This is a genomic window from Kribbella sp. NPDC031520 (assembly GCF_055580825.1).
Genome location: NZ_JBVIKS010000003.1, coordinates 107,808 through 331,661 on the forward strand (window position 1 = coordinate 107,808; position 223,854 = coordinate 331,661).

225 protein-coding genes, 1 other RNA gene and 1 pseudogene (2 of these 227 running past the window's edge) are annotated in these 223,854 nt (G+C 68.7%); 86 read left to right on the forward strand and 141 right to left on the reverse strand.

What is annotated here, in order from left to right:
- Positions 1–864 carry the 5' portion of a homogentisate 1,2-dioxygenase domain-containing protein gene (locus ACZ5BU_RS15840; protein WP_465699466.1) on the reverse strand. Its footprint begins 333 nt before the window's first position, so 864 of the gene's 1,197 nt are visible here — the first part of the coding sequence; it begins with the start codon at positions 862–864; its stop codon lies off the left edge, out of view.
- 72 nt (positions 865–936) lie between these two features.
- Here ACZ5BU_RS15840 and ACZ5BU_RS15845 point away from each other — a divergent pair, with 72 nt between their 5' ends.
- From ACZ5BU_RS15845 to ACZ5BU_RS15855, 3 genes are all read left to right on the forward strand, one after another.
- Positions 937–1,788, forward strand: coding sequence for a hypothetical protein (locus ACZ5BU_RS15845; protein ID WP_465699468.1), 852 nt, complete (start codon positions 937–939; stop codon positions 1,786–1,788).
- Positions 1,785–2,990 (forward strand): fumarylacetoacetase, encoded by a 1,206-nt coding sequence (gene fahA, locus ACZ5BU_RS15850; protein ID WP_465699469.1) that lies wholly within the window; start codon positions 1,785–1,787, stop codon positions 2,988–2,990. The genes ACZ5BU_RS15845 and fahA overlap by 4 nt, the downstream gene beginning before the upstream one ends.
- Before the next feature lie 90 nt (positions 2,991–3,080).
- Positions 3,081–6,815: an endo-alpha-N-acetylgalactosaminidase family protein gene (locus ACZ5BU_RS15855; RefSeq protein WP_465699471.1), complete on the forward strand. Its 3,735-nt coding sequence runs from the start codon at positions 3,081–3,083 to the stop codon at positions 6,813–6,815.
- A gap of 52 nt (positions 6,816–6,867) precedes the next feature.
- Here ACZ5BU_RS15855 and ACZ5BU_RS15860 read toward each other — a convergent pair whose 3' ends face one another.
- The 7 genes from ACZ5BU_RS15860 to hppD all read right to left on the reverse strand — a co-directional run bounded on the left by ACZ5BU_RS15860 (position 6,868) and on the right by hppD (position 13,303).
- Positions 6,868–7,281, reverse strand: coding sequence for a hypothetical protein (locus ACZ5BU_RS15860; protein WP_465699473.1), 414 nt, complete (start codon positions 7,279–7,281; stop codon positions 6,868–6,870).
- A 70-nt stretch (positions 7,282–7,351) separates the two neighbouring features.
- Entirely contained in the window at positions 7,352–8,596 is a 1,245-nt protein-coding gene (locus ACZ5BU_RS15865; RefSeq protein ID WP_465699474.1) for a HAMP domain-containing sensor histidine kinase, read from the reverse strand.
- Positions 8,597–8,599: 3 nt separating this feature from the next.
- Positions 8,600–9,265: a two-component system response regulator CseB gene (gene cseB, locus ACZ5BU_RS15870; RefSeq protein WP_185759410.1), complete on the reverse strand. Its 666-nt coding sequence runs from the start codon at positions 9,263–9,265 to the stop codon at positions 8,600–8,602.
- Positions 9,266–9,313: 48 nt separating this feature from the next.
- Positions 9,314–9,913: a hypothetical protein gene (locus tag ACZ5BU_RS15875; RefSeq protein WP_465699476.1), complete on the reverse strand. Its 600-nt coding sequence runs from the start codon at positions 9,911–9,913 to the stop codon at positions 9,314–9,316.
- 131 nt (positions 9,914–10,044) lie between these two features.
- Positions 10,045–11,421 carry an FAD-binding oxidoreductase gene (locus ACZ5BU_RS15880; RefSeq protein ID WP_465699478.1) on the reverse strand — a complete coding sequence of 459 codons (1,377 nt, stop codon included), beginning with the start codon at positions 11,419–11,421 and terminating at the stop codon, positions 10,045–10,047.
- Positions 11,422–11,466: 45 nt separating this feature from the next.
- Positions 11,467–11,940 (reverse strand): hypothetical protein, encoded by a 474-nt coding sequence (locus tag ACZ5BU_RS15885; RefSeq protein ID WP_465699480.1) that lies wholly within the window; start codon positions 11,938–11,940, stop codon positions 11,467–11,469.
- Between the two features lie 160 nt (positions 11,941–12,100).
- A complete protein-coding gene (gene hppD / locus ACZ5BU_RS15890; RefSeq protein WP_465699482.1) occupies positions 12,101–13,303 on the reverse strand; it encodes a 4-hydroxyphenylpyruvate dioxygenase in 1,203 nt (400 codons plus the stop codon).
- 150 nt (positions 13,304–13,453) lie between these two features.
- Here hppD and ACZ5BU_RS15895 point away from each other — a divergent pair, with 150 nt between their 5' ends.
- Positions 13,454–13,924, forward strand: coding sequence for an Lrp/AsnC family transcriptional regulator (locus tag ACZ5BU_RS15895; RefSeq protein WP_465699484.1), 471 nt, complete (start codon positions 13,454–13,456; stop codon positions 13,922–13,924).
- Here ACZ5BU_RS15895 and ACZ5BU_RS15900 read toward each other — a convergent pair.
- A complete protein-coding gene (locus ACZ5BU_RS15900) occupies positions 13,921–14,565 on the reverse strand; it encodes an IclR family transcriptional regulator (RefSeq protein WP_141858847.1) in 645 nt (214 codons plus the stop codon). The two genes, ACZ5BU_RS15895 and ACZ5BU_RS15900, sit on opposite strands and share 4 nt — an antisense overlap.
- 55 nt (positions 14,566–14,620) lie before the next feature.
- Between ACZ5BU_RS15900 and ACZ5BU_RS15905 the strand changes: the two genes are divergently transcribed.
- Positions 14,621–15,373 (forward strand): hypothetical protein, encoded by a 753-nt coding sequence (locus tag ACZ5BU_RS15905; RefSeq protein WP_465699486.1) that lies wholly within the window; start codon positions 14,621–14,623, stop codon positions 15,371–15,373.
- Here the strand turns inward: ACZ5BU_RS15905 and ACZ5BU_RS15910 are convergent, their stop codons facing one another.
- Positions 15,374–16,606: an MFS transporter gene (locus ACZ5BU_RS15910; protein ID WP_465699488.1), complete on the reverse strand. Its 1,233-nt coding sequence runs from the start codon at positions 16,604–16,606 to the stop codon at positions 15,374–15,376. It abuts the gene before it with no gap.
- Positions 16,607–16,634: 28 nt separating this feature from the next.
- Complete coding sequence (locus tag ACZ5BU_RS15915; RefSeq protein ID WP_465699490.1) at positions 16,635–17,396, reverse strand: phytanoyl-CoA dioxygenase family protein; 762 nt, start codon at positions 17,394–17,396, stop codon at positions 16,635–16,637.
- Between the two features lie 124 nt (positions 17,397–17,520).
- Between ACZ5BU_RS15915 and ACZ5BU_RS15920 the strand changes: the two genes are divergently transcribed.
- Together ACZ5BU_RS15920 and ACZ5BU_RS15925 are read left to right on the forward strand one after the other, a co-directional pair.
- A complete protein-coding gene (locus ACZ5BU_RS15920) occupies positions 17,521–18,168 on the forward strand; it encodes a helix-turn-helix domain-containing protein (RefSeq protein WP_465699492.1) in 648 nt (215 codons plus the stop codon).
- A 180-nt stretch (positions 18,169–18,348) separates the two neighbouring features.
- Positions 18,349–18,891 carry an NUDIX hydrolase family protein gene (locus tag ACZ5BU_RS15925; protein WP_465699494.1) on the forward strand — a complete coding sequence of 181 codons (543 nt, stop codon included), beginning with the start codon at positions 18,349–18,351 and terminating at the stop codon, positions 18,889–18,891.
- 19 nt (positions 18,892–18,910) lie between these two features.
- Here the strand turns inward: ACZ5BU_RS15925 and ACZ5BU_RS15930 are convergent, their stop codons facing one another.
- Positions 18,911–20,701: a DEAD/DEAH box helicase gene (locus tag ACZ5BU_RS15930; protein WP_465699496.1), complete on the reverse strand. Its 1,791-nt coding sequence runs from the start codon at positions 20,699–20,701 to the stop codon at positions 18,911–18,913.
- 220 nt (positions 20,702–20,921) lie between these two features.
- Here ACZ5BU_RS15930 and ACZ5BU_RS15935 point away from each other — a divergent pair, with 220 nt between their 5' ends.
- Positions 20,922–21,188, forward strand: a complete 267-nt coding sequence (locus ACZ5BU_RS15935) for a DUF3039 domain-containing protein (protein ID WP_465699498.1) — start codon at positions 20,922–20,924, stop codon at positions 21,186–21,188.
- A gap of 12 nt (positions 21,189–21,200) precedes the next feature.
- On the opposite strand, the gene ACZ5BU_RS15940 is transcribed toward ACZ5BU_RS15935, so the two are convergent.
- From ACZ5BU_RS15940 to ACZ5BU_RS15980, 9 genes are all read right to left on the reverse strand, one after another.
- Complete coding sequence (locus ACZ5BU_RS15940; protein ID WP_465699499.1) at positions 21,201–21,758, reverse strand: YqgE/AlgH family protein; 558 nt, start codon at positions 21,756–21,758, stop codon at positions 21,201–21,203.
- 7 nt (positions 21,759–21,765) lie between these two features.
- Entirely contained in the window at positions 21,766–22,149 is a 384-nt protein-coding gene (locus ACZ5BU_RS15945) for a VanZ family protein (protein WP_465699501.1), read from the reverse strand.
- 7 nt (positions 22,150–22,156) lie between these two features.
- A complete protein-coding gene (locus ACZ5BU_RS15950; RefSeq protein ID WP_465699503.1) occupies positions 22,157–23,587 on the reverse strand; it encodes an NAD-dependent malic enzyme in 1,431 nt (476 codons plus the stop codon).
- A gap of 63 nt (positions 23,588–23,650) precedes the next feature.
- Positions 23,651–24,646, reverse strand: a complete 996-nt coding sequence (locus ACZ5BU_RS15955; RefSeq protein ID WP_465699505.1) for a substrate-binding domain-containing protein — start codon at positions 24,644–24,646, stop codon at positions 23,651–23,653.
- A 13-nt stretch (positions 24,647–24,659) separates the two neighbouring features.
- On the reverse strand, positions 24,660–25,688 hold the full coding sequence (locus tag ACZ5BU_RS15960) for an ABC transporter permease (RefSeq protein ID WP_465699507.1): 1,029 nt from the start codon (positions 25,686–25,688) through the stop codon (positions 24,660–24,662).
- On the reverse strand, positions 25,685–27,214 hold the full coding sequence (locus ACZ5BU_RS15965) for a sugar ABC transporter ATP-binding protein (protein ID WP_465699509.1): 1,530 nt from the start codon (positions 27,212–27,214) through the stop codon (positions 25,685–25,687). The genes ACZ5BU_RS15960 and ACZ5BU_RS15965 overlap by 4 nt, the downstream gene beginning before the upstream one ends.
- Before the next feature lie 265 nt (positions 27,215–27,479).
- Entirely contained in the window at positions 27,480–28,628 is a 1,149-nt protein-coding gene (locus tag ACZ5BU_RS15970) for a CaiB/BaiF CoA transferase family protein (protein WP_465699511.1), read from the reverse strand.
- 47 nt (positions 28,629–28,675) lie between these two features.
- Complete coding sequence (locus tag ACZ5BU_RS15975) at positions 28,676–29,647, reverse strand: alpha/beta fold hydrolase (protein WP_465699513.1); 972 nt, start codon at positions 29,645–29,647, stop codon at positions 28,676–28,678.
- Positions 29,644–31,470 carry a hypothetical protein gene (locus ACZ5BU_RS15980; protein ID WP_465699515.1) on the reverse strand — a complete coding sequence of 609 codons (1,827 nt, stop codon included), beginning with the start codon at positions 31,468–31,470 and terminating at the stop codon, positions 29,644–29,646. Before ACZ5BU_RS15980 ends, ACZ5BU_RS15975 begins: the two co-directional genes overlap by 4 nt.
- An 87-nt stretch (positions 31,471–31,557) precedes the next feature.
- Here ACZ5BU_RS15980 and ACZ5BU_RS15985 point away from each other — a divergent pair, with 87 nt between their 5' ends.
- Together ACZ5BU_RS15985 and ACZ5BU_RS15990 are read left to right on the forward strand one after the other, a co-directional pair.
- Positions 31,558–32,298, forward strand: a complete 741-nt coding sequence (locus ACZ5BU_RS15985) for a MerR family transcriptional regulator (RefSeq protein WP_465699517.1) — start codon at positions 31,558–31,560, stop codon at positions 32,296–32,298.
- Between the two features lie 289 nt (positions 32,299–32,587).
- On the forward strand, positions 32,588–32,809 hold the full coding sequence (locus ACZ5BU_RS15990; RefSeq protein ID WP_465699519.1) for a hypothetical protein: 222 nt from the start codon (positions 32,588–32,590) through the stop codon (positions 32,807–32,809).
- A gap of 49 nt (positions 32,810–32,858) precedes the next feature.
- Here ACZ5BU_RS15990 and ACZ5BU_RS15995 read toward each other — a convergent pair whose 3' ends face one another.
- Complete coding sequence (locus ACZ5BU_RS15995) at positions 32,859–34,310, reverse strand: flavin-containing monooxygenase (RefSeq protein ID WP_465699521.1); 1,452 nt, start codon at positions 34,308–34,310, stop codon at positions 32,859–32,861.
- Positions 34,311–34,376: 66 nt separating this feature from the next.
- Here ACZ5BU_RS15995 and ACZ5BU_RS16000 point away from each other — a divergent pair, with 66 nt between their 5' ends.
- Entirely contained in the window at positions 34,377–34,997 is a 621-nt protein-coding gene (locus ACZ5BU_RS16000) for a TetR/AcrR family transcriptional regulator (protein ID WP_465699523.1), read from the forward strand.
- Entirely contained in the window at positions 34,994–35,572 is a 579-nt protein-coding gene (locus ACZ5BU_RS16005; protein WP_465699525.1) for a GNAT family N-acetyltransferase, read from the forward strand. The genes ACZ5BU_RS16000 and ACZ5BU_RS16005 overlap by 4 nt, the downstream gene beginning before the upstream one ends.
- Here ACZ5BU_RS16005 and ACZ5BU_RS16010 read toward each other — a convergent pair whose 3' ends face one another.
- Positions 35,573–36,475, reverse strand: coding sequence for an aminoglycoside phosphotransferase family protein (locus tag ACZ5BU_RS16010; protein ID WP_465699527.1), 903 nt, complete (start codon positions 36,473–36,475; stop codon positions 35,573–35,575).
- A gap of 130 nt (positions 36,476–36,605) precedes the next feature.
- On the opposite strand from ACZ5BU_RS16010, the gene ACZ5BU_RS16015 reads away from it, so the two are divergent.
- Together ACZ5BU_RS16015 and ACZ5BU_RS16020 are read left to right on the forward strand one after the other, a co-directional pair.
- Entirely contained in the window at positions 36,606–37,532 is a 927-nt protein-coding gene (locus tag ACZ5BU_RS16015) for a glucuronyl esterase domain-containing protein (RefSeq protein ID WP_465699528.1), read from the forward strand.
- Positions 37,533–37,596: 64 nt separating this feature from the next.
- A complete protein-coding gene (locus ACZ5BU_RS16020; RefSeq protein ID WP_465699530.1) occupies positions 37,597–39,018 on the forward strand; it encodes an HNH endonuclease in 1,422 nt (473 codons plus the stop codon).
- A 71-nt stretch (positions 39,019–39,089) separates the two neighbouring features.
- Here the strand turns inward: ACZ5BU_RS16020 and ACZ5BU_RS16025 are convergent.
- A pseudogene (locus tag ACZ5BU_RS16025) lies at positions 39,090–39,356 on the reverse strand (DUF1269 domain-containing protein); the annotation flags it as partial.
- Positions 39,357–39,457: 101 nt separating this feature from the next.
- Here ACZ5BU_RS16025 and ACZ5BU_RS16030 point away from each other — a divergent pair.
- From ACZ5BU_RS16030 to ACZ5BU_RS16075, 10 genes are all read left to right on the forward strand, one after another.
- Entirely contained in the window at positions 39,458–39,847 is a 390-nt protein-coding gene (locus ACZ5BU_RS16030) for a VOC family protein (RefSeq protein WP_465699532.1), read from the forward strand.
- Between the two features lie 122 nt (positions 39,848–39,969).
- Positions 39,970–40,872 carry an ABC transporter ATP-binding protein gene (locus ACZ5BU_RS16035; RefSeq protein ID WP_465699534.1) on the forward strand — a complete coding sequence of 301 codons (903 nt, stop codon included), beginning with the start codon at positions 39,970–39,972 and terminating at the stop codon, positions 40,870–40,872.
- Positions 40,869–41,603 carry an ABC transporter permease gene (locus ACZ5BU_RS16040; RefSeq protein WP_465699536.1) on the forward strand — a complete coding sequence of 245 codons (735 nt, stop codon included), beginning with the start codon at positions 40,869–40,871 and terminating at the stop codon, positions 41,601–41,603. Before ACZ5BU_RS16035 ends, ACZ5BU_RS16040 begins: the two co-directional genes overlap by 4 nt.
- Before the next feature lie 25 nt (positions 41,604–41,628).
- The gene (locus ACZ5BU_RS16045) at positions 41,629–42,759 is read left to right on the forward strand and encodes a sensor histidine kinase (protein WP_465699538.1); all 1,131 of its coding nucleotides are present in this window, start codon (positions 41,629–41,631) and stop codon (positions 42,757–42,759) included.
- A gap of 10 nt (positions 42,760–42,769) precedes the next feature.
- Positions 42,770–43,378 carry a response regulator gene (locus tag ACZ5BU_RS16050; RefSeq protein ID WP_465699540.1) on the forward strand — a complete coding sequence of 203 codons (609 nt, stop codon included), beginning with the start codon at positions 42,770–42,772 and terminating at the stop codon, positions 43,376–43,378.
- A 42-nt stretch (positions 43,379–43,420) separates the two neighbouring features.
- Entirely contained in the window at positions 43,421–44,518 is a 1,098-nt protein-coding gene (locus ACZ5BU_RS16055; protein WP_465699541.1) for a sulfite oxidase, read from the forward strand.
- Positions 44,519–44,597: 79 nt separating this feature from the next.
- Entirely contained in the window at positions 44,598–44,777 is a 180-nt protein-coding gene (locus ACZ5BU_RS16060) for a hypothetical protein (protein WP_465699543.1), read from the forward strand.
- 501 nt (positions 44,778–45,278) lie between these two features.
- Positions 45,279–45,980 (forward strand): ABC transporter ATP-binding protein, encoded by a 702-nt coding sequence (locus ACZ5BU_RS16065; protein ID WP_465699545.1) that lies wholly within the window; start codon positions 45,279–45,281, stop codon positions 45,978–45,980.
- On the forward strand, positions 45,977–46,699 hold the full coding sequence (locus ACZ5BU_RS16070; RefSeq protein WP_465699547.1) for an ABC transporter permease: 723 nt from the start codon (positions 45,977–45,979) through the stop codon (positions 46,697–46,699). Before ACZ5BU_RS16065 ends, ACZ5BU_RS16070 begins: the two co-directional genes overlap by 4 nt.
- Positions 46,689–47,324 (forward strand): TetR/AcrR family transcriptional regulator, encoded by a 636-nt coding sequence (locus ACZ5BU_RS16075; protein ID WP_465699549.1) that lies wholly within the window; start codon positions 46,689–46,691, stop codon positions 47,322–47,324. The genes ACZ5BU_RS16070 and ACZ5BU_RS16075 overlap by 11 nt, the downstream gene beginning before the upstream one ends.
- A 125-nt stretch (positions 47,325–47,449) precedes the next feature.
- Here the strand turns inward: ACZ5BU_RS16075 and ACZ5BU_RS16080 are convergent, their stop codons facing one another.
- The 7 genes from ACZ5BU_RS16080 to ACZ5BU_RS16110 all read right to left on the reverse strand — a co-directional run bounded on the left by ACZ5BU_RS16080 (position 47,450) and on the right by ACZ5BU_RS16110 (position 55,380).
- On the reverse strand, positions 47,450–48,910 hold the full coding sequence (locus ACZ5BU_RS16080; RefSeq protein ID WP_465699550.1) for a multicopper oxidase family protein: 1,461 nt from the start codon (positions 48,908–48,910) through the stop codon (positions 47,450–47,452).
- Complete coding sequence (locus ACZ5BU_RS16085; RefSeq protein WP_465699552.1) at positions 48,903–49,316, reverse strand: DUF6220 domain-containing protein; 414 nt, start codon at positions 49,314–49,316, stop codon at positions 48,903–48,905. Before ACZ5BU_RS16085 ends, ACZ5BU_RS16080 begins: the two co-directional genes overlap by 8 nt.
- Positions 49,313–49,867: a DUF1707 SHOCT-like domain-containing protein gene (locus ACZ5BU_RS16090; protein ID WP_465699554.1), complete on the reverse strand. Its 555-nt coding sequence runs from the start codon at positions 49,865–49,867 to the stop codon at positions 49,313–49,315. Before ACZ5BU_RS16090 ends, ACZ5BU_RS16085 begins: the two co-directional genes overlap by 4 nt.
- 171 nt (positions 49,868–50,038) lie before the next feature.
- Positions 50,039–51,400, reverse strand: coding sequence for an ABC transporter substrate-binding protein (locus tag ACZ5BU_RS16095; protein ID WP_465699556.1), 1,362 nt, complete (start codon positions 51,398–51,400; stop codon positions 50,039–50,041).
- 5 nt (positions 51,401–51,405) lie between these two features.
- On the reverse strand, positions 51,406–52,287 hold the full coding sequence (locus ACZ5BU_RS16100; RefSeq protein WP_465699558.1) for a carbohydrate ABC transporter permease: 882 nt from the start codon (positions 52,285–52,287) through the stop codon (positions 51,406–51,408).
- Complete coding sequence (locus tag ACZ5BU_RS16105; protein ID WP_465699560.1) at positions 52,284–53,225, reverse strand: carbohydrate ABC transporter permease; 942 nt, start codon at positions 53,223–53,225, stop codon at positions 52,284–52,286. The genes ACZ5BU_RS16100 and ACZ5BU_RS16105 overlap by 4 nt, the downstream gene beginning before the upstream one ends.
- 37 nt (positions 53,226–53,262) lie before the next feature.
- Positions 53,263–55,380 carry an alpha-galactosidase gene (locus tag ACZ5BU_RS16110; RefSeq protein WP_465699562.1) on the reverse strand — a complete coding sequence of 706 codons (2,118 nt, stop codon included), beginning with the start codon at positions 55,378–55,380 and terminating at the stop codon, positions 53,263–53,265.
- A 240-nt stretch (positions 55,381–55,620) separates the two neighbouring features.
- Between ACZ5BU_RS16110 and ACZ5BU_RS16115 the strand changes: the two genes are divergently transcribed.
- The gene (locus ACZ5BU_RS16115; protein WP_465699564.1) at positions 55,621–56,799 is read left to right on the forward strand and encodes an SGNH/GDSL hydrolase family protein; all 1,179 of its coding nucleotides are present in this window, start codon (positions 55,621–55,623) and stop codon (positions 56,797–56,799) included.
- 59 nt (positions 56,800–56,858) lie between these two features.
- On the opposite strand, the gene ACZ5BU_RS16120 is transcribed toward ACZ5BU_RS16115, so the two are convergent.
- Positions 56,859–57,128, reverse strand: a complete 270-nt coding sequence (locus ACZ5BU_RS16120) for a hypothetical protein (protein ID WP_465699566.1) — start codon at positions 57,126–57,128, stop codon at positions 56,859–56,861.
- A 101-nt stretch (positions 57,129–57,229) separates the two neighbouring features.
- On the reverse strand, positions 57,230–59,542 hold the full coding sequence (locus ACZ5BU_RS16125; protein WP_465699568.1) for a M4 family metallopeptidase: 2,313 nt from the start codon (positions 59,540–59,542) through the stop codon (positions 57,230–57,232).
- Between the two features lie 466 nt (positions 59,543–60,008).
- Here ACZ5BU_RS16125 and ACZ5BU_RS16130 point away from each other — a divergent pair, with 466 nt between their 5' ends.
- From ACZ5BU_RS16130 to ACZ5BU_RS16140, 3 genes are read left to right on the forward strand one after another with little or no spacing between them, the layout of a single operon-like run.
- A complete protein-coding gene (locus tag ACZ5BU_RS16130; protein WP_465699570.1) occupies positions 60,009–61,697 on the forward strand; it encodes an FHA domain-containing protein in 1,689 nt (562 codons plus the stop codon).
- Between the two features lie 30 nt (positions 61,698–61,727).
- A complete protein-coding gene (locus ACZ5BU_RS16135) occupies positions 61,728–62,159 on the forward strand; it encodes a MarR family winged helix-turn-helix transcriptional regulator (protein WP_465699571.1) in 432 nt (143 codons plus the stop codon).
- Positions 62,156–63,385, forward strand: coding sequence for an epoxide hydrolase family protein (locus ACZ5BU_RS16140; RefSeq protein WP_465699572.1), 1,230 nt, complete (start codon positions 62,156–62,158; stop codon positions 63,383–63,385). The genes ACZ5BU_RS16135 and ACZ5BU_RS16140 overlap by 4 nt, the downstream gene beginning before the upstream one ends.
- Here ACZ5BU_RS16140 and ACZ5BU_RS16145 read toward each other — a convergent pair.
- The gene (locus tag ACZ5BU_RS16145) at positions 63,367–64,134 is read right to left on the reverse strand and encodes a helix-turn-helix domain-containing protein (RefSeq protein ID WP_465699574.1); all 768 of its coding nucleotides are present in this window, start codon (positions 64,132–64,134) and stop codon (positions 63,367–63,369) included. The genes ACZ5BU_RS16140 and ACZ5BU_RS16145 overlap by 19 nt on opposite strands.
- A 77-nt stretch (positions 64,135–64,211) precedes the next feature.
- On the opposite strand from ACZ5BU_RS16145, the gene ACZ5BU_RS16150 reads away from it, so the two are divergent.
- Positions 64,212–64,541 (forward strand): nuclear transport factor 2 family protein, encoded by a 330-nt coding sequence (locus ACZ5BU_RS16150; protein ID WP_465699576.1) that lies wholly within the window; start codon positions 64,212–64,214, stop codon positions 64,539–64,541.
- Here the strand turns inward: ACZ5BU_RS16150 and ACZ5BU_RS16155 are convergent.
- The 3 genes from ACZ5BU_RS16155 to ACZ5BU_RS16165 all read right to left on the reverse strand — a co-directional run bounded on the left by ACZ5BU_RS16155 (position 64,527) and on the right by ACZ5BU_RS16165 (position 66,246).
- Entirely contained in the window at positions 64,527–65,336 is an 810-nt protein-coding gene (locus ACZ5BU_RS16155) for an alpha/beta fold hydrolase (protein ID WP_465699578.1), read from the reverse strand. The two genes, ACZ5BU_RS16150 and ACZ5BU_RS16155, sit on opposite strands and share 15 nt — an antisense overlap.
- Before the next feature lie 77 nt (positions 65,337–65,413).
- Positions 65,414–65,938: an SRPBCC domain-containing protein gene (locus ACZ5BU_RS16160; RefSeq protein WP_465699579.1), complete on the reverse strand. Its 525-nt coding sequence runs from the start codon at positions 65,936–65,938 to the stop codon at positions 65,414–65,416.
- On the reverse strand, positions 65,935–66,246 hold the full coding sequence (locus ACZ5BU_RS16165) for an ArsR/SmtB family transcription factor (RefSeq protein WP_465699581.1): 312 nt from the start codon (positions 66,244–66,246) through the stop codon (positions 65,935–65,937). Before ACZ5BU_RS16165 ends, ACZ5BU_RS16160 begins: the two co-directional genes overlap by 4 nt.
- A 112-nt stretch (positions 66,247–66,358) precedes the next feature.
- Between ACZ5BU_RS16165 and ACZ5BU_RS16170 the strand changes: the two genes are divergently transcribed.
- Complete coding sequence (locus ACZ5BU_RS16170; RefSeq protein WP_465699582.1) at positions 66,359–67,147, forward strand: SDR family NAD(P)-dependent oxidoreductase; 789 nt, start codon at positions 66,359–66,361, stop codon at positions 67,145–67,147.
- A gap of 5 nt (positions 67,148–67,152) precedes the next feature.
- Here the strand turns inward: ACZ5BU_RS16170 and ACZ5BU_RS16175 are convergent, their stop codons facing one another.
- Both ACZ5BU_RS16175 and ACZ5BU_RS16180 read right to left on the reverse strand, forming a co-directional pair.
- Positions 67,153–67,692, reverse strand: coding sequence for a GNAT family N-acetyltransferase (locus tag ACZ5BU_RS16175; protein WP_465699583.1), 540 nt, complete (start codon positions 67,690–67,692; stop codon positions 67,153–67,155).
- Positions 67,693–67,830: 138 nt separating this feature from the next.
- A complete protein-coding gene (locus ACZ5BU_RS16180; RefSeq protein ID WP_465699585.1) occupies positions 67,831–68,241 on the reverse strand; it encodes a hypothetical protein in 411 nt (136 codons plus the stop codon).
- A 451-nt stretch (positions 68,242–68,692) separates the two neighbouring features.
- On the opposite strand from ACZ5BU_RS16180, the gene ACZ5BU_RS16185 reads away from it, so the two are divergent.
- On the forward strand, positions 68,693–69,175 hold the full coding sequence (locus tag ACZ5BU_RS16185) for a DoxX family protein (protein WP_465699586.1): 483 nt from the start codon (positions 68,693–68,695) through the stop codon (positions 69,173–69,175).
- Positions 69,176–69,228: 53 nt separating this feature from the next.
- Positions 69,229–70,113 carry an RNA polymerase sigma factor SigJ gene (gene sigJ / locus ACZ5BU_RS16190; protein ID WP_465699587.1) on the forward strand — a complete coding sequence of 295 codons (885 nt, stop codon included), beginning with the start codon at positions 69,229–69,231 and terminating at the stop codon, positions 70,111–70,113.
- A 4-nt stretch (positions 70,114–70,117) separates the two neighbouring features.
- Here the strand turns inward: sigJ and ACZ5BU_RS16195 are convergent, their stop codons facing one another.
- Positions 70,118–70,627: a cupin domain-containing protein gene (locus ACZ5BU_RS16195; protein ID WP_465699589.1), complete on the reverse strand. Its 510-nt coding sequence runs from the start codon at positions 70,625–70,627 to the stop codon at positions 70,118–70,120.
- 75 nt (positions 70,628–70,702) lie between these two features.
- Between ACZ5BU_RS16195 and ACZ5BU_RS16200 the strand changes: the two genes are divergently transcribed.
- Positions 70,703–71,755, forward strand: coding sequence for a response regulator transcription factor (locus ACZ5BU_RS16200; protein ID WP_465699591.1), 1,053 nt, complete (start codon positions 70,703–70,705; stop codon positions 71,753–71,755).
- Positions 71,756–71,892: 137 nt separating this feature from the next.
- On the opposite strand, the gene ssrA is transcribed toward ACZ5BU_RS16200, so the two are convergent.
- From ssrA to ACZ5BU_RS16240, 8 genes are all read right to left on the reverse strand, one after another.
- Positions 71,893–72,270, reverse strand: a transfer-messenger RNA (tmRNA) gene (ssrA, locus tag ACZ5BU_RS16205).
- An 86-nt stretch (positions 72,271–72,356) separates the two neighbouring features.
- A complete protein-coding gene (locus tag ACZ5BU_RS16210) occupies positions 72,357–73,025 on the reverse strand; it encodes a YoaK family protein (RefSeq protein ID WP_465699593.1) in 669 nt (222 codons plus the stop codon).
- A gap of 16 nt (positions 73,026–73,041) precedes the next feature.
- Positions 73,042–73,602 (reverse strand): magnetosome magnetite crystal formation protein family, encoded by a 561-nt coding sequence (locus ACZ5BU_RS16215; RefSeq protein ID WP_465699594.1) that lies wholly within the window; start codon positions 73,600–73,602, stop codon positions 73,042–73,044.
- A gap of 77 nt (positions 73,603–73,679) precedes the next feature.
- Entirely contained in the window at positions 73,680–74,153 is a 474-nt protein-coding gene (gene smpB, locus ACZ5BU_RS16220) for an SsrA-binding protein SmpB (RefSeq protein WP_465699596.1), read from the reverse strand.
- A 21-nt stretch (positions 74,154–74,174) separates the two neighbouring features.
- Positions 74,175–75,524: a peptidoglycan DD-metalloendopeptidase family protein gene (locus ACZ5BU_RS16225; RefSeq protein ID WP_465699598.1), complete on the reverse strand. Its 1,350-nt coding sequence runs from the start codon at positions 75,522–75,524 to the stop codon at positions 74,175–74,177.
- An 84-nt stretch (positions 75,525–75,608) separates the two neighbouring features.
- Positions 75,609–76,520, reverse strand: a complete 912-nt coding sequence (gene ftsX, locus ACZ5BU_RS16230; protein ID WP_465699599.1) for a permease-like cell division protein FtsX — start codon at positions 76,518–76,520, stop codon at positions 75,609–75,611.
- A 28-nt stretch (positions 76,521–76,548) separates the two neighbouring features.
- Positions 76,549–77,238, reverse strand: a complete 690-nt coding sequence (gene ftsE / locus ACZ5BU_RS16235) for a cell division ATP-binding protein FtsE (RefSeq protein WP_465699601.1) — start codon at positions 77,236–77,238, stop codon at positions 76,549–76,551.
- 173 nt (positions 77,239–77,411) lie between these two features.
- Positions 77,412–78,461 carry a carbohydrate kinase family protein gene (locus tag ACZ5BU_RS16240; RefSeq protein WP_465699602.1) on the reverse strand — a complete coding sequence of 350 codons (1,050 nt, stop codon included), beginning with the start codon at positions 78,459–78,461 and terminating at the stop codon, positions 77,412–77,414.
- 120 nt (positions 78,462–78,581) lie between these two features.
- On the opposite strand from ACZ5BU_RS16240, the gene ACZ5BU_RS16245 reads away from it, so the two are divergent.
- The 4 genes from ACZ5BU_RS16245 (at position 78,582) to ACZ5BU_RS16260 (ending at position 80,910) form a co-directional block, all read left to right on the forward strand.
- Positions 78,582–78,962, forward strand: coding sequence for a hypothetical protein (locus tag ACZ5BU_RS16245; protein WP_465699603.1), 381 nt, complete (start codon positions 78,582–78,584; stop codon positions 78,960–78,962).
- Entirely contained in the window at positions 78,955–79,122 is a 168-nt protein-coding gene (locus ACZ5BU_RS16250) for a hypothetical protein (RefSeq protein ID WP_465699605.1), read from the forward strand. Before ACZ5BU_RS16245 ends, ACZ5BU_RS16250 begins: the two co-directional genes overlap by 8 nt.
- A gap of 100 nt (positions 79,123–79,222) precedes the next feature.
- Positions 79,223–80,494, forward strand: a complete 1,272-nt coding sequence (locus ACZ5BU_RS16255; protein ID WP_465699607.1) for an ABC transporter substrate-binding protein — start codon at positions 79,223–79,225, stop codon at positions 80,492–80,494.
- Positions 80,491–80,910 carry a cytidine deaminase family protein gene (locus ACZ5BU_RS16260; RefSeq protein WP_465699609.1) on the forward strand — a complete coding sequence of 140 codons (420 nt, stop codon included), beginning with the start codon at positions 80,491–80,493 and terminating at the stop codon, positions 80,908–80,910. The genes ACZ5BU_RS16255 and ACZ5BU_RS16260 overlap by 4 nt, the downstream gene beginning before the upstream one ends.
- A 93-nt stretch (positions 80,911–81,003) precedes the next feature.
- Here ACZ5BU_RS16260 and ACZ5BU_RS16265 read toward each other — a convergent pair whose 3' ends face one another.
- Positions 81,004–81,375: a VOC family protein gene (locus ACZ5BU_RS16265; protein ID WP_465699610.1), complete on the reverse strand. Its 372-nt coding sequence runs from the start codon at positions 81,373–81,375 to the stop codon at positions 81,004–81,006.
- Between the two features lie 29 nt (positions 81,376–81,404).
- On the opposite strand from ACZ5BU_RS16265, the gene ACZ5BU_RS16270 reads away from it, so the two are divergent.
- Positions 81,405–81,935: a winged helix-turn-helix transcriptional regulator gene (locus ACZ5BU_RS16270; protein ID WP_465699612.1), complete on the forward strand. Its 531-nt coding sequence runs from the start codon at positions 81,405–81,407 to the stop codon at positions 81,933–81,935.
- A gap of 30 nt (positions 81,936–81,965) precedes the next feature.
- Here ACZ5BU_RS16270 and ACZ5BU_RS16275 read toward each other — a convergent pair whose 3' ends face one another.
- Genes ACZ5BU_RS16275 through ACZ5BU_RS16305 form a run of 7 tightly spaced genes read right to left on the reverse strand, consistent with a single transcriptional unit; the run spans position 81,966 to position 86,908 of the window.
- A complete protein-coding gene (locus ACZ5BU_RS16275) occupies positions 81,966–82,295 on the reverse strand; it encodes a helix-turn-helix domain-containing protein (protein ID WP_465699614.1) in 330 nt (109 codons plus the stop codon).
- Positions 82,288–82,647: a type II toxin-antitoxin system RelE/ParE family toxin gene (locus ACZ5BU_RS16280; RefSeq protein ID WP_465701057.1), complete on the reverse strand. Its 360-nt coding sequence runs from the start codon at positions 82,645–82,647 to the stop codon at positions 82,288–82,290. The genes ACZ5BU_RS16275 and ACZ5BU_RS16280 overlap by 8 nt, the downstream gene beginning before the upstream one ends.
- Positions 82,648–82,694: 47 nt before the next feature.
- Positions 82,695–83,687 (reverse strand): TIGR03842 family LLM class F420-dependent oxidoreductase, encoded by a 993-nt coding sequence (locus ACZ5BU_RS16285; RefSeq protein WP_465699616.1) that lies wholly within the window; start codon positions 83,685–83,687, stop codon positions 82,695–82,697.
- Between the two features lie 11 nt (positions 83,688–83,698).
- Positions 83,699–85,105, reverse strand: coding sequence for a dihydropyrimidinase (hydA, locus tag ACZ5BU_RS16290; RefSeq protein ID WP_465699617.1), 1,407 nt, complete (start codon positions 85,103–85,105; stop codon positions 83,699–83,701).
- 12 nt (positions 85,106–85,117) lie between these two features.
- Positions 85,118–85,996 (reverse strand): nitrilase-related carbon-nitrogen hydrolase, encoded by an 879-nt coding sequence (locus ACZ5BU_RS16295; protein ID WP_465699619.1) that lies wholly within the window; start codon positions 85,994–85,996, stop codon positions 85,118–85,120.
- 39 nt (positions 85,997–86,035) lie between these two features.
- Positions 86,036–86,713 (reverse strand): PhzF family phenazine biosynthesis protein, encoded by a 678-nt coding sequence (locus ACZ5BU_RS16300; RefSeq protein WP_465699620.1) that lies wholly within the window; start codon positions 86,711–86,713, stop codon positions 86,036–86,038.
- Complete coding sequence (locus tag ACZ5BU_RS16305; protein ID WP_465699622.1) at positions 86,714–86,908, reverse strand: hypothetical protein; 195 nt, start codon at positions 86,906–86,908, stop codon at positions 86,714–86,716.
- 141 nt (positions 86,909–87,049) lie between these two features.
- On the opposite strand from ACZ5BU_RS16305, the gene ACZ5BU_RS16310 reads away from it, so the two are divergent.
- Both ACZ5BU_RS16310 and ACZ5BU_RS16315 read left to right on the forward strand, forming a co-directional pair.
- Positions 87,050–87,481 (forward strand): SRPBCC family protein, encoded by a 432-nt coding sequence (locus ACZ5BU_RS16310; RefSeq protein WP_465699623.1) that lies wholly within the window; start codon positions 87,050–87,052, stop codon positions 87,479–87,481.
- Positions 87,456–87,998, forward strand: a complete 543-nt coding sequence (locus ACZ5BU_RS16315) for a TetR/AcrR family transcriptional regulator (RefSeq protein ID WP_465699624.1) — start codon at positions 87,456–87,458, stop codon at positions 87,996–87,998. The genes ACZ5BU_RS16310 and ACZ5BU_RS16315 overlap by 26 nt, the downstream gene beginning before the upstream one ends.
- Here the strand turns inward: ACZ5BU_RS16315 and ACZ5BU_RS16320 are convergent.
- The 5 genes from ACZ5BU_RS16320 to ACZ5BU_RS16340 all read right to left on the reverse strand — a co-directional run bounded on the left by ACZ5BU_RS16320 (position 87,979) and on the right by ACZ5BU_RS16340 (position 92,812).
- The gene (locus ACZ5BU_RS16320; RefSeq protein WP_465699626.1) at positions 87,979–89,163 is read right to left on the reverse strand and encodes a serpin family protein; all 1,185 of its coding nucleotides are present in this window, start codon (positions 89,161–89,163) and stop codon (positions 87,979–87,981) included. The genes ACZ5BU_RS16315 and ACZ5BU_RS16320 overlap by 20 nt on opposite strands.
- Before the next feature lie 31 nt (positions 89,164–89,194).
- A complete protein-coding gene (locus ACZ5BU_RS16325) occupies positions 89,195–89,977 on the reverse strand; it encodes a hypothetical protein (protein ID WP_465699627.1) in 783 nt (260 codons plus the stop codon).
- Entirely contained in the window at positions 89,974–90,504 is a 531-nt protein-coding gene (locus tag ACZ5BU_RS16330; RefSeq protein WP_465699629.1) for a SigE family RNA polymerase sigma factor, read from the reverse strand. The genes ACZ5BU_RS16325 and ACZ5BU_RS16330 overlap by 4 nt, the downstream gene beginning before the upstream one ends.
- Before the next feature lie 54 nt (positions 90,505–90,558).
- Positions 90,559–91,590: an expansin EXLX1 family cellulose-binding protein gene (locus tag ACZ5BU_RS16335; protein WP_465699631.1), complete on the reverse strand. Its 1,032-nt coding sequence runs from the start codon at positions 91,588–91,590 to the stop codon at positions 90,559–90,561.
- 178 nt (positions 91,591–91,768) lie between these two features.
- On the reverse strand, positions 91,769–92,812 hold the full coding sequence (locus ACZ5BU_RS16340; protein ID WP_465699633.1) for a serpin family protein: 1,044 nt from the start codon (positions 92,810–92,812) through the stop codon (positions 91,769–91,771).
- A gap of 33 nt (positions 92,813–92,845) precedes the next feature.
- Between ACZ5BU_RS16340 and ACZ5BU_RS16345 the strand changes: the two genes are divergently transcribed.
- Positions 92,846–93,478 carry a flavin reductase family protein gene (locus tag ACZ5BU_RS16345; RefSeq protein WP_465699635.1) on the forward strand — a complete coding sequence of 211 codons (633 nt, stop codon included), beginning with the start codon at positions 92,846–92,848 and terminating at the stop codon, positions 93,476–93,478.
- On the opposite strand, the gene ACZ5BU_RS16350 is transcribed toward ACZ5BU_RS16345, so the two are convergent.
- Positions 93,467–94,363: an EamA family transporter gene (locus tag ACZ5BU_RS16350; RefSeq protein WP_465699637.1), complete on the reverse strand. Its 897-nt coding sequence runs from the start codon at positions 94,361–94,363 to the stop codon at positions 93,467–93,469. The genes ACZ5BU_RS16345 and ACZ5BU_RS16350 overlap by 12 nt on opposite strands.
- Before the next feature lie 73 nt (positions 94,364–94,436).
- On the opposite strand from ACZ5BU_RS16350, the gene ACZ5BU_RS16355 reads away from it, so the two are divergent.
- Positions 94,437–95,345 carry a LysR family transcriptional regulator gene (locus ACZ5BU_RS16355; RefSeq protein ID WP_465699639.1) on the forward strand — a complete coding sequence of 303 codons (909 nt, stop codon included), beginning with the start codon at positions 94,437–94,439 and terminating at the stop codon, positions 95,343–95,345.
- Here ACZ5BU_RS16355 and ACZ5BU_RS16360 read toward each other — a convergent pair.
- Complete coding sequence (locus ACZ5BU_RS16360; protein WP_465699641.1) at positions 95,342–96,226, reverse strand: helix-turn-helix transcriptional regulator; 885 nt, start codon at positions 96,224–96,226, stop codon at positions 95,342–95,344. The genes ACZ5BU_RS16355 and ACZ5BU_RS16360 overlap by 4 nt on opposite strands.
- A gap of 101 nt (positions 96,227–96,327) precedes the next feature.
- On the opposite strand from ACZ5BU_RS16360, the gene ACZ5BU_RS16365 reads away from it, so the two are divergent.
- Complete coding sequence (locus ACZ5BU_RS16365; RefSeq protein WP_465699643.1) at positions 96,328–97,773, forward strand: MFS transporter; 1,446 nt, start codon at positions 96,328–96,330, stop codon at positions 97,771–97,773.
- Here ACZ5BU_RS16365 and ACZ5BU_RS16370 read toward each other — a convergent pair.
- The 3 genes from ACZ5BU_RS16370 to ACZ5BU_RS16380 are packed head-to-tail and all read right to left on the reverse strand — an operon-like array spanning position 97,736 to position 100,233.
- Complete coding sequence (locus tag ACZ5BU_RS16370; RefSeq protein ID WP_465699645.1) at positions 97,736–98,500, reverse strand: pentapeptide repeat-containing protein; 765 nt, start codon at positions 98,498–98,500, stop codon at positions 97,736–97,738. The genes ACZ5BU_RS16365 and ACZ5BU_RS16370 overlap by 38 nt on opposite strands.
- Positions 98,484–99,605: a peptide chain release factor 2 gene (gene prfB, locus ACZ5BU_RS16375; RefSeq protein WP_465699647.1), complete on the reverse strand. Its 1,122-nt coding sequence runs from the start codon at positions 99,603–99,605 to the stop codon at positions 98,484–98,486. The genes ACZ5BU_RS16370 and prfB overlap by 17 nt, the downstream gene beginning before the upstream one ends.
- A 16-nt stretch (positions 99,606–99,621) precedes the next feature.
- Positions 99,622–100,233, reverse strand: coding sequence for a TetR/AcrR family transcriptional regulator (locus ACZ5BU_RS16380; protein ID WP_465699649.1), 612 nt, complete (start codon positions 100,231–100,233; stop codon positions 99,622–99,624).
- A 70-nt stretch (positions 100,234–100,303) separates the two neighbouring features.
- Here ACZ5BU_RS16380 and ACZ5BU_RS16385 point away from each other — a divergent pair, with 70 nt between their 5' ends.
- Positions 100,304–101,107, forward strand: coding sequence for a Rossmann-fold NAD(P)-binding domain-containing protein (locus tag ACZ5BU_RS16385; protein ID WP_465699651.1), 804 nt, complete (start codon positions 100,304–100,306; stop codon positions 101,105–101,107).
- On the opposite strand, the gene ACZ5BU_RS16390 is transcribed toward ACZ5BU_RS16385, so the two are convergent.
- The 8 genes from ACZ5BU_RS16390 to ACZ5BU_RS16425 all read right to left on the reverse strand — a co-directional run bounded on the left by ACZ5BU_RS16390 (position 101,097) and on the right by ACZ5BU_RS16425 (position 106,594).
- On the reverse strand, positions 101,097–101,495 hold the full coding sequence (locus tag ACZ5BU_RS16390) for a pilus assembly protein TadG-related protein (RefSeq protein ID WP_465699652.1): 399 nt from the start codon (positions 101,493–101,495) through the stop codon (positions 101,097–101,099). The genes ACZ5BU_RS16385 and ACZ5BU_RS16390 overlap by 11 nt on opposite strands.
- Positions 101,496–101,524: 29 nt before the next feature.
- Entirely contained in the window at positions 101,525–101,986 is a 462-nt protein-coding gene (locus tag ACZ5BU_RS16395) for a TadE/TadG family type IV pilus assembly protein (RefSeq protein ID WP_465699654.1), read from the reverse strand.
- The gene (locus ACZ5BU_RS16400) at positions 101,983–102,369 is read right to left on the reverse strand and encodes a TadE family protein (protein WP_465699655.1); all 387 of its coding nucleotides are present in this window, start codon (positions 102,367–102,369) and stop codon (positions 101,983–101,985) included. The genes ACZ5BU_RS16395 and ACZ5BU_RS16400 overlap by 4 nt, the downstream gene beginning before the upstream one ends.
- Positions 102,369–102,566, reverse strand: a complete 198-nt coding sequence (locus tag ACZ5BU_RS16405) for a hypothetical protein (protein ID WP_387663912.1) — start codon at positions 102,564–102,566, stop codon at positions 102,369–102,371. The genes ACZ5BU_RS16400 and ACZ5BU_RS16405 overlap by 1 nt, the downstream gene beginning before the upstream one ends.
- A 14-nt stretch (positions 102,567–102,580) precedes the next feature.
- Positions 102,581–103,519 carry a type II secretion system F family protein gene (locus ACZ5BU_RS16410; protein WP_465699657.1) on the reverse strand — a complete coding sequence of 313 codons (939 nt, stop codon included), beginning with the start codon at positions 103,517–103,519 and terminating at the stop codon, positions 102,581–102,583.
- Positions 103,516–104,376 carry a type II secretion system F family protein gene (locus tag ACZ5BU_RS16415; RefSeq protein ID WP_465699659.1) on the reverse strand — a complete coding sequence of 287 codons (861 nt, stop codon included), beginning with the start codon at positions 104,374–104,376 and terminating at the stop codon, positions 103,516–103,518. The genes ACZ5BU_RS16410 and ACZ5BU_RS16415 overlap by 4 nt, the downstream gene beginning before the upstream one ends.
- Positions 104,376–105,653, reverse strand: coding sequence for a CpaF family protein (locus ACZ5BU_RS16420; protein WP_465699661.1), 1,278 nt, complete (start codon positions 105,651–105,653; stop codon positions 104,376–104,378). The genes ACZ5BU_RS16415 and ACZ5BU_RS16420 overlap by 1 nt, the downstream gene beginning before the upstream one ends.
- Positions 105,654–105,850: 197 nt before the next feature.
- Positions 105,851–106,594 (reverse strand): GntR family transcriptional regulator, encoded by a 744-nt coding sequence (locus tag ACZ5BU_RS16425; RefSeq protein ID WP_465699663.1) that lies wholly within the window; start codon positions 106,592–106,594, stop codon positions 105,851–105,853.
- Between the two features lie 245 nt (positions 106,595–106,839).
- Between ACZ5BU_RS16425 and ACZ5BU_RS16430 the strand changes: the two genes are divergently transcribed.
- Positions 106,840–107,841, forward strand: a complete 1,002-nt coding sequence (locus ACZ5BU_RS16430) for a Gfo/Idh/MocA family protein (RefSeq protein ID WP_465699665.1) — start codon at positions 106,840–106,842, stop codon at positions 107,839–107,841.
- Here ACZ5BU_RS16430 and ACZ5BU_RS16435 read toward each other — a convergent pair.
- Positions 107,796–108,527 carry a CTP synthase C-terminal region-related (seleno)protein gene (locus ACZ5BU_RS16435; protein WP_465699666.1) on the reverse strand — a complete coding sequence of 244 codons (732 nt, stop codon included), beginning with the start codon at positions 108,525–108,527 and terminating at the stop codon, positions 107,796–107,798. The genes ACZ5BU_RS16430 and ACZ5BU_RS16435 overlap by 46 nt on opposite strands.
- 76 nt (positions 108,528–108,603) lie before the next feature.
- Between ACZ5BU_RS16435 and ACZ5BU_RS16440 the strand changes: the two genes are divergently transcribed.
- Entirely contained in the window at positions 108,604–109,572 is a 969-nt protein-coding gene (locus ACZ5BU_RS16440; protein WP_465699667.1) for a LysR family transcriptional regulator, read from the forward strand.
- A 339-nt stretch (positions 109,573–109,911) separates the two neighbouring features.
- Here the strand turns inward: ACZ5BU_RS16440 and ACZ5BU_RS16445 are convergent, their stop codons facing one another.
- The 9 genes from ACZ5BU_RS16445 to ACZ5BU_RS16485 all read right to left on the reverse strand — a co-directional run bounded on the left by ACZ5BU_RS16445 (position 109,912) and on the right by ACZ5BU_RS16485 (position 120,057).
- On the reverse strand, positions 109,912–111,414 hold the full coding sequence (locus tag ACZ5BU_RS16445; RefSeq protein WP_465699669.1) for a CoA-acylating methylmalonate-semialdehyde dehydrogenase: 1,503 nt from the start codon (positions 111,412–111,414) through the stop codon (positions 109,912–109,914).
- A 26-nt stretch (positions 111,415–111,440) separates the two neighbouring features.
- The gene (locus tag ACZ5BU_RS16450) at positions 111,441–112,454 is read right to left on the reverse strand and encodes a Gfo/Idh/MocA family protein (RefSeq protein WP_465699670.1); all 1,014 of its coding nucleotides are present in this window, start codon (positions 112,452–112,454) and stop codon (positions 111,441–111,443) included.
- Positions 112,447–113,307, reverse strand: coding sequence for an ATP-binding cassette domain-containing protein (locus tag ACZ5BU_RS16455; RefSeq protein ID WP_465699672.1), 861 nt, complete (start codon positions 113,305–113,307; stop codon positions 112,447–112,449). The genes ACZ5BU_RS16450 and ACZ5BU_RS16455 overlap by 8 nt, the downstream gene beginning before the upstream one ends.
- On the reverse strand, positions 113,304–114,350 hold the full coding sequence (locus ACZ5BU_RS16460; RefSeq protein WP_465699674.1) for an ABC transporter permease: 1,047 nt from the start codon (positions 114,348–114,350) through the stop codon (positions 113,304–113,306). The genes ACZ5BU_RS16455 and ACZ5BU_RS16460 overlap by 4 nt, the downstream gene beginning before the upstream one ends.
- 9 nt (positions 114,351–114,359) lie before the next feature.
- Positions 114,360–115,355, reverse strand: a complete 996-nt coding sequence (locus ACZ5BU_RS16465) for a sugar ABC transporter substrate-binding protein (RefSeq protein ID WP_465699676.1) — start codon at positions 115,353–115,355, stop codon at positions 114,360–114,362.
- An 83-nt stretch (positions 115,356–115,438) separates the two neighbouring features.
- Complete coding sequence (locus ACZ5BU_RS16470; protein ID WP_465699678.1) at positions 115,439–116,332, reverse strand: TIM barrel protein; 894 nt, start codon at positions 116,330–116,332, stop codon at positions 115,439–115,441.
- The gene (gene iolD / locus ACZ5BU_RS16475) at positions 116,332–118,239 is read right to left on the reverse strand and encodes a 3D-(3,5/4)-trihydroxycyclohexane-1,2-dione acylhydrolase (decyclizing) (RefSeq protein ID WP_465699679.1); all 1,908 of its coding nucleotides are present in this window, start codon (positions 118,237–118,239) and stop codon (positions 116,332–116,334) included. Before iolD ends, ACZ5BU_RS16470 begins: the two co-directional genes overlap by 1 nt.
- Positions 118,236–119,135 (reverse strand): 5-deoxy-glucuronate isomerase, encoded by a 900-nt coding sequence (iolB, locus tag ACZ5BU_RS16480; RefSeq protein ID WP_465699681.1) that lies wholly within the window; start codon positions 119,133–119,135, stop codon positions 118,236–118,238. The genes iolD and iolB overlap by 4 nt, the downstream gene beginning before the upstream one ends.
- A 46-nt stretch (positions 119,136–119,181) precedes the next feature.
- A complete protein-coding gene (locus ACZ5BU_RS16485) occupies positions 119,182–120,057 on the reverse strand; it encodes a Cgl0159 family (beta/alpha)8-fold protein (RefSeq protein ID WP_465699682.1) in 876 nt (291 codons plus the stop codon).
- 15 nt (positions 120,058–120,072) lie between these two features.
- Here ACZ5BU_RS16485 and ACZ5BU_RS16490 point away from each other — a divergent pair, with 15 nt between their 5' ends.
- Entirely contained in the window at positions 120,073–121,179 is a 1,107-nt protein-coding gene (locus ACZ5BU_RS16490) for a hypothetical protein (protein WP_465699684.1), read from the forward strand.
- A gap of 614 nt (positions 121,180–121,793) precedes the next feature.
- Here ACZ5BU_RS16490 and ACZ5BU_RS16495 read toward each other — a convergent pair.
- From ACZ5BU_RS16495 to ACZ5BU_RS16510, 4 genes are all read right to left on the reverse strand, one after another.
- On the reverse strand, positions 121,794–121,940 hold the full coding sequence (locus ACZ5BU_RS16495) for a hypothetical protein (RefSeq protein ID WP_465699685.1): 147 nt from the start codon (positions 121,938–121,940) through the stop codon (positions 121,794–121,796).
- A gap of 1,221 nt (positions 121,941–123,161) precedes the next feature.
- Positions 123,162–124,127 carry a 5-dehydro-2-deoxygluconokinase gene (iolC, locus tag ACZ5BU_RS16500; protein WP_465699687.1) on the reverse strand — a complete coding sequence of 322 codons (966 nt, stop codon included), beginning with the start codon at positions 124,125–124,127 and terminating at the stop codon, positions 123,162–123,164.
- Positions 124,128–124,155: 28 nt separating this feature from the next.
- Entirely contained in the window at positions 124,156–125,040 is an 885-nt protein-coding gene (locus ACZ5BU_RS16505) for a sugar phosphate isomerase/epimerase family protein (protein WP_465699688.1), read from the reverse strand.
- Positions 125,041–125,052: 12 nt separating this feature from the next.
- Positions 125,053–126,039, reverse strand: a complete 987-nt coding sequence (locus ACZ5BU_RS16510) for a Gfo/Idh/MocA family protein (RefSeq protein WP_465699690.1) — start codon at positions 126,037–126,039, stop codon at positions 125,053–125,055.
- 145 nt (positions 126,040–126,184) lie between these two features.
- Here ACZ5BU_RS16510 and ACZ5BU_RS16515 point away from each other — a divergent pair, with 145 nt between their 5' ends.
- Positions 126,185–126,922: a GntR family transcriptional regulator gene (locus ACZ5BU_RS16515; RefSeq protein WP_465699691.1), complete on the forward strand. Its 738-nt coding sequence runs from the start codon at positions 126,185–126,187 to the stop codon at positions 126,920–126,922.
- Here ACZ5BU_RS16515 and ACZ5BU_RS16520 read toward each other — a convergent pair.
- From ACZ5BU_RS16520 to ACZ5BU_RS16540, 5 genes are all read right to left on the reverse strand, one after another.
- Positions 126,919–131,781 carry an NAD-glutamate dehydrogenase gene (locus ACZ5BU_RS16520; protein ID WP_465699693.1) on the reverse strand — a complete coding sequence of 1,621 codons (4,863 nt, stop codon included), beginning with the start codon at positions 131,779–131,781 and terminating at the stop codon, positions 126,919–126,921. The two genes, ACZ5BU_RS16515 and ACZ5BU_RS16520, sit on opposite strands and share 4 nt — an antisense overlap.
- 115 nt (positions 131,782–131,896) lie before the next feature.
- Positions 131,897–132,094 carry a ferredoxin gene (locus ACZ5BU_RS16525; protein ID WP_465699694.1) on the reverse strand — a complete coding sequence of 66 codons (198 nt, stop codon included), beginning with the start codon at positions 132,092–132,094 and terminating at the stop codon, positions 131,897–131,899.
- Positions 132,091–133,290, reverse strand: coding sequence for an NADH-ubiquinone oxidoreductase-F iron-sulfur binding region domain-containing protein (locus tag ACZ5BU_RS16530; protein ID WP_465699696.1), 1,200 nt, complete (start codon positions 133,288–133,290; stop codon positions 132,091–132,093). The genes ACZ5BU_RS16525 and ACZ5BU_RS16530 overlap by 4 nt, the downstream gene beginning before the upstream one ends.
- Positions 133,287–133,832, reverse strand: a complete 546-nt coding sequence (locus ACZ5BU_RS16535) for a hypothetical protein (RefSeq protein WP_465699697.1) — start codon at positions 133,830–133,832, stop codon at positions 133,287–133,289. The genes ACZ5BU_RS16530 and ACZ5BU_RS16535 overlap by 4 nt, the downstream gene beginning before the upstream one ends.
- Positions 133,832–134,740 carry an FAD:protein FMN transferase gene (locus ACZ5BU_RS16540; RefSeq protein ID WP_465699699.1) on the reverse strand — a complete coding sequence of 303 codons (909 nt, stop codon included), beginning with the start codon at positions 134,738–134,740 and terminating at the stop codon, positions 133,832–133,834. The genes ACZ5BU_RS16535 and ACZ5BU_RS16540 overlap by 1 nt, the downstream gene beginning before the upstream one ends.
- A gap of 6 nt (positions 134,741–134,746) precedes the next feature.
- Between ACZ5BU_RS16540 and ACZ5BU_RS16545 the strand changes: the two genes are divergently transcribed.
- Entirely contained in the window at positions 134,747–135,118 is a 372-nt protein-coding gene (locus tag ACZ5BU_RS16545) for a hypothetical protein (protein ID WP_465699700.1), read from the forward strand.
- Positions 135,119–135,127: 9 nt separating this feature from the next.
- Here ACZ5BU_RS16545 and ACZ5BU_RS16550 read toward each other — a convergent pair whose 3' ends face one another.
- Positions 135,128–135,616, reverse strand: coding sequence for a MarR family winged helix-turn-helix transcriptional regulator (locus ACZ5BU_RS16550; RefSeq protein WP_465699702.1), 489 nt, complete (start codon positions 135,614–135,616; stop codon positions 135,128–135,130).
- An 81-nt stretch (positions 135,617–135,697) separates the two neighbouring features.
- Between ACZ5BU_RS16550 and ACZ5BU_RS16555 the strand changes: the two genes are divergently transcribed.
- Positions 135,698–136,672 carry an NmrA/HSCARG family protein gene (locus ACZ5BU_RS16555; RefSeq protein ID WP_465699703.1) on the forward strand — a complete coding sequence of 325 codons (975 nt, stop codon included), beginning with the start codon at positions 135,698–135,700 and terminating at the stop codon, positions 136,670–136,672.
- 24 nt (positions 136,673–136,696) lie between these two features.
- On the opposite strand, the gene ACZ5BU_RS16560 is transcribed toward ACZ5BU_RS16555, so the two are convergent.
- The 4 genes from ACZ5BU_RS16560 to ACZ5BU_RS16575 all read right to left on the reverse strand — a co-directional run bounded on the left by ACZ5BU_RS16560 (position 136,697) and on the right by ACZ5BU_RS16575 (position 141,496).
- Positions 136,697–137,521, reverse strand: a complete 825-nt coding sequence (locus tag ACZ5BU_RS16560) for a VOC family protein (RefSeq protein ID WP_465699705.1) — start codon at positions 137,519–137,521, stop codon at positions 136,697–136,699.
- Between the two features lie 171 nt (positions 137,522–137,692).
- On the reverse strand, positions 137,693–139,300 hold the full coding sequence (locus tag ACZ5BU_RS16565) for a sigma-70 family RNA polymerase sigma factor (protein ID WP_465699706.1): 1,608 nt from the start codon (positions 139,298–139,300) through the stop codon (positions 137,693–137,695).
- A 1,162-nt stretch (positions 139,301–140,462) separates the two neighbouring features.
- Complete coding sequence (locus ACZ5BU_RS16570; protein ID WP_465699708.1) at positions 140,463–140,870, reverse strand: hypothetical protein; 408 nt, start codon at positions 140,868–140,870, stop codon at positions 140,463–140,465.
- Positions 140,871–140,944: 74 nt separating this feature from the next.
- A complete protein-coding gene (locus ACZ5BU_RS16575) occupies positions 140,945–141,496 on the reverse strand; it encodes a hypothetical protein (RefSeq protein ID WP_465699710.1) in 552 nt (183 codons plus the stop codon).
- A 322-nt stretch (positions 141,497–141,818) separates the two neighbouring features.
- Between ACZ5BU_RS16575 and ACZ5BU_RS16580 the strand changes: the two genes are divergently transcribed.
- Positions 141,819–142,511, forward strand: a complete 693-nt coding sequence (locus tag ACZ5BU_RS16580; RefSeq protein WP_465699712.1) for a hypothetical protein — start codon at positions 141,819–141,821, stop codon at positions 142,509–142,511.
- A 48-nt stretch (positions 142,512–142,559) separates the two neighbouring features.
- Positions 142,560–142,829 carry a hypothetical protein gene (locus ACZ5BU_RS16585; protein ID WP_465699714.1) on the forward strand — a complete coding sequence of 90 codons (270 nt, stop codon included), beginning with the start codon at positions 142,560–142,562 and terminating at the stop codon, positions 142,827–142,829.
- A gap of 118 nt (positions 142,830–142,947) precedes the next feature.
- Here the strand turns inward: ACZ5BU_RS16585 and ACZ5BU_RS16590 are convergent, their stop codons facing one another.
- A complete protein-coding gene (locus ACZ5BU_RS16590) occupies positions 142,948–144,396 on the reverse strand; it encodes a glycoside hydrolase (RefSeq protein ID WP_465699715.1) in 1,449 nt (482 codons plus the stop codon).
- Positions 144,396–145,445, reverse strand: coding sequence for a LacI family DNA-binding transcriptional regulator (locus ACZ5BU_RS16595; protein ID WP_465699716.1), 1,050 nt, complete (start codon positions 145,443–145,445; stop codon positions 144,396–144,398). The genes ACZ5BU_RS16590 and ACZ5BU_RS16595 overlap by 1 nt, the downstream gene beginning before the upstream one ends.
- A 137-nt stretch (positions 145,446–145,582) precedes the next feature.
- Between ACZ5BU_RS16595 and ACZ5BU_RS16600 the strand changes: the two genes are divergently transcribed.
- Genes ACZ5BU_RS16600 through ACZ5BU_RS16620 form a run of 5 tightly spaced genes read left to right on the forward strand, consistent with a single transcriptional unit; the run spans position 145,583 to position 152,494 of the window.
- Positions 145,583–146,986, forward strand: coding sequence for an ABC transporter substrate-binding protein (locus tag ACZ5BU_RS16600; RefSeq protein ID WP_465699718.1), 1,404 nt, complete (start codon positions 145,583–145,585; stop codon positions 146,984–146,986).
- Positions 146,986–147,918 carry a carbohydrate ABC transporter permease gene (locus ACZ5BU_RS16605; RefSeq protein ID WP_465699719.1) on the forward strand — a complete coding sequence of 311 codons (933 nt, stop codon included), beginning with the start codon at positions 146,986–146,988 and terminating at the stop codon, positions 147,916–147,918. The genes ACZ5BU_RS16600 and ACZ5BU_RS16605 overlap by 1 nt, the downstream gene beginning before the upstream one ends.
- Entirely contained in the window at positions 147,915–148,754 is an 840-nt protein-coding gene (locus tag ACZ5BU_RS16610; protein WP_465699721.1) for a carbohydrate ABC transporter permease, read from the forward strand. Before ACZ5BU_RS16605 ends, ACZ5BU_RS16610 begins: the two co-directional genes overlap by 4 nt.
- The gene (locus ACZ5BU_RS16615; RefSeq protein WP_465699722.1) at positions 148,751–150,076 is read left to right on the forward strand and encodes a glycoside hydrolase family 32 protein; all 1,326 of its coding nucleotides are present in this window, start codon (positions 148,751–148,753) and stop codon (positions 150,074–150,076) included. The genes ACZ5BU_RS16610 and ACZ5BU_RS16615 overlap by 4 nt, the downstream gene beginning before the upstream one ends.
- 12 nt (positions 150,077–150,088) lie before the next feature.
- Entirely contained in the window at positions 150,089–152,494 is a 2,406-nt protein-coding gene (locus tag ACZ5BU_RS16620) for a GH32 C-terminal domain-containing protein (protein ID WP_465699724.1), read from the forward strand.
- A gap of 51 nt (positions 152,495–152,545) precedes the next feature.
- On the opposite strand, the gene ACZ5BU_RS16625 is transcribed toward ACZ5BU_RS16620, so the two are convergent.
- From ACZ5BU_RS16625 to ACZ5BU_RS16655, 7 genes are all read right to left on the reverse strand, one after another.
- Positions 152,546–153,502, reverse strand: a complete 957-nt coding sequence (locus ACZ5BU_RS16625) for a hypothetical protein (RefSeq protein WP_465699726.1) — start codon at positions 153,500–153,502, stop codon at positions 152,546–152,548.
- A 65-nt stretch (positions 153,503–153,567) separates the two neighbouring features.
- On the reverse strand, positions 153,568–154,329 hold the full coding sequence (locus tag ACZ5BU_RS16630; RefSeq protein WP_465701060.1) for a CoA transferase subunit A: 762 nt from the start codon (positions 154,327–154,329) through the stop codon (positions 153,568–153,570).
- Positions 154,330–154,331: 2 nt separating this feature from the next.
- A complete protein-coding gene (locus ACZ5BU_RS16635) occupies positions 154,332–155,609 on the reverse strand; it encodes a sensor histidine kinase (RefSeq protein WP_465699728.1) in 1,278 nt (425 codons plus the stop codon).
- 36 nt (positions 155,610–155,645) lie between these two features.
- Positions 155,646–156,341: a response regulator transcription factor gene (locus tag ACZ5BU_RS16640; protein WP_465699730.1), complete on the reverse strand. Its 696-nt coding sequence runs from the start codon at positions 156,339–156,341 to the stop codon at positions 155,646–155,648.
- A gap of 47 nt (positions 156,342–156,388) precedes the next feature.
- Entirely contained in the window at positions 156,389–157,012 is a 624-nt protein-coding gene (locus tag ACZ5BU_RS16645) for a hypothetical protein (protein WP_465699731.1), read from the reverse strand.
- Positions 157,013–157,097: 85 nt separating this feature from the next.
- Positions 157,098–158,846, reverse strand: coding sequence for a hypothetical protein (locus ACZ5BU_RS16650; protein ID WP_465699733.1), 1,749 nt, complete (start codon positions 158,844–158,846; stop codon positions 157,098–157,100).
- An 84-nt stretch (positions 158,847–158,930) separates the two neighbouring features.
- A complete protein-coding gene (locus tag ACZ5BU_RS16655; protein WP_465699734.1) occupies positions 158,931–159,752 on the reverse strand; it encodes a tryptophan 2,3-dioxygenase in 822 nt (273 codons plus the stop codon).
- A gap of 81 nt (positions 159,753–159,833) precedes the next feature.
- Here ACZ5BU_RS16655 and ACZ5BU_RS16660 point away from each other — a divergent pair, with 81 nt between their 5' ends.
- The 4 genes from ACZ5BU_RS16660 to ACZ5BU_RS16675 all read left to right on the forward strand — a co-directional run bounded on the left by ACZ5BU_RS16660 (position 159,834) and on the right by ACZ5BU_RS16675 (position 162,532).
- Entirely contained in the window at positions 159,834–160,295 is a 462-nt protein-coding gene (locus ACZ5BU_RS16660; protein WP_465699736.1) for a hypothetical protein, read from the forward strand.
- Positions 160,296–161,047: 752 nt separating this feature from the next.
- Complete coding sequence (locus ACZ5BU_RS16665) at positions 161,048–161,704, forward strand: glycoside hydrolase family 76 protein (RefSeq protein WP_465699738.1); 657 nt, start codon at positions 161,048–161,050, stop codon at positions 161,702–161,704.
- A 38-nt stretch (positions 161,705–161,742) separates the two neighbouring features.
- The gene (locus ACZ5BU_RS16670) at positions 161,743–162,234 is read left to right on the forward strand and encodes a DUF2505 domain-containing protein (RefSeq protein WP_465699739.1); all 492 of its coding nucleotides are present in this window, start codon (positions 161,743–161,745) and stop codon (positions 162,232–162,234) included.
- Positions 162,235–162,319: 85 nt separating this feature from the next.
- Positions 162,320–162,532 carry a hypothetical protein gene (locus ACZ5BU_RS16675; RefSeq protein WP_465699741.1) on the forward strand — a complete coding sequence of 71 codons (213 nt, stop codon included), beginning with the start codon at positions 162,320–162,322 and terminating at the stop codon, positions 162,530–162,532.
- A 10-nt stretch (positions 162,533–162,542) separates the two neighbouring features.
- Here ACZ5BU_RS16675 and pruA read toward each other — a convergent pair whose 3' ends face one another.
- The 5 genes from pruA to ACZ5BU_RS16700 all read right to left on the reverse strand — a co-directional run bounded on the left by pruA (position 162,543) and on the right by ACZ5BU_RS16700 (position 167,668).
- The gene (gene pruA / locus ACZ5BU_RS16680; protein WP_465699743.1) at positions 162,543–164,171 is read right to left on the reverse strand and encodes an L-glutamate gamma-semialdehyde dehydrogenase; all 1,629 of its coding nucleotides are present in this window, start codon (positions 164,169–164,171) and stop codon (positions 162,543–162,545) included.
- A 117-nt stretch (positions 164,172–164,288) separates the two neighbouring features.
- Entirely contained in the window at positions 164,289–164,741 is a 453-nt protein-coding gene (locus ACZ5BU_RS16685; protein ID WP_465699745.1) for a VOC family protein, read from the reverse strand.
- Complete coding sequence (gene ku / locus ACZ5BU_RS16690) at positions 164,738–165,658, reverse strand: non-homologous end joining protein Ku (RefSeq protein WP_465699747.1); 921 nt, start codon at positions 165,656–165,658, stop codon at positions 164,738–164,740. The genes ACZ5BU_RS16685 and ku overlap by 4 nt, the downstream gene beginning before the upstream one ends.
- 22 nt (positions 165,659–165,680) lie before the next feature.
- On the reverse strand, positions 165,681–166,205 hold the full coding sequence (locus ACZ5BU_RS16695) for a DUF6912 family protein (RefSeq protein ID WP_465699749.1): 525 nt from the start codon (positions 166,203–166,205) through the stop codon (positions 165,681–165,683).
- Entirely contained in the window at positions 166,202–167,668 is a 1,467-nt protein-coding gene (locus tag ACZ5BU_RS16700) for a WS/DGAT/MGAT family O-acyltransferase (RefSeq protein ID WP_465699751.1), read from the reverse strand. The genes ACZ5BU_RS16695 and ACZ5BU_RS16700 overlap by 4 nt, the downstream gene beginning before the upstream one ends.
- A gap of 169 nt (positions 167,669–167,837) precedes the next feature.
- Between ACZ5BU_RS16700 and ACZ5BU_RS16705 the strand changes: the two genes are divergently transcribed.
- Positions 167,838–168,302, forward strand: a complete 465-nt coding sequence (locus ACZ5BU_RS16705) for a cupredoxin domain-containing protein (RefSeq protein ID WP_465699753.1) — start codon at positions 167,838–167,840, stop codon at positions 168,300–168,302.
- Complete coding sequence (locus ACZ5BU_RS16710) at positions 168,299–169,618, forward strand: hypothetical protein (protein ID WP_465699754.1); 1,320 nt, start codon at positions 168,299–168,301, stop codon at positions 169,616–169,618. Before ACZ5BU_RS16705 ends, ACZ5BU_RS16710 begins: the two co-directional genes overlap by 4 nt.
- Here ACZ5BU_RS16710 and ACZ5BU_RS16715 read toward each other — a convergent pair.
- From ACZ5BU_RS16715 to ACZ5BU_RS16735, 5 genes are all read right to left on the reverse strand, one after another.
- Positions 169,595–170,824, reverse strand: coding sequence for a glycosyltransferase 87 family protein (locus ACZ5BU_RS16715; protein WP_465699756.1), 1,230 nt, complete (start codon positions 170,822–170,824; stop codon positions 169,595–169,597). The genes ACZ5BU_RS16710 and ACZ5BU_RS16715 overlap by 24 nt on opposite strands.
- Complete coding sequence (locus ACZ5BU_RS16720; RefSeq protein WP_465699757.1) at positions 170,821–171,465, reverse strand: HAD family hydrolase; 645 nt, start codon at positions 171,463–171,465, stop codon at positions 170,821–170,823. The genes ACZ5BU_RS16715 and ACZ5BU_RS16720 overlap by 4 nt, the downstream gene beginning before the upstream one ends.
- 65 nt (positions 171,466–171,530) lie before the next feature.
- On the reverse strand, positions 171,531–172,325 hold the full coding sequence (locus ACZ5BU_RS16725; protein ID WP_465699759.1) for a DUF4097 family beta strand repeat-containing protein: 795 nt from the start codon (positions 172,323–172,325) through the stop codon (positions 171,531–171,533).
- Positions 172,326–172,394: 69 nt separating this feature from the next.
- The gene (locus ACZ5BU_RS16730; RefSeq protein ID WP_465699761.1) at positions 172,395–173,672 is read right to left on the reverse strand and encodes an AAA family ATPase; all 1,278 of its coding nucleotides are present in this window, start codon (positions 173,670–173,672) and stop codon (positions 172,395–172,397) included.
- Positions 173,672–174,331 carry an SAF domain-containing protein gene (locus tag ACZ5BU_RS16735; protein ID WP_465699763.1) on the reverse strand — a complete coding sequence of 220 codons (660 nt, stop codon included), beginning with the start codon at positions 174,329–174,331 and terminating at the stop codon, positions 173,672–173,674. The genes ACZ5BU_RS16730 and ACZ5BU_RS16735 overlap by 1 nt, the downstream gene beginning before the upstream one ends.
- A gap of 169 nt (positions 174,332–174,500) precedes the next feature.
- Between ACZ5BU_RS16735 and ACZ5BU_RS16740 the strand changes: the two genes are divergently transcribed.
- Positions 174,501–174,749 carry a helix-turn-helix domain-containing protein gene (locus tag ACZ5BU_RS16740; protein WP_465699765.1) on the forward strand — a complete coding sequence of 83 codons (249 nt, stop codon included), beginning with the start codon at positions 174,501–174,503 and terminating at the stop codon, positions 174,747–174,749.
- A 60-nt stretch (positions 174,750–174,809) separates the two neighbouring features.
- Here the strand turns inward: ACZ5BU_RS16740 and ACZ5BU_RS16745 are convergent, their stop codons facing one another.
- The gene (locus tag ACZ5BU_RS16745; RefSeq protein WP_465699767.1) at positions 174,810–175,358 is read right to left on the reverse strand and encodes a hypothetical protein; all 549 of its coding nucleotides are present in this window, start codon (positions 175,356–175,358) and stop codon (positions 174,810–174,812) included.
- Positions 175,359–175,509: 151 nt separating this feature from the next.
- On the opposite strand from ACZ5BU_RS16745, the gene ACZ5BU_RS16750 reads away from it, so the two are divergent.
- The 3 genes from ACZ5BU_RS16750 (at position 175,510) to ACZ5BU_RS16760 (ending at position 179,530) form a co-directional block, all read left to right on the forward strand.
- Complete coding sequence (locus ACZ5BU_RS16750; protein WP_465699769.1) at positions 175,510–176,934, forward strand: LysM peptidoglycan-binding domain-containing protein; 1,425 nt, start codon at positions 175,510–175,512, stop codon at positions 176,932–176,934.
- 1 nt (position 176,935) lies between these two features.
- Positions 176,936–178,462: an Rv3235 family protein gene (locus tag ACZ5BU_RS16755; RefSeq protein WP_465699771.1), complete on the forward strand. Its 1,527-nt coding sequence runs from the start codon at positions 176,936–176,938 to the stop codon at positions 178,460–178,462.
- A gap of 129 nt (positions 178,463–178,591) precedes the next feature.
- Entirely contained in the window at positions 178,592–179,530 is a 939-nt protein-coding gene (locus ACZ5BU_RS16760) for a VanW family protein (protein ID WP_465699773.1), read from the forward strand.
- Here ACZ5BU_RS16760 and ACZ5BU_RS16765 read toward each other — a convergent pair.
- The gene (locus ACZ5BU_RS16765) at positions 179,527–179,931 is read right to left on the reverse strand and encodes a cupin domain-containing protein (protein ID WP_465699775.1); all 405 of its coding nucleotides are present in this window, start codon (positions 179,929–179,931) and stop codon (positions 179,527–179,529) included. The genes ACZ5BU_RS16760 and ACZ5BU_RS16765 overlap by 4 nt on opposite strands.
- A 51-nt stretch (positions 179,932–179,982) precedes the next feature.
- Between ACZ5BU_RS16765 and ACZ5BU_RS16770 the strand changes: the two genes are divergently transcribed.
- Positions 179,983–180,690, forward strand: a complete 708-nt coding sequence (locus ACZ5BU_RS16770; protein WP_465699777.1) for a helix-turn-helix domain-containing protein — start codon at positions 179,983–179,985, stop codon at positions 180,688–180,690.
- An 11-nt stretch (positions 180,691–180,701) separates the two neighbouring features.
- On the opposite strand, the gene ACZ5BU_RS16775 is transcribed toward ACZ5BU_RS16770, so the two are convergent.
- Genes ACZ5BU_RS16775 through ACZ5BU_RS16800 form a run of 6 tightly spaced genes read right to left on the reverse strand, consistent with a single transcriptional unit; the run spans position 180,702 to position 187,623 of the window.
- Positions 180,702–182,555, reverse strand: coding sequence for a hypothetical protein (locus ACZ5BU_RS16775; protein WP_465699778.1), 1,854 nt, complete (start codon positions 182,553–182,555; stop codon positions 180,702–180,704).
- On the reverse strand, positions 182,552–183,610 hold the full coding sequence (locus ACZ5BU_RS16780; RefSeq protein ID WP_465699780.1) for a glycoside hydrolase family 130 protein: 1,059 nt from the start codon (positions 183,608–183,610) through the stop codon (positions 182,552–182,554). Before ACZ5BU_RS16780 ends, ACZ5BU_RS16775 begins: the two co-directional genes overlap by 4 nt.
- A gap of 17 nt (positions 183,611–183,627) precedes the next feature.
- Positions 183,628–184,446 carry a carbohydrate ABC transporter permease gene (locus ACZ5BU_RS16785; RefSeq protein ID WP_465699781.1) on the reverse strand — a complete coding sequence of 273 codons (819 nt, stop codon included), beginning with the start codon at positions 184,444–184,446 and terminating at the stop codon, positions 183,628–183,630.
- Positions 184,443–185,333, reverse strand: coding sequence for a carbohydrate ABC transporter permease (locus ACZ5BU_RS16790; protein ID WP_465699783.1), 891 nt, complete (start codon positions 185,331–185,333; stop codon positions 184,443–184,445). The genes ACZ5BU_RS16785 and ACZ5BU_RS16790 overlap by 4 nt, the downstream gene beginning before the upstream one ends.
- The gene (locus ACZ5BU_RS16795) at positions 185,330–186,595 is read right to left on the reverse strand and encodes an extracellular solute-binding protein (protein ID WP_465699785.1); all 1,266 of its coding nucleotides are present in this window, start codon (positions 186,593–186,595) and stop codon (positions 185,330–185,332) included. The genes ACZ5BU_RS16790 and ACZ5BU_RS16795 overlap by 4 nt, the downstream gene beginning before the upstream one ends.
- Positions 186,596–186,603: 8 nt before the next feature.
- Positions 186,604–187,623 (reverse strand): LacI family DNA-binding transcriptional regulator, encoded by a 1,020-nt coding sequence (locus ACZ5BU_RS16800; RefSeq protein WP_465699787.1) that lies wholly within the window; start codon positions 187,621–187,623, stop codon positions 186,604–186,606.
- A gap of 274 nt (positions 187,624–187,897) precedes the next feature.
- Between ACZ5BU_RS16800 and ACZ5BU_RS16805 the strand changes: the two genes are divergently transcribed.
- The 6 genes from ACZ5BU_RS16805 (at position 187,898) to melA (ending at position 193,618) form a co-directional block, all read left to right on the forward strand.
- Positions 187,898–188,197 carry an endo alpha-1,4 polygalactosaminidase gene (locus ACZ5BU_RS16805; RefSeq protein WP_465699789.1) on the forward strand — a complete coding sequence of 100 codons (300 nt, stop codon included), beginning with the start codon at positions 187,898–187,900 and terminating at the stop codon, positions 188,195–188,197.
- A 33-nt stretch (positions 188,198–188,230) separates the two neighbouring features.
- Positions 188,231–189,526 carry an ABC transporter substrate-binding protein gene (locus ACZ5BU_RS16810; protein ID WP_465699791.1) on the forward strand — a complete coding sequence of 432 codons (1,296 nt, stop codon included), beginning with the start codon at positions 188,231–188,233 and terminating at the stop codon, positions 189,524–189,526.
- A complete protein-coding gene (locus ACZ5BU_RS16815; RefSeq protein WP_465699793.1) occupies positions 189,526–190,449 on the forward strand; it encodes a carbohydrate ABC transporter permease in 924 nt (307 codons plus the stop codon). Before ACZ5BU_RS16810 ends, ACZ5BU_RS16815 begins: the two co-directional genes overlap by 1 nt.
- Positions 190,446–191,264 (forward strand): carbohydrate ABC transporter permease, encoded by an 819-nt coding sequence (locus tag ACZ5BU_RS16820; protein ID WP_465699795.1) that lies wholly within the window; start codon positions 190,446–190,448, stop codon positions 191,262–191,264. Before ACZ5BU_RS16815 ends, ACZ5BU_RS16820 begins: the two co-directional genes overlap by 4 nt.
- Positions 191,265–191,384: 120 nt before the next feature.
- Positions 191,385–192,326: a carbohydrate kinase family protein gene (locus ACZ5BU_RS16825; protein ID WP_465699797.1), complete on the forward strand. Its 942-nt coding sequence runs from the start codon at positions 191,385–191,387 to the stop codon at positions 192,324–192,326.
- Complete coding sequence (gene melA / locus ACZ5BU_RS16830) at positions 192,323–193,618, forward strand: alpha-galactosidase (protein WP_465699799.1); 1,296 nt, start codon at positions 192,323–192,325, stop codon at positions 193,616–193,618. The genes ACZ5BU_RS16825 and melA overlap by 4 nt, the downstream gene beginning before the upstream one ends.
- On the opposite strand, the gene ACZ5BU_RS16835 is transcribed toward melA, so the two are convergent.
- On the reverse strand, positions 193,582–194,538 hold the full coding sequence (locus tag ACZ5BU_RS16835; RefSeq protein ID WP_465699801.1) for an NAD(P)H-dependent flavin oxidoreductase: 957 nt from the start codon (positions 194,536–194,538) through the stop codon (positions 193,582–193,584). The two genes, melA and ACZ5BU_RS16835, sit on opposite strands and share 37 nt — an antisense overlap.
- Before the next feature lie 82 nt (positions 194,539–194,620).
- Between ACZ5BU_RS16835 and ACZ5BU_RS16840 the strand changes: the two genes are divergently transcribed.
- Positions 194,621–195,883 carry an SGNH/GDSL hydrolase family protein gene (locus tag ACZ5BU_RS16840; protein ID WP_465699802.1) on the forward strand — a complete coding sequence of 421 codons (1,263 nt, stop codon included), beginning with the start codon at positions 194,621–194,623 and terminating at the stop codon, positions 195,881–195,883.
- Between the two features lie 48 nt (positions 195,884–195,931).
- Here the strand turns inward: ACZ5BU_RS16840 and secA are convergent, their stop codons facing one another.
- Both secA and ACZ5BU_RS16850 read right to left on the reverse strand, forming a co-directional pair.
- The gene (secA, locus tag ACZ5BU_RS16845) at positions 195,932–198,904 is read right to left on the reverse strand and encodes a preprotein translocase subunit SecA (protein WP_465699804.1); all 2,973 of its coding nucleotides are present in this window, start codon (positions 198,902–198,904) and stop codon (positions 195,932–195,934) included.
- A 186-nt stretch (positions 198,905–199,090) separates the two neighbouring features.
- The gene (locus ACZ5BU_RS16850) at positions 199,091–200,302 is read right to left on the reverse strand and encodes a winged helix-turn-helix domain-containing protein (RefSeq protein ID WP_465699806.1); all 1,212 of its coding nucleotides are present in this window, start codon (positions 200,300–200,302) and stop codon (positions 199,091–199,093) included.
- A 133-nt stretch (positions 200,303–200,435) separates the two neighbouring features.
- Here ACZ5BU_RS16850 and ACZ5BU_RS16855 point away from each other — a divergent pair, with 133 nt between their 5' ends.
- Positions 200,436–201,251 (forward strand): S1 family peptidase, encoded by an 816-nt coding sequence (locus ACZ5BU_RS16855; RefSeq protein ID WP_465699808.1) that lies wholly within the window; start codon positions 200,436–200,438, stop codon positions 201,249–201,251.
- A gap of 59 nt (positions 201,252–201,310) precedes the next feature.
- Here ACZ5BU_RS16855 and hpf read toward each other — a convergent pair whose 3' ends face one another.
- The 5 genes from hpf to mtrA form a co-directional block, all read right to left on the reverse strand.
- The gene (gene hpf, locus ACZ5BU_RS16860) at positions 201,311–201,934 is read right to left on the reverse strand and encodes a ribosome hibernation-promoting factor, HPF/YfiA family (protein WP_465699810.1); all 624 of its coding nucleotides are present in this window, start codon (positions 201,932–201,934) and stop codon (positions 201,311–201,313) included.
- A 216-nt stretch (positions 201,935–202,150) separates the two neighbouring features.
- The gene (locus ACZ5BU_RS16865; RefSeq protein ID WP_465699812.1) at positions 202,151–202,834 is read right to left on the reverse strand and encodes a ComF family protein; all 684 of its coding nucleotides are present in this window, start codon (positions 202,832–202,834) and stop codon (positions 202,151–202,153) included.
- A 63-nt stretch (positions 202,835–202,897) separates the two neighbouring features.
- Positions 202,898–204,667 (reverse strand): LpqB family beta-propeller domain-containing protein, encoded by a 1,770-nt coding sequence (locus ACZ5BU_RS16870; protein ID WP_465699814.1) that lies wholly within the window; start codon positions 204,665–204,667, stop codon positions 202,898–202,900.
- Positions 204,664–206,391, reverse strand: coding sequence for an MtrAB system histidine kinase MtrB (gene mtrB / locus ACZ5BU_RS16875; protein ID WP_465699815.1), 1,728 nt, complete (start codon positions 206,389–206,391; stop codon positions 204,664–204,666). The genes ACZ5BU_RS16870 and mtrB overlap by 4 nt, the downstream gene beginning before the upstream one ends.
- 47 nt (positions 206,392–206,438) lie before the next feature.
- On the reverse strand, positions 206,439–207,116 hold the full coding sequence (mtrA, locus tag ACZ5BU_RS16880) for an MtrAB system response regulator MtrA (protein WP_141859693.1): 678 nt from the start codon (positions 207,114–207,116) through the stop codon (positions 206,439–206,441).
- 217 nt (positions 207,117–207,333) lie between these two features.
- On the opposite strand from mtrA, the gene ACZ5BU_RS16885 reads away from it, so the two are divergent.
- Genes ACZ5BU_RS16885 through ACZ5BU_RS16905 form a run of 5 tightly spaced genes read left to right on the forward strand, consistent with a single transcriptional unit; the run spans position 207,334 to position 212,378 of the window.
- Complete coding sequence (locus ACZ5BU_RS16885; RefSeq protein WP_465699817.1) at positions 207,334–208,365, forward strand: hypothetical protein; 1,032 nt, start codon at positions 207,334–207,336, stop codon at positions 208,363–208,365.
- Positions 208,362–208,979: a DUF4129 domain-containing protein gene (locus ACZ5BU_RS16890; protein ID WP_465699819.1), complete on the forward strand. Its 618-nt coding sequence runs from the start codon at positions 208,362–208,364 to the stop codon at positions 208,977–208,979. Before ACZ5BU_RS16885 ends, ACZ5BU_RS16890 begins: the two co-directional genes overlap by 4 nt.
- Complete coding sequence (locus tag ACZ5BU_RS16895; RefSeq protein ID WP_465699821.1) at positions 208,976–210,118, forward strand: DUF4350 domain-containing protein; 1,143 nt, start codon at positions 208,976–208,978, stop codon at positions 210,116–210,118. The genes ACZ5BU_RS16890 and ACZ5BU_RS16895 overlap by 4 nt, the downstream gene beginning before the upstream one ends.
- Positions 210,115–211,086: an AAA family ATPase gene (locus tag ACZ5BU_RS16900; protein WP_465699823.1), complete on the forward strand. Its 972-nt coding sequence runs from the start codon at positions 210,115–210,117 to the stop codon at positions 211,084–211,086. The genes ACZ5BU_RS16895 and ACZ5BU_RS16900 overlap by 4 nt, the downstream gene beginning before the upstream one ends.
- Positions 211,086–212,378, forward strand: coding sequence for a DUF58 domain-containing protein (locus ACZ5BU_RS16905; RefSeq protein WP_465699825.1), 1,293 nt, complete (start codon positions 211,086–211,088; stop codon positions 212,376–212,378). The genes ACZ5BU_RS16900 and ACZ5BU_RS16905 overlap by 1 nt, the downstream gene beginning before the upstream one ends.
- Before the next feature lie 29 nt (positions 212,379–212,407).
- Here ACZ5BU_RS16905 and ACZ5BU_RS16910 read toward each other — a convergent pair whose 3' ends face one another.
- Together ACZ5BU_RS16910 and ACZ5BU_RS16915 are read right to left on the reverse strand one after the other, a co-directional pair.
- A complete protein-coding gene (locus tag ACZ5BU_RS16910) occupies positions 212,408–213,211 on the reverse strand; it encodes a VOC family protein (RefSeq protein ID WP_465699826.1) in 804 nt (267 codons plus the stop codon).
- Positions 213,204–213,545, reverse strand: coding sequence for an ArsR/SmtB family transcription factor (locus ACZ5BU_RS16915; RefSeq protein ID WP_387663646.1), 342 nt, complete (start codon positions 213,543–213,545; stop codon positions 213,204–213,206). The genes ACZ5BU_RS16910 and ACZ5BU_RS16915 overlap by 8 nt, the downstream gene beginning before the upstream one ends.
- A gap of 104 nt (positions 213,546–213,649) precedes the next feature.
- On the opposite strand from ACZ5BU_RS16915, the gene ACZ5BU_RS16920 reads away from it, so the two are divergent.
- From ACZ5BU_RS16920 to ACZ5BU_RS16930, 3 genes are read left to right on the forward strand one after another with little or no spacing between them, the layout of a single operon-like run.
- A complete protein-coding gene (locus ACZ5BU_RS16920; RefSeq protein ID WP_465699828.1) occupies positions 213,650–214,252 on the forward strand; it encodes a TetR/AcrR family transcriptional regulator in 603 nt (200 codons plus the stop codon).
- A 2-nt stretch (positions 214,253–214,254) separates the two neighbouring features.
- Complete coding sequence (locus ACZ5BU_RS16925; RefSeq protein WP_465699830.1) at positions 214,255–215,151, forward strand: ABC transporter ATP-binding protein; 897 nt, start codon at positions 214,255–214,257, stop codon at positions 215,149–215,151.
- Positions 215,148–216,734, forward strand: a complete 1,587-nt coding sequence (locus ACZ5BU_RS16930; RefSeq protein WP_465699831.1) for an ABC transporter permease — start codon at positions 215,148–215,150, stop codon at positions 216,732–216,734. Before ACZ5BU_RS16925 ends, ACZ5BU_RS16930 begins: the two co-directional genes overlap by 4 nt.
- A gap of 9 nt (positions 216,735–216,743) precedes the next feature.
- Here the strand turns inward: ACZ5BU_RS16930 and ACZ5BU_RS16935 are convergent, their stop codons facing one another.
- Together ACZ5BU_RS16935 and ACZ5BU_RS16940 are read right to left on the reverse strand one after the other, a co-directional pair.
- Positions 216,744–217,511: a DUF1206 domain-containing protein gene (locus ACZ5BU_RS16935; RefSeq protein WP_465699833.1), complete on the reverse strand. Its 768-nt coding sequence runs from the start codon at positions 217,509–217,511 to the stop codon at positions 216,744–216,746.
- A 27-nt stretch (positions 217,512–217,538) separates the two neighbouring features.
- Positions 217,539–218,534 (reverse strand): stage II sporulation protein M, encoded by a 996-nt coding sequence (locus tag ACZ5BU_RS16940; RefSeq protein WP_465699834.1) that lies wholly within the window; start codon positions 218,532–218,534, stop codon positions 217,539–217,541.
- Between the two features lie 43 nt (positions 218,535–218,577).
- On the opposite strand from ACZ5BU_RS16940, the gene ACZ5BU_RS16945 reads away from it, so the two are divergent.
- Positions 218,578–219,561, forward strand: a complete 984-nt coding sequence (locus ACZ5BU_RS16945) for an RDD family protein (protein WP_465699836.1) — start codon at positions 218,578–218,580, stop codon at positions 219,559–219,561.
- 51 nt (positions 219,562–219,612) lie between these two features.
- Here the strand turns inward: ACZ5BU_RS16945 and ahcY are convergent, their stop codons facing one another.
- Positions 219,613–221,061 carry an adenosylhomocysteinase gene (gene ahcY / locus ACZ5BU_RS16950; protein ID WP_465699838.1) on the reverse strand — a complete coding sequence of 483 codons (1,449 nt, stop codon included), beginning with the start codon at positions 221,059–221,061 and terminating at the stop codon, positions 219,613–219,615.
- Positions 221,062–221,175: 114 nt separating this feature from the next.
- On the opposite strand from ahcY, the gene ACZ5BU_RS16955 reads away from it, so the two are divergent.
- Complete coding sequence (locus ACZ5BU_RS16955; protein WP_465699839.1) at positions 221,176–221,535, forward strand: MerR family transcriptional regulator; 360 nt, start codon at positions 221,176–221,178, stop codon at positions 221,533–221,535.
- Between the two features lie 117 nt (positions 221,536–221,652).
- On the opposite strand, the gene ACZ5BU_RS16960 is transcribed toward ACZ5BU_RS16955, so the two are convergent.
- The 3 genes in view from ACZ5BU_RS16960 to ACZ5BU_RS16970 are tightly spaced (at most 21 nt apart) and all read right to left on the reverse strand, a layout consistent with a single transcriptional unit that may run on beyond the window.
- Positions 221,653–222,612: a cation diffusion facilitator family transporter gene (locus ACZ5BU_RS16960; RefSeq protein WP_465699841.1), complete on the reverse strand. Its 960-nt coding sequence runs from the start codon at positions 222,610–222,612 to the stop codon at positions 221,653–221,655.
- Positions 222,613–222,633: 21 nt separating this feature from the next.
- Positions 222,634–223,785: a mannose-6-phosphate isomerase, class I gene (manA, locus tag ACZ5BU_RS16965; protein ID WP_465699842.1), complete on the reverse strand. Its 1,152-nt coding sequence runs from the start codon at positions 223,783–223,785 to the stop codon at positions 222,634–222,636.
- Positions 223,779–223,854, reverse strand: the final stretch of a protein-coding gene (locus tag ACZ5BU_RS16970; protein ID WP_465699844.1) for an SIS domain-containing protein. 1,001 nt of this gene lie beyond the right edge of the window; the window shows 76 of its 1,077 coding nt (coding positions 1,002–1,077); the start codon falls outside the window, past its right edge — the gene reads right to left on this strand; its stop codon occupies positions 223,779–223,781. The genes manA and ACZ5BU_RS16970 overlap by 7 nt, the downstream gene beginning before the upstream one ends.

The window sequence follows — 223,854 nt, forward strand, 5'->3', positions numbered from 1 at the left end:
GAAGTTGCAGACGACGAAGTTGTACCCCTCGAACACCTGGTGCACCGGCGGCGGCTGGTGCACGCGTCCGGTGATCGGCTCGAAGTCGCTCACGTTGAACGTGTACGGGTACAGGCAGCCGTCCCAGCCGACCACGTCGAACGGGTGCGTCGCGTACGTCATCCGGGACCCGACGATGCCGCCGGCACCGTTCCCGCGGTGCTTCACCAGCACCTCGACGTCGGTGCCCTCCTCGACCAGCGGCTCGGTGGTGGGGTGCAGGTCGCGTTCGCAGTACGGCGAGTGCTCGAGGAACTGGCCGTACCGGGACAGGTAGCGCTTCGGCGGGGCGATGTGCGAGTTGCCCTCGATGCAGTACGCCGAGACGCCCTCCGGCCCCGGGATCCACCGGTGCGTGGTCGCGCGCGGGATGATCACGTAGTCGCCCTGGACCGCGTGCAGTACGCCGAACACGGTCTCGACGGTGGCCGTGCCCTTCTCGACGTACACGCACTCGTCACCGATGCCGTTGCGGTAGTACGGCGAGGGCTGCTCGGCGACGACGTACGAGATCCGGACGTCGCCGTTGCCGAGGACGAGTCTGCGGTCCTCGACGGGGTTCGACTTGGAGGTCTCGGTGAACAGGTCGTGGAGCTTCAGGTGGCGCGGCGTCAGCGGGTGGTTCGGGACGGTCGCTAGGTCGGGGAGCTCCCACACCTGGGAGTCGACGATCGCGGACGGTACGCCGGCGTGGTACAGCAACGAGGAGTCGGACGAGAAGCCCTCCTCGCCCATCAGCTCTTCGTAGTACAGCCCGCCGTCCGGTTTCCGGAACTGGGTGTGCCGCTTGGGTGGAACTTCCCCGACCTGCCGGTAGAACGCCATGCTGTCTGCTCCGTTGCCCGATAATCGAACGCCTGCGTCCGCTTACCGAAAGCATCCGTTAGGCTCTGGGTCATGTCAACCGTCCCTGCCCTGTTCCGGCACCTGGTCGACGACGCGTCGATGTTCCCCCCGGGCAACCTGCCGCTGCCCGAAGCGGTCGCCGCACACCAGGCCCACCTACAGTCTGCGTACGCCGACCTGGTCGGCCCGTTCGTGTGTACGGACGACAACCTGATGAAGGTCGCTGAAGCCGGCCGCACCGGCGGCGCACCGCTGCGAGTGTCGGTGGTGATCTCGGCTGGAGCGGGTGGGATCGAGCCGGTCGTGCGGTGGGGGGATCGGTCGGCGGATGTCGAGGTGACCGCGGTGGAGGTGCGGTTGCGGGACGAGGACGACCTGTCTCGGAACGCTCTGCGGGTCGTACGGGCTTGTGACGACTGCTTCGACGAGGAGATGGCGTACGTCGAGATCGGCCTGGACGGGGCGTGGGAGCGGGCGCTCGACGTGGTCGCCGACGCCGGGTACGCCGGCAAGCTCCGCACCGGCGGCGTCGACGCCGCGCTGTTCCCGTCCAGCGACCAGGTGGCCGCCTTCATCACGGCCTGCCTGGACCGTGAGGTCCCCTTCAAGTGCACCGCCGGCCTGCACAACGCCGTCCGGCACACCGCCCCGGACACCGGCTTCGAGCACCATGGCTTCCTCAACGTACTGCTCGCCACCCGAGCATCACTTGACGGAGCGAACGCGGACGAGCTGATCGAGCTACTGGAGAACCGCGACGGCGACGCACTGGCCGCGCGGGCGCGTGAGCTGACCGACGACCAGGCCGCGAGTACGCGCCGGTGGTTCACGTCCTTCGGCTCCTGCAGCATCGACGAGCCGCTTCACGACCTGAAATCACTGCAGTTGCTGGAGGACCTGTGAGCTGGATCGACATCCCGGACGGTTCGCCGTTCGGGCCGGACAACCTGCCGCTGGGCGTGTTCCGGTACGGCGACGAGGAGCCGCGGGTCGGCGCCGCGATCGGCGACCAGATCATCGACCTGGCACCGGTCGCGTCCGCGCAGATGCTGGACGGCGCGCAACTGTTCGCCGAACCGACCCTGAACGCCTTCCTCGCCCTCGGCCGTCCCGCCTGGCGCGCGACCCGGAACTGGCTGCTCGACCTGGTCCGCAACGCAGGAGACCGCGACACGGTCGAACCGCACCTGATCCCGCAGTCCGCGGTCACCATGCAACTGCCGTTCAAGGTCGCCGACTACGTCGACTTCTACGCCTCCGAACAGCACGCCACGAACCTCGGCCGGCTGTTCCGCCCCGACTCCGAACCGCTGCTGCCCAATTGGAAACACCTGCCGGTCGGATACCACGGCCGCGCCGGGACGATCGTTGCCAGCGGCACCGACATCGTCCGCCCGTCCGGCCAGCGCAAGGCCCCGGACGCGTCCGCGCCGACCTTCGGCCCGTCCCAGCGCCTCGACATCGAGGTCGAGCTCGGGTACGTCGTCGGTACGCCGTCGACGCTCGGAAAGCCTGTCTCCGTTGAGGAATTCGAGGACCACGTGTACGGCGTGGTGCTCGTCAACGACTGGTCCGCCCGCGACCTGCAGGCTTGGGAGTACGTCCCGCTGGGCCCGTTCCTCGGCAAGTCCTTCGCGACGTCCATCTCCCCGTGGGTGGTCTCGCTCGAAGCCCTCGCCGCGTCCGCCGTCCCCCTCGGCGTGCAGGACCCACCCGTCCTTCCGTACCTCCGCGGACAGCACCTCACGAACTACGACATCACGTTCGAAGTCAGGTTGAACGGCAACCTCGTCAGCTCCCCGCCGTACCGCGACATCTACTGGTCTCCTGCCCAGATGCTCGCCCACCTGACCGTCAACGGCGCCGCCGTCCGCACCGGCGACCTGTACGCCTCCGGCACCGTCAGCGGCGCCGAGAAGAACCAGCGCGGATCGTTCATCGAACTGACCTGGGGCGGCCGCGAACCACTGCTTGTCGACGGCAAAGAACATACCTTCCTCGAGGACGGCGACGAGATCACCATCACCGCCTGGGCAACCACCATCAACGGCAGCCCCCTCGGCCTCGGCGAGGTCACCGGGACGGTCCTGCCGGCGGTCACCTGAGGCTCGGACAGGATTCTTGCCTTGCGTCAATCTGTTCATTAGTGTTCGTTTCTCTTGACGCGCTTGCTGTTACGTGCGAACTTTCTGGGCATGAAACGTTCAGTGGGGTGTGGAGTACTGGCTGTGACGCTAGCTGCCGGTTTGCTGGGCGTGCCCACCGGGGCGCACGCGGCCGGCGACCTGACGTTGCGGTCGCCGGAGCTGACGGTCACCGTGGGAGCGGACTTCCCGCGGGTGATCAAGTACGCCGACAACGCGTCCGGCCAGAGTCTCGGCGGGCAGCCCGACGCGATCTCGACGGTCACGATCGACGGGGTCGCCCGGACCGCGCACCTCGTCGCGCCGGCGGCGATCACCGACACGAAGGCGTCGTACACGCTCGGCTTCGACGCGCTGCCCGGCGTCGAACTGGACACCAGCCTGAGCGTTACCGGCCGGGTGACGACGTTCGCGATCGACGCGGTCCGTGACAGCGAGACGAGCCGCGTACACACGATCGACATCCCGAACCAGGACCTGGTCTCGGTGTCGAGTACGGACGCCGGCGCGACCACCGCGTTCACGACCCTGGACCCGGACTCGACCCGGAACGCGGACAAGATCGCCCCGGTCACCGCGAGTACGCCGGGCGAGGCGTCGCCGACCGGTGCGGCGTACGCGTTCGTCAACACCAGCGGGCTGGCCGCGGGCATCGAGTCGAACTCGACGTACGACAAGCCGTCCGGCCAGTCCGTCGACGACGGCGCCCGGTTCTGGCACCAGGCCCGCAAGGGCAGCGACGGCAGTACCCGCGTCGGCGTCTGGAGCGGCCAGTGGACGTACCGCGCCGACACCTCGCCGTACACCGAACCGCTCCCCTGGGCGAAGGTCGTCGTCACCCCCGACGCGAACCAGGACAAGACCGTGGACTGGGAGGACGGCGCGGTCGCCTTCCGTTCGATCATGGTTGAGCCGAACGGCGGCGACCAGGTCAAGAACCGGGTGATAACCCACATCCCGTTCAACTTCGCCAGCCAGGCCACGCACCCGTTCCTCCGGACCCTCGACGACGTCAAGCGGATCTCGCTGTCCACCGACGGGCTCGGCCAGCTGGCGCTGCTGAAGGGCTACGCATCCGAGGGGCACGACTCGGGACACCCCGACTACGGCGGCAACTACAACCTCCGCGCGGGCGGCCTCACCGACCTGAACACCCTGCTCAAGCAGGGCAAGGCGTGGAACGCGGCGTTCGGCGTACATGTGAACGCGACCGAGTCGTACCCGGAGGCGAACGCGTTCAGTGAGGACCTCGTCGACAAGAACGCCAAGGGCTGGAACTGGCTGAACCAGAGCTACTACATCAAGCAGCGCCCTGATCTTGCCTCCGGCAACATCGTCAAGCGGTTCCAGCAACTGCGCGACGAGACGGACAAGAACCTGCAGGAGCTGTACATCGACGTGTACTACCAGTCCGGCTGGCTGGCCGACGGCCTGACCCGGCAGCTGTCCGCGCAGGGCTGGCAGATCGCGACCGAGTGGGCCGACAGGCATGAGCGTACGTCGCTCTGGTCGCACTGGGCCAACGACCTCGACTACGGCGGTCCGACCAACAAGGGGCTGAACTCGCAGATCATCCGGTTCGTCCGGAACCACGAGAAGGACGTGTGGAACAACGACCCGATCCTCGGCCAGTCGGCGATCGTCGAGTTCGAGGGATGGACCGGCGAGACCGACTGGAACTCCTTCTACACGAACATCTGGCAGCGCAACCTGCCGGCGAAGTTCCTGCAGCAGCAGAAGATCCTGGACTGGAACGCGGGCGACATCCAGTTCACCGGCGGGGTGCGCGGCGCGGTCGAGAACGGCAAGCGAGCCGTGTACGTCGGGAACGCGAAGGTCCTCGACGGCGACAAGTACCTGCTGCCGTGGAACGACAACAAGAAGCTCTACCACTACAACCCGGCCGGCGGACGTACGACGTGGCAGCTGCCGGCGGCCTTCGCCGGAGTACAGACGTTCACCGCCTACCAACTGAGCGATACCGGCAGGACCAAGCCAACCACCATCCGTGCGAACCACGGGTCCATCACGCTCGATGCGATTCCGGGCAAGCCTTACGTGATCTACCCGGTCGCCGCTCCGCAGCCGCCGGTGGTGAACTGGGGCGAAGGCACGCATCTGAAGGACCCTGGGTTCAACGCCGGAAACCTGCAGGCTTGGAACGCGACCGGTGGCGCTTCGATCGCGACACTCGAGAACGGGCAGCACGTGGCTCAGCTCGGGACGAAGGAGTCGTACCTCAGCCAGAAGCTCACCGGGCTGGTCGGCGGGCGTACCTACAGTGCGTCGGCTTGGGTCGAGGCGTACCGTCCGACGACGATCTCGGTCGACGGGGCGAAGAACGTCGTCACGCGGTCCACGGCCGAGAACATGGTTGCTGCTGATGACAAGCACGGAATGTACTACCAGCGAGTGCGAGTCCTCTTTACAGCAAAGGGAAGCACCGCGGACCTGGCAATCGGAGCGGCGGCGGGGGCCGGGCAGGTTCGAGTCGACGATGTGCGGGTGGTCGAGACGACCCCTGCCGGCGCTGCCGAGGACTTCGAGGATGTGGATCAGGGCTGGGGGCCGTTCCTCAAGGGAGATGCGGGTGGCGTGACCGATCCCCGGACCGTGCTCGCCAAGAAGCATGCGCCGTACACCCAGGCGGGGTGGAACGGGAAGCTCGTCGACGATGTGCTGGACGGGAACTGGTCGCTCAAGTCGCATGAGGAGAACGAGGGACTCGTCTACCGGACCGCGCCGTGGACGGTGAACTTCCAGCCAGGGCACAAGTACAAGGTCAGCTTCGACTACGAGAGTGGTCGCGGCGGACAGTACACCTGGGTCCAGGGCGTCGATCGCCCGAACTCGGTCGAGGTCAAGGCGACCCCGATCGGTGAGCAGCGGACGAAGGCGACGTTCGACCAGGAGTTCGTGGCCGGGTGTGGCGGCGACTACTGGGTCGGGCTACGGAAGCTGACCGACGGCGGCGACCAGACCGACTTCGTGATGGACAACTTCGCCGTCACCGATCTCGGTACGACGTCCGAGCCGGCCGACTGCACGTCCGTCGCGGTCAGCGGGCTGAACGGTCTGGTCTCCGGCGAGGCGAACAGCGTCACGACCACGTTCACCAACAACGACGTGGTTGCTGCCAGCAACATCACGCTCGGGTTGACCGCGCCCGACGGCTGGACCGTCACGGCAACCACTCCGGCGACGCACGCAACGGTCGCCGCAGGCGCCACCGCGACGACAACCTGGGACGTCACTCCCCCGGCCGGTACGCCGGAAGGGAAGTACGTGCTGACGGCAACGGGTGGTCAGGCAACGATCACGGCGGAGGCAACCGTACTGCCGCCGGGAATCGTTCCGCAGTCGCGGATCACGGTGGTGGACGTCGACAGCGAGGACGTCGCCACCGGTGGTGCGGCGACGATGGCCCTGGACGGAAACCCCAGCACTATCTGGCATTCCGCCTGGTCCGAGGTCAGTACGCCGGCCGGCTTCCCGCACTTCATGACGCTCGACCTCGGGTCGGCGTACCAGGTGAACGGTTTCAGCTACCTGCCCCGGCAGAGCGGGACGAACGGGATGTTCAAGGGGTACGAGCTCTACGTCAGCGCCGACGGCCAGGACTGGGGTACGCCGGTGGCGACGGGTGAGTTCCCGAACTCCACCGCCGTACAACGGCTGGACTTCACCGCGAAGCCCGGACGGTACGTGAAGTTCGTCGGGACCAGTTCGCTGAACGGCGCGGTCTTCGGATCGGCCGCGGAGTTCAACGTGTACGGAACCCACTAGCGGCAAAGCGGGGCCACCTCCCGCCCCCAGGGAAGTGGCGCCGCCGCGGGTATCACTTGACGTAGGTGATGGACACCGACGGGCTGGCGGTCTTCGCGGCGACGACGCGGAACTTGTTCACGCCGGCGCGGCCGCTGGCCACCCACACCGAGTAGGTGCCCTTGCTGGTCACCTTGGTGGTGGCCGGGAAGTTCACCCACTTGCCGTTCTGCAGCCGCTGCACCTGGACGACGGTGTTCTTCGCGATGCCGGTGGTCTTGCCGGTCAGCGGAACCTTGGCCCAGAGCGGGACGTAGGTGCCGGCGGACTTGATCGTGATCGACTTCGCGACGGCCGGCGTGGAGACGGCGGCCTGCTGCGTGGTGGCGGCGTCGGCCTGCAGCGCACCGGCGACCCCGAGGCCGGCAGCGGACAGGGCGACACCGGCGAAAGCGGCAGCGGTACGGCGAACGAACTGAGTACGCATGATCTGTGGTTTCCCCTCGTTTTGTTGGTGTTACGGAGGAGAAGACGCGACGCGCGCGGGAAAGGTTGTGTTACGACTCCGTCTCAGGTCCGGCGGGCAGCACGAGCCGCGCCAGCGCCCCACCACCAGGGGCTTCGCCGAAGGTGAGGTCGGCGCCGAGCACCTTCGCGTGACCGGCCGCGATGGTCAGGCCGAGACCGTGGCCGACGCCCCGCTCGGCCATCCCGGAGCGGAACCGGCGTGGGCCCTCGGCAATCAATTCCTCGGGATAACCGTTGCCGTGGTCAACTACCTCGACGGTACGGCCGCTGACTGTCACCTCGACCGGCGGCTTGCCGTGCCGCAGGCCGTTCACGATCAGGTTGGCCAGGATCCGCTCGATCCGCCGCGAGTCGGTCGACACCGTCTCGTCCTTCCCGTCCAGGTGGACGACGACGTCGTCGGGCGCGAGCCCCTGCTGCATCCGCAACCGCCCGACGGCCGACCCGACGAACGCGCCGAGCCCGACCAGCTCGAGGTCGGCCTGCTCGACGCCCGAGTCGAACCGGGCGATCTCCAGCAGGTCCTCGACCAGCCGCCGCAGTACCTTGGCCCGGTCCCGGACCAGCTCACTCGGACGCCCCGGCGGCAGCAGCTCTGCCGCCGTGGTCAGACCCGTGACCGGCGTCCGGAGATCGTGCGCGACGTCGGCGGTGAAACGACGTTCGGCCTCGAGCTGACCGCGCAGCGAACTGGCCATGGTGTCCAACGCGGTCGCCAGTGACTGCACCTCGTCCTTGCCCTTGCCAACGGCTTCCGCCGCGGACGCGTCCAGGTCACCGGCCGCGATCCGCCGGGCCGTACCGGCCACCGCGACGATCCGCTTCGACAGGCTGCCCGCGAGGATCACGCTGACCAGCGCGACCAGCGCCACCGTGCCGATCCCGCCGACGAACAGCGCCTGCTGCAACGCCTGCATCGAGTCGTCGGTGTTGTCGTAGTCCTGCTCGATCGACAGCACCTTGCCGTCCTTGACCGCGACCGCCGCCCACATCTTCGCGTGCGGCGACCCGGTCTTGAACGTCGCCCGCTTCCCGGACAGCACCGCGTCCCGGAGCTGCGGCGGCAGGTCCGGGTCGTCGAGCTTCGCCCCGAACACCGGTACGTCGTTGGTGTCGTAGCTCTGCGCCGCGAGCTGGATCCGCTCGTCCGCGAAGCTGCGCGTCCGGTCCAGCCGGGCCGACTGGGCCTGGGTGTAGACCGCGACGCACAGCACCAGGATCGCGAGCGACGAGACCAGCAGGAAGATGAGACCGAGCTTGCCGCGCAGTCCCATTCCCTAGGCCCTGAGTTTGTACCCGAAGCCGCGGACGGTTTCGATGCGGTCGGCACCGATCTTGGTCCGAAGCCGCTGCAGGTGGACGTCGACCAGCCGGCCGTCGCCGCCCCACTCGTAGTCCCAGACGCGCTGCAGCAGCGTCGACCGGCTGAGCACCACCCCGGGGTTGTTCGCGAACTCGATCAGCAGCTTGAGCTCGGTCGGCGTCAGTTGCACGGTCGCGCCACCGCGCCGCACCTCCAAGGCCTCCCGGTCCAGTTCGAGGTCGCCGAACGACTCCACACCGGACCCGGCCGCCGGTGCCGGACGCTCCGGATCGGAGACCGCGCGCCGCATCACCGCCCGCAGCCTGGCCACGAGCACCTGTGTGTCGAAGGGTTTGGTCACATAGTCGTCAGCGCCCGCTTCCAGGCCGAGTACGACGTCGAGGGCGTCTCCGCGCGCCGAGACCATCACGATCGGGACCGTGCTGGTCTCGCGGATCCGCCGGCACACCGAGATCCCGTCCAGGCCGGGCAGCATGATGTCCAGCATCACGACGTCCGGATGGATCTTCTCGAATCGCTCGATCGCTTCCAGGCCGTCTTCGGCCGTGGTCACGTCGTAGCCGTGCCGCTCGAGGGTCAACTGGGTCGCCTCACGGATCACCGCGTCGTCCTCGACCATGAGAATGCGCGCTGCCGGTTCTTCCGGTACCACCGAACTTCAGTCTCCCTACTGGTCCGTCGAGCTCACCTTGGTCATCTGCCGACCGTTCCAACGGTAGACCTCGACCCGGCGACCCGACGGGCAGCAGACCGGGTCGTTGATCGTGAAGATCTTCGACTCGACCACCAGCTCCCCCTGGGGGCTGGCGTTCACGGTCGGCTGCTCGACATCAAGGTTCCAGATCGGCCGCGGGCCCGAGGGCTCGACGGCGATCAGGAAGATACCGAAGACGAACTTCTCCAGAGTATGGATCAGGACGATCTGCTGAGGTGTACCGCTGTGCATTACATCAACGGTCTTACCCCTGCTGAGGCAACGCGAAATCACCGTGCAATTCGAAAGCACTTTCCGGTCGTAGTCCGACAGCCGCTTGTCGGCGAGCAGCCGGGCCCGGACTTTGTACAGGTCAACGGGCTGAACCGGGGTCTGTTCGGGGCGTGGGGACACGGTTCCGGTGCCCACCGCAACGGACGGCGACGAGGTGTCCGGCGGCGGCGATTCGGGGCCTTCGACCCGCAGACCGCCGCCGTTCGCGCAGGCTCCCAGCACCGTTGTCGCGACCAGCGCCGCGACGGCAGGCAGTACGGTACGGCGCAACCGACCCATCGGGCGCCTCCTACCCTGCATCCGGTCCCCCCGCGAGTTCACTAGCTTCCTATGCTCCAGTCCCCACGTCACATTCGATGGCCGTGGACGTCCAATGGGCTCGGCAGTTCTGTTGCGGTTACGTCACAACCTCAATCGGCCACGATCTTGCCCGGGTTCAGCAGGTTCTTCGGGTCCAGCGCGGACTTGATCGCCCGGTGCACGTCCAGCGCGACCGGCCCGATCTCCTCGGCAAGCCAGGACCGTTTCAGGACGCCGACCCCGTGCTCGCCGGTGATCGTGCCGCCGAGCTCCAACCCGATCGCCATCACCTGCTCGAACGCCTGCTGCGCCCGCTCGGCCTGCACCGGGTCGGCCTGGTCGAACACCACCGTCGGGTGCATGTTCCCGTCGCCGGCGTGCCCGAGGACGCCGATCGTGATGTCCAGCTCCGCCGACAGCTGCTCGAGCCGGCCGATGAACTCCGCCAGCCGCGACCGCGGTACGGCGACGTCGTCGATCATCGTCGTACCGAGTTGTTCCAGCGCCGTCAGCGCGACCCGGCGGCCCTCGAGCAGCAGCTCACCCTCCGCGTCGTCCTCGGCCTCGATGCACTCCAGCGCGCCATGGTCCCGGCAGAGCTTGGCGACCGCGGCGACGTCGGCCGCACCCGCCTCGCCACCGGCGTCGGACTGCGCGATCAGCATGGCGCCCGCGTCCTCGGGCAGGTCCATTCGCTTGTACTTGTTGACCGCCTGGATCGTGGTCCGGTCCATGATCTCCAGCAGGCTGAGCGAGACGCCGCTGCGGATGATCTCCAGGATCGCGTTCCCGGCCTCGACGCCGGAGCCGAACAGCGCCGCCATCGTTCGCGGCTTGGCGGCCGCCGGGCGGAGCATCAGGGTCGCCTCGGTGATGATGCCGAGGGTGCCCTCGCTGCCGACGATCAGCTTGACCAGGTCGTACCCGGCGACACCCTTCACGGTCTTCCGGCCGGTACGCAGGACCCGGCCGTCGGCGAGTACGACCTCCAGGCCGAGCACGTAGTCCGTGGTCACGCCGTACTTCACGCAGCACAGGCCGCCCGAGTTCGTGGACAGGTTGCCGCCGATCGAGCAGAACTCCCAGCTGGACGGGTCCGGCGGGTAGAACAGGCCGTGCTCGGCGACCGCGCGGGACAGTACGGCGTTGTAGACACCCGGCTGGGTGACGACGTACCGGTCGACCGGCTCGATCGCCAGGATCCGGTCCATCTTCTCCAGCGAGATCACGATGCAGCCGTCCAGCGCGTTCGCGGCGCCGGACAGGCCGGAGCGCGCGCCCTGCGGGACGATCGGTACGCCGGCCGCGTTCGCGACCCGTACCGCCGCCTGGACGTGCGCGGTCTCCCGGGCCAGCACGACCGCCAGCGGCATCCCGGCCGGGCAGAACATCGCCCGGTCGTACCGGTAGCTCTCCATCCGGTCCGGATCGGTGACCAGCGCTTCGGGCGGCAGTACCTGACGCAGCTGCTCGACAACCTCACTCATGTTCCCGAGCCTAGTTACTACTGCGCGGTACCGCGCACCCCTGTCTCAGCGCGTTCGTCGGGTGGCGTTCTCGGAGATCTCCTCGTAGCCGCCGCCGTAGTTGTGGTACTCGCGGCCGACGGCGGTGAACGTGACGCTGCCGCTGGTCGCCTTCACCTTCGGTGTCCGGCAGCTGCGCTGGCCCTGGATCACCGAACCGTTGCCGCCGCTGCTGTCGCAGCTGAGCACACGGCCGTTGTTGTTGCCGCCGGACTGGACCAGGAAGGCGTTGGCCTTCGCGTTGGCGACCAACGGCGACGCCATGGTGATCTCGGCCCAGTACTGGTTGCAGTTGTCGCGGACGAGCCGGATCGTGCCCCAGCTGGGCGGCTGATGGTTGCGCAGCATCGGCGCGGAGGCGATGGATGTCGCGCCAGAGCAGTTGGCGGCCGTGGCCGCCCCGGCCGGGACCGCGGAGAAGGCGAACACGCCCACCCCGGCCAGGCCGGCAGTGCTGAGCAGAATGCCCAGTGTCTTCATGACGAAACCCTTCCTGAGCGCGCGCCCCGACGCACACTCAGGAAGGCACACTACGCGAACGGAGCCTGCCCCGACAGTCATTCCGGTAATCGGACGGCGACACGCCGTGTGCAGTTGCTTTTGGCAAGCTTTTGAACGTCAAACCCTGCTCGAACCCGGATCACAGGTTGCCGCGGCGCTCCTGTTCGCGCTCGATCGCCTCGAACAGCGCCTTGAAGTTGCCCTTGCCGAAGCCGAGCGAGCCGTGCCGCTCGATCAACTCGTAGAACACCGTCGGGCGGTCGCCGATCGGTGTGGTGAAGATCTGCAGCAGGTAGCCGTCCTCGTCCCGGTCGACCAGGATGCCGCGGGACTGCAACTCCTCGATCGGCACGCGGACGTTGCCGATCCGCGCCCGCAGCTCCGGGTCCTGGTAGTACGAGTCCGGGGTGTTCAGGAACTCGACGCCGTTCGCTCGCATGATGTCCACGGTGCGCAGGATGTCGTTGGTGGCCAGCGCGATGTGCTGCGCGCCGGCGCCGTCGTAGAACTCCAGGAACTCGTCGATCTGCGACTTCTTCTTCGCGATCGCCGGCTCGTTCAGCGGGAACTTCACCCGGTGGTTGCCGTTGGCGACGACCTTGCTCATCAGCGCCGAGTAGTCGGTGGCGATGTCGTCACCGATGAACTCCGCCATGTTCACGAAGCCCATCACCTTGTTGTAGAAGGCAACCCACTCGTCCATCTTGCCGAGCTCGACGTTGCCGACCACGTGGTCGACGGCCTGGAACAGCCGCTTCGGGTGGCCCTCCGGGCGGCGCACCTTGGTCTGCGCGGCGACGAAGCCGGGCAGGTACGGGCCGTCGTACCGGCTGCGGTCGATCAGCGTGTGGCGGGTGTCGCCGTACGCCGCGATCGCCGCGCGGCGGACCGTGCCGTGCTCGTCGGTGACGTCGTTCGGCTCCTCGAGGACGACCGCGCCGACCTTGCGGGCGTGCGCGATGCATTTGTCGACGTCCGGGACCTCGAGGGCGAGGTCGGCGACGCCGTCGCCGTGCCTGCGGTGGTGGTCGAGCAGCGTGCTCTTCGGGCTGACGCCGCCGGAGATGACGAAGCGGGCGGAGCCGGCCTTGAGGACGTACGACTTGGCGTCCTTGCTGCCGGTCTCAGGCCCGGCGTACGCGACCAGGTCCATGCCGAACGCGAGCTGGTACCACTTCGCGGTCTGGGTGGCGTTGCCGACCACGAACACCACCGCGTCCATCGCGGTGACCGGGAACGGGTCGGTGCTCTCGTCGTACGGCACCAGGCCGACGAGCTGCTTCAGCTGGTCGAGGTCGAGATCGGCGTCGAGCTCTGCAGGGGTGAGGTCGGTGCTGGTCATCGGGGTCCTCCCGGGTCGATGTGGTGTCACCGAGCCTTGCCGCTGGGAGGCAGGTTGCGCAACACTTCCTTGTTTGACCAGACAACCTGCACACTACTCTGACCACATCGGTAGGCTATTTGGTCAGTCTGACTATCCGTGGAGGATCGCATGTCCGTCGACGAGTTGGACGCACGGATCCTGAAGCTGTTCGCCGCCGAACCCCGCGTCGGCGTACTCGAGGCGTCCCGCCGCCTCGGCGTCGCCCGGGGAACCGTCCAGGCGCGGCTGGACCGGTTGCAGCGCGACGGCGTGGTACGCGGCTGGGGCCCGGACATCGACACCGCCGCGATCGGCTATCCCGTGACCGCCTTCGCCACCCTGCAGATCGAGCAGGGCTCCGGCCACACCACCGTCGCCGAGGCGCTGGCCCGCATCCCCGAGGTCCTCGAAGTCCACACCATCACCGGCGCCGAAGACCTCTGGTGCCGAATAGTCGCCCGCTCCAACGCAGACCTCCAACGCGTGATCGACCAGGTCGTCATCGTCCGAGGCATCCAACGAGCCTCGACGGTGATCGCGCTAGCAGAACAAATCCCCCACCGGGTACTCCCCCTGGTAGAAGCCGCCACCAAGAACTAGGCGAGGCGCTTGGCTACTTCTACTGCGGCTCGGGCTACTCGGGGGCCGACGAAGTCTCGGTCCAGTTTGCCTAGGACTACTACGCCTATTGAGGCTTCCACGCCTGGGACTCCTAGGACCGGGGACGAGACGCCTTGGGCGCCGGCTTGGAGTTCGCCGGAGGTTACTACGAAGGGGCGGCCGGCGGGGTCGGGTTTGCGGCGGCCGGCGAGGATGGCTTTGCCGGCGGCGCCTTGGTCGAGGGCGTGCCGGGAGCCCATCCGGTAGGAGACGTGGTAGTCGGTCCAGCTCGGTTCGACGACGGCGATCGCGAGCGCCTCCTCACCGTCGGCGACCGTGAGATGTGCGGTGGCGCCGGTGTCCTCGGCGAGGGAACGCAGTACGGGAAGAGCGGCGTCGCGCAAGGTCGGCTGCACGCGGCGGCTGTAGTGGAGCACGGCGAGACCGAGGCGGGCCCGGCCCTCACTGTCGCGGCGCACCAGGCGGTGCAGCTCGAGCGTGTTCACCAGCCGGTACACGACCGTCCGGCTGACTCCCAGCGCGGCGGCGAGCTCGGTGATCGAGAGCCCGTCCGGGGCATCCGCCAGCAACTCGAGGACGGTGAGTCCCCGGTCGAGCGTCTGCGAGGTCTCGGCTGGCACCCAGCAAGAGTATCCGCTATTCGTGCGCGGCCCGATGGGCCCGTATCTTGCTGCCGTGCGAAATTACTGGTCGCTGCTCCCCGCCGTCCTCGTGATCGTGGGTCTGATTCTGGTCTATGCCGTTCCGACCATCATCAACCCGCAGTGGACGAGCTCGATCATGGCGCTGTTCCGCACCGCCCCGCTGCCGGACGACCCGAGCCCGGAGGAGTCCCGCCGGGCGGCCGGCATGCTCGGCCCGCAGCAGCTGCGGTCCCGCCGGATGCTGGCGATCGCGATGGTGCTCGGCGCGATCGCGCTGATCGGCTTCAACATCTTCTCGCTGAACCGCGAGGCGGTCGGCTGCTACAAGGCGGCCCGCGCGTTCGGCGCCGAGGACGGCCCGGACACCAAGGACCCGTGCTACGAGATGATCTACGGCACGTTCCTCGGCGACGGCACCGGGTACGCGGACGAGAAGAACCCGCAGCCGGTGCAGTACTACCAGGTCGTGAAGGGCAAGAAGCCGAAGTACCTGCAGTGGATCCAGAACGCCCCGAAGTACGACGAAGCGGACCTGGTGATTGGCACCCTCGGCAAGTGCGCGTCGGACCTGCGCGTCGAGCAGGAGGACACCGAGATCAAGGTGTACATCGACAGCGACGTACCGTGCCCGCCGGACAGCAACGTCTCGATCACCTCGGTCAAGCTGAAGAAGCCACTCGGCGACCGCAAGCTGGTCACGGTCGGCGGCAAGGAGATGACCGCGATCAACCCGGACATGGACTCCTGGTTCACGGTCGTCAAGAAACTCGTGACCGGCGGTTGATCAGCTCAGCGCGCGGGTCTGGGAGTCGTAGACGCGGAACGGGCGGTTGCGGGCGAGCAGGATCAGCAGACCGGTGACGCAGACCGCGGCACCGCCGAGCAGCGCCACGGTCGGGGTGGTCAGCGAGGACGTCGTACCGACGACGAAGTCGCCAAGCCGTGGCCCGCCGGCCACCACCACGATGAACACGCCCTGCAGCCGCCCGCGCATCGCGTCCGGCGCCGCGGACTGCAGCACGGTGTTCCGGTACGCCGAACTCACCATGTCGGCCGCCCCGGACATCGCGAGCAGCGCGACGCCCAGCCAGATCGTCCGCGACAACCCGAACAGCCCGACGGCCGCCGCGTACGCCGTGATCGCGACCACGATCGCCACGCCCTGGCGGCGGACCCGGGTCACCCACCCGGAGAAGATCACCCCGATCAGCGCCCCGATCGCCGGCGCGGCCTGCAGTACGCCGACGGTCCGTACGCCGCCACCGAAGAACGCACCCGCCACCGCCGGGAACAGCGCCCGCGGCTGCGCGAACACCATCGCGAGGATGTCCGCGAGGAACGTCGCCAGCAACGCCGGCGCCGCGCGCAGGAACGTGAACCCTTCCAGTACGGACCGCAACCCGGCCCGCCGGACCGCCCCGGTCGGCGGCACCGCGGGCAGCCGGAACAGCGCGTACAGCGCGGCGGTGAACGTGACCACGTCGACCAGGTACGCCGCCGCGAACCCCTGCCAGGCGATCACCGCCGCACCGAGCAGCGGCCCCGCCGTGAAGCCCAGGTTGAACGCCGCCTGGCTGAGCGTGTTCGCGGCCGGCAGCAGTTCGGGCCGGATCAGCCGCGGGATGATCGCCGACCGGGCCGGGTTGTTCACCGCGAAGCACGCCGACTGACAGGCGACCACGCCGTACAGCACGCCGACCTGTCCCCAGTCGAGGTGCGACTGCAGGACCAGCACCATCGACAGCAGCCACAGCCCGCTCGACGAGACGAGCGAGAGCGTACGGCGGTCGATCGCGTCGGCCATCGCGCCGCCGTACAGCCCGAACACGATCAGCGGGACCAGCGAGCACAGCCCGACCAGGCCGACCGCGAAGGTCGAGTGGGTCAGCGCGTACACCTGGATCGAGACCGTCACCGCGGTCATCTGCTGGCCGAGCTGCGACACCGTCGACCCGATCCACAACCTGCGGAAGTCGGGGGACTCCCGCAGTGGCCGGATGTCGGTGAGCAGACGCACGCAGACAACTTATGCCACGTTGTAAGTTTCAGACCCTCGGGAAGAGTTCGTGCTCGAGCGGGGCGCCGACGGTGAGGCCGAGGCCGTCGGTGACGACGTGGGCGGAGCCGGTGTACGTCGCCTCCGCGTCGATGTAGATGTTCACGTGCGCGATCCGCGGGTCGTCGGTGAGGTTCGGGGTCGCGGAGTGCGCCAGGTACGCGTTGTGGAAGGTGCAGTCGCCGGCCTGTAGCGGGATCGTCAGGCGCTCCTCCCAGCGCAGGTCGGGCGCGGCGCGGAACATGTCGTCGCGGTCGGACAGGTCCTGGCTGCGCAGGTCCTGGTGGTTCTGCGAGCCGGGGATGAAGGTCATGCAGCCGCGCTCCACCGGTACGTCGACCAGCGCGATCCAGGCGGACAGTGACGCGCGGGAGCCGGCGTGCGGCCAGTACGGCGCGTCCTGGTGGAACTCGGTCGCTGCGCCGTTGTGCGGCGGCTTGATCAGCAACTGGTCGTGCCAGATCCGGACCGGTACACCGGCCAGCGCGGTCGCGGCGGCGGCCAGGCGCGGGTCGAGGGTGAGTTCCTTCAGTACGTCGTTGTGCCGCCAGACGTTGACGTACTGGTTGAAGATCTTCGACCCGCTGTAGTTGTCGTCGGCGCGTTCCGAGGCGGCCAGGGCAGCCTCGGCGAACCGGGCCGCCTCGTCGCGGCCGATGATGTTCCGGATCCGCACCACGCCGTCGCGGCGGTAGGCGGAAATGGTCTCGTCGTCGACCGTGACGGGCGCCGTAGGCTCGGTGGTGGTCATGCGGTGGCTCCTTGGATTCCGTCGTACTGGAAGGTGTTTCCAGCGTCGTGGGTCGATGCCGCCGGGGACAGGATGTGGTTGACCATGGCTTGACCGAAATTGACCTCCTTCTGGTGGGTGGTTCGTGCACAACGTGCTGAGCAGTGAGGTGTTCCCGGATCCGCGGCTGCCGGTGGCGGGTGAGCGGGTCGAGCTGGTTGCGGACGTTGCCGTGCACAGCCACGCGTTCTTCGAGATCGCTGTCGTTGTCGCTGGTCGGGGTACGCATGTGTCGGCGGCCGGCGAGGTGTTGCTCGAGCCGGACTCGGTGGTCGTGATCCGCCCGGGCGAGTGGCACGGGTACGTCGACTGCGACGGCTTGGTCGTCCGGAACGCCTATTTGGGACCGGATGTGTTCGGGTTGTTGTCGGGCGCATTGGTGCCAGGAGGTCCCAGCATCCAAGCGCCCGCGCACCCCGCCGTCCAGCACGCGATGCGCCTGCTGGAAGCCGACCTGGCCGAGCCGTGGACGCTCGAACAGCTCGGAGCACGCGTCAATCTCGCGCCCGGGTATCTGATCCGGCTCTTCGGCAAGTCCGTCGGGATGTCGCCGATGGCGTACCTGAACCGCATCCGCGCCGAGCGGGCCGCCGGCCTGCTGATCGAGACCGAGCTGCCGATCGCGACCATCGGCGCCGCAGTCGGCTGGCACGACCCGAGCCACGCGACGAGAAGATTCCGCTCAACATTCGGACTGAGTCCATCCCAGTACCGATCCGCTTTCAGACCGTAGGCCGGGACTGGCGGTCCAGCGCCGTAGCGAGCAGGTGCTCGGTGCGGTGCATCGGCGCGCGGGGGCGAAGGACTCGATGCGGAGCATCGTGGCCTTTGCACCCGTGCGGCGAGGTGCCGTGCCGAGTGCCGCGCAGTAGGCGATGGATCGCCAGTCCCGGCCTTGCGCAAAGATGTGGTCATGTCTGTGCAAACGCCTGATCCGAATCCCGGCTGGTTGTCCGAGTTCGCGCTCGCCGAGACCCGGTCCCGGGTTCCGATCCTGTACGTCGAGGCTGTCCCGGCCCGGGTCGACGGCCTCGGCCAGATCGAGCACATCGGGGTGCTGCTGCGGACCTCGGCCGCGACCGGCGAGATCATCCGCACCCTGGTCTCCGGGCGGGTGCTGCACAACGAGTCGATCCGCGACGCGCTGCAGCGCAACATCGAGAAGGACCTCGGCCCGGCGGCGTTCCCGCGGCTGCCGGCCACGCTGGTCCCGGTGACGGTCGCGGAGTACTTCCCGTTCCCCGGGATGACCCCGCTGCACGACCCGCGGCAGCACGCCGTCGCGCTGGTGTACGTCGTACCCGTCACCGGCGAGTGCAACCCGCGGCAGGACGCCCTGGAGCTCACCTGGCTGACCCCGGAGGAGGCCCTCGCACCGAGCCTCCTCAACGACCTCGAGGGCGGCCGCGGCCAGCTCCTCAAGCAGGCCCTCGCCTGGTCCGGCGCCATCGTCTGACGCCCCAGCGCGGAAGCGGTCAGGCGCGGCGCTGGGACGCCCAGTCGCGGATCAGTTCGATCCGCTCCTTCAGCTGGATCGACGACGCGTGTGCCGCGGCCGGACCGCCGAGCTTGCGGCGCAGGTCGTTGTGGATGACGCCGTGCGGCTGGCCCGTACGGTGGTGCCAGGCAGCGACCAGACCGTTGAGCTCGCGCCGGAGCAGCGAGATCTGCTCGTGCGTGGCCAGCTCGGTCGGCGTCGGATCCTCGCGATCGCCGGTCGACCGTTGCGACTTCTTCTGCGCCGCCAGCGACTTCTGCTGGCGCTTGTGCAGCAGCTCGCGGACCTGGTCCGGTTCCAGCAGGCCGGGCAGCCCGAGGAAGTCCAGCTCCTCGTCCGACGCGTTCTCGCCGCCGGTGCCGTAGTCGCCGCCGTCGAACACCACCCGGTCGAAGCTGGCGTCCGACCCGAGCGCCTCGAAGTTCCCCTCGAGCTCGTCGCTCGCACCCTCGGTCTGGTTGGCCTGCTTCAGCAGGTCGTCCTCGAGCGCGAAGATGTCGCTGTCGTCGTTGCTGTTCTTGCGGCCCAGGACGTGGTCGCGTTCGACCTCCATCTCGGCCGCGAACCCGAGCAGCCGGGTCACCGACGGCACGAACACCGACGCCGTCTCACCGCGCTTCCGGGCCCGGACGAACCGCCCGACGGCCTGCGCGAAGAACAGCGGCGTCGACGTCGGCGTCGCGTACACCCCGACCGCGAGCCGTGGGACGTCGACGCCTTCGGACACCATCCGGACGGCGACCATCCAGCGCGACTCGTCCGTAGAGAACTTCGCGATCTTCTTGCTCGCCGACTTCTCGTCGGACAGTACGACGGTCGGCGCCTCGCCGGTGAGCTCGCGGAGCGTCTTCGCGTACGCGCGGGCGGTGTTCTGATCGCCCGAGATGACCAGCGCGCCGGCGTCCGGCATGTGCCGCCGTACCTCGGTCAGCCGCTTGTCGGCGGCCGCGAGCACGGCGCCCATCCACTCACCGGCCGGGTCCAGCGCGGTCCGTAGCGCCTGCGCGGTGAGGTCCTTCGTCAACGGTTCGCCGAGCCGCGCGGCGACCTCGTCACCGGCCTTGGTCCGCCAGCGCATCTCACCCGAGTACGACATGAAGATGACCGGACGTACGACGTGGTCGCGGAGGGCGTGACCGTACCCGTAGGTGTAGTCCGCCTTGCTCCGGGCGACACCGTCGTGGCCCTCCTCGTACGTGACGAACGGGATCGGGTTGTCGTCGCTGCGGAACGGCGTACCGGTCAGGCAGAGCCGGCGCGCGGCAGGCTCGAACGCCTCGCGGACGCCCTCACCCCAGCTCAGCGCGTCGCCGCCGTGGTGCACCTCGTCGAGGATCACCAGAGTCTTGAACCGCTCGGTCCGGACCCGGAAGGCCAGCGGGTTCACCGCGACCCCGGCGTACGTCACCGCGACGCCCTGGTAGTCCTTGTTGGTCTTGCCGCGGCGCCCGGCGAACGCGGGGTCGATCGCGATCCCGGCCCGGTCCGCGGCCTCGGCCCACTGCACCTTGAGGTGCTCGGTCGGCGTGACCACGGTGATCCGCTCGATCTGCCGCCGGTGCAGCAACTCCGCGGCCACGGTCAGTGCGAAGGTGGTCTTGCCCGCGCCCGGCGTCGCGACCGCGAGAAAGTCCCGCGGGTTGGCGTCCAGGTACTGCTGGAGCGCCTCGGCCTGCCAGGCTCGCAGCTTGCTCGCGGTACCCCACGCCGCACGGTCCGGATAGGCCGGTGGCAGGACAGCAGGATTGGCCGGCACGTGCGAATCCACAGACAGCTACTCCCCCGAAGGTCGACAGTGTGCCGGGCAGGAAGGTTACCCGAGATCGGTTACGAGAGCAGATCCGCAGGCACCACCGTCACGTCGAACGGGCTGGTCAGGCGCGCCGGTTCGTCCCCGGTGACCTTCGCGACCTGCACATATGCCCGGGGGATCTTGGGGCTGTGGAAAAGTTCCGGGTCGGCTGGTGACACGTCCTACACTCGGGGGTATGAGTACTCAGCTGACCCCCGGCGCGGAGACGGTTGTCGACGAGCGGACCAAGCCGGCACCGGCCGAGCCCGGCGATCACGAGCGGTTCTCGCACTACGTGCCGAAGGACAAGCTGACCGAGGCGATGGTGATGGGCACGCCGGTGGTCGCGCTCTGCGGCAAGGTGTGGGTGCCGAGCCGCGACCCGCAGCGCTTCCCGGTCTGCCCGGAGTGCAAGGAGATCTGGGAGTCGCTCAACCCCGGTGACGAGGGCGGCGAGGAGTAGCCGGACAGGACCTCAGTTCTGGGTCGGGTCGTCCGGGTACGTCGACACGTAGGCCACCTGGTCGCTCTGGCGGCGGAGCACCCGTCGCCACAGCGTGTCCGGATCGTGCCCGAACACGTCCGCGGGCTCGGACTCCACGACGTACCACGCACCCTCGGCGATCTCGCCCTCCAGCTGGCCGCTGGACCAGCCCGCGTACCCGGCGAAGATCCGCATCCGGGTGATCGCGCCCTCGAGCAGCTCCGGCGGTACGTCGAGGTCGACCAGCCCGATCCGCCCGAAGCACTCCCGCCAGCCGGGCGGGTCGATGTCCGCGGCCACCTCGGCGACCGCGAGCGCGCTGTCGGTACCGACCGGGCCGCCCATGAACAGCACGCCCGGCTCGTCGACGGCCGACGACCAGTTCGGCAGCACCCGGTCCACGGACAGGTCCGCGGCGCGGTTGATCACCACCCCGAGCGCGCCGTCGTCGTCGTGGTCCAGCAGCAGGATCACGGACCGGCGGAACGGCGGCTCGTCGAGCAACGGGGTCGCCACCAGCAGCGAACCGGTCAGGGTCGAGACCGTCATACCTCCATCATGGCGTACGACGGGGCAGCCGCGAGCGCTTTACCGTCGCCAGCCACGCACCCAGCGCGACCCCGGCGAGGTCGGCGAGCGTGTCGAACGGGTCGCCGTCGCGCTGCGGCAGGAACCAGTGCTGCACGAGTTCGCTGACCACCGCGTTCGCGGCCAGGGCCCCGAGCAACCAGCGGCCCGGCAGGCCGACCTTCAGGCCGGTGAACGCGACCGCGCCGAACAGGAAGCAGTGCGCGACCTTGTCGATCTGCGGGATGCCCAGGTTCGGACCGGCCTCGCGCGGCGCGTAGACGCCGTACAGCTGCAGCGCCACCGCCGCGACGAAGGCGATCCGCCAGACCCAGATCCCGGCGCGGGACCGGGTTTCCGTCGTGATCGTCATGCAGCAGTCACAGGGCCGGGGCGTCGTCCGGGAAGCTCTCGTGCGCCGGCGCCTTGCCCCCGGCCGCGTCCCGGACCGCGTGCGCGACCCGGGTGTGCACCTCCGGGTGGAAGACGCTGGGCACGATGTAGTCCGCGTTCAGCTCGTCGTCGGTGACGACACCGGCCAGCGCCTTCGCGGCGGCCAGCTCCATGTCGATCGACACCTTCGACGACTGCGCGTCGAGCAGACCGCGGAAGACGCCCGGGAAGACCAGCACGTTGTTGATCTGGTTCGGGAAGTCGCTGCGCCCGGTCGCCACCACGGCCGCGTGCTCGTGCGCCGCGGCCGGGTCGACCTCCGGGTCGGGGTTGGCCAGCGCGAAGACGATCGCGTCCTTGTTCATCGTGGCGATGTCGGCGCCGTTCAGGATGTTCGGCGCGGAGACGCCGATGAACACGTCCGCCCCGCTCAGCGCACCCTTCAGGTCACCGCTGTACTTGGCCGCGTTGGTGTTCTCCGCGATCCAGCGCAGCTCCGGCGACAGCCCGTCACGTTCGGTGTGGATGACGCCCGCGATGTCGGCGACGATCGCGTCCTGCACGCCGGCCTTGAGCAGCAGTTTCAGGATCGCGGTACCGGCCGCGCCCGCGCCCGACAGCACCACCCGGATCTCACCGATGTCCTTGCCGACCACTCGCAGCGCGTTGAAGAGCGCCGCCAGCACGACGACCGCCGTACCGTGCTGGTCGTCGTGGAAGACCGGGATGTCCAGCTCCTCGCGCAGCCGGGCCTCGATCTCGAAGCAGCGCGGCGCGGAGATGTCCTCCAGGTTGATGCCGGCGAAGCCCGGTGCGATCGCCTTGACCACCTGGATGATCGCCTCGGTGTCCTGGGTGTCCAGGCACAGCGGCCAGGCGTCGATCCCGGCGAACCGTTTGAACAGTGCGGCCTTGCCCTCCATCACCGGCAGCGCGGCCTTCGGGCCGATGTTGCCGAGGCCGAGTACGGCGGAACCGTCGGTGACGACGGCGACGCTGTTGCGCTTGATCGTGAGCCGGCGGGCGTCGTCCGGGTTGGCCGCGATCGCCAGGCAGACCCGCGCGACACCCGGCGTGTAGATCATCGAGAGGTCGTCCCGGTTGCGGATCGGGTGCTTGGCCTCCATCGAGATCTTGCCGCCGAGGTGCATCAGGAAGGTCCGGTCCGAGACCCGGCCGATCTCGACGCCCGGCACGGCGCGCATCGCCTCGACCAGCCGCCCGGCGTGCTCGGTGTCGGCCGCGGCGCAGGTGACGTCGATCCGCAGCCGCTCGTGGCCGGACGCGGTCACGTCGAGCGCGGTGACCAGACCGCCGGCCTGCTCGACCGCGGTCGTCAGCTTGCTCACTGTCGAGCCACCCGCGGGCACCTCGAGGCGAACGGTGATGGAGTACGAAACACTCGGTAATGCAGTCACGCGGGTGATCCTCTCATGTCACTGGTAAAGCACCGAGGTTCCGTACGTAAAGTGCACGGGCACTCACCCCGTGGGGTTCTCCTCCGCGTAGATCTTGGCCGCGTTGGACGGGTCGATCAGCCGGGTCGGCAGCGTCTGGGTCTTCGGGATCGTGCCGCAGTCGATCAGGAGCTTCTTGGCGGCGGCGATCGCCTCCTTACCGTTGGTCGGGTAGGTGAAGGTCGCGGACAGCCGGCCCTGTTCGACCGCCTTGATACCGCCGGACGGGATCGGCAGCGCGTCGATGCCGGTGAACTTCATCTCCTTCTCACGGCCGACCGCCTTCGCGGCCAGGTACGCGCCCTCGGCCATCGGGTCGTTGTGCGAGAACACCACGTCGATCTTCGGGTTCGCCTTCAGCAGCGCGTCCATCTGCGACTGGCCCTTCTCCCGCAGCCAGTCACCGCTCGCCGACGCGATCACCTTGACCTTCGGGTTCTCCTTGATCCCCTCGACGAACCCTTCGTGCCGCTCGGCCTGCGGCGTGGCGCCGGCCAGTCCCTTCAGTTCGACCACGTTCCCGCCCTGCGGCAGCAGCTTCTCCGCGATGTACTTCCCGGCCTCGCGGCCGATCTGCACGTTGTCGCCGCCGATGAACCCGGTGTACGCGTCGCCCTCGACCTTCCGGTCCAGCACGATCACCGGGATGCCCTTGTCGTACGCCTTCTTCACCACCGCGGTCAGCGGCTTCGCCTCGTTCGGGCTGATGATCAGCAGGTCGATCTGCTGGGTGATGTAGTTCTCCACGTCCGCGACCTGCTTGGCGTTGTCCTGCGCCGCGTCGGCGAACTTCACGTCGAACTGCGGCACCTCCTTGGCCGCTGCCTTGATGTCGTCGTCCATCCGCTGCCGGTACGGCTCGGCGACGTTCGCCTGGCTCATCCCGATCGTGTACTTGCCGTCGGCACCCTTACAGGACTTCGTTGCCCCGGGCGACGAGCCCGCGGTTCGTTCGTTGGTGGTTCCACAGCCGGCCAGGACCAGGGCGGCGACCGCGGCAACTGCGAGCGGCAACTTCATGACAGACCTTTCGTCAGGAGGTGGGGCGGAGCCGTTGCAGCGCGGCGGCGGCAACGATCACCAGTCCCTTGATCAGGAGCTGGATGTTGGAGTCGATGTTGTTCAGGGCAAGGATGTTGTTCAGTACGCCGAGCAGCAGCGCGCCGGCCACCGTCCCGGCCACCGAACCGCGGCCGCCGGCCAGACTGGTACCGCCGATCACCACCGCGGCGATCGCGTCCAGCTCGTAGCCGATGCCGTCGTTCGGGCTGCCCTGGTTGAGCTGGACGGCGTGCACGATGCCGGCCAGCGACGCGAGCAGCCCGCAGATCGCGAACACCGCGACCTTCACCCGGACCACCGGTACGCCGGACAGCCGCGCGGCCTTCTCGTTGCCGCCGACGGCGTACAGGTGCCGGGAGAACGCACTGACCCGGAGGAAGACGACGGCGGCGGCCGCGACCACCGCGAAGATGATCACCGGGATCGGTACCAGCCCGCCGAAGGTGCGTTCGCCGAGCAGCGCGAACGATGCCGGCGCCTCGTTCGGACCGTTGCCGTACGCGATCGCGACGCCCTGCCCGCCGGACCAGATCCGGGCCAGGCCGCGCGCTATCTGCAGACCGGCCAGCGTGACGATGAAGGACTGGATCCCGATCATCGCGGTCGCGATCCCTTGCAGAGCACCGAACACCAGGCCGATCGCGAGCACGAGCACCACCGACGGCAGGAAGCCCCAGTCGTTCTCGACCATCAGGACTGCCGAACCGACCGCGGCCAGCCCGAGCACCGCGCCGACCGACAGGTCGATGCCGCCGATCAGGATCACGAACGTCATCCCGACCGCGATGATGCCGATCTCCGACACCGCGCGGACCACGTTCGCCAGGTTGTCCGCGCTGATGAACAGGATGTCGCCGTTCTTGCGCGGCGAGAAGATGATCGCCGCGACGAACACCGCGATCAGCCCGAACACGCTCTGGAACCGGAACAGCGTCGCGGCCACGCTGCGCTGCTCGGCCGGGGGCGCAGCCACCACCGGGGGGTCCTGTACGTCGGTCATCGCACTCCTCCGGCTTCGATGTGTCCCATCGCGGCGGCGAGCAGATCGCCCTCGCCCGAGTCCGCCGTACTGAACGACGCCACGTCCTTGCCGTCCCGCAGGACGACGACGCGGTCGCAGACCCCGACCAGTTCGGGGAGTTCGGACGAGGCGAGCAGTACGCCGATACCTTGCGCGGCGAGCTCTCCGAGCAGCCGGTAGATCTCGGCCTTGGCACCGACGTCCACGCCACGCGTCGGCTCGTCCAGGAGCAGGAGCTTGGGCTCGGTCAGGAGCATCCGGCCGAACACGACCTTCTGCTGGTTCCCGCCCGACAGCGTGCCGACCTCGTCCTGCAGCCGCCCGAACTTCAGCCGTAACCGGTCCGCCATCGACAGCGACGCGGTCCGTTCCAGCCGGCGCGCGACCACCCCGAGCCGGCCGTACGCCGGGAGACTCGAGACGACCGTGTTCGCGAGGATCGAGTGGAACAGCACGAGCCCGGACGCGCGCCGGTCCTCCGGGACAAAGCCGATGCCCTGGGCAAGCGCCTCGCGCGGGCCGCGCGGGTGGATCGGCTTGCCCTGCAGGAGGATCCGGCCGGACCGCGCGCCGCCGGGCGCGACGCCGTACAGGGTCTCGAGAAGTTCGGTACGGCCGGCGCCGAGCAGTCCTGCCAGTCCGACGATCTCGCCGGCGCGGACGGTCAATGAGATACCGTCCGGGTCGCGACGGCCGGAACGCCTGGCCTTCACGGCGAGGTTCTCGACGCGGAGCAGCTCGTCGCCCGTTTGGCTGTCAGGCGTGGTGAACATGGTCTGCACCGGGCGGCCGACCATCGCCTCGACGACTTCGGCGGTACTGAGTTCGCGCGGGTCGAAGCTGGTCACGATCCGGCCGTTGCGGAGGACTGTCGCGCGGTCGGCGATCTGGGCGATCTCCTCCATCCGGTGCGAGATGTAGACGATACCGACGCCGCGCTGGCGGAGTTCGCGGATCACGTCGAAGAGCCGTTCCACCTCGGACGTGGTGAGCGCGGAGGTCGGCTCGTCCATGATCAGCACCCGGGCGTCGAGCGAGATCGCCTTCGCGATCGTGACGAGCTGCTGCTCGCCGACGCGGAGATCGCCGACCGGGCGGCGCGGGTCGAGACTGACGCCGCCGCGATCGAGCAGGTCGCGCGCCGCACGTTCCATCCGGCGGCGGTCGACGGTGCGGTACGGCGTGCGGAGCTCGCGGCCGAGGAAGATGTTGTCCGCGACGGACAGGCCGGGGACCAGGTCGAGCTCCTGGTGGATCATCGCGATACCCGCGGACTGCGCGTCGGTCGGCCCGCCGAACCGGATCGGGCGGCCGTCGATCGCGATGCTGCCGTCGTAGTCCGTGACGTCGCCGGAGAGGATCTTCATCAGCGTGCTCTTGCCGGCCCCGTTCTCGCCGAGCAGCGCGTGCACCTCACCGGCCCCGAGCGCGAAGTCCACCTCGTGACACGCCCGCACCCCGCCGTACCGCTTCCCGATCCCACTCATCGTGACGAGGTTCGGCACCACAGCACCTCCACGATTCGGGCGAGTAATCGATTTCCCGGACGCTAGACCGGGTCGCTCGGGCCCGTCAACCCCTCACCAGGCCGGCCGACGGATCCGTGACCCAGCTTCAACGCAGACGGGAGCAAGCGGGAGCTGTTCGAGCTGGCTGGAAGGGTCGGCGGACCTCCAGCACTCAGCAACTCGTCCGCGCGACGCGCCGCGTCGCCCGCGTGAGCGTGAACTCCCGCGAGCGACGCCGCTTGGTGAGTGGTGGCGGTCCGCCCTACTCCTCGTCCAACCAGGCGCGGACGGCGTCGTTGTGCTCGCCCAGGCGTGGTGGTGGGAGGTTGGTTTCGCGGGCGCCGGCGTACGGGTTGTCGTCGAAGCGGAGCGGCGGGCCTGGAAGCTGGATCCGGCCCAACGTCGGGTGGTCGACGTCGATCAGCAGGCCCTGGGAGCGGGTCTGTTCCCAGTCGTACACCTGCTGGAAGTCGCGGACCTTGCCGGCCGGGATCCCCTTGGCCGCAAGGCGTTCCAGCCACATGTCGGCCGAGTCGGTGGCGAAGGCGGCTTCGATGGCGGCGGTCAGTTCGTCGCGGTGGGCGACGCGGGCCGGGTTCGTCGCGAAGCGTTCGTCGTCCGCGGAGAGGCCGACGATCGGGGCGAACAGGCGCCAGAGGCCTTCGCTGCCGACCGCTACCTGGACGATGTCGTCACGGGTGCGGTAGAGCCCGTACGGCGCGATCTGTGCGTGATGGTTGCCGACCCGCTCGGGCAACTCGTGCGCCACCGTCCACTTCGTACCGTGGAACGCGTGCACGCCGACGACCGACGCGAGCAGGCTGGTACGGACGACCCGCCCCTTCCCGGTGATCGACCGCTCGTGCAGGGCGGCCAGCGCACCGTAGGCGCCGTACATGCCGGCCAGCAGGTCCGAGATCGGGGCGCCGACCTTGGTCGGTTCGGTCTCGCCGGTGATGCTCATCAGACCACCCTCGCCCTGGGCGATCTGGTCGTAGCCGGCGCGGCCGCCCTCAGGCCCGTCGTGCCCGAACCCGGTGATCGACAGGATCACCAGGCCGGGGTTGAGCTCGTGCAGCCGCTCGTTCCCGAACCCGAGGCGGTCGAGCACGCCGGGCCGGAAGTTCTCGATCAGGACGTCGGCCTTCTGGACGAGCCTGGCCAGGAACTCCTTGCCGTCCGCAGACTTGAGGTCCGCGGTGACCGACTCCTTGTTCCGGTTCGCGGACAGGTAGTACGTCGACTCACCGTCGACGAACGGCGGTCCCCAGCCACGGCTGTCGTCGCCACCGTTAGGCGTCTCGACCTTGATCACCCGCGCCCCGAGGTCCCCCAGCATCATCGCCGCATGCGGCCCGGCGAGCGCACGGGTCAGGTCCACGACCACGACGTCCGAGAGAAGGTTCTGCACGAGGTCGAGCGTAGGCGAGTACGGCGAGTCGGGCCGTGACGCGACTCTCAGGCGGCGGCCTTGCGGGCGAGGGATGCCAGACGGTGGGTGACGTCGCGGGGGCGTTCCTGCATGAGCATGTGGCCGGCGCCGGGGTAGAACCAGAGGCGGGCGGTCGGGAGCTCGGCGGCGATCCGGTTCGCGTGCCGGGGCGGGAGGAGCCGGTCGCGGGTCCCGTGCATGATCTCCACCGGCAGCTGGTCGAGCACCTTCAACGCATGTCCCCGGTCGTGCTGCAGCATGGTCTCGAAGAACCCGCCGTACGACAGACCGGGCACGATCGCCAGATCCTCCATGAACAGGTCGACCTCAGCCGGGTCCACCTTCTTCCCGAACACCACCTGCTTCAAAGCAGGCCGCTGCAGGTTGGCGGCACGCCGCGCGGCTGCGGTGAGCCGCGACCGATGCTCCCGGGGGACACCGCCGGCGGCTGCTGCTCGGCGGGCGGCACGGCGGTCGACGCCCGCGCCGACCAGCCCGACTGCACGCGGCATGAGGCGGGCGGTCGCCCTGTCGAACCGTTCAGGCAGGCCGAGTGCCCCGGAGGTGAGGTGGCCCGAGGTGGTGCTGACCAGGGCGGCGGCGCGGATGCGGGGGCCGAAGAGGTCTGGGTACTGGTCGGCGGCGGCCATCAGGGTCATGCCGCCCATCGAGTGGCCGGCGTACACGACCGGGCCGTCGCCGACGACCTCGTCGAGGACCGTGACCAGGTCGTCAGCCAGCTGGTCCAACCGCGTCGAGCCGGCCGGCGCGGCATCCGAACGCCCGTGACCGCGGTGGTCGTACGTCACGACACGTACGGCGTCCCGCCCGAGGATCTGCGGCAACCCCTCGACCTGGTTGTGCCAGGACCGGGTCGAACACGTCCAGCCGTGCACCAGCAGCACCGTCACCGGCGCGTCGGCCGGCCCGGTCACCTCGACGTTCAGCCGCACGCCGTCAGGGGTGGTCACCCCGGAGCGTTCCAACTCGATCGTCACGCGATCTCCCGTTCCCTTTGTTCGGCGGTTCTGATGTCGACCGCCCGGAGACGTCCGCCGCGGGCGCCGCGCCCGACCAGCCAGGCGATCCCGAGCACCTCGAGCAGCCCGACCACGGCGAGCAGCCCGTACCCGGCGTTCCACATCCATCGTGGCACGTCCTCGCGCTCCTCCCGCCGCAGCACCTGCTGCTCGTTCACGAACCGGACCGTCTGCCCGTTCGACACCTGCACGGCAGGCTTCGCGATCTCGGCGTCCTCCGGCGCGTACACCCAGGCGGCGACCAGGTCCCGCTGCCCCTGGTGCAGCCGGATCATCGACTTCCGCTTCCCGTACATCGGCAACGCGTCCCGCGACCGGTAGGTGCCGTCAGCAACCTTCTCCATCGGGCCGTGCACCAGCCCGCCGCCCTGCCAGGCCAGCGCCTCGAACCAGCGCGCGCCGTTAGCGGCGTCCGCGGGCGTGAGCGAGATCGTGACGTACGCCGTCGGCTCGGCCCCCGTGGCCACCCGCTCCAACGACACGACCCCGGTCACGCCCGGATCCGCGGACCGCGGTACGCAGAAGAACACCGTCGCCGCGACCGCGACCAGCCCGGCGGCGCCGAGTTGATGCGTACGCCGGACCGCGACCGGCCGGATGTGCTTGATCCCGATCGCGCGCTCCTCGCCCGCGACCTCGGCGTACCGGGTGGCGAGCCAAGCGCCGACCAGACCGGCTCCGATGCCGACGATCACGCCGTACCCGATCGCGGACGGCAGCATCGACGACGGCCAGGCGATCGGCATCCAGACCTGGCTCCACGCGTACTCCGCGACCACGCCGACGGTGCCGATCAGCACGCCCGCGACCACACCGAGCCGGAAGCGGTTCTTGTTGCCGAGGGCAAACGCTGTCACATCGACCAGGAGCGCCTCGACGACCAGCAACGGGAAGTGCCCGACGATCTCGCCGAGCGGCTCGGCGACCACGAACGCGATCCCGCCGCGGATCAGCAGGTAGACGCCGAGGGCAACGAACGTGGACCCCGACCCGCGCCGCGCCCGCAGGATCGTGAACGCCATCGCCGCGCCGAACACGATCAGGATCGGCTGCAGGATCAGCGGGAACTGCGGTACGCCGTAGTTGAACTCGGTGCCGAACAGGTCCCAGGCGATCAGCAGCGCGCCGACCGACACCACCTCCTGGAAGAGCCGGCGCTTGTTCGGCCCGGCCAGTTGTTCGACCTCGGCGATCGCGAGCAGCCGGGCGAAGATCGAGAACACCACGCCGCCGATCATCAGCAGGTGGGTCGGGCCCCACAGCGTGACGTCCTCACCGAACAGCCGGTGCCAGACGTCGTCCAGCGGGAAGCCGACCAGCGCGAACATGCCGCAGACGGTGACGAGCGCCGCGCTGCACGGGATCCGCCAGCCCTTGGTGAGTTTGATCGCGCGCTCCGGGAGCGGCTCGCCGGCAAGGGCGATCGGCAGTACGCCGGACACGATCACGCCGAGGATGCCGAAGAAGATCGGGTAGTGCGCCGGTGTCCCGAACGGGCCGGTGTCGCGGCCGCGGTCGATGTGTACGGCGATGTCCCACCAGACCCCGAACGCGCAGGCGAGCAGCGAGACCGCGTGCAGGTACGGCGTCAGCGCGGCCCATCGGGGGACTCCGTCCAGTCTCCCGATGGTGTCCGCGAGCCTCCCTACCAGCGTGACGTGGCCGGTGCGCTCGCGCCACAGGAGTACGGCGAGTGCGACGAACATCAGCGAGACCACGCCGGTCACGATCGCGATCTGGTCGAAGGTCGCGGTACCGGTGGTCGCCAGGGGAACAGCCATCCGCGCGGACTCCTTCGGGACATAAGTCATGCGCCATGAAGTATGTTACATCCACTATGTAACGTGGAGTCTGGAAGACTGTCAAGGGTGGAAGCGGAGCTCACGGTTGACCAGCTGGCCGCCAAGGTCGGGATGACCGTCCGGAACGTGCGCGCGTACGCCGGGCGGGGCCTGATCGCGCCGCCGCGGCTGGTCGGCCGGACCGGGTACTACGGGCCTGATCACGTGGCCCGGCTGACGCTGGTCCGCGAGCTGCTCGACAAGGGCTACACGCTGGCGGCGGTCGAGCGGATGATGGCCGAGCTGCCCGACGGCGAGCTCGCGCTGGGCGTGTTCGAGACCCTGGTGAACCCGTGGACGCCCGCGGAACCGGAGGAGCTCGACGAACACCAGCTGGCCGCCCGGGCCGGCGTACCGCACGACCCGGCGGTGATCGAGCAGATCGTCGAGCTGGGCATCGCGGAACGGCTCGAGGACGGCCGGCTGCGGATCCCGAACCCCGACCTGCTCCGTACCGGGCTCGAGGTGATCAAGCTCGGCGTGCCGATGCAGGCGATCTTCGAGATGCTGCCGAAGCTGTTCGCGCAGGCCGACGCGGTCGCCAAGACGTACGTCGAACTGTTCCGCTCGACCGTCTGGCGGGACTTCACCAAGGCCGGGATGCCGGCCGACGGCTGGCCGGACATCCAGCGCACCCTCGAAGGCATCATCCCGCTGGCCGGCCAGGCGCTGGTCGCGGCGTTCCGCGAGGCGATGGCACGCGAGATCGAGCAGGTCGCCTACGAGGAACTCGGCCTCAACCCGAAGGAACTCCCCTCGACCGGCTGACGGTTCCACACCGTCGACGACCGTCGACCCCCGCCGTACCCTCAGGCGTCCCGGAGGTGGCGGTAGGGGGTAGTTCGGGTATCGGGTAGGTAATCCTCCGCATGTGTGAACCGGCCCTCATGCGAGAGCGTATAGCTACCAGAGCACGCCCAGGCAGGAGGAAGAGGATGCGCCAGATTCAGATCCGCCGGCGACCCAGTACCAGCACGACCCGCCGGCAGGGACAGAACCAGACCCTCGACCTCCGGACGCCGTCCGGCCGCAAACTTCCGTTCTGAAAGCAACGCTGATGAAGCTCCGACTCCACGTCCACCACGTCCGCACCGGCGGCTGGTGTGCCGACATCGACGACGACAACGACCGGCAGCCCGACGACCCGTACTGGTGCGTCGACGCGTGGCCGACCCTGGAGTCCGCTCTCACCGCCGGGTGCGCCGAACTCGCCCGGCTGGTCGCCGCCACCGACCTGCTGCGCCTCAGCGGCACGTACGAACCGGCTTTGGCCGCCTGAACCAACGGGGAATCAGAGGCCCGGGGAACCGCAGGGGGTTCTCCGGGCCTCATTTATTGGTCTGGTACTCCGAAGCGTCGAACCGGCGGGTCAGCTGCCGGAACCGGAACGTGAACGACGGCCAGAGCGTGGTGTTGCGGCCCTCGGAGTCGAGGTACCAACTCGTACAGCCGCCGCGGGTCCAGATCGTGTTCCGCATCGAGGACCGGACTCCGTCGACGAACGCGCGCTGCACGTCCCGCCGTACCTCGACCTGCTGGAAACCCTGCGCATCCATGGTCCGCAGCGCGTCGACGATGTACGCGATCTGCGACTCGATCATGAACACCATCGAGGTGTGCCCGAGCCCGGTGTTCGGGCCGATCAGCATGAAGAAGTTCGGGAAGCCGTTGATCGCCGTACCGAGGTGGGCTTCCATACCGCCGGCCCACGCCTGCCGCAATGAGACGCCGTCGCGGCCGTGCACCATGTCCATCACCGGCAGGTCGGTGACCTTGAAGCCGGTGCCGTAGATGATCGTGTCGACCTCGCGCTTCACGCCGTCGGTGGTGACGATGCCGGTCGGCGTGACCTCGGCGATCCCGTCGGTGACCACCTCGACGTTCGGACGTGCGAGCGCCGGGTAGTAGTCGTCGGAGATCAGCACGCGCTTGCAGCCGAGGGTGAAGTCCGGCGTCAGCTTGGCCCGCAGCAGCGGGTCGCGGACCTGGTGCGCGAGGTGCTTCTCGGCGACCTTCTGCGCCTGCTTCATGATCGCGGGCAGCTTCACGAACCCGAGCACCATCGACTCGCGGCTCCAGTAGATGCCGGCCCGGATCGCCTTCTGCGCAAGGGGGAACCGCCGGTAGATCGCCTTCTCGGCCGCGGAGATCTTCCGGTCCGGCCGCGGCATCACCCAAGGCGGCGTCCGCTGGAACAGCTGCAGTTCCTCGACCTCCGGCTGGATCGCCGGTACGAACTGGATCGCCGACGCGCCGGTACCGATCACGGCGACCTTGCGGCCACTGAGGTTCAGGTCGTGGTTCCAGCGGGCGGAATGGAAGACCTCGCCCTCGAAGTCCTCGATGCCGGGCAGCCTCGGGTACGACGGCTCGGCGAGCGGGCCCATCCCGGACAGCAGGACGTCCGCGGTGAACTCGCCCTGGCTGGTCGCGATCCGCCACTTGCCGTCCACCCAGTCGGCCGACTCGACGGCGTGTCCGAACCGGATGTGCGGGCGGACCCCGAAGTCGTCGGTCACCTTGCGCAGGTAGTCCTCGATCTCCGGCTGCGGCGAGAACGTCGAGGACCACTCCGGGTTCGGCGCGAACGAGAACGAGTACAGGTGCGAGGGTACGTCGCACCGACAGCCTGGGTAGGTGTTGTCGCGCCAGGTGCCGCCGACGTCGTCCGCACGCTCCAGGACGACGAAGTCGTCGTACCCGGCCTGCTTCAGCCGGACCGCCATCCCGATCCCCGCGAACCCGGTGCCGATCACCACGATCCGGTGCTGCTCGCTCATCTCGGCGCCTCCTCGGCCGTCGAACTTACTCGTAGTAAGTTACTCGGAGTCAGTTAAGGTGTGCAAGTGACGTCCACCACTGCGCCGAAGCGCCGCCGGGACCGGGCCGCCCGCGAGCGGGAGATCCTCGAGGCGGCCGAGCGGATCTTCGGGGAGCGCGGGTACCAGGGCACGTCGATGGACGACGTCGCGGCGCGGGTCGGGGTGTCGAAGCCGCTCATCTACCAGTACTACGGGTCGAAGGACGGGCTGTTCCTCGCCTGCTTGGCGCGGCTCCGGGGTCAGTTGCTGGAGACCGTCGCGGACGCGGTGATGGCGGCTCCCAGTGCGGAGGACGCGCTGTATGCGGGATTCCTGGCGTGGTTCAAGTTCCTCGACGAGCACCCGCAGGCGTGGTCGGTGCTGGTCGACGAGGGGATGCTGAGCGCGGGTCCTGCCGCCGAGGCGACGGACGAGGTACGCGCGGCGTTCATCGAACTGATCGCCACGATGGTCCGGATGAACGTCCCCACCGATCGCCCGGTGGACGACGACGAGATCCAGATCGTTGCCCAGAGCATCTCCGGCGCCACCGAACGACTGGCGATCTGGCGCACCCGCTCCGCCGATCCACCACCGCCCGAGAAGGTCGCCCGTACCCTCCAGGACCTGCTCTGGCAGGGCCTCCACACCCTCAAGACGACGTGATCCGGATCGAGTCGTACGCCGAATCCGACGTACCCGAATCTCTCCGCCACCAAGTCCATGCCCTACAGGACCAGGCCTGGCCCTCGTCCGAGCCCAGTGATCCGACCACCGTCGTCCATGATCCGAAGCTTCATCCGTTGTCGGTACTGCTGGTGGAGGACGGCGTGGTGCTGGCTGCGCTGGACATCCTCCGCAAGCCGCTGACCCACGCCGGCACCACCTTCCAGGCCGGCGGTCTCAGCACCGTGGTCACCCGCGCCGACCTCCGCGGCCGCGGCCACGGCCACCGCTTGGTCACCGCGGCCCGCACCGCGATGATCGACCAGGAACTCGACCTGGGCATCTTCACCTGCGACCGCCAGCTCCAGCCGTTCTACGAATCGGCCGGCTGGCAACACCTCCCCGGCACCGTCCTGATCGGCGGCACCCGCGAAGACCCGTTCCCCAGCGACCAACCCGGCTTCGACAAGGTCACCCTCGCCGCCTTCTTCACCCCACCCGCCCAACAAGCCGAGCCGTCCTTCCACCACACCCGGATCCCCTTGTACCCGGGCCACATCGACAAGCTCTGGTAACTAGAAGCCCGAAAGGATGTCGGCGACCGATTCCTGCCCGCTCGACAGGGTGTCGGCGCGCCGGTTCAGGTAGTACGGGATCGCGATGATCACCAGCGAAAGCGCCCACCCCCGGGCGCGCAACCAGGTCGCGTCGTCGACCTCGAGCGCCTCGCGGTACGCCGTCCGGGACTCGCCCTCGAACAACCACCAGGCCGCAAGCACGTCGCCCGCCGGGTCCGCGGCCCGCGCCGTACCGAAGTCGATCACGGCCGACAACTTGCCGTCGGCAACCAGTACGTTGCCGGACATCAGATCGCCGTGGATCCACCGCGGCGTACCGTCCCAGGTGCCGGCCGCGAGCGACTCCTCCCACGCGGCGGTCAGCCGGCCGGTGTCGAAGTACTCCTTCAACTGCTCGAGCGCCTCGCGGAACATCCCGTCCCGCGGCGCCAACGGCGTACCACGGCTGAACGGATCGTCATCCGGCACCGGCGCACCAGCGGTATCCGCCTCGCGCAACGTCTGCACGAACCCAGCCAGGTCCCGCGCCGCCTGCACCACGTCGACCGACCCAGACGAGAACGGGGCCCCGGGCAACCATCGGTAGACGCCCCAGGTGAAGGGATACGCACCGTCCGGCTGACCGAGCGCCAGCGGCTCCGGGATCGACAACGACACCTGCGGCGCCAGGCGCGGCATCCAGGTCAGGTCCATCTCGACCTGCCCCTGGGTGCGCTCCGTCCGCGGCAACCGAACCGCCAGGTCTTCGCCCACCCGGAACGTCACGTTGTCGGTCCCCGACTGCTCGACCACCCGCACCGGCAGCCCGCCGTACTGCGGGAACTGCGCCGCCAGCAACCGCTCCACCAACGCGGAGTCGATCGCGACCTCGTCATCATGCAACCTCGGTACGCCGCTCACGGCGCGACCCTCCACCAGGCAGGACGTGAGGTCAACTGATTTGGTTCAGAGGATGTCGCAGGGCTCCAGGGTCGGGCCGACCTAGGAGAATCGGCTGCGAAAATACTTGCGCTAGCTGACTGGAGCCACGATGCCGGACCTGCCGCTTCTGCCGCCGCTCGGACCCGATGTCGTCGAGGAGTTCACCCGTACGATCTACGGCCGTACGCCGGACGGCGGCAAGCTCCGCGACCTGGTGTTGCAGTCCCGCGAGGACGGTGTCCTCGACGGTGTCGCGGACCGGCTCCGGCATCGGGCCACCGTCGCGTGCCCGCTCGGCAACCTCGAGTTCGACACCCTGCTGCATCTCCCGTCCGGCGTCGGCGCTGCCCCGGTGGTGGTAATCCTGAACTTCGACGGCAACGACGAGACGCTCACAGGTTTCCCGTACCAGAAGATCGCCCGGGCCGGGTACGCCGTACTCACCGCCCAATACCAGCAGATCGAGCCGGACGACCCGAACCCGCCTGCGCCCGGCGTACGCAGGCTGTTCCCGGCGGAGACGTGGGGCGCCGTGGCCGCGTGGGCGTGGGGGCTGTCCCGGCTGCTGGACATCGCCGCGACCATCGACAGGATCGACTCCGCGAAGGCGATCGCGCTCGGGCACTCGCGGTTGGGCAAGGCCGCACTGTGGGCCGGCGTACAGGACGAACGCATCACGGTGACCGCGTCGAACGAGTCCGGCTGCTGCGGCGCGGCACTGTTCCGGCACCCGGGCGGCGAGGACATCGAGGCGATCACGCGGAGCTTCCCGCACTGGTTCGTCCCGTCGTTCGCGCAGTACGCGGGGAAGGAGGACGAGTTGCCCGTGGACCAGCACCAACTCCTCGCGAGCATCGCCCCGCGCCGTGTGTACGTCTGCAGCGCGGAGGACGACGCGTGGGCCGATCCGGACGGCGAACGCCTGGCCGTCGAGGCGGCCCGCCCCGCGTTCGGCCCGAACGGAATCGGCTACCACCTCCGCCCCGGCGGCCACGCCCTACTCGAAGAGGACTGGCTGAAGGTGCTCGCGTTCTGAATCCCTTGAAAACAAGGGGTTCTGGCTTTGAAAACTGTCGGAGGCGGTCTGTACTGTTGTGGGCATGGACGTTCTCGGTGGGCGGGCGGTGTTGGCGTTGGGCAACCACGAACTCCTGCCCGCCCTCGACGACGTCGACGCCGAGATCAACCGCCTGGAAGGGATCCGCCTCCAACTGGTCGCGCGGGTCGAGGAATCCGGGTCCGCCGAGGAGCTCGGCGCGCGCGATGCCGTTGATCTGTTGGCCTTCCGCCACCGCCGCGACCGGACCGACGTCTGGCGAGAAGTCCGCCTCGCCCGCGCGCTCCCGAAGTACGCCGCCGTCGCCGACGGAATCGCAGCCGGCGCAGTTCGCACCGCACAGGCCGCCGGCATCGTCGCCGAACTCGAACGCGTCCGCTCCCGGGTCCCGGTCGACGACCTCGACGTCGCCGAGACCCAACTGGTCGGTCTGGCCGCCCACCTCGCCCCCACCGACCTGCGCGCCGCCGCCAAACGAATCTGCAACCTGATCGACTCCGACGGCCCAGAACCCGAAGAACACAAGGCCTACGACCGCGAAACCCTCACCCTGACCACCGCCGAGAACGGCGTCAAGTTCAAAGGCTTCCTCGCCAACGAGAACGCCGAACTCCTGCGCGCGGTGGTCCACGCCGGCGCCCGCCCCCACAAAACCACCGACGGCGAACCCGACCCCCGCGCCCGCACCAAACGCCAGGCCGACGCCCTGACCGCCGCACTGTCCCACGGCACCAAGGCGAACATCACGGTGACGATAGACCTCGAGGACCTCAAGTCCTCCACCGCCAACGCCATCGGCCAAACGGTCTACACCGACGACCTCTCCGCCGCCACCATCCGCCGCCTCGCCTGCGACGCCGACATCATCCCCCTGGTCCTGGGATCCGACTCCGAACCTCTCGACGTCGGCCGCAGCGAACGCCTCGTCACCAAGCACATCCGCCAAGCCCTCATCGCCCGCGACCGAGGCTGCGTAATCTGCGGCGCCCCGCCGGTAATGTGCGACGCCCACCACCTAGTTCCCTGGCAGGACGGCGGCGCAACAGCGGTCTGGAACCTGGCCCTCGCCTGCCGCCGCCACCACGTAGACGTGCACAACGACCGCTGGACCATCACCATCACCAACGGCAAAGTCCACGTAGCCCGTCCCACCTGGGCCATCCCCCACCACTCCACCACCGAAGTACCGGACTGTGCCCCACGCCCACAAGTGGCCGACTGCGACCCGCTCGTCGCGGTCCGCCGATCGCTCGATCGCGCGGGGACGGCCGAGCTCCCCACCGACAACCGCACCCGGCCCGGCCGACCGACAGCCGTCCCCTGGCAAGGGACACCTGTGCCGGCCGTCGGGCCGTCGAGCCGCTGGAAGGCTGACGCCGCAACCCTGGCAGAGGCAGCCAGGTTCGCTGTCTGGGGCGACCCCAGCGAATCCGCGACCGGACCGCCGTCCTTCGTGACGATCTGACCCGCTAATCCGCGAACAGCTCGTGGATCGCTGCCTCCTGCTCGTCGGACAGATTCGACTGAATCAACTGCGCCCGCAGCCGCCCCCAGCGCCACTCCCGCCACCGGCCCCAAGAAGACGGTCCCGAACAGCAACCCCCAGAACATCCCGCCCACAGCCCCCACCCCCGTCAGATTCCGCACCTGCCGAGTCCGAGGCCGCCGCCCCTCCGGCTGCCAAGACACAGCAGCAGCATCGACAACCCGAATCACCCCGTCCTTGGCCAACCCCTCCAACGTCCCGATCGCCTGATTGGCCCCATCCCAACTCCCGAACTTCCAAACCGTCAAAGTCCCCATAACCCACTCCTCTCCCCCAACCCGTACTCCCCCACCCTCCCGCCACCACCCCAAAGACCTACCCACTTCCGTCGGGCCTTGGGCTGTCAGACTGGGCGGTCATGGACATCAAACATCGGATGATCGTCTTCGACGCTGTGGACATCGATGTGGAGAGTGCGTTCTGGGCTGCGTTCCTGGACGGCAAAGTCGAGAGCTGGGGCGACAGTTGGCGCGCCATCTGGGTCGACGGCGGGTGGGCGCTCGGTGTCCAGCTGGCTCCGAATCACGTAGCGCCGGACTGGCCCGATGGGACTCCCGAGCAGCAGATCCACCTCGACTTGTACTTCGAGGGCATCGAGGCTCACAACGCCGCCCACGAGCGGGCGCTCAGCCTGGGTGCTCGGCTGTTGCGGCCCGCCGAGGATCGCAGTGCTGCTCGCGGTGTCCAGGTCTACGCCGATCCGGCCGGGCACCCGTTCTGCCTGTGCTGGATACCCGTACCGAGCTGACCACCACACGGCCCCTGAGTTCAGCCCTGACGAGGGACCCTGGGATTGGGCTGACGGATGTCATGGGCGGGTTGTGACGGGTGGTCCAGGTCTGCGGGAGCGTGCTTCGGGATGCTCTTGGTATGACGACAACGACTGCGGTCAGCCTGCGGGGTGTGACCAAGAAGTATGCGGATGTGCAGGCCGTCGCCGGGGTGGATCTGGACATCCGGGCCGGTGAGGTAGTGGCGTTGCTGGGACCGAACGGGGCCGGGAAGTCGACCACGATCGAGATGCTGCTCGGGCTGGTGCGGCCGGACCAGGGGACGGTGCAGGTGTACGGGGGTACGCCGACCGACGCGATCACCAAGGGACAGGTCGGGGTGATGTTGCAGAGCGGCGGGATCATCGAGGACGCCAAGGTCGGCGAACTGATGAACCTGGTCGCCGGGCTGCACAAGGACCCGATGCCGGTCCAGGAGGCGCTCGAACGGGCGCACATCGCCGACCTCCGGGGCCGGACCATCAAGGCGCTGTCCGGCGGGCAGAAGCAGCGGGTGCGGTTCGCGATGGCGATCATCCCGCAGCCGGACCTGATCGTGCTGGACGAGCCGACGACCGGGATGGACGTCGAGTCCCGGCGTGACTTCTGGGCGTCGATGCACCAGGAGACGGCCCGCGGGCGGACCGTGCTGTTCGCCACCCATTACCTGGAGGAGGCGGACTCGTACGCCGACCGCGTCGTACTGATGCGCAACGGCAAGGTCGTTGCCGACGGCACCGCCGCGCAGATCAAGGCGAGCGTGTCCGGTCGTACGATCCGCGCCACCGTTCCGGGGGCCGACCTGGCTGCGCTGGCGGCGCTGCCCGGCGTACGGAACGTCGAGACCCGTGGCGAGGTGGTCCTGCTGCAGTGCGCGGACTCCGACAACACGCTGCGGTACCTGCTGGAGAACACCAGCGCCCACGACATCGAAGTGACGTCTGCCGACCTCGAGGACGCCGTCCTCGCCATCAGCTCGGCCCAAGAGGAGACCCTGGCATGAACCGCGACTACCTGATCTTCGACATCCGGCGGACCATGCGGAACCGCCGCGTGATGATCTTCTCGATCCTGATGCCGGTGGTGCTGTTCCTGATCTTCGGCCTGACGATCCCGAAGGAAGCCAATGAGGGCGGGATCTCCGCGATCGCGTACGTGATGGTCAGTATGGCGATGTTCGGCTCGATGTCGGCCGCGATGAGCAGCGGCGGCGTGATCGCCGCCGAGCGCGACGGCGGTTGGAACCGGACGCTCCGGCTGACGCCGTTGAAGCCGCAGGCGTACGTCGTCAACAAGGTCATCCTGAGCCTGCTGCTGGCGATCCCGCCGCTGCTCGTGGTGTTCCTGTTCGGGATGATTTTCGGCCACGTCCACCTGAGCGCCACGCAGTGGATCACGGTCGCGCTGGTGTCCTGGCTCGGCGCGCTGCCGTTCGCGGCGATCGGCCTGGTCATCGGGTACATCGCGAAGCCGGACAGCGTGCAGCCGATCACCGGTCTCAGCACGATGCTGATCGCGGCGTTCGGCGGGCTGTGGCTGCCGGTCGACCAGATGCCGTCGATCATGAAGCACATCGCGCAGCTGACGCCGGCGTACTGGACCGGGCAGACCTCGCGGAGTGCATTGACGCAGAGCGGGCTGGACACCCACGCGCTGCTGGTGGTGCTCGGCTGGACCGTCGTACTCGGCTTCATCGGCCTCCGCCGGTACCGCGCGGACACCGCCCGCGCCTGAACGAACGAGCGATACCGTGACCACCGTGAACACGAATCCGACAGTCCTGGACGGCGTGGCGGACCGGGTCGGCAGGGGGCCGGGCCGCTGGGCCTGGGTGGCCGGCGCGATTTGGCTGTTCTACCTGTCGCAGCCGCTGCAGAGCGTCGCCGAGCGCCAGCACGGCGTCGTCCGGGTGCTCGGATTCCTCACGGTGGCCCTGTTCGCGGCCAGCTACCTCGCGTTCTTCGGGCTGGTGCGCTGGAGCGCCGCGCACGGCCAGCTGGCGCCCTGGCAGCGGATCGGCTACCTGGGCCTGATGCTGGCCCTCTGTCTGCTGATGATCCCGACCGCCGGTCAGACCGCGCTCACCGGCCTCGTCTACATCGCGGCGTGCGGGATCATGCTGCTCGAGCTGCGGGCCGGGCTTGCGTTCGTACTGACCCTGCTGGCCGGCGCCGAGATCTCGATGCGCGTCGTACCAGGCTGGACCGACGACGGCAGCTACGGGTTCGCGATCTTCCTCGGCGCGCTCGCCGTACTCGGGATGCGGCGGGCGATCCAGCGCAGCATCGAGCTGGACGCGGCCCGCAAGGACATGGCGGAGCTGGCCGTCCAGGAGGAGCGGAACCGGTTCGCCCGGGACCTGCACGACATCCTCGGGCACTCGCTGACCGTCATCACGGTGAAGGCGGAGCTGGCCGGGAAGCTGATCGCGGCGAACCCGGACCGGGCCGCGGCGGAGGTCGCGGACGTCGAGAGTCTGGCGCGGGCGGCGTTGGCTGACGTACGGGCGGCGGTCGCGGGGTATCGGGAGCTGAGCCTCGCCGGGGAGCTGGTGTCGGCGCGGGCCGCGTTGCAGGCCGCCGAGATCAAGGCGGAGCTGCCGACCACGGTCGATGAGGTACCGGAGGAGAACCGGGAGTTGTTCGCCTGGGTGGTGCGGGAGGGCGTCACGAACGTCGTACGGCATTCCGGGGCGAAGCGCTGCACGATCAAGATCGCGGCCAATCAGATCGAGGTACTCGACGACGGGAAGGGGCCGACGCCGGGCGGGGGCGCGTCCGGCCACGGGCTGGTCGGGCTGCGGGAGCGGGCGAACCAGGCCGACGCCGGGGTGCAGATCGGGCAGGCACCCGGCGGCGGGTTCCGGCTGGCCGTCAAGGTCGGGCTGTGAGGATAGGGCTGTGAGCATTCGACTGTTGATCGCCGACGACCAGGCGCTGGTGCGTGGCGCACTGGCCGCCCTGCTTGATCTCGAGCCCGACCTGGATGTGGTGGCCGAGGTCGGCCGGGGCGACGAGGTGATCGACGCCGCGAAGAACTCCCAGCCGGACGTCGCCCTGCTCGACGTGGAGATGCCAGGTCTGGACGGTATCGAGGCCGCCGCCGCGCTGCGGACCGCCGTACCGGGGGTGCGCGTGCTGATGGTCACCACCTTCGGCCGCCCCGGGTACCTGCGCCGCGCGATGGAGGCGGGCGCCGCCGGCTTCGTCGTCAAGGACACGCCCGCGACCCAGCTCGCGGACGCGGTACGGCGAGTGCACCAAGGGCTGCGCGTGGTCGATCCGTCACTCGCCGCGGAGACGCTGGTCGCCGGTACGAGTCCGTTGACGGGCCGCGAGTCCGACGTACTGCGGGCCGCCCGGGACGGCGGTACCGTCGCCGACATCGCGAAGGAACTGCACCTGTCCGAAGGCACCGTCCGCAACCATCTCTCCGCCGCCATCGGCAAGACCGGCGCCCGCACCCGTGCCGAAGCCGCCCGCATCGCCCTCGACAACGGCTGGTTGTAGCCGGTCCCTACCACTAGGGTTTCCCTAGGGGAGGGGACTGACATGTCTGTGAGTGACTTCAGTGTCCGCGGGAGGTTGGCGGACACGGGTGAGGGGATCACGGCCGACGAGTTGCAGCTGGCGGCACGGAATCATGGGATGCCGTTGGAGGGGCTGCGGTACGACGTGACGCCGCCGGGGCTGCACTACGTTCTGGTGCACTACGACATTCCGGCGACGGCCGCGGGTGACTGGCGGCTCACGGTCGGCGGTTGCGTCGAGGAGCCGTTGTCGTTCGGGTTGACCGAGCTGCGGGCGATGGGCCGGCGGACGATCCGCGTCACGCTCGAATGCGCCGGCAACGGGCGTGCGACGCTGCAGCCGCGGCCGATCAGCCAGCCGTGGCTGTCGGAGGCGGTCGGTACGGCCGAATGGACCGGCGTGCCGCTCGCGGATCTGCTCCGGTCGGCCGGTCTGCGCGAGGACGCGGTCGATGTCGTGTTCACCGGCGCGGACCACGGGGTGGAGCGCGGGGTCGAGCAGGACTACCAGCGCGGGCTGTCCGTGGCGGAGGCGATCGACTCCGGCGCGATCGTGGCCTGGGAGATGAACGGTGCGCCGTTGCCGCCGCAGCACGGTTATCCGCTGCGGCTCGTCGTACCAGGGTGGTACGGCATGGCCAGCGTGAAGTGGTTGCGGTCGATCGAGGTGATCGACCACCCGTTCGACGGATACCAGAACGCGGTCGCGTACGTACTGCGGAAGACCCCGGACGACCCCGGCCGCCCGGTGACGCGGATCGAGCCGCGGGCGCTGCTGGTCCCGCCCGGCTTCCCGGACTTCATGAGCCGCCACCGGTTCGTTGCCGCGGGCACCGTTCCGCTGTTCGGCCGGGCCTGGTCCGGGTGGGCGCCGATCGAACGGGTCGAGGTGAGCACCGACGCCGGGGTGAACTGGCACGAGGCGAAACTGGATGCCCCCGGCAACGACGAGCTGGCCTGGCGGGCGTTCGCGTACGACTGGGAGGCGACGCCGGGCGAGCACGTGCTGACCGTCCGCGCGTACGACGCCGGCGGCCGCGAACAACCCGTCGAGGCCGAATGGAACCGCGGCGGCTTCTCCAACAACACCGCCCAGCGCATCACCGTCCTGGTCACCTAGGCGTGTCGTTCACCGGATCCCTCCGGCGGTCGTCACATCCTGTGAGTAGTACACGGTTCTCACTTCCAGGAGTGGTGCGGTGAACGACAACCATCTACACGCACGCGTCTTCAGAACGCTCGACGAGTGGTACGCCGACGTGGACGACGAACTGGACCCGCAGCCGGACAACCCCCTCTGGTACGGCTCCTACCCCACCCAGTCAGACGCCCTCCAAGCCGCCTGCGCCCGCCTGGCCGCCCTCGAACAGGCATCCTGACCAACTACCCGAACGCGATCGCGAGCCCGATGCCCAGTATCACCAGGCTCAGCACGATCCCGAACGGCCAGGCCCACCACGGCATCGACCAGTCGACCCGCGCGGCAACCACGTTTGATGGACACCGAGACCACCACCGCCTGCTGAACAGGCCCGTTCGCGACCAAGTGCTGGTTGTCCTGCCCGCTGAGGAATCCGAGCGGCACGATCGCCAGCGAACCCAACGCGATGGGTACACCGACCAGCACCCGGGCGGCCCGGACGAGCACCTCCAGCGGTGTCGGCCGCAGCCCTCGCCCCGTCCGGGACGCGCGCGCCTTCGCCAACGCACGTGACATCGCCCGGTCGCGCCGTGCCTGCGTTCGCTTGGTCGGCGCTTCCAGACGGTTCCACCAGGCGAACACTCCGTCAACGCCCGGTTGCATTGCCGCCGGCTTGATTATGAGCGTACGCTCATGAGCAGATGTTCATGAACAGATGCTCATAACGAGGAGAGGACGCATGACGGATATCGTGATACGAGGGTTGACCAAGAACTTCGGCTCGGTGCGGGCGGTACAGGAGCTGTCGTTCGACGTACCGGCCGGGCAGGTCAGCGGGTTCTTGGGGCCGAACGGGTCCGGGAAGACGACGACGCTGCGGATGGCGCTCGGGCTGGTGCGGCCAACGGCCGGCGAGGCGCTCATCGGCGGCCGCCGGTACGCCGAGCTGGAGCATCCGCGCCGGGAGGTCGGAGCGCAGCTCGAGGCGACCGGGTTCCATCCGGGCCGGCGCGGCCGCGACCACCTGCGAATCCTGGCGCGGGCCGCGGACGTGCCCACCGCCCGGGTCGACGAGGTTCTGGAGCTGGCCGGGCTCACCGACGCCGCCGGCCGGCGGGTGGGCGGCTATTCGCTCGGCATGCGGCAGCGCCTCGGGCTGGCTTCGGCACTGCTCGGCGATCCGGCCGTACTGATCCTCGACGAGCCGGCCAACGGGCTCGACCCGGCCGGGATCGCCTGGCTGCGAGACCTGCTCCGGCAGGAGGCCAAGGACGGCCGGGCGATCCTCGTCTCCAGTCATGTGCTGAGCGAGGTGGCGCAGGTCGTCGACCAGGTCGTGATCGTCAGCGAGGGACAGCTCCGGTACGCCGGACCACTCGACGGCCTCGGCGGGGACTCGCTGGAGACCGCCTTCCTCGACCTGACCGGGAGCAACCGATGAGAACCGAGTTCCTGAAGCTGCGGACCGTACGCAGCCCCCTGCTCCTGCTGGGCGCCGCCCAGCTCGTGGTGCTCGCCGGGGTGAGCGGGCTCTTCGTCAGCGGCGCGAGCCTGGACGACCCGGCAACGCAACTGCGCGCGATCGGCCACGCCGGCCTGGTCTCGATGTTCTCGATGGTGCTGGGCATTGTCGGTATCGCCGGCGAGTACCGCCACCGGACCGTCACCGACACCTACCTCGGTACGCCGCGACGCGGGCGGGTCGTCACGGCCAAGCTCGCCACCTACGCCGTCGCCGGAGCGGTCTTCGGTCTGGTCAGCTCGCTGGTGGCCGTCGCCGCGACCGCGATCTGGCTGGCTGCCAAGGGTGGTTCGCTCGACCTGTCCGACGGGGCCGTCTGGCGGACGCTGGCCGGCTGCGTGCTCTGGAACGCCTGCTTCGCCGCGATCGGCGTCGGCCTCGGTGCCCTGGTCCGCAACCTGGTCGCGGCGATCGCGATCGCGCTGGCCTGGCTCGCACTGGTCGAAGGCATCGTCGGTCAGCTGATCGGCAACCTGGACCGCTGGTTGCCGTTCAACAGCGGGCTGGCCCTCGAGCACGTACCGACTCCGGGCACCGATCTCCTTCCACAGTGGGGAGGAGGTGTCGTACTCGCGGCGTACGCACTGTTGTTCGCCGCACTCGCGGTGTCGACTACGGTTAGGCGCGATGTCTCCTAGACGTGCCAAGGCAGTGCGCAGCCGGGTCGGCGACGACCCGGCCACCGCGTTGCGCGAGCATCTGATCGACACCGCGGAGAAGCTGCTCGGCGAGCGCCAGGTCGCGGGCATCACGACCCGCGACATCGCCCGGGCAGCGGGCGTCTCCGACGGCGTCCTCTACAACTACTTCGCCGGCAAGAACGAACTCCTGGTCGCCGCACTGGTACGCCGCTACGCCGGGTCGGTCACGCGCTTCGAGGCCGACCTGCCGGCGCCGGGCACCGGGACTGTCGAGGAGAACCTCGTCGCGTACGCGCAGGCCGCGGTCGACCTGGTCGCCGAGACCCTGCCGACCGCGGCCGGCCTGATGTCCGAGCCGGCTCTGCTGCACGGTTTCGTCGAGGCGATCCACCAGCAACCGTACGGCCCGCAACGCATGCACCGCCCGATCGCGGAGTACCTCACCGGCGAGCAGCGGCTCGGCCGACTGAAGGAGTTCGACGTCGATCCCGCGATCCACCTGATCGTCGGCCCGGCCATCATGCTCGGCTTCTCCGCGATCATCGGCGGCCGACCCCACGCGGACCTCACCGCCGAACTCCCCGGCATCATCCACACCCTGCTCACCGGCCTGCAGGCCTGACAACTCCCCCCGGCCCGCCCGATCTGCACCTCGACAGGACGTATACGTCCACTGCGGCGCGACGCTCGCGCCGCTGAGCGTTGCGATCAGCCGATCGACGCGACACCTCCTGTCGAGCTGCAGAACTATTCAGGCGTGTTCGACGCGCTGCCGCCCACTCGGTAAGGCGTGATCACGCCCTCGTACATCAGGTGTGTCATCAGCCCCTGTGCGGCATGCGGGAGGTTGTGGCAGTGGTCCATCCAGAGGCCTGGGTTGTCGGCCACGAAGGCGATCTCGTACGTCTCCTTGTTGCCCACCTCCAAGGTGTCGGTCCACCAGGGTGAGCCGGTGGCGGCGACGCCGTTGCGGGAGAGGACGACCACGTGGTGGCCGTGCAGGTGCATGGGGTGGGCCTGGCCGCTGGTGTTGGAGATCTTCATCCGGACCACGTCGCCCTCGGCGACCATGAACATCGGCACGTCGGGGAACTTGTGGCCGTTGATCGTCCACCACAGACCGGGTTTGCCGTCCAGGAAGGCGGCGGAGCGGCCGATCCGGTACTCGAAGTTCCGGTTCGCCTTCGCCGGGTCGAACCCGAGCGGCCCAGGCGTTCCGTAGCTCAACAGGTCGACGGTGTTCGCGGGCAGGTCCCCGGACGGCGGGTCCGTGCCGGCGGGAGCGATCCCGAGCGACAACGACGACGTACCGGCCACCAAGCGCATCCCGCCCGGCGGTACGACGGCCTCCAGGTCGACGCGGCCGCCTGCCGGTAGCGCATACCCAGCAGTGACCGGAGTCGGGCCGTGTGCGTCGTTCCCGTCGACGGCAACCACCTTGTACGGCGTGCCGACCAGCCCCACCCGCAGGATCGCGTTGTCCGTGTTGATCACCCGTACGCGGGCCGTCCTACCAGCGGGCACGTCCACCCGCCCGCTCCCGGTCCGCCCGTTGATCGTGCGCCTGCCGTCGTACGTATGGATGGTCGCAACCAGGTCACCGGGCGCGGCCGGGGCGATCACGATCGGGCCGAACAGCCCGCCCTTCACCTCGTCGCTCGACACCTGGTGCGAGTGGTACCAGTACGTCCCGGCCTGCTCGGCCTTGAAGCGGTACACATGCTTCCCACCCACCGGTACGGCGTCCTGCGTCACCCCGGCGACACCGTCCTCGGCGTTCGGTACGTCCATGCCGTGCCAGTGCAGGGTCGCGCCGTCCTTCACGGACTCGTTCACGAACGTGACCTGGATCAGGTCGCCGACCTTCGCGCGGATCATCGGCCCGGGCGACGTCCCGTTCACCGTGAAGCCGTCGACGGTCTCGCCGGACGCCAGTTGGTACTTCTGCTTCCGCGCGATCAGCGTCACGTTCACGTCCGGCGTACCGGTCTTCGGGCCGGTAAGGTCCGCGACGCTCATACCGCCCATGTGGTCCATGTGCCCCATCGAGCTCGGCCCACCGCCGTAGTCGGCATACCCCATCTCGGCCGGGTTGTACGAGCCCGGAACAAGGCTGGTCACCCAGAGGTACGCCAGCGGTAGGAGCACCGCCAGCGTTACCCCTAGTGCGACCAGCCGACCCCACTTGCGCTTCTTGACCTCAGGCACTGGTCACAGATTCCTTCGGTACGGCGGCCCGCCTCGAGGCGACGGATGCGACGGCGGCGACCGCCAGACCGTTCAGACCGTGCAGTACTCCGAGGGCCGGCACCCCGAAGGACACCGTCGCGAGGACGAACTGCAGGGCGACCAGCAGGACCACGACGCCGGCCAGCGTCCGGCCCCGCGGGACATCGGTCATGAACGACGCGATCAGCAGTACCAGCGCGAGCAGGCCGATCACCATCCCGGCGATGCTGTGGTATGCCTCGCCGAAGTTGCTGTAGTCCGCCCCGATCGCCTTACCGTCGTTGGCGTCCTTGGCGATGATGAAGCCGGACAGTGCGATCGACGCGACCTGCAACGCGACGGCGATCGCGATCAGCATCCCGACGACGCGGTACACGTTTCTCATGCCCGGCGCTCCATCCGGCGCTTGCGGATCACGTACACCGCGGCCGCGATCAGCAAGATCGGCAGGACCGGCGGGTGCCCCGCGCCGAACACGCAGCCGATCGAGGCCAGTACGCCGAACACGCCCAGCATGATCAACAACGGCAACGGAACCCGCCCGACAAACCCACGCGCTGCCCACGCCGGACGGCCACCAAATCCACCCGGACCGCCAAATCCACCGCTGCCGGTGCCCGGCCCCGTGTTCCCAGCATTGCTGCTGGTGGAGCCTTCAGGCGCAGTCCACGCGGGCTTGCGCCAGCCCCACGGGCCGGCCCAGCCATCGCCTGCGTCGCCGCCGCCGGCGGCACTTGCCTGGTGGGGGCCGGGGAGGTCTGCGAACGGCTCGCGCAGGTCTGCCTCGGTCTTCGCCTTGAGGGCCTGCTCGACCCGCTCGGAGTGCTCCTCCGCGGTCAGCCTGCCGGCTTCGTAGTGTTCGCCGAGGCGCCTGACGGCGTCCTCGCGTTCGCGGTCGCCGATGCGGATCGGGCCGCCCGGCCTCTCCTCGTTCATGACTCTCCCTGGTGTTCGAATGGTTCTCCGATGCCACCAAGGTTGTCTTCGCCGACCCCCGATCCGCGTCGCCTCAGCGGCGACACCTGCGCTACCCCCGGAGGAGCACACTGCACCGCTCGACGCAGTACGGCGTACTCCCCCAGGCGTAGGCCGACCCAGGGTCAACCCTTAGCTGTTGACCGAGAGGATCTGGTTCACATCCTTGTTCGCCTTCGCCAGCGACGACGGATCCGCCTCGAACGACATCACCGCGTCCATCGCCGGTGTCATCACCGCGGTCACGTCCGCGGCGTTGGGGTTGGCCGGGTACGGGAACACGTTCCCGGCCTCGACCGGCTCCAAGAACGGCGTCACGTCCCAGCCGCTCTTCGCGAACGCGGCCTTCGCCGCCGGCATGCTCGCCGCCACCGCCGGGAACACCACGCCGGCCTTGGCGACGATGTCCTGCGCGGTCTGCGACCCGAGGAACTTCACCCAGGCCCACGACGCGTCGCGCCGCGTGGTCCCGGCCCAGATGGTGTCCGCGAGCCCGTTCATCATCGACATCCGCTTCCCGATCGGCCCGATCGGCAGCCGCGCCAGCTTCGTCTTGACCTGCTTCAGCGTGGCGTACGTGCCGAGCATCCACGACCCGTTCGGCGTGATCGCGTACTTCCCGGCGCCGAACGAGGTGGTCACGTCGACGCCGGACTTCGCCTGCGCGTACGTCGGCATCAGGCCCTTGGTGATCAGCCCACGCCACCACCCGATCGTGTCGGTGAACTTCGGGTCGCCGTAGAAGAACTTCGTCCCCCACGGCTCGCCCTCGGAGTACTTCCAGCCGTTGGTCGCGGCGTACCAGCTCCAGCTGGTCTGCCCGTCGCCACCACCGGCGTCGGCGTACCCGAGTCCGTAGACCTTCACGTTGCCCTTGTCGAACCCCGGCTGGTCGCCATGGCGCCCCTTGGAGTCGACGGTCAGCCGGCGGACGATCTGCTCGAACGTCCCGCCGTCCTGAGGGTTCCACGTCATCGAGTTGAGCTGGTCGGTACTGATCCCGGCGGCCTCGGTCAGCGCGTTGTTGTAGAAGTACACCTCGGTGTCCCAGTCCTTCGGCAACCCGTACCGCTTGCCGTCGGCACCGATCCACCGGTCCGCCAGGCCCTTCTGGTAGATGCCCAGGTCAACGTTGTCCCGGGTCACGTACTCGTCGATCGGCAGCACCTGTCCCTTGGCCGCGAACAGCGGGTACTTCGAGGAGTGCCCGGTGAACACGTCCGGCGCGGTGTCCGAGATGAACCCGGTGACGAGCTTCGACCAGTAGTCGTTCCAGCCGTACTGCTCGATCTTCACCGAGTACTGCGGATTCTGCTCGTGGAAAACCTTCGCGCACTCGGTGTACATCGGCAGCTGCGCGGAGTCCCACAGCCAGTAGATGATCTCGCCGTCGCCCCGGGCCGTGGCCCCGTTGTTGCACGCGGCAACCGTGGGTACGGCCAACGAGGCGAGTCCCGCCTTCAGCAGGGTCCTTCGTGACAGTGTTGAATTCATTTGGGTCATTTGATCCCCGAGAAGCCGATGGAGTTGGTGATCCGCTTGGCGAACGCCAGGAACAGGATGATCATCGGCAGCGCCGCGACCAGCGTCGCCGCCATCAGCCCGGCCCAGTCCGGGCCGCCCTGCGGTGTCTGCGAACGGAACACGCCCAACGCGACCGTCAGCACCCGGACGTTCTCCTGCTGCCCGACGAGCAGCGGCCAGAAGTAGTCGTTCCAGGAGTTGATGTAGGTCAGGATCGCCAGCGTCGCGATCGGCGCCGCGCTCATCGGGATCACCAGCCGGAAGAAGATCAGCCGGTGCCCGGCACCGTCGATCATCGCCGCCTCCTCCAGCTCCCGGCTGATGCCGAGGAAGAACTGGCGGAGGAAGAAGATCGCGAACGGCGTCATGAACGCGCCCGGCAGGATGATGCCGGCGAAGCTGTTCAGCAGCCCGAGGTTCTTGATCAGCACGAAGTTCGGCAGCGTCGTGAAGATTGGTGGCACCATCAACGCCGCCAGGAACAACGCGAACACCTTGTCCCGTCCGGGCCAGCGTAGCCGGGCGAACGCGTACGCCGCCATCGCACTGAAGAACACCTGGCAGCCGGTCGTGATGGTTGCCACCACCAACGAGTTCCGCAGGTACAGCCAGAAGTTCACGGCCGCACCGGAACCACCCTGTGCCTGTGCTTCCTCGATCGACGACAGCCCGAGCACCCGCTTGAACGCGCCGAGCGTGGTCTCCACCGGGAGCAACGAGTGCGGGTGGCCCGGAAGCTGCGTGTTGTCGGAGAACGCCGTACGCAACATCCAGTAGAACGGGAAGAGGGTGACGATCAGCAGGACGAACAACAGCACCCAGGCGACCGTACGGCCGACACTCACCTGACGCCTCATGCGAGATCACTCTCCCTGGCCCGCAGCAGCCGCAGTTGCACCAGCGAGACCACGGCGAGGATCGCGAACAGCACCAGCGCCATCGCGGACGCGTACCCGAAGTCGAACCGGGTGAACGCGCGCTCGTAGATGTAGTAGTAGATGACCCGCGTCGCGTTGATCGGGCCGCCCTGCGTCGTCACGGCGACCGTGTCGAAGATCTGGAACGACCCGATCATGGTGACCACCAGGACCATCACCAGAACGGGCCGCAGCAGCGGCAGCGTGATCCGCCAGAACGTCTTCCACTCGGTCGATCCGTCCACCTCGGCGGCCTCGTAGACGTACGACGGAATCGTCTGGAGTCCGGCGAACACCAGGAGCGCCGTGTACCCCATGTGCCGCCAGACGTTGATGCCGGCAACCGTCGGGATCGCCCAGTGCGAATCGCCGAAGAACGCCACCGGGTCGATCCCGAACCAGCTGAGGAACGTGTTCACGACACCGACCTGGACGTCGAGCATCCAGTACCAGACCAGCGCGACGACCACGTTCGCGACCAGGTACGGCGCCAGGATGATCGCCCGGACCGTGATCGACTTGGTCAGCCGGTACATCAGCATCGCGATACCGACCGCCAGTACGGTCTGCAGACCGATGTTGATCACGACGTACTCGACCGTGACGCCGAGCGCGTTCCAGAAGAAGCTGTCGTGGATCATCCGGTCGTAGTTGTCCAGCCCGTTGAACTTCGGCGCCGAGAGCAGGCTGTACTCGGTGAAGCTCAGGTAGGCGCCGCGAAGCGTCGGCCAGATGTAGAACACGACGAACCCCAGGGTCGCCGGCGCGATGAAGATCATCGCGACCTTGAGGTCTCCCAGGCTGCGCTTCTTCCTCGGCGGCGCCGCCTGTCCCCCGTGACTTCGTTCGGTTTCCGGTGGTGCGTTGGTTGTGGTCACGGGGGATCTCCTTCTGTTGTCTCGCGCTCGGGCGGGCTTACCCGAGCGCAGTCACGTCCAGCAAGATCGCGCTCTCCGGCCATTGCGCGGGCATGAGCACTCCGACCGAGGCGAGGGCGGCGCCGTTCAGTTCCACGCCTCCACCGTCGGCCGCCCACCCCACGGTCCGCGACTCGGGACCGGGTGTCGTGACCTTGCTGATGCGGTACGTCCGCTGTGGGTCGAGTCCGGGCAGGCGAACCCGGCCGACGGCGGACGTGACCGACTGCTTTGTCTGTACGACGCTGAACACGCCGCGCGACCCGTCCTGCGCCACCACGCCGTGGACGAGCACGTCGTCGGGACCACGGTCGGCGCGGACCACGCGACCGGTGTGCAGCAGCGGCCGCAGCTCCTTGTGCAGCGCGACCCAGCCCTTCAGCTCCGCGCGCTCCTCGGCGCTTGCCGAAGCGATGTCCCACTCGATGCCGAAGTGGCCGAACAGCGCGGTGATCGCGCGGAACGACAGCGTCTGGGTCCGGCCGGTGGTGTGCGCCCGCGGCGGGCCGACATGGCAGCCGATCAGCTCCGGCGGCAGCAGCAGCTGTGTGTACCGCTGGATCGTCTGCCGCTCGAGCGCGTCGTTGCTGTCGCTGCCCCAGATCCGGTCGGTGCGCTCCAGGATGCCGAGGTCGACCCGGGCGCCGCCGGACGAGCACGACTCGATCTCCAGGCCCGGGTGCCGGCGCTTCAGCTCGTCGATCAGCCGGTAGACGGCGGCGGTCTGCTCGTGGATGCCCGCCGTACCGGTGTGCTGGTTGCCGCCGTCAACGAAGTCCCGGTTGTGGTCCCACTTCAGGTACGCGATGTCGTACTCGTTCAGGATGCTGTCGAGCCGCTCGAGGATGTAGTCGTACGCCGCCGGGATGCCGAGGTTGAGGCCCTGCTGGTTGCGGGCCGTCGGCGGCATCCGGTCGCCGGCCGCGAGGATCCAGTCAGGGTGCTCGCGGGCGAGGTCCGAGTCCGGGTTCACCATCTCCGGCTCGACCCACAACCCGAACTGCAGCCCGAGGCCCAACACATGGTCGACCAACGGGTGCAGGCCCTTCGGCCAGATGCCTTCGTCGACGTACCAGTCGCCGAGGCCGGCGTGGTCGTCGCGACGCCCGCGGAACCAGCCGTCGTCGAGCACGAACCGCTCGGCGCCGACCTCGGCGGCCGCGTCCGCGAGCGCCTTCAGCTTGTCGATGTCGAGGTTGAAGTACACCGCTTCCCACGTGTTCAGTACGACGGGACGCTCGGTCTTCGGGTGCTGCGGGCGGGCCCGCAGGTAGTCGTGGAAACGGGTCGCGAGTTCGTCGAGGCCGACGCCGTACGATCCGTAGATCCACGGGGTGCTGTAGGTGCCGTCCGGCTCGATGCGGCCCTCGCCCGGGAGCAGCAGTTCACCGCCGCCGATCACGCCGTACCCGGTCATGCCGCGTTCGGCGTACGAACGGTGGTTGCCGCTCCACGCGGTGTGCACGCCCCACACCTCGCCGGTGCGGAAGCCGAAGCCCTCGGTGCCGGCCAGCAGCAGGAGCGTGGCGTCGGCGCCGGTACGGCCGCGGCGGTTGTCGCGGAGGTGGGCGCCCTGCGTGAACGCGTGCCGCTGCGGGTGGCGCTCGCCGATGTGGCGGCCGGTCATGTCGAGCAGCTCGGTCGCCTCGGTCGGTACGGGCAGCGCGAGGTAGAGGCCGTCGACGGTGTACGTCGACGTACCGGTGTTGGTCAGGTCGGCCTTGGCCTTGACCAGGCCGGAGTCGGTGAGCTCGATCGTGAGATTCAGCTCGAGCCCGGCGTCGGCGGCCTTGACCTGCACGGTGTTGCCGGTCTGCGCGGTGCTCGTCAGCCTGAAACTCGGGGAGAAGTCCTGGCCGTCACGGTGCCCGTTCAGCCCGGGCAGGCCGAACCAGCCGGCCGAGTACTCCGGAACGATCGCGACCGGGAGGTCCTCGTTCAGGCCAGTGCCGCTCTGCACTCCTCCGGCGCCGCGGCGCAGTTCCACCAGAGCGTCGCCGGTCAGCTCACCCAGATCCGCACCCCAGTGCAGCACGGACGGAATGCCCGGCCCGGAACAGTCCAGCACCAGACTGACGCCGGCCGCCCGCAGCTGCAGAATCTCTATGTTCGTCACTGTTGATTCACTCAGCTTTCTGATTGATTTCAGGACGAAACTATTTACCCCACCAGCCCCGATGTCAATGCTTCACGAAGTGAATTAAGTACCCTGACACGGCGGTGACAGGGCGCAAAGGTGTCAGCACTCTCGGTCTACCGGAAGTTGTTACCGGGAAGTATCTTGCCGATGGTGATCAAGCGGTCACCGAACTCCGGCGAGAGAGGCCTTCCGGTGACAAGTACCAGAAGTCGTCGAGTGTCCGCAGCAGTTCTCCTACTCTCCTTGACCGGGCTCGGCCTGGTCGCTCCTCCCGCGCACGCCGACGGGCCCGGATCCGGGACGCCGTACGTCGTGACCGTTGGGGACTCCTACATCTCGGGCGAGGCCGGCCGCTGGGCCGGGAGCTCGAACGACTCCGAGACACCGGCCGACGCGCTCGGTGCCACCGCCTACTACGACAACGCGAGCCACACCGCGGAGCAGATCCCGCGGTGCCATCGCAGCCAGTCCGCCGAGGTGTACATCGGCGGCGGCGTCGGCGGGCTGAACCTGGCCTGTTCGGGCGCCCGCACCACGACCGGCACCGGCGAGTACTTCAAGCCGGGCCTGGACTTCTACGACGACGGCGCCGGTCATCTCGGGCAGGCGAAGATGCTGCAGCAGTTCGCGGCGACCCACAACGTCAAGCAGGTGGTGGTCTCGATCGGCGGCAACGACTTCAACTTCGCGTCGATCGTCAGCCAATGCGTGCAGGACTTCCTGCTGTCGCCGTCGTGGAACCCGGACTACTGCAGGGACGACTCGTCCGTCGTCGCCAACTTCACCGCCACCAACATCGCCACCGTCCGCGACAAGATCGCGACCGCGTTCCAGAACCTGCGCACCGCGATGCGCAACGCCGGGTACGGCGACACCGCCTGGAACCTCGTCGTACAGACCTATCCGTCGCCGATCCCGTCGGCCACCGGGTTCCGGTACAGCCAGAGCGGCTACACCCGGCAGAGCACCGGCGGCTGCGGCTTCTGGAACGCCGACGCCGACTGGGCGAACGCCACCGCACTCGTCACGATCAACAACACGGTCCGGGACGCGATCGGCCAGTCCGGCCTGAGCAACACCCGCCTCCTCGAACTCCAGTCCGCCTTCAACGGCCGCCGCCTGTGCGAGAAGGGCGTCGGCCTGTACGAGGAAGTCGGCCTGAGCTCGTGGACGCAGCCAACCGCGGTCGACAGGACCGAGTGGATCAACCAGATCCGAACGGTCACGACCGCCGGCTCCGACTACTACATCCAGGAGTCCCTGCACCCGAACTACTGGGCTCAACTGGCCCTCCGCAACTGTGTCCGCCAGACCTACACCCAGAACCGCGGCGGCACCTGCACCATCACCGGCACCGGCCTCACCAACGGCGAACCCCGGATGACCCTGAACTGACAGACCCAGGATTCGTTGGACGGTCGCCCGGCAAACGGGCGACCGTCACCCACCGTCGGTCAGTCCACCTGCGCGTCGCTGCGCACTGCCGCGACCAGCGCCCGGGCTGCCCAGTGCTGCACGCGGAGAATCTCCGCGGAGTCGAGTCCGCAGATGTCCCGCAGCACGATCGTGGACTCGATGCCGATGACGACGGTGAGCGCGTGGGTCAACCGGTCGAGCTCGCCCTGGTCCAGCTCCTCCTGGAGCGGCCTCGAGGGCTTCTTCGCCGAACTCGGCGGCGGACTCGCCGCCGGAACGCCCACCCAGGAGTTGCGCGCCAAACTCAAAGGCCGCTTCGACTCGATCCCGGCCTGATACGCGGACCGGTCGCCACACCCCAGGTGGGGTGCGGCGACCGGTTCTGTTTTACAGATTTACAGAGGAGGTGTCAGCTCAGGTTGAGGCCTGTGTCGTCGATGACGAACGAGGTCTGCAGGGAGCTGTCTTCGGTGCCACTGAAGCTGATGGTCACCGTCTGACCGGCCAGCGACGAGACGTTGAACGACTTGAGCGAGTAGCCGCTCGCTGCGTTCAGGTTCGAGTACGTCGCGAGCGTGGTCGAGCCCGCCTTCACCGTGAGCTTGTCGTACTGCGTCGACGTCGTGGTCTCGGCAGTGTCGATGTGCAGGTAGAAGGAGAGCGTCGCCGAGCAGCCGGCCGGGATCGTCACCGACTGGCTCAGCGTGTCGGTGTGCGTCGTGCCGTAGCCGTCCATCCACGCCTTCCAGGTGCCGCTGTGCGCGGGCTGGGAGGCGGTGTTGTCGATGACGCCGGCCGTTGCCGTCCACGGTGCCGCCGTACCGGTCTCGAAGCCGGGGTTGCCGAGCTTCTGGCCGGAGCAGCTACCGCCACCACCGCTGACGGTGATCGTGAACTGCGCCGAACCCGAACCACCCGCGCTCGCCGTCGCCGTCGCGGTGACGTTGAACGTGCCGCTCGCGGTCGGCGTACCGGACACGGTGCCGGTCGACGAACCGATGGTGACACCGGCCGGCAGGCCGGTCGCGGACCAGGTGTACGGCGCGGTGCCGCCGGACGCGGTCAGCGTGAACGGCGTGAGCGCCACGTTGATCGTGCCCGTCTTGTTGCCCGGGTTGCTGACCGTGACGCCGCCGCTGGTGCTGCACGTCGGGTCACCGGTCTGCGCCGGTACGCTCACCGCGTCCCACGCCGCCTTGACGGTGTTGAACTCGGTGCAGCTGCCCGGGTACAGGTTCTTCGCAGCCGTCAGGGTCCAGGTGCGGTACTTCAGGTACGACGCGCTGCTGGTCTTCATCAGCATCGCGTTGTACATGATCTTGATGGCCTTCTGGATGCCCAGACCGGTCACCGACGAGCTGTTGCAGGTCGGTACGTTCGGCGAACCGCCGCTGCCCTGCGAGACCAGGACGAACCAGTGGTCGCCCGGACCGGCCGCGGCGTGCACCTCGGAGCCCGGGATCGAGCTCGAGTAGCAGTTCGGGTCGCCGACCTGCGACGGGTCGTACATGTTGCGGATCGGGCCGTTGCCGACCAGGTTGACCTCTTCACCGACGTAGAAGTCCGGCGGGTCGTACGCCGACGGCTGGTTGCTGTACCACTCGGTGGCCGCGCCGAACGTGTCGGCGACGAACTCCTGGGTGCCGTTGCCCGAGATACCACCCGGGGTGTGGTCGTCGATGCCGTGACCGAGCTCGTGGCCCACGACGTCCATCGAACCGATCCACTGGCCGGCATTGTTGTGACCGACCTGCACCTGCGAGCCGTCGTAGTACGCGTTCACGTCGGCCAGGCCGACGCGGATCGGCCAGCCACCCCCGTTGCCGTCGAACCCGTTGCGGCCGAGCCAGTCGGTCAGCATGTGCCGCTCGGTCTGCGCCGTGTACAGCGCGTCGACGCAGCCGGTCTCCCTGCTGGTCGCGTTGCCGTTGCCCCAGAGGTCGTCCGGACCGGAGAACGTGGTGTTGTTCGCCGCGTCCTGGCAGGACTGGTTGGTGGTGTTCGGGTCAGCCATCGTGTACGTGCTGCCGGAGTGCGTGGTGTCTAGGTGGACCGGGTTCGGGCCGCTGTAGGCCGCCGTACCGTCACCTGCCAGCACGTGTTCCTTGGTACCGAGTACCTTGCCGGTCCGCGCGTCGACGTACACCGACAGGCTCGACGGCTCCTTGCCGCTGCTGCCGCTGACGCGGGTCTGCCACGCCAGCTTCGGGGTGCCGTTCAGGGCGTAGACCGCGAGCGTCGGCGTGGTCGACGAGTCGACCCGCTTCAGCTGCTTGTTCGCGGTCTGCTGGGCTGCCGCGGCGGTCACCTTCGCGGCCGTCGACAGGTTCGGTACGGCGGTGGTCTGCGCGACCGAGGTGGACTTCACGGTCCCCTTGTTGTCGGTGACGACGACGAAGTCGCCGCCGATCACCGGGAGACCCTTGTACGAGCGCTCGTACGGGACGTACTGCAGACCGGATCGGTCCGAGATCACCGGCTTCGCGATGAACTTGTCGTCCTTCGAGGCGTGCAGGGCGCTCGGCCGGCCGGCGACCAGCGAGGACGCGGAGTCGGCGGCGTACACCTTCGACTGCGCAGCTGAGGGCCGGGGCGGTGCCGCACTCTGGGCCGCGGTGGCCGCACCGGCCGCCGAGGTACCGAGTCCGGCGAGTGCTGCCGCGGCGAGGCTGGTAACCCCTATGAAGACGGCAGGCTTGCGGGAACGCTGGAACAAGACCATTGGTAGTGGTCCCTTCACATGAATGGTGCTGGGCGGGTTGCGCGCAGGACCGGACTGCAGGCGGTGCACCACCTCCGCCTGGAACCTCCGGCCGCTTCATCCGGGATCTGCCTCCGGAAGACCCCTTTCCATCCAATCCCGATGAATCGCGCGGCGTGACACTATGTCCGGCACCCCGGCCGGGCAAGGCGCTGTCGTGCCGTTGGCACCTCGATGACAACTGACCGCGTTGTCATCGCTACAAAGCGCTGACAAACCTGGGAGCCGGCTGAGAATCATCACGGTCCGGTGAGTGGCTTGACGCGGACAGTACGGATGTGGCGCGGATGTTGCGCGGTCAGCGAACCACTGGTGGTCCGGGACAGGCCTGAATGGCAGAATCGCGCAGACGGGTCGGTCGCGGCGGGCTGCGAGGCCTCGCGCGGTGCGACGGATCGCGAACAGGACGACGCCGGCTGGGGTGTGAGTGGAAACCGAATGCGTGCTGTCGCTCGGCGACCAGCGCTGGACGCTGCCGCCCGGCACCGGCGACGACACCATCACTATCGGCCGCGCCTCGAACGCCGACATCCGCCTCCAGGCCGACGACCAGATCTCCCGCATCCACGCCCGCCTGACCCGCACCGCCGGCACCTGGACCCTGTACGACGAGTCCCGCAACGGCACCGGCCTCAACGGCCACCGCCTGACCGCCCCCACCCCTCTCACCCCCGGCGACCGAATCCACATCGGCCGCTCGATCCTCACCTTCCACCAATCCCCCACCCCCGACACCACACCCCCCACCTCCGACACCCCCGCCTCCTCACCCCCGCCCGCCGCGCCTCCGGCGGGACCACCGAGCGGCCGACCGGCGGACGCCGAGCAGGCGTACTCCCCGGAGTCAGCGGACCAGGCATACCCCCCGCAGCCCGCGGAGCAGGCGTACTCCCCGGAGCTCGCGCCGCATGCACCGGCGGCGGAGCTCCCTCACCCCGGCGGACCAGCTGGCCCGGTCGAGGCTGGTGGCCACGCCACACCCGCCGACTTTCCACCTCCACCAGCAACTGACCAGCACGGCGACTTCGTGCACCGCGCGACCGAGGAACCGCAGGCGACTGACTTCCCGCCGGAGGCGGGCGAGCCCGGGCGTGCTGTGGATGAGTACGCAAGCGGCGCCTCGGCATACGGGGATGGGGTTGAGGAGGCGGGCCTGCCGGCTGCGGGTGGGTTCGAGGTGGATCGGGGATGGGCTGCCTATCCGTCGGCGGACAACCCGGAGCCGGTGCGGTCGCCGTGGGAGATCTCGGCCCGGATCGACCGGTCCCAGCCGAACTGGAACGAGTCCGACGGCTGGCCCACGAGCCCGGAGCGCGACGGCAGCGAACCAGGTCCGCGCGGACGTACGGCAAGTCCAGAACCCATTGCGGCCGGTGCAGAGCGGCGCGGGATGCGGCTCCCCGAGCAGCGCCCGGATCGGGACACGCCGGACGACGCGGTCGGGACCGTACGGTTGCCGCGGGTGCTGATCGCGGCCGCCGGTGTGATCGTACTCGGGCTGATCGTCAACCTCGTCGTCACGTTCTTCAGCGACGGGCCCGGCAGCGCGCTGCGCTGGCTGGTCCCACCAGGTATCGCGCTCGTGGTCGCGATGGTGCTCGCCCTGCTCGACGCCGCCGCCCCCAAGGAACACCGGCCGGGCCGGTTCGACGTCTCGGTGATCATCGCGATCGCCGTCGTACTCGCCGGCGTCGGCGTCGGCGGGTTCGCGCTGACCGCGGGGACGGAGTACGTCGCCGGCTACCTGACCGGTAACGAGTCCGGCGCCGACCGCCTGGTGAAACCGGTCGCGAAACCCGGCACCGGCGTCACGATCACCGTCGAGAAGGTCACGTACACCAGCCATTTCACCCGCATCGAGGTGCTGGTCGCGAACGTCAGCAAGCAGGCGTTCACGATCCCGATCGACGGTACGACGTTCACCGCCGCGGACGGTACCGCGTTGCGCGCCGACACCGGCAAGAGTTCCTGGCCGGGCAAGATCCCGGCGGGCGGCAGCGAGCACGGCACGATCACGTTCAAGGGCCACCTGCCCGACAGCGCCGACCAGGCGGTGCTGACGTTCAAGTCCGGCAGCACCAGCTTCACCGTCCAGGGAATCCAGCTCACCCCCTAAAACATCGAAAATCGATGTATAGTCGGGTCCGTGAGTGAGCTGGACGTCGACCGCCTGACCACGGTCATCGAGGACTTCACCACGATCTTCATCCGGCTGCCCCCGGTCCGCCGGCTGAACTTCTCCACGCTGTCGGTCCTGCACACCCTCGACCGCAACGGTCCGCTCCGCCTCACCGCCCTGCTGCCGACCGAGCAGCTCAAGCAACCGGCCCTCACCAGCCTGGTTGCGAAGCTCGAGGACGACGGACTCGTCCAACGCCGCCCCGACCCGACCGACGGTCGCGCCAGCCTGCTCTCGCTGACCCCGGCCGGCCAGAAAATCGTCCACTCCCGGCACGCGAACCGGGTCGCGGAACTCGCCGCCCTCGTGGACCGGCTCACCCCCGACGAGCGCGCCGTACTCGCTGGCTCGATCGACGTCCTCCACCGCCTCACCGAACTCGCAGAGGAACCCCGATGACCCCGAGTCCGATTCCGAATCCGATTCCGAATCCGATTCCGAGTCCGATTTCAGTACCCGACGAAGTCCTCGACGACCTCCGCACCCGCCTGCGCGCGACGAAGTGGCCGCGCGACGCCGGCAACGACGACGGTTTCTACGGAGTACGCCGCACCCGCCTGCAGCCGCTCGTCGAGTACTGGGCCGACGGCTACGACTGGCGCGACGCCGAGCAGGCGATCAACAAGTACGACCACTACCGCGTCGACGTCGGCGACGTTCCCGTGCACTTCCTCCGCCGCGCGGGCGTCGGCCCGGATCCGGTCCCGCTGATCCTGAGCCACGGCTGGCCGTGGACGTTCTGGCACTGGTCGAAGGTGATCGACCGGCTCGCGGACCCGGCGTCGTACGGCGGTGACCCGGCCGACGCGTTCGATGTGATCGTGCCCTCGCTGCCGGGGTTCGGGTTCTCGACGCCGACTCGTCCGGACATGAATTTCTGGAAGATCGCCGACGTCTGGCACGAGCTGATGACGGGCGTCCTAGGGTTCGGGAAGTACGCCGCGGCCGGCTGCGACGTCGGCGCGCTGGTGACCGGACAGCTCGGCCACAAGTACGCCGCCGAGCTGTACGGGATCCACATCGGCTCGGCGCTGAAGCTCGACTTCTTCAACGGCGACCGCGGCTGGGACCTGAGCGGCGGCCGGCCGATCCCGGAGGGCCTGCCGCCGGAGATCCACGACGGGATCGTCCAGTTCGAACGCCGGTTCGCCGCGCATCTCGCGGCGCACGTACTGCACCCGACGACGCTCGGATACGGCCTGGCCGACTCGCCCGCCGGCATGCTGGCGTGGATCATGGAACGCTGGCTGAGCTGGTCGGAGAACGAGCCGTTCAGCGACGACGACCTGCTCACGCACGCGACGATCTTCTGGGCGGGCGACGCGATCGACACCTCGATCCGCACGTACGCGAACAACAACCGCTACCCGTGGACGCCGTCCCACGACCGGACGCCGGTGATCGAGGCCCCGACCGGCATCACGTTCGTCGGCTACGAGAACCCGCCCGGCGTCCGTACCCCGGAGGAACGCGTCCAGAACTTCCTCGCGAGCGACCGCGCCGCCTGGTACAACCACGTCAACATCACCGCGCACCCGAACGGCGGCCACTTCATTCCGTGGGAGGTCCCAACGGAATGGACCGACGACCTGCGGCGTACGTTCCGTCAGCTACGACGGAAGTAGTCGGCCGTCTGCGCATCCGCCGGCAGGTACGTCTCGACCGCGATCTCCTCGAGGGTGATGTCGAACGCCGTACCGAAGGTCGTGATCGCGCTCAGGAAGGTGAGGTCGACGCCGCGGTGGTGGAGCTGGATCGGGAGCGCGATCTCCGCCGGGTCCGGCGGCGTGCTGACGACCGGGCCGTGGGCAACCAGTTCGTCGTACAGCTGGTGCAGGAACGGGTCGCCGGTCGTCGCGGCCTGCCGGGCGAGCCGGGGCAGCAGGAAACCGCGTACCTGTTGCAGGTTGCGGATCCGCGACGCCAGCCCGTCCGGATGCAGGCCGAGCCGCATCAGGTTGACCGGTGCCTGGAGCAACTTCCGGTCGACGGTGGCGAGGAACGCGTTGAACGGGTCGTTGGCGAGCAGCAGGTTCCACCGCCGATCGACGGCCAGGGCCGGGTACGGCGCGTGCGCGCGGAGGAACTGCTCGAGCGCTGCACGGACCCGCGTCTGGTCGGGGTCGTCGAGCGGCGTCTGCCGGTACGCCGGCGCGTGACCGGCCGCGACCAGCAGCCGGTTCCGTTCCCGCAACGGTACGCCGAGCTGCTCGGCAAGGTGCAGCACCATAGCGGCACTCGGTATCGTCCGCCCGGTCTCGACGAAGCTGACGTGCCGCGACGACACGTCAGCCTGAATCGCCAGATCCAGCTGACTCAACTTCCGCCGCCGACGCCACTCGCGCAGCAGCTCACCCACCGGCCTGTCGCTCACACCCCCAGTATCCGGGGCCGCGCCATTACAGGTCATGTAATCGACGGCACCACCGCCGCGGCCGCATCGTCGTTCGCATGACCATCAAGCAGCTCACCCTGCACGCCTTCCAGGAATTTGCCAACGGCAACCTCGAACCGCTCCGCCCGCTCCTGCACGAGAACTTCGTCGAACACAGCCCCGGCAACCCGTCCGGCCGCGACGCGTTCATCGAGTTCATCGCCAGCGCCCCGGTCGCCGGCGCGAAGCTCGACCTGCTCCGGGCGATCGCCGACGACACCCACGTCGTCGTCCACTACCTGATGACCACGCCCGAATCCACGCAGGCCGTCGTCGACATCTGGCGGTTCGAGAACGACCGGATCGTGGAGCACTGGGACGTCGTACAGGTGTTAGTGATCGAGTGATCGGCGTTCGCCGCGGACCAGGTACTGGCGTACCTGGCGGGCGATCTCGTCCGGGGCGTTCTCGTCGGGGGCGTTGTGGTCGAGGCCGGGCAGGATGGTGTACTCCGCGTTCGGGATCAGTCCGGCCAGTCGCGGAAGTACACCGGTCAGGTACGCAGGCGTCTTCGCACCGCCGAGCAGCAGGGTCGGCGATGCGATGCCGGCGTACCGGCTGCCGTCGGAGTCGAGCCGCGCGATCTCGGCCAGCTCGTCGGGGGTGAGCGGCATCAGGTCCCGCTCCTCACGCCCGGACAGCAGCAGGAAGGAGGTTGCCCAGAGCAACGGAGTGGCCCGGAACGGCAACAGCTCCGTCTGCTTCAGGAACGTCGCCATCGCCGACACGAACCGGCGGTCCTCGACCTTGCGGCGGAACGCGTCCAGCCAGCCGAGGTCGAACGACCCCTCGAGGCTGACGCCCGGCTCGTACACGATCAGCGCGTCCAGCGGCTGCCGCAGGCCGACGTGCAACCCGATCAGCCCGCCGTAACTGTGCCCGAACAGCACCCGCGACCCGGTCCGCTCCAGCACCCCGAGCACGTCGTCGGCCTCGGCCTCGACGCTGTACAGGTCACCGCGCGGCAGACTCGCCCCACGCCCGCGGCGCTCGATCACATGCACGGTATGAGCGCCCGCCAGCTCCCGGGCCAGCGCCTCGTAGTGATGCGCCCGCCGATTGGTCCCCGGCACGACGACCACCCCCGGGCCGGCCCCGAAACTTTCGACCGCAACCCCACCCACCAGTTCAAGCTCGCCCACGGCGCCTCCCTCGTCCACAGCCCCCATGGTTGCCAACGTCACTGACACGGCTCTGTCTTCCCGCTGGCACGAGATCGCTACTGCGAACGGAGGGCGGCAGCCTGCTCCAGGTAGGCCTGGACCAGCGCGGCCCAGCGGGAGTCGTCCGTTGGCCGGTCGGTCAGGTAGGCGGCGAGGTTCTCGGCGTGGAGTTGCCAGCCGGCGCCGAAGTACTCGAGATTCTCGACCGGGAGGCCCCGGACCTCGATGGTCAGGACCGTTTGGGAGCCGTCGGCGGTCAGGGTGGCCTCGACGGTCTGCTCGAACGGCGCCGGGCCGTTACCGCGGGCGGCCGACTCGTCCGACTCGCGGCTGGTGTAGCGGAGGCGGTGCGGCGGTTCGCAGACGTCGACGCGGCAGATCCCTTCGAGGTCGGCGGATTCGAGGTACACCGTGAAGGCGCCGCCGAGGCGCAGATCTCCTTCGACTTTGCCGTACCACCGCGCGAGCCGTACCGGATCGGTCACCGCCGACCAGAGGTCCTCGATGCCGGTGTCGTACCGGTCCTCCAACCGCACGACACCCTTGCCGTCGGCCAAGCCCAGTCGCCCGAGGATGTTCATGTCCGCTTCCCCCTCGCAATCTCCGTATGAAGAGCATCCAGCCGCTGCTGCCACAAACTCCGGTACCGCCCGAGCCACTCGTCCAGCTCCGCCAATGGCTCCGACCGCAACGAGTACACCCGCCGCTGCGCCTCCTGCCGGCTCTCCACCAGACCGGCCTCCCGCAACACCCGCAGATGCCGCGAGACACCGGGCCGCGCGATCGGCAGCAGCTCGGCCAGCTCCCCCGCCGTCGCGGGCCGAACCGCCAAGGCCTCCACCAAAGTCCGGCGCCCGTCATCGGCCAACGCCCGCAACACAGCTTCCACAATGCTTATGTAACCATCATGGTACGTAACCGTCAAGGTACGCAGCACATCAACCTGAACGGCCGTACCCCTACGCCGTTCGGCGGTGCGGGACCGACGTACGGTGGACGGCATGCAGACGATCCTGATCACCGGGGCAACCGACGGACTGGGCCGCGAGCTGGCTGTGCGACTGGGGAGCGAGGGGGCGCGCGTACTCGTCCACGGGCGCTCCCGCGCTCGTGCCGAGGGGGTGCTAGCGGACATCGTCGCCGCCGGCGGGCCGAAGCCCGAGATCTTCCTCGCCGACCTGGCGGACCTGCACGAGGTCGACCGGCTGGCCGGCAGCATCACCGGCGAGCTCGACGTGATCGTCAACAACGCGGGCATTGGGGCCGGCAGTCCCGGCACCAGGCGCGAGGTGAGCGCCGACGGCATCGAATTGCGGTTCGCGGTCAACTACCTGGCCGGCTACCACCTGACCCGGCGGCTGCTACCGCAACTGGCACCGGCCGGTCGGGTCGTCAACGTGGCATCGGCCGGTCAGCAGCGGATCGACTTCGGCGATCCGATGATGGAACGTGGCTGGGACGGGTTCGGGGCGTACCAGCGCAGCAAGCTGGCGCAGATCATGTTCACCATCGACCTCGCCGCGGAACGCCCGGAGCTCACCGTGAATTCGTTGCACCCGGCAACGTTCATGAACACCACGATGGTGAACGAGAGCGGCGTCAACCCGATCAGCACCGTTGCCGAGGGCGCCGACGCCACGATCCGCCTGATCACCGCGCCGTCCCTGCCCACCGGCCGCTACTACAACGGCCTGCGCGAGGCCCGCGCGCACGAGCAGGCGTACGACGCCAACGCTCGCGCCCGCCTACGTGACCTCTCGGACACCCTCATCACCAACGCGATCGGCTGACCCCGTCAGGCCGCCGTGCTGCGCGCTTTGCGGTACACCACACTCGGACGCAACGGCCCTTCGGGCGCGGTCGGGTCGTCGAAGTCGTCCGCCGGGTCTCGTGTCATCCCGATCCGGCGCATCACTGCCTGGGAACGGAGGTTGGTCGCAGTCGTCACGGCCAGGATCTCGGCGAGTCCAAGGGTTTCGAAGCCGAAGTTCAGGCCGGCCAGCGCGGCCTCGGTGGCGTACCCCTTCCCCCAGGCCGAGCGGGCGAGCCTCCACCCGATCTCCACTCCCGTGAACGGCATCTCGTCGTCCACCGGATCCAGGCCCGCGAAACCGATGAACTCGCCGGTGGCCCGCAGTTCAACCGCCCACCAGCCGTAACCCCGCTGCTCGAACTCCTTCCGGAAACTCGCCACCGAGGCATCGCTCTGTTCCCGGGTGAGCAGATCACCCAGATGCTCCCGCACCTCAGGATCGGCGTTCATCGCCGCCCACGGCTCCAGGTCGGAGTCCCGCCATCCACGGAGTACCAAGCGATCGGTCAGCAGTTCGTTCACGCCGCCTACCCAACGTGAGGGCCGCTCCCGGGGCAATCCATTTTCCGGTACCGGATCCGGCGGGCGGCGAGGCCGTGCAGACCCCGCCGCCCGGTTCGGGCGCGATGCGATGGTCCCGGCATCGCGCCGAGCGGCCTGCTAGCTCGTCAGGTGGACCGGCGGAAGGCCGTCGCCGGTCAGCGTCAGATCGAACGCGGCCGACAGGATGACGACGTGCTGATTACCGGTGCACTGCAGTGTGGACAGCGGTGCGACGGTGAGCGACCCGGTCGTCTGCCCGTTGCGGACCGGGAACGTCCCGGTCGTGTTCACGTTGACCGTCTCGGACTTGGGCACTCCGTTCACGGGGTTGCCGCTCTTGGTGAAGCACTGCGACGTCGTCGTGACGGTGCCGGTGAGTGAGAAGTCGACCGAGGTCACGGTGTTTCCGAGACCGGCCGCCTTCCACGTGACGGTAAGGCTGTTGTCCTGCACGGTGGCCGTCGGGCCGGTGACGTAGTGCGGGCTGTCCGCCATCGCCGGAGACGCCGATACCAAGGCCACAGTCATAGCTGCGAAGAGTGAAGCCACGAAGGTGAGAAGCTTCGTGCGCATGATTGCCCCCTTGTACTGCGAGGTTGCTGCTCGTCCTGCCAGGGATGCCGGTCGACGCCGGTATCTCCTCCCCCAGGCACGCCAGCGGCTCAGGAGGCGGCGGAGCCGATCGCGCGCAGGACACGGCGGGCCACGTGCCCGGACATGGCCGTCCGACGCCGGAACCCGGTGTTCAGCCCGGCCACACTCGGTCACCGGAGGTACGCCCCACGCTCACATCCAGCCCCCAATCAGCCCGGATCACAGCACTCTACGCCCGGCTTTCCCGCTCGGAAACGGCGAACGCGGGTGCGACCTGCGGCAACCGCTTGCGCGCGCACGTCCCCCGCCTGCATCGGTCACATCCGCGGTCCCGGATCCGACCTGGAGGAGTAAGCCTGCAGAGTACGGAGCAAGGAGCGAGCGCGTGTTCGACATCACCGTCTGGATCGCCGAGGGGTTCCTCGCGTCCTTCTTCCTGGCGGCCGGTCTGCCCAAGATCGCCGGCCGGGGCATCGACCGCTGGGTCGGCTTCGACCAGGTGCCACGCCTGATGACCGTCGCGATCGGCCTCAGCGAGGTCGCGGCAGCCGTCGGTCTCGTCGTACCGCTGCTGGTCGGCACGATGGAATGGGCCACCCCGCTCGCCGGGCTGGGGATCGCGGTGATCTCGCTGATGGCGAGCGGCTTCCACATCCGCAGCCGGGAGTGGCTGCCCGCCGTCGAGACGGCACTGTGGGCTTGTCTCGGTGGCACGGTCGCCGCTGCCCGCTGGAGTCACTTCCGCAGCGGGCCGTCGATTCCCCGGGACGCGCTGGTACCGCTGCTGATGGTCCTGGTACCCGCCCTGATCGTCAATCTCGTTGTGCTTGCCAACGTCACAGCCCGGCCGAAGGCTGCCGCCGGATGACGCGGAGGCCGTGGGCGGAGCAGATGATGGAAGACCGAGCGGGAGGTGCCGAGATGGGCGACGAGCAGAACCTGTGGTTCGCCGAGCAGTTCGAGCGGCACCGGCCGCGGTTGCGCGCGGTCGCGTACCGGATGCTCGGCTCCCTCAGCGACGCGGACGACGCGCTCCAGGAGGCCTGGATCCGGACGACCCGCTCCGACAGCGCTGCGATCGAAAGCATCGACGGCTGGCTGGTCACGCTCGTCGGCCGGGTGTGCATCGACATGCTGCGCGCCCGGCGGGCACGGCCGGAGCAGCCGACCGGTACGTGGCTGCCCGAGCCTGTCGTCAGCGTCGACGGGAGCCTCGACCCGGAGCACGCCACGCTGGTGGCGGACTCCGTCGGGCTCGCCCTGCTCGTGGTCATGGAGAGCCTGGAGCCCGCGGAGCGCCTCGCGTTCGTCCTGCACGACATGTTCGGGGTCCCGTTCGACGAGATCGCGCCGATCGTGGACCGCTCGCCGGTGGCCGCGCGCCAGCTCGCCAGCCGGGCCCGGCGGCGGCTGCGCGGGACCTCGGCGGTGCCCGATGCCGACGTACCGACGCAGCGCCGGGTCGTCGACGCATTCCTGACGGCAGCCAGGGCGGGCGATTTCGACGGCCTTCTCCAGGTACTCGACCCCGATGTCGTCTTCCGTGTCGACGCCGGGACCCGCCCGGGACTGGCTCCGGCCCTGCTCACGGGTGCCGCCGACGTCGCGGAGCACACTGCCGGGGTTGGGCCGCGCTTCGCAACCCTCTGCGAGCCCGCACTGGTCAACGGCGCGACGGGCATCATCGCCCGCGCCCGCTCAGGCGTGGTCGCGGTGGTCGGCATCACCGTCGTCGCCCACCGGATCACCGAGATCGACCTCGTCCTCGACCCGGACAAGCTGGCCGGCGTCACGATCAGCCAGTGAACACTCAAGAGCCGGGCGGTGCGAAGGGTGGTGGTCCGGTGATCGTGCAGCCCAGCGGGTCGAGCAGTTGTTGCAGCTTGGCGACTCCGTCGGGCGGCACCGGTCCGGGGACCGGCAGATCGCCGGTGAACGGCTGCGTGACGAGTACACCTGAGTCCCGGAAGAAGCTCTCGAAGCCCGACGGTGTGATCAAGGTGTAGTAGCGGGCGGACGCCGAGGCGACCCGGAAGGCGTGCGCGCGGCCGGGCGGCAGATAGATCAGCGAGCCGGCCTCGACCAGCGTGCTTCGGCCCTCGCTCCACGCCTCCAGGGCACCCTCGAGGACGATGAAGGTCTCCGCTTCGCGGCTGTGGACATGTCGGGGCGTCATCGCGCCGAGGGCGGCCCGTTCCTCCACCAGGGCGAACGCGCCGTCGGTGTCGCGCCCGTCGAGCACGATCCGGCACAACATGTCGACGTGGTTGTAGACGGGTGCGTCCTGCGGTGCGAGTACCGGGGATCCGAGTTGGCTCATACCGTCCAGCCTGGCGCCGGGTTCGCCGTACCGGCCATCCCCGGAACGGGGGATCCAGGTCCTACTCTGATAGCCGTGACCGCGATTCAGGGAACGGCGCTCGCCGACCGGCTCGGACGAGCTGTGTCCGCGATCGCGGCCGACGCCGACCCGGCGCACACCGCCGAACGGGTGCTCGACCAGATGCTGGCCGCCGTACCGGGCGCCGACGCCGGCGCGCTCGTGTTGATGCACCCGCAGACCGGCCTGTTCTGGACCGGAGCGGTGACCGAGCTACCGCCGGAAACGTGCCACCCGTTCTTCGGCGTGGAGCTCGCCGGCGGCGACGACAGCTTCCGCCGGATGGCAGCCACCCGCTCCGGGGCTCGGGCGTTGCGGCTGCGGGAGAGCAATCCCGGCATGCTGGAGACGGTCGTCGAGGCGTACGGTTTCACCGACGAGCTCCGGGCGGTGCTGCCGGACGGCCAGGTTGCCTGGGCTGGTGTGTCGCTGTGGCGGCGCAGCGGCGCCTTCACCGCCGACGACGAAGCACTCCTCGACGCGGTCGCCGGCAGAGCGGGCGCGGTACTGCGCCGTGCCGTCCTGGCCGATCTCCGTACGGGCGCCGCCGGCCATGGCGCCCGTGGCATGCTGGTCGTTGCCGACGGCAAGCTCATCGAGTTCAGTCTCGACGACGAGGTACTGCGCGCCGAGCTGGAGAACAGGCGGTCCGACCGGTATCGCCACATCGACCACCTGGTCGCGCTGGCCGCTGCAGCTCCGCGGTTCTCGACGGTCCTGCGCATCGCCGACGGACGCTGGCTCAGCGCCCACGGCATGGAACTCCCCGAGGGCCGTACCGCGGTGATTCTGACCTCGGCCACCCCCGCCGAGCTGCTCGGACCGCGGGTCGTCGGCGCCGGCCTCAGCACCCGCGAGATCGAGGTCACCCGCTTACTGTGCCGCGGCCTGTCCGACGCCGAGATCGCAGCCGAATTGTTCGTCTCCCCCCACACCGTCCACGACCACGTCCGCTCGATCCGCACCAAACTAGCCGTCCGCACCCGCGCCGCAGTAGTAGCCCGCATCTTCGACGACACCTACTTCGACACCTTCATAACCCACGCCACCATCCGCCACACCCCCTGACCGGAACACCACCTCGAGCTCGCTCCGCCGACCAGCCCGGCGTCTCCCGGCGACCCGACGTCATCGTCGTACGACGCACCGCCGGGCGCAGACAGCAGAACGCGCAGGTCAGCTGGGCTGGCCTGCGCGTTCTCAAGGGGTGGAGGTGGCGGGAATCGAACCCGCGTCCTTCGGCGTTGTTTCAAGACTTCTCCGGGCGCAGTCTGAATAGCGCTTTTCTCGGCCCCAGCGTTTGTACAGACATCTCGCTGACAGGCTCAGTCACTGTAAATGTCCCGTGCTAGCCCCGTGACCGGGCTAACAAAGCAAGCTCTCTAAATGAGGCCAGTGACCGGGGCGAGAGCATCCCCGGGCTGACCACCTCTTTAGTTGCTCAGGCCGTCAGGCGGCGAGAGCGAGGTCAGTGCGCTTAACGTTGGCACTTGTTGGTTTCCAGAGATCGTTAACGAGATAACCCTGGATCCTCGGCCCGCTTCCCTTGGAACATACGTCCAAAGTCGAAACCGTTCACCCCCTGTTGAGTTGTCAAACTCCCACCCAGTAGCTCGGTGGAAGATCCACACTATCAAGTCCAACCAACCTCCCGCACCCCACATTCCCCTCAGTCCGCCGGAGCGAGGGCTAAGATCGCGGCCGCGGCGGCGACCACGGCTCCGGCGAGGGCGATCACCCAGCCGGTGGTGGCGCGGAGCAGGAGGGCGCCGACGGCGGCGCCGGCGAGCATCGCGAGGATCGAGCCGAGGCGACGGTACGGACTGGCAGCCCGCCCGTTGCCGAGCACGCTGTCCGCGGCGAGACCGGTGAGCGTCAGGGTGAGCACGGTCGTCGTCATGTCCTTCGGCGCGACGTGCCGTACGGTCGCGTTCTGCAGCCCGAAGCAGGCCGCCAGCGCGAGGATCAGCAGGTACGACGTGGAGCCCGACTCCCGCAGTACGCCGACCCCGACCAGCAGACTGCACAACAGCAGCACCGCGGCCTGTGCGCCGAAGACGATCCCCAGCCAGCGCCGCGGCCGCGGCTCGAGGACCCGCGCCGCCCGGCCGCCGAGGAGCGATCCCAGGACGAATCCGAGTACGGCGACGACCGGCGGCCCGAGCCGGAACCCCGACCCGGGTGCGACCGCGAACCCGAGGAAGACCACGTTCCCGGTCATGTTCGCGACGAAGGTATGTCCGAGCTTCAGGTAGCTGACCGCGTCGATCAGCCCGGTCGCCGCGGTCAGCCCGAGGAACGCGCCGACCTCCCACCGCGCTCCTACTGGTACGCCCACCCCAGCAGGGTAGGGCCTACTTGATCAGGCGCAGCGTGAACGGGTAGCGGAACTTGCCGCCGGCCGCGGTGGCGAGGCCGCCGATCCCTGTCAGCAGGAACCACAGGATCCCGAGGATCGGGAACAGGAACCCGAGGAACCCGTGCGTGAACCCGGTCATCACCCCGAGCAGCGCGAACGCCCCGGCCGAGGTCAGCTGGAAGTTCAGCGCCTCGACGGCGTGCCGGCGTACGGCGGGGTTCTTCTGGCCGGCCGTCGCGACGACGAGCGCCGGGCCGACGAACGAGGTCGGGTACCCGAGCCAGTGCGCGATCGTACCCATCCCGCGGCCGTCGCCCTGGTAGGTCTGCAGCGGCGCCGGGCGGGTGAACGCGGCCGGCGCGAACGTCGGGACCGGGCGGGAGACGAGCCCGTCGAACGTGCTGTTCAACTCGGCCCGGGTCCGTGCCTTGAGCGCCTTGTCCAGACGGAGGTCGAACTCCATGTGGTCGAGGCGGCCGTCGGCGTACATCTCTTTGAGGATCTCGACGGCTCGATCCCGCTGCGCCGAGGTCACCAGCAACTCTGAAGTGGACATGTCTCCACTGTGCGCGCCCGAACTCCCTCACCCCATCGGGTTCAGCCCGGACCAACCCCTGACCCGACCCCAGTCGGTCAGCCTCGACGGCGGTCGGAGAGGGCTCTTTGGGCTTCTCGGTTGGCTTGGCGTTCGGCGAGGGCGTGGCGTTTGTCGTAGTCCTTCTTGCCTCGGCCGGTGGCCAGCTCGACCTTGGCGTAGCCGTCCTTGAAGTACAGGGACAGGGGGATCAGCGAGACGCCCTGTTGTTCGACGGCGCGGATGAGTTTCTGAACCTCGTCCTTGTGCAGCAACAGCTTCCGGGTACGGCGGGGTTCGTGGTTGGTCCACGTGCCGTGTTTGTACTCCGGAATGTGCATGCCCTGCAGCCACAGCTCGCCGCCGCGGACGGCCGCGAAGGCGTCGACGAGGGAGGCCCGGCCTTGGCGGAGGGACTTGACCTCGGTCCCGGTCAGCACCAGCCCGGCCTCCACCACGTCCTCGATGTGGTAGTCGTGTCGCGCCTTACGGTTCTGCGCGATCGGCTTCTCCCGGCCGGACTGTTTCACCATCCCTCCAGTATCGCAGGTAGCTCAGAGCCACCCCATCGGATTAACCACGTCGCCGTCCTTGTAGACCATGAAGTGCAGGTGGCACCCGGTCGAGTACCCGGTCGTACCGGACCACCCGACGATCTCGCCGCGCTTCACCCGTTCGCCAACATGCGCTTTGTACTTCGACAGGTGGTTGTAGACCGTCGTGATCGAGTGCCCGCCGATCACCCCGTGTGAGATGAACAGCCGGTTCCCGTAACCACCGTTGAAGTACTTGTCCGTCACGACCCCGTCGGCCGCGGCGCGGACCGGCGTACCGCAGGGTGCACGGAAGTCGGTGCCGTCGTGCAGCTTCCAGATGTGCAGGACCGGGTGGAAACGCATCCCGTACGGCGACGTGATGTAGCTGCTGACGGGATACGCCAGCCGCCCGTCACCGGTCGACGGCGGGTCGGGAATGTCGCGCGGCTGCCGGTGCTCCTTGCGTGCACGTGCCCGTTCGGCCGCCTCGGCAGCTGCCTTCCGGCGCGCCGCGGCCGCCTTCTCGGCCCGAGCCTGGGCGATCAGCATCTGCTGGACCCGGTTCCGCTCCTGCAGCAACGAGTTGTACTGCGCCAGCTCGCTGTTCTTCTCCTGCTCGGCCGCCTTGAACGCGGTCAGCTTGACCGCCGCGACCGCTGCCGCCTCCGCCCGGTCGGCCGCGACCTGCTTGGTCAGCTCGGTGACCTTCTGGACCGTCGCGGCGGCGTCGGCACGCGCTGTTTCGGCGTCCTTCTCCGCGGCAGCGAGCTTGACCTGCCTGCTGGCGAGCTGCGCCTGCGCGTTGTTCAGGTTGGTGATCGCGTTGCTCTGGATGCCGAACAGGTTCCGCTGCACCTGCATGCCGGTGGCGATGTCGGCCGGCGCGGCACCGCGCAACGCGATCGACAGCCCGACCAGGCTGTTCTGCTGCTGGTACGCCGATCGTACGGCGCGACCCGCGACGGCCCGCTTCTCCGCGATCAGCTGCTCACCGGCCGCGACGTCGGACGCCGCCGTACGCAACGCCGCCTCGGCCGCGACAAGCTTGCCCGCGGCAACCGCGTCGGCGGCCTTCGCGGCGGCGAGCTGCCCCTGCGCGGCGGCGTACCGGACCTGGACGGCCTGGTACTTCGTGACGGCTTGGTTGTACGCGGCAACGGACTTGCCGAGCTGGTCGGACGCGTCGTCGAGATCAGCCTTGGACTGGTTGATCTGCGAGTCGAGTTGCTTCTTCTTGGCGGCTGGGTCCGGCGGTCTCGCGTCCGCGGGAGCGGACGGGACCGCGGCGGCCAGGACGCCGGCGGACAGGGACAGGACAAGGCAACAAGCGGTAACCACGTTCTGCCGCCCCCGCGGTCTCGTAACCACAGGTCGACCCCTTGCTCTGGATGAACATGTGCGGTACTGGAGTGACTGCTGTTACTCCTGTTACTGCACGATAGGTCACCCGGGTCAGACTTTGAGGTATTTCCGCGTCGTCAGGAATGTCGGGACGACCGCCAGCACCAGGCCGACCACGACCATGATCAGTGTCGCCTGGAAGGTTTCGGTGGCACCCACCCACTGCCAGACCCGGAACGTCTCCTGGGCCCGGCGCATGACCATGAAGTACACGATCATCCACAGCGTGCCGCAGGCCAGTACGGCGCCGATGATGGCGGCCAGCACCGCTTCCAGCAGGAACGGCAGCTGGATGTAGAAGTTGGACGCACCCACCAGTCGCATGATGCCGATCTCACGCCGGCGCGCGTACGCCGCCAGCCGGATCGTGTTCGCGATCTGCATCAGCGCGGCGACCAGCAGCAGGCCTGCGCCGAAGTACGAGCCCACCTGCAGCCAGTTGAGCGCCTTGAAGAGTGGATCGAGGTACTGCCTGAGGTCCTGAACCGTGTCCACGCCCGGGAGGCCGGCGACCGCGCTGACCAGGTTCTGGTAGCGCTGCGGGTCCTTCAGCCGGATCCGGAACGACTCCTGCATCTGGTCCTGGGTGACCGTGCTGACGATCGGCGAGTCCTTGTACAGCTTCTTGAACGAGTCGAACGCCTCCGCCTTCGACTCGGTGAAGACGCCGTCCGGCGCGGTGTCCGGGTTCGACTCGATCACCTGCTGGATCCGGTTCTTCTGCTCCTGGGTCACCTCGGCGCCGGAGCAGCCGCGGCCGCCGGAGTCCTTGGTGCAGAGGAAGACCGAGATCTGGATCTTGTCGTACCAGTTCCCCTTCATCAGGTTGACCTGCTCGTGCGCGAGCAGCGCGCTGCCGAACAGCGACAGCGAGACCCAGATGGTGACGACGACCGCGATCGTCATCGAGAGGTTCCGCTTCAGACCGATGCCGAGGTCGGAGAGGATGTAGTTCAGGCGCATTTCGTCAGTCAGTCCCTGTGCTCGGCGGTCAGTGCTGGTAGCCGTAGACGCCGCGCGACTCGTCGCGGACGACGTGACCGTTCTCCAGCTCGATCACGCGTTTGCGCATCTGGTCGACGATCGACACGTCGTGGGTGGCCATCACGACCGTCGTACCGGTCCGGTTGATCCGGTCCAGCAGCTTCATGATGCCCACCGACGTACCGGGGTCGAGGTTTCCGGTCGGCTCGTCGGCGATCAGGATCATCGGCCGGTTCACGAATGCCCGGGCGATCGCGACCCGCTGCTGCTCACCGCCGGACAGTTCGTCCGGCATCCGGTCCTCCTTGCCGTCCAGACCGACCAGCTCGAGCACCTCGGGGACCGTCTTGCGGATGTGCTGGCGCGGCTTGCCGATCACCTGCAGCGCGAACGCCACGTTCTCCGCGACGGTCTTGTTCGGCAGCAGCCGGAAGTCCTGGAACACCGTGCCGATCTGGCGCCGCATCTGCGGGATCCGCCAGCTGGCCAGCCGGTTCAGGTCCTTGCCGGCCACCATGATGTGACCCTTGGACGTGCGGTGCTCACGCAGGACCAGACGAAGGAACGTCGACTTGCCGGACCCGGAGGTACCGACCAGGAAGACGAACTCGCCTTTCTCGATCTCGACGTTGACGTTCAGCAGAGCGGCCTTGGACTGGCCCTCGTACGTCTTGGAAACATTCTCGAAGCGGATCACGGGTTCATCCGGCCGTGGTCGGGAACAGGGAGCGACGCGAAGGTAACCACGAAGGGCACCGTACGCCACCGGAGCGGCCGGCGATCAGTCTAGGCGTTCCACGGCGTGCCGCCGACCAGACCTGCCGCTCCGTACGCCCCCGTCCGATACCCGGTGCGTTTGAAACGGATGCTCTACGCGTCGGAGAGACGGGCGATCGTTGCCGACGCACGGCGGACAATCGGGACCGGGCCCTCCGGGAGGACGTCGCCGACGAACGAGTAGTACCGGAGGATGTCCGGGTCGACATCGCCCGGGCGGTGCCGGCTGTGGTCGCGGACCCAGTCGATGATGTCGCCCCAGCCGGGTGCCGCGAGCGATCCGCCGAAGTGCTGCACGGACAGCCCGGCGCACAGGTTCCCGAACGCGAGCCGGTGCGCCAGCGGCCAGCCGCGGAGCGTGCCGAGTACGAGCGACGCGAGGAACACGTCACCCGCCCCGGTCGGGTCGTACGAGCGCACCGGCAGCGCCGGGACCTGCTCCTCCTCGCCGGTCGTCTGGTCGATCGCCAGTACGCCGTCCGCGCCGTTCGTCACCACCGCGAGCGGGACCCGCTCGGCGAGCTTGTGCAGCGCGGCCTTCGGCGTGTCGGTACGGGTGTACGCCATCGCCTCGCCGGCGTTCGGGGTGAACGCGTGGAAGCCGTCGAGTACGTCGAGTACGGCGGGTGACCACTCGTCCGTCGGGTCCCAGCCGACGTCGCCGAACAGCAGCGCGCCGGACTCCCGGGCCTCGACCGTCCAGCCGGGCAGCTCCTCCGCGACCGGCACGATCGCGGACCTGGTTATCAGCCCCGGGCCGACCAGCTTGCTCGGGTCACCCGGCGCCTCGTGCGCGTGGGTGACCATCGCGCGGTCGCGGTCGATCGACATCGACACCGTGACCGGGGAGTGCCAGTGGCCGATCCGGCGCGAGTGCGACAGGTCGACCCCCTCCTGGTCCGCGAGCGTCCGCCAGCAGAAGTCGGCGTACACGTCGTCACCGAACACGGCGGCCAGGCCGCTCTTCAGGCCGAGCCGCGCGGCCGCGATCGCGAAGTTCGCGACGCCACCGGGGCAGGACCCCATGCCTTCGGCGAAGATCTCGGTCCCGGTGATCGGGGCGGACTCGAGGCCGGTCATGACGATGTCGTAGAACACGGTCCCCTGTACGAAGACGTCGTACCCGTCCTGCTGGTCCGTCACGGTGACACTACTCCTTGTCATCCTGGTCTGTCGGTCGTAGGTGGAATGCTCCTTCGTAGCATCATCGACCGGTCAAGACCACGGAATTGGGAGGACGACGATGAGCACCGGGGTGTGTCCGTGATTCCGACCTGGATCTCCGTCGTCGGGGTCGTGATGACGGTGCTGTCACCGCTGCTCGCGCTCGGTGGGGTGGTACTGGGTTCGTACCTGACCCGGAAGTCGGACCGCGAGCTCGACACCTGGCGGCACCGCGAGGAGACGATGCGGATGGTCCGCTGGGCGGTCGAGCAGATCCTCGACGGCGACGACGCCGGTACCGATGCCGGGGTGGTCACGCTCCGTTCACTGATGCGGTCGGAGCTGTTACAGCCCGAGGACTACGACCTGGTCGCCGCGCTGACCGCTGCCGTAGCGATCGACCGCGTCGGAGCGGACGCGTACGCTGATATCGCGGAAGCTGACATCGACGTCGTCGAGGGAGACAGTGGCCATGGCTGAGAAGCGGACCGTCAAGGTCTCCCGCCAGGTGATCGAACTGGCCCGCCTCCACGTCGAAGCCGCCCGCCGGGCCGGCCGCAAACCCGACGAGGGCGTCGCCCGGATCGCCAACGCCCACCCCGACAACGGCAACGACACCGCGACCCCCGCCCCGGCCTGAGCCGTTCGTGCGCGAGAAATACCCGCGGCATCAGCCTTTCCGGTCGTAAGGTCGTTGTTCTGTGCGCGGGCTGTGGGACTGCGCTGAACGGAGGCGGCAGATGAGCGGGATGACGCGGCGGCGGTTGCTGGGGATCGGGGCCGGGCTCTCGGCGATGGCGGTGGCGGGGTGCGGGTCCAACAGCGGCCGGCCGTCGGGCGGAGGCAGCGGAGGCTCCAAGCCAACGCTGCAGCAGTGGTACCACCAGTACGGCGAAGCCGGTACGCAGCAGGCGGTCGAGCGGTACGCGAAGGCGTACCCGGACGCCACCGTGACGATCCAGTGGTCGCCCGGGGACTACGACAAGAAGGCGTCGACCGCGCTGCTGACCGATCAGGGCCCGGACGTGTTCGAGTACGGCAACGGTCCGACGATCGACATGATCAAGGGCAACCAGGTCGTCGAGCTGACCGACCTGCTCGGTGACGCGAAGTCCGACTTCAACCCGGCGCTGATCGAGCGGATGACGTACCAGGGCAAGCTGTACGGCGTACCGCAGGTCGTCGACATGCAGTTGCTCGTGTACCGCAAGAGCCTGTTGAGCGCTGCCGGCGTTCAACCGCCGCAGACGGTGGACGAGCTGCTCGAGGCAGCGAAGAAGCTGACCACCGACAAGGTCAAGGGGCTGTTCGTCGGCAACGACGGTGGCGTCGGGGTGCTCGGCGGACCGGCGTTGTGGTCCGCCGGACTCGACTACCTGACCGCGGACAACCAGTTCGGCTTCGACGACCCGGCGGCGTTCGAGTCGCTGCGCAAGCTGCGGGAGTTCTGGACGGCGAAGGTTCTGTTGCTGGGGGCACCGACCGACTGGTCCGACCCGGCCGCGTTCACCCAGGGCCTGACCGCGATGCAGCTCACCGGCCTGTGGACGCTGCCCGCGATCGAGAAGGCGCTGCCGGGCGACTACGGCGTACTCCCCTGGCCGAAGCTGAACGCCACGACGGGCAAGCCGAGCGTCCCGATCGGCGCGTACGGGTCCTGCGTGAACGCGAAGTCGAAGAACGTCGACGCGGCGAAGAAGTACGTCAAGTGGTTGTGGGTCGACCAGACCGACGATCAGCTCGACTTCGCGCAGTCGTACGGCTTCCACATCCCGGCCCGGAAAAGCCTGGTCGAGAAGGCGGACAAGCTGAAGTCCGGCCCTGCCGCGGACGCGGCCAGGCTGGCGACGGAGAACGGGCACGCCCAGACCCCGATCCTGTGGTCGCCGAAGGCCGGCTCGGCGTACTCCGACGCGCTGAACAAGATCATCCGCAGCGGCGCCGACCCGGCCACCGAGATCAAGACCGTCAAGTCGGTGACCGAGGCCGAGCTGAAGCGGATCACCGGATGACACTCGAACTGCAGCCGTTGACCGACGACGACCGTGAGCTGATCGAGCTGGCCCGCCGTACGGTCGACGCGAACACCGACGGCCCCGACGGCGTCCACACGATGGGCGCCGCGGTCCGCGGGATCGACGGCCGGATGTACGCCGGCATCAACCTGTACCACTTCACCGGCGGCCCCTGCGCCGAACTCGTCGCGCTCGGCCGAGCCCGCGCCGAAGGCGCCCGCGAACTCACCACAATCGTCGCCGTAGGCAACGAAAACCGCGGCGTCTGCGGACCGTGCGGTCGTGACCGGCAGGTCCTGCTCGACTACCACCCCGGGATCAGGGTCATCCTGCCCGGGCCGGACGGACCCGGCACGGTTCCGATCACCGACCTGCTCCCGGGCGCCTACCGCTGGTCGCCTGACCCAAGCTGATCTCACCCTCGCGGAACCACCAGGAGATCGCTTCGGCCGGGCGACGGAGCAGGACCAGCGTGAGGGCCTCCATGCCCGGGCGGGGCGGCGTACTCACACCAGCCTCTGCGACAGCATGAACGTGTTCCCGTCCGGGTCGTAGAACGTCGCGAGGCGGACCTCGTCGGCGATCTGCCGGGTCTCGCCGTCGAAACGTGTGTCCAGCGACTCCAGATGCGCGCGTGACTTGTCGATGTCGCGGACGCCGAACGTGACCACGACACCGCCGTCGGTCTTCGGATCCTCGACCTGGCCGAGCCCGATCGAGATGCCGGGCAACGGCGTACTCAACTCGGCCCAGCCCCAGGACTCCAGCCGATGCACGACCTCGAAGCCGAGCGCCTGCTCGTACCACTGCACGGCCCGGTCCAGGTCGGAAACGTCCAGCGCGCAGACCGCGCGCCCGTCGTACTCGATCCCACCCATAGTCCTGTTTTTATACTAAGCTTACTTTCGTGTCAACGCTTGCCCGCCTGGTCCATTTCCGCTGGGCCGTCCCGGTGCTGGCCGAGCTGCACCGCAGCCACGGCGGACGGTTCGTGAACCTCACGCACACACTCGGCGTGAGTCGCGAGTCGCTGCGCCGGACGCTGACGTTCCTGACCGAGAGCGGCCTGATCCAGCGCAATCCAGGCAAAGGGCACCCGCTGCGCCCGGAGTACCTGCTGACCGATCCACAGCTGGGCGCTGCTGCCGCCGTACTCACGGATCTCCTGGCGGACCTCGGCGTCACCGACGTCGGCCTGAAGAAGTGGTCGCTCCCAACGCTCACCCTGCTGGCCGGCGACCGGCGTTTCTCGGAGCTCCGGCGCGCCCTCCCGGACGTGACCCCGCGCGCCCTGACGCTGACGCTGAAAGACCTCGAATCAGCCGACCTGATCAGCCGAACCGTGACCGCCGACTACCCGCCGGCCACCGTTTACAGGGCGACAGCGTCGGGCCTGCGGTTGGCGCAGGCGGCCGAGCAGCTCGGAGCGCCCGGGTGAGTCGGTTGCCGTACCACAACGGGTCTGCGGTCAGGCGACCTTCCAGGTCCTGTCGCCAAGGGTTGCGACCAGATCCACGGTGCCGCCGAGGGCAGTGACATATGCACGGATGACGTCGATGCCAGAGATCTCGCCGCTCTCGATCTTCGAGATCCGGGCCTGCGAGACTTTCAGGAGGCTGGCGAGCTCGGTCTGCGTGAGACCTGCCGCCTTGCGCATCTCGGCGAGCTGGTGTCCGCGCGCATAAGCATCCAACCGCTCTCGAGCCGCGCGCTTGCTCTCGGCACGCTCCCCATCGCTCCGAGGATCGACGGCACGGCCCTTGGCCTTCACGTCCTTCCACTTCACGTAATCACTCATCGTCGCTTGCCTCCTTGAGCGCGATCAGATGTTCGGCAAATCGCTCGTCTGCCAGCGGAATCGCCGTCCGGTACCAGGTCTCCCACCGCCCGGACTTGTCCCCGGCCACCAGGACGATCGCCTCCCGGGCCGGATCGAACGCAAACAGCAGCCGGATCTCACTGCGCCCCGACGACGGGGGTCGCAGCTCTTTCATGTTCTGGAACCGACTGCCTTTCACCCGGTCGACCAACGGCCGCCCCGCTGTCGGTCCCTGGTCTGCCAGCTGATCGATCGCAGCCTCGATCAGAGTCTCCGGCTCACTCTCACAAATCGCCAGATACCAGGACTCGACTTCCCGATGATGGCTGATCTCCTATCCCACGACTCAAGTATAACCTATCTATCATATCCATGAACTTAGACAGCCGGGATGATGTCCTTGCCGTATGCGGTCAGGGTTTGTTCTTTGGCGTCGTGTTGGAGGTAGAGGGCGAACTGGTCTACGCCTAGGGACTTCAGGTCGGCCAGGCGGGTGAGGTGGTTCTCGATCGGGCCGAGGATGCAGAAGCGGTCGACGACCTCGTCGGGGACGAAGTCGGTGTGGGTGTTGCCGGCGCGGCCGTGTTCGGCGTAGTCGTAGCCCTTCCGGCCTTCGATGTAGTCGGTGAGTGCCTTCGGCACTGCGCCCGACGTCCCGTACCGCGCCACGATGTCCGCGACGTGGTTGCCGACCATGCCGCCGAACCAGCGGGTCTGTTCGCGCTGGTGGGCCAGGTCGTCCCCGACGTACGCCGGTGCCGCGACGCAGAACTTGATCGCCATCGGGTCACGTCCGGCCTGCTCGGCGGACCGCCGTACCGCGGTGATCATCCACTCGGCGATGTCCGGGTCGGCGAGCTGGAGGATGTACCCGTCGCCGACCTCGCCGGTTGCGGCGAGAGCTTTCGGACCGTACGCGGCCACCCACACGTCGAGTGCGCCGTTCTCGACCCAGGCGAACTTCAGCTGCTGACCGCGATAGGAAACGGTCTCGCCGCGGGCCAGCCCACGAACCACCTCGACGCACTGCTTCATTTCCTCGATCGTGCCGGGTTTGGCACCGAGCGTACGGAGCGCCGAGTCGCCGCGGCCGATCCCGCAGATCGTCCGGTTGCCGAACATCTCGTTCAGCGTGGCGAACTGGGACGCGATCACGGTCCAGTCCCGGGTCCCCGGGTTCGTCACCATCGGCCCGACGACCACCCGCTGCGTGGTCGCCAGGATCTGGCTGTAGATGACGAACGGCTCCTGCCACAGCAGGTGCGAGTCGAACGTCCACACGTAGCCGAACCCGGCGTCCTCCGCCTTCCGCGCCAGCTCCACGACCGTGGACGCGGGCGGATCACACTGGAACACCACACCGAAGTCCACGGCGTCTCCCCTTACATCAAGTACGACGACAGGCCTCGCCGCAGGAACTTCCCGCGGCCCTTCCGGCCCTGGTAGTTGCCGTCGGCCACGATCACCTCGCCGCGCGAGATCACCGTACCGACCCGGCCCTGGATCTCGACCCCTTCGTACGCCGAGTAGTCCATGTTCATGTGGTGCGTCTCGACGCCGATCCGGGTCGTACCGTTCGGGTCGTAGATCACCAGGTCCGCGTCGGAGCCGGGCTGCACGATGCCCTTCTGCGGGTACAGCCCGAACATCCGGGCCGGCGTGGTCGCGATCGTCTCGACCCAGCGCTCCAGCGACAGCTTACCGTCGACGACACCCTGGAAGATCAGGTCGACCCGGTGCTCGACGCCGCCGATCCCGTTCGGGATCTTGGAGAAGTCGCCGAGGCCGAGCTCCTTCTGGTCCTTCATGCAGAACGGGCAGTGGTCGGTCGACACGATCGCGAGATCGTTGTTCCGCAGGCCTTTCCACAGGTCCTTCGCGTGCGGCTCGTGTTTGCTCCGCAGCGGCGTCGAGCAGACCCACTTCGCACCCTCGAACCCGGGCGCGCCGAGCTGGTCCTCGAGCGTCAGATACAAGTACTGCGGGCAGGTCTCGGCGAACACGTTCCGACCGGCGTCGCGCGCCTCGGCGACCTTCGCGAGCGCCTCGCTCGCGGACAGGTGGACGATGTACAGCGGGCAGTCCCGCGCGACCTCGGCAAGCGCGATAGCCCGGTTGGTGGCCTCCGCCTCGAGCGCGGCCGGGCGGGTGATGCCGTGGTAGATCGGGTCGGTCTCGCCGCGTTCGATCGCCTGCTGGACGAGGACGTCGATCGCGATCCCGTTCTCGGCGTGCATCATGATCATCGCGCCGTTCTCCCGCGCGGTCTGCATCGCCCGGAGGATCTGCCCGTCGTCGGAGTAGAAGACGCCCGGGTAGGCCATGAACAGCTTGAAGCTGGTGATGCCCTCGTCCGCGACCAGCTGGTCCATCGCCTTCAGCGCGTCCGCGTCGACCCCGCCGAGGATCATGTGGAACGCGTAGTCGATGTGGCACTCGCCGTCCGCCTTCGCGTGCCAGGCAGCGAGCCCGTCCTGGACGACCTCGCCGGTCCGTTGGACGGCGAAGTCGATGATCGTCGTCGTACCGCCGTACGCCGCCGCGCGGGTGCCGGTGTCGAACGTGTCGCTGGCCGCCGTACCGCCGAACGGCAGCTGCATGTGCGTGTGCGCGTCGATCCCGCCCGGGATCACGTACTTGCCTGCGGCATCGATCACCTGGTCGGCGGTGATCGACGGCGTGAACGACGGGTCGAGCACCGCGACGATCTTCTCGCCCTCGACCAGCACGTCCGCGAGCCGGGTCCCGGTCGGTCCGACGACGGTTCCACCTCTGACGAGCAACGACATTCGGGGTCCCCTCTACGGTTTCGTCAGGTCTCCGTACGCGTCCGGGCGGCGGTCGCGGTAGAACTGCCAGCGGTCCCGGACCGTGTCCAGCAGGCCGAGGTCCAGGTCGCGGACGATCAGTTCCGGATCGTGGTCGTGCCCGACGTCGCCGACGAACTTCCCCTCCGGGTCGACGAAGTACGACGTACCGTAGAAGTCGTTGTCGCCGAACTCGGACTCGATGCCGACCCGGTTGATCGCGCCGATGAAGTACTCGTTCGCGACCGCACTCGCGGGTTGCTCGAGCTTCCAGAGGTACGCCGAGAGGCCGCGGCTGGTCGCCGACGGGTTGAACACGATCTTGGCGCCGGCCAGCCCGAGCGCGCGCCAGCCCTCCGGGAAGTGCCGGTCGTAGCAGATGTACACGCCGATCCGCCCGACCGCGGTGTCGAAGATCGGGTACCCGAGGTTGCCCGGGCGGAAGTAGAACTTCTCCCAGAACCCCTTCACCTGCGGGATGTGGTTCTTCCGGTACTTCCCCAGATAGGTGCCGTCAGCATCGATCACGGCGGCGGTGTTGTACAGCACGCCGGGTTGCTCCTGCTCGTACACCGGGAGCACCATCACCATCCCGAGCTCCTGCGCGAGCGCCGCGAACCGCTCGGTGGTGGGGCCTGGGACGGACTCGGCGTACTCGTAGTACTCGGCGTCCTGTTTCTGGCAGAAGTACGGCCCGTAGAACAACTCCTGGAAACAGATCACCCGCGCACCCTGGGCCGCGGCCTGCCGCGCGTAGTCCTCGTGCACCTTGATCATGGACTCCTTGTCACCCGTCCAAGAAGTCTGAACAAGCGCCGCCCTGACAACCTCCGCCACAAGAACCTCCCCGATAGCCGAGCCCCCATGCTCCATCCGCCGCACACCGCCCGTCAACGGATGCTGAGAACGCAGTCAGATCGTGAGGGTGCGTGGTTCGGCGGGAAGGACTCGGCCGCCTACGGCGGCGTGGGTTGGGGGGTGCCAGGTGGTTCGGAGGTGGGAGCCGGCGCCTTGGATCACCAGGAGATCTCTGCTGAGGCGGGCGGTGAGCTGGGTGACGGCGGAGCCGGTGGCCTCGTCTTCGCGGACGTTCATGGCGGGGGCGAAGGCTCTGGCGCGGATGGTGCCGGCGAGTTCGTCCTGCCAGGACCAAAGGAAGGTGTGGCCGGCGGTGTAGGTGGACGGGTCGGCGGCCAGGACCTCGGCGGGGGTCGGCAGTTCGCGCCAGTCCCAGTCGCTGCCCCAGGTCGTGTCGGCTCGGACGGCGAAGAGGTCGCCGGAGCGGGTGACCGGGATGGCGCCGGCGGGAACCTGCAGGGTGTCGACCGCGTGGCCGTTGGCGTGCAGCCAGGCGGCGGCGCCGACGGTCGGGTGGCCGGCGAAGGACATCTCGCCGGTGGCCGTGTAGATACGGAGCGTGCCGGTGGCGGCGTCGTCGACGTACACGGTCTCGCTGTAGCCGAGCGCTGCGGCGACGCGTTGGCGGTCCGGCTCGGCGACGAGGGAGCCGTCGACGATGCCCAGGGGGTTGCCGAATCGGCCGTCCGGGTCGGTGAAGACCCTGACGACCTCGACGTGGAGATCTGTCAACTAAAGAACGGCGATCGCGGCGACGACGGCGATCAGGATCACCGCTGCGCCGACGATGGCGAGGACTCGGCCGTTGAGCTTCGGTTCGGTCTTCGCCTCGGCCTGGCCCTCGTTGACGAAGGCGCGGAACATCTGGGTGCTCGCGCCCGGGTCCTGCTCGTTCTCCAGGTTCTGCGGGACGTTCTGGTCAGCCATGGCCCAAGACCCTACCTGCACCCCGGACCCCCACCACTCACCAAGGGTCCGGTTTTACCGACTGCTCACGCTCCGTCCACCGCCGGTGGCGGCGGTCAGCGGCCGTTGATGAGTGCTGCAGGTCCGTGTACCATTTGGTACATGCGCTTCGAACACTCCACCACGATCCAGGCCGCGCCCGAGCGGGTCTGGGAGGTCTTCAGCGATGTCGAGCGGTGGCCCGACTGGACCCCGACCGTCGAATCCGTCGAGCGGCTCGACCCGGGCCGGATCCACGTCGGCGCCCGCACCCGGATCCGCCAGCCCAAGCTCCCGGCGGCCGTCTGGGAGGTCACCGAACTCGAGGAAGGCGAGTACTTCGAGTGGGTCTCGAAGGCACCCGGCGTCAAGACCACCGGCGGCCACCGCGTCACCAGCACGCCGGAGGGCACGGTCGCAACGTCCACGATCGTCCACGAAGGCCCGCTCGCCTGGCTGGCCGGCCGGTTGTACGCCGGACTCACCAAGAGCTACATCGCCACCGAAGCAGCCAAGCTGAAGGAAATCAGTGAGTCGAGCAACACTGCTGGCTGACGCGGTCGAGCATTTCGCGAGGAACGGGATCGGCGACGCGAGCCTGCGCAGTATCGCGACCTCGATCGGTACCAGCCACCGGATGCTGATCTACCACTTCGGCTCGCGCGAGGGCCTGCTGGCCGAAGTGGTCCGTACCGTCGAGCAACAGCAACGCGACCTGCTCGAAGCCTTGTCGGACCTCCCGTTCGAGGAGCAGGCCGAGCAGTTCTGGCGCCGGGTGACCGAGGCAGCGCTCGTGTACGGCCCGCTGTTCTTCGAGCTGAGCGCGCACGCCATGCAGGACCTGCCGCACACCGAGTCGCTCAAGGCGGACCTGATCGACGTCTGGCTGCCGCCGTTGATCGACCTCTGTATCCGTGCCGGTCTCCCGGCCGACCAGGCACCGGCGTACGCGCGCCTGGGTCTGGCGGCCTCCCGCGGGCTGCTGTTCGACCTGCTGCTGACCGGCGATCAGGCCGGCGTCGACGAGGCGTCCGCGCTGCTCAACCGGCTGTTCACGCCTCCGGCTCGGTAGGCAGCTCGATCCGGCCGGCCACGATCGGCAGCCGCGATTCCCGCAGTACGGCGACGAACGCGAACGGCCGGTCGAACGTGACGTCGAGCCGCCGCTGCTGCCGGGTGACCATCGCGGCCCGCGTCATCGCCATCGCGGTGACAGCCGCCGCCTCGAACCCGGTCGCGAAAAACCGCGCGAGTACCCGCTGCTTGGCCTGATCGATCCGCAACGGCGTCGGGCTGAGCGCACTGAAATGCCCGCGCGCCCCCGGATCCGACGCGACGGTCGTCAATCCGAACAACTCGCGCAGCTGCAGCAGATCGTGCTCCACGTCGACGCTGAACGACGGCACCGACAACTTCACCTCCGGCCGCGACGAGGTCGTCTGCCCGATTCGCACCCCCGGCGCAACCTCCGCGCCGACCTCACCGTTCTCGATCAGCTCCGCCCCGGACGCACCGCCGCCAGGTTGAGCAGCAACGTCCAGCAGAGCCGCGAGTACGTCGTCCCGCGCCGTCTGCGGCTCACCGATCGCGAGGAGTACGTCGACGTCGGCGTCGCCGGCAACCGTGACGACGGTGAGCCAGGCCGCGGACGGATGCTCGTACCGGCGTACCGAATCGAGGTCGGCGTCGGAACGCTCCAGCCAGTGCCACGCACCAGCCCACGGGCCGTCGGGCACCCGCCGTACCTGCTCGGTGAACGGACGGACCCACTTCGTCCGCAGCAGGATCGCCGAGGCCAGAACGAACACGACCCCGGCGTCCAGATCGACCGGCATCGAACGGATCAGGTCGTCGGTGTGCTCAGCGGCCCAGGCGTCCAGCTTCGGCTTGTCGACGCTCGGGTTCCCGGTCAGCATCCCGACCAGCGGCGCCGGCATCACGCTGTCGAAGGTCTCCGCGAGCTTCAACTGCTCGTCCACCCACACGCCCAGCGCGGCCTGCAGGTCAGCGGACGCCTCGATCGCCTCGATCAGCCGCACTGCATCCGTCGCACCGGTCGAGGGATCCACGCCGGCCGCCGCGGCGAGCTCAGTACGCCCCGGCTCGTCCGCCCCAGTCGCGAGGAGCGCGAGCAACGGCCACACCCCGAGCCCGGCCACCACGGTGTTCTCCGCGGGCAACACCCGAGCCCAGCGGCTGGTCAGTTCGTTGACTGCGCGCACCACGTCGGCATCCATACCTCCACCCTGCCACGCCCGGACGCCCAGCTCACCGGGTTGGGGTGAACCCTCCCCAGACTGTGCTGGAACCGGCCGAGCTCTCTGCGTGGACGCGGTAGCTGTCGCGCGTGCCCTTGCGGATGCCGACGGCATGGTTGTACTGCCCGGCGAACTCGTGGTTCCCGGGCGGCACGGTGCGGCCCGGCTTGAGGTCCCAGCGGTAGAGCAGTACGCCGCCGGACTCCTGAACGGTGACGGTGAAGTCGTCGTTCGGCAGGGTCTGCCAGTTGCCGGTGTTCCGCACGTCGCCGGTCTGGGCGATGCGCAGTTCCACGGTGAGCGAGGTGAGCGGCTGGGTGGTCTTGAGGGTCAGGTCGCTTTGGGCCCAGTAGATGGTGCTGTGCGCGTTTATCGAGCCTTCCGACCACAGCGGCCCGTCCTGGATCCGGTTGCCGGCCGACGGACTCGGGTGCGACCTGCTCGGGGTGCTGGACGGGGTCGTACCGGTGGTGGTGCGGGGCGGTGGCGTCGGAGTGGACGTGATGGTCGGGGAGGTGACGGCGTGAGTGGGAGCTGCGTGAGTGGGGGCGGCCGGCGGAGCCGGAGATCCGCCGATGGCGGCAACAGCGGCGGCGAGACCACCGGTCGCCAGGGTGGCTGCGGCGATGACACCCACGATCGCTGCCCGGGGCCATGACCTCACGATCGACGGTATGCGACGCCGTACGGTGGGACCGGCTACGCCGCGTTCCACGCGCGCCAGGATCTTCGCGCGGTCGGGTTCGTGGGCCTCGGCGGCCTCCCGCAGCCGTCGGCTGAGCTCCTCGTTCACCGGTTCCTCCTTCCTGTCGCCAGTTCGCCGACCGCTTCCGCGCCGAGAATCCGTTCGAGCTCGGCCATCCCTTTCGAGGTCTGGCTCTTCACCGTACCGACCGATATGCCCAGCGCAGCGGCGGTGTCTTTCTCCGACAGGTCGAGCGCGTGGCGCAGGACCACGCACGCCCGCTTGCGGAACGGCAGCCGGGTGAGCGCGGCCCGTACGTCCAGCACACCCGCAACGTCCGGCCCGTCCACCTGTTCCGGACTACGGGACCAGAACAGCGCTACTCGCCGTCGTTCGCGGACCGCGCTCCGGATCCACTCCCGCGCCAGGTTGGCCACCACACCGCGGGCGTAGGCAGCCGGGTGTTGCGCCGCCCGCAACCGGTCCCACCGCTGCCACAGGGCGACCAGCGCATCGGCGGCGAGGTCGTCGGCCGCGTCCTGCTCGCCGGTCAGGAGATGGGCGAGGCGGGCGAGTTCGGCGTAGTGGCGTTCGAAGAAGTCGTGGAACTCCGCGGACGCGTCGTCGAGGAGCATCTCCCGCGGTTGCCCTCTCCCTGTGCGCGTTGACAATCGGTTCGAGCGTAGTGGTCAATGCCGGGCGAACTGGACCCGGGTCGGCTGCGCGACGTCCGGTTCGAGCGCGATCCCGCCGATGGTCAGTTGCTCGCCGTAGATGTCGGTGACTCTGATCTCCTTGCCGCATCCATTGCCGTCGGCGGCGAGGAAGTAGTTGTAGCCGGTGCGCGGCAGCTTTCGCCAGCCTTTGGCGGTCCGGACCTCGAGTATGGCCACCGGGTTGCGGTGGCCGATCACCTGGATGCCGCACCACCACTGACTGGACCCGGTCTTGTACCGGATGGAGATCGTGCGGGACGTGGCGGGACTCAGCAGCGTCCAGGTGATCGGAAGCCGGCCGACGGACAGGTCGGCGAGTTTCGCGAAGGCCTGTTGGCTGAGGTCGAGTTGCCCGGGTGCGCAGGGCCAGGGGCACTCGTTGACGATCCGCACCGTGATGGAGGCCCCGTTGGCGGCGCGGACCAGCACGTACGCCCCGCATGCCTTGGCCGACTCGTAGTCGGTTTCGTTCATCGCCGCGATCATCAGGTCGTCGGACGGGCCGTAGAGGCAAGCGCCGTTCCCGTCACCCGCGGCGTACGCGGTCGCGACGCCCTTGTAGCGAACGGCGGGCTTGATCCGTCCCGCCAAGGATCCTCCGGACGCCGTGCGCGTCGTCGTGGGCCGGGTGCTGGCAGCGGCGGGGGTCGGGGTGCCGCGGGGCGCGGGCGGTCGACTCGTGACCGGCCGCCCTGTCGGTGCGGTTGTGATCGGTCGCCGCGTCGGTGCGGTCGTGGCCGTTGGATGCGTCCTTGCGGTCGTGACCGGCGGCTGCGTCGGTGCGGTCGTGGTGTCGGCCGTCGCGGTCGGAGAGCCGGAATCGGCCGGGACGCCCGCCGAGGCGGCCGATACGTCGGCGGTACGCCTGAGGCCGGCGCTGCCCCCGGCAAGGAGGGCGGCGGCCAGGCAGACCACAACACCGACGGCGAGCAGCGTCAGCGTGATACCAACTGCCCGCCGGTGCTTGCGCGGCGGCTGCGCTGGGCCGTGCTTCGTTGTGCTCATGTCCATCCGTTCGGTAGATCGAGTCGACGTTCCACAGCCCAGTTGCCGCCGGCGGCGAAAAGGTTGCCGACATAGGCCCGCGCTGCCGCCGAACTGGGGCTGGTCGTCGTTGATCCGGACCCAGGTTCGCCCCTCAGTTGCCGCAGCTCCGCAGAAGGTTGCCGCCCTACTCACGCACCTAGTAGTTCACCCAGCCCGCGACCACCGGTACGCCTGTCGGCCGGTGCAGTGCGACGAAGCCGAACGGGCGGTCGAGGTTCACGTACAGCGCCTTTTCGTTGAAGACAGGGGCCGCACCCGCGGCCGTCGCCATCGCGGTCACCGCGGCGGCCTCGAACCCGGTCGCGGAGAACCGGGCCATCACCGCCTGCCGCGCTTGGTCGATCGCCAGCGGCTGCGGGCTCAGCCCCGGAAAGTGCCCCCGGCTCTTGTCGGACGCCGCCGTCAGCCCGAACACGTCCGGGTGCTGCAGCAGGTCGTGGTCCGCGTCGATCTCGAAGTACGGCAGCGAAAGGATCACCGCAGGCCGCATCGATTCGATCACCTCGACGCCGGGCGCGGACCGCTCCGCGGCGAGCACCTCGGCCCCAGGCATCCCCTCGTCCAACGAGAACGCCGCACTCAGCACGGCCGCCCGTCCGCCGTCGCCGACCACGAGCCGTACGTCGAACTCCCCGACTCCTCGCACCGTGACCACAGTCAACGGCCCCGCCGCCGTGTCATGGACTCGGAGGCTGTCCAGGTCGTCGTCGGTCCGGCTCAACCACCGCCCATCGCCCCGCGGGTACTCGTTGAACGGCAGCTCCCACTCGGTCTTCAACGCCAGCGCCGACGCCAGCACGAGCAGTACGTCAGGCGTCAGCTCGACCGGCATCCGCTGCAGCAGCCCGTCCGTACGCTCGACCACCCACGCGTCCAGCGCGGCTTGATCCGTCAACGTTCCAAGTACCTCGGGCGGCACGAACCGGTCGACACCCGGCTGTAGCGAGAGCTCCGGCCGCGTCCACAGCCCGAGCGCCATCCGCAGACCCGGCACCTCGAGCAGACCGCCGTACCGCTCGCCGGCTGCCGCGACCAGTTCGGTGTGGGCGGGCTCGTCCGCGACCTCGGCCAGCATCGCGAGCAACGGCTGTACGCCCAGCCCGGAGACGACCGTGCTGTCCTCGCCCGGCAGCGCGGCGATCCATCGTGCGGTCAGGCGACCGACCTGTTCAGCGTCCACTCACACATCGTCGCGCATCCACGTTCAATAGCCATGAAGCGAACAGTCGAGCCCAAGGTCCTGTACTTCGGTACGCCAGTCGTCCTGATCAGCTCGTTCAACCCCGACGGCAGTACGAACCTCGCCCCGATGTCCTCCGCCTGGTGGCTCGGGTACACCGCGATGCTCGGGATGGGGACCAGCGCGCAGACCGTGAAGAACCTCGCCGAACGGCCGGAGATCGTGCTGAACCTGGTCGATCCGGACATGGTCGCGGCGCTGGACCGGATCGCGCTGCTGACCGGGTCGGAGGAGATGTCCGAGTCGAAGCGAGCCCGCGGATACCGGTACGAGCCGGACAAGTTCGCGGCCGGCGGGCTGACCCGCGAGGCTTCGGAGAACGGTTTGGACGGGGTTGCGGAGAGCCCGATCAACCTGGAGGGGACGATCCAGGCGATCCACGAGATCGGCGGCCCCGACTCGCACCTGTGCTCGCTGGAGATGCGGGTCGAGCGGGTCCGGGTCCGCGAGGACCTGCTGATGAGCAACGAGCGCTACATCGACCCGCTGCGCTGGGATCCGCTGATCATGAAGTTCACCGAGTACTTCGCCGGCGGCGCCCCGGCGTACCCGTCCTCGCTCGCCCGCGGCTGGCAGATGCCACCGATGGCCGTGTCAGCCGGCTGAAACCAGTTCGCCGGACTCCGCCGCACGCGGGGTCCGGCGGCGGACGACGGTGCACGCCATCCCGCCGATCACCAGCACCGCCGCGATCGCCTGCTGCAGACCGACCGCCTCACCACGCAGTACCCAGGCCGCAGACATCCCGACCACCGGCACCAGCAGCGAGAACGGCGCGACCGTACTGGCGTCGTACTGACGCAACAGGTAACCCCAGACACCGAACCCGAACAGCGTGGCCGCGAACGCGAGGTACGCGATCGCTCCGACACCGCTCAACCGGATGTCGCGGACCGCGTCGACGTCGGCGTGCGGCCCGTCGGTGAGCAGCGAAAGCAATAGCAGCGGTACGACGGCCACCGCGCTGACCCACACCATGAAGCGCAGCGTGTCCGGCGGCTTGGCGTACCGGGTGATCGTGTTCGACACACCCCAGAACCCAGCTGCGACGATCACCAGCGCGAGCGCGCCGAGCGGCGCCGACAGGTGCTGGTCGAGGACGATCAGCACGATGCCGACGCACGCGATGACGATGCCGACGATCTGTGCCGGCCGCGGGCGCTCCCGCAGTACGGCGATCGCGAACAGGACCGTGAAGATCACCTGGCTCTGCAGGACCAGCGACGCCAGCCCGGCCGGTACGCCGTGGTCCATCGCGATGAACAACAGACCGAACTTCGCCACGCCGAGCGCGAGCCCGACACCGACGACGTACCGCCACGGGACGCGCGGTTTGCCGAGCACGAAGATCGCCGGAACGGCGGCGAAGAAGAACCGCAGCGCGGACAGCAGCAAGGGCGGGACGCCTTCCAGACCGACCTCGATGACGACGAAGTTGATGCCCCAGACAACGACGACGGCGAGGGCGAGGAGCAGGTCACGAGGCTTCATACGGACCAGTGTCGGCGGGAGTACACTTAAGGACCAGCACCGATTACTACCGCCTTCAGTGTAGGAGTGCTACATGATCGATCTCGGCCGCTTGCGCGCCCTGCACGCCGTCGCCCAATACGGATCGGTCAACCGCGCGGCCGAGGTGCTCGGGTACACGCCGTCCGCGGTGTCACAGCAATTGGCGAAGCTGGAGCGAGAGACGCGGACCACGCTGGTCGAGCGGCAGGGGCGCGGGATCGTGCTGACCGACGCGGCACGGCAGCTGGCGACCACAGCCGCCCGGATCCTCGAGCTGGTGGAGGATGCCGAGCTCACGCTGGAGGAGCAGCGCGGGCAGGCGATCGGCACGCTGAGCATCGCCGCGTTCCCGACCGCGGCGCGCGGGCTGCTGCCGCCGGCGCTCGCGCGACTGGTCGACGACCACCCCGGTCTCGACGTCCGGGTAGTGGAGACCGATCCGTTCGAGGCTGTGGCCGCGGTGAATCGTGGCGAGCTCGACATCGCGATCGTGCACGACTGGCACAACACCCCACTCGGCCTGCCGGACGGGTTGTCGCGGGCGAAGCTCGGCGTGGACCCGGCCGACGTACTCGTACCGGCTTCACATCGCCTGGCGGGCAAGGAGTTCGTCCGCGCGGAGGACCTGGTCGGCGAGCGCTGGATCTGTCAGCCGGCCGGGTCGATCTGCCACGAGTGGCTGATCCGGACGATGCGCCGCGCCGGCGTCGAGCCCGACGTCGCGTACTCGATCGCCGAGTACCAGACCCAGCTCGCGATGCTCGCGCGCGGCCTCGGCGTCGGCCTGCTCCCCCGCCTCGGCCGTGGACCGGTCCCGGACGGCGTGGTCGTCGTACCGCTCCAGCCCGCACCGAGCCGTCGCCTGTACGCCGTCTGGCGGACGACCACGTCCCGCCGGCCGGCAATCACCGTCACACTCGCCACCCTCAAGGCCGCCTGGCCGCAACGCGACACGGCTTAAGCCGGGGTCGCGACCGGTGCATCGACGATCCGCCGGAGCTTGTCCTCGGTCTCCTCGTCGAAGGCCGTGTAGACGGTCGCCCGGATCGGCCCGACCTGCGAGAGCCACAGGTTCACCGGGTCCATCCGGAGCAACCCGTAGCCGTCGATCTCCAGCGCCTTCGTCCGCGTGCTCGGTGCGGCCACGTCGTACCGCTGCCAGAGCTCGGCGAAGTACGGCGAGTTGCTGAGCAGGTCCTGGATCAGGTCCTGCCAGAGGACGTCGCCGACGTGTTCGCCGGAGGCGGAGCGGAACGCGGCGACCATGTGGTGCTTGGTCGCCTCGGCGTCGACGAAGTTGCACTTCCACGCGTCGGACACGAAGTGCAGCCAGAGCAGGTTCCGCTCCTCGTCCGGTACCTGCTCGAGGTCGAGGATCACCCGGCAGTACGGCTGGTTGAACGCGAGGATGTCGTACCGGGTGTTCAGCACGATGGCCGGGTACGGCGAGACGGCGTCGAGCGTCTTGAGTACGGACGGGGGCACGGCCGAGCACCCGCCCTGGGTCGGGCCGAAGTGCAGACCGGCCAACCGGAACAGGTGGTTCCGCTCTTGCCGGTCGAACCGCAGCGCCGCCGCGATCGCGTCCAGGACCTGTGCGGACACGTTGATGTCACGGCCCTGCTCGAGCCACGTGTACCAGGTGACACCGACGCCCGCGAGCAGCGCGACCTCCTCCCGGCGGAGTCCCGGCGTCCGCCGCCGGCCGCCGGGCGCGAAGCCCACCTCGTCCGGCCGGATGCGCTCGCGACGGCTACGCAGGAACAGCCCGAGCTCACGCCGCTGGGCCGTTGCCGTTGCCGTGGCCGTTGCAGTGGCCGTTGTGTCGGTGGCGGCTGTCATGCTTCCATCATGACCACTCGTCGAGCCGGGTGCCAGGTGCTGCGAGTAATAGGATAACCAGGCTCTCACCACCAGGCTCGCGGAGCGCTCAGGCTGGTCGCATGACAGACCAGCTCCATGCCACCACTCTCCCGGTCGCCGCCCGGTCGCGGGCCGCGTCGGGGCTGGGGCCGGTGGCCCTCACCAGCTTGCTCTTCGGCGCCCTGCTTCCGGCGCTGTCCTTCTTCATGATCAACGTCTCACTGCCGGCGATCGGGAAAGACCTTCGCGCGGACCCCGGTCAGCTACAGCTCGTGGTCGGCGGATACGGCATCGCCGTCGCCACGCTGCTCGTCGTCGGCGGCCGCCTCGGCGACAGCTTCGGGCGCCGCCGGATGTTCCTGATCGGTCTGGCGGGATTCACCGTGACGGCTCTGATCTGCGCGATCGCCCCGACGATCGGCGTACTGCTCGCGGCCCGGGTACTCCAGGGCGTCTCCGGTGCCGCCGTCACGCCGCAGGTGCTGGCATCGATCACCAGCCTGCTGACCGGCGAGCACCGGGCGCGTGCGATGGCGTGGTTCGGCGTCGCCAACGGTGTCGCGGCCGCGCTCGGTCAGATCCTCGGCGGGTTCCTGATCGAGGCGAACCTGTTCGGCCTCGGCTGGCGTGCGGTGTTCCTGATCTTCGTACCGGTCGGCATCATCGCGATCGTTGCCGCGCTCCGGGTGATCCCGGAGAGCAAGGCCGACCAGGCGAAGAGCATTGACTTCGTAGGCGCGGTCCTGCTCGCGATCCCGCTCGTCCTGCTCCTCCTGCCGCTCACCGAAGGCAGGACGCTCGGCTGGCCGCTCTGGACGTGGCTGAGCCTTGCGGCCGTCGTACCGGCGACTGTGGGTCTCGCACTGCACCAGCGCCGGGCCGAACGCTCCGGCGAACTCCCCCTCATCCCACCGTCGGTGCTGCGGCTGCGCGCGATGCGGATCGGTCTACTGCTGGCGGTCGCGTTCTTCGCGACGTTCGGCGGTTTCATGTTCTGCTTCGCACTCGCTACGCAGGGCGAGGCACACATGAGCCCGCTGGAGGGCGGCCTGAGCCTGCTACCGCTGGCGGTCGGGTTCTTGATCACGTCGATCTACGGACCGAAGTTGCAGCAACGGTACGGCGCGGGCCTCATCCTCCGCGGCTGGATCATCCAGGCAGTCGGCTACGCGCTGCTGGCCGTAGTAGCGCTGACTCTGTGGCCCCACGTCACCCCGGTCACGATCGGCGCCCCGCTCCTGATTGGCGGCATAGGCTCCGGCCTGGTCATGGTCCCGCTCATCGGAGTGGTAGTAAGCCAGGTCCCTCCAGCCCAAGCAGGTATGGGCAGCGGCATCCTCCTGACCACCCAGCAAACCTGCCTGGCCCTCGGCGCCGCCACAGTAGGTACGGCGTACCTGTCGATGGCGAGTAGTAGCTGGGGCCAGGGCGGCGCGCTGGCAGCGGTAGGGCTGGCCATCACGGCCATCTCCCTACTGATGACCCCGGTCACCCACCAGCTGCGCTCCAGTGGGAAGGGCGCGTAAGCGCCTGCGGAAGTCTGGTTGTCTGGTCGCCGCGCGCGGCGTTGACCTGGGACTGGGTGACGAACAGTGCACCCGTCAGGTCGGCGCCGCGCAGGTCTGCGTCTCTTAGGTCGGCGCCGATCAGGTCTGCTTGGCGGAGGTCGGCGTTGCGGAGGTCGGCGGCGATCAGGTAGGCGCCGCGGAGGTTGGCCTTGGAGAGCTCCGCTTGGGCCAGGCGGGCTCCGATCAGGTCGGCGCCGCGGCGTTCCTTCTTCTTCGGTTGCTTGCCGCGGACGGTCCGGCTGGTCTCCAGCAGGATCTCGTTGGCGGCGGCCCGCTCCGCGGCAACGTCGACGTCGGCGAGGTCCAGCGTACGGCTGACGCGTTCTACCCGGTCGATCGCCGGTTGCGCGTTCGCGTTGTATTCAAGGGCTTCCGTCAGGTACCAGAGCAGCTCGTGCAGCTGGCGCAGGATCGGAAGCGCGGCGAACATGTCCGGCCCACGCCTGGACAACTCCTGGCCGGCGCCGAAGCAGTCGTACACCGTGCAGCCCGGAAACCCCTTGGTAAGCAGCTGGCTGTGGATCGTGCAGCGGTGATCGTCACTCAGGTTCGGGCAGGGTTCACCGGCGGGCTTGTCGATCGCGAAGTCCGCCGACCTCGTGAAGGTCAGTACGACGCAGCAGAGGCCGAAGCAGTTACCACAGTCGGCGCTGAGCCTGCTTCGGGGGTCAGTTGTGCTCGGCAACCGTCTGGCCGGTCCGGCGCCAGCGGATGCCGGCCTCGATGAAGTCGTCGATCTCACCGTCGAAGACCCCGGAGGTGTTCCCGGACTCGTACTGCGTCCGCAGGTCCTTCACCATCTGGTACGGGTGCAGGACGTACGACCGCATCTGGTCACCCCACGAGCCCTGGACGTCACCACGCAGGGCGTCGATCTGGGCCCGCTCCTCGGCCTTCTTCAGCGCGAGCAGCTTCGCCTTCAGGATGACCATCGCGCTGGCCTTGTTCTGCAGCTGGGACTTCTCGTTCTGGCAGGAGACGACGGTGCCGGTCGGGAGGTGCGTGATCCGGACCGCGGAGTCGGTGGTGTTGACGCTCTGCCCACCCGGACCGGAGGACCGGTACACGTCGATCCGCAGCTCTTCTTCCGGTACGTCGATCTCGTCGGTCTGCTCGAGCACCGGCACCACCTCGACGGCGGCGAACGACGTCTGCCGGCGGCCCTGGTTGTCGAACGGCGAGATCCGCACCAGCCGGTGCGTCCCCGACTCGACCGACAGCGTGCCGTACGCGTACGGCGCCTTGACGCCGAACGTGGTCGACTTGAGCCCGGCCTCTTCGGCGTACGACGTGTCGTAGACCTCGGTCGGGTACCCGTGCCGCTCGGCGTACCGCAGGTACATCCGCTGCAGCATCTCGGCGAAGTCCGCCGCGTCCACACCGCCCGCGCCGGAACGGATCGTCACCAGCGCCTCACGCTCGTCGTACTCGCCGGACAGCAGCGTGCGGACCTCGAGCGACTGGATCGCCTTGGCGACCGAGCCGATCTCCTTCTCCGCCTCGGCCAGGCTGTCGGCGTCGTTCTCCTCGCGGCCCAGCTCGATCAGCGCGCCGAGGTCGTCGAGCCGGCCGCGCAGGCCACTGACCCGTTCGACGTCGGCCTGCAGGCTGGACAGTCGCGACGTCACCTTCTGCGCGTTCGCCTGGTCGTCCCAGAGGTCGGGCGCAGCGACCTGCTCGCCGAGGTCGTCGATCTCCTTGCGCAACGCGGGGAGATCGAGCACTTTCTCGATCGAGGTCATCGTCGCGTCGAGCTGTTTCAGCTCCGCGTCAAAATCCAGTCCAGCCACAACCAAGCAGCTTAGCTCAGCTGAGTCCGCGACGAAGAACGGCGAAGACCTCGGCGACTGCCCACTCCAGCTCTCGCTGCGCCTGGTCGAGCTCCGCGGGCGACGCTTTGTCCGGCAGAGCGGTCATCAATCTCTCCTCGAGCACCTTCTGCGCAGCGGCGTACAGAGCCGCGGTCAGGCGGTTCTTCAGGTGATCCGGGGAACGCTCGTCGAGCGCCTCGGTGAGCGATCTCTCCAGCTCCTCGGCGATCTGCCGCCGCCTGGCGAGCAGCGCCGGACTGCCCTCGATCGTCCGGGCGAACCGCTTCCAAGTGGCCAGATGGCCGACCTCCAGCCGCTCCCGCGTGTCCTGCAGGTACTGCGCCTCGAGTACGCCGACCGGCTCCGCGTCCGCCGGCGCCTCGCGGATCGCCCGCGCCGGCCCGGCCCACCACCCCTTCTCGTCGAAGAACAGATCCTCCTTCGCCGGGAAGTGGTTGAACACGGTCTGTACGGCGACATCCGCGGCCCGCGCCACCTCCGCGACCGTGACCGCGTCGAACCCGCGCTCGAGGAACAGCCCGGTGGCCACGTCCGAGATGGCCTGCCGCGTCTGCTGCTTCTTGCGTTCCCGCCGCCCTAACTCCATTGCGCTGACTGTACTCGATCTGCTTTACTGACTCCATTGTTGTAGTCACTACATCTTTGGAGCACATCAAATGACGATTCTCGTCACCGGCGGCCGCGGCGCCATCGCCCAGGCCGTCACCGCTTCGCTCGTCGAGGCCGGCCAGGACGTCCGCGTCGCCAGCCGCGAGCCCTCCGCCCTCCCGTCGGCCGTCGCGTACGACGCCGCCGACCCGGCACCCGCGCTGAGCGGAATCAGCCAGGTCTTCCTGTACTCCGACACGTCGACGGCGCCCGCCTTCGTGGCCGCGGCCGAGGCGGCCGGCGTGAAGCAGGTCGTCCTGCTCTCGTCGCTGTCCTCGCTCGGCGGCCCCGAGGACCCGCACGCGAAGACCGAGCAGGTGATCGCCGCCGGTTCGTACGCGACGACCCGGCTCCAGCCCGGCGCGTTCATGAGCAACGCGAAGTACTGGGCGTACCAGTTCCGCGCGACCGGTCAGATCCGGCTGCCGTACCTCGAGGCAGAGGAGGCACCGATCCACGGGCGCGACATCGCCGACGCGGCGGTCCGCGTCCTGCTCGACGGTCCCGGCAACGGCCACGACGGCCGCGGGTACCCGATGACCGGCCCGGAGTCGATGACCCGCCGGCACCAGATCGAACTGATCGCGTCGGTCACCGGCGTACCGATCGAGGCCGTCGAGCTCACCCCGGATCAGGCCCGCGCCGAGATGGGCATGCGCGACGAGGGCCAGCGCGAGACGCTGCTGGCCTACTGGGCCTCCCGTGTCGGTTCGCCCGCCCCCATCGAGCCCGGCGTGGAGCTCCTCACCGGCCACACGGCTCGTACGTTCACGACCTGGCTCGCCGACAACCCCGGTTTGTTCAACGGATAGGGACGATCGCGGCGGATTCGGACGCCACGTCGGCCGTACCGGGGAAGCCCGGCGGGCGGAACGGGAGCTGGGTGGTGGACGTGAGCCGTACGGTCACCGTCGTACCCTCGACGTCGACCGACCAGTCCAGGTTGTCGAATCTGTTGCTGGCGGCAACGTCGTCGAGGTAGTCCGCGGTCAGCCGGCGGGCCTGGTCCGGGTCGATCGCGGCGTTCCCGCCGGCGCCGGGCTGTGCGTAGACCGCGGCGAGCCCGTTCGCGGCCGCGAGGACGGCGCCGTCCGCGGTGGCGTCGAGGTCCCGGCGGACCAGGAACGCCTTGGAGATATCGGTGACCACGACCACCATCAGCAGGATGACGACGGTGAAGCCGATGATCAGAACGGTCATCTGGCCCTCTTCGCCACGCTCGCGACGGGTCATCCGTTGCCTTTGGCTTCGCGGTAGTCGCCGAACGCCTCGGTGTGCGACGCGCTGATCCGGATCGCGGGCGGTTCGCCGCCGAGGGCGTCCGGGATCAGCGGCAGCCGGACCTTGGTCTCGAGCGTGACCGTCACGGTCGAGCCGGGCTGCAGACAGGCCGGGTTGCAGCTGATCGTGAGCTCGTCGTCGCTGAGCTCCATGCCCTGGTCCTTCATCGCGAGCCGCGCGGCCGCGAGCGCGCGGGCCCGCGCCTCGTCCTCGGACACCCCGTCCGGGACGATCACGAACGCCCGCCCGGCGGCACGGGTCGCGGCGGTCGCGCCGTACGACGCCCGCTGCACGTCGAACACGCCGAGCATCATGTACACCAGCGGAACCATCAACAGGATCGCCAGCCAGGAGAACTCCACGACGGCACTGCCCCGCTCGTCCCGCCGCCGTCGTACCCACGCGGTCACTCGCCGGTCTCCTTGACCGCATGCCCCTGGACGGTGAACGCGATCCCGGGACCCCACAGCCCGAGCGGCGGCATATGCGCCTGTACGGACACCACGACGCCCGGCTGTCCGTCGATGTCGGTCTCTTCCGCCGACACCGAGTCGACGAGGTTGTCCGAGACCACGCCATGGATGAGCTCCTGGGTCCGGGCGGCACCGTCGGCCGGTGCCCGGTTGAGCACGGCCGCGTAGTGCGCGCCCTCGGACGCGGCAGCGGTCACAGTGTTGCGTACGTACAGGAACAGGCCGACCTGGAGGATGCCGAGGAACAGCGGCACCAGGATGGTCGACACCAGCACGAAGTCGACGACCGCCGCTCCCCGCTCGCCGCGGGTCCGGCCCATTACTTGTTGGTGACCGACGACAGCGCGTCGCTGAGCATCTTGGCGAGCTGGTCGCCGGCCAGCTTCCAGATCGCGACGACCAGGCCGGCCGTCATCACGGTGATCAATACCCAGCCGGGTACGTCGCCGCGCTCGGTCCGTGCCGGACGTGGCTTCAGCAGCAACGTCAGGAACAGCCTCGTCAGGTACAGGGACATGACCTCTCCTCAGTTCATCCGGCGATCAGCCGGATTCCGACAGCGCCCGGGTAGAAGGCGAACGCGATGGTCACCGGAAGGACCAGGAAGATCACCGGGACCATCATGGCGACCTCGCGGCGGGCACCGGACTCGATCAGCTCGCGGCGCCCGGCTTCCCGGATGTCACCGGCCTGCGCGCGCAGCACGTCGGCCAGGGGGGTGCCGCGCTCCAGCGCCACCGCCAGCCCATCCGCGAAGCGCGACAGCGCCAGCAACCCGGTCCGGTCCGCGAGCGCATCGAGCGCGCGGACCAGGGTTTCTCCTGCCCTGGTCTCCGCCAGGACACGTTTCAGTTCGTTCGCAAGCTCGCCGCGGGACGTCCGCGCGACCCGGTCAAGGGCCGCGGCCGGGCCTTCACCGGCGGCGACCGACAACGCCAGCAGCTCGGCAACGGTCGGCAGCTCCGCCAGCAGCCGCCGCTCACGCCGGCGTACCTGGGTGGTCAGGTACGTGTCGCGGCCGAGCACTGCGGTGATCCCGAGCACCAGGCAGAACACCAGCAGCGCCACCGGATCCCCGAGGCCGACCGCGACCGCGACGATCGAGATCACCAGCCCGGCACCGAACGCGATCGCGCCCCAGAGCAGCTGCTCGATCCGGAACTCCTCGACCGTCCGGTCCAGCCCGGCCCGCTGGAGTCTTCGGCGAATCGTGTTCGCACCGCCGAGGATCCGCTCCAGCCGCCGCGCCGCGGACCGCAGCGACGGGCCGAACAACCGCAGGATCGCGTAGAACGGCGACCGCGAGTCGACCACGCCGACGAACACGTCCGGCGCTCCGAGATCCCGCAGGTACGGCGAGATCCGCTCGTCCACGGTCGGCTTCCGCAGGAACGGCAGCCGCAGCACGACGAGCAACAGCCCGGCGCCGAGCACCGCGCCGAGGAAACCACCGAGCAGCATCGGGTTCATCGCAGCACCCGTTCGGGCTCGGGCAGCCGGCCGATCCGCAGCATCACCCGGTACGCGATCACGCAGACGACGGCGCCGGCCGCGATGATCGCCGCACCGACCGGCGAGTTGTACCGCTGGATGACGTCACCCTGGAACGACAGCAACAGCAGCACCAGCCACGGCGCCGCGACCGCGACCCGGGCGCCGTTCACCGACCACGACTGCCGGGACTCGAGCTCGGACCTGGTCCGCGCGTCGTCGCGCAAGAACGACGACAGCGACCGCAGCAACCGGCCGAGATCGCCGCCACCGACCTCGCGGGCGATCCGCAACGCCTCCACCACGCGGTCGCCGACCGGGTCGGCCAGCCGCGCCTTCAACCGGTCGAGCGACTCGGCGAACCGCCCGGTCGACGCGTAGTCCGCACCGAACCGCCGGAACGGATCCCGCAACGGCATCGGCCCGCGCTCACCCACCTGGGCCAGCGCCTCCGACAACGACAGGCCCGCCCGCACCGCCGACGCGATGTTGTCGACCACGTCCGGCCACAGTTCACGGAACTCGGACAGCCGCTTCCGCGCCCGCGACCGCACCAGCGCCACCGGCAACCAACCCGCCATCACGGCGAACACCAATGCCACCGGCAACGTCTTCGACACCACGAACATGACCAGGAACGCGATCAACGCCAGGATCACGCAGGCACCCAGGAACGCGCCCGGCGTCAGCCCTTCGATGCCCGCGCTGGCGAGCAGGTCGCGGCTCCGGCCACGCAACCGCCCGTCCGCGCCCGGCACCACCTCGGCCGGCGCCACGAACGCCGCGATGATCAGCAGCAGCCCGACACCGAAGAACAGCCCGATCAGCAGCCCCATCAGCCCGCCCCTCGTGGCAGCTCGGTCAGCAGCCCCGCCACGTTGTACCCGGCCTGCAGGAACCGCTCCGGGTGCGGCAGCTGCCCTTCGGCGCGCCGCAGGTAGCCGTCGTACGTCGAGAACAGCGTCTCGGTCTCGATCGCCTGCTCCTCGACCCGGCCGGTCACCGCGACGATCTCCCGGACCCGCCGGCGCCCGTCCGCCGCGACCCCCAGGTGGATGACGAGGTCGACGCAGCCGGCCACGGTCGGCAGCACGAACCGGGAGCCGATGTTCTCACCGGCGAGCAGCGGCAGCGTGCACATCTTGGTCAGCGCCTCGCGCGCCGAGTTGGCGTGGATCGTGCACATCCCGGGCAGGCCGCTGTTCAGCGCGAGCAGGAGATCGAGACACTCCTCGCCGCGGACCTCGCCGACGATCAACCGGGACGGCCGCATCCGCAGCGATTCCTTGACGAGGTCGCGCAGCCGCACCTCACCGGTGCCCTCGAGCCCGGCCTGGCGGGTCTGCATAGAGACCCAGTCGGGGATCGGCAGCTTGATCTCGAAGACCTCCTCGCAGCTGATCACCCGCTCGCTGCCGGGGATCGAACCGGCCAGCGCGTTCAGCATCGTGGTCTTGCCTGCCTGCGTGCCGCCGGAGACCAGCACATTGAGGCCGACGGCAACGGATGCCTCCAGGACGGCGGCCGCGTGCGGGGTCAGCGAACCGAGCTGGACCAGGTCGCTCAGCCGGGTCGCCCGGACGGTGAACTTGCGGATGTTGATCGCGGCGTACCGCTGGGTGATGCCGCCGAGGACGATGTGCACCCGGCTGCCGTCCGGCAGCCTGGCGTCGGTGAATGGCTGGGACACGTCGATCCGGCGGCCGGTGGTCTTCAGCATCCGCTCGACCAGGTCGCTGACCTCCTCCTCGGTCAGCACGGTCGTGGTCAGCTCGTGCCGGCCCTCCCGGGCGATGAAGACGCGACTTGGCTCGTTGATCCAGATCTCTTCGACGGTCGGGTCGTCCAGGAAGCGCTGCAGCGGCCCGAAGCCCGCGACCCGGTCGTGCACCTCACGGCTGACCGCCTCCAGGTCACCGATCGGCGGCACCACCCCGGACAGGCTGCGCTCGTCGTACTCCCGGACGACGGTGGCCACGATCGCGTTCACGGCGCCGGGGTCGCGGAGCGGGTCGATCCCCTCCCGGCGGACCACGTCGCGGACCTGGGCGTCGATCAGCTCGATGGCGCCGTTCCAACTCGAACGGTGCGCGTCGAGCCTGTCCGCAGTCATCGATCTCCCCGTGTGAATCCCATGCGGCGACCACTCTCGGTCACCATGCGGGTCATCCTTTCAACTCACACGGACCGGGCGCCACTCGTGTCCGTCGTCCCTGTGGATAACCGTGACACGCCAGTGGCTCACTCACCGTATCTACCAGCTCACGGCCAGGTCCAGAATTCTGCAGCTTGTTGCAATCCGGCCGGTTCTTAGCGGTGGACGAGCGTGTGCTCGAACGAGTACCTGCTTGCGCGGTACAGATGGGAGCCGTACTCAACAGGCTGCCCGTGGTCGTCGTACGTGATGCGGGTGGTCGCCAGCAGCGGCGAGCCCGGCTCTTCCGACAAGAGGTGTGCCTGCTCGACCGTTGCCGGTGTAGCGGAGATGGTCTGGTGTGCGACCTTCAGCCGGACCCCTTCGGCCCGCAGCAGTTGGTAGAGCCCACGCTCGGCCAGTGTGGCCGGGTCTGTCTCCAGCATGTCGGGCGGCAGCCAGTTACGCATGAGGGCCAGTGGCTCGCCATCTGCTCGCCGGAGGCGTTCCAGCCTGAGTACACGGTCGCCCTGCTCGCACTGCAGCGCGGTAGCGACCTCTGCTGTCGCGGGAGAGATGCCGAACCGCAGCACTTCGGTCTCCGGCTTCCGGTGCGCCGCGGTGAGGTCGTCGTACAGGCTGGTCAGCTCAAGCGAACGGCGTACCTGTCCGGAGCTGCCGACCACCTGAGTGCCCACACCGCGCTTCCGAACCAGCAGGCCCTGGTCGACCAGCCTGGCGATCGCCTGGCGCACGGTCGGCCGGCTGAGCCCGTACGCCTCGGCCAGGTCCACCTCATTGCTCAGCCGGGACCCGACCGGCAGTTCGCCGCCCTGGATGGCCGCCTCCAGCTGCTGCGCCAGCTGCACATGCAACGGCGTACGGCTGTTCCGATCGACCTGGACCTGGACGGTACTCATGGGCTCATCCTGAAGGCTGTACCGGATTCCGTCGAGGCACCGTCGGGATTTGATCAGACCCGCCGTACCGGTGAACGTTCGATGAATCGCGTCCGGATCACGGGCAACCGCTGTCCCGCGGCACTGCCCGTCAGGCAGGATGGCACGTTCGCCGTCGGACGTGGGAGCTACCCTTACCGGCGGAACACGCCGCTTGGACGAACCGTACGGGCACCCCTGTGCGCCCGACCCTCGAAGGAGAAGGCATGGAACCGCTGCGGATCGGCATCCTCGGTGCCGCCCGGATCACCGGCCGGGCCGTCGTCGAGCCGGCCAAGCTGACCGGCGCCCGGCTGGTCGCCGTCGCCGCGCGCGACACCGACCGCGCCGAGGCCTTCGCCAGCGAACACGGGGTCGAACGGGTCCACGCGTCGTACCAGGCACTGATCGACGATCCCGAGGTCGAGGCGATCTACAACCCGCTGGCCAACGGGCTGCACGGTCCGTGGAACCTGCGGGCGCTTGCAGCCGGCAAGCACGTCCTCACGGAGAAGCCGTCGGCCAGCAACGCCGCCGAGGCGCTGCAGGTGCGGGACGCGGTCCACTCGTCCGGTCTGGTGTTCATGGAGGCCTTCCACTACGCGTACCACCCGGTGATGCGCCGGCTGCAGGAGCTGGTCGCCAAGGGCGAGCTGGGCGACCTACAGCACGTTGAGACGACCATGGTGATGCCGCCGCCGGCCGACGAGGACCCGCGCTGGTCACTGCCGCTGGCTGGTGGCGCGGTGATGGACGTCGGCTGCTACGCACTGCACGCACAGCGCATGTTCGGGCAGTACGCAGGTGGCGCGCCGAAGCTGCTCAGTGCGCGCGCTGGTGAGCGCAAGCGGCTGCCTGGAGTGGACGAGTGGCTCAACGCCGACCTGGAGTTCCCGAGCGGTGCGACCGGGACCGTGCGCACCAGCATGGCCGCGGAGAACCTCGAGTTCAGCCTGAAGGTCGTCGGCAGCCGTGGCGAGGCGTTCGCACCGTTCTACGTCCTCCCGCAGAACGACGACCGCGTGATCGTGACGACCAAGGAAGACACCTGGGTCGAGCACCTCGGCACGCGGACGTCGTACACGTACCAGCTGGAGGCGTTCGCCGGCGCGATCCGCAACGGCGCTCCGCTGCTCACCGACGCCGATGACGCCCTGGCCACCCTGCAACTCATCGACGAGTGCTACGTCGCCGCCGGCATGACGCCACGACCTACATCCGCCCTCTGAGCCGCGGCGCGTGCGAACGCCTGGACGAACGGGTGCGGCCTCGTGCCGTCGCCGGCCAGCTCCGGCTGGAACAGCGAGGCGAGATAGAACGGGTGATCGGGTAGCTCCGCAATGCGCGGATCGCCCTCGTCGTCATACCCGCTGAAGACCAGGCCGTGCTCGCGGAGCAAGTCAAGCCTGGTGGTGTCGAGGCCGTACGAGCAGTGGTAGCGCTCCATCGATCGCTCGACTCCCAGGAGCGCAGCCGCCCGGGTGCCTGGCGTCACGTGGATCGCGCCCTCATGACCGTCCAGGGAGCACGCGAGCGGAACGATGAGCAGGTCATCGGCGTCCGGGGTGCTCTCGCCGTGCTGGACCTCCGCCGCGCCGCAGACGTTACGGGCAAACTCGAGCATCGCGTGCTGGAACCCGGCACACGTGCCGAGGAACGGGATGCCGCGCTCGCGAGCGATCCGGATCGCGGTGATCGCGCCCGCCTCGCTGCGGTACGGGCTGCCGGGGAGGAGCCAGATGCCGTCGAAGCCTTCGAGGGCCTCGTCCACCTGTTCGGTCGGGATCCAGTAGGCGTCGAAGTCGAGGTTGTCGCGGTCACGCAAGCGGTCGAGGAGCCCGGGTACGCGGACGTGCGAGCGGACATGCGGCGAGCGATCACCGACGAGGGCGATGCGTCCGGAGTAGGCGTTCATGGCTCCATCCTGGGCGCACTGCCGGTATCAGCGCCAACGATGATCTCTGCACTGCCCATAAGCGATACTGATCCGCGTGGATCCTCATCTGCTGCGGACGTTCGTGACGGTCGCCGAGTGCGGCTCGTTCTCCGCCGCGGCCGAGCGCCTCGGCTACACCCAGTCAGCCGTCTCCCAGCACATCGCCGCCCTGGAGAACGACCTGGGTACGCCGCTACTCCGGCGCCGCCCTGTCGCCCCGACCCCGGCCGGCGAACGCCTCCTCGAACACGCGGCGCCCATCCTCCTGCGACTCGCCACCGCGCGAGCCGACGTACGCCGCACCCTCGCCCAACCACCGACCGCTCTCACCGTCGCAGCCACACCACTGTCCACCTCCGGCACCCCCGTCCGCGCCACCTCCGGCGCCACCGCCGGCACCCCCGCCGGCACTACCACCGTCGGCACGACCTTCGGCACCGCCGTGGGCGCCCCAGCCCAGCCCGGCGCCCTTGCCGTGGCGTTGCGTGAGGTGCGGCGGTCGCACCCCGGGACCGAGGTGACGCTGACTGTCTGTGGCCGGGACGAGGTGGTGGAGGGTGTGGCCGCCGGGACCTTCGCCGTCGGGCTGGTCGACGGGGTGGCCGCGCCGAGCGATCCACTCCGGCTCTCGGACGCCCTGCACCTGCGGACCACGCCGGTCGCCCACGACGACCTGATTGTTGCCGTCCCCAACGATCATCCGCTGGCCGGCCGGCGAAGCCTGGCCTTGCACGACCTCGCCGACGCCCGCTGGATCGACGCACCGGACCTAGCCGCGCCACTCCCCGTACTCCGCGCAACCACCGGCTCCGACGGTTTCCGCCCCGCCTTCACCTACGCCGGCACCGACCTCCACACCCTCCTCGCGCTGATCGCCGGCGGCCACGGCCTAGCCGTCCTGCCCAGCTCAGCCCAGGTTCAGACAGCCGTCCCCCTCACGAGCCCGCGCCTCGTCCACCGAACCGAACTCCTCCACGGCGACCTGTCGGAACCAGCTGCCCGTCTGCTCTCGAACCTCAAGTAGTTGCTCGAGCCCGCACGAGTAGTCATCGGACGGTCAAGCACCCCGACAGCCCCGCGCTCGGCAACTCCGCGGACTCAGTACGCCCTCTATTTCCGCGCCTGCTTGGTGGGCGGGATGATCGCGGTGTCGGCTGGCTTCGCCTTCGGCTGTTTGGGTTGCTTGGGTTTGCGGACTTCACGTCCGCCTTTGTTCTTCGACATGACGCACTCCCGGGGCTGATGTTCGCTGGCTTGGGCAGGGCCGACAGGCCCTTGGTACGCCGCGGTACTCCTCATGCCCCGGGGGTCGCTTTCGACGCTACACCTAGCTGCCCGTGCCCACTACCTCTGCTCGATGGAGTCAGTCGTGCGTCGGAAAGCCGAGGTTGATGCCGCCGTGGGAGGGGTCGAGCCAGCGGGAGGTGACCACCTTGCCGCGGGTGAAGAAGTGCACGCCTTCGGTGCCGTGGGCGTGGGTGTCGCCGAACAGCGAGTTCTTCCAGCCGCCGAAGGAGTAGTACGCCATCGGCACCGGGATCGGGACGTTGATCCCGACCATCCCGACCTCGACCTCGTTCTGGAACCGCCGCGCCGCACCACCGTCGTTCGTGAAGATCGCCGTCCCGTTCCCGTACGGGTTCGAGTTCACCAGGTCGAGCGCCGCGTCGTACGACGTCGTCCGCACCACGGACAGCACCGGCCCGAAGATCTCGTCGGTGTAGATCGACATCTCCGGCGTGACCTTGTCGAACAGCGTCGGACCGAGCCAGAACCCGTCGTCCGCGCCGTCGAAGTCACCCTCGCGTCCGTCGACGACCAGCTCCGCGCCGGCCTCGACCCCGGCCGCGACGTACCCGGCGACCTTGTCCCGGTGCGCACCGGTGACCAACGGACCCATGTCGCAGCCGCGGGTCCCGTCGCCGGTCCTGAGGGTCGCCATCCGCTCCTTGATCTTGCCGATCAGCTCGTCCGCGATCGGCTCGACCGCGACCAGCGCGGAGATCGCCATGCAACGCTCGCCGGCCGACCCGAACCCGGCGTTCACCGCCGCGTCCGCGGCCAGGTCGAGATCAGCGTCCGGCAGCACGATCATGTGGTTCTTCGCACCGCCGAGCGCCTGCACCCGCTTGCCGTTCTTCGTACCGTTCTCGTAGACATAGCGGGCGATCGGCGTCGACCCGACGAACGAGATCGACTTCACGTCCGGGTGCTCGAGCAGCCGGTCGACGGCCTCCTTGTCGCCGTGCACGACGTTCACCACGCCGTCCGGCAGGCCGGCCTCCTTCCACAGCTCGGCCATCGCGTTCGCCGCGGACGGGTCCTTCTCGGACGGCTTGATCACCACACTGTTGCCACAGGCAACCGCGATCGGGACGAACCACATCGGCACCATGGCTGGGAAGTTGAACGGCGAGATCACCGCGCAGACACCGAGCGGCTGGCGGATCGAGTACACGTCGATGTTCGTCGACACGCCCTCGCTGTACCCGCCCTTGAGCAGTTGCGGGATGCCGCAGGCGAACTCGATCACCTCGAGCCCGCGGGTCACCTCACCAAGCGCGTCGGAGAGCACCTTGCCGTGCTCGGCGGTGATCAGCGCAGCGATCCGGTCCTTGTTCCGGCTGACGAGCTCGCGGTACGCGAACAAGATCTGCGCACGCTTGGTCAGTGAGGTCTGCGCCCAGCCCTTCGATGCGTCGTGAGCGACCTTGACGACCTCGTCGACGGTCGCCGCCGACGCGAGGTCCAGCTCGCCGCTGACCTGGCCGGTCGCCGGGTTGTAGACGTTGCTGGTCCGCTCGGCGACCCCGGTCCACGGGCTGCCGCCGACGAGGTGGGTGATGCGCTTGCTGTCAGTACTCACGATGTTTCCTCACTACCAGGGTGTCTTTATCCGAGGACCTTGCTGCGGTCGGCCAGTGCCACGTCGACCGGTTTGCCGCTGCTCAACGACTCGAGCCCGGCCTCACAGACGGCCGCCGCGGCGTACCCGTCCCAGGCGCTCGGTCCGTCGATCTCACCGCGCACGGTGGCGTCGACCCAGCGCTGTACTTCGAGGTCGTACGCCTGCTCGAACCGGATCCGGAAGTCGGCCGGCATCGCGCCGCCCCAATGCCCGCCGGCGCGGGTGAACACGCCCGACCCGAGCCCGATCGTCGCGCTGCCCCGCTCGGCGACGGCTTCACAACGGACCTCGTACCCGACCTGGAAGTTCACGAACACCTCCACGTCGGCCATCGCGCCGCTCGCGAGCTCGAACACCGCCAGCTGCGGATCGAACGCGCCCTCGGCGACCAGGCTCGTCGGCTTCGGCGTGTACACGGTGACCCGGGTGATCTCCTCGCCGAACAGCCAGCGCGCGACGTCGACCTCGTGCACCATCGAGTCCTGGACGATCATCTCGCTCCGGAACGACGGTGGGACCGACTTGTTCCGGTGCACGTTGTGCAGCAGCAACGTCCGCCCGAGGTCACCCGAATCGAGCAGCTGCTTCAGGGCGAGGTACTCCGGATCGAAGCGGCGCATGAACCCGACCTGGATCAGCTGACGTCCGACCTTGTGCTCGGCCTCGACGACGCGCAGCGCCGAGGCCGCGTCCATCGTCAACGGCTTCTCGCACAGCACCGGCTTCCCGTGTTCCAGGCAGGCGAACAGCTGCTCGGCATGCGCGAACCCCGGCGACGCGAGGATCACCGCGTCGACGTCGTCGGCAGCGATCAGATCCAGCGGATCCTCGACCACCCGGATCCCGTCCGACAGCTGTTCCGCGAGCGCCTCCGCCCGGGCCTGGTCGGCGTCGGAGACCGCGACCAGTCGCGCTCCCGACGTCTTCCGTACGACGCGCTCGGCATGGTCGGCGCCCATCACCCCGACGCCGACGACGCCGACCCGCAACTCAGTCATCGTGCCTCCCGTCCGGTGGTCGCTCGACGACCACTCCAGGATCGATCTCCCGCAGCTCGTGGCTCAAGGCCTCCAGCTCGGAACCGCCCGCCATCTCGGTGGTCAGCTGCTCCAGCGTGATCTCGGACCGGTGGGTGTCCAGCGCCACCCGGCCGAGCTTCAGTACGACGAAGTGGTTGCCGACCAGGTACGCGTGGTGCGGGTTGTGGGTGATGAAGATGACCCCGATACCGGCGTCGCGGGCCTTCACGACGTACTTCAGCACCACGCCGGACTGGTTCACGCCGAGCGCCGCGGTCGGTTCGTCCAGGATCAGCACCTTGGCGCCGAAGTGGATCGCCCGCGCGATCGCGACACACTGCCGCTGACCGCCGGACAGCTTCCCGACCGGCTGCTCGAGGTCGGGGATCGAGATCCCCATCTTGGACAGCTCCTCCTGGGCGATCCGCTTCATCTTGGCCGCGTCGAGCTGCCGGAACGGCCCCTTGGTGATCTCGTTGCCGAGGAAGAAGTTCCGCCAGACCGACATCAGCGGCGCCAGCGCGAGGTCCTGGTAGACGGTCGCGATGCCACTGTCGAGCGACTCGCGCGGCGAGGAGAAGTGCCGCTCCTCGCCGTTCACCGACATCCGGCCGGAGGTGTAGTCGTGCAGGCCGGCGATGATCTTGATCAGCGTCGACTTGCCCGCACCGTTGTCGCCCAGCACACAGGTGATCTCGCCCTGCCGGACCGCCAGCGACACTCCGCGCAGCGCGTTGATGTTGCCGTAGCTCTTGCCTACGTCCTCGAGCAGCACGATCGGTGTGTTCGGGCTGGTGGTCGCGTCGTCCGCGAACGACTTCGTGGTGGTCATCGTGCCTCCGCCTTGCTCTTGACGACCAGGTTCACGATGGTTGCCAGCAGCAACATCGCACCGAGGAACGCCTTGAACCAGTCCGGGTTCCAGCCGGCGTACACGACACCGAGCTGGACCATGCCGAAGATCAGCGCACCGACCGCGCCGCCGACCACCGAACCGTAGCCGCCGGTCAGCAGGCAGCCGCCGACGACCGCGGCGATGATGTACAGGAACTCCTTGCCGACACCCTCGCCGGACTGCACGACGCCGTTGGAGTTGAACAGCAGCTGCATCCCGGTGAACCAGGCGAAGAACCCGACCGCCATGAACAGCCCGATCTTCACCTTCTTCACCGGTACGCCGACCGCCCGCGCGGCGGCCGCGTCCCCGCCGGCCGCGAAGATCCAGTTGCCGATCTGCGTCTTCAGCAGCACCCACGCGGCGATCGCCACGAACACGATCCACCAGACGATGATGATCTTGACCGTGATGCCGCCGAGTTTGAACTCCGACGCGAAGATCGCCTTCGCCGCGCCGAACCCGTCCATGTCGCTGATCGAGTTCGACGCGACGGCGCCGGAGGTGATCCGGGTGACCGCGATGTTCAGGCCCTGCAGGATGAAGAACGTACCCAGCGACACCAGGAAACTGGGCAGTCCGGTCCGCATCAGCAGCCAGCCGTTGAACGCACCGATCGCCAGCGAGAACACCAGCGCGACGAGGACGCCGACCCAGACGTTCAGGCTGAACTGGTACGAGAGGATTCCCGCGGTCAGGCCGGACGTCGTCACCGCGACCCCGGCCGAGAGGTCGAACTCGCCGCCGATCATCAGCAGCGAGACCGGCACCGCCATCACACCGATCAGCGCCGCCTGGTACAGGATCGTGCCGGTGTTGTCGATGTTGCGGAACGGCGGCGCTGCGATCAGGAAGAACACCAGGATCACGGCCGCGCCGACCAGCGACCCGATCTCCGGCCGGCTGAGCAACCGGGCACCGAGGGACCGGGCGGAGACGCGGTCGTCCGCCGCTGCGGGTGAGGTGATGGTCGATGCCATGGCGCTACCTCAGCGCGTTCCGGCTTCGGCGTACTTCTGGACCGCCGCGATATTCGACTTGTCGATGAACGCCGGCCCGGTCAGCGTCGGCTGGCCGCCGCCGATGGTGTCGCCGTTGTTCTTGTAGAGCCAGATCGCGTCGATCGCGAGGTAGCCCTGCAGGTACGGCTGCTGGTCGACGGCGAACTGCACGGTGCCGTCCTGGACCGCCTTCGCCATCTCCTTGCTCATGTCGAAGCTGCCGACCTTGGCCGACGAGCCCGCGTCCTTGACCGCCTGGACCGCGGTCAGCGCGATACCCGCGTTCAGCGCGACGACATAGTCGACCGACTTGTCCGCCTGCAGCTTCGAGGTCAGCGTCGCCTGCGTCCCGGGCTGGTCGGTGCCGTTGACGTTCACGTTCTCGACGTTGCCGAACTTGTCCTTGATGCCCTGGCAGCGGGCCTCCAGGCTGACGTTGCCCTGCTCGTGGATGACGCAGAGCACCTTCTTGGCGCCGAGTTGCTTCAGCTTGTCACCCGTCGCCTGGCCGGCGATCCGTTCGTCCTGCCCGAAGTAGCCGAGCGCGCCGGTGGTCTTCCACTGGTCCAGCCCGCCGTTCAGGATCGTTACGGGGATGCCGGCCGCGATCGCCTTCTTGACGTTCGGGATCACCGCGTCCGGCTTGTTCAGCGTGACCGCGATGCCGTCGACCTTGGAGTCGATCGCGGTCTGCACCAGGTTCGCCTGGGCGGCGCCGTCAGGATCGGCGGAGTACTGCAGCTCGATGTTGTCCTTCTTCGCGGCTGCCTCGGCGCCGCGCCGGACGATGTCCCAGAAGGTGTCGCCGGGACCCGAATGGGTGATCAGGGCAACCTTCATCCGCGGCGTGTCGGCGACGTTACCGCCGCTGCCGCCGGAGCTCTGCTCCTTCTGCTTGCCGCCGGAGGAGCTGCACGCGGCCAGTGCCGCGGCAAGTGCGACCGCCGCGACCGCGGCCACCGCCTTCTTCTGCCACCGAACCATGACTTGCTACCAGCCTTTCGGGTGTTCCGCGGCGATTTCCGCGGACTTGCTTGGGACCAGAGAGTTTCACACTCCCCTGGCCGTCATCGCGGTTCGCCACCCCCATGTGAGTTGAGATACGCGAGTGTGCGCTGCGCGATCGGCAGCGGTACGTCGGGCGGGCACGGATACATGTCCTGCTCGACGATCGCGAACACGTCGGCGTCCAGCCTGGCAAGCGCTTCCAGCACCGGCGGCAGCCCGGGTACGCCGTGCGGAGGCTCGCAGAACACGCCTCGGCGTACCGCCTCGTCGACGCTCAGGCCCTCCGCCTCGACCTCCGCGAGGACCTTCGGATCGACCTGCTTGAGGTGTACGTAGCCGATCCGCTCCGGGTACTTCCGGATCAGCTCGAGGTTGTCGCCGCCGCAGTAGCTGATGTGGCCGGTGTCCAGACAGAGGTTCACGTAGGCGCTGTCGGTCTCCTCGAGGAAGCGCTCGACCGTGTCCTGCGTGTCGACGTGCCCATCGGCATGCGGGTGGTACTGCGTCCGCAGCCCGAACTCCTCCGCGAGGCGACGTCCCAGCTCGGTCACCGCCTCGCCGTGTCTGGCCTGCCCTTCGCGGTCGAGCCGCTCCTCGACGATCTCGCCGTGATCGCCCCGCCACATGGACGGCATCACGACCAGGTGCTTCGCGCCCATCGCCGCCGTCAGCTCGGCCGTCTTCACGATGTCGCGCCAGGTCGGCTCCCACCCGTCGGAGCGGTGCAACTGCTCGAACGTCGTACCCGCCGTCATCGTCAGGCCGCGCCGGTCGAGCTCGTCCTTCAACCGGACAGGGTCCGTCGGAAGGTAGCCGTACGGCCCGAGCTCGATCCGGGTGTACCCGGCCGCAGCAGCCTCGTCGAGGAACCGCGTCCACGACGTCTGCTGCGGGTCGTCGGCGAACCAGACTCCCCACGAGTCGGGCGCCGTACCGAACTCGACCTTCGCCATCAGCTGTCCCCTTCGACCGGAGACAAGTACGGCCGCTGCGCCTTCTTGCTCTCCTCGTACGACGCGGCGGCGGCCTGCGTGCTCTGCAACTCCGACACCTCGCTCACCGGGACGTCCCACCACGAGTCGCTGTCCGGCCCACCGACCAGCGGATCCGTCGTCACGTGGATCGCGATCGGACCGGTCGCGGCCTTCGCGGTCCGGATCGCCTTCTCCAGGTCGGGTCGGCTGTGGACGTCGATCACCTCGACGCCGAAGCTGCGCACGTTCGCCGCCAGGTCGACCGGCAGGTAGTCGCCGTCCAGCCGGCCGTCGCCGGTGCGCTTGCGGTACGCCGTACCGAACCGCTGGGAGCCGAGCGACTCCGAGAGCGCGCCGATCGACGCGAAGCCGTGGTTCTGAACGAGGACCACGATGATCTTGAGGTTCTCCTGGACCGCGGTGGCCAGCTCGCTGGACATCATCAGGTACGACCCGTCGCCGACCATGACGAACACGTCCCGGTCCGGTGCGCCGAGCCGGACCCCGAGGCCGCCGGCGATCTCGTATCCCATGCAGGAGTAGCCATATTCGACGTGGTATCCCTTCGGGTCGCGTGCCCGCCACAGTTTGTGGAGGTCGCCCGGCATCGAACCGGCCGCACACACAACCACATCAGACGCCGCCGACAATTCGTTGACGGCACCGATCACCTCGCCCTGGGTGAGCAGTCCATCGGCCCCGCTCCGCTCAGGGGAGGGCCGGAAAACTGCGTCCACAGTTCCGTTCCAGGTCCTGGTGAGTTCCTGGGCCGTCGCGGTGTAATTGGCATCCACGGACCACTCGCCGAGTGCGGATCCCAACGAAACAAGGGCTTCCCGCGCATCGGCCACCACCGGGAGGCCGGCATGCTTACCACTGTCGAAGCGCGCGACGTTGATGTTCAGGAACCGCACGCCCGGGTTCTGGAACGCCGTCCGCGACGCCGTCGTGAAGTCGCTGTAGCGGGTGCCGATCCCGATCACCAGGTCGGCGTCGCGCGCCAGTGCGTTGGCTGCCGTGGTCCCGGTCGAACCCACCGCGCCCACCGACTGCGGGTGCTCCCAGCTCAGGGATCCCTTACCTGCTTGGGTTTCCGACACCGGGATGCCGGTGCGCTCGGCGAAGCTGCGCAACGCGTCCTCGGCGCCGGAGTAGTGCACGCCGCCGCCGGCCACGATCAACGGCCGCTCCGCGGACCGTAGGAGATCTACCGCCTTGTCGACAATTGATGCCTCCGGCAAAGGCCGTGCGACGTACCAGGCGCGCTCCGCGAAGAGCTCGTCCGGCCAGTCGTAGGCCTCGGCCTGGACGTCCTGCGGCAGGGCCAGCGTCACCGCGCCGGTCTCGACCGGATCCGTCAGCACCCGCATCGCGTTCATCAGTGCCGACGGCAACTGTTCGGGCCGCCAGACGCGGTCGAAGTACTTCGACACCGGGCGGAACGCGTCGTTGACCGAGACGTCACCGGCGCCGAAGTTCTCCAGTTCCTGCAGCACGGGTGTCGCCACCCGGGTCGCGAAGACGTCCGAAGGGAGGATCAGCACCGGCAGCCGGTTGATCGTGGCGAGTGCCGCACCGGTCACCATGTTGGTCGAGCCGGGACCGACGCTCGCCGTACAGGCATAGGTCTGCAGCCTGTCACGCGTACGGGCGAAGGCCGCCGCCGTGTGCACCATGGCCTGCTCGTTCCGGGCCAGGATGTACGGCAGCGCCTTCGGGTCCTGCAGCTCCGACTGCAGCAACGCCTGGCCGACCCCGGCCACGTTGCCGTGACCGAAGATGCCCAGGCACCCCGCGATCAACCGCTGCCGGACCCCGTCCCGCTCCGAGTACTGGACGCTCAGGAATCGCACCAGCGCCTGCGCGACCGTGAGACGCACCGTCATGACTCAGCTCCTTGTTCTCCGAAAGGCAGGCGCGGATCGATATGTTGGGAGTTCCACAACTCGCGGACCCAGGCGTGCTGCGGGTCGTCGGTGATCAGCCACTGACGTTCGCTGCCCGGACCGGCCATCACATTCAGGTAGTACATGTCGTAGCCAGGCGGCGCCATCGCCGGCCCGTGCCACCCGTGTGGGACCAGCACCACGTCACCGCTGTGCACCTCGGCGAGGACGTCGATCGGACGCTCCGGCGTACCGTAGACCCGCTGGTAGCCGATCGGATCGTTGCCCTTGACACCTTCCGGTACGTCGTCGGACAGCTGCAGCTCGAAGTAGTAGATCTCCTCGAGCTCACTCTCCTTCCCGGGACGATGCTCGTCGTGCTTGTGCGGCGGGTAGGACGACCAGTTCCCGGCCGGCGTGATCACCTCGCACGCGATGATCGAGTCCGCCTCGAGAACTCCTGGCGTGCCGAAGTTCCGGACCTGCCGGGACGCGACCCCGGCGCCCCGCAGCTCGGTCTCCACCTCGTTCGCGGCAATCCGCCGGAACGGGTGATCCGCGGCGGCCTTCGCATGCGGGAACGCGATTCGGGCACCACCGGCACTCACCACCGCGAAGGTCGAGTTCCGCGGTACATAGGCGAGGTCCGTCGCTCCGGCGAACACGTCCGTCCGGCCCCCGAGCGGGACGGACTCACCGTCCACGATCACCTCCGCCGAACCCTTCAACGGAAGGACGATGTACTCGCAGTCCCCGGTGTCGATCTCCACCGACTGCCCGGGCAGCAGCGTCCGGACCAGCAGGCCGCTGTGGTGCCATTGCGGCTCGCCGGGCCGTACCACCACGTCGTACCCGCCGGTGGCCGCCGTACCGGCCGGCCGAACCCATTCCGTCATCCCAACCGTCCTTCGTCAGAAGCCCCGAGCGTCCGGGGACCGGTCATCAGTTGCTGCCGTGCACCAGGGCGGCGGCGTGATCGACCGCCGCGGCCACATCACCGTCCGGCGGGAACAGCAATGCCCGTCCCACCACCAGTCCACGGACCGACGGCAGCTCGAGCGCCTTGCCCCACGACGCGTACGTCGCTTCCGGCGCCGCCGTCGGATCGCCACCGAGCAGCAACGTCGGGAGAGTCGTTGCCTCCATCACCCGTTCGAGCTCGTCGACCACCGGCAGCTTCAGCCACGTGTACGCGCTGGTCGCGCCGAGGCCGGAGGCGATCTGGATCGACTTGATCACCGAGTCGGGATCGAGCAGGTTCGTCACCCGCCCGTCCACGCCTCGCGCCGACCAGAACGGTTCGACCATCGCCATCAACTTGTGCTCGGCCAACCCGGTTACAGCCGCGGCGCTGCTCTCCAACGTCGCCACGGTCCCCGGATCGGCAAGATCGATCCGGGTCAGCATCTTCCCGCCGTCAAGCCGTCGCGCCGCGATCTCGTCCGCCGTCCGGTACGCCGTGAACCGATCGTCCAACTCGAACGCGGCCCCCTGCAGACCACCCCGGTTCATCGACCCGATGACGACCTTGCCCTCCAACGCACCCAGCAGCAGCAGATCCTCGAGCACATCAGGAGTAGCCAGCACACCGTCGACGCCCGGCCGCTGCAAGGCGACCACCAACCGGGCAACCAACTCCACCCGGCTCGCCATCGCCATCCGATCCCCGCGCACGCCGAGCGCGCCCCGAGCGGGATGATCCGCAGCCACGATCAACAGCCGCCCGTCGTCCCCGACCAACGCCCGGGTCCGCCGCCCCAACCACCCCTCAGCCACCCGCTCCGGGAACCGAACCCGAACCTCCGTCAACTCCCCCAACTGACTCCGAATGCCGTGCAACAACTCCCCACGCCCGCTCGCCCCCACACCATCCGCATTCCTACCGACCCCGACCTCATCGACGGCGGTAGCGCCCCCAGCGACACCGGCTCGCGCGTCCGCACCCACCCCGTCGACCGCGTCTACATCCGCACCGCCACCAACGGCCGTACCTACCGCACCGGCCGCCGCCGCACCGTCCGCCACATCAGCACCGTCACCCGGCCGGACAACCGTGCCAGCGTCCAAGCGCTCCGCCGTGTCATCGCCAGTGCCCTGTGTCAGGCCACCGGCCACCTGCTCCGCCGCAGTACCGTTCGACGACTCGGACTCCCGCAGTCCTGGCTCGTCTGCACCACCAACCGCGGGATAAACCTGGGTATCGGCAAACGCATCGCCACCGGCGTCCTCTCCCCCAGAACCCCACTCCGCGCGCTGATCATCCGCCTTCAAACCACCAGCCACTGCCCCCGCCAAACCGCCGACGAAGGCCCCAGCCGCAGCCGAAGCCACCTCACCCGTGACAGCTGCAGCCCCATCACCAGCCACAACCCCACCAGCTGCCGCACCGGACGTACCCGCACGACCAACCGACTCAGCCGCATCACCAACGCCCGAGGCGGACGAACTAGATCCGTCCGGACCACTCGCACCTACAACGCCCGCAGCATCCGCACGCACTCCGCCGCCAACCGGAGCTCCGTCACCCGCGACCTCTCCACCAGCCGCCATCTCTCGGTCAGGCGCGATATCCCCGCCAGCTGCGATGTCGCGGTCACCCGCGATCTCTCCGCCAGCCGGCGCCTGCCCCGCCGACAGCTCCTCCGACCGCACCTGCTCAGCCCGAGCCTGCTCGACGACAGGTCGCTCCACTCGCCGTTGCTCAGCTTCAGCCTGCTCCACCTGCAGAGGCTCGGCCTGCATCTGCCCGCCCCTAACCTGATCAGCCCAGGCCTCGTCCTCCTGGGCCGGCTCCCTCCGCACCTCCGCGACCGGCTCACTCCGCACCTGCGCGACCGGTGCCTGCTTGCCCCCGGCCTGCCCCGGCTCAACCTGCCCCGGCGCAGCCTGGCCCAGCTCGACCTGCTCGCGCCCGGCCTGCCCCGGCTCGGCCTGCTCTGACCTGGCCTGCCTTGACTCGGCTCCTCGTGGCTCGGCTTGCCCCAGCTCGGCCTGCTCGACCGCAGCCCGTTCTGCGAGAGTCTGCTCCGCGTGGCCCTGCTCCGCGTGGGCCTGCTCTGACCTGGCCTGCCCTGACTCAGCTCCTCGTGGCTCGGCTTGCCCCAGCTCGGCCTCCCGCAGATCGGCTCGCTCGACCGCAGCCCGTTCTGCGCGGTCCTGCTCGGCGCGCACCTGCTCCCCGTGGGCCTGCTCGGCGCGGGACTGCTCGGCGCGGGACTCCTGTGCGCGGGCTTGCTCTGTGTCGGGTGTCGGGTGGTCGGCTGGGTGTTGGGCGGACGGCTTACGGGGAGAGAGGGTTGCTTGTTGGGCTCCGCGGAGGGTCTGACCGGTCAGCTGGTGGCCGGGTGGGGCCTGAGGAGCGTCAGCGTTCTGCGCACCTGCGGGCTGCTCAGCCGGAAGGCTCAGGTTTGCGATCACAGTCGTCTGACCGTCGGCACCTGCAGACGGCGAGGTGGTCATGAGCACCGTCGCGTCATCAGGCCCGGATGCGTCGCTCCGACGGACTGCAACCGTCGGCTCGTTCGCCCCCAGGTTCACGTCGGTCGGATCCGCGATCACGGTGACGTCATCAGGCCCAGCCACGTCAGCTCGCCGCGCCGCAACCGTCGGCTCGTCTGCCGCAGGCACGTCAACTCGTTGCGATGCAGCTCCGTGGGCGTCGGCGCCAGGTGCGTCGCCTCGGTGAGCTGCGACGCGGGCATCGGGCCTGGGCACGTCCGTTTGGCGCGCTGCGACCGTCGGATCGTCGGGCGCAGGTACGTCGGATCGGTGTGTGGCGGTGCCGCGGGCGTCGGGTAGTGGCGCGGCCGGTCGGCGGGCGGCGAGGGTGGGATCGTTCGGGTTTGAGATGACGGTGACGTCGTCCGCGCCTGGTAGCTGGGCGGTTCCAGGGTGGCGGGCGAGCACGGTTGGGTCGTTCTGTTCGGCGTAGGTTGCTGCGCTCAGGTCGTGCGGGCGGTGCGCTAGCACCGTGGGGTCGTTCGGGGCCGAACTGCTGTCGGTGCTGTCGGTGTGGCGTTCGAATGCGGTGTTCGCACCGGTTGCACCAGTTGCGTCTGCTGTCCGGGCGGTCGGTTCACCGAGGCCGGCGGTTCGAGCGTCGTGGCCGGCGGGCGGCGCATCCGTCTGCTGCGGACGCCGCAGTACCACTGTCGGATCCGTCGGGCCGGCGGCGTGGGTCGGCGTGGAGGGGGCGTGGCGGTGCTGGGCCGAGACGGTCGGCGCGCTCGGGGCTGTACTGCGGGCCGCCGGATCGTTCGACGGCGTTTCGCGTGGTTCTGGGGCGTCCGGCGCGATAGCTCGATCGTCGTTCGAGGCCGTGCGACGTGTCGCCGGGTCGTTCGGCGCTGTGCCGAAGGCCGTGGGGTCGTTCGGCGTCCTGCCGCCGGCCGCTGGATTGCCCGGCACCGTACCGCGGGGGGTTGAATCGTTCGGCGTCCTGGCGCGGAGCATGCGGTCGTTCGGGGACGGGGAGTGGGCGGGTGGGGTGGTTGGGGACGGGGTTACCCACCAGGTGGCGGCTTGGGGGGCAGGGTCGTGCGGGGGGCGGGGGGTCGTTGCCGCGGGTGTGATGACGGTCGGCTCGTCGGGCGCGGGCCGGCGGGTGGCCTGGTCGGCCGGGTCGTTGGTGCCACGCGTGCGCGTGGTCCGGACGGTTGGGTCGTTCGGGAGGGACGTGCGCGGGACCTGGGTCGCCGGATCGTTGGGGCCGGACGGGCGCGGGACCTGGGCGGTCGGGTCGGTCGGGCCGGAGGTGTGTGGGGGCCGGGGGGTTGGGGCGTTCGGTTGAGGGGTGCGGGAGAACTGCTGGGTCGGGTCGTTGGGGCCGGGGGTTTGGATGGTGGCTTCCGGGTCCTCGGTGGGGCGGGGGCGGATGGGGAGGGGGCGGGCGTTCTCGGAGTACTGGTCTTCGTCGTGGGGGGTCATGCTTCGGCTCGCAGGTGGGAGAGGACTTCGGCGGTCGTGGGCATGGCGGTGGAGCATTCGAGGCGGGAGGCGACGATCGCGCCGGCGGTGTTCGCGAAGCGGATGATCTTCTCGAGCGGCCAGCCGGCCAGGAGGCCGTGGCAGAGGGCTCCGCCGAAGCCGTCGCCGGCGCCGAGGCCGTTGACCACCTCGACCGGGTACGGCGGTACTTCGACGCGCTCGTCACGGGTGCGGGCGAGGGTGCCGCGCGGGCCTTGTTTGACGACGGCGAGTTCGAGGCCGCGGTCGAGAAGCGCTTGGGCGGCTTTGTCCGGGTCGGTCTCGCCGACTGCGACCTCGCATTCCTCACGGTTGCCCACAGCAACAGTGCAGTGCTCCAGGGCGCGCAAGACCTGGTCGTGCGCCTCCGAAGGATCCGCCCAGAACATCGGCCGGTAGTCGAGGTCGAGCACGGTGAACGTTCCGTCGGCAGGCTTCCGTCCGCGGGCTTCCCAGGCGGCGAAGTGGGCGGAGCGGGACGGTTCGGCGGAGAGGCCGGTGACGGTGGACCAGTAGATGCGGGCGTCGCGGATCGCGGCGAGGTCCAGCTCCGACGCGTTGATGACGAGGTCGGGGGCCTTGGGGAAGCGGTAGAAGTACAGCGGGAAGTTGTCCGGCGGGAAGATCTCGCAGAACGTGATCGGCGTCGGCAGGCCGTCGACCGCGGTGACGAAGCGGTCGTCGACGCCCAGTTCGCCGAGGGTGCGGTGGATGAAGGTGCCGAACGGGTCGTTGCCGGTCCGGCTGATCACCGCCGACGCGCGGCCGTGCCGGGCCGCGGCGACGGCGACGTTGGTCGCGCTGCCGCCGAGGAACTTCCCGAACGAGGTGACATCCTCCAGGTGCGTGCCGAGCTGCAGCGGGTACAGGTCGACCCCGATCCGCCCGATCGTCAGTACGTCCAGCTGTACGTCGTCCACCATCAGACCTTCCCATCCCGCCGGTCCAGCGTCATCGAACCGTCGCGGCGATCTCGTGCAGCTGGGCGATACTCGCCCGTACGTCCGTCACCGGTCCCTCGCCGGTCGGCCGGTCCGGCAGGATCGTGTCCTGTTCGAGGACGTACCAGCCGTCGTACCCGGACTTCTCCAGCGTGCCGACGATCGTGGCGATGTCGATGTCGCCGGCCCCCAACGGGCGGTACATACCCTGGCGTACGGCGTCCGTGTACGTGACCTCGCCCGACTGCACTCGCGCGGCCCACGCGGCGTCGACGTCCTTCAGATGCGTATGCCGGATCCGCGCGGCGTTGCCGACCGCCAGCGCGACCGGGTCCACGCCGCCGATCAGCAGGTGACCGGTGTCCAGCGTCAGTCCGATCGACGACCCGTCCAGGACCCGCGCGACGTCGTCAGCGTTCTCGACCATCGTCCCGACGTGCGGATGGATCGTCGCCAGCACACCTCGCGCAGCTGCCAGCTCGGAGAGCTCGTCGAGGCGGCGAAGCAACGTACTCCAGCCGGAAGCGTCCAGCACGGGACGATCGTCGTACCCCTCGGAACCTGTCGCAGCGGCAAGCACTAACGTCCCTGCACCGGCCGCCACGAACCCTTCCAAAGCAGCCGCAACGTCGGCCGAAGGGTCGAACGACGGATCGTGCAGTACGACGGGAACGAACCCGCCGACCGCGCGCAGCCCGGCGTCCGCGAGCGTCTTCGCCTTGTCGGACGGGTCGTCGGGCAGGAACCCGTCCGGCCCGAACTCGGTCGCCGCCAGGCCGACCTCACGCATCTCGGCGAGTACGGTCTCGGCGTCGTACTGCCAACCCCAGCCCGGTACCTCGCACACGCCCCAGGAGATCGGGGCCCCGGCGATCCGGGCAGCAATTTCGGTCATAGCAAGAGCCCCTCAGAGCGTGACGATGCGGTTTTCGTGGCGGGACAGTTCGCAGGCGTCGGCGATCCGGAACGCGGCGAGCGCGTCGCGGACGCTGCACGGTACCTCGCGAGTACCGGCGGCGACCTCGGTGAAGGCGGTCAGCTCGGCGACGTACGCGGGCTGGAACCGGTCCATGAAGGTCATGTGCGGCGGACCTTCGGGAAACGTGACGCCGGGTTCGGCCGAACGCAGCGCGGTGTGTGAGTCGAGGCCGACTGCGAGCGAACCGAGGCTGCCGTGGAGCTCCATCCGTACGTCGTGACCGGCGCCGTTGTACCGGGTACCGCTGACCGCGACGAACGTGCTGTCGTCCAGGGTCAGCAACGCCGCAGCCGAGTCGACGTCGCCGTACTCGCCGAAGAAGGTCTCACCGCGGTTCGCGCCGGTCGCGTACACGCTGACCACCTCGCGGCCGGTGACGTACCGGACGATGTCGAAGTCGTGCACCGTGCAGTCGCGGAAGAAGCCGCCGCTCTGCGGGATGTACTCGTGGTGCGGCGGGAACGCGTCGTTGGTGTTCGCGCGGATGTGGTGCACGAACCCGAGCTCGCCCGACTGCACCGCGGCCCGCGCGGCCTGGTACCCGGCGTCGAAGCGGCGCTGGAAACCGATGTGGACCGGCACTGTCGACGCCTCGACCAGCGCAACCACCCGCTCGGTCTCGGCCAGGTCGAGCGCGACGGGCTTCTCACAGAACGTCGGTACGCCGGCCGCAAGCCCCGCCTCGATCAGCGACGCGTGCGCGGAAGTCGCCGCGGCGATCACGAACCCGTCCAGACCGGACGCGAGCAGCGCCGGTACGTCGGGGACCGACGACACGCCCAACTCCTTCGCGATCGCCTCGGCCCGGGCAGGGTCCGCGTCGGCGACGACCACCTGATCCACCGCCGGCAACCCCTTCAGCGTCGCGGCGTGGAACGCCCCGATCCGCCCGACCCCGACCAACCCGATCCGCATCCGCGCAGCCCTCTCTCGAGTCTCAGGCGCACCACATTGCCGAGTGGCGCGCCGGTTCGCCCGTCAGCTTTCCGGCCGCGCCCCGGGGTGTCAATACTTTGTTAACACATTCTCACGTCTGGACATGAGGAGGTAGCATCCGCCCATGACTGCCTTGCCGATCCAGCTCGATCGGAGCAGCCCGGTGCCGTTGTACCACCAGCTGGCCGAGCAGCTGACCGCTGCCATCACCGACGGCCGGCTGCGGCCGGGTGATCCGTTCGAGAACGAGATCGGCATGTCCGACCGGCTCAGCCTGTCCCGGCCGACCGTGCGGCGGGCGATCTCCGAGCTGGTCAACCAGGGCCTGCTGGTCCGCCGCCGTGGCATCGGTACGACGGTCGCGAACCAGATGGTGCACCGCAAGGCCGAGCTCACCAGCCTGTACGACGACCTCGCCCGCGAGGGGCGGACCCCGCGTACCGAAGTACTCGCGCTGGACTGCGCCGCGCAGGACGAACGCGCCGCCGCCGTACTCGAACTCCCGCCGAACACGCTGCTGGTGTCGATCGTGCGACTCCGGTACGCCGACGACCTGCCGCTCGCGATCATGCGGAACTGGTTGCCCCCGGCCCTCGGTGACCTCACCCTCGAACAACTCACGAACGAGGGCCTGTACGCCGTACTCCGCGCCCGCGGCATCCGCCCGACGGTGGCCCGACAGCGGATCGGCGCCCGCAACGCCACCGCCGAGGAACGCCGAACGCTGCACATGTCCAAGGCGGAGCCCCTGATCACCATGACCCGCTCCGCCTACGCCGCCGACGGAACGCCGGTCGAATACGGCAGCCACTGCTACCGAGCCGACCAGTACTCCGTCGACGTCGTCGTCTCCGAGCGTTAAGCCTGGTTGGCGATCAGGGTCCGGACCAGGCGGAGGCCGACCGAGAGCTGGGCCAGTTCGGGGCCTTCGGTCTCGACGATTTCCTCGAGCATGGAGGCCGCGCGGGACAGGGCGACGGCGTTCCGGTCCTGCCACGCGATGACGCGGTCCTCGGGTTCGGCGGAGGCGTCGGTGCCGGCCAGGACCTGGCGGGTCAGGCGGGCGTGGACCGAGTGCAGGTCGTCGCGGAGGGCGGCGCGGGCCATCGTCTGCCACCGGTCGGTGCGGGGCAGGCCGATGATCCGTTCCAGGAACCGGCCGAGCTGCAGCCGCTCCGCCAGCGCGAAGTGGACCTTGGCGACCTCGAGGATGTCGATGTCGTCACGGGAGGCGGTCTCGACGATCCCGAGCCCGGCGTACGCGGGCGGCAGGACGGCGATCCGGGTCGCGAAGTCCTCCGAAACCCCCTTCCGCACAAGGGCTTCCCGCCGCTGCTCGAACAGCGCGAGCTCCCGGCCACGCAGCACCTCGGGCAGTGCCGCGGTCAGCTTCGCGATCCCCGGTCCGAAGAACTCGATCAGCTCATCGATGTCCACCGGTGGCCGCCGGTTCGACACCAGCCAGCGGGTGGCGCGCTCGACCAGCGTACGGGTCTCCAGCCGCATCCCCGTCTGGGTCTCGGCGTCGACGACGTTGTCCAGCTCGGCGTTGCGCGCGAGCAGTTCCGGCTGCGCGAAGATCCGCGACGCCGCGAGATTCGCGCGGACCACGTCCTCCTCGGTGCCGCCGGTCTCCAGCGACAGCCGGTGGTACGCCGTGATCCCGGACGTGTTGACGAACTCGTTGACGACCTGCGTCGTGATGATCTCGCGGCGCAGCTGGTGGCTCTGGATCTGCTCGCCGAACCGCTCCTGGATCGCCTTCGGGAAGTAGCTGGCGAGTTTGTGCTTGAGGAACGGGTCGTCCGGCAGCGAGGTCTTGAGCAGCTCGGCTTCCATCACGATCTTGGTGTACGCGATCAGCACCGACAGCTCCGGCGACGTCAGCCCACGTCCCTCGGCCTTGCGCCGCTTGAATTCTGTGACGCTCGGCAGGAACTCCAGCTCACGGTCGAGCAGGCCCTGCCGCTCCAGCCGCCGGACCCAGTCCTGGTGGACGTGCAGGAGCGCCGACGCCTGCGCGGACGCGTTCGCCAGCGCGATGTTCTGCCGGTAGTTGCTCTTCAGGACGAGCGCGCCGACCTCGTCGGTCATCGACGCGATGATGTCGTTGCGCTGCTTCTCGGTCAGGTCGCCGTCCGCAACCACCTTGTCCAGCAGGATCTTGATGTTCACCTCGTGGTCGGAGGTGTCCACACCGGCGACGTTGTCGATGAAGTCGGTGTTGATCCGGCCGCCGGCCGCGGCGTACTCGATCCGGCCGAGCTGGGTGCAGCCGAGGTTGCCGCCCTCGCCGACCGACCGGGCGCGCAGCTCGGCGCCGTTCACCCGGATCGCGTCGTTCGCCTTGTCGCCGACGTCCGCGTTCGACTCGGCGGACGACTTCACGTACGTGCCGATGCCGCCGTTCCAGAACAAGTCGACCGGGGCCTTCAGGATCGCGTTCATCAGCTCGGCCGGCGTCAGCGTCACCGGGCTGCCCTCGATCCCGAGTACGTCGCGGACCTCCGGCGAGATCGGGATCGCCTTCTCGGTCCGCGGGTACACCCCACCGCCGGTGGAGATCAGCGACGCGTCGTAGTCCGCCCACGACGAGCGCGGCAGCTCGAACAGCCGTCGCCGTTCCGCGAACGAGGCGGCCGCGTCCGGCGCCGGGTCCAGGAAGATGTGCCGGTGGTCGAACGCCGCGACCAGCCGGATGTGCTCGGACAGCAGCATCCCGTTGCCGAACACGTCGCCGGACATGTCACCGACGCCGACAACCGTGAAGTCCTCGTTCTGGCAGTCGATACCCATCTCGCGGAAGTGCCGCTTGACCGACTCCCACGCGCCGCGCGCGGTGATCCCCATCGCCTTGTGGTCGTACCCGACCGAGCCGCCGGACGCGAACGCGTCGCCCAGCCAGAACCCGTACTCCTTCGCGACGCCGTTCGCGATGTCGGAGAACGTCGCCGTGCCCTTGTCGGCGGCAACGACCAGGTACGCGTCGTCGCCGTCGTACCGGACCACGTCGCGCGGCGGAACGATGTCACCGGCAACGATGTTGTCGGTGATGTCCAACAGCCCGGAAATGAACGTCTTGTACGACGAGATGCCCTCCGCGAGCCACGCGTCCCGGTCGACCGAAGGGTCCGGCAGCTGCTTGGCGTAGAACCCGCCCTTGGCGCCCACCGGCACGATCACCGAATTCTTCACCATCTGGGCCTTGACCAGACCGAGCACCTCGGTCCGGAAGTCCTCGCGCCGGTCCGACCAGCGCAGACCACCACGCGCGACCGCACCGAAGCGCAGGTGCACACCTTCGACCTGCGGCGAGTAGACGAAGATCTCGTACGCCGGCCGCGGCTGCGGCAGATCCGGGATCGCCTTCGGCTCCAGCTTGAGCGAGATGTACGAGCGCGGCTGCCCGTCCGGGCCCGGTTGGAAGTAGTTCGTCCGGAGCGTCGCCCTCATCACGGTCAGGTACGAACGCAGGATGCGGTCCTCGTCCAGGCTCTGCACCGTGTCCAGCGCGGCCAGGATCTCCTTCTCCAACTGGTCCGCACGCATGGTCCGGTCCGGGTCGTCGGCCGGGCCGCGCACCGGGTCGAAGCTGGTCTCGAACAGCTGCACCAGCAGGTTCGCGACGTCCACGTGGTTGAGGAACGTGTTGTGGATGTAGTCGCGGCTGAACGGCGTACCGCCCTGCCGGAGGTAGCACTGGTACGCGCGCAGGATGGACACCTGCCGCCAGCTGAGGCTGCCACGCAGTACGAGCGCGTTGAGCTTGTCGGACTCGGCCCGTCCTTCCCAGACAGCCTGGAACGTGTCCGAGAACAGCGTGCGCAACTCTTCGCGCTGCTCGGTGTCCTCAGGTGCACGTAGGCCGAAGTCGTAGATGTAGGACGTCGTGCCGTCGGCACAGCGGATCTCGTACGGGCGTTCGTCGACAACCTCCACGCCCATCGCGCTCAGGTGCGGCAGGACCTGCGAGAGCGACAACGCCGACCCGGTGCGGAACACCTTGAAGCGACGCTCGCCCTCCCACTCCTCGTCGATCGGGCTGTACAGCGACATGGCCAGCCCGTTGTCCGCCGGCAGCCCTTCGAGCACGTGGACGTCGTTGACCGCTACCCGCGCGTCGAAGTCCTCCTTGTACGCCTCCGGGAACGCGTTCGCGTACCGGCGGGCCAGCTTGGTCACCGCACCGTCGCCGCCCTGCGCGTGCAACGCCGCGGTGAAGTCGTCCGCCCACGCACGGGTAGCGTCGACCACCTGCTGCTCGAGCACGTCCGCGTCGTACTCACCGACTGTCTCGCCCTGCTTCATCCGTACGACGAAGTGCACGCGGGCCAGCACGGACTCCGTGACGTACGCGGCGTACGTAACGCTCTCAGCGCCGATGGCGTCCTTCAGGATCTGCTGCATCTTCAGCCGGACCGCAGTGGTGTAGCGGTCACGTGGCAGGTACACCAGGCAGGACAGGTACCGGTTGTAGACGTCACGGCGTACGAACAGCTTGACCGCGCGCCGCTCCTGGAGGTGCAGCACGGACTGCACGATGGGGAGCAGGTCCTCCACCGGCGCCTGCAGCAGCTCGTCACGGGGGTACGTCTCTAGCACGTCGAGCAGGCCCTTGCCGCTGTGGCTGTTCGGGTCGAAGCCGGTCATCCGGAACAGCTCCAGCGCCTTACGCCGCAGCACCGGCACCTGCATGACGCTCTCGGTGTACGCCGTCGACGACAGCAGGCCGATGAACCGGCACTCACGGACCGCTTCGCCGTTCTCGTCGAACTGCTTGATGCCGACGTAGTCCAGGTACGTCGAGCGGTGCACCGTGGAGCGCGAGTTCGCCTTGGTGAGGATCAGCAGCTTCCGCTCCTGCGCCTTCGCGCTCACCTCCGGCGGCAGCTTGCCGGAGCCCGGCTTCGGGTCCGGCCGGAGGATGCCCAGGCCCGTGCCCGGGCTGCCGCGCAGGATGCCCTGCTCGCCCTCCATGGTGAAGTCGTACTCGCGGTAGCCGAGGAAGGTGAAGTGCTCGTCGGCGAGCCACTCCAGGAGCTCGCGGGCCTCTTCCACCTCGCTCTCCGGCACCGGCAGGTCGGCGGCGTTCAGGCCGGCGGCGATCGTGACCGCCTTCTCGTGCATCTTCGGCCAGTCCTCGACGGCCTCGCGGACGTCGTTCAGGACCTTCTGCAGTTCCTGCTCGAGTGCGCGGTGCTCGGCGACGTCGGCGATCCGCTCGATCTCGAGGTGCATCCAGCTCTCGCGGACCAGGTCGTGCCCCTCCGCGCTGGTGGTGTCGTCCAACACCTCCTGGAGGGTGCCGGCGACGTCGCGGCGGACGACGAACTGCGGGTGGATCAGCAGCTGCAGCTCGAGGTTGCGCTCGGTGATCACCATCGACGCGCTGTCCACCAGGAACGGCATGTCGTCGACGACGATCTCGACCACGGTACGCCCGGCGGCGGACCAGCCGTTCTCCTCCGGGGTCGGGGTGAAGACGTGCACCTTCGCCGTGCCCTGCGGCCGGGACATGGCCGACTTGTACTGGTGCCGCGCGGCGCCGAGACAGTCGTTCGGCTGGCGCTCGGCGACGTCCTCGGCGGCGACGTGCCGGTAGTACTGCTCGAGGAAGGTCTTCAGCTTGACCGGGTCGACCAGCTTGTCGTGCCCATGGGTCCCCGTGGCCACCGCCTTGGCGATCACATCAGCCTTCAGAACGTCCAGCTTGCTCTGCATTCCCCACCGTCTCCACACGTGACGTCGGCGTCGATCCCGCCGGACCGCACCACATTGTGCGGTCACTCAGAGATTAGTCCACCTTTGTCACTGGTGTGGTCTCGGGACGGGCCTGTCATCGTTTGGTGAGGCGCAGTGCGAGGGCCGGGCAGGCGAGGACTGCGCGGCGTGCGTCCGGGAGCTCACCGGCGGTGATTTCGCGGCCCCGCAGGACCGGGAATCCCCACTCGTCGAGGACCACGTCCTCGGGCAACAGCCCTGCACACAAACCGTGTCCGTCGCACCGGGTCCAGTCGATCTCGAGCTTGCTCATCTCGTGCCCCCTAATACTCCGAGCACGGGCCGGCCGCACCCCTGGCCGTTCAGGTGACGACGTACGTCGTGGTCGAAAACCTCGAGGGCCGATGTGAGGAACCTCGCAACACCGTCCGGGTGCGCGCAGGCCCCGCGGCCCGGAACCAGGCCGAGATGCCGTTGAGCGTCGTACCAACCGTCCGGGTCGCCGACCGTCATCCGGGCGAAGTCGTCGACCAGGGACGCCAGTCCGAAGACGCACGGACCGCACTGGCCGGCGGACTGACCTCTCAGCCACTCGGCCACGCGAGTGACCTCTCCCAGCGGGCAGGTGTCGGAGCCGAGCGCCAGGATGATGCCCGCGGACACCTCCGGTCGCTGGAGCGTCACACCGTCCGTGTGAGGTAGCCAGCGGCCGTGGTAGCCGCCCAGTAGGACAGGACCCGGCTCTGCACCGGCGTACTGCAGGACTGTATCCAGTGGGACACCAGTCGGTGTCTCGATTACACCTGGCCGCTGTACGGCACCACCGAGCGTCAGTAGCTGTGTACCCGGCTCGCTGGTCAGCCCGGTGCTGCTGAAACCACGGGACCCCAGCCGTGCCAGTACGGCGAGCTGGGCGAACGTCTCCACGTTGGACAGGAACGTCGGCCGCCCGTGGTACCCCTTGCGCGTCGGCAGCACCCTGCGCCCCGGTGGTACGGCGGTACCGCCCTCCAGCACGCTCAACACCGCACGGGCCTCCCCTGCGACGAACCGGTTCGGCGTCTCACGTACCTCGATCGCCAGGCGGTCGTCACGCTCCACCAGCGCCTCCTGCAGCGACGTGGCCGCGGCCGGGTCGTGTACGGCGATCAGCACGTGCGGCGCTCGCAGTGCATGTGCCAGACCGACCGCACCGTCAAGAACGAGATGGGGTGACCGCGTAAGGAGGAGGCGGTCCTTGCGGCTCACGGGCTCGCTCTCGGAGCCGTTGACCACGACTGCTTCCACGCCACGTGCTGGCAGATCCTTGAGCTTCAAGGCGACGGGAAAGGCTGCGCCACCGCGTCCCCTGAGTCCTACGGCCTCACACAGCTGCAGGTAGTCGTCGCGGGTGAGCTCTGGCTGCGGACCGTGCGTCATGAGGTGCCGCTGGAAGTCCAGGCGGCCGTGGTCGAGTCCAGCGAGGACTCTCGCCTCACCGATCACCCTGGTCTCGTCGATGGTGATCACTGGGTCCTCCAGGCTCTTGTAGGCAATGCATTGAGGCGGTAAGCGCCCGCGGTCGCGACAGCGGCCAGGCAGCCGAGCGTGATGCCGAGCATCCACGGCGTACTGCGGTCCGTACCGGCCAGCAGTGCGTGTCCGATCGACAGCAGCCAGCCGAGCGACGCAGCGATGTGGAGCTTGCGCCAGTACTTCGTGAACTTCTCGGACGACGCCAGCCGCCCCCGGGCAGCTCCGACGACCGAGGCGAGTACCAGGCCGTACAGCGCAAGCGCACCGACGACCATGGCGAACGGCCGGTAGCCAGAAGCGAACGGCCACACAAGAACGACGGGACTGATACTCACGTAGCTGTCGGCGAACACGGCGACCAGGTGCGTCACCAGCAACACCAGACCGGTCGCAGCCGCCGAGCGATGCACGTACTGCAGCCAGAACCGCCGCTCGGCCGACTTCAGCCGCGGCATCACCATGCCGAGCACAGCGGACACCGTGAACATGACCATCGTGACCACGCCGGCCGCCCGAGCAAGGTACCAGAGCGTCATCAGGCGGCCTTGCTCGTTGTGGGCCAACCTGACAACTCGGTGATCTCACCGTCGGCGTCAATCAGCCGGGCCGGGTGACCCGCCAGCTTCAGCCGTCCCAGCGCGGCCTCCCCGGTCGCGACGAGCGCCGTACTGAAGGTGTTCGCCCGTACTGCGGTCGGCGCCCAGACGAACGTAGTCCGGTACGGGCCCTCCGCGGGACGACCGGTACGCGGGTCGATGACGTGGTGGCCGTACCCGGTCGGCGTCTGCCAACGCCGTACCGTGCGCGTCGAGGTGGTCAGACCGCCATGGGCCAGCGTGACGAGTACGCCAGGATCACCGGCGCGCTCTGCGACCGTGATGATCCAGGGCTCCTTCGGTGCACCCGCAGCGCGCAGGTCGCCTCCGATCTCGACCAGGACGGCACAGCCGTAGCGCTTGCTGAGCAGGTTGGCCGCGCGGTCCGCGGTCCACGCCTTCGCGGTCGCGCCGAGGTCGAGCGCGCAGTCCTTCGGTACACCGAGCAGCGCGAGCTTCCGGTTCAGCCGGACCTCCTGCCAGCCGGCAACCTGGACCTGGTTGCCGTACGGCTGCGGGAAACGTCGTCGTACGGTCTCGATGTCCGCGTCGTACCCCGCCGCGATCACAGCGGGACCGACCGTCGGGTCGACCGCGCCGCCGCTGACCTGGGCCGCGACCAGGCTGACGTCGACCAGGTCGACGAGCAGCCGCGACACCGGTACGAGCGCACCGGCGCGACTGTTGACGACCGACAGCTCGGAGTCCGGGCGGAACCGGCTCGCGGCCTTGTCGACCCGGTCCATCAGCGCCTTGAGTTCACCGCACGCCGCACCAAGTACGGCGGGGTCGTCGACGGTCAGCCGGACCGTACAACTCCACGCCGACCAGGTACGCGACGCGGTCATGATCCGTTGCTCCCACCCTGCGAACCGGAGGAGCCGGAGTCGGTCGACCCGAGACCGCTGCTCGAACTGCCGTTGCTGGATCCGCTGCCCGAGCTCGACGAGCTGCTGCCGTTGTCGTCGCCGGAGCCGCTGGTCGACGTCGTACTCGACGTACTGCTGCTCGAGTGCTTCGACGAGGCGACCGCGACCGAGACTCCGGTCGCGCCGACGCCGAGCATGGCAGTGGCTATCGCGGCGGCCGAGGCGCGGCGCAACCAGCGCGGACGGTTGGGCTGGGATTCATCTGTTCTGACCATGCCCCAAGCCTCGGCCGAGGCGCCTCAGCCGCACTCCAAGGGAAGCTCAAGCCACCGTCAAGTTCTCCTGAAAGGTCTCTGAGAGCAGTTCTCAGGAGCCGAGCGGGCAGTCGGTGTCACAGTGCTTGACGATCGTGTCGACGACCTCGTCCGCGGCCTCGCCGAGCATCGCGAACCGCTCCGGCCCGAACACGTCCACGAAGAACTCCCGGACCCGCGCCGCGTGCGCCGGCGCACACTCCTTGATCGCCGCGAGCCCCTCCTCAGTGATGACGACCTCCGGGTACCGCGACTCGCAGGCTTCCTTGCGGATCAGGCCGCGCTTCTCCATCCGGGTCAGATGGTGCGACAGCCGGCTCTTCTCCCACTGCGTCGACCGGCTCAGCTCGAACGCACGCATCCGGCCATGTTCCGATTCGGACAGGTTCACCAGGATCTCGAAGTCCGATTTGGACAGGCCGAAGTCCCGCTGGAGGTGCCGCTCCAGATGCGCCTCCAGCGTCCGCTGCATCAACAGGTAGCTGCGCCACGCCTTCTGCTCGTGATCGTCGAGCCACGGTCCTTTGCCCACGCTCTCCATCGTACAGGTTCAGGTTGACACATCAACCCGAGCGAGTAGGGTTGACACATCAACCTAACTCTTCATGGGGAGTGACCCGATATGAGCAAGAAGCTGATCGCCGTCGTCGGAGCGACCGGGGCACAGGGCGGCGCAGTGGTCCGCGCGATCCTCGCGGACCGGTCCGGCGAGTACGCCGTACGGGCGCTGACCCGGAACCCGGACTCCGCGAAGGCTCAGGAGCTCGCGGCGGCAGGTGCCGAGGTGGTGTCGGCGGACCTCGACGACGAGACGTCGGTCCGGGCCGCGTTCGAGGGTGCGTACGGCGCGTTCGTGGTGACGAACTACTGGGCGCCGCTCAGCCCGGAACAAGAGGCGGCACGGACGCGGGCCGAGATGGAACTGGAGCAGGCCGAGACGGCGGCGCGGGCCGCCCGGGACGCCGGCGTACAGCACCTGGTCTGGTCGACGCTCGAGGACACCCGCCCGGTCCTGGCGGGACGTGACGACGTACCGAGCCTGGACGACGGCCGGTACACCGTCCCGCACTTCGACGCGAAGGGCGAGGCGGACGAGCTGTTCATGAAGTACGGCGTACCGACGACGTTCCTGCGTACCACGTTCTACTTCGACGCGTTCCTCACCACGGCGCCGCCGACCCGCAACGCCGGCGGCAAGCTGGCGATCTCGTTCCCGATGGGCGACCGGCGGCTGTCCGGCATCGCCTCCGACGACATCGGCCGCACCGCGTTCGCCATCCTCAAGGACCCCGGCCTGATCGGCGAAACCGTCAGCATCGCCGGCGACCACCTCACCGGTGCCGAGTACGCCGAGACCCTGTCCAGGGCCCTCGGCGAGGAGGTCGTCTACCACGCGCCGACCGTGGCGGAGTACCGCGAGTACCCGTTCCCGATGGCCGTGGAAATGGGCAACATGTTCCAGTTCTACGCCGAGAACCACGACGAGTTCACCGGCAACCGCGACCTCACCAGGGTCCGGGAGCTGAACCCCGAGCTCGAGTCCTTCGCGACCTGGGTCGACAAGCACCGCGACGAACTCAAAGCCGCGCAGAGCTAGACAGATCCGGACCCTGCCGCACGCTCAGGCGGATCGACGGGCCGCCGGCCGCGGGGGTTCGAGTCCGAGCGAGGAAGCGGCGGCGAGCAAGGTCACCCGGGACGCGGTCACGTGTTCGACCAGCGTGAAGTTCTCGCCCTGGGGCCCTTGGACCAACGCGACCCGGCCGGCGGAGGTGTCCCGCGGCCCGGAGCGCACAACCGCGCCGAGCCGCAGCGCCAGCTCCACGGATCGATCGCAGTTCGGTACGGCGAAGTGCGGCTCCCAGGTCGACTTCACCGCTTCCGGAAGGTCGGTCTCGCACGGGCGGACCGAGGCGATCCGCGATCGCCCCACCGCCAGGACCGCCTCGTCCTCATCATTACGGCCGTACTCGAAGCCGAGGAGACCGCGATAGAAGTCCAGGGCGACCGGCAGCGCGCGGGTACTGAGTTCGGTCCAGCAGGCCAGACCGAACTCAACATCCTGGGGCAAAGCGGTCACAGCACCGGAACGCATCCCGAAGACGGCACCGACCGGGTCAGCCGCGATCGTCACCGCGCCGAGCGCACCGAGCGATCGATCGGTCTCGAGTACGTCGCCGCCGGCGGCACGGACGCTCGCGACCAGCGGTACGGCGCCTTGCACCGGGAAGACCGTGATCCAGTTGGAGCGGGTCGTCACGCCGTCCGGCTTCGTCCCGATCGCCGCGACCGGCTCTCCTGCGATCCACGCCGGGTGATACCCGTCCCCGACCGGATCGGCCGCGACGTGCCACCCGAACAGCTTCGAATAGAAGTCGGCAGCTTCCTCGGGATCGTCCACGTGACAAATCACCAGACATCCCTTGTCGGACCAGCGCTCACCCATACGTTCTCCCCGTTGACGTTGCACTCTTCAGTTAGCAAGAGACCGCTCACCGTAACCGATGACGCGAAGATCAGAAGTTTCCCGGATTTCGCGTCACGGTTCCTGTGTTCCGTTCTGGTTGAGGACAGGCGGTGCAGAGGGTCCCGACGTACGTAGTCGGGCGCCGCCTTCCTACCCAACCCAGCGGCGCGGTAGCGCCGGCCGCTGGGATGCCGGGGTCTTCGTACCTTGTGTGGTGTTGCGGCCCGAGGTCGTAGGCAGTCTTGCTGTGCAGGTTGCCGCAAACGTTCGCGTGCCCAGGACGCGGCTTCCGCTGAGTGCTTCCACTGTGCCGTCGATCGACGCCTGCGGTTGCCGTGGATAGCGCAGTGCGACCTCCACGGAGGTTGTCCGGTTGGCGCCGGCCGTCAGGTCACATGTCAGACGAACGTCCGCTGTCCGGCGGCACGGTCCGTCTTGTCCGTCGGCGGGCGAGGCGCCGGCCGGAAGAAGGAGTACGACACGCAGCGCCGATACTCCAGGCGCCGTCCGTACGACAAGGGCGACGTCAAAAAGCTGAGACGTACCACGCTGGGTCAGCGACGCACTGGCAAAGCTCACGGCAGGCGTCGACCGGACGGTCGGACGCGGCCGTTCGGTTGGACGCGCCTCGTCGGCCGGACGCGCTCGTTCGCTCGGATCGGCAGCTGGCGTCGCCGGGCTATCAGTCGGCCGCGCGGCTTTCGTACTGACCGTCGGGTGCACAGTTGGCGTCTGGGTGGAACGCGCACGGGGTGTCGGCGACGGGCCTTGTGGTGTCGGCGACCTGGTCGGCGTTGCCGGTACCGGGAACGAAGGATCCCGCGCCAAGGCCTCGGTCTGATCGCCGTATCCCGACGGGCTGACGAGCGCAGCCAGCACCACGGCTCCAATAATCCCGCTCAACCCCACCACGGCAACGGCGACCTTCACACCGCCGACGTTGGACTTCAATGCCTGCAGCACACGCCCGACGAGAGTCGCGGAGGTCGCCGCGGGCAGCTGAGCGGCGTACCCACCGACCACCAACGCCGGCAGCAGCAGAACACCGAGTCGCGAATTGACCTCGACCAGCTCTCGGTACGCGGCCTCGCAGCTCGCACAGGTCGGCAGATGCGCTTCGATCCGCGCGATCGCCCGCTTCGACGCCGTGCCCCGGACGTACGACGGGAGATCATCGGCGATGCTCCGGCAGACATCGTCGTCGAGCGCCACATGCTGACGCAGATACGCCTGCCGCAGCCCCTCCCGGGCACGCACTGCCAACGCGGACACAGCGTTCGCCGACAGCCCGAACTCCGGCGCGATCTCCGAAACCGCCCGCTGCTCGACGTCCACCAGCCACAACACCCGCTGCCAGCGCTCCGGCAACGACTGCAATGCAGCCACCGCCGAAGCACGATCGAACGCGTCGACAGCCGCATCCGTACTCTCGGCCGTTGAGTCCAACGCCTCCTCACTGTCCGTCAGGACGAGCTTGCTGTCCTGCCGCGACCTGCGGATCTGCAGATTCCTGATCGTGGTCAGCAGGTATGGACGCAGCACCGTGTCCGGACCTGCACCGCGCCGCAACTGCCCGAAGACCAGCACGAACCCCTCGGCGACCAGGTCCTCGCCGTCCGCGCCGGGCGACAGTCCCCTGGCGAACGCCGCAGCCGCGCTCCGGTGCCGCTCGAACAGCACGGCGAACGCCGCCACATCCCCGTCCCGGACCCGCGCGATCAACTCCGCGTCCGGCAGGCCACTGAAATCAGTGGACATCCTTCCCCGTCCTCCCGTGTCGCAGCCCCCGCGCTGCGTCCTGCGGACGCTAGCACGCACAGGGTCCCCGGAAAACCCAACAAGCAACCGATTTCTCACCCACAAGACAGCCGTCTCAGCTCCCGAGCATTTCCGGTGGTCGCGGCCAGCGCCACGCTGCCCGCATGGCGAAGACCTGAGTGCTGACCAGGGTGTTAGCGGTCACCGTGGTTGCGGTTGCGCACCTCCGCTAGCCCACTGCGCTCCGCTCACCCACGACACCTCCACTCGCCCGCTCCGACCTCGCCCGACTCGACCCACCCTCGGCTGGCACCGCTGCCGGCATCCCCGTATCCGACGCCAACATGCCACTTGCACGTACGGCAACCCCGCAGGGTCGCGGCATCCGACTGACCCCGAGACCGATCGCGTACGGCGCGCCGTACACATAGACGCGCCCCGAACCCGCCAACACCCAACCCCGACCTCCAACTTGCCCGCTTCGCCTCCGCTCGCCCAGTGCGCCTCCGCTCAACCTGTGCGCCTCCGCTCGCCCAGCGCGCCTCCGCTCGTCCGCTTCGGCCCCGCCCGACTCCACCAGTCCCCGACTGCTGACCGCTGCCGCAACCCCGCACCGTCGCCCACGTACCACCCGCGCAGGCGGCAACCCGCCGACTCCCGTCATTCGGCTGACCCCCGGTCGTAGATCGAGTTGCTCCCGGCAACCAATCCCCACGACCCACGGAACCTCTGCCACTCACGCCGGCCTATACCCACTTTCGACGCCGTCCGCATGTGATGTTTCCCCTTGTGGACAAGGCATTCCGCGTCCCCCGGCGATTTGGCGACCCGCGCCGCATGCCATAGAATCGAACACATGTTCGGAGAAGACCTGGATGCGCTCACGACCCGCGACCTGCTGGAACGGGCCGCCGGCTGCCGCACGCGAGCCAACCAGGCCGACGCCGACCTCCTCGAATGTGCCCAGCTCTACGCCGACCGCCACCACCCGACAACCCATGAACCCCGCTCCGCCCGCCGCGCCACCGACGGCCGCGAGCAAGCAGTCGTCCTCGGCGGCGACGGCTGCCCCGCCATCACCGAGTTCTGTATCGCGGAGTTCGCAACGGTCATCGGGGTATCTCCGGGAGTCGGCCGCGACCTCATCGGCGACGCCCTCGCCCTACGACACCGGTTCCCCCTGACCTGGTCCCGCATCCAGACCGGCGAAGCCACCCCCTGGAAAGCCCGCCAAATCGTCCGCGCCTGCACGAAGCTCGACCACGCCGCCGCCGAGTACGTCGACCACCGCACCGCCGCGATCATCGACACCATCTCCCCCTACCGCCTCGCCAAGATCATCCAGGCCGCCAAGATCTACGCCGACCCCGACCAAGCCCGCAAAGACGCCGCAGCCGCGGCCGACGAACGCGGCGTGTTCGTCGGCCGCGGCGACAAACACGGCAACAACACCATCTACATCAAAGCCCCCGCAGCCACGGTCAACCGCCACAACACCGCCATCACCGACATCGCCGAAGCCCTCAAAACCCTCGGCGACACCCGCCCCCTCCAACACCGCCGAGCCCAAGCCGTCGACGTCCTCTCCGACCCCACCTTCACCCAAGAACTCCTAGCCCAAGCCGCCCAGGCCGCCCATGCTGCTCAGAGCCACACGGCCAGCCGCCCCGCCCAGCCCCACCAGCACGACGACCCCAACCCCGGCCCCACCACCAGCACGGACACGGGTACCAGGTCCAGCCCTGACACGGGCTCCAGCACCGTCTCCAGCTCTGACATCGGCTCCAGCACCGGGTCCAGCACCGGGTCTAGCTCTGACATCGGCTCCAGCACCAGGTCCAGCACCGGGTCTAGCTCTGACATCGGCTCCTGCTCGGAGACGGGCGCCGGATCCAGCTCCGGGTCCAGTACGCGGTCCAGCACCGTCACAGGCACGGGGTCCAGCTCTGACATCGACTCCAGCACCGGCTCCAGGTCCGGGTCCAGCACCGTCACAGGCAGCAGGTACAGCACGAGCTCCGGCACCCGCGCCAGCTCCAGGACTGGAACAGACACCGGCACGAGCTGCGGCACCGCCTCAAGCTCCGCCACCATCCCCGAGAGCTCCTCCGCGTGCACGGCGTCGGGCACCGGCCGCAGCTCTGACACGTGCAGCGGCTGCAGTTCCAGCTGTGTACGCAGTTCCGACCCAGGCACCGGGGCCGCGTCGCAGACTGCGAGCGGCGGCGACACCGAGCAGCGCACCCACAACATCGCCAGCCCGCACAGCTCTGACAGCTCTGACAGCCCTGACAGCCCTGACAGCCCGCGCAGCCCCGACAGCTCGGACCGGTCGGACAGCTCCGATCCGACAGGTTCGCTCGACGCAGCTGACGTGTTCGAACCGCTAGGTCCTCCGGATGATCCGTGGCTGGAAGCCGCCGGGCCTGATGACCCCGATCCGCTGATTGATCCGTTCGACAGGCACGCATCAGCGCACGGCCGGCATTCCGACAGCGAACCCGACGAGGGTGCGCCGATGGACGCTGCCGCGCTCCGGGCGCTCAACGCCCGCCTCGCCCAGATCAAGCACGACGCCTACGCCAACCCGAGCGACCTCGGCAACCCCAACAACCAGGCTCGCCCGGCTGGGCCGGACGATCCAGGCAGCGAGGAGATGCCAACGCGTCGGTCCAGCGGACAGGTGCGCCCGGGCAAGACCGAGGTTGTCGTACACCTCACCGACCACACCCTCGCCACCGGCACCGGCGTGCTACGGGCGGAATCCATCGGCCCCCTCCTGGCCGCCCAGCTCAGCGAGCTGATCGGCCACGGGCCGTACGTCGTGAAGCCGGTCATCGACCTCAACGACGCCGTCAGCGTCAACGCCTACGAGATCCCGAACCGGATCCGGGAGCGGGTCAAGCTGATCCACCCGGTCGAGCTGTTCCCGTACGGCACACGCGAGACCACCAACACCATCGACCTCGACCACATCCAGCCCTACGACCCGCTCGGTCCACCCGGGCAGACCAGTACGACCAACCTCGCACCGTTGGGCCGCTTCGGCCACCGGGTGAAGACCCACGCCCGCGGATGGAAAGTCCACCGCATCGACGACAGGACACTCGAATGGACCACGCCGCACGGCTTCACCTTCCACGTCGACCCGACAGGCACCCATCGGGTGGACCAACGGGGCGACGACCCAGCCGAACGTCAGGTCAGGTAGGGGCGGCCGTTGGAGTCCCACCTCAGTACACCGGTGAAGACCGGGTGGATGTTGGAGTCCTTGACGCCGTTGTGGTTCGCGTCGACGTACGCGTGGAAGGCGATCCAGGTGGTACGGCCGACGTTGATGACGGCCGCGCCGCCGGGACCGCACAGCTTCGTCGACGCCGTCGTTATCAGGGTCTTGACGAGCGCGAACTTGCCGTCCCAGAAGGTGTTCGCGGACTACACGTCGGCGTTGTACGAGCAGTTGAGGCAGTCGCCGCGGGACGTGAACAGCCACACCTTGCCGCCGTGCGCGATCACCGACGGCCCTTGATCTTCGACGAGCTGACGATCTTCGCGATGCTGCTGCCGACGACAGAGCTCGGTCTGGGTGTCCACCTGGACACCGCGGATCTGGAAGCCGGAGGCGTTGCGGTAGTCGCTCGTGTAGATCAGGTACCGCTCGCCGCCCGGGCGTTAGATTGCAGGTCCACCCGAAGTTCGATCAGCTTCACTGCCCCGTCGGTGACGAAGAGACCAAGGCCGCCTGCATCCGCAATCGGGGCGGGGCGGAAGGTGAGGGCGACTTGGTTGTCGACGACTGCTTGGGCGGTTGGGCCGTCCAGGAGGACCTGCAGGGTGTGGCGGCCGGGTGGGAGGGGGCAAGGGCGTTCCAGGTCTACGGCGTGGGGTACGTCGCCGTGGATCTGCCACTGGGCCGGGCCGGTGCGTCCGCGGGGCCAGTGGTCGAGGACCAGGCGGTCGCGTTGGGGCTCCAGGCGGAGGATGGTCGCCTCCTCGCCGTCGGGGCTCGCGTGCAGGAGCAGCCCGAAGGACTGGGTGCCGGGAGCAACGTCGACGGTCAGCGTGATCAGGCACTCGGCCGGAACCGGGTCTCCGATCCAGGCGGCGTACCGGTCTCGGGCTCCCTCCCCCGGTACGTCAGCCGCGCCGTCGAGCGGCGACAGCTTCACGTCCGAGCCGTCGCCGTACGCCGCGACAATCTCCGCAGGCAATCCGAACTCCAGCGTTCCATCGACCGACTGGCGGGCTTCGAGTACGGCGAGATCGCCAGCCCACTGCCACGAATCCCCTTGTTTCGTAGGGATCCAGCCGACGAAGAAACGGCGGCCGCCATGCGCCACCGTCTTCGCGGCGTAGAACGCCCGCCCGTCGACGGTGTCACGCGACGGTGCGAGCCACGGGCCGTCCGGCCCGCGTGCGATCCGGTACCGCGCCTGGAAGGCGTCGCTGAACTCGGAGTAGACCAGGTACCACCAGTCGCCGAGCTGGAAGACATCCGGGCACTCCTGCGTGATGTACCGGTGCGGCTCCCACAGCGGAGGCGCGAGCTCCCACCGTTTCAGATCGGTGGACGTCAGCCGTGCGACCACACCACATCGGCGATCGGGCGCGTCGTCGTACCGCGCGGCCAGCACCATCTGCCAGGACTCGTCCGGCGCGGTTCGGTAGACGAACGGGTCGCGCCAGTCCTGCGGTACGAAACCGTTGGGTGCGCCAAAGGTGTCCTCGGGCACCTTCGTCCAGCGAGTCGGATCGCCGTCGCTCACCGCGTGGCAAACCACCTGATACGAACCAGAAGCGTCCCCGCGCCGTGGATTGTGCCCCGTGTAGAACAGGTGCAGGCGCGATCCGTCGGCCACCACGCTGCCGGTGTAGCAGTCGAAGTCGACGGCATCACGATCACCGGTCGGCAGTACGACACCGTGGTCGGTGTACTCCACGAAGTCCGTCGTCGACACCAACGCCCACGGCATCCCGCCCGGCCCCGCGGTCGGATCGTCCGGCCGCAGGTCCAGCAGGTAGAACAACCAGACGCGCCCGTGGTAGCTGAACGGAATCACGTCCCCGACAAACCCCGAGGCAGGCCGCCAGTGCATCACTTCCGCCGCACCCGCTTCGGTGGGTCGCCCACCGAGTCTCGTTCGATCAGTTCGCAGTCGACGATCACGCGGTCGGGAGCCTCCTCCGGCGGGGAGAGGACCAGCTCGCCGGCGCGACGGCCGAGCATGAGGTGTGGGAGGGCGGCGGTGGTGAGACCGGGGCGGACCTGGTCCGCAACGTCCGGCTGGTCGTCGAAGCCGACGATGCTGACGTCGCCGGGGCAGTCCAGCCCGAGCGCGTGCAACGCGAGCAACGCACCGATCGCCATCCGGTCGTTACCGCAGACCAGGGCGGTCGAACCGTGCTCGACCACCACCTCGGTCGCCAGGTCGTACCCGTTCCCGATCTGGTAGTTCCCGTACCGGTGCACAAGATCCGCCGGCCGCAACCCAGCGGCCCGCGCGGCGTCGTCGAACCCGCGCCGGCGCTCCTTGCACGCGTAGTCGTTCCGCATACCCCCGAGGAACGCCACCTCGCGATGCCCGCGCTCGAACACCGACGCCGCCGCCGCACGTCCCCCGGCGTACTCGTCGGCGAGCAGCACCGTGTCGGCGTGCCCCTCCTCCGGCCAGCAGTTGACGAAGATCGTCCGGATCCCGTCGAGCCGCGGGCTGCGGTGCAACGGCTGCGGGGCGAGAGACGCGTACACGATCGCGGCGACGCCCTGCGCGACCAGGCTCGCGACCGCGTCGTCGCCCTGACCCGGGTCGTCGGTGGTGTCCACGACCATGCAGACATAGCCGGCCGGCTGGACGACCTGTTGCAGGCCGAGCACGATCAGACCGGCGTACGGCTGGGAGACGATCCCGCTCGTCACCACGCCGATGGTGAACGACCGGTTCGACCGGAGCAGCTGGGCCGCGCGGTTCGGGACGAAGTCGAGCTCGGCCGCGGCCTGCAGCACCCGCCGCCTGGTCTCCTCGGCGACCGCGACGTCGCGGCGGTCGTTCAGTACGAACGAGACGGTCGGCTGCGACACCCCCGCGCGGCGAGCGACATCGGTCATCGTGACGCGTTTCGGCCCACCGGCCCGCTGTTTCGCCATCGGTCCCCCTTCACGCAAAGCGGCGTCGGCACCGCCGCTAATTAACTATCACAGATCCAGCCAATACGTATTGACCCCACCTTAGACCGCTGCTACCGTCCCGGGTCAATACGTATTGGGTGCAAGGAGGAAACCCCATGTCAGGTATTCATCCGCCCGCCGGATCGCTCGCCCGCCGTACCCTGCTGAAGGCCGGCGCCGGTGGCCTGAGCCTCGCCGCGCTGGCCGACCTGGCCGCCTGCGGCAAGGACAGCGGCGGCTCGTCGAAGTCGCTGAAGATGCTGTACTTCGGTGAGCAGGCACAGGCGACCCAGCTGCAGAACCGGTTGCAGCCGCAAATCGCCAAGCTGGACTCGACGATCAAGTTCGAGATCTCGGCGATCAACGGCACCGACTGGAACGACTTCCTGGCCAAGGTGCTGACCCAGATCGCGGCCGGTACGCCGCCGGACATCATCAGCGTCGCGACCGAGGGCCTGCAGCTGATGGCGTCCAAGGAGCTCGCGATCCCGCTCGACGACTACGTCACCAAGGACCTGTCGGCGCTGAAGGAGTACTTCGCCGACATCCACCCGGCGCTGATCGAGTCGATGATGTACCAGGGCCACCTGTGGGAGCTGCCGGACAGCTTCAACGCCGGCAACATGTTCTACAGCACCGAACTCTTCCAACGGGCCGGCGTCACACCGCCGACCGAGAGCTGGACGCTCGAGGACTTCGAGTCCGCGGCCACCAAGATCGCCAAGTTCAAGGGCATCAACGCCTTCGGCTGGGTGGTCCGGCTGTGGGGCAGTTGGACGTCGTTCATGTACGCGAACAACGCCAACCTGCTCGAGGAGGGCAAGTACGACGGCGGCGACTGGCTGTGGAACAAGGCGTACGCCGGTGACGCTGCCGCCGCCGGGCGGAAGGGCGGCTGGAAGTGGGGCGCGCCGACGGCGAACTCCGACGCGACGGTCGAGGCGCTGGACTACATGATCCAGCTGACCAAGAAGGGCCTCTCGCCGTCGCCCGACGTCGGCGGTGGCGGCACGCTGCAGGGCCTGTTCGCGTCGAACCGGATCGGGATGTCGATCGGCGGCGGGTTCTGGGCCGGCGGGCTGGCGAATGCCGGAATGAAGAACGGCAGCTTCGACGTGACGATGTTCCCGAAGTGGAAGAGCCAGCGGCACCTGTTCGGCGCCGGCGGGTACGCGATCTTCAAGTCGTCGAAGAAGAAGGATCTGGCCTGGGAGGTCCTCAAGCTGCTCGTCAAGCCGGACACCTTCGACCTGGTCTTCCCGGGCAATGTGACCACGCCCGGCCGCAAGTCCCTGGTGACGGCCGCGCGGTACTCCAAGACCGGGCCGAAGCACTGGTCGGTCTTCTACGACACGCTGACCAAGCACCCGGACACCGCGCCGATCCCGGCCCCGCCGTACTACAACGCGCTCGCGACCGCGCTGAACCAACGGACCACCCAGGCGATCTCGTCGGGTAACGCCAAGGCCGCCCTGGACGGGCTGCAGGCGGATCTCGAGAAGGCGGCGGGGGCGAGCTGATGTCCGCCGTCATCGCGGACGTACCGAAGACGGTGGTGAAGCAGCGAAGCCATCCGACCTCGCACGGTGAGGCGCGGTTCGGTTTCGCGATGATCGCTCTGTCGGTGCTGTTCGTCGCGGTCTTCACCGCGATCCCGATCCTCGCCTCGCTCGGCCTGTCGTTCTTCTCCTGGGACGTGATCTCGACCCCGGAGTACGTCGGGCTGAAGAACTACCAGCAGCTGTTCAACGACGGCCCGGTGCTGAAGTCGTTCGGCGTCACGCTCGGGATGGCGCTCGCGATCGTCGTACTGCAGCTGACCATCGGCCTCGCGCTCGCGGTGCTGGTCAACCAGCGCAAGCTGGTCTGGGTCCGGACGTTGTTCCGTACGGCGTTCTACCTGCCGCTGCTGGCGTCGACCGCGGCCGTGTCGATCTTCATGGGCTACCTGTTCGACTACAAGTTCGGCGTCGTGAACTACTACCTCGGGCTCCTCGGCATCCCGAACGTACCGTGGCTGACCAGCGGTTTCGGGGCGGCTTCGACCATCGTGCTGATCGCGGTCTGGCAGCAGGTCGGGTTCACGTTCGTATTGTTCGTGGCGTCGCTGATGTCCGTACCGACCGATGTCCTCGAGGCCGCGCAGATCGACGGCGCCGGACCGTTACGGACCCTGTTCCGGATCAAGATTCCGTTGATCAGCCCAACGATCCTGTTCGCCGCGGTCGTTGCCCTGATCAACGCCATGCAACTGTTCGACCAGCCGTACATCATGACCAAGGGCGGCCCGGGGTCGGCGACCACGACGGTGACGATCTCGATGTACCAGAAGGGCTTCCAGAACCTGCAGTTCGGGTACGGCTCGGCGATCGCGATCGTGCTGCTGGTGGCGATCCTGGTGATCACCGGGCTGCAGTTCCTCGCGGCACGAAAGCTGGTGTTCTACCAATGATCCACTCCACCACGGCCCTCGCCCGGATCGGCCGGTACCTCGGCGTCACGGTACTGGTGATCGCCGCGATGGTTGCCCTCGGCCCCTTGCTGTGGACCGTCACCACCTCGCTGCGGACGCCGGCCGAAGCGTTCACCAACCCGCCGCACTGGCTGCCGCTGCATCCGGACTTCTCCAACTACAGCGCGGTCTTCGACCGGATCCCGATCGGCCGGTTCTTCGTCAACAGCGTGCTCGTCACCGGGCTGATCGTGATCGGCCAGACGATCACCTGCACGCTGTCCGGGTACGCGTTCGCGATGGTCAGCTTCCCGGGGCGCTCGGTGATCTTCGGGATCTTCCTGGCCACCATGATGGTGCCGCTGCAAACGATCATCATCCCGGTGTTCGTGATCATCCGGTACCTCGGACTCTCCGACAGCCCGTTGTCGCTGGTGGTCTCCGCACTCGGCAGCGCGTTCGGCACGTTCCTGATGCGGCAGTACTTCATGCAGATGCCGCGCGAGCTCGGCGAGGCGGCCCGGATCGACGGCGCCGGGCACTTCCAGACGTTCCTGATGATCTACGCCAAGATGGCCGGTCCCGCGATCGCGACGCTCGCCATCCTGAACTTCTCCGGTTTCTGGGCGGAGTTCTACCGGCCGCTGATCTTCCTGCAGTCGCAGGACAACTTCACACTGCCGCTCGGTCTGGTCGGCCTGCAGGGCAACCTCGGCACCGGCTCGATCTCGATCGTGCTGGCCGGCGTCATCCTGGCGATCCTGCCGAGCGTGCTGCTGTTCATCTTCGCCCAGAGGTACTTCATCGCAGGCATCACGGCAGGAGCATCCCGTTGACCCAGGTTCAGGCCGAGACCCGTACGGCCGCCCACCTCCGCCCCGCGTTCCACATCCGGCCACCGCGCGGCTACCTGAACGACCCGAACGGCCCGATCGAACTCGGCGACGACGTCCACCTGTACTTCCAGTCGCGTACGGGGCTCGACATGGCGGTGCCCGTGGAATGGGGGCACGCCACGTCGACCGACTACGTGCGCTGGACGTTGCACCGGCCCGCGATGGCGCCTCAGCCGGGCGGGCCGGACGCCGACGGCTGCTGGTCCGGCAACACGGTCCTCGACCAGGGCCGGATCCGCGCGTTCTACTCGGGCTACATCGACGACCGCCCGTACCAGTCCGTACTGACGGCCGTGTCCGACGACGGCGGCGCGTCCTTCGGGCCGGCCCGGCAGGTGGTCCCGGATCCGATCGACCACGCGATCATGTTCCGCGATCCGTTCGTCTGGCAGGAGAACGGCTCGTGGTGGCTCGCCGTCGGCGCCGGGTACGCCGGCCGCGGCGCGAGCATCACGCTGTACCGGTCGGACGACCTCGAGACCTGGTCGTACGTCGGCCCGCTGGCGGAACTGCCTCGCGGTACCTCGAACGGCGAGGACACCGGCGCCGCGTGGGAATGCCCGCAATTGCTGACGATCGACAACCGGCGGATCGCCGTCGTCGCCTCCTGGTCGCCCGAAGGTGGTTCTGCGGAGGTGCTGTCGTTCGACGTCGACGTACCGCCCGCTCCGCAGCGGGTCGACCACGGGACGAACTTCTACGCGGCGTCGGCGATGCGGGACAGCCGGTTCGGCCCGCTGCTGTTCGGGTGGCTGACCGAGGGACGGGACCGGCCCGGGTGGACCGACGACTGGGCCGGGGTGATCTCGCTGCCGCGGGTGGTGTGGCTCGGGGACGACTCGTCGCTGCGGAGCGCGCCAGTTCCGACGGTCGACACGCTGCGCACCGGTCCCGGCGTACCGGCCGACGGCTGTACGACGGGCGCGCAGTGCGAGATCGCCGTACCAGAGGGATCTGGGCAGGTCGTCATCCACTTCGGCGAGCAGGAGCGGGTGGTGATCTCGCTGGACGCGGACACGCTGACGATCGACCGCACCGAGGCCAGCCTCGCACCGCACGCGCACCGCGACCGGATGCAGGTGACGAACGCGTTCGACCCGGAGTCCGGCCGGCCCGCGGCCCGGATCTTCCTCGACGGCTCGGTGCTCGAGGTGTTCACCAGCGCCGGCCGGGTTCTCAGTACCCGCGTCTACCCCACCACACCGCCCACCTGGCAGGTCGAAGCCCCACCCAACGCCCACTTCTGGACCCTCGACCACTGACAGGAGTCCTTCATGTTCCGTACGGCGCTGACCCTCGTCCTGGCCACGAGCCTGGCCACCGGTGCCTACCAAGAGCCCTACCGACCGCAGTTCCACTTCAGCCTTCCACACAGCTGGATGGGCGATCCGAACGGCCTCGTGTACGAGAACGGCGAGTACCACCTCTACAGCTACGGCACCTGGGAAGGTGCCGTCAGCAAGGATCTCGTGCACTGGCAGAACATCCCGGTCACCGGACCGCAGCGCGATGCCGGCAGCAACGCGTTCTTCTCCGGCAGCGCGGTCGTCGACACAGAGAACACTTCCGGGTTCGGGACATCGCAGAACCCGCCGATGGTCGCGATGTACACGAGCGTCCAGCAGAGCTCCGGTGTCCAGGTGCAATCGCTTGCCTACAGCACCGATCATGGCCGGAGCTGGACGCGGTACGGCGGTAACCCGGTGCTCGACCTCGGCTCGAAAGACTTCCGCGATCCCAAGGTGTTCTGGTACAAGGACAGCTGGCGGATGGTGATCACGCTGTCCGACCAGCACAAGGTGTCGATCTACAGCTCGCCCGACCTCAAGCAATGGACGCATCTGAGCGACTTCGGACCGTTCGGCTCCGTCAGCGGGGTGTGGGAGATGCCTGATCTGTTCCCGCTCCGCGTAGACGGCGGTCGCGTCAAGTGGGTGCTGTCGGTCAGCGTCGGCAGCACGGGCGTGCAGTACTTCGTCGGGAACTTCGACGGTACGACGTACACGCCGGACGGACCCGCCACCTACACCCCGCCGGCCGGCGTGCCGCTGGAGAACTTCGAGTCCGGGAGCTACGGCGACTGGACGACGACCGGCGATGCCTTCGGTACCGCGCCTGCGACGGGCACATTGCCGGATCAGCAGGACGTGACGGGGTTCGTCGGCACGCGTCTCGTGAACAGCTACAACGGTGGCGACCGGTCCACCGGAACGTTGAGCTCTCCGGTGTTCACGATCACCAAGCCGCACCTGAACTTCACGATCGGCGGCGGACAGCATCCGTACGTCGAGGGCGCGGCGCCCTTCGGCACGCTGCCACCCGGCGAGGTGTTCGCGGACTTCTCGGGTTCGACGTACGGCGACGGGTGGACCGCGAGCGGCTCGTTCACCGGAGCTGGGCCGTCTCCGTCGAGTCTGCCCAACCAGCTCGGCCCTCAGGTGCTCGACACCTTCACGCCGGACGGCGACGCCGGGACCGGGACAATCACTTCGCCGGTCTTCATGATCGATCGCCCGTACATCGACCTGCAGGTCGCGGGCGGTGACCACCCGTGGGGACAAGCGAATCCGACGGCGGTCAATCTGCTCGTCGACGGGCAAGTGGTCGCGACGGCCACCGGTCCGAACGCGCCGGACCTGACCTGGAACAACTGGGACGTCAGCAAGTACCACGGCAAGCAGGCACAACTCCAGATCGTCGACGACAACACCGGTGCGGCCGGCTGGGGTCACCTGATGGTGGGCGACATCCTGTTCGCGGACGCCCCGGCCAAGCCGTGGGACGTGCAGACAGGCGTCAACCTGGTCGTCGACGGCAAGGTCGTACGCTCCGCAACCGGGGCGAACAGCGAGGCGCTCGACTGGACCTCTTGGGATCTCCAGGACCTGATCGGCAAGCAGGCCCAGCTCGAGGTCGTCGACCACAGCAGCGGCGGCTGGGGCCACGTGCTCGCCGACGACTTCCGGCTGAGCGACGCGCCCGCACTGAGTACCAACGAGCGCGCGCACTGGCTGGACCACGGCAGCGACTTCTACGCCGCCAACACCTGGAACGGTACGGGCGGCAAGCGCGTCGGGATCGCGTGGATGAGCAACTGGGCGTACGCGGGTCAGACCCCGACCACCCCGTGGCAGGGCGCAACGACCTTCCCCCGCGACCTCACACTCCGCACCATCGACGGCACGGTCCAACTGGCCCAGCAACCCGTCCCCGCGATCACATCTCTGCGCGGGTCGGCTGTCCAGGTCAGAACGGCAACCAGCGGTACGAAGTCGCTCGGCCTCACCGGCGACACCCTCGAGATCCAGGCCACCCTGCGCCCCGGCACCGCCTCGCGCTTCGGCCTCAACGTCCGCACCGGCGGGACGCAGTACACCCAGATCGGCTACGACACCCACACGAAGAAGCTGTACGTCGACCGCACCCACTCCGGGGCGACCGACTTCAGCGCCGGCTTCCCCGACGTGAAGACCGCCCCGCTGCCCCTCACGAACGGCGAACTGACCCTCCGCATCCTGGTCGACCGCTCCTCGGTCGAGGTCTTCGCCGACCAAGGCCAAGTCACCCTCACCGACCAGATCTTCCCCGACCCCACCAGTCGCGGCGTAACCCTCTTCGCCGAAGACGGCACCACCTCAGCCGACGTGAAGGCTTGGCCCCTCAGGTCCAGCTGGAAATGACAAAACCGCCACCCTCGGCATGATGGCCGAGGGTGGCGGTTCAGTTACCGACTACTCGCCGACCAGCTGGTCGTAGTGCGTGGTGACGGAGACGTCGCTCACGCCGTTGAAGACCACGGGGATCTTGCCGTACGACGTGATCGCGGTCGCGGCGCCGTTCGCCTTGCTCATCGCGAACTGGTAGCCCGACTGGGTGTCGTGGTCGACAGCGACGACCAGCGAACCACCACGGGTGCCGCAGCTCTGGACGACCACGGACTCGTACGCGCCCCAGCCCGACGAACGGATCAGCTTCATGACCGGCTTCGCACCAGCGGCGACCGGGATGTGCGCAGTCCACAGCGCACCCGAGTTCGTGGTCATCAGCAGCGTGTCGTAGGTCGCGGTCTCGCTGATCACCGTCAGCGTCTTGAAGCCGCGGAAGCCGGCGATCGGGCCGAGCGCCCGGAAGCCGGTGCCGACGATCTGGTAGCGGTAGAGGCTACCGTTCGTGTTCAGACCGTACAGGTACGCGTGGCGCGGAGCGGCGATGCTGTAGTTCGACGTGGCGATCGCCTTGAAGCTGGTCCAGCCCGATCCGACCTTCTTGAAGGTAGGCGCCCAGATGTTGGTGTCGCCTCCGTCCCGCAGGTAGGTCGTGTGCCGGTAGAGGCTGCCGCCCTGCAGAAGCAGGCCGTAGTAGTAGACCTGGGTGCCGGCGGAGTTCACCGCGCCGTACCAGGTCGTGTCGGCGCGGCTGCCGACGAACTTGAACGGCGTGTCCTGCAAGGCCTGGACGTGCCGCCCAGGCATCGCCGCGGTCTCCTGCGACATGCCCGCGGCGGTCGGCGACATGACATCGCTGATGCACGGGTCGTCGCCGGCGGCCTTGAGCGTGTTCGGCGTCACGTTCTTGGCGAACGGGTGCTTCGGGTCGGCCTGGCTGGTGGCGGCGGCCGGGACAGATGCGGCCGCGGCCGAAATTAGGCCGATGGCGGCCACTGCGAGCGCAAAACGCTGCAACTTCATAGGATTCCCCTCCGGAAAAGATCTCATTGCCCCCGAGATCGCGCCGACTATAGCCGATGAGGCACTTAGGGCCGCGGGCGGACCGTTCGCTTCTCGATGCTCTTGCGGGCCGCCTGCTCTGCCGTCAGCGGCACGACGCGTTGGACGAACACACCTGGCAGATGGACGGCGTCGGGAGCGAGTTCGCCGACCTCGACGACCTGTTCGGCCTCGACGATCGTCAGCCGGCCGGCCATCGCGGCGACCGGGTTGAAGTTGCGAGCGGCCGCATGGAACACGCAGTTCCCGGCGCGATCCGCGACGGCCGCGCGAACCAGAGCGAGGTCGGTGACGATCGCCTCCTCCAGCACCATCTCGCGCCCTTGGATCGTCCGCACCTCCTTCGCCTGCGACGCGATCGCGACCGTGCCGTCGGGCGCGTACCGCCAGGGCAGTCCGCCCTCGGAGACGAGCGTGCCGACGCCGGTCGGGGTGAAGAACGCCCCGATCCCGGCCCCGCCCGCGCGCAGCCGTTCGGCGAGTGTGCCCTGGGGTGTCAGTTCGACCGTCAGTTCGCCCGCAAGGTACTGACGTGCGAACTCCTTGTTCTCCCCGACGTACGACGCGATCACCCGGCTGATCCGGCGACGTTCGAGGAGCAGTCCGAGACCGGCGCCGTCGACGCCGCAGTTGTTCGACACCACGGTGAGGTCGCGCGCGCCCTGTTCGAGCAGCGCCTCGATCAGGAACCACGGGATACCCGACAGCCCGAACCCGCCGACCGCGAGACTCGTCCCGTCCGGGACGTCCGCGACCGCGGCCTCGGCGGTGGCGACGACCTTGTCGATACTCACGATCCGTCCGGGGATTTCAGGGTCAGTTCTACTTCGTTGCGGTGCAGGGTGAGGGTACCGCCCGCGGCTTCGGCGCAGCGGCGGGCTATGTCCAGGCCCAGGCCGGTGGAGCCTCGGTCGGAACGGCCTCGTTCGCCGGCGCCCAGCGGGATGCCGGGGCCTTTGTCGGCCACGACGATGCGGACCAGGGTGCCGGTGCGGGTGAGGGTGATGCGAGCGGGAGTGCCGTCCGGCGTGTGGGCGACCACGTTTTCGACCAGGGCGTCGAGGGCGGCGCCGAGGTCTTCGGCGGCGGAACGGACGGGCGCCGGGGTCGTTGGCAGGTCCAACGCCAGCTCCCGGCCTTGGTCCTCGAACAGGGGTTCCCAGAAGGCGGCGCGCTGCCGGGTGACCTCGACGGCGTCGGAGTGCGGTACGCGGCCTTCTCGCTGCGGGCGACGGGCCGCGCTGATCACCGCGGTGAGGGTGCGTTCCAGCACGTTGACCTGGGTGTTCAGTTCCTCGGCGCTCTCCCGATCGGGCAGTGCCTCGACCTGCAGGCGCAGCGCGGTCAAGGGCGTCCGCAGCCGGTGCGAGAGGTCGGCGACGGCTTCGCGTTCGACGGCGATGACCTCGTCGATGCGGTCGGCGAGTCCGTTCAGGGCGGAGCCCACCTTGGCGACCTCGGCGGGGCCGGTGGTCGGGGCGCGGGCATTCATGTCGCCGCGGGCGAGGCGTTCGGCCGTACTCGCGGTTTCCTCGAGCGGTCGCGCGAGGCGGCGGGAGACGAGTTCGGCGCCGACGATGCTGAGCAGGAGTACGGCGAGGCTTCCGCCGACGAGGATCAGGAGCCGCGGGGTGAGTCCCGCGTACAGCTCGTCGGCGGTCAGGTAGAGGCAGACCGATGCGGTGCCGTTCGGCGTACCGACTCCGACGTCGACCGCGACGCCTCCGTTGAGATCGCGGTACTCGGCGTCGCCTACTTTGGGCGGTCCCTTCCGGTCACCGTCGCCGTCGTCGTCGCCGGCCGGCACGTACTTCGGCGTCGGTACTCCACCGGGCGGCGGATCGCCCAGCGTCGTACCGTCCGCCATCCGCACCGAGATCCGCCCGGGTGCATCGGTGAGCCCGTGGATGTACGCCGTGATGTCGTCGTTGCTGTGGTCCTTGTCGCCGACGTAGTACGCGACGGTCTCGGCCCGGTTGCGCGCCTTGTCCTTGGACTCGCCGGCTGTCGTACTGCGCAGCAGCAGAATGAGCGGTACGGCGAACGCCAGCACGACGAGGGTGGTCATGCCGACCGAGAGAAAAAGGATCCGTCGGCGCATTCGTCAGCCGTCCCCGTCAGGTATGGCGAGCTTGATGCCGACGCCGCGGACGCTGTGCACGAACCGCGGCTGGGCGGCCGTCTCGCCGAGCTTCCGTCGCAGCCACGACAGGTGTACGTCAACGGTGCGGTCACTGCCGCCCCAGGGCAGCCCCCAGACCTCCGCGAGCAGCTCCCGTTTGGTCACGACCGCCCCGGGCCGCCGCGACAACGCGAGCAGCAGATCGAACTCCTTGCGCGTCAGGTCCACCGGCGTACCGTCGACGGTCACCTCGCGGCTGCGCGGATCGATCCGCAGGCCGCCGACCTCCACGGTGAGCGATTCGCCGTGCTGTTCCTGCCCGAGCCGCCGCAGGACGGCGCGGATCCGGGCGTCCATCTGCGCCGCGCTGAACGGCTTGATCACGTAGTCGTCCGCGCCCGCGTCCAGCAGCCGTACGACGCTCGCGTCGTCGTCGCGCGCCGTCGCCACGATCACGGGTACGTCGCTGACGGCCCGCACCATTGCGAGCACGTCCCGCCCGTCCAGGTCCGGCAGTCCCAGGTCGAGCAGCAGCACCTCGGGTTTGTCCCGCGCGACCGCGGCGACCCCGTCGGCACCGGCCGCGACCGCCGAGACGACATGCCCGGCCGCCGTCAGGGACTTCCCCAACGACATCCGGATCGCATCGTCGTCCTCGATCAGCAGCACCCGCGCCATGCCTCAGAGCGTAACTGCCCCTTCGTCAAGGAACTCTCAAGCGACGATCAAGCGGACGTGCTGGAGGTCCGTGGCGGCTTCAGGCCGGTGGTGCGGAGTTCCAAACCGGCGAGCTGCGCTATCACCTCGGAGTCGCCGTCGCGCCAGGCGGTGACCGGGTCGTCGGAGATCTTCGCGAGTTTGTGCATCGGCTGGTTCGCCATCGCGCGGAGGGCGAACAGGTCGAGGTCGGCGGCGTTGTCGATGAACTTCTGCGCCGCCCGCGCCCGGCGCGCGAACCGGATCCGCCGCGGCAGCCAGATCAGTACGGCGAACAGCACCGGCAGCCCGATCGTCACGCCGGCGAGCACGAGCGCCAACTGGTCGACGGCGTGCACCTGGTCCCGCCCGGCCTGCGCGAGCTTGCCCGCCGCACCGGCCGCGCTGTCGATCGGCGACCGCAACTGGTCCCCGACCGCCGGTACCTTCCCGATCGGTTCGGACAGCCGCCGCAGGTCGCCGGCCAACCCGTCGCCGGCCTCGGCGGCTTTGCGTCCCGGCACACCGAGGGCCTCGACCATCCGGTGCACGAGCAGGCCGAGCTGCACACACAACCAGATCCAGCCGAGGAGCAACAGGTCCCCCAGAACCTGCCCGAACCGCTGCGTGCCGACATCGGAGTAGAGCTTCACGAAGCCTCCTCGAGGGGTCCGGCCCGCAGCCTAGCGAACGAGGCCACCCACCAGGGATGGCCCCGCAACGCTTTCCCGAAGAAAGTCAGGCCATCCGCGGCCGGATCGTCCGCGAGTCGATCGAGCTGACCGGCCGTCCGCCCGCGGTGTGCGTCACCGTGACCTCCAACGGGTGGTCCGCAACGATGTCCAGCACGCCGAGCAGGAGCAGCGGGCTCTTCGGCCCGATCGCCTCCTCGAGGCTGCAGCAGTCGTCCATGGTCGCCGTACCGGGCGCCAGTTCGAGCTTCGCGAACGGACGCGCCCGAACCGTACGCGGCTCCCGCCCGACCGGTTCGTCGTCGAGCACGAGCGGAGCGAAGTACTTGACGACGGTGACCGTGCAGGACGTCGGGTTGTAGATCGTGACGGCGGTCGCGTACTGCCCGTCGACGACCGTCCGGCACTTGTCGTCACCGCCCTTCTCGATGCCGCAGATCATCTCGACCGAGTGATGCCAGCGGCACGCAGGCACCGTCACGGTGACGGGTTTCGTCGCGACCACGACTCCGTCGGCAATCACGTCGAGCGTTCCGGTGAACGTCTGCTCGTCCTCTTCACAGTCGACGACCCCGGTCCAGGTCACGTCGAACGGCAGCGTGTGCGCGGTGTTCCCGGGCAGCGGCCCGTAGCTCGGCGGCGTGATCGAGGTGACGAACTGCGCGATCGATCCGGTCGGCTGCAGATGTACGTCGGCGATCGAGTGGACGGCGGCGTTGATGAGCGAGACCAGCGTGCTGACGATCTGGCTCGCGTTCACGCCGACCGTATGCGTACCACCAGGCGTGGCCGCGGTCATCCGGGTCGCCTGTCCGGCGCTTCCACCCACCGGGCACGGCGAATAGTCGGCCGACCCGATCGTCGGGTCACCGTCGAGCGCCCCCGCCGTACCGGTGTCCGTACTGACCGCGACGAGCGTGATCCCGGCCGCGACGAGTGCCGCGGTTGCCGTCGCCTCGGTGACGTCCGGTACTCCGGACAACGCCGAACACACCGGATCGTGCCCGGGCGCGTCCCCGAACCAGACCACGATCCGCTTGCTGCCGGTCCGCCAGCCGATGGCGGGGTCGGTTGCGACCTGTTGCAAGGCGAACAGCTGTCCCTCGGGAATGTCGGACCCGTCCGCCGCGGACCACGTACCGATGGCGGCGGTGACCGCGGCGACACCCGGCGTCGGCGCGAGCTGGTGCTGGAAGGCGTACGGGTTCAGACCCGTGCCGACCGGGAAGTCCTTGTAGTTCCCCGCACCCCACGCCAGGTCGAAGCCGGCGAACGCCGGATCGTTGACGATCGCGCCGATCCCGGCCTGGACCGCGCCGATGATCGAGACCATGCTGCCGGTCGTGTCGGCGAGCAGGTAGACGTCCGCCTTGGGTGGGATCCGCGACTCCGGAATCGTCACGGTGACGGTCTCGTCCTCGGTCACGCACTCCGGCAGGACCCACGTGTTCGTCGGCGGGTCGATCGTGACCGGGTCCGCGCCGAGTCCGGCGATCACGGTCGCTGGTGCTACCAACGCTGGTACGAACAGCTCCCGCCCGGCCAGCGCCTCGAGCCGCCGGCGCCGCTGAACCCCACCGGACTCGTCGACCGCGACCGACGCGGTCCGGTTCGGCTCGCCGCGTACGGCGCCGTGGAACAGCCGCACCTGTCCGCCGTCCGGCATCCGCCCGGACTCACCGGCCAGTACGTCGATCTCGCCCGTACCGAGCACCTCGGCCAGCGCGGCGCGGACAGCCTCGCCCGGCTCCGGCCCGATCCCCCCATCGGTACGGCCCTCATCTGTCGAACTCATCTGAATCTCCCCCTCCGAAGATGTGCCCCTACAAGGGCGGACTCCGGACGGGCGAGTTCTGATACCGGCTGTTCCGAAAAAGATTCAGAGGGTGCTGCGGAGGTTCCAGAGGAGGGGGTAGTAGCGCAGGTCGAGGCGGCTGCGCAGGTAGCTGGCGCCGGAGGAGCCGCCGGTGCCGGGTTTGGTGCCGATCATCCGCTCGACCATCACCACGTGCCGGGCGCGCCAGGCCGCGGCCAGTTCGTCGTGCTGGAGCAGAGCCTCGGCGAGTTCCCAGATCGCGGCGTACTGCGAGCGGTCGCCGGCCACCTTGCGCAGGGCGTTCCGGATCGCGTCCTCGGAGTCGGTGTCGAACCCGGCCTTCCGCAGCACTTCGAGGTACGCGTCCCAGAGTGTCGGCTCCTCCAGACGGCGGCGCAGGCGCTCCTGCTCGACCTCGGTGAGCCCGCGGAACCGGCGTACGAACGAAGGGTCCTTGGCGCCGGACAGGAACTCGATCTCGCGGAACTGCACCGACTGGAAGCCGGACGCCGGCGACAACCGGTGCCGGAACTCGCCGAAGTCCTGCGGGGTCATCGTCTCCAGGATGTCGACCTGCTGGGTGAGCACCCGCTCGATCGTGTGCACCCGGCGGAGCAGGTGCTCGGCGAGCCAGAGTTCGCCGTTCAGCATCGCGTCCCGGGAGGCTGTCAGCTCGTGCAGGCTCTGCTTGAACCACAGCTCGTAGACCTGGTGGATCGTGATGAACAGCAGCTCGTCGTGCGCCGGCGGGTCGGACTCCAGCCGCTGCTGGTCGAGCAGCTCCGCCAGCCGGAGATAGCTGCCGTACGTGAGCCGGCCGCCCTCCTCGCCGAAGTTCACGTCGACCCCGCCCCACTGCCCCGCAACCCCGTCACCAGCGCTCATGAGACGGAGACTAGCCGAGGTTTCCGTGACCGGTCAGTGATTCGTTCGTTGGAACTCTCGTACGCCGAGTCGAGGAGTTGCATGTCCGCCACGGTTGAAGCCCCGATCGTTCCCGGTCCTGTACAGGGGCCGACCCGGGAAGAGCCGCTGATCGAGGCGTTGCTGCTCGACGACTACCGGTCGCTGGTCCACCTCGCCTACCTGATCCTCCCGCCTGCGATCAGCCGGGCGAGGCGGGTGGCGGCCGCGCACGCCGTCGTCCAGAAGGCGCTGCCGCCGGGTCTCGACGTACCGCCGGGCGGCCGCAGAGAGTTCATGCGCCGCCGGGTCGTCGAGGAGGCAACCCGGCAGGCGGAGCGCCGGTCTTTGCCGGCGCGGCTCGGCAGCGTCCTCGCGCCTGCCGACGCGCTCGGCTTCGACCCCTGCAGCACCCGCCCCGACCGCACCGCCATCACCCGCCGCCGCACGCGCGGCCGCCGCGTCGCGATCGCCGCCACCCTCGTCGTCACCACCGCGATCCTCGCCGCCCTCCTCACGTTCTGATCTTGACGCGGCGAGGTCCCACGGGGCCACGAGGGAGGTGAACATGACCGCCCAGGCGACGATCTGCAACAAGTACTGCGACGCCCGCGACCCGGCGCTCGCCCCGAAGGACCGCACCCCGGTCTCCACCACGCTCTTCGGCCGTACGATCACCCTGCACTTCGACGACGACGACGCGATGGGCTGGGCCTCGATCGAGAACGGCAACCCCGGCGACGAGGTGTGGCTGGATCGCTCGATGGACGGCGGCCGCACCTGGTCGGACGGCAGCCGACTAGGCAACACCGCGATACCGATCGGCCAACGCGGCTGGCGAACGCTGATGTACAACGTCGACGACTGGAACAACCTCGGCGTCGGCGCACTCCGCGCGTGCGGCAAGGCCGGTGACCGCGCCGACATCGCCTGCACTCCGTGGGCTCGTACGACCTGGAACGCGTGGGACCGTCGTACGGCGGCTGCCACCGCGTTGATGCAGGACTACAACCTGTCCACCGGGCTCTTCGACACGACCGGCTGGTGGAACTCGGCGAACGCGCTCAACGCGTTGATCGACAACATCCGGGTCAGCGGGATGAACAGCTACCAGTACGCGATCGGCAAGACGTACGACCTGAACCTCAACCAGTTCGAGGGTCAGTTCCGCAACGACTACATCGACGACACCGGCTGGTGGGGACTCGCGTGGGTCGCGGCGTACGACCTGACCGGCGACGCGCGGTACCTGCAGACGGCGCGCCGACGCCGACCACATGGCCGCGTACTGGGACAGCACCTGCGGCGGCGGGGTGTGGTGGAGCGAGGCGAAGACGTACAAGAACGCGATCTCGAACTCGCTGTACATCCAGCTGAACGCGCAGCTGCACACGCGGTTCGCGGGCGACTCGACGTACCTGCAACGTGCGCAGGCCGGGTGGACGTGGTTCCAGCAGACCGGGATGATCAACGGCTCGAACCTGGTGAACGACGGCATCGACCTGTCCACCTGCAGGAACAACGGGCAGACCGCATGGACGTACAACCAGGGCGTGCTGATCGGCGCGCTCACCGAGTTGTCCAAGGCAACGAACGACTCGGCCTACCTGACCTCGGCCCGGACATTGGCGGACGCGTCGACGACCGCGGCGTCGCTGCACACCGCCGACGGCATTCTCCGCGAGCCGTGCGAGGACGGCGACTGCGGCGGCGACGGCCCGTCCTTCAAGGGCGCCCACGTCCGCGGCCTCGGCAAACTCAACGCGGCGCTGCCCGACCACCCGTACACGGCCTACCTGCAGAAGCAGGCCGATCGCGCGTACGCGACAGACCGGACCCCGATGGACCAGTACGGCCTGCACTGGTACGCCCCGCCCGACAAACTCGACGCGGCCCGCCAGCAATCGGCCGTCGATCTCCTCAACACGGTGTGAAGCGCCGGGTGACTGCCCGGTAATGCCATGATGACGGCATGGAGCTGAAGATGTCGGCGTCGTACGACGCCACCCCCGACGAAGTGTTCGCGATCGTGACCGACGCGGCCTTCCGTGAGCAGGCCTGCGAGAAGACCAAGGCGCTGTCGTACGACGTCAACGTCAGCACCTCCGGCGCCGACACCGTGGTCCGGGTCAGTCGGAAGATGGAGGCCGTCGACATCCCGGACATGGCCCGGAAGTTCGTCGGCGACACGCTGACCGTCGTACAGACCGAGACCTGGCACGCGCCCGCGCCGGACGGCTCGCGGACCGCCGACGTGTCCGGCGAGATCAGCAACACGCCGGTGACGTTGAAGGGCACCGCGCGGATCGCTGCGGACGGAGCTCAGACCGTCCAGGCGATCGACCTGGACGTGAAGGTCGCCGTACCGCTGATCGGCAAGAAGCTGGAGCCGGTCGTGGTGGACGCGATCCGCTCCGGCCTGCAGAAGGAGCACGACCTCGGCCACGAGTGGAGCGGCAAGTAGGCGAGACCGCCGTGTCGTTGCACTGACGTGAGCACCTCCGGTGGCAACCTGGGAAGAAGCGTTGCACCGGAGGTGACCCGTTCTGATGCGAAGTTCCCTGCGTAAGAGGCGCACTGACGTCGGCACAGACGTCGCGGGCGCAGAGCAGTACTGCGCTTTCTGCGCGACCGTGATGCCCTTCGAGCGCGTCGAGCCGTCGGACTACCTGCTGGACGAGCCGGACGAGTGGATCTGCATCAAGTGCGGTTCCGCGTTGCTCGTCGACCCGCCCTCCCAGGAACTCCACGAAACGGCGTAGCGAACGACTCTCAGCCCTGGTGCGGGTAGCGGTAGTCCGTGGGCGGGGTGAAGGTTTCCTTCATCGAACGTGGGGACGCCCAGCGGATCAGGTTCCACATCGAGCCGGCCTTGTCGTTGGTACCGGACGCGCGCGCACCGCCGAACGGCTGCTGCCCGACGACCGCACCGGTCGGCTTGTCGTTGACGTAGAAGTTGCCGGCCGCGAACCGCAGGTAGTCGGCCGCCTCCGCGATCGCGTGCCGGTCCTGGGCGATCACCGCGCCGGTCAGACCGTACGGCGCCGAGTGCTCCATGCCCTTCAGCACCGACGCGTAGTCCGCGTCGTCGTACACGTGCACGCCGAGGATCGGGCCGAAGTACTCGGTGCTGAAGATCTCGTCGGTGGGGTCGGCGGAGACCAGCAGCGTCGGCCGGACGAAGTACCCTTCGCTGTCGTCATAGGTGCCACCGGCAACAACCTCGATCGAGTCGGTCGCCTGCGCCCGGTCGAGCGCCGCCTTGTGCTTGGCGAACGCGCGGTCGTCGATCACCGCGCCGATGAAGTTCGACAGGTCGGTGACGTCGCCCATGGTCAGCGACTCGGTCTCGGCGAGCAAGTCGTCCTTCAGCGCGTTCCAGACCGACCGCGGCACATAGGCCCGCGACGCGGCCGAGCACTTCTGCCCTTGGTACTCGAACGCACCGCGCACCATCGCGGTCTTCAGCACCGCCGGATCCGCCGACGGGTGCGCCAGGATGAAGTCCTTGCCGCCGGTCTCGCCGACGAGCCGCGGATAGGTCTTGTACGAGGCGATGTTCGTCCCGACCGTGGCCCACAGGGACTGGAACGTCTTCGTGGAGCCGGTGAAGTGGATACCGGCGAGGTCCGGGTGGGTGAGTGCGGCCTTGGAGACGTCGATGCCGTCACCGGTGACCAGGTTGATCACCCCGGCCGGCAGCCCCGCAGCCTCGAACAGCCGCATCGTCCAGTGCGCCGCGAACTGCTGCGTCGGCGACGGCTTCCACACCACGGTGTTGCCCATCAGCGCGGGCGCGGTCGGCAGGTTGCCGGCGATCGCGGTGAAGTTGAACGGGGTGATCGCGTACACGAAGCCCTCGAGCGGCCGGTAGTCGACCCGGTTCCAGATGCCCGGGGACGAGATCGGCTGGTCGCTGACGATCTGCCGCGCGAACGCCACGTTGAACCGGAGGAAGTCGATCAGCTCGCAGGCCGCATCGATCTCGGCCTGCTGGATCGTCTTCGACTGGCCGAGCATGGTCGCCGCGTTCAGCGTGTCGCGCCACGGGCCGGCTAGCAGGTCGGCCGCCTTCAGGAAGATCGCGGCCCGGTCGTCGAACGACAGCGACCGCCACGCCGGAGCGGCCGCCAGCGCCGCGTCCACGGCGGCCCGGCCGTCCGCCTCGGTGGCGTTGCCGAGCGTGCCGAGCACAGCGGCGTGCTTGTGCGGCTGGACGACCTCGATCGGCGCGCCGCCACCCAGCTTCTGCTCGCCGCCGATCGTGCAGGTCAGGTCGATCGACCCGGCCGCGGTGAAGTCCTTGAGCTTCGCCTCCAGGCTCGCGCGCTCGGCCGAACCGGGCGCATAACCCTTGACGGGCTCGTTGGCGGGCGTCGGTACGGCGGTGACGGCATCCATGCGGCAGGACTCCTCGATCGTGTGGTGGACCGTACTGGGGTCACACCCGGTGCGGATGGCCTGGCGTGACACCAGCATGGTGCCACGCCAGCACCGTCGAGCACGAACGCAGCTGAATTACTTCCGCCACGGCATGTGCTGGAGGGCCCAGGTGTTCCCATCAGGGTCCGCGAACCAGGCGTAGAAGACGCCGCCGAGGTCCTCGGTCCCGCTGACCTCGACGCCGCGCCCGATCAGCTCCGCGCGGGCGGCCTCGATGTCCTTCACGACCAGGTGCAGGCCGCGCTGCGAACCAGGCTCCATCTGCAGCTGCGGTAGCCCGGTCGTCAGCGAGATCGAGCAGTACGAACCGGGCGGCGTGAGCTGCACGATCCGGACGCCGTCCGCGGGCGTGATGTCCACGTCGCAGACGAAACCGGCCTGGTCGGTGTAGAAGGCCTTCGCCCGGTCGACGTCCGCGACCGGGATCGGGATCAGCTCGAGCAGGTAGGCACCCGGCGTCACGAGGGCGTGCGCCGGGTCCACCGGGATCTCGGAGATGTCCGTCGGGATGTCGGTGCGTTCGGTCATGACGCCTTCTTCTTCGCGGCGGTCTTCTTGGCCGGAGCCTTCTTGGCGGCGGCCTTCTTCGCCGGCGTCTTCTTGGCCGGAGCCGCCTTCTTGGCAGCGGCCTTCTTCGCGGCAGCCGGTTCGCCACCGCCCGCACGGCGCGCCTTCGCGGCCTCGACCGAGGCCCGCAGCGCGGCCACCAGGTCGACGACCTCGGCGCCGTCGCCCGCCTCCTCCTCGTCGGACTCCGGCAGCGGCACGCCCTCGGCCTTCGCCTCGACGACCTTCTCCAGCGCCTCGCGGTATTCGTCGTGGTACTGGTCCGGGTCGAACTCGCCGCGCAGCGTGTCGATGTACGACGACGCCATCGCCTTCTCCTGGGACCGGATCTCCACGTCCTCGGGCGGCGCCGCGAACGACTTGTCGCGGATCTCGTCCGGCCAGAGCATCACCTGCAGCACCAGGACGTCGTCGACGGTCCGGAGCAGGCCGAGGCTCTCGCGGGACCGTAGCGCGACCTTGACCAGCGCGTACAGCTCGGAGCCGTCCAGGGCGTCCCGGAGCAGCACGTACGGCTTCGCGCCCGGACCACCGTCGGCGGCCAGGTAGTACGACTTGCCGAGGTACAGCGGGTCGACCTGGTCCGCCGGCACGAACTCGAGCACGTCGATGACCTTCTTGCTGGACAGCGGCAGGTCGGCGAAGTCGTCCGAGTCCAGCACCACCATCCGGCCGTCCGGCATCTCGTACCCCTTGCCGATGTCGGAGTACGGCACCTCTTCGCCGTCGATCGAGCAGATCCGCTTGTACCGGATCCGGCCCCCGTCGGCGACGTGTACCTGGCGGAACGAGATGTCCTTCTCCTCGGTCGCGGAGAACACCTTGATCGGGATCGTCACCATCCCGAACGAGATGGCCCCCTTCCAGATCGCCTGCATCGCCATCAGCTCCCTAAATGCCCTATGTACGCTGTCCGCCCCGCGGCCCCTCCGCCGCGAGCAGATCCGGGATCTCCTGTGTCGCGTACCACATCAGGTCTTCACCTTCGCACGAGTCGAGGGCGAAAACCGCGTCGTCGTCACCGTCCTGCGCCGCCTTCCAGAGGTCCGCGGCCTTGCCGATCACCGTGGTCGCCTGCGGGGCGTCCAGGTGCACCGACGCCACGGAGCGCCACGGGATCACCACGTGCAGCTCCAGCCGGGCGTCGCCCAGCTCGACGGACCCGCCCGCCGGCGGTACGGCGCTGACCTCTGCCGCGATCACCACCCGTCTCCGGGTGGTACCCGGATCCGCGGCGAGCAGTCCCACCGAGGCGCGGGCGGCCTGCGCCATCGCGGCGTACTCCAGCTCCTCGTCGTCGCCCTCGGCGTACCACTCCCGCAGCGCGGGCGTCACGGCGTACACCGTGAGCGGCGCCGGGCCGATCTCGCCGGCGTTGCACATCGCGCTCAGCAATCGGAGTGTGGATGGGACATACACCCTCATGAGCCCGCCTTCTTGGTCGTACTGCGAGGCTTCTTCCGGCCCCGGGAGGCCCGGTTCCGGCTGCCCTTGGTGGTGTCCAGCAACTCGTCCAGCGCATCGGTCACACATTGGCCGAAAACGGCGAGGTCCGGCATCGCGGTGCGGTCCGCGTTCAGACCGTAGTACACCTTCCCGTCGTACGACGTGACGCCGACGGACAGGCCCTGCCCGGGCATCAGCGGCACGACCGGGTACGACGCGAGCATCGGCGCACCCTGCGCGTACAGCGGGAACTGCGGACCCGGCACGTTCGTGATCACGACGTCGTCGATCGGCCGGACCGTGGTGGTCGCGACCCGCGCGGCGAGCGCGTGCAGCGTGGTCGGGGCGAACCCGGCGATACCGACCAGCGAGCGGGCACTGACCGCGCGGCCGGTGTCCTTGTGCACCTTGGTCTGGTACGAGATCTGGTGCAGCCGCATGACCGGGGAGTTCTCGCCGACCGGGAGGTTCACGCTGGAGGCGATCACCCGGGAGCCGAGCGAGGTCGGCTCCTCGTCCTCGTCGTCGCGGATGCTGACCGGGATCACCGCCCGGACGCTCCGGGTCGGCCCGACGCCCTCGCCGCGGGTCATCATCCAGGCCCGGAAGGCGCCCGCGACGACCGCGAGGATCACGTCGTTGACCGTGCCGCCGTGCGCGGCCCGGATGGTCCGGTAGTCCTCGAGGTCGGTCTGCACCGTGGTGAACCGGCGCTGACCGGACGTCTTCACGTGCAGCGAGCTCTCCTGCGCGTGCCGCTGCGCGACCAGCGAGCCGACCACGTCGCCGATCACCTCGCGGACCGAGCTGGAGCCGGTCAGGCTGGTCATCTCGGCGCGCGCCAGCTCCAGGACGGCGGTCGGGTTACGGGTGGCGTCCGCGAACACGCCCGCGAGCAGCTCCAGCGCGGACGGCGGGTGCTGGGGCTGCCAGGTGTCGGTGGGCGTCTCGTTCGGCTGGGCGGTGGCGTCCAGGACGACCTGGCCGATGTCGACCGTGCTGTTGCCGTCGACAAGCGCCTGGTGGGACTTCGCGATGATCGCGAACCGGTCCCCCTGCAGGCCCTCGACCAGGTACATCTCCCACAATGGGCGGGCCCGGTCGAGCCGCCGGGACATGATCCGGGCCACCAGCTCCAGCAGCTGCGCGTGCGTCCCCGGGCGGGGCAGCGCCGAGCGCCGGACGTGGAAGGTGATGTCGAACTCCTCGTCGTCCACCCAGACCGGGCCGGCGAACCGCCCCGGGATCTGCTGGACGCGCTGCCGGTACCGCGGGACGTACGCGATCCGGTCCCGGATCAGCGCCACCAGGCTCTCGTAGTCGAACCCCTCGTCGCCGTGCACCGGCGGCTCGAAGATGTCGACCGTCCCGACGTGCATCGGGGTGGCCGGCGACTCGGCCTTGAGAAAGGTGAGATCGAGCGCCGTCAGCCGGTCCGGCATCGTGGTCACCTTCCTCTCGTGGACAGGTTTCTCACCCTAGCGGGCAGCTCCGACAGTGTGCTGCAACACTTCCTCGTACGGGAACACTGAGCTATCCGTGTTCGTCAGGCAAGAGGGTGTGTGTCGCACCCGGTGATGTCATACGACTCCTTGAAAGGCCTCTGGACCGATGCGTTCGACGCTTACCCGCGGTGCCGCCACCGCTCTCCTGCCCACCCTCGGCATGCTGGTCCTGGCCGGCTGCGGTGGAGACGACAGCAGCGGCAGCAACACCCCCTCGCCGAGCGCCCCGGCCAGTACCCCGACGTCGACCCTGCCGACGAACACCCCGACCCCGGGCGCGCCGACCACCGCGTCGCCGTCGAACACCGCCGACGTGACCATCAACGTCACCGTTGCCAATGGCAAGGTCAGCCCGAGCGGCGCGACCATCAAGGTGCAGGCCGGCCAGACCGTCCTGGTCACTGCGACCAGCGACGCCGACGAGGAACTGCACATCCACGGGTACGACAAGGAGCTCGAGCTCAGCCCGGGCAAGCCCGCGTCGGTGACGTTCACGGCGAACATGAAGGGCACCTTCGAGGTCGAGACCCACAAGAGCGGCAAGCTGGTCGCCAAGCTCGTCGTCTCATGATGCTGCCGCTGCACGGGATCGGTGGCAGGCAGGACCTGCCGATCCCGTTCGGGCTGGCGGTCGGCGGCGCCGCGGTCGCGGTCGCGGTGTCGTTCGTCGTACTCGGCCTGGCCTGGCGGAATCCGAAGTACCGCGGCAACGCCTCCGGGAAACCGTTGCCTGCCGCAATCACCCGGACGGTGGACGCAGGCTGGTTCCGGTGGATCGTCCGGCTGCTCGGGCTGGCGATCTTCCTGTACGCGATGGTGTCGCTGATGTTCGGCGTCGACCGGCTGACCAATCCGATCTTCGGGTTCATCTACATCCTGGTCTGGGTCGGGCTGGTCCCGATCTCGCTGGTGTTCGGCCCCGTCTGGCGGACCCTCAACCCGCTCCGCACGCTGCACCTGCTGCTCTCGAAGCTGCTCCGCCAGCCGCCGTCGAGGGGCCTGCTGGAGCTGCCGCGCTGGGTGGGTCTCTGGCCGGCCGCGCTCGGCATCTTCGCGTTCACCTGGCTCGAACTCGTCGCCCCGGACCGCGCGACCATCCCGGTGCTGCAGGCCTGGATCGCGTTGTACGTCGTGATCCAGCTGTTCGGCGCGATCCTGTTCGGCGACCGGTGGTTCGCGCAGGGCGACCCGTTCGAGGTGTACGCGTCGTTGATGGCGCGCCTGTCGCCGTGGGGCCGGCGTACCGACGGTGCTCTCGTCGTACGACGCCCGCTGGAGAACCTCGACGGACTGCGCGCGCAACCCGGCCAGGTCGGGATGGTCGCCGCCCTACTCGGTTCGACAGCGTACGACGGGTTCTCGAACTCGTCGGCGTGGATCGGCTGGGCGCAGAACCAGAACGTCTCGATGTCCTGGCTCGGGACCGGCGCGCTGATCGTGTTCATCCTGTTCGTACTGGTCACGTACTCGGGCGCCACGGTCCTCGCGGGCCGCCTGTCCGACAGTTCACGGACATCACTACCGGGCCTGTTCGCGCACTCCGTCGTACCGATCGCCTTCGGGTACGTGGTCGCGCACTACCTGACGCTGTTCATCCTCGAGGGCCAGCGGACACTGATCTACCTGAGCGACCCGCTGAGCAACGGCGCCAACATCTTCGGCACCGGCCTGCTCGCCGTGAACACCGGCATCACCAACCACAGCACGATGATCGCCGTCATCCAGGTCCTCGCCGTCGTCTGCGGCCACCTCCTGGGCGTCATCTCCGCCCACGACCGGGCCGTGGCGCTCTTCCCCCGCGCCAGGGCCCTGGCCGGCCAGCTACCACTCCTGATCGTCATGGTCGGCTACACCTGCGCAGGGCTACTGCTGCTCTTCTCGTCCTGAGCTTTTCGACAGGCCGCGGCTGGTGATGATCAGCAGGATGAATGCGATCATGCCGACGATGAGGTGGGAGTTGCCGGGGATCGACTGCCAGAAAGTCCAGCTGAGTTCGCGGTCGTCGCGGTACGGGACCCACCAGATCGAGCGCAGTACGAACAGGCCGTAGAAGAGGACCCCGGTGACGACCGCCGGGTTCAGGCCCCAGACGCGGTTCACGCCGCGGATCAGGCTGACGCCGAGCGGGATGATCCACACCCAGTGGTGGCTCCACGAGATCGGCGACGCGTACAGCACGGCGAGCGCCATCACGGAGACAGCGGTCACCCGCTCGTCGGCGAGCCAGTACTTGCGGGCCAGCCACAGTACGGCCAGCCCGAACACGGCCGACAGTACGAACCAGGCCGGCTGCACCCAGCTCGCCTGGTCGCCGATCCGGTGCAGGAACCCGTTGAACGACTGGTTCCCGGTATACGCGATCCCGCCGACCCGGTTGGCGTCCAGGATCACGTCGGTCCAGTACCGCCAGGACTGGTGCGGGACGATCGCGAACCCGATCGCCATCGTTGCCAGCAGCCCCAGTACGGCGTTGCGCAACGCCCGCCACTGCTTCGTCACCACGAGCAGCGCGAGGAACGGCAGCGGCGTGAGCTTCACGCCGATCGTGACGCCGACCCAGAACCCGCGCAGCCGGGTGTCGTTCGGCCGGACCAGGTCCAGCAGGATCATTGCGGTCAGCAACAAGTTGATCTGGCCGAACTGGATGGTCTGCCAGACCGGCTCCAGCAGCAGCGACAGGATCGTCAGCGCGACCAGCACCGCGGTCCGCTTCCGCTGGGTCACGAACGACCAGAACGTCTTGGTCAGACTCGTCCGCCACAACGCGGTGATGCACAGCACCGAGAGGGTCGTCCACGCGACCAGCGCGACCGCCCACGGTACGGCGGCCAGCGGCACCATCGCGATCGCGGCGAACGGCGGGTACGTGAACGGCAGCCCGGAACCGCCGGGCAGCTTCGCGTCGTAGAGCGAGCCGCCGTGCAGCAGTACCGAGCCGCCCATCCGGTACACGCGCAGGTCGATCATGCCGCCGAAGAGGCTGCCGATCCACGCGCCGAGCGCGACGAGGACGGCACAACCGACGATCGCGATCAGTGCGCGGCGGCGGCCGGCCGGGCGGGCTGGGGAAGAGGCGGGGGTGGTCACGGTCACGTCAGGTCGGCTCCGAACAGTTCTTCCAGCGCTCGCCGGGTCTCGTCGTACTCGGTGTGAAGAATCGCGGTCATCCCGACCGCTCGGGCGCCGTCGACGTTGAGTTGCAGGTCGTCGACGAACACGCACTCGGCCGGTTCCAGGCCGAGCCGGCCGGCGGCCAGTTCGAAGATCTCCGGGTCGGGCTTGCGCAGCCCGACCTCACCGGAGATCACGATGTCGTCGAACATCCCGTCCCAGGTGTCGCGCGGGTAGGTGTTGCCCCAGGAGTTCGACAGCAGCGCGGTCCGGATCCCGTGATGCTTGACCCGGCGGACCAGGGCTGCCATCGCGGGCTGGTGCTCGAAGTGCGCGAACATCCGCTCGATCAGTCCCTCGGCGGGCACCGGCGTACCGTCGCGGCGGACCAGCACCGAGGCGAGTTTGCGCTCGAAGTCGGGGACCGCGAGCTGGCCGCGCTCGAGCGCGTGCACCGGGTTCAGCTCGGCGGTGACGTTCTCCGACGGCAGCCATTTCAGCACCGCTTCGAGGTACGAATCGAAGTCGAAGTCGTCCAGCTCCGCCCAGCGCCGCAGCGCCGGCTCGAGGCCCGAGGTGAGTACGCCGCCCCAGTCCACCAAGAGACCACGCACTTCGACCATGGCCGCAAGCCTACTCAGGACGCGGTCTTGCTCACCCTCCCCACCCTGGATCTCACGCGCTGTGCTCAGTGGTTGTAGTCGACGTCCACATCGCCCGAGGACGTCTTTGCGGTGATCGTCCGGTGCGCGTTCGGATCGGTCTTCACCTTCGCGGAGTAGTCGCCGGAGGACGTGTCGGCCTCGACCTTGTACGACTCGGCTCCGTCCGGGATCCCGATCGACACGTCACCCGAGCTCGACTTCGCGTCGATCGACTCGGGTGCGACGGTGAACTCCAGCTTGACGCTGCCGGAACTGCTGTGCGTCGACACCGACGTCGACTTCAGCCCGTCCGCATCCAGGTCACCCGAACTCGACCGCAGGTCCAGCGGGCCGCCGACTTCGTGCACCTGGACGTCGCCCGAACTGGTCTTCACGTTCAGACCCGCGTCGAGCCCGGACACCGTGATGTTTCCGCTGCTGCTCTCGACCGTCAGATTCATGTCCCGCGGGACGGTCAGCACGTAGTTCGTCTTGCAGCTGAAGGACAGGAGCCCGCAGCCGCCGCTGTCCAGTTCGAGCCGGTGTTCGGTCGGGAGGTACTTCTCCTCCGGATCCGAGCCGAACACGTTCCGCTCGAACCGCCGCTCGACTTTCACCTCGGTACCGTCGCCGGGCAGGACCTCGACCGTCGCGGACCCGCCCTTCACCACCAGGTTGGTGCCGTCCACCGGGTAGCTGCTCTGGTCGGACTTGGTTCCCGAGGTAAGGCCGGTCAGGGCCCAGTACACGCCGCCGAGGATCAGCGCGACGGAGATGGCGATCCCGTACCGGCGCTCGGGAGTCATCGAACCTCGCGGGCGGCTCTGGACGTCGGACATACCTCAACCTTGGCAGACGATCGCCGCTTTGTCGGTCGGGATATCCCCCGGATCGACCCTGAGGTTGGCCTAGGCCGGGACCGTGTGGAAAGCCTCGGCGACTTCGGCGGCGAGTTGCTGAAGGGCCTTGCGGAGCTTGCTCGACTTCGCGGCCTCGGCCAGGCTGCGCCCGTGCGCCATCGCGGTGTCGGTCGCATTCAGGTCGTACGGCAGGAGTACGGCGCGGTCGATGCCGGCGTACTGCCGCAGCGCCTCCATCGCCGCGTCCGCCGGCGAGCCGCCGAGTGCCCCCGAGCGGAGCCGGTTCACCACCACGCGGACGCCGACCGACGGTACGACGGCGCGCACCTCGTGCACCGCCCGGATCAGGCGGGTCAGGCCGACCGGGTCCGCCGTACCGACCACGATCACCTCGTCGGCCTCCTCGAGGGTGGCCACCGTCGCGCCATTGCGCCGCGGCGCCAGCGAGTCGAACGAGATCTCCTCGTCGGTCTCGATGCAGAAGCCGGCGTCGACGATCGTCAGCGGCGCCAGCGTACGGGCGGTCGCCCAGATCGACTCGATCGCCGCGGGCCGGAGCTCGGTCCACCGGTCGGCGCGGCTCAGGCCGGACAGCACCAGGAGGTGCGGGTTCACCTCGCGGGAGTGCCGGGCGAGCATCACGGTGTCGAGCGAACCGTTCGACGCCGAGCGTGCGGCGGCCGCCAGCCCGGAGGTCTCGTCGAGCATGCCGAGCATCTGCGCCACGGTCCCGCCGTACACGTCCGCGTCCGCGAGCAGGGTCGGCACGCGGCGCAGCGAGAGCTCGGTCGCGAGGTTGACGGCGACCGTCGACCGGCCGGGCGCGCCCGTCGGGCCCCAGACCGCGACCAGCCGGCCGGTGCCCTGCGGGAACGCGGGCGGCTTCGGGTTGGCGAGGTCCTCCGGAGTCAGCGGCACGAACCCGCCCGCGAAGTGCGAGCTGGCCACCGGCGGCCCCGACTCGACCGCGTCGGCGACCGCGCGACCGAGGTCCGCGGGGCTGACGTCGGCGGGCAGGATCCGCTCGATCCCCATCCGCGCCAGCCGGTCCTCGGCCCCGAACGGCGCACCGGTCTCCAGCGGGTCGACCAGGGCGAGTACGACAAGGCCGCGGGCGTGCAGCGCTGCGACGGCGTCCGACGACAGGCGAGCCAGCGCGTCGGCGATCAGGACGGCCCGGGCCTGCCCGCTGGCCGCCGCGGCCATCACGTCGGCGATGTCCACACAGCGCCGGACGACCCGGAGACCGCTCGCCTGCTCGGCCCGCCGTACAACGTCGGCCTCCCACGGGGCCCCGGTCACGGCGAGCAGAACTGGGATCGACATCAGCCGGCCTTCCGGACCAGGGTCGGCTCGCCGGCGTTGATCGCGGCGAGGGCTGCGCCCATCCGGTTCAGGTCGCTCTGCGAGAGGTCGACCGTCACCTGTCTGCGTGCGGAGCCGCCCGCGACACCCTTCACCGAGTCGACCTGCAGGACGCGGACGCCGGTCCACCACCGCGCCGCGGCCTGGCCGTCCTCCTTGGGCACGACCCAGACGTCGACGACGTCGCCGACCGCGATGTCGGAGGGCAGATGACCGGTGGCGATCGACAGCGGCAGCTCGGTGCGGTCCTTGTCGGACTTGGTGACGGCGGCGTCCTTCGGGACGAATTCACCCTGCCCGACCGTCCGGCCGACGATCAGGCCCTTCAGGTCGGCGTCGGCGGACAGGTACTTCGCCGAGTCGTTGCCGCTGGTGAACCGGACCCGGACCGTGGTCAGATCGTCGTCGGTCAGCGGGCTGCCCACCTGCAGCTCGTGCTTGGCCGCCCAGATCGTGGTCGTGTCGTCCGCGGACGAAAGCAGCTTCGCACCGGCCAGCGCGGTGACGGCGACCAGCAGCACGCCGAGCACCAGGCGGCCGTCCCGCCAGCGCGCCTTCCGGTTGCGCTGCGCCGGAGCGGTCGGCGCTCCGAACCCGCTCCGCACCTGTGTCTCGACCACGTACATCTCCCCAGTCGATGGATCGTCTGTCGGCGGACATTCTGCCTGGTCGCCGAGCTGGGCGTGAACGGTCATCCACAGGCAGTCATGGCCTGGGGACAAACTCGGCCGTCCAGCCGCCAACCGTGGCAAACTGAAGAAACCAGCCACTATCCGAAGGAGTCCGACGATGCCGGGTCCCCGTTTCCTCCAGCTCGCCGACGTCGCCGAGGTGCTGAACATCTCCGCGAACCAGGTGTACGCACTGGTCCGCCGCGGCGACATCCCGGCGGTCAAGATCGGCGGCCGCGGGCAGTGGCGGGTGGAGTCGTCGGAGCTGGAGAAGTACATCGAGCGGCTCTACACCGAGACCAAGCAATTCATCGACAACCACCCGTTCGGCGAAGAGGTCGAAGCCTCGGAGGACGCGCAGCTGTAGTACCGGCATCGCTCCGGCGGGCTGGCGCCGGGGCGATGTACTAGATGGGGCGCAGGCTGGTCAGCGGCGGCGGAGGGCGCGGAGGGCTTGGGTGGGGACCAGGCGGACGTTGTAGACCTCGCTGCGGCGGCGCGGCGCGTCCAGGGGGTGCTCGGCGATCTCGACGAAGTCGGCGCCGACGCGGTCGATGGTGCCGGTGACCGGACCGCCGCCGCTGCAGAAGAGCGTCACCGGTGAGCGGTCGCGGGCGATCCCGCGGAGCAGATGGGCCAGGCCGAGTTTGCCCTCGACGGCGCCGACGGCCGGCTCCGCCCACGGTCCCAGACGGTGTACGGCGACCAGCGCCCCGACCGGGATCAGCCACTCCTCGTAGTGCTCGGTCTCGATCAGCAGGCAGTCCTTCCCGACCCGGCTGAGCAGGCCGCGGACCGGGTCCGCGTCCATCACCTCGACGCGTACGACGGTGTCCACCGCGCCGCGCAGCCGGTCCAGCACGGTGATCTTCCCGACCTCGGCGCGGACCCGGTCCGCCACCTCGCCGTACAGATCACTCTCCTGGAGCGCCTCGAACTGCGACTCCAGGTCCGCGAACAACGCATCCCACCGCATGACTGTGAACCTACCGGTCGCGGGTGCTCACCCTGCGCAGCGGAAACCCACGCAGCGTGCGTTAAGGACTTGCAAAGGCGGCCTATTAGCGGTCTATAGTGATCAAGCCAAAGCAAACTAACGCAAACTCATAGGTCGGGAGCGAAGCGGGATGAACGCGATGATCCGGGCACTCAAAGGCACCCTCGCGGTCCTCGCGCTGGCAGGACTCGGCTGGCTCCTGCACTGGATGACCGCGGGCTCGATCAGCGGCCTCCGCACGTACGACCTGGACTCCCTGACCGTGCTAGCGGTCGGGACGATCGCGTGGATCGCCTACAGCTGGCTGGCGCTGGCCGTGGTGCTGACGGTCTTGGAGCAGGTCCCAGGCGTAGTCGGCGAACTCGCAGGCGCCGTTGCGGGCCGCATCACCACCAAGACCGCCCGCGCTCTACTCCGCTCCGGCCTTGGCGTAGCCGCAGTCACCCCGCTCACCATCACCGCAGCCCACGCCACACCCGACACCGCCCACGTCCGCCAAGCCGCCCCCCAGTCGACAACCCAACTCCCCGGCACCACCTACCGCTCCACCGAAGCACCCTCCCGCCTGAACATCGCCGGCCAGAAGGCAAGCGACTACCGCGCCACTGAGACCCCCTCCACCCTCGGAATCGCCGGCACCCTCCACCAGGACACGGGCGACTACCGCGCCACCGAAGCAGCCTCGACCCTCGACATCGGCAGCGACCACCACGCCGACGCCGCCTCCGGGATCGCCGGCACGCCCCACCAGAACGCCACCGACTACCGCACCACCGAGGCCGCCTCCACCCTCGGGATCGCCGGCACTCCCCACCAGGACGCGCGCGACTACCGCGCCACGGAGCCGCCCTCAACGCTCCAGATCGGCGGAACCTCCAGCGACGCACGTCGTACCAGCGCCGGCAACACCCCCCAGCACCGCACCACCGACAACTACCGCACCACCGAACCCGCCTCCACCCTCCCCATCGCCCAGTCCACCCCGGACCACCCCACCACTTCAGGCAAGCCGACGAGCGGTGAGCGCACGGGCTCCGGCAGGCCGGCCCACGGCGAGCGCACCAACTCCGGCAAGCCCGCCAGCGCTGAGCGCACAGGTTCCGGCAAGCCCGCCCACGACAAGCGCACGGGCTCCGGGAAGCCCGCCGCCCCCGACAGCACCTCCGACGAGCAGGCGAGCTCGGGCCGCCCAGCGGATTCCGCGCGTACGCCGTCCAGCAAGCCGACCGCCACGGAGCACAAGCCCACCGGGCGAATGCAGGTCGGCGTACCGGACCGCCCGACCGACGGAGCGCCCACCCGCTACACCGAGCTCCGCCCGAACGTCCCCGTGAGCATCGTCGTACGCGAAGGCGACTCCCTCTGGACCATCGCCGCCCGCGAACTAGGCCCCGCGGCAACCCCCGAAGCAATCACCGCCCGCTGGCACGACTGGTACTCCGCCAACCGTCACGTGATCGGGTCCAACCCCGACCTGATCCTCCCCGGGCAGGTACTGCGTACCCCGCCCACCCCCAACGGCGACCACCTCCCGCCAAACCACCAGGAGCAGTGAAATGACCCACCCCCAACCCCACACCCCGGACCTCGCCCCACCCACTGCTCCCCTGACCGCCGTACCCAACGCAACTCCCACCACCGTCGGCGCGACCACCCCCAGCGCACCCGTCCACCAATCCCGCACCACCCACCAACCAGCCCAAACCCCGGAGGCACCCATGGCCGTCACCCCGCTCCCCACCCCCGACGACCACACCGCCCCCACCCCAACCCCCGAGCCCAGGAAGACCCCAGACCTCGCCCTCGTCGCCAACCCCCAAGCCGACTCAGAGGACAAGCCCCAGCGCGACGACCAGGCCCGTGCCCAGGCCGACGCACTCACCGATCCCCGAAACGACACCCAGCCCAACCAAGCCTCCGAGCAGGCAGCGGCTGGCGCCGCAAGCCGTAGCACGCTGGCACTCACACAGACCAGCTCCGACGACGAGGCCCACAGCACCCCGCCGGTGCCCGCGCGGGCAGGTACACCGGACGCGGCGCGGCCCGGTCGGCTGGCATCCGTACCGACGGGAGCCGAGGCATTCACGCGGGGTGTTGGGGCGGCCAAGCCGGGTGGGATGTACGACGCAGTCACGCGACCACGCCTTGCAGCGGTACGGGACACCGACGAGTACGCCGTACCAGCCACCGCCCGCTACGCCAACGAACTCACCGAAGGCGCCCTGGCCCTCCGCCACCAAGCCATCATCCGCCTAGGCGTCGCCTCCACCCCCCGCGTCACCCTCCCCACCCCCGACGCCGCGAGCGCCCCGGAACCCGCCGACACCGAGACCACCGCCACCGCAGACAAGCCCGAGATCGAAGGCCCTACCGCACAGACGGCGTCCCCGGAGTCCTCCGAAGCAGATCGGGCCGACGACCCCCGGCACGCGACGGCACAGGCAGGTAAGCCGGCCGGTACCGCAAACACCCGCAAGCCGCATGCGGATGCAGGGCGGGCCGGTGGGTCGAAGTTGAGCGTGGTTCTTGACGAGGTCCGAGAGGCGCTGGTGGGCGCGGTGCCTGGGCGGTCTGACGAGGCTCAGGCACCGCGCAAGTCGACCGCGGGCGGCGCGACCACGGGCGGCGCGGACGTCGCGACCGTGGGCGGATCTGTCGCGCGTGTGGGCGGATCTGTTGCGGGGGTTGCTGGGGCTCGGTCTGTGGGTGGGGTTGGGCGGCGGGTGGTTCGGGAGGATCTGCCGGGGTTGCCGGATGCCCGGATGTGGGGTGGGCGGTTGGCTCAGGCGGTCAGTGAGGTGCTGGCGGGGGATCGACCGATCTCGCAGTTGGTGCGGTTCACGGACGACGCGGTGTTCCTGGAGCTGAACCGGCGGGTGCGGCTGCTCGGGTTGAACTCGACGGCCGGTAGTCGCGGTGCGAAGGAGAAGTGCACGCTTCGCTCGGTACGGGTGTTCATGCCGGACGCGTCGATCGCCGAGGTCGCCGCCCACGTCCGCCACGGCGACCGTTCCCGCGCCGTCGCCCTCCGCCTGGAGATCCGCCGCAACCGCTGGGTCTGCACCGCCCTCGAACTCGACTGATCACCAAGACCGCGCAACTCTTTCGCGGAGTTTGGCGTCTCAGATGACGCAAGGGGATTGTGCTGCTGTTGTCATCGGTTCGGGGGCGCGGCGGCGTACGGTGGCGGGATCGGACTCGGGGAAACGGGTATGTCTGTGAGCACAGCTGTCACACCGCTGGACGAGGGTGCGCCGGAAGCTTGGCGGGTCGCGGTGCACGAGTTGAGTGCGGCTGAGCGGGCGCGGGTGATGCCTGCGGTACGGCGGAAGCGGTGGAGTGAGCGGATCCGGCTCCTGTACCCGCTCGCGGTGCGGTACCACCGGGCCGTCAAGCGCATCGAGTGGATGCGGTCGAGTACGCCGTACGCCGTGACGCACGAGACCGGCGATCTGCCCGTGCGGATCAAGCGGCACAAGTCGTTGCTGTTGCGGCAGCTCGGGGAGACCGAGATGTGGATGCAGCACAACAAGGTGACGAACCTGAAACTCGCGTGTGCGCAGGTGGACGGGCTGTTGATCCGCCCGGGTGAGACGTTCTCGTTCAACAAGGTGGTCGGCAACGCGACCCGTCGCAAGGGGTACGCGAAGGGCATGCGGCTGTCGAACGGGCAGGCCAAGCCAGGGATCGGCGGCGGCATCTGCCAGCTCGCGAACCTGCTGCACTGGATGGTGCTGCATTCGCCGTTGACCGTGACGCAGCGGTCGACGCACAGCTTCGACCCGTTCCCGGACAACGGGCGGGTGCTGCCGTGGGGTGTCGGCTGCAGCATCGTCTACAACTACGTGGACCTGCAGTTCCGCAACGACACCGACCAGACGTTCCAGCTGCACGTGAGCGTCGGCGAGCGCTACCTGGAGGGCGAGATCCTGGCGGACGTGCCGGCCGAGTCGTCGTACCGGGTGTTCTCGAAGGGTGAGCGTTTCCTGCGCGTCGGCGCCGACTACTTCCGCCGGAACGAGATCTGGCGCACCGTGATCGACCGCCGCACGGGTACGCCCGTCCGCGACGAGCTGATCCGCGAAAACGTTGCCCTGGTCAAGTACCTCCCGGTCGACGTCCCGGTCGTCGACGTCGTCGTCCCGGCCTAAAGCAACGAGCAGCCGTACTTCTCGAAGAGCGCCGCCACATCGCCCGAGAACCCGCCGTGCAACTCGGCCAGCAGCGCCTGCGTGGTCGCGGACATGACGAGTACGTACCGGGCCGGCTCGTCGGACGGGTTGCCGAAGGTGTGCGGCACGCCGCGCGGTCCGACGATGCCGGAGCCGGCGGGTACGTCGTAGTTCTCGCGGTCGATGTTCAACCGGAGCGTCCCGGACAGCACGTACCACGCCTCGTCGTCGGTGTGGTGGACGTGCAGCGGCGCCTGCCACGCGACCTCGTCGGACGTACGCCCCGCGGCCTCCCACTCCGCGAGCACGAGGCCGGATCCCTCCGGCACGATCGTCCGCCCGAGCAGCGGTACACCGGTCAGATCGTCCCGTCGTGCCATCGTCATCTCCTCCGCAGCAAAACTGTCGGTACGGCGTTGCAGACTGGGGTTGTGACTGTAGCGGTTGAGCCGTACCGGGAGCGTGCTGCGCGCATCGCCGGGGCTGAGCTGTGGACGCGTACCGCTGAAGGTGGTGAGTTCCGGATCCTGCCCGACGGGTGCATGGACGTGCTGTTGATGGACGACGACCTGTACGTCGCCGGTCCGGACAGTCGCGCGTGGACGGGCAGCGCGCCGCGGGGGACGCGGTACGCCGGGATCCGGTTCGCGCCGGGTGCGGCGCCGGCGTTCCTCGGCGTACCGGCTCATGACCTGCTGAACGAACGCGTCCCGCTCGCCGAACTCTGGTCGCCGAACCGCAGCCGCCGCCTCCTCGACCGGATCAGATCTGCTCCCGACCGGGCCGACGCGCTGGACCTGGAAGTGGCAAGGCTCCTCGAAGAGCCGACGGACCGGCTGACAACGCACATCGTCAACAGCGTCCGCAGCGGCTTGCTCCGCGGCACCGCCGGCGTCTCCCGCCTGGCCGGCACAATCGGCCTCAGCGAGCGGCAGCTGCACCGCCGCTGCCTGGATGCGTTCGGCTACGGCCCGAAGATGCTCGACCGGGTCCTGTGGATGAATGTCGCCCTCGACCACGCCCGCACCGGCCTCCCCCTCGCCGACGTCGCCATGATCACCGGCTACGCCGACCAGGCCCACCTCACCCGCGACGTAAAGGCCCTCACCGGACTCCCACCCAAGATCCTGATCGGCTGAATCACTGCTTCTTACTCGAGCAGGACGGTGAAGCCGCCCGGCTGGACGAGCGGCTTGCCTTGGGCAACTAGTTGGCCGGAGGCGTTGTAGTTCCAGGCACGACTTCCGGCGACGGCCCGCGGGCGGGTGCCGACGTTGACCAGCAGGGTGGCGCCGCCGATCTGGAGGGTGCTGAGAAGTGGGAGGAGGAGCAGGGCGTCTATTTGAGCCGTGCCGGTCGCGGTGATGGTGGTCGCGTGGGCAGGGAGCGCATTGGGGAGCGTGAGGGGTAGGAGGGCGCCGGGTGCAGCGGAGATACCTTGCGGACCGCCTTGGAAGTCGAGCGGGCCGAGGCTCCAGGTGGTTCGGCTGACGGTCTCAAGCACATTGACGACCGGGAGGACGAGACGGGGCAGAGGCGCCGCCGGCACGGTCCAGGTGGCGGTGCCGTTGAGGAAGAGGTACGAGCCGTTGCTCCATTGGGATTCGCCGGTCCAGGCGGACGCCGGGGTGACGACCTCACCGCCGGTGGCGGTCTCTGCCTCGATGGTTCGGAGGCCGTTGTACGTCGGTGTGCCGGACAGGCGGGGGATGCCGGGGTTGGCGTCGAGGGCGAGCATCGAGAGCTGGCCGTGGATGGTGGACTCGGCGCCGGAGTTGCGGTTGATCGTGCCGTCGCCGGAGATGCCGTCGTACGTGCGGCCGGTGGTGGGGTCGTACATCGGTTGGCCGGCGCGGTTCGAGCCGAAGTACCAGGCCGCGGCGAAGGCAGCCAGGTGGTGCTGGCCGACGGCGACCAGAGCCTGCAGGCGGGCGTCGACGCCGTACGCGATCTGCGAGCGGTCGATCGGGACGGGGAGCCAGCCGTTGTCGGGGCCGCCCGAGGCGAGCAGGAGCGGGGTGAAGCCGACGGTGTCGCCGATCGCCGGCCCGAGGAGGTCCGGCCGGCCGAGGGCGGATGCGGCGGCGGCAAGTGCGGACGGCATCTGCGCGCCCCAAGCGTGCCAATCGGAGATCGACTCGGCCCATGGCATCAAGGCACGGAACGGCCACACCCGGGTCGAGCCCGCGCTCAGCTTCGCGATGCCCTCCGCGAAGCGAGCAAGAGCACGACGCGCGGCCGCCGACTCGCCGGCCCGTACGTAGGCCGCCAGCCCCAAGACCGCCTCGGAGGTGGCGTCCGCGCCGTTGACGATCAGCCAAGCGGGGAGGCGACGCCCGTCGACGAGGTTGTAGTCGCCGTACCGGACCAGCACCTGGCGTTCGAGCGCCGCAATCGCGAGCTCGAGCCGCTCGCGGAGGAAACTCGCGAAAACGCTGTCGGAATCTCGGAAAACGGCGTACCCCTCCCCCAACGCCCAGACCGTCCGCGCCAGCCAGTACGACGGTCCCGAGTCGGACGGATCCGGCAGCTCGACCGGTTCCGCGCTCGGGTTGAGCGTTCCGTCGGGCTGCATCCACAGAACGACGTTGCCGTTGGGCGACTGCAGAAACGTCAACGCCCGCAGGAGTCCCCGAGCCGCATCGAGTGACGCCGTACCGCGAAACTGCTTCCAGTGCCGCAGATACACGACGGCTGCCCGCGCGATGTCGTCCGCGTTGTACGCGCCCTGCCCGTAGGTGTTCGTCGCAGCATCGTACGTTCCGCCGCCGACCCGCTTGTACGATCCGTCGGCCTGGTGTTCGGCGTACGTCCAGAGCACACCGATCGGGCCGGAGCCGTACGTCGTGTGCCCGGGCGCCGCGGGCGGTACGACCGAAGCGCGCAGGAAGTCGAGGTGAGCGAGGTTGGACAGTGTGCGGGCGGCGCTCGCAGGTAGCGAGACGGTGGATACAGCAGCTACAGCGGCAGCTCCGCCGAGGACGGTGCGGCGGGTCGGTTTCATGGCGTCCGGTCCAATCTGGCGACGCCGATCGCGGCGTCGGCCATGCCGTAGAAGACGTAGTGGTGGCCGTCGATCTCCTCGATCGCGGTCGGGAAGACGACGTTTCCGACGATTCCGACCTTTTCCGCTTCGGTTTCCGGGACCATCAGCGGTTCCGCGGTCCGGGCGATCACCCGGGTGACGTCTTCCGGGTCGAGGATCAGCGCGCCGGCGGCGTAACACACCTTCTGGGTGGTGGGGTCGAAGCCTTCCGGCTGTTCGCCGGTGACGCCGTGGTGGATGACCAGCCAGCCCTCGGGCACCCGCAGCGGCGCGGGACCGGCACCGATCTTCAGCTCCTCGAACGGGTACTCCGGCATCGCGACCAGCCGGTGGTTCCGCAGGTGGACGAGGTTCCGCAGATCCTCCTCGACGGCCGCGACCGGAACGAACGACACCCAGATGCCGGGCCGGTCGTCGGTGATCCCGGCCGGCAGGTGCACGCCCTCGCCCTCCCGGAACCAGCCGAGGTCCCACATCGGCCGGTGCAGCATCGCGTACGACGGAACGCCGTCCGGACCGGGCACCGGCTCCGGGAAGAAGACGGTGTCCTTGTTCGGGAACAGGTTCAGGTCCGTGTCCAGGTCGGGCTGGTACTCGAAGTGCAGCGGGCCGAGCCGCCGCCACTCGCGCAGGTCCGACGAGACCGCGAGCGCGGGCTTCGGACCGAGCGGGCCGTACGCGACGTACGTCATCACGTGCAGCCCCAGCGACGGCACGTACGTCACCCGGGGATCCTCGACGCCCGCGTTGTTCTTGCCGCGCTCCCAGCCCTCGTCCGGTGCGAGCACGACCCCTTCCCTTCGGACCCCGGCCGGCACCCCGTCGTCGAGTACGACGGCGGCCAGCCCGACCCGGGATACGTTGCCAGAAGCAACAAGCCGCGGCAGCAGGTACAGCTGCCCGTCGGGGGTGTGCCCAGTGGCCGGGTTCAGTACGCCCTCCGCCTCGAGCTCGTTGCCCGGCTCGGCCGTCATCAGTACGCCGATGCGGGTCAGGGTGTAGGGAACAGTCACGAGAAACCCTTCTGGGATCAGCCTTTGACGCCGGACGACAGGTTCGTCGAGATGAACCGGCGCTGGAAGACGATGAACAAGGTCACGGCCGGTGCGGCCAGTACGCAGGCCCCGGCGAGTACGGCACCGAACGGGTTGGCCGCCCGCGCCGAGACGGTGGTCAGGTAGTTGGACAGCGAGACCGCGAGTGGCTGCAGGTCCTGCTGCTTGGTGATCAGGAACGGCCAGAGGAACTCGTTCCACGGCCCGATGAAGGTCAGCAGTACCGCGGTCAGCAGCGCCGGCCGGACGAGCGGTACGGCGACCCGCCAGAGGATGCTCAGCTCCGACGCCCCGTCGATCCGGGCCGCGTCGAACAACTCGGCCGGCAACTGCAGGAAGTACTGGCGGAAGACGAAGACCGCGGTGGAGTTGATCAGGAACGGCAGGATCATCCCGAGGTACGAGTCGGCCAACCCGTAGCTGCGCACGATCAGCACGTACAGCGGAATCGTCAGCAGCTGGAACGGTACGACCTGGATCAACAGCATCAGGTTGAACACCGCGCCGCGCCCGCGGAACTGCAACCGCGCCAGCGCGTAGCCCGCGAGGACGCCGAACACGAGCGTCCCGAGGATCACGCCGCCGGTGAAGATGCCGGAGTTGATCAAGGAGCGACCGAGGTGGATCGCCTTGTTGATCTCGGCGTAGTTGTGGAACGTCAGGTTCCCGGGTTTCGGAAACGCCCCGGAAACCGACGGGTCCGGTTCCGCCTGCAGCGAGCCGATCAGCATGTAGTAGAAGGGAAACAGGAACACGAAAGCACCGACCAGCAGCGCGGCGAACTTCAGCTTCACGACTCCTCCCTCCCGACGAACCGCCGTTCGAGCAGCGCCAGCAGGAGCACGCCGATCACCAGCAGGACCCCGATCGCCGCACCCACATCGGGATGCCCTTGCTCGATGCCGCGCTGATACATGATCAGAACTGGGGAGGCGGATGCTCCGTCCGGCCCACCCCCTCCGGTCAGCAGGTACGGCTCCGTGAACAAGTTCGCCCCGGTAACGGTCGCCACCAGCACCACCAACGTCGTCGCCGGCCGCACACCGGGAACCGTCACGTTGAGAAACGACTTCCAGCGTCCGGCGCCGTCCATCGACGCCGCCTCGTACAGGTCCTTCGAGACGTTCTGCAGCGCAGCCAGGTAGAGCAAGATGAAGAAGCCGAGCTGCTTCCACGTGACGTAGACGGCGACTGTCGGCATCGCCAGACCCGAGTTGACCAACCAGGACGGGTCGGGCGCGAGCGGCCCCAGAACCGAGTTGACCAAACCGTTGGAGTTGAACAGGAAGAGCCAGACCCCGACCACCGCGACGGACGCGGTCACGTACGGAACGTAGTACGAGACGCGGAAGAAGGTGCGCCAGCGGATCGCGGCGTTCAGGGCGTTGGCCAGCCCCAGCGACAGTACGACGGTCAGCGGTACGTTGATCACCAGGAAGATCAGCACGTTCCCGAACGCCCGCCGTACCGCGGGATCGGACAGCACCGTCGCATAGTTGGCGAACCCCACGAACGGTCGCTCCACCACCGCACCGGGCGCCGCGAAGAAGTAGTCGTGGAACGACATGTACACGGCGAACCCGAGCGGATACGCGAACACCGCGGCCAGGAACACGACGTACGGCGTGACGAACGCGGCCCCGACCGGATGTTCACCGAGGATGCGAAGCCTCCGCGTCATGACTGCTTGACGAGTTGATCGACCTTCTGCGCGGCGCCGTCCAGGGACGAGCCGACGTCCTGCTGGCCGAAGATCACGGACTTGGAGTAGGCGTCGCGGAAGGTCTGCCAGATCGTGATCGAGTTCGGGACGTTCGGGACCTCGACGGTCCGGGAGGCCTGGTCCGCGAACAGCTTGTAGTCGGGGTTCTTGGCGAAGTAGTCGGCGTAGGTCGACGCGACGTCCTTGCGCAGCGGCATCTGCCCGGTCGCGGCCAGGAACTTGCCGTCCTGCTCCTTGCTGGTGGCGAACTTCAGCACGTCGGCGGCAGTTCCGCGGTTCTTGCAGGCGGAGTACATCGCGACGTTCTTCGCGTCGGAGAACGTGTGAATCTCCGACGCGGGTTTGCCGGTCGACGTCGGCACCGGTACGACGCCCCAGTCGACCTTGCCCTTGTACGTCGCGATCGCCCACGGACCGACGACGGCCATCGCCGCGGTGCCGTCGACGAACGCGTCACCGGTGTACTTCTCCTGCGAGGCGAGCTTGTCGGCATACATCGTCCGCCAGAACTGAGCGACCTTCTTACCCTCGTCCGAGGCGAACGTAGCCTTGCCATCGGCAACCAGTTGCTTGCCGCCGGTCTCGGCCGCGTACAACGGGTAGAAATCGAACCAGGACTGGAAGAACTCGTTGCTCGGCGCCGGGTAGATCGCGAACTTCGCGGCCTTCGACGCGACGATCTTCCGCGACGCGGCCAGGAACTCGTCGTACGTCTGCAGCTTCGGATCCGGGATGCCTGCCTTCGCGAAGAGCTTCTTGTTGTAGAAGATCATCACCGGGTTCGACTTCCACGGGAGCTGGTAGTACTTCCCGTCCGGCGACTTGTACTGCTGCGCGACGTCCCCGGACCGCTCCTCGATGTACGACGCGTCCAGCGGGACCAGGCCGCCCTGCTTCTGGAACTGCGAGACCGATGCCGGCGAGGTGTTGAAGATCAGGCACGGCGCGTTGCCGGCCGTGATCGCGGCACCGATCACCTCCTCCGACGACTTGCCGGTCGGGATCTCCTGGGCCGTGATCTTCTGGTCCGCGTGCCCGGCGTTCCAGGCCGCGACCATCTGCTTGCCCCAGGCCACTTCCTCGGCGTTGTTCGAGTACCAGATCGTGATCGGCCCACGCGCCTTGGCCGCGGCGTCGGCGTCACCAGCGCCACCGCCACTCCCACACGCGACGAGCGAGCCGGCCAGAACGACGGCCAGCAGTCCAGCTTGCAACTTCATGGGTCCTCCTAAACAGGGGGTGCAGAGGTGGAGCGTCGTACGACGAGCTCCGCGGGCGGCAGTTCGACGTCGGGTACATCGGTGTCGCCGTCGACGACCCGGTTGAGAGTCCGCGCGGCCGCGACCCCGAACTGGAACGGGTCGGCGCGGACGGTGGTCAGCCCCGGGTGCACGTACTCGGCGAGCTCGCTGTCGTCGAAGCCGGCCACGCTGAGGTCGTCCGGTACGGTCAGACCGGCAGCCTGCGCGGCGCCCAGGCCGGCGATCGCCATCCGGTCGTTCGCGTAGACGACCGCGGTCGGCGGCTCCGGGAGCGCGAGCAGCCGCCGGGTCGCCTCGATCCCGCCGGCCGCGGTGAAGTCACCGGCCTCGACCGCCACCGGCGCGAGCCCGGCCGCGGCCAGGGTCTCGACGAACGCCGTGGAGCGAGCGGTCGCGTGGACGAACGCGGGCGGCCCGGCGACGTGCGCGATCCGGGTGTGCCCGAGTCCGAGCAGGTGCTCGACGACCGCGACGGTGCCCGGGCGGTCGTCGAGCGTGACGGCCGGGAACGGCGACTCGCCGTCCGGCCTGTTCAGCGTCACCGCCGGCAGTCCGAGCTCGACCAGCAGGTCGATCCGCGGGTCGTCGTGCCGCAGGTCGGACAGGAACACCCCGTCGACGCGCGCGTCCTGCGCGAGCCGCCGATATCCGTCGGCCTCCGAACCGTCGGCGACCACCTGCAGGACCAGCGCCTGGCCCTGCGTCGACAGCACACTCTCGACCCCGGCGATGAACGCCGGGAAGAACGGGTCCGACGACAGCACCGCCGGGTCACGGGTGATCACCAGGCCGAGCGCGAACGCCTTCGAGACCGACAGCGACCGCGCCCGGTTGCTCGGCCGCCAGCCGAGCTCGTCGGCGGCCGCGAGGATCTTGTCGACGGTCGCACTCGCCAGTCCGGGGCGGCCGTTGAGCGCGAACGAGACCGATCCCTTGGACACACCGGCCCGCCGGGCCACATCCGCGATCGTCGGTCGTTTCGTCACGTTCGTGCTCCTTTAAACCGGTTTAAACAGCATTCAAACCGGTTTAAACCGCAGGTGTCAAGAACTCAGGCTCTGCGCAGTACCGCAATCTGCGGGCGGTTCCGCGCACTCGTTTGCAGCCGATCGCTTGACGGCTGCGCGTGCGAATCGCTTAACTGGGCCGCAGTGACGCACCCAGCCGGTACCAGGCCGACGGCCTGAAGTCCGGTTTTCCGGCGCCAGGGTTGGTGAGACCCGAGGCGGGGTCGCGTCCCCGGGACCGATGGAGCAAATCGTGTCCAGACTCACCCGCCCCCTGCTGATAGCAGCCGCCCCCCGCCTGCCGGCGGCCGAGGGGGTCACCCGCGACCGGGAGGCCGTCGGGCTGGACTTCGCGGTTGCCGAGGAATGCGGGCAGTACGACGAATGTGCCGGCTATGTCGATGCCTTCGGCAACAACGTGATCGTGATCGAGTACACCGACAGCGGCCGCCGGAAGGCGTGTTCGCAGTACGGCGGCACGTTGTCGATCGTGCAGCGCGACGTGGACGTCTCCGTCCCGGGCGACTCCGGGTACGTCCGCAAGACCTGCTGAAACTCCTTTCCTGCTCCCCTTCTGGAGACCCTCATGTCTCAGCATGCTCGAAACCTGTCCCGTCGCAACGTCCTCCGGGCCGCTGCCGCTGCCGCCGCAGCCGGAACCTTGGCCGCCTGCGGCAAGAACGACGACGGCGCCGACGCGAACGGTGTGGTCACGCTCGATCTGTGGCACGGCCAGGTGGATCTCGGCAAGGCCGCGCTCGACTCGCTGATCGCCGCGTTCAACCAGAGCCACCCGAAGATCAAGGTGGTCGGCGGCGGTGGCGGCGTGACCGCGGACAGCATGCTGCAGAAGGTCACCGCGGGACTGGCGGCGGGGTCCTACCCGGACATCGCGTACATCTTCGGGTCGGACCTCGCCAGCCTGACGAAGAGCCCGAAGGTCGCCGATCTCACCGGGCAGCTGAAGATCGACGACTACTGGCCGGCCGCGAAGGACGCGGTCAGCGTGAAGGGCAAGGTCCGGGCCGCGCCGGCCCTGCTCGACTCGCTCTGCGTGGTCTACAACAAGAAGCTGTTCGCCGCGGCCGGAGTCGCCCCGCCGAAGGACGGCTGGACCTGGGACGACTTCGTCGCCACCTCGAAGCAGCTGACCAACCCGGCCAAGGGGATCTTCGGCACCGGCTGGCCCGGCGTCGGTGACGAGGACACGGTCTGGCGGATCTGGCCGATGATCTGGGACCTCGGCGGCGACGTGGTCAGCGGCGACGGCAAGAAGGTCGGCTTCGACTCGGTCGGAGCACAAGCCCTGGAAACGCTGGACAAGTTGCGGACCGACAAGTCGCTGTACGTCGACCCGAAGCCGGGCAGCGAGCAGCTGTACCAGGTGTTCCTCGGCGGCCGGATGGGAATGGTTGCCACCGGCCCCTGGCAGCTCCCGGGGCTGAAGGACAACGGCCTCGAGTACGGCGTCGTACCGCTGCCGTCCTACTCCGGGAAACCGATCACGATCTCCGGACCGGACACCTGGACGATCTTCGACAACGGCAAGGCCAAGGTGAAGGCGGCAACCGAGTTCGTCACCTGGCTGGCCGATCCGGCGCAGGACATCCAGTGGGACGTCAAGGGCGGCAGTCTCCCGATCACGAAGGCGACCGCCGACCTGCCGGCCTGGAAGAAGCATTCAGCGGAGACGAACGGGCTGGAAGTGTTCGTGAAGGCGCTCGACACCGCGAAGGTGCGGCCGACGATCACGACGTACCCGCAGATCTCGCAGCACGTCGGCGAGGCGATCACCTCTGTTCTGCTCGGGAAGCAGAGCCCGGCGGACGCGCTGAAGCAGGCCGTTGACCAGTGCAACCAGGTGCTGGCGGTGCCGAGCTGATGGCCAGCGTGGTCGGGACGTTCACCGTCGATCGGAGGAGCCAGGAGGCCAAGCGCCGGGTCCGCGGTGAGAGTGTGACCGGCTGGACGTTCGTGAGTCCGTCGGTGGTGATCATCCTCGGGCTCAGCGTCGTACCGGTGTTGTGGTCGTTGCTGCTGTCGTTCCAGGTCAACGACCTGGTGTCGCCGTCTCAGTGGGTCGGGCTGGCGAACTACAAGGCGCTGCTGAAGGATCCGGCGTTCGGGTCCGCGGTCGCGCACACGCTCGTCTACACGGCGCTCTACGTGCCGTTGAGCGTGGTCGCAGGGCTGGCGATCGCGATCGCGCTGGACCGGAAGATCGCGTTGATCGGGTTGTACCGGACGCTGGTGTTCGTACCGTTCGTGGTGTCGGCGGCGGCACAGGGCGTGTTGTTCTCGTTCGTGCTGGATCCCGAGTTCGGGGTGGCGAACAGCCTGCTGCACAAGGTCGGGCTGCCCGCGCAGGGGTTCTTCAGCGATCCGGGGCAGGCGCTGTACCTGCTGGTCGCGATCTCGTTGTGGAGCGGTACCGGGTTCTGCGTGATCGTCTACCTGGCGGGTCTGCAAGGGGTTTCGAGCGAACTGGTCGAGGCGGCGCGGATCGACGGCGCGGGACGGTGGGGAGTACTGCGGCACGTGACGCTGCCGGCGCTGACGCCGGTGACGGTGTTCCTGCTGCTGTTCCAGACCATCAACGCGTTACAGGTGTTCGACCTGGTGTTCGTCACCACGAAGGGCGGGCCGCTCGGGTCGACCACAGTCATCGTTTACTTCATCTGGGAGAAGGCGTTCAAGACCTTCACGGCCGGGTACAGCGCCGCGGCGGCGTACACGCTGGCGGTCGGGTTGCTCGTGGCCGGTGCGGCGCTGCAGATCTACCGGCGGCGGGTGGCCGCCCGATGAAGCGACTTCCCTTCAGTGGTTGGCATTTCGTCCTCGCACCGCTCGCGCTGCTGTTCGCGTTGCCGTTGGTGTGGTTGCTGGTCAGTTCCGTGATGAGCAATGCGGAGATCAACCGTTTTCCGCCCGCGTTGTGGCCGCACGGCATCAAGTTCGACGGATACAAGTACGTGCTCGGAAACGCACTGTTTCCGCGCTGGTTCCTGAATTCCTTCATCGTTTCGGCGGTTGCCGTGACCGCCAACCTGGTCCTCGGGTCGCTCGGCGGGTACGCGTTCGCGCGGATCCGGTTCGCCGGGTCGAAGGTCGTCCTCGGGCTGATGCTGGCCACGATGGTGATCCCGTTCCAGCTGACGATGATCCCGACGTTCCTGGTGATGAAGCAGCTCGGCCTGATCGACACGCTCGGCGCGCTGATCGTTCCGTCGCTGGTGACACCGCTCTCCGTGTTCCTGTTCCGGCAGTTCTTCGTCTCGCTGCCGCGCGAGCTCGAGGAAGCGGCCTGGATCGACGGCTGCGGGCGGTTGCGGATCCTGGTCTCGATCGTGCTGCCGCTGGCACGCCCGGCGTTGAGCACAGTCGCCGTACTGACGTTCCTCGCCACCTGGAACGACCTGACCTGGCCGTTGATCGCGATCAACAGCGACTCCACGTACACCCTCCAGCTGGGACTGACGACGTTCCAGGGACAGCACCACACCCAGTGGTCCGCCGTGATGGCCGGCAACGTCATCACGGTGCTGCCCGTCCTGCTGGGGTTCCTCCTGGCCCAGAAGGCGTTCATCCGCTCACTGGCCTCCACCGGACTCAAAGGCTGACAACACTGTGCACATGCCACGACTCCGTCGCGGCGGGTCATCGGGCTCGAACTCCCGGCCTTCCCTCGTCGCTCCAGTCGCTTCGCTCCCTCCACTCCTCAGTCCAGGCCGGGAGGCCCGATGACCAGGCTCGATCTGCTCGTGATCGGCGACGCGAACCCCGACGTGGTCGTCGGGCCCGTCGACCAGCCGACCCTCTTCGGCCAGCGGGAACGGCTCGTTCCCAGCGGCTCCCTCGTCCTCGGCGGCTCCGCCTCGATCATGGCCTGCGGCGCGGCCCGGCTCGGCCTGCGGGTCGCGTTCGCCGGGCGGGTCGGTGACGATCCGGCCGGCGACTTCGTCCGTACGTCGCTGGCCGACCGCGGCGTCGACGTCGACGCGCTGGTGGTCGATCCGTTGCTGCCGACGCCGCTCACCACGATCCTCACCTCGGGCGACGATCGTGCGATTCTGACGTCCCCGGGATGTCTGCCGAGTACTGCGGCCGAAGATGTGCCGCCGGCCATGTTGCGGTCGGTGAGGCATGTGCACGCGGGGTCGTTCTACCTGATGCCGCAGCTGGCGGCGGGTTTGGCGGGGATCTTCAAGGAGGCCAAGGACGCCAAGGCCACCACTTCGCTGGATCCGAACGACGACCCTTCCGGCAAGTGGGACCGGATGGTGCTCGATCCGGTCTTGCGGGCGACGGACTACTTCCTGCCCAACGCGGCCGAAGCGCTGGCGCTCACCGGTCACCACTCGGTCGAGGACGCCGCCGGCATCCTCGCCCGGCGCCTCGCTCGCCGCGGCACGATGGTCGTCGTCAAGAACGGCACAGCCGGAGCCCTCGCACACAACGGATCCAAGGTCATCACAGCGCCGGCGCTGAAGATGGACACGGTCGACGCCGTCGGCGCGGGTGACAGCTTCGACGCCGGGTGGGTCGCCGCCGTACTGAACGGATTCAAGCCGGACCGCGCGCTGGCGATAGCGGCTGCTTGCGGTTCGCTCTCCACCCGCGGCGCCGGCGGGACCGCGGCGCAACCGTCCTGGGACGAGGCCATCGGGAGTGTGACCGCATGACGACGATCGCTTTCATCGGAGCGGGAAGTGTGGTGTTCACCCAGGGGCTGTTGGCCGACCTGTTCGATCTCGAGCTGGGACGGTTGCAGATCCGGTTGCACGACATCGATCCCGAGCGGCTGGAAACGGCGGCCGCGGCCGCGTCGTACATCGCTCGGGAGCACAAGGTGACTCCCAGCATCACCACGCACCTGGAGCGTCGGGCCGCGCTCGACGGTGCGGACTTCGTGATCAACATCGTGCAGGTCGGGATGAACGCGGCCACGCACACCGACTTCGAGATCCCGGCCCGGTACGGCCTGCGGCAGACGATCGGGGACACGCTCGGTGTCGGCGGGGTGTTCCGCGCGCTCCGGACGTTCCCGGTACTGCGCGGGCTCGCGCAGGACATCGCCGAGGTCTGCCCGGACGCGTGGCTGCTGAACTACACGAACCCGATGGTGATGAACGTCTGGTACCTGAAGGAGCTCGGCGTACGGAACGTCGCCGGCCTCTGCCACTCGGTGTACTGGACGATGCAGGGCCTGTCCGAGCTGGTCGGCGTACCGTACGAGGACGTCACGTACCTGGCCGCCGGGGTCAACCACCAGTCGTGGGTACTGCGCTTCGAACGCGGCCGGGAGAACCTGTACGACCGGCTCGACGAGGCGATCGCGGCGGACCCGGAGCTGCTGCGGCGCGTCCGGGTGGACATGTACCGGCGGCTCGGGTTCTATCCGACGGAGACGAGCGAGCACTCGTCGGAGTACGTCCCGTGGTACCTGGGCCACGCGAGCGAGGTCGACCGCCTCCGGCTGCCGATCGGCGCCTACCTGGACATCGTCGCGGAGAACCTGGCGAGCTACGAACGTACGAGAAACGCCTTGAAAACAGGCGATTCCGTCGAGGTCGAACCCACGATGGAGTACGCCCCGCAAATCATCCACAGCATCACGACCAACACCCCGCGCACCGTCTACGCCAACGTCCCCAACACCGGCCTGATCCCCAACCTTCAGACCGGGGCCGTCGTCGAGGTTCCGTGTCTCGTGGACGGTTCGGGTATTCGACCCACGGCAGTCGGCGAACTCCCTGCGCAGTGTGCGGCGCTCAACCGCTCGTACCTGAACGTGGCCGAGCTCGCCGTACAAGCTGCCCTCACCGAAGACCCGCTGGCGATCCGCCAGGCGATCATGGTCGACCCGGCCACCGCCGGCGCCCTACCGGTCGAGCAGATCTGGGAACTCTGCGACGACCTGGTCATTGCTCACCGCAACTACTTGGACCCGTCGTTGAGGGCGATCCTCAAGTAGTCGCGGTACGCCGCGAACCCGGCAACCACCTCGGCCGCCGTCGGTTGCCCGGTGATCGCCCCGACGCCCTGGCCCGCGTAGATCGACGCGCGGGCCGGGTCGGCGGCACGAGTGCCGTCAACGTACTCGGCGTGACCGGCATCGTCCGACTTCAGCTCCTCCTCACGCCCTTCCCAGGCGTCGAAGTACGCGTTCCGCAGCGCCCGTCCGCCGAACTCGTTCGGCCAGCCGGCGCGGGAGGCGGCGTCGAACACAGTCCCGTACACGGTGTCGGTCTCGTCCGCCTCGATGATGCGCCGGCGTACCGGGTCCTTCGTCTGCGCCTCGACGCAGGTGAGGAACGCCGTACCGATCCATCCACCAACCGCACCCGCCGCCAGCACCGCCGCCAGACCGCGCGCACCCGAGATCCCACCGCCCGCCAGCACCGGCAGGTCCGTCAGCTCCAGAATCGCTTGCAGCAAGGGCAACGTGGCGACACTGTTCCGCCCGTGCCCGCCCGCTTCGGCGCCCCGGGCAACAATCATGTCGACGCCGGCATCCACTGCCACGCGGGCGTCGGCGACCGTACCGGCCTGGGTCGCGACGACGATCCCGGCTTCCTGGAGCGGACCGACGTACGGCGCATAGTCCCCGAAGCTGAGCGACACGAGGTCCGGCCTCAGCTCGAGCACCGCCTCCAGGTGCTCCGGGCGATCCGCCACCGACCACGCCATCAGCCCGATCCCCCACGGCTTCCCACCCGCCGCGGCGATCGCCCCCTCGGTCCGGATCCACTCGGCAGACACAGCCGACCCCGCCCCCAATATCCCCAACCCACCCGCAGCCGAGATGGCCGCAGTCAACCGCCCACCACTCACGTTCGCCATCGGCGCCCCCAGCACCGGCACGCTCAACCCGAACTTCTCCGTCAGCCACATATGAGCATCATCGCAACCTCGGCACACTCCTGCGCATCGAGCATCGGGAACGTGAATCCAGTCCGACGAGAGGAATGCCGAAGTGCGAGTACTGCGAAGTTGGTGTGCTCTGGCCGGAGCGCTGGCTGTGCTGCTGGTGGTGGTCACGCACACCGCGCTCACCCCGGCCACCGCCGAGCAGACCCCGCCCGCGCGGCCATCGGTCTGGCGCGCTGCCTGGCTGACGGCGATGCAGCAGCCGAACGCGAACCAGAACTGGTCCCGGCAGGGATTCACCGCCCAGTCCGTGCGGCAGGTGATCCGGCTCAACTCGGCGGGTTCCAAGCTACGGATCAGGATCAGCAACCAGTACGGCGTACAGCCTCTCGAGCTAACCGGTGCGACCGTTGCCAAGGCGGCACAGGGGGCAGCGGTGGTGCCCGGATCGGTCCGGCCGGTCCGCTTCGGCGACGCCGAGTCGGTCAGCGTTCCGGCCGGCGGTCAGGTCGTCGCCGACGCGATCACGCTGTCCGGGCTGAGCAGTGGAACCCAACTCGCCGTCACCTTGTACTTCGCCGGCGCGACCGGTCCGGCCACGTTCCACGAGTTCGGCGCGGCGGGAGCGTCGTACCGGGCGGCGGGCGACCAGCGCAGGCAGACCAGCGGAACGGCGTTCGGGGAGACCAGCGGGAGCTGGTACTTCCTGGCCGGCGTGGACCTGGCCCCGGCGGATGCCGGCTCGGTGGTCGCTTTCGGGGACTCGATCACGAACGGCTACACCACCCCGCCCGGAAGGCGGTACCCGGACCTGCTGGCCGCGCGCCTTGCCGCCGCCGGCCGCCCGACGGCGGTCCTGAACGCCGGACTCGGCGGCAACCGGCTGCTGACCGATTCAGCCTGCTACGGCGAGAACGGCCTGACCCGGTTCCACCGCGACGTGCTGGACCTGTCCGGCGTCCGGACGGCCGTCGTACTGATCGGTGTGAACGACCTCGGCTACCCCGAACTCCCACCGATGCCCTGCACGACCCCGAACCCGCCGATCACCGCCGAGCAGCTGATCGCCGGATACCGCACGCTGATCCGGGATGCCCACGCGCGTGGAATCCGCGTCGTCGGGGTGACCATCACACCGTTCGGCGGCGCGTCGGTCGACACCGCGCACAGCCGGCAGCTCCGGACGGCCGTCAACACGTGGATCGCGACGAGCGGCGAGTTCGACGCCGTCGCCGACTTCGCCACCGCACTGGCCGACCCGGCCGATCCGGTTCGGCTGGCACCGCAGTACGACAGCGGCGACCACCTGCACCCCACTGAGGCCGGCTACCGGGCCATGGCCGACGCCGTCGACCTCGCCGGCCTGTAAGCAAACGAAGGGCCGGTCCTCATGGACCGGCCCTTCGTCGAGGTGTGCTCAGAACTTGTAGACGTCCGACTGCGGGTCGCCGTGGCAGCGCTTGTACTTCTTGCCGGAGCCGCACGGGCAGGCCGCGTTCCGCGGGGTGCCGGCGTACTCGAGCTGGCCTCCCTCGACCGCGTCCTGGTGCATCGCGACCTCGTCGTCGCCGTCGATGGTGGGAGCGGAGTACGTCAGCCGCTGCGCGCGGGGCTCGTTCGTGAGGCCCTTCGCGCGGAGCCGCGGCGCGGGGCGCGGGGTGTCCTGCGGGCGGTCCTCGTCGTCGTCCGCCTTGCGGGCGAACTCGGCGACCGGGGCGCCCGGGGTCAGGATGTCCTCGATCCGGCGGCCGGCGAGGTTGTCCTCGTCGGCCAGCGCAGCCTCGGAGGCGAGCTCCATCTCGGCCCGCATCGCCTCGACGTCGACCTCGACGTTGAAGATGAAGCCGACCGACTCCTCCTTGATGGACTCCATCATCGCGGCGAACATGTCGTAGCCCTCGCGCTGGTACTCGACCAGCGGGTCGCGCTGCGCCATCGCGCGCAGGCCGATGCCCTCGCGCAGGTAGTCCATCTCGTACAGGTGCTCGCGCCACTTGCGGTCGAGGACGCTGAGTACGACGCGACGCTCCAGCTCGCGCATCGCCTCCTCGCCCAGCAGTTCCTCACGCGCTTCGTACGCCGCGGTCGCCTCTTCGAGGAAGCGCTCGACCAGGAAGTCCTGGGTCAGGCCGGCCTTCTCGCCGCCGGCCTCCTCGATCAGCTCTTCCTCGGTGAGCTCGGACTTGTACAGGGTCTTCATCGCGGTGAACAGCGCGTCCAGGTCCCAGTCCTCGGCGAAGCCGTCCGCGGTCGCGCCCTGCACGTACCCGGTAACGGTCTCCTCGAGCATGTCCTGCACCTGCTCGCGCAGGTCGGCGCCCTCGAGCACCCGGCGGCGCTCGTCGTACACGACGTGCCGCTGCCGGTTCATCACGTCGTCGTACTTGAGGATGTTCTTCCGGGTCTCGAAGTTCTGCGCCTCGACCTGGCCCTGCGCGGAGGCGATCGCCTTGGTGACGACCTTGTTCTCCAGCGGCTGGGTGTCGTCGTTGTTCCGCGACATCGCCCAGTCGACCATCTCGCGCTTGAACAGCCGCATCAGGTCGTCCTCGAGCGACAGGTAGAACCGGGACTTGCCCGGGTCGCCCTGACGGCCGGCACGACCGCGGAGCTGGTTGTCGATCCGGCGGGACTCGTGCCGCTCGGTGCCGAGGACGTACAGGCCGCCGAGCTCGCGGACCTCGGCCTGCTCCTCCTTGACCTGCTTCTCGAACCGCTCGAGCATCGCCGGGTACTCGGCCTCGTACTGCTCGATGTCCTCGGCCGGGTCGATGCCGCGGGCGCGCAGCTCCTTGTCGGCGAGGAACTCCGGGTTGCCGCCGAGGATGATGTCGGTACCACGACCGGCCATGTTGGTGGCCACCGTGACCGCACCCTTCCGGCCGGCCTCCGCGACGATCGCGGCCTCCCGCGCGTGCTGCTTCGCGTTCAGCACCTCGTGCTTGATGTTCTCCTTGAGCAGCTGCCGGGACAGCCGCTCGGACTTCTCCACCGAGGTCGTACCGACCAGGATCGGCTGACCGGTCGCGTGCACCTCGACGATGTCCTTGACCACCGCGTCGAACTTGGCGTCCTCGGTGCGGTAGATCAGGTCCCGCTCCTCGACCCGGATCATCGGCTTGTTGGTCGGGATCGGGACGACGCCGAGCTTGTAGACCTTGGAGAACTCGTTCGCCTCGGTCATCGCCGTACCGGTCATGCCGGCCAGCTTGTCGTAGAGGCGGAAGTAGTTCTGCAGCGTGATCGTCGCGAGGGTCTGGTACTCCTCCTTGATCTCGACGCCTTCCTTGGCCTCGATCGCCTGGTGCAGACCCTCGTTGTAGCGGCGGCCGTGCAGCGTCCGGCCGGTGTGCTCGTCGACGATCAGCACCTCGCCGCCGTCGACGACCACGTAGTCCTTGTCCCGGTGGAACAGGTCCTTGGCCTTCAGCGCGTTGTTCAGGTAGCTGATCAGCGGGGTGTTGGCCGACTCGTACAGGTTGTCGATGCCGAGCCGGTCCTCCACCTTCTCGATCCCGCGCTCGAGGATCGCGACCGTACGCTTCTTCTCGTCGACGTCGTAGTCGGCGACCCGGCGCTTGGTCTCGTCGATCTCGAGGTCGGTGACGCGCGGGTTCTTCCGCTTCAGCTCCGCCTCGTCGGCCAGCGTCCAGGCCTTCAGCGAGTTCGCGATCCGGGCCATCTCGACGTACCAGCGCTGGGAGTCCTCGGCCGGGCCGGAGATGATCAGCGGGGTCCGAGCCTCGTCGACCAGGATCGAATCCACCTCGTCCACGATCGCGTAGTTGTGCTCGCGCTGGACCAGGTCCTCGATGCTCTGCGCCATGTTGTCGCGCAGGTAGTCGAAGCCGAACTCGTTGTTGGTGCCGTACGTGATGTCCTTGGCGTAGGCGATCCGGCGCTCCACGGGCGACATCTCCGGCAGGATCACGCCGTAGTCGAGGCCGAGGAAGTGGTACACCCGGCCCATCCACTCGGCCTGGTACTTGGCCAGGTAGTCGTTCACCGTGACCACGTGCACGCCCTTGCCGGACAGCGCGTTCAGGTATGTCGGCAGGGTGCCGACCAGCGTTTTGCCCTCACCGGTCTTCATCTCGGCGATGTTGCCGAGGTGCAGCGCCGCACCACCCATGATCTGGACGTCGTAGTGCCGCTGGTGCAGGGTCCGCTTGGCCGCCTCCCGGACCACCGCGAAGGCCTCCGGGAGCAACTGGTCGAGGGACTCCCCGTTCTGGTGCCGCTCCTTGAACTCCGCGGTCTGGGCGCGCAGCTCTTCGTCGGTCATGTTGACGAAGTCGTCCTCGATGGAGTTGACCATCTTCGCGATGCCCTGCAGCTGGCGGAGGATCTTGCCCTCGCCGATCCGCAGGACCTTGTCGACAACCTTCATGGTGGGGAGTTCACTCCTTGCTGCTGAAGCCTGGGTACGGCCGAACGCCGACAGGGCACGACCGACCCCACGGGTCGGCGTGCGTCCCCCATCGTACGGGGCCGGGTGTGCCAAGCCACGCCCGCAGCGTGCCTCGAGCCTTACCGGACCCACGTGCGAGGGTGCCAGAAAGTTCCCCGTAAGTCCTCAGGAACCGCGCAGAGCGTCACTGAGCGCTGGCGAGAGGTCACCGCCGCCGGCCACGCGGACCTGGTCCAGCCCGAGCCAGCCGGCCAGCTGGACGAGCTCGGCGGCCAGCTCCTCGGCGGTCTCCACCGGCGCCTTCGGCTCGGCATGCGCCGACTGGACCAGCAGGACGCCACCCGGGCGGTCCGCCTTCAGGTCGACGCGGGCGACCAGCTTGTCGCCGAGCAGGAACGGGAGCACGTAGTACCCGTGGATGCGTTTCTCGGCCGGGACGTAGATCTCGATCCGGTACCTGAAGTCGAAGAGGACCTCGGTCCGGGTCCGCTCGAACACCAGCGAGTCGAACGGGCTGACCAGAGCCCGGGCGTTCACCCGGCGGGGCAGCCGGGCGTCCTTGTGCAGGTACGCCGGGCGCTTCCAGCCGTCGATCCGGACCGGGAGCAGCTCGCCGTCCTCGACCAGCTCGGCGATCGCCTGCAGGGTCGGCTCCGGCGCGGTCCGGAAGTAGTCCCGCAGGCACTGCGCGGTCGCCACGCCGTGCGCCCGCGCCGCGATCGACACCAGCCCGCGGTGCGCCTCGTCGAGCGTCGGCGTCGGCGTGTCGACCACCGCCCGCGGCAGCACCCGCTCGGGTACGTCGTACATGCGCTCGAACTGCTGGTTGCGGCGGGCCACCGTGATCTCGCCGGCGAAGAACAGGAACTCGAGCGCGCGCTTCACGTCCGACCAGTTCCAGCCCCAGTTGTTGCGCTCCCGCTCGACGTCGTCGTCGATCTCGCGGGCGGTCAGCGGGCCGTGGCTCTGCACGTCGGCGAGCACCTGCTTGAGCAGGTCCGGCCGCTCCTTGGCGATCGACCGCGGGCCGCCCCACGCCTCGGTGGTCGCGCGGGCCATCCGCCAGCGCATCAGCGGGTGGGTCTCGACCGGGATCAGCGACGCCTCGTGCGCCCAGTACTCCACCAGGCGGCGCGGGGACTTGCCGGCGGCCCGGTCCAGCAGGTCGCGCGGGTACGGCCCGAGGCGGGAGTAGAGCGGGAGGTACTGCGCGCGGCTGAGCACGTTCACCGAGTCGATCTGGATCAGCCCGATCCGGCCGAGCACCCGGGTGAGGGCGCGCAGGTCCGGTACGCCCTTCGGCCGCGGGTCGGCGAACCCTTGCGCCGCCAGAGCCACCCGCCGCGCCTGAGCCGTCGTCAGCACGTCTGCAACCATGCCGCGATTCTGCCGGACCGCACCGACATAACTTGCGAGTTACCGAAAGTGGGAGGTGCGCTACGGATGGTGTTCGGGAGAACCTGCCAGCAGGCCGTCCGCCCGTGCGGCCCCTATCACCCTGGAGTGAGGCATGACAGGAAACAAGCAGGTGGTCCGCGCTGCCCTCGCAGCCGGTGTCCTGACCGCGGCGTCCCTCGGCGCGGTGGCCGTGGCCGGCTCCGCGTCGGCCGCGCAGTCGCCCACCGGACCACCCACCACCCGGATCGTCGGCGGCACCGTCGCCCACACCGCGGACGCCCCCTGGGCGGTCGTGCTGAACAACAGCGGCTCCCCGTCGCCGAGCGGCCAGTGGTGCGGCTCCACGCTGGTCAAGGCGAACAAGATCGTCACAGCCGCGCACTGTGCCCAGGAGGCGGTGTCGACGTACACCGCGATCCAAGGTCGCGACGTCCTCACCCAGACCGATGGCAAGACGTCCAAGATCAGCAGCATCTGGGTGGACCCGGAGTACGGCAAGTCACCGGCGCACGACGTCGCCGTGCTGACGCTGGCGACACCGTTCGACGGCGTACCGACGCTGGCGCTGGAGACCGACAAGGCCGCGGACAAGGCGGGCGCGGCGTCGGTGGTGTACGGCTGGGGCTCCACCGAGGGCACCGGACCGGAGGACACCTTCCAGCAGGTCGACGTACCGGTACTCGGCGACGACTACTGCTCCAAGCAGTACGCGAGCCAGAGCTACAAGCCTGACGGCGAGATCTGCGCCGGGTACGAGCAGGGCGGCAAGGACTCGTGCCAGGGTGACTCGGGCGGCCCGCTGGTCCTGAACGGCCGGCTGTTCGGCGTCGTCTCCTGGGGCGTCGGCTGCGCGGACGCCGGCAACCCAGGCGTGTACGCGCAGGTCGCGACGTACGCCACCGAACTGCAGCAGCAGATCGGCAGCTGATCGCAACGAAAGGGCCGGGCGAAATGCCCGGCCCTTTCGCTTGTGCTCCTCCCGAGGTCTCAGACGGTCAGCCGGATCACGCCGTAGTCGTAACCACGGCGGCGGTACACCACGCTCGGCTGGTTCTCGTCGGCGTCCACGAACAGGTAGAAGTCGTGCCCGACCAGTTCCAGCTCGTAGAGCGCCTGGTCCAGGGTCATCGGCTTGGCGGAGTGCGTCTTCTCGCGCATCACCAGCGGACCGTCGCCGGTGACCGTGAGGGATCCGTACTTGTGCGTCGCCACCTCGTCCTCGGCGACTGGTTCCTCCATTACGGGTGTGCCGCCCTGCGGCTGCTTCGCGTTCACGTGCCGCAGGCCTTCCGGCGCGCGCTCACCGCGGTGCACCCGGCGCCGGTCGGCCGCCTTGCGGACCTGGGACCGGAGCCGGTCCAGGCAGACGTCGAACGCCGCCGCCTTGGTCTCCCCACACGCCTCTGCGCGGACCACCGGACCCTTGGTGTACATCGTGAGCTCGACACGCATCGCCCGATCGTGCTGTCGCGGGTTCTTCTCCTGGCTTACTTCCACTTCGCACCGCAGTACCCGGTGATCGACTTTCTCGATTCGCTCGAGTTTTTCCTCGACGTACTGCCGGAAGCGGTCACTGACCTCGCAGTGATGACCCTTGACAACGACGTCCACGGAAACCTCCATCGATCGGCGACTTCTTTTACGTGTTCGGACCCCCGTGCTCGTGCTGACGGGTCCCGAAACAAGAACACCCGCTGTCGAACCCGTCGAGTCCGGTGGCGAGGAATCCGGCTGATCCGGTCCTCCACCACTCCACTGCTCGACAAGCCCTAGCGGGTGTCATAGGCCAACGCTAGTCGGCTTCGGCGAAAACCGGTAGGGAAGTTCTCATGAACCAGACGCCCGGTGCCGTGCGGTGGCGGCCACGACGGCGCATCCGAGCACCCGGACTCCCGCCGATTCCAAGGCGCGGCAGGCCTCGCTGAGCGTGGAACCGGTGGTGATCACGTCGTCGACCAGCAGGACCGGCTGATCGATCAGCGTTTCAGCCCAGCGCGAACGCATCCCGAAAACCCCGTCCAGATTGGCGGTACGGCGTTCCGCGGACAGCCCGGCCTGGTCGTCGGGGCGCCCGACGACGCGCAGCGCCGGCGCGATCCGGGCGTCGATCCCCTGCCTGCGCAGCGATCTGACGGCAGCCTTCGTAACTCGCCGGAGCGGATCGTGGCCGCGCCGCCGGACCGTTGCCCGGGGCGACGGAACCGGGCACACCCAGGCCGCCCGCCGCTCCCCGAGCGCCACCCGAACGGCGTCCGCGAGCAGCCGGCCGAGTGGTCCGGCCAAGCTGTACCGGGCGTTCTCCTTGTGCGCCACGATCAGCCGGCGGAGCTCCCCGGCGTACGGCGCGGCGGCGGTCGGCGGGGCCAGCCCCGGCGGTCGCGGGTCCGGCCAGGCACGGAACGGAGTCGTCCGCGTCAGTAGCCGACGGCAACCACCACAGAGAGTGACACCGGGTCGCTCACACCCAGCGCACCTGCCGCCCAGCACCAGATCGACGAACCCGCCCCACATCGCCCAACCGTCCCCGAACCGGCACCCGGCGCGCAACCGGGTCGGCGGGAGCCTGTGGACAAGTCAGCCCGGGTACGTCGGGATGATCACGGGGTGGTTCTTCTCGCTGTCCATAGTGATCCAGGCGAGGTCCTTGCTGAGCCAGTGGATCTGGCCGTCGTCGTCCTGGATCACCGGGAGGGTGTCCTTGTTTGGGTTCGACGCGACCCGTTCCGGCGTGAAGTCCGGCGTCGAACCCGGCAGCAGCTGCAGGCTGGAGCCATCGGCGTTCACCGACCAGACCTGGTGCTTGGTGTTGCCGGGCGAGCCGCCCGCGCCGATCACGATGATGCCCTGCTTGCTCCAGGCGGCGTCGGAGATGTTGGTGAGCGGTAGCCGCAGCGGGCGGAACGCACTCAGCACCAGCTCCTTGCCGTTGTTCGTGGTCTGCACCGTCGCGGTCTCGACGTAGTTCTGCTTGCCGGCGGCGGACCTCATCACCAGCAGCACCCGAACGCCGTCCGGCGCCATCCGCAGCGCCACCGGGGTGTCGCCCTTGAAGTCGGTGGCGATCGATTCCAGGTCCGGTCCGTCACCGGCGCGCACCCGGAACCGGGGGTGGGCGCTGTCGGCCCGATCCAGCACCCAGAGGTTGCCTTGGTCGTCGTAGCTCGGCGGCAGCGTCTTACCGTCGACCTTGAAGGTCCCCTCCTTGTCGTCCTTACCTGTCGGGTCCAGCAGCCCGTAGACCACGTCGTGCCCGTCGAGAGTGACGACGGCCCCTGCGTCGCCTCTCGGGGTGACAGCGAACGACTGGGCCTTCTTGTTCGCCAGCGGGCCGTTGTTGACCGCCTGGGCCTCCACATTGGTGGAGCCGTCCAGGCCGACGATCCGCTGCGGCAGGTCGTTCATGAGCCCGTACAGCCGGGTCATGGACGACTCCGGAGCCTGTGGGTCGAACTGGCTGAAGTTGGCGAACGGCAGGACGTCCGGATCGTCCGGCAGCAGCGGTGCGCCGCCGACGGTGATCTTGGCCCGGAGGTTGAGCTGGTTGAGCGTCCAGACGATCTGTGCGGCCAGCAGCCGCCGGTCCGGGTCGCGGAGTGAGCCCGCGGTGTCGTTGAGCGCCACGGTGGCCACGCCGAGGTCGACCGGGACCGACACCTGCACCTCGGTGCCAGGAGGGGCTGCGGAGACCACACCGTTGCCCAGACGGCTCGTGGGGCCTTTCAGCAGCTCCTGGATGAGCTGTGTCGCCGCCTGGCCGGACGGCAGGGTCTGCGGCAGGTAGACCGGGTCCGGGACCAGCATGGTGCGGCCCTGGTTGAGGAAGTAGAGGTCGCGGGGAGCCAGCTTCAGGTCGACCTGGTTGCTGCCCAGGAACGCACCCGTCGGCGCCGAGTCGACGCGCAGCTGGTCGTTGACCTTCTTGAGCTTGAAGAAGAAGTCGGCCTTGGCGTTGGGCGGTGCCGGGATCCACTCGCCGCGCTCGTCGATGGTGGCGATCTTCTTCGCGGACAGCTGGATCCCGTCACCCTTGCGGGTCAGCGAGTCGGGTTGCTGGTCGTACACGACCGTCTGCGTCTCCGGCTTCCAGGCGCCGGCCGCTTCCGGGGTCATGTACTGCCGGGCCACGTCGTACGCCTGGGAGTCCGACATCGCCTCGAGGAAGCCGTTGACGATGGCCAGGTCGCCGACGTTCGGTCGCGGCGGCTTCGCCTCGACGCCGACACCGCCCAGGTCGGGCGCCTGCCCGGCGCGGTCACCGCTGCGGATGGTGCCCTTGGTCGGCACCGCGGCGCAGCCGGCGAGCATCGCAACGGACACCAGTACGAGGAGCAGCCGGCGCCTCACCGGTCCTCACCGCCGTTCAGTTTCTGGTACGGCGCACCGACGTCGACGAGGTCGGTGATCACCCGGGCGGCGTCCGCCGGGCGGGGCGGCAGCGGGGAACCGGTGAGCGCCACGTCCGGCCGGCGCGGCAGCGTCAGCCGGAAGTACGCGCCCTCGCCGGGCGAGCCCCAGGCGTCCAGGCGGCCACCGTGCAGCCGGGCGTCCTCGAGCGCGATCGACAGGCCGAGGCCGGTACCGCCGGTGGTCCGGGCCCGCGCCGGGTCGGCCCGCCAGAACCGGCTGAAGACCATCTCGGCCTCCTCGGGCCGGAACCCGACGCCGTGGTCGCGGACCGCGACGGCGGCCGAGTCGTCGTCGCACGCCGTACTGATCTTGATCGGCAGGCCCTCGCTGTGCTCGATCGCGTTACCGATCAGGTTGCGCAGGATCCGCTCGATCCGGCGCGAGTCGACCTTCGCCCGGCACGGCGCCGGCATGTCCAGCTCGACCGGGCAGCCCTTGCGTTCGAGCAGCGTCTCGTGGTTCTCCAGGACCCGGTTGACGATGTCGCGCAGGTCGACGTCCTCCAGGTCGAGGGCGGCCGCGCCGGCGTCGAAACGGCTGATCTCCAGCAGGTCCGCGAGCAGTTCCTCGAACCGGTTGAGCTCGTTCTGCAGGAGCTCGACCGAGCGGCGGCTGATCGGGTCGAACTGGTCGCGGCTCTCGTGCAGCAGGTCGGCGGCCATCCGGACCGTGGTCAACGGCGTACGCAGCTCGTGCGACACGTCCGACACGAACCGCCGCTGCAGCCGGGACAGCTCCTCCAGCCGGCGGATCTGCCGCTGCAGGTTGGACGCCATCTTGTTGAAGGAGACCGCCAGCCGGGCCAGGTCGTCGGTACCGCGGACCTGCATGCGCTCTTCGAGCTTGCCGGCCGCGAGCCGTTCAGCGATCCGCCGTGCCATCCGCACCGGTGTCACGACCTGCCGCGTGACCAGCCAGGCGATAGCACCGAGCAGAACGATCAGCAGCAGGCCTGCGGTCACCAGAGCGCGCTGTACGACGTCCAGGGTCTCCTGCTGCGCTGTGAGCGGGAACAGGAAGTAGATCGAGTACTTGTCGCCCGTGGAGTCGATCCGGATCTGGGAACCGATCACCAGGCCCGGGACGCTCGGGCTGTCCCGGTAGTTGATCTGCGTGTACGTGTCCCACAGCTTGTCGCCGTCGCTGACCACGGAGGACGCCAGCGCCTGCGGGATCGAGTCACTGTCGACCAGACCGGTGTAGCGGATCGCGTTGGAGGCGGCCTGGTCCGTCGGCACCAGCAGTACGTCGTACAGACCTGGGCGGTTCGTACCGAGCACCAGCTCGGACAGCTGCTGGTTGACGGTGTTGCGGTTGGCCGCGTCGATCGAGGCGGACAGCTGCTGCAGCTGAGCCCGTACCTCGGCCTGGGCACTGGTACGGCGGGACTCCAGGACACCGTCGGTGACCTGGCTCATCATCACCCAGCCGACCAGGATCAGCACCAGCGTCGACATCAGCAGGGTGCCGGTGACGATCCGGGCCTGGATCGAACGCCGCCAGATGTCCGGCCAGTGCTTGGGGTGCGTACGCCAGATCGGCTTCGGCTGGGCAGACCAGTCCGCCGCGGCGGATGTCAGCTCCAGCTCCGTCCCGCGGGACTCGGCCACCTCCTTCTCGGGCGGTGCCTGCTGCCCCACGCCCACTTCCGGTTCCGGCACGTGGTCGTCCGGGGCAGCCTGCGGTTCTTGGCCGCGACCGTACTCGATCAGTCCGCACCAGCCTTGTATCCGACACCGCGGACCGTGACGACGATCTCCGGGTGCTCAGGGTCCTTCTCGATCTTGGAGCGCAGCCGCTGGACGTGCACGTTGACCAGCCGGGTGTCGGCGGCGTGCCGATACCCCCAGACCTGCTCCAGCAGCACCTCGCGGGTGAACACCTGCCAGGGCTTCGACGCCAGGCAGACCAGCAGGTCGAACTCCAGCGGCGTCAGCTGGATCGTCTCGCCGGCCCGCTTCACCGAGTGGCCGGCCACGTCGATGGTCAGGTCGCCGATGGTCAGCGACTCCGGACCGGGCTCGTCCATCCGGCGCAGCCGGGCCCGGATCCGGGCCACCAGCTCCTTCGGCTTGAACGGCTTCACCACGTAGTCGTCGGCACCGGACTCCAGCCCGAGCACCACGTCCACGGTGTCGCTCTTGGCGGTCAGCATCACGATCGGTACGCCGGACTCGGCCCGGATCGCCCGGCAGACGTCGATCCCGTCCATCCCGGGCAGCATCAGGTCGAGCAGCAGCAGGTCGGGCTTGAACTCCCGGAACGCCGGTACCGCCTTGTCACCGGTCGCGCACAGGTAGGTGTCGTAGCCCTCGTTGCGCAGCACGATGCTGAGCATCTCCGACAACGCGGTGTCGTCGTCGACGATGAGGATGCGGCCCCGCATCGTCCGGTTACCGTCTGCCACGCCCATAGCTCCTTGCCGTCCGCTTGCCGACCGATCGGATGCGCGCGGCAGGTGCCAGGCCGTACGCACTACGGATAGTGTCCCATTCCCCGGCCAGTGCACACGCCGGATCGCCGTGTGACCCCAGGTTGGGCTGTGATCATGATGCACTTCAGGGGTTGACCACAACTCCGTCACCTTGGAGGGGAGGTACGCAGTGGATGATCACCTGGCCGATGAGAGCATGCGCCTGCACGACGACGTCGGCAGCGAGCCGCTGCGTCCCTGGCTGCCCGCGGACCTGCTCGACAACGCGGCCCGGACCATCTCCGACAACAAGACGATCATGCTGGGCCTACCGGTGCTGGCCGGGATCGCCCTGGTCGCGCTACAGGCCGTACTGACCGAGATCGCGGTGCCAGGTGGTCTGAGCGGGTTCTTCGGAGCGGATGACCCGTTCGGACAGGCAGGGGCGGCCTTGCTGCTCACGTACGGCGTACAGGTGGTGCTGTTCTCGGTGGTGTCGAGCATGCTGTCGGGGATCATCGCCCTGGCTGCGGTCCGGAGCCAGCTGGCGCACCGGGCCGGCCCACGGGAGCTGATGCGCCTGGTGCGCCCTGCGCTGCCCGCACTCGCTGCTGTCGGTCTAGTGCAGTCCTTGTCGTTCGTACTGCTCATCGGCGGCTGGGGCCTGGCCGTGCTGGGCATAGGCGCCGGTACGGACGCCGCGATCTCTTCGGACGCTGCTGGTGCTGCCGCGCTCGGCATGATGTTCGTGGGCGGCGTGCTGGTGCTGGTCTTCGGGATCCGGCTCGTGCTCGCCGGCACCGTCGTACTGATGGAGGGCCGGCACTCGCCGGACATCGGGCTGTACATCCCCGAGCGGGTGGGGGTCTGGGGTGCGCTGCGGCGGTCGTGGCGGCTGGTGCGCGGGAAGTTCTGGCGGGTGTTCGGGATCCTGCTGTTCGGCGGGCTGGTGGTGAACATCATCAGCTACGCGCTGCAGTTCGGGGTGACGTCGCTGCTGGTCACGGTCGGCTCGTGGGCCGGCGGGGACGGCAGCACCGCCGCCACCGTGGTGACGATCGTGCTCGGGGCGGCCGCCGGCCTCGCCACGCTGATGACACTGATCGCGAGCCTGGCGTTCATGTCCGCCGTCCAGGCCCTGATCTACCTGGACCTGCGGGTCCGGCGGGAAGGTCTCGACCTGTGGATGCGTCCGGCGCTGCGTTCCGGGGAGCCCGCGTGAGCTTCTTCCCGCTGGAGCCGCCCGTCGACATCGACCGGGACCAGGCCGCGCACGAGGCGGCCAAGGAGCTGTCGAAGTCCGCGTACCGGGACTCGGGTTCGCTGATCGAGAAGGCGCTCGGCAAGGTCGTCGGCTGGATCCAGGACCTGCTGGACAGCCTCAACAACTCTTCGCCGAACGGTCACGCCGGACTGGCCATGCTGATCGGTCTGCTCGTGCTGATCGTCGTCGTGGTGCTCTGGCGGGCGGGCGTACTGCGGACCAGCCGCAAGGTGAAGTCGCAGGCCGTCTTCGACACGGCCCGGCCGCGGAGCGCAGCGGAGTACCGCGCACTGGCCGAGCGCGAGGCGGCGTCGGGTGACTTCACGTTGGCGATCCGCAGCAGGTTCCGCGCCTGCGTGGCCGAGCTGACCGAGCGGACCGTGCTGGACGAGCGCCCCGGACGTACGGCGTACGAGGTGGTGACCGACACCCCGGCACTGCGAGACGTGTTGCAACCGGCTGCTCATGCCTTCACGGAGGTTGTCTACGGCAACCGTCCGGGGACCCTGGAGCGGTACGAGGCTGTGGTGACTGCCGACAATGCAGCGCGGACAGCGCGGGTGGCTGTATGAGTACGTCGGTAGCGCGAGATGCCCGCGAGACGTGGCGGGCGTTGCGGACGCCGCTGCTCGTCACGGCACTCGTAGTGCTGGCCGCGATCGGAGTACTGATCGCTACCTCGGCGCGGACGTCAGGTCCGTTCAGCCCGGACTCCACGAAGTCAGACGGCGCACGTGCGCTGGCAGCGTTGCTGGAGAACCACAACGTCGACATACACAGCACTGAGTCGCTCGACGACGCCAGCCAGGCAGGAGACGGCAAGGCACTGCTCATAGGGCCGTCCGGGGCGCTGGGCGACCCCGACTGGCAGCAGATCGCCAAGGCGCACTGGAGCCACATCATCCTGATCCGGCCCAGTACTCGTGCGCTGACGGCTCTTGCGCCCGGTGTCTCGTTGAGCGGCGACTCGCTGCCGTCTCGCAGCCGTGAGCCCGGCTGCGACCTCCCCGCGGCGGTCAAGGCCGGTACGGTCACCGTCAGCGGTCCTACGTACAGCGCACCGGAGAATGCGGACACCTGCTACGGCGACGGCATCCACAACACGGTGGTGCGGCTGCAGGTCGGCGACCAGACCGTCGACGTGATCGGTACGCCGTGGTCGTTCACCAACGACCAGCTCGCGGACGACGGCAATGCCGCACTGGCGCTCAACCTGATCGGCACGCACCGCGACCTCACGTGGTACCTGCCGCAGTGGGAGTCGACCGGCGTCGATACTCCGGACGGCAACAGCCCGCCGTTGATCCCGCCTGCCGTCCGCTACATCGGCTGGGCGTTGGCGTTCGCAGTGCTGGTCGTGGCGATCTGGCGGGGCAGGCGGCTCGGCCCTGTCGTCGCAGAGCGGCTCCCGGTGATCGTGCACGCTGCTGAGACCACAGAGGGCAGGGCGCGGCTCTACCGTCGCTCCCGTGCCCGTGACCGCGCTGCCGCGGCGCTACGCGAGTCAGCACTCGGTCAGCTGCACAAGGCGCACGGCATCCCGAGACGGGCCGACCCGTCAGCCGTGGTCGCTACAGTCGCCGCACGGACCGGCCGGGACCCAGCGATGCTGTACGAACTGCTGTACGGTCTCCCGCCGCTCTCCGACGCCGCTTTGATGTCCTTGTCCCAAGAACTCGACGTACTGACGCAGGAGGTACGACACCCGTGACGACTACCGAGGTCACCGCCGACCAGGCCCGGCAGGCGCTGGTCGCGCTCCGGACCGAGATCGGCAAGGCGGTGGTCGGCCAGGACACCGCTGTGACCGCATTGGTGCTCGCGCTGCTCTGCCGCGGCCACGTGCTGCTGGAGGGCGTCCCTGGTACGGCGAAGACGCTGATGGTGCGGGCCTTGTCGACCGCGATGCGACTGGACACCAAGCGCGTGCAGTTCACGCCGGACCTGATGCCCGGTGATGTGACCGGCTCGCTGGTGTACGACGCGAAGACGTCGGAGTTCGAGTTCCGGCCCGGCCCGGTGTTCACGAACATCCTGCTGGCGGACGAGATCAACCGGACACCACCGAAGACACAGGCGGCGCTGCTCGAGGCAATGGAGGAGCGGCAGGTCACCGTTGACGGCGAACCGCGCAAGCTGCCCGTTCCGTTCGTCGTTGCCGCCACCCAGAACCCTGTGGAGTACGAGGGCACTTATCCGCTGCCCGAGGCGCAGCTGGACCGGTTCCTGCTCAAAGTGACGCTGGACATCCCGCCACGCGACGCGGAGATCGCCGTACTGGCTCGTCATGCGCAGGGCTTCGACCCTCGCGACCTGGCCGGGGCCGGTCTGCGTCCCGTGGCCGGTCCGGAGGATCTTGAAGCCGGACAGAACGCCGTACGGCGCGTAGCCGTACGGGAGGACGTCCTGGCGTACGTCGTGGACCTGTGCCGCGCTACACGCCAGTCGCCGTCGCTGCAGCTGGGTGTGTCGCCTCGTGGTGCTACTGCGCTGCTGGCCGTTTCCCGTGCGTGGGCGTGGCTTTCCGGACGGGACTACGTGATCCCTGACGATGTGAAGGCGATGGCACGTCCCTGTCTTCGGCATCGGATCCAGGTGCGGCCGGAGGCGGAGCTCGAGGGTGTCAGCCCGGATGCCGTACTGGAGAGCGTGCTCGCTACGGTGCCGGTGCCACGCTGATGGTTCTCACTGGCCGGGCCGGCATCTTGGCAGCTGCTGGAGTGGTGTTCGTCGCTCTGGTGATGCCGTCGTGGGCCGGGGTCGGTGTGGTGATCGCCGCGGTGCTGGCGATCTGTCTGGTGGACATCCTGCTGGCAGGGTCGCCGCGGCGGTTGCAGTTCAGCCGTGAGGGCGACAACGCCGTACGGCTGGGCGAGCAGGCTGTGGTGAGCATGTTGGTCACCAACCCGGGTCGCAGGGTGAAGGGGTTGCTGCGGGATGCATGGCCGCCGTCTGCCGGCGTACTGGATCCCCCGCACAAGCTGGACGTGCCCTCGGGCGAGAGGCGCCGGCTGACGACGCATCTGGTTCCGACGCGCCGCGGCGATCGGGAAGCTGTTCGCGTGACAGTGCGATCCATCGGGCCGCTCGGATTTGCAGGGAGGCAGGGGTCGCACCAGGTGCCGTGGACGGTGCGGGCGCTGCCGCCGTTCAAGAGCCGCAAGCATCTGCCGTCGCGCCTGGCCCGGTTGCGGGAGCTGGATGGGCGTACGGCGTTGCTGGTGCGCGGACAGGGTACTGAGTTCGACTCGCTGCGGGACTACGTACCGGGTGACGACGTACGGAGCATCGACTGGCGGGCTACCGCGCGGCGCGGCAACGTCGTACTGCGGACCTGGCGGCCGGAGCGGGACCGGCAGGTCGCGATCGTGATCGACTCCGGACGGCTGTCCGCCGGGCGGGTCGGAGATGCGCCGCGGCTCGACCACGCGATGGACGCCGCGCTGCTGCTCGCGGCGCTGGCCACGCGAGCGGGTGACCGGGTTTCGTTGCTGGCTTGTGATTCCGCGGTACGGGCCGACGTACGGCGTCCGGCGCCGCAGGACGTACTGCCGTCGTTCGTGAACGCACTGGCGAACGTGGAGGCGGAGCTGGTGCAGACCGACTTCCGGATCGTCGTCTCCCAGGTCCTCGAACGTCTCGGCCAGCGGTCACTCGTCGTGCTGCTCACCGGACTGGACCCGGCGGCGATCGAGGAGTCGCTGCTGCCGGTCATCGGTCCGCTCCTCCGCCGTCACGTCGTCCTCCTCGCCTCGGTCGCCGATCCCCGGTTGACCGAGCTGGAGTCCTCGCGCGCAGACCTCGTCGAGGTCTACGGCGCCGCGTCGGCGGCCCGAACCCGGCTGGACCGAGAACGCCTGACCGCCACCCTCACCCGCGCCGGCGTAACAGTAATCGACGAACCCCCCGACAAGATCGCGCCGGCTCTCGCCGACACCTACCTAGCCCTCAAAAAAGCCGGCCGCCTCTGAGAGCTACTTCGAAGTGAGGGGTTGTTCGGTCACTGCATTGTGGGGCGGGCTTGGAGGAAGGTCCAGTGGTGGCCTTCGAGGTCCTCGGCTTCGTAGCGGCGGTAGCCGTGCTGGTGGATTTCCGAGAGGATCTTGGCGCCGTTCTGCCGGCTGTGCGCGAAGTGCGCGTCGAGGTCGTCGACGTACACCCAGACGCTGTGGTCCAGCCGTACGGTCCGCTTCTCCGTGAGCTTGAAGAGCAGGATCGCGCGGCTGCCGACCTGCAGTTCGATCCAGGACGGGTCCGTGCCCTCGGCCGGGATCCTGTCCCACGAGTCGAGGCCGAAGACCGTGTGCAGCCAGCGGGCCGCGGCGGCGGGATCCTCGTAGTACAAGGCGATCGCGAGCCGGTCCAGCTCCCGTGGCGTACGCGGCGCGGTGTCGCGCCGGTCGATCCAGGCCGGCAGCCATTGAATGACGTTCGGCCAGAAGTAGAAGGCTTTCTCGCCACCGGCGACGAGGGACTGTACGACGGTGACGCGAGTACCGGCGCCGGTCGCCTCGAAGTCGATCCGGGTCTCGGTGTCGTCGACAGAACTGCGGTACGCGAGTACCGCACCGGGCGTCCAGTCGGTGATCCGACCCAGCTCGAGGACGTCGTCGGGCGTCGTGTAGACCTCCAGGATGCGGCCGCCGACACCCGGCTCGATCCGCATCGCGGTCGCACGGGCGGCGTCGAAGAAGTTGATCGGGCCGCGGACCCACCACAGGTCGATCTCCTCGGTGAAGACCTGGAACGCGGTGGCGGGGTCGACGGCGACCTCCACGGACGCGGTCGCGGACGGTTCAGGCATCGGACTTCCCCTTCTGCTCGACATGTCGTTTGAAGGCGCCCAACTGGTCGCGCCAGTGCGCTTGGACCTGGTCGAGCCAGGCCTGTACGGCGACGACGGGCTCAGGGTTCAGCCGGAACACGCGGACCCGCGCGTCGTCCGGTACTCGCTCGTCGGCGACGAGGCCGGCCTCCAGCAGGATCCGCAGGTGCCGGCTCATCGCGGGCGACGACGACCCGGTCGCCGCCGCGAGCTGCCCGGCCCGCTGCGGACCATCGCCCAGCAGCTGTACGACCTGCCGCCGGGTCGGATCAGCTAGCACCTCGAAGAACCGATCGACCTGATCTTGCGCCATGACGCAATAGTTCTACGTCTTGTTAACTATTGTCAACCAAGTGAAAGGTACCTTGACTACACGATTGTGTAGTAGTTTGCTTTTGTGTGTAGGGAGGAGTCGAGATGGATCGGCGGGCTGAGGACCTGACGGCGCGGGCCCGGATTCGGGACGCGGCGATCGAGTTGTTCGGCGAGCGAGGGATCGAGGGCACCTCGATCCGGGACATCGCGGCCGCGGCGGGGGTTTCGTCGGGGCTGGTGCGGCACCACTTCGGGTCGAAGGAGTCGTTGCGGGACGCATGTGACGACTACGCGCGGGAGCGGATGCTCGAGGTCAGCCAAGAGCTGGCGACGAGCGCGGGCGTGGCGGCGCTCGACCCGGTGGCGTTGCATCCGCGGGTCTTTCCGCTGCAGCAGTACCTGGTCCGTTCGATGATGGACGGTTCCGAGAAGGCGACCGCCTTGTTCCTGGGGGCGGTCGACATGATCGAGGAGTGGTCCAAGGGGTACGGGATCGAACCGCAGGACCGGCGGGCGTACTCGGCGGCGCTGGCGGCGATCAAGCTGAGCGTGTTCGTGTTCCGGGAGCAGGTGTCGGAGGCGCTCGGGGAGGACATCACCACGCCGGCCGGGTACGCGCGGATCGGCCAGGGGCTGCTGGACGTGTTCGCGATCCCGATCATCACGCAGGAACAAGTGGAAACCATCCGGAAACAGGAGAAGTGATCATGCCGGCTGCGATCAGCACGGAAGGTCTGGTCAAGCGGTTCGGGCGTACGAACGCCCTGGACGGTCTCGATCTCACGGTGCGAACCGGTGAGGTGCACGGCTTCCTCGGCCCGAACGGCGCGGGGAAGACCACCACCATTCGCATCCTGCTCGGCATGACCCGAGCGGACGGCGGTACGGCGACCGTACTCGACGGCGACCCCTGGTCGGACGCGACCGCTCTGCACCGGCGGCTCGCGTACGTACCGGGTGATGTGACGCTGTGGCCGAACCTGTCCGGCGGCGAAGCGATCGATCTGCTCGGCCGGATGCGCGGCGGCATCGACAGAAAGCGAAAGGCCGAGCTGCTCGAGCGGTTCGATCTCGACCCGCGGAAGAAGGCCCGCGCGTACTCGAAGGGCAACCGGCAGAAGGTCGCACTGGTCGCCGCGTTCGCGTCCGACGTCGAGCTGCTGCTGCTCGACGAACCGACAAGCGGCCTGGATCCGTTGATGGAAGAGGTGTTCCGCGAGGTCGTCCAGGAGATCAGCGACCGCGACGGGCGGACCGTGCTGCTTTCCAGCCACATCCTGTCCGAGGTCGAGGCGTTGTGCGACCGGGTCACGATCATCCGCGCGGGCCGCGCCGTCGAGAGCGGCACACTCGACGAGCTGCGGCACCTCACACGTACGTCGATCCGGGCCGAACTGGTCGGTCCGATGGACGGGCTCGCGCAGCTGGCCGGCGTACACGACCTGCAGGTCGACGACGGGCGCGTCCGGTTCGACGTCGACACCGACGAGCTCAACCCGGTACTGCGCAGGCTCACCGAGATCGGCGTACGGAGTCTCGTCAGTCAGCCGCCGTCCCTCGAGGAACTGTTCCTGCGGTTGTACGAGCCCGAGGCCGTGCGATGAAGTCCCTGACGGGGACCGGCGGCCTGATCCGGCTGATCCTGCGCCGCGACCGGATCGTCCTGCCGTTGTGGGTCGTGCTGCTGACGGCGATCTCGGTGAGCTACGTCAAGGAGTACGGCGATCTGTTCCCGACGCCGGACGCCCGGATCAGGTACGCGAGCAACGCGGGCTTCATCACCTTGTACGGCGAGCTGTCCGGGTCGAGCCTCGGCGAGTTCGTCACCTGGCGGCTCGGGTTCGTACCGGTGATGGTCGGGCTGATCAGCCTGCTCACGGTGATCCGGCACACCCGGGTCGAGGAGGAGTCCGGGCGCCGGGAATTGCTCGGGGCAACCGTCGTCGGACGGCACGCACAGCTCGCCGCGGCACTGGTAGTCACGCTGGGCGCCAACGTCCTGCTCGGCTTGCTACTTGCCCTAGGTATGCACAGTCAGAACCTGCCGCTCGCCGGGTCGATTGCCATCGGCATCGAATACGCAGGCACCGGATGGTTGTTCGCGGGCGTCGGCGCCGTTGCGGCGCAGCTGACCGCGAGTGCGGGGACGGCTCGTGGGATCGCGATCGCTGTGCTGGGAGCGGCCTATGTACTACGGGCGGCCGGCGACACCAGTGCGCACACCAACGGTCCGCTCGCCTGGTTGTCGTACATTTCCCCGATCGGCTGGGCGCAGCAGATCCATCCGTATGCCCAGAACCGTTGGTGGCTGGGAGCGGTGATGCTGGCGGCAACGATCGTCCTCACCACGGTCGCGGTGGGTCTGGCAGTACGGCGGGATGTGGGTGCGGGTCTGCTGCCGGATCGGCTCGGGCCGGCGGACGGGACCATCGGCTCGCCGCTCGGACTGGCGTGGCGGTTGCACCGCGGGCTGCTGGTTGCGTGGACGGCCGGATTCGCTTTGCTGGGTTTGCTGTTCGGCGGGGTCGCGAAGGGGGTCGGCGACCTGATGCGCGACGACCCGACGATCCAGGACCTGTTCCGGCGAATGGGCGGCGCGGCCGGGCTGATCGACTCGTTCCTGTCCGGCGTGATGGTGCTCGTCGGCCTGATCGCGTCGGCGTACGCGGTCCAGGCCACGCTCCGGATGCGCGTCGAGGAGAGCAGCGGCCGCGCCGAACCAGTGCTCGCGACGGCGACGAGCCGGTGGCAGTGGGCCGCGAGCCACCTCGCGTTCAGCCTGCTCGGCCCGGCCGTCGCACTGCTCGCGGCAGGCGTGATGCAAGGACTGGCGTACGGGGCTGCGATCGGCGACATCGGCGGTCAACTGCCGCGGATGGTGGCCGCCGCGCTCGCACAACTGCCGGCGGTGTGGGTGCTGGCCGGGGTGGCGATCGCGATCTTCGGGTTCTTCCCGCGAGCCTCGATGCTGTCCTGGGCCGGACCGGCGATCTGCATCCTGATCGGTCTGCTGAGCGCGGGCGTCGCGACCGCGAGCTGGATCCGCGACGTCTCGCCGTTCACCCATCTGCCGTCGCTACCAGGTGGAACCGTCGACGCGGGCCCGCTGATCGCGCTGCTGGCGATCGCCACCGCCCTCGGCCTCGCAGGCCTCGTCGGCCTGCGCCGGAGGGACCTGCCGGCCTGATCAACGACCTCAGCGGCGGGCGTTGCGCGACCAGCTGAAGCAGTAGACGCCGAACGCCGCGATGCCGACGGCCAGCACGGTGAGCAGGACGGAGCCGAACGGCTGGTCCTTGATCGTGCGGAGCGCGGTGTCGAGCCCACCGGCCTTCTTCGGGTCGTACGAGATCGCAGCCCAGCCGAACAGCGCGCCGACGACGAGCAGGGCGATGCCCTTGGCGGCGTACCCGATCCGGCCGAGCAGGATGGTCAGGTCGGACACGCCGCCGGCCAGGTCCTCGGTGAACTTCTTCGTGACCGCCTTGTGCAGCTCGCGTACTCCGATCGCAACGATCGCCAGACCGATCGCGACGATGAGCACCCGTCCGGCGCTGTGCGCCATCAACCGCGCCGAGAGCGTCTGCTGCTGGCTCGTGCTCGAGCCGCCGGAGCCGACTGCGACGTTGATCGCACTGATGCCGAGGAAGAGGTAGACGACGGCCCGGCCGATCGATGAGAGCTTCTTCTGCAGGTCGAGGTGCCCGTAGACGACCTCCAGACCACGCCAGGGCACCAGCAGGAGCAAGCCGATGGCGACGATCCAGAGCAACACGCCGCCCAGTGGCTGCCCGGCAAGCTCTTGCAGAGCGCCTTTCTGCGACGCCTCCTGCGAGGACTTGCCGAACGCCAACTGGAGCGCGATCCAAGCAATCAGCAGGTGCACGACGCCGTACGCCATCAGGCCGACCATGATCGCGGCGCCGTAGGCACGACTGTGCCGTACTTCCTGAGCGGTACTCACGTCCTATCAGTGCCCACCCGGAAACGGTCAGGCAGAAACGGGCGCGCTCGCTTCGCGGTCGGCCTCGTCGACGTCGCCGTAGTCACCGAGCCGGTACGCGCGGCGGCCCAGGGTCCACACGTACGTGAAGAAGGCCAGCTCGACGACGATCCCGATGGTGACGCGGACGGGCGCCGGGAGGAACGGGGTCACGAACGCCTCGATCAAGCCCGTCACCAGGAGGACCGCGGCCAGGCCGATCGCCATACCTATGGTCGCTCGGCCGGTCTGGGCGAGAGCCTGCATGCGGGTACGTGGACCAGGTACGACCCACGACCAGCCGAGCCGCAGACCGGCGGCTGTGGCGATGAAAACGGTTGTGAGCTCCAGCAGACCGTGTGGGGTGATCAGGCTGAAGAACAGGCCGCCCTTGTCGTTGGCGATCATCAGACCGGCACTGAGGCCGAGGTTCATCGCGTTGTCCCACAGTACGAAGACCGACGGGACCAGGAGGATGCCCAGCGCGAGTACGGCGGCACTGATCGTCGCGTTGTTGATCCAGACACGAAGCGCGAAGTCCTGCGCCGGGTTGTCCGAGTAGTACGACTCGAAGTCGTGGTTGACCAGCTGCTTGACCTCGTCAGGCGTAGCGATCGAGCCGACCACCTCTGGATGCGCCAGCACGCGCCAGGCCGTCCAGGCGGCCACCAGGTAGAAGATCACCCCGATGGTGATCCACCAGCGTCTGGAGGCGTACAGGGCGGCCGGGAAGCTGACCAGGAAGTACCTCGAGATGTCCCGCCATACGGGCGCCTGTGCGCCGGTCACAGCACCGCGGGCGTCAGCTATGAGCCCTGACAGCCGGCCGATGGACACAGGGTCCGCTCCAGCTGCTCGCAGCGCGGCCAGGTGTGTGCCGACGCGCTGGTAGAGCACTACGAGCTCCTCGGCCTCCGCACCGGTCAGGCGGCGCTGGCGGCGGGTCAGACGCGCGAGGCGGTCCCACTGCGGCTGGTGCACCGACACAAACGCTTCTACGTCCACCGCCACCTCCTCCACCCGACTGATGGCAGACTAACCGGACCGAGTGTCTACGGAGGAGGGGGGCGACGTCGTGTCTCAGCTGGTCACCGGTGAAGCGGTCGTCCTCCAGGTGCGGATCGCACGGATGCCGACGCGGGCCCTGGCGTGTGCGATCGACGTGATCCTGCAGGTCGTCGTACTGATGGTCCTGATCGGTCTGCTGGGCGGCTTCCTGCTGGGGAGCCATGCCAGTGAGGCGCTGGCGGTCGCGCTGATCTTCATCACCGTGCTGCTGGTCGCGGTCGGCTACCGGGTCGTGATGGAGACGCTGACCCGCGGGCGGACCATCGGCAAGCTGGTGCTCGGGCTGAAGGTGGTCCGCGACGACGGCAGCTCGATCCGGTTCCGGCATGCGCTGGTGCGGACCCTGATGTGGTTCTTCGTCGACTTCGCGCCGTGGTTCGCGGCCAGCCCGGGGATCGTCGCCAGCCTGATGAACAAGCAGGGCAAGCGGATCGGGGACATGGTCGCCGGTACGGTCGTCATCCGCGAACGCCAGCAGCCGATGGCGTCGCCGCCGCTGTTCGTACCGGGCCCCTTGGTGCAGTGGGCGCAGTCGCTCGAGCTGTCCCGCCTGTCCGACGAACTCGCGAACGCGGCGCGCGACTACCTGGCCCGCTACACCGAGCTCCTGCCCGGCCCGCAGATCGCTCTCGGCGAGGCGCTGGCCGCCCGGGTCGCGGCCGTCACCGCGCCCGCGCCGCCGCACCCGATCATCGCCCCCGCGTTCCTCTCGGCCGTCCTGGCCGAACGCCGCCGCCGTGAACTCCACCGCCTGGCCACCCGGCGCCCGGTCCCCACCGGCCCCTTCGCCCCCAACCCGTACGCGGTCCCGCAAGGCCCGTTCGCCCCGCCGAACCCGTACGGCGTACCCGCCCCACTTCCCGTACCGGCCCCGTTCGTACCGCCCCCACCGCCCACCGGGCCACGCCCCGCCACGGTCAACGCGCAAGGCTGGGCGGCCCCCGGAAGCAACGGCTGGACCTGACGCAGAAGCACCCCGCAGAAACCTCTGCGGGGTGCTTCGCGGTCCGGAACCTCAGTAGCGGTAGGCCTCGGCCTTGTACGGTCCTTCGACCGGTACGCCGAGGTACGCGGCCTGCTCCTTGGTCAGCTCGGTGAGCTTCACGCCGAGCGCGTCGAGGTGCAGCCGGGCGACCATCTCGTCCAGGTGCTTCGGCAGCACGTAGACATCGGTCGGGTAGTCGGCGGTCTTCACGAACAGCTCGATCTGCGCCAGCACCTGGTTGGTGAACGAGTTCGACATCACGAACGACGGGTGACCGGTCGCGTTGCCCAGGTTCAGCAGGCGGCCCTCGGACAGCACGATGATCGTGTGGCCGTCCGGGAACCGGAACTCGTCGACCTGCGGCTTGATGTTGACCCGCTCGATCCCCGGCACCTTGTACAGCCCGGCCATGTCGATCTCGTTGTCGAAGTGGCCGATGTTGCCGACGATCGCCTGGTGCTTCATCGCGGCCATGTGGTCGGCGGTGATGACGTCCTTGTTGCCGGTGGTGGTGACGAAGATGTCACCGATCCCGACGACGTCGTCCATCGTGCTCACCTGGTAGCCGTCCATCGCGGCCTGCAGCGCGCAGATCGGGTCGATCTCGGTGACGATCACCCGGGCGCCCTGGCCGCGGAGCGACTCCGAGCAGCCCTTGCCGACGTCGCCGTACCCGCAGACGACCGCGACCTTGCCGCCGATCAGCACGTCGGTGGCGCGGTTGATGCCGTCGATCAGCGAGTGCCGGCAGCCGTACTTGTTGTCGAACTTCGACTTGGTGACGGAGTCGTTGACGTTGATCGCCGGGAACAGCAGCGCGCCCGCCTTGTGCATCTCGTACAACCGGTGCACGCCGGTGGTGGTCTCCTCGGTGACACCCTTGATGCCCTGACCGATCGTGGTCCACTTCGACGGCGACTCGGCCAGCGTACGGGTGAGCAGCTTCAGCACGACGCCGTACTCCTCGGAGTCCGCGGTCGACGGGTCCGGTACGGCACCCGCCTTCTCGAACTCGGTGCCCTTGTGCACGAGCATCGTGGCGTCGCCACCGTCGTCCAATATCATGTTCGGGCCTGCGCCATTGTTTTCTGGACCGCCCGGCCAGGTGAGCGCCTGCTCGGTGCACCACCAGTACTCCTCCAGGGTCTCGCCCTTCCAGGCGAAGACCGGGACGCCGGCCGGGGCCTCGGCCGTACCGGAGCCGACGACGACCGCGGCGGCCGCGTGGTCCTGGGTGGAGAAGATGTTGCAGGACACCCAGCGCACCTCGGCACCGAGCGCCACCAGGGTCTCGATCAGTACGGCGGTCTGGATCGTCATGTGCAGCGAGCCCATGATCCGCGCGCCGGCCAGCGGCTTGCTCTCGCCGTACTGCTTGCGCATCGCCATCAGGCCGGGCATCTCGTGCTCGGCCAGCCGGATCTCCTTGCGCCCGAACTCAGCGAGCCCGAGGTCCGCCACCTTGTAGTCGAAGGTCATGCCGCTCCCCTGCTGAAGACTGTGAGTTACTACCTGCCTGAGCCTAGAGGGCCGAGGCACGCGGTTTGATCGCTCGCAGCGCGAAATTGACATCGGAATGTCAGGATTGATGCTATGCGCATCACCGAGGCCGCTCGCCAACTGGGTACCACTCCGCGCATGTTGCGCTACCGGGAGGCGCTCGGGTTGCTCCCGCGCTCGCGTTCCGAGCACGCCGCGCAGCGCCAGTACGACGACCGCGACCTGGCCGCCGTACAACTCGCGCTCGACCTCGAACGCCGGTACGACGTGACGCCGGCGGCGCTCGCGTTCGCCCTGCGAGCGCTCGCCGAGCCGTCCGTGGCCGCCGACATCCGCAACCTCGGCTACCGCACCGGCCGGCTCAGCGCACCACCCACCCAGGCCGAGATCGACCGCGAACGCGCCCTCCGCTGGCTCGGCCGCTCCGGCGTACTACCACCCCGCCCCCGCTGACCCCATTTGCCTGGCTGACCAGCGAAATTGGCTGGTCTGCCAGCCAAATGAGGGGTTCTGCACCCTTACCCCGGGTCTGGAACCCCTCATTTGGTGGGTCTGCCAGGCAAATTGTGGTTAGTGGGAAGGAGCCTCGGGGACCGCAGGGCGTTCGTCGGGGACGTAGTTCTCGTGGAAGACGTCCGGCTCGAGGTAGATGTGCACCGACATCGGCTCGGCGGCGCGGATCGCGCGTTCGGCGGCGTCGATGGTCTCGGCGACGACGGCCGCGTCGGTGGTCGGCTCGACACCGAGCTTGGCGGCGACCAGGACCTCCTCCGGACCGAGGTGCAGGGTCTTGATGTGGATCAGCCGCTGAACGCCCGGGGTGTTCTCGATCGCGGCGACGATCCGGTCCTGCGACTCGCGGGTCGCGGACTCGCCGAGCAGCAGCGACTTCATCTCGATCGCCAGGAAGATCGCCACGCAGACCAGCAGCGCGCCGATCGCCATCGAACCCAGGCCGTCGAACACACCGTTGCCGGTGGCAAGCGTCAGTACGACGCCGATCAGCGCCAGCACCAGACCGGTGAGCGCGGCGAAGTCCTCCAACAGGATCACCGGCAGCTCCGGCGCGCGGGCGTTCCGGACGAATCGCACCCACGGCACCGATGCGCGGATCTTGTTCGCCTCGACGATCGCGGTCCGGAACGAGAAGCTCTCCATCGTGATCGCGAGCAGCAGCACCGCGACCGGGACCCACTTCCAGCTGTCGATCCCGTGCGGGTCGTGCACCTTGTGGTAGCCCTCGTACAGTGCGAACAGACCGCCGACGCTGAACAGCACGATCGACACGATGAACGAGTAGACGTACCGCTCCCGGCCGAAACCGAACTGGTGCAGTTCGTCGGCCGCCCGCTTGGCCCGCTTGCTGCCGACCAGCAGCAGGACCTGGTTGCCGCAGTCGGCGGTCGAGTGGATCGCCTCGGCCAGCATCGACGCCGACTGGGTCAGCGCCCAGGCGGCGAACTTGGTGATCGCGATCCCTGCGTTCGCCAGCAAAGCCGCGACAACGGCCTTGTTCCCGCCACCAGCCATGGTTGTTCAGATCCTCCTGAATCAGGATGCGGACACGACGAACGCCGTGCCGGAACCACGCAGGGTACAGGGTCCCTCGGGTCCGGAGAGGAACGCGGACCGGCCCGCGGACAACGTCACGGCAGATTCTTTGCCTGCGGCATCGATCGTCCCGTCCACACAGCAGACGATCCGCGGCCCGGTACCTTCCACGGTCCGCTCGCCACCGTCCAGGTCGACCCGGCGGACGGCGAAGTACGGGCAACCGGTCTCGTAGACCCCGCCCGCCGACGCGATCAGCACCGGGTTCGTCAGCGGCTCGAAGTCCACCACCGAGACCAGCTCCGGTACGTCGATGTGCTTGGGCGTCAGGCCGCCGCGCAGCACGTTGTCGGAGTTCGCCATCACCTCGAACCCGAGGCCGTCCAGGTACGCGTGCACGTTGCCGGCCGGCAGATACACCGCGTCGAACCGCTGCAGCCGCACACGATTCAGCAACAGCGCCGCGAGCACCCCGGGGTCGTCCGGGAAGTCCGCGCACAGCTTCGCGAGCGTCTCACGCTCCAGAACAAAACCACCGCTGTAGCGCGCGAGAGCTTGGCCGAGAGCAGCGACGAGCGGACGGATCGCGTCCCGGTCGCGGCTCATGAAATCGGTGAACGCCTCCCGGAGCTTCCCGTTCCGCAACAGGTCCGTGAGCTCGTCGAATCCGTCCGGCTCGAGCGCGTCCAGCAACGCGACGGTCCGGTCGAGCGGCCGGAAACCGACCAGTGCGTCGAACGGCTCGAGCGCGATCAGGATCTCCGGCTTCGGCCAGGCGTCCTTGTAGTTCCGGTCCGCGGCGTCGCGCGGGATACCGGCCGCCTCGTCCCGCTGGTACCCGTCGATCGCCTGCTCCCGCGAGGGATGCGCCTGGATCGACAACGGCTGGGCGGCCGCGAGCAGCTTGGCCAGGAACGGGAACCGGCCGTCGAACCGGTCGGCCGTCTCCTCCCCCAGCACCGCCGCCGGGTCGAAGGACACCGCGTCGTACAAGGTGTCCCCGGACGGCAGCACCGACGGCGCGGACTCGTGCGCGCCCATCCACAGCTCCGCCTGCGGCTCGCCGCTCGGCTCGACGCCGAGCAGCTTCGGCAACGCGGTCGGCGAACCCCACGCGTAGTCGCGGATGGTGTTCCGGAGCGGGACTACCACGCCGGGTCCTCCGACGGATTCCCTGACCCGACCGGGTCGTCCACGGTCGCCATCCCGTACCGGCGCAGG

Bases quoted from the DNA above. Each gene is read 5' to 3' on its own strand.
- ACZ5BU_RS15845 (WP_465699468.1), top strand. From the start codon at position 937: ATGTCAACCGTCCCTGCCCTGTTCCGGCACCTGGTCGACGACGCGTCG.
- ACZ5BU_RS15855 (WP_465699471.1), top strand. From the start codon at position 3,081: ATGAAACGTTCAGTGGGGTGTGGAGTACTGGCTGTGACGCTAGCTGCC.
- ACZ5BU_RS15860 (WP_465699473.1), bottom strand. From the start codon at position 7,281: ATGCGTACTCAGTTCGTTCGCCGTACCGCTGCCGCTTTCGCCGGTGTC.
- ACZ5BU_RS15865 (WP_465699474.1), bottom strand. From the start codon at position 8,596: ATGGGACTGCGCGGCAAGCTCGGTCTCATCTTCCTGCTGGTCTCGTCG.
- cseB (WP_185759410.1), bottom strand. From the start codon at position 9,265: ATGGTCGAGGACGACGCGGTGATCCGTGAGGCGACCCAGTTGACCCTC.
- ACZ5BU_RS15875 (WP_465699476.1), bottom strand. From the start codon at position 9,913: ATGGGTCGGTTGCGCCGTACCGTACTGCCTGCCGTCGCGGCGCTGGTC.
- ACZ5BU_RS15880 (WP_465699478.1), bottom strand. From the start codon at position 11,421: ATGAGTGAGGTTGTCGAGCAGCTGCGTCAGGTACTGCCGCCCGAAGCG.
- ACZ5BU_RS15885 (WP_465699480.1), bottom strand. From the start codon at position 11,940: ATGAAGACACTGGGCATTCTGCTCAGCACTGCCGGCCTGGCCGGGGTG.
- hppD (WP_465699482.1), bottom strand. From the start codon at position 13,303: ATGACCAGCACCGACCTCACCCCTGCAGAGCTCGACGCCGATCTCGAC.
- ACZ5BU_RS15895 (WP_465699484.1), top strand. From the start codon at position 13,454: ATGTCCGTCGACGAGTTGGACGCACGGATCCTGAAGCTGTTCGCCGCC.
- ACZ5BU_RS15915 (WP_465699490.1), bottom strand. From the start codon at position 17,396: ATGACCACCACCGAGCCTACGGCGCCCGTCACGGTCGACGACGAGACC.
- ACZ5BU_RS15925 (WP_465699494.1), top strand. From the start codon at position 18,349: ATGTCTGTGCAAACGCCTGATCCGAATCCCGGCTGGTTGTCCGAGTTC.
- ACZ5BU_RS15935 (WP_465699498.1), top strand. From the start codon at position 20,922: ATGAGTACTCAGCTGACCCCCGGCGCGGAGACGGTTGTCGACGAGCGG.
- ACZ5BU_RS15940 (WP_465699499.1), bottom strand. From the start codon at position 21,758: ATGACGGTCTCGACCCTGACCGGTTCGCTGCTGGTGGCGACCCCGTTG.
- ACZ5BU_RS15945 (WP_465699501.1), bottom strand. From the start codon at position 22,149: ATGACGATCACGACGGAAACCCGGTCCCGCGCCGGGATCTGGGTCTGG.
- ACZ5BU_RS15955 (WP_465699505.1), bottom strand. From the start codon at position 24,646: ATGAAGTTGCCGCTCGCAGTTGCCGCGGTCGCCGCCCTGGTCCTGGCC.
- ACZ5BU_RS15960 (WP_465699507.1), bottom strand. From the start codon at position 25,688: ATGACCGACGTACAGGACCCCCCGGTGGTGGCTGCGCCCCCGGCCGAG.
- ACZ5BU_RS15980 (WP_465699515.1), bottom strand. From the start codon at position 31,470: ATGGCTGTTCCCCTGGCGACCACCGGTACCGCGACCTTCGACCAGATC.
- ACZ5BU_RS15990 (WP_465699519.1), top strand. From the start codon at position 32,588: ATGAAGCTCCGACTCCACGTCCACCACGTCCGCACCGGCGGCTGGTGT.
- ACZ5BU_RS15995 (WP_465699521.1), bottom strand. From the start codon at position 34,310: ATGAGCGAGCAGCACCGGATCGTGGTGATCGGCACCGGGTTCGCGGGG.
- ACZ5BU_RS16015 (WP_465699528.1), top strand. From the start codon at position 36,606: ATGCCGGACCTGCCGCTTCTGCCGCCGCTCGGACCCGATGTCGTCGAG.
- ACZ5BU_RS16020 (WP_465699530.1), top strand. From the start codon at position 37,597: ATGGACGTTCTCGGTGGGCGGGCGGTGTTGGCGTTGGGCAACCACGAA.
- ACZ5BU_RS16030 (WP_465699532.1), top strand. From the start codon at position 39,458: ATGGACATCAAACATCGGATGATCGTCTTCGACGCTGTGGACATCGAT.
- ACZ5BU_RS16035 (WP_465699534.1), top strand. From the start codon at position 39,970: ATGACGACAACGACTGCGGTCAGCCTGCGGGGTGTGACCAAGAAGTAT.
- ACZ5BU_RS16040 (WP_465699536.1), top strand. From the start codon at position 40,869: ATGAACCGCGACTACCTGATCTTCGACATCCGGCGGACCATGCGGAAC.
- ACZ5BU_RS16055 (WP_465699541.1), top strand. From the start codon at position 43,421: ATGTCTGTGAGTGACTTCAGTGTCCGCGGGAGGTTGGCGGACACGGGT.
- ACZ5BU_RS16065 (WP_465699545.1), top strand. From the start codon at position 45,279: ATGACGGATATCGTGATACGAGGGTTGACCAAGAACTTCGGCTCGGTG.
- ACZ5BU_RS16070 (WP_465699547.1), top strand. From the start codon at position 45,977: ATGAGAACCGAGTTCCTGAAGCTGCGGACCGTACGCAGCCCCCTGCTC.
- ACZ5BU_RS16075 (WP_465699549.1), top strand. From the start codon at position 46,689: ATGTCTCCTAGACGTGCCAAGGCAGTGCGCAGCCGGGTCGGCGACGAC.
- ACZ5BU_RS16085 (WP_465699552.1), bottom strand. From the start codon at position 49,316: ATGAGAAACGTGTACCGCGTCGTCGGGATGCTGATCGCGATCGCCGTC.
- ACZ5BU_RS16090 (WP_465699554.1), bottom strand. From the start codon at position 49,867: ATGAACGAGGAGAGGCCGGGCGGCCCGATCCGCATCGGCGACCGCGAA.
- ACZ5BU_RS16095 (WP_465699556.1), bottom strand. From the start codon at position 51,400: ATGAATTCAACACTGTCACGAAGGACCCTGCTGAAGGCGGGACTCGCC.
- ACZ5BU_RS16100 (WP_465699558.1), bottom strand. From the start codon at position 52,287: ATGAGGCGTCAGGTGAGTGTCGGCCGTACGGTCGCCTGGGTGCTGTTG.
- ACZ5BU_RS16125 (WP_465699568.1), bottom strand. From the start codon at position 59,542: ATGGTCTTGTTCCAGCGTTCCCGCAAGCCTGCCGTCTTCATAGGGGTT.
- ACZ5BU_RS16140 (WP_465699572.1), top strand. From the start codon at position 62,156: ATGACCCCGAGTCCGATTCCGAATCCGATTCCGAATCCGATTCCGAGT.
- ACZ5BU_RS16150 (WP_465699576.1), top strand. From the start codon at position 64,212: ATGACCATCAAGCAGCTCACCCTGCACGCCTTCCAGGAATTTGCCAAC.
- ACZ5BU_RS16160 (WP_465699579.1), bottom strand. From the start codon at position 65,938: ATGAACATCCTCGGGCGACTGGGCTTGGCCGACGGCAAGGGTGTCGTG.
- ACZ5BU_RS16170 (WP_465699582.1), top strand. From the start codon at position 66,359: ATGCAGACGATCCTGATCACCGGGGCAACCGACGGACTGGGCCGCGAG.
- ACZ5BU_RS16180 (WP_465699585.1), bottom strand. From the start codon at position 68,241: ATGACTGTGGCCTTGGTATCGGCGTCTCCGGCGATGGCGGACAGCCCG.
- sigJ (WP_465699587.1), top strand. From the start codon at position 69,229: ATGGGCGACGAGCAGAACCTGTGGTTCGCCGAGCAGTTCGAGCGGCAC.
- ACZ5BU_RS16195 (WP_465699589.1), bottom strand. From the start codon at position 70,627: ATGAGCCAACTCGGATCCCCGGTACTCGCACCGCAGGACGCACCCGTC.
- ACZ5BU_RS16215 (WP_465699594.1), bottom strand. From the start codon at position 73,602: ATGTCCACTTCAGAGTTGCTGGTGACCTCGGCGCAGCGGGATCGAGCC.
- smpB (WP_465699596.1), bottom strand. From the start codon at position 74,153: ATGGTGAAACAGTCCGGCCGGGAGAAGCCGATCGCGCAGAACCGTAAG.
- ftsX (WP_465699599.1), bottom strand. From the start codon at position 76,520: ATGCGCCTGAACTACATCCTCTCCGACCTCGGCATCGGTCTGAAGCGG.
- ACZ5BU_RS16250 (WP_465699605.1), top strand. From the start codon at position 78,955: ATGGCTGAGAAGCGGACCGTCAAGGTCTCCCGCCAGGTGATCGAACTG.
- ACZ5BU_RS16255 (WP_465699607.1), top strand. From the start codon at position 79,223: ATGAGCGGGATGACGCGGCGGCGGTTGCTGGGGATCGGGGCCGGGCTC.
- ACZ5BU_RS16260 (WP_465699609.1), top strand. From the start codon at position 80,491: ATGACACTCGAACTGCAGCCGTTGACCGACGACGACCGTGAGCTGATC.
- ACZ5BU_RS16265 (WP_465699610.1), bottom strand. From the start codon at position 81,375: ATGGGTGGGATCGAGTACGACGGGCGCGCGGTCTGCGCGCTGGACGTT.
- ACZ5BU_RS16275 (WP_465699614.1), bottom strand. From the start codon at position 82,295: ATGAGTGATTACGTGAAGTGGAAGGACGTGAAGGCCAAGGGCCGTGCC.
- hydA (WP_465699617.1), bottom strand. From the start codon at position 85,105: ATGTCGTTGCTCGTCAGAGGTGGAACCGTCGTCGGACCGACCGGGACC.
- ACZ5BU_RS16295 (WP_465699619.1), bottom strand. From the start codon at position 85,996: ATGGAGCATGGGGGCTCGGCTATCGGGGAGGTTCTTGTGGCGGAGGTT.
- ACZ5BU_RS16305 (WP_465699622.1), bottom strand. From the start codon at position 86,908: ATGGCTGACCAGAACGTCCCGCAGAACCTGGAGAACGAGCAGGACCCG.
- ACZ5BU_RS16310 (WP_465699623.1), top strand. From the start codon at position 87,050: ATGCGCTTCGAACACTCCACCACGATCCAGGCCGCGCCCGAGCGGGTC.
- ACZ5BU_RS16320 (WP_465699626.1), bottom strand. From the start codon at position 89,163: ATGGATGCCGACGTGGTGCGCGCAGTCAACGAACTGACCAGCCGCTGG.
- ACZ5BU_RS16330 (WP_465699629.1), bottom strand. From the start codon at position 90,504: ATGCTCCTCGACGACGCGTCCGCGGAGTTCCACGACTTCTTCGAACGC.
- ACZ5BU_RS16335 (WP_465699631.1), bottom strand. From the start codon at position 91,590: ATGAGCACAACGAAGCACGGCCCAGCGCAGCCGCCGCGCAAGCACCGG.
- ACZ5BU_RS16345 (WP_465699635.1), top strand. From the start codon at position 92,846: ATGAAGCGAACAGTCGAGCCCAAGGTCCTGTACTTCGGTACGCCAGTC.
- ACZ5BU_RS16350 (WP_465699637.1), bottom strand. From the start codon at position 94,363: ATGAAGCCTCGTGACCTGCTCCTCGCCCTCGCCGTCGTCGTTGTCTGG.
- ACZ5BU_RS16355 (WP_465699639.1), top strand. From the start codon at position 94,437: ATGATCGATCTCGGCCGCTTGCGCGCCCTGCACGCCGTCGCCCAATAC.
- ACZ5BU_RS16360 (WP_465699641.1), bottom strand. From the start codon at position 96,226: ATGACAGCCGCCACCGACACAACGGCCACTGCAACGGCCACGGCAACG.
- ACZ5BU_RS16365 (WP_465699643.1), top strand. From the start codon at position 96,328: ATGACAGACCAGCTCCATGCCACCACTCTCCCGGTCGCCGCCCGGTCG.
- ACZ5BU_RS16380 (WP_465699649.1), bottom strand. From the start codon at position 100,233: ATGGAGTTAGGGCGGCGGGAACGCAAGAAGCAGCAGACGCGGCAGGCC.
- ACZ5BU_RS16385 (WP_465699651.1), top strand. From the start codon at position 100,304: ATGACGATTCTCGTCACCGGCGGCCGCGGCGCCATCGCCCAGGCCGTC.
- ACZ5BU_RS16390 (WP_465699652.1), bottom strand. From the start codon at position 101,495: ATGACCGTTCTGATCATCGGCTTCACCGTCGTCATCCTGCTGATGGTG.
- ACZ5BU_RS16400 (WP_465699655.1), bottom strand. From the start codon at position 102,369: ATGGGCCGGACCCGCGGCGAGCGGGGAGCGGCGGTCGTCGACTTCGTG.
- ACZ5BU_RS16405 (WP_387663912.1), bottom strand. From the start codon at position 102,566: ATGTCCCTGTACCTGACGAGGCTGTTCCTGACGTTGCTGCTGAAGCCA.
- ACZ5BU_RS16410 (WP_465699657.1), bottom strand. From the start codon at position 103,519: ATGAACCCGATGCTGCTCGGTGGTTTCCTCGGCGCGGTGCTCGGCGCC.
- ACZ5BU_RS16415 (WP_465699659.1), bottom strand. From the start codon at position 104,376: ATGGGGCTGCTGATCGGGCTGTTCTTCGGTGTCGGGCTGCTGCTGATC.
- ACZ5BU_RS16420 (WP_465699661.1), bottom strand. From the start codon at position 105,653: ATGACTGCGGACAGGCTCGACGCGCACCGTTCGAGTTGGAACGGCGCC.
- ACZ5BU_RS16425 (WP_465699663.1), bottom strand. From the start codon at position 106,594: ATGAGTACCGTCCAGGTCCAGGTCGATCGGAACAGCCGTACGCCGTTG.
- ACZ5BU_RS16430 (WP_465699665.1), top strand. From the start codon at position 106,840: ATGGAACCGCTGCGGATCGGCATCCTCGGTGCCGCCCGGATCACCGGC.
- ACZ5BU_RS16435 (WP_465699666.1), bottom strand. From the start codon at position 108,527: ATGAACGCCTACTCCGGACGCATCGCCCTCGTCGGTGATCGCTCGCCG.
- ACZ5BU_RS16450 (WP_465699670.1), bottom strand. From the start codon at position 112,454: ATGACTGAGTTGCGGGTCGGCGTCGTCGGCGTCGGGGTGATGGGCGCC.
- ACZ5BU_RS16455 (WP_465699672.1), bottom strand. From the start codon at position 113,307: ATGACCACCACGAAGTCGTTCGCGGACGACGCGACCACCAGCCCGAAC.
- ACZ5BU_RS16460 (WP_465699674.1), bottom strand. From the start codon at position 114,350: ATGGCATCGACCATCACCTCACCCGCAGCGGCGGACGACCGCGTCTCC.
- ACZ5BU_RS16465 (WP_465699676.1), bottom strand. From the start codon at position 115,355: ATGGTTCGGTGGCAGAAGAAGGCGGTGGCCGCGGTCGCGGCGGTCGCA.
- ACZ5BU_RS16470 (WP_465699678.1), bottom strand. From the start codon at position 116,332: ATGGCGAAGGTCGAGTTCGGTACGGCGCCCGACTCGTGGGGAGTCTGG.
- iolD (WP_465699679.1), bottom strand. From the start codon at position 118,239: ATGACGGTGCGTCTCACGGTCGCGCAGGCGCTGGTGCGATTCCTGAGC.
- iolB (WP_465699681.1), bottom strand. From the start codon at position 119,135: ATGACGGAATGGGTTCGGCCGGCCGGTACGGCGGCCACCGGCGGGTAC.
- ACZ5BU_RS16495 (WP_465699685.1), bottom strand. From the start codon at position 121,940: ATGCCCGCGTCGCAGCTCACCGAGGCGACGCACCTGGCGCCGACGCCC.
- iolC (WP_465699687.1), bottom strand. From the start codon at position 124,127: ATGGTGGACGACGTACAGCTGGACGTACTGACGATCGGGCGGATCGGG.
- ACZ5BU_RS16505 (WP_465699688.1), bottom strand. From the start codon at position 125,040: ATGACCGAAATTGCTGCCCGGATCGCCGGGGCCCCGATCTCCTGGGGC.
- ACZ5BU_RS16510 (WP_465699690.1), bottom strand. From the start codon at position 126,039: ATGCGGATCGGGTTGGTCGGGGTCGGGCGGATCGGGGCGTTCCACGCC.
- ACZ5BU_RS16515 (WP_465699691.1), top strand. From the start codon at position 126,185: ATGACTGCCTTGCCGATCCAGCTCGATCGGAGCAGCCCGGTGCCGTTG.
- ACZ5BU_RS16520 (WP_465699693.1), bottom strand. From the start codon at position 131,781: ATGCAGAGCAAGCTGGACGTTCTGAAGGCTGATGTGATCGCCAAGGCG.
- ACZ5BU_RS16525 (WP_465699694.1), bottom strand. From the start codon at position 132,094: ATGAGCAAGCTCGAGATCGACTGGACCCGGTGCGACGGACACGGTTTG.
- ACZ5BU_RS16535 (WP_465699697.1), bottom strand. From the start codon at position 133,832: ATGACGCTCTGGTACCTTGCTCGGGCGGCCGGCGTGGTCACGATGGTC.
- ACZ5BU_RS16540 (WP_465699699.1), bottom strand. From the start codon at position 134,740: ATGACCGCGTCGCGTACCTGGTCGGCGTGGAGTTGTACGGTCCGGCTG.
- ACZ5BU_RS16550 (WP_465699702.1), bottom strand. From the start codon at position 135,616: ATGGAGAGCGTGGGCAAAGGACCGTGGCTCGACGATCACGAGCAGAAG.
- ACZ5BU_RS16555 (WP_465699703.1), top strand. From the start codon at position 135,698: ATGAGCAAGAAGCTGATCGCCGTCGTCGGAGCGACCGGGGCACAGGGC.
- ACZ5BU_RS16560 (WP_465699705.1), bottom strand. From the start codon at position 137,521: ATGGGTGAGCGCTGGTCCGACAAGGGATGTCTGGTGATTTGTCACGTG.
- ACZ5BU_RS16565 (WP_465699706.1), bottom strand. From the start codon at position 139,300: ATGTCCACTGATTTCAGTGGCCTGCCGGACGCGGAGTTGATCGCGCGG.
- ACZ5BU_RS16580 (WP_465699712.1), top strand. From the start codon at position 141,819: ATGGACGCTGCCGCGCTCCGGGCGCTCAACGCCCGCCTCGCCCAGATC.
- ACZ5BU_RS16585 (WP_465699714.1), top strand. From the start codon at position 142,560: ATGTTGGAGTCCTTGACGCCGTTGTGGTTCGCGTCGACGTACGCGTGG.
- ACZ5BU_RS16590 (WP_465699715.1), bottom strand. From the start codon at position 144,396: ATGCACTGGCGGCCTGCCTCGGGGTTTGTCGGGGACGTGATTCCGTTC.
- ACZ5BU_RS16595 (WP_465699716.1), bottom strand. From the start codon at position 145,445: ATGGCGAAACAGCGGGCCGGTGGGCCGAAACGCGTCACGATGACCGAT.
- ACZ5BU_RS16600 (WP_465699718.1), top strand. From the start codon at position 145,583: ATGTCAGGTATTCATCCGCCCGCCGGATCGCTCGCCCGCCGTACCCTG.
- ACZ5BU_RS16605 (WP_465699719.1), top strand. From the start codon at position 146,986: ATGTCCGCCGTCATCGCGGACGTACCGAAGACGGTGGTGAAGCAGCGA.
- ACZ5BU_RS16610 (WP_465699721.1), top strand. From the start codon at position 147,915: ATGATCCACTCCACCACGGCCCTCGCCCGGATCGGCCGGTACCTCGGC.
- ACZ5BU_RS16620 (WP_465699724.1), top strand. From the start codon at position 150,089: ATGTTCCGTACGGCGCTGACCCTCGTCCTGGCCACGAGCCTGGCCACC.
- ACZ5BU_RS16625 (WP_465699726.1), bottom strand. From the start codon at position 153,502: ATGAAGTTGCAGCGTTTTGCGCTCGCAGTGGCCGCCATCGGCCTAATT.
- ACZ5BU_RS16635 (WP_465699728.1), bottom strand. From the start codon at position 155,609: ATGACCACCCTCGTCGTGCTGGCGTTCGCCGTACCGCTCATTCTGCTG.
- ACZ5BU_RS16640 (WP_465699730.1), bottom strand. From the start codon at position 156,341: ATGGCGCGGGTGCTGCTGATCGAGGACGACGATGCGATCCGGATGTCG.
- ACZ5BU_RS16650 (WP_465699733.1), bottom strand. From the start codon at position 158,846: ATGAGTTCGACAGATGAGGGCCGTACCGATGGGGGGATCGGGCCGGAG.
- ACZ5BU_RS16655 (WP_465699734.1), bottom strand. From the start codon at position 159,752: ATGAGCGCTGGTGACGGGGTTGCGGGGCAGTGGGGCGGGGTCGACGTG.
- ACZ5BU_RS16660 (WP_465699736.1), top strand. From the start codon at position 159,834: ATGTCCGCCACGGTTGAAGCCCCGATCGTTCCCGGTCCTGTACAGGGG.
- ACZ5BU_RS16665 (WP_465699738.1), top strand. From the start codon at position 161,048: ATGGCCGCGTACTGGGACAGCACCTGCGGCGGCGGGGTGTGGTGGAGC.
- ACZ5BU_RS16670 (WP_465699739.1), top strand. From the start codon at position 161,743: ATGGAGCTGAAGATGTCGGCGTCGTACGACGCCACCCCCGACGAAGTG.
- ACZ5BU_RS16675 (WP_465699741.1), top strand. From the start codon at position 162,320: ATGCGAAGTTCCCTGCGTAAGAGGCGCACTGACGTCGGCACAGACGTC.
- pruA (WP_465699743.1), bottom strand. From the start codon at position 164,171: ATGGATGCCGTCACCGCCGTACCGACGCCCGCCAACGAGCCCGTCAAG.
- ACZ5BU_RS16685 (WP_465699745.1), bottom strand. From the start codon at position 164,741: ATGACCGAACGCACCGACATCCCGACGGACATCTCCGAGATCCCGGTG.
- ku (WP_465699747.1), bottom strand. From the start codon at position 165,658: ATGCAGGCGATCTGGAAGGGGGCCATCTCGTTCGGGATGGTGACGATC.
- ACZ5BU_RS16695 (WP_465699749.1), bottom strand. From the start codon at position 166,205: ATGAGGGTGTATGTCCCATCCACACTCCGATTGCTGAGCGCGATGTGC.
- ACZ5BU_RS16700 (WP_465699751.1), bottom strand. From the start codon at position 167,668: ATGCCGGACCGGCTGACGGCGCTCGATCTCACCTTTCTCAAGGCCGAG.
- ACZ5BU_RS16705 (WP_465699753.1), top strand. From the start codon at position 167,838: ATGCGTTCGACGCTTACCCGCGGTGCCGCCACCGCTCTCCTGCCCACC.
- ACZ5BU_RS16710 (WP_465699754.1), top strand. From the start codon at position 168,299: ATGATGCTGCCGCTGCACGGGATCGGTGGCAGGCAGGACCTGCCGATC.
- ACZ5BU_RS16720 (WP_465699757.1), bottom strand. From the start codon at position 171,465: ATGGTCGAAGTGCGTGGTCTCTTGGTGGACTGGGGCGGCGTACTCACC.
- ACZ5BU_RS16725 (WP_465699759.1), bottom strand. From the start codon at position 172,325: ATGTCCGACGTCCAGAGCCGCCCGCGAGGTTCGATGACTCCCGAGCGC.
- ACZ5BU_RS16730 (WP_465699761.1), bottom strand. From the start codon at position 173,672: ATGTCGATCCCAGTTCTGCTCGCCGTGACCGGGGCCCCGTGGGAGGCC.
- ACZ5BU_RS16740 (WP_465699765.1), top strand. From the start codon at position 174,501: ATGCCGGGTCCCCGTTTCCTCCAGCTCGCCGACGTCGCCGAGGTGCTG.
- ACZ5BU_RS16745 (WP_465699767.1), bottom strand. From the start codon at position 175,358: ATGCGGTGGGATGCGTTGTTCGCGGACCTGGAGTCGCAGTTCGAGGCG.
- ACZ5BU_RS16750 (WP_465699769.1), top strand. From the start codon at position 175,510: ATGAACGCGATGATCCGGGCACTCAAAGGCACCCTCGCGGTCCTCGCG.
- ACZ5BU_RS16755 (WP_465699771.1), top strand. From the start codon at position 176,936: ATGACCCACCCCCAACCCCACACCCCGGACCTCGCCCCACCCACTGCT.
- ACZ5BU_RS16760 (WP_465699773.1), top strand. From the start codon at position 178,592: ATGTCTGTGAGCACAGCTGTCACACCGCTGGACGAGGGTGCGCCGGAA.
- ACZ5BU_RS16765 (WP_465699775.1), bottom strand. From the start codon at position 179,931: ATGGCACGACGGGACGATCTGACCGGTGTACCGCTGCTCGGGCGGACG.
- ACZ5BU_RS16775 (WP_465699778.1), bottom strand. From the start codon at position 182,555: ATGAAACCGACCCGCCGCACCGTCCTCGGCGGAGCTGCCGCTGTAGCT.
- ACZ5BU_RS16790 (WP_465699783.1), bottom strand. From the start codon at position 185,333: ATGACGCGGAGGCTTCGCATCCTCGGTGAACATCCGGTCGGGGCCGCG.
- ACZ5BU_RS16795 (WP_465699785.1), bottom strand. From the start codon at position 186,595: ATGAAGTTGCAAGCTGGACTGCTGGCCGTCGTTCTGGCCGGCTCGCTC.
- ACZ5BU_RS16810 (WP_465699791.1), top strand. From the start codon at position 188,231: ATGTCTCAGCATGCTCGAAACCTGTCCCGTCGCAACGTCCTCCGGGCC.
- ACZ5BU_RS16815 (WP_465699793.1), top strand. From the start codon at position 189,526: ATGGCCAGCGTGGTCGGGACGTTCACCGTCGATCGGAGGAGCCAGGAG.
- ACZ5BU_RS16820 (WP_465699795.1), top strand. From the start codon at position 190,446: ATGAAGCGACTTCCCTTCAGTGGTTGGCATTTCGTCCTCGCACCGCTC.
- ACZ5BU_RS16825 (WP_465699797.1), top strand. From the start codon at position 191,385: ATGACCAGGCTCGATCTGCTCGTGATCGGCGACGCGAACCCCGACGTG.
- melA (WP_465699799.1), top strand. From the start codon at position 192,323: ATGACGACGATCGCTTTCATCGGAGCGGGAAGTGTGGTGTTCACCCAG.
- ACZ5BU_RS16835 (WP_465699801.1), bottom strand. From the start codon at position 194,538: ATGTGGCTGACGGAGAAGTTCGGGTTGAGCGTGCCGGTGCTGGGGGCG.
- secA (WP_465699804.1), bottom strand. From the start codon at position 198,904: ATGAAGGTTGTCGACAAGGTCCTGCGGATCGGCGAGGGCAAGATCCTC.
- ACZ5BU_RS16850 (WP_465699806.1), bottom strand. From the start codon at position 200,302: ATGGTTGCAGACGTGCTGACGACGGCTCAGGCGCGGCGGGTGGCTCTG.
- ACZ5BU_RS16855 (WP_465699808.1), top strand. From the start codon at position 200,436: ATGACAGGAAACAAGCAGGTGGTCCGCGCTGCCCTCGCAGCCGGTGTC.
- ACZ5BU_RS16865 (WP_465699812.1), bottom strand. From the start codon at position 202,834: ATGTGGGGCGGGTTCGTCGATCTGGTGCTGGGCGGCAGGTGCGCTGGG.
- mtrA (WP_141859693.1), bottom strand. From the start codon at position 207,116: ATGCGGGGCCGCATCCTCATCGTCGACGACGACACCGCGTTGTCGGAG.
- ACZ5BU_RS16895 (WP_465699821.1), top strand. From the start codon at position 208,976: ATGAGTACGTCGGTAGCGCGAGATGCCCGCGAGACGTGGCGGGCGTTG.
- ACZ5BU_RS16905 (WP_465699825.1), top strand. From the start codon at position 211,086: ATGGTTCTCACTGGCCGGGCCGGCATCTTGGCAGCTGCTGGAGTGGTG.
- ACZ5BU_RS16910 (WP_465699826.1), bottom strand. From the start codon at position 213,211: ATGCCTGAACCGTCCGCGACCGCGTCCGTGGAGGTCGCCGTCGACCCC.
- ACZ5BU_RS16915 (WP_387663646.1), bottom strand. From the start codon at position 213,545: ATGGCGCAAGATCAGGTCGATCGGTTCTTCGAGGTGCTAGCTGATCCG.
- ACZ5BU_RS16920 (WP_465699828.1), top strand. From the start codon at position 213,650: ATGGATCGGCGGGCTGAGGACCTGACGGCGCGGGCCCGGATTCGGGAC.
- ACZ5BU_RS16925 (WP_465699830.1), top strand. From the start codon at position 214,255: ATGCCGGCTGCGATCAGCACGGAAGGTCTGGTCAAGCGGTTCGGGCGT.
- ACZ5BU_RS16930 (WP_465699831.1), top strand. From the start codon at position 215,148: ATGAAGTCCCTGACGGGGACCGGCGGCCTGATCCGGCTGATCCTGCGC.
- ahcY (WP_465699838.1), bottom strand. From the start codon at position 221,061: ATGACCTTCGACTACAAGGTGGCGGACCTCGGGCTCGCTGAGTTCGGG.
- ACZ5BU_RS16955 (WP_465699839.1), top strand. From the start codon at position 221,176: ATGCGCATCACCGAGGCCGCTCGCCAACTGGGTACCACTCCGCGCATG.
- ACZ5BU_RS16960 (WP_465699841.1), bottom strand. From the start codon at position 222,612: ATGGCTGGTGGCGGGAACAAGGCCGTTGTCGCGGCTTTGCTGGCGAAC.